The following is a 230,686-nucleotide window of genomic DNA, read 5'->3' as shown; positions in this document are numbered from 1 at the left end:
CGAGAATTCGACAGGACAGCCCATTAGTTCCAGGGCTCCCTATCTTTACACGGCTTTTCAAAGCCCGATTGACCTGATCCACCATGCAAGCTCGCGACACTGAAAACGTCAGAAGAAAGGCATCGTTTTCGCGTGATACCGATGAGAGGGCTTCTTGGCATTTCGATCCCCACATCGATGCGAATGCTTCGTTCCAACGTCGGACGGCTTCTTTCGGATCAGGTTCGCCCAGACCTGCGTCATCTGGCCAATCCATCATTGCTTTATAGGTGTGGTTTCTAAAGTCTTCTCCTGAATGCGCCCATTTTTTCCAGTGAGAAATGTCATTTATGGAAAAGTACCGGACAGTTTGAACGCAGGGTGGGGGATCTTGTTCGCCTTGGACCGAATGGTTGTTGTGAATCCAAAACAATTTTCCAATCACGAATGGAGTAATGTCGCCATCCGCCAAGCCATGCAATTCTTCATTTTCCGGGTCCCAGCGGGTGCTGCCGGCATTGCCGAAGAAATCGATCTCGCGTCCGCAGGCATTCCAATTGACAACACTGGACGCACGGTCCTCGATTGTGGCTCTGGCATTCTTGGCATCTGATGCCATTAGAAATGGCACTTGATATCGAGCAAATGCCGGCAACTCCGGATCAGCAGCCAGGGATGCACCACACAGGGCAAGTGATAACATGACGAAACTAAGAGCGAAGCGCATCAGCCCCCCCACGCCAATGAAACAGAACGTGTGGATTAATTAACCGCGAAACCATCTGTTCGGTCAGGCAGGAAGGTGTTGGCTTCCACGATGGGCCAGAACAAAAAGTTCGACTTTTCTTTCCGCCTCTAAGAATACACCTGCTTAACGTGTCAGTCTTGGAATATGCCGCAATATAATATGTCTGGAGCGAAGCACTGCTTGTTCTCGATGAAGCTTGCACATGTTGGTAAAGTGGACGGAATAGGGTTAGATTGAATTGAACTGACGACCACGTCTGTCTCGTTTTAGAGCGGTGACCTGATTATGGAAAGTCGGTGTATTGCGTCAATGTATCAGGGCGGGGGCTTGCAAGCATTGAATAAGCTCACAAACAATGCGTCCACATGGCAACACTTTGAGACGAATGTTCTGCCCACGAATGACCGGCTACCGGTGTTCTGCGAGGAACTGAGCCAGCGTGTGGCACTAGAAGTTACGGCCAGGAGTGGCGAACCGTTCAAAGGAGCAATTAATCGTTTGCGGGTGGGCGCGCTCGGAGTTGCCAGGATCAATTCATCGCCAGCAAGTTTTCTCAGAAACAATCAATTACTGGCTGACGGCGGAGATTCCTTATTCGCGGTGTTATGCCTCAAAGGAGCAATGCACTCTACCCAATCAAAGCACATGACACAGATGGGGTGCAGACAGGGTTTTATCTGCGATAGCGCGGAGCTCGGAGGAATGGTGCTTGATATGCACAGTGAATATTGGTCAGTAGCCATTCCTCGCACCTGTCTGGCTGAAGGGGTACGTCGTGTGGATGGTCTCGGTGGGCACATCCTTAGCAACAGGGGAGGGGTTTTGCCGCTCCTGAATTCATATCTGAATGCGTTGGATCATCTGCTTCAAGCAGACCCTGAGGGGGCAGGAGCGCTTTTCAGCACGCACATCATTGACCTGATTTCTTTTGCCGTGGGAGCGGAGGATGAGGTCCTTCGGATTATAAGCCGAAGAGGGCTTCGGGCCGCGCGCTTGAATCGTTTGCTAAATGAGATGGAAAACAATTTTGACAACCCCGCCCTTACCGCTTCGCTTATTGGCAGGCGACTTGGGTTCTCTGCCCGGTACGTTCATCTACTTTTGGAAGATACCGGGTTATCCTTCAGTGAATATATTCTGCAGCGTCGTCTATACCGAGCGGCTCAAATGATTCAAGACCCTGCAAATGATGGCATCAAAATTGCCGACGTTGCATATGGTGTGGGTTTTGCAGACATTTCATATTTCAATCGAAGTTTTCGTCGACAATACGGCGACACGCCCACCGGGTATCGAACACATGGTGCAATTGAGAACGACCAGCCATAATTAACTGGGTCACCCATCTCTTTAGCGACTTACATCCAAGCATCGCCGATTGTGTAGAGTGTTCTTTTTTGTTCTTCCTTCGCGTATGATTTAGGACCGGTTCTTGCCGTCGCTCGGTTAAGCGCAGTCAAGTTGTGTTAAGTTGGGTAAAATCCCGCCGCCCGCGCGCGTTTGCGCTTATGGGTGACCGGTATGAATGACGGATGGTGTGTCATGAACAAGGTCCTCCTCATTGATGATGATGTCGAGTTGACGGCGCTGCTCCAGGAATACCTGGTGGAAGAGGGGTATGATGTCGCGACAGGCACAGACGCTGGCACAGCGATTGCTGCCGCTGCGCGCAACTCGGTTGACCTGATCGTACTCGATATCATGATGCCCCGAATGACGGGGATTGAGATCCTGCAACGGATCAGAAGGCTGAGCCAAGTCCCCGTGCTGATGCTGACGGCGAGAGGCGATGACATCGACCGGATATCCGGGCTGAACCTCGGTGCCGACGATTATGTGACGAAGCCCTGTTCGCCAGGAGAACTCGCGGCCAGAGTGCGCGCGATCCTTCGTCGTGCGAACCAGCGTGCGGTGGGTGTGGCCACCGATACGTTAAAAGCCGGGCAGTTGGTGGTTCATCCAGGCAACAGAAGCGCCGAATGGAAGGGACAGCCGCTGATACTTACCGGCACGGAGTTCGGCCTGCTTGAAGTTCTCGCTCGCAATGCCGGCCAGCTGGTATCAAAGCAAGACATTTCGAAACGGGCTTTTGGAAAACCGCTGACCCCGTTCGATCGCCGCATCGACGTCCACATCAGCAGCGTACGTCACAAGCTTGGCCTGAGGGAAGACGGACAGTCTTGTATCCAGTCTGTCCGCGGTCAAGGCTATCAACTCCTATTGGATTGACATGCCCCGGCTGTTTAAGAAGTTCTTTCTGATAATCTGGCTGACGCTTGCCGCGTCCGTCGCGATCATATTTTTGACGCTGAACTTCTTTGAGACGCTTCCTTCCGCGTCAAAACTGGAACGTCAGAAGCAGGAAGTCGTTCTCAAATTGGCCGAAAGCCTACTTGTCAACGATGGTGAAGATGCCGCCTTGGGGCTTGCGCGCGCAAGCGAGGCTGCAGTACCGGTTGGCCTCACGATCTCCAAGATCGAGGGTCCCGGTGTTTGCACCGATAGGAGCACGGCGGGGACAAGAACCGTTCTGAAGGACGGGATTTGCTACCGAATCTCATTGCCGCAGCAATACAGTGTCATTCCAGACAAGCTTGGCCCATTGGTACCAGCGTTCGGTATTCTGATTTCGAGTGCGCTATCGGCGGCTGCACTCGCCCGATATTTGGTTCGCCCTGTTGTGCATCTTCGCGATGGCCTGAGTGCGCTCGCCCAAGGCCGTTTCGATGTCCGCATCGGGCATAAGATGACGGGTCGGAAGGATGAGGTCTCAGCGCTCGCGCACGATTTTGATTCCAGCGCCGCTCTGTTACAAGAATCGCAGGATACACAGCAGAGACTTTTCCATGATGTGTCCCATGAACTGCGCTCCCCGCTGTCACGTCTGCAGGCTGTTGGGGGTGTCCTTCGGCAGAATCCGGCGAAACTCAACGCCATGCTGGACCGCATGGACCGGGAGGTCGAACGGCTCGATGTGCTGGTGGGCGAAGTGCTGACTCTCGCAAGGCTAACTACCAGTTCCCGTCTCCCGTTGAAGACACAAACGCTGGACGTCATTGATCTCCTGAACGAAATTCTGGGTGACGCAGCGTTCGAAGCCCAGAAACGCGAGGTTTTGATCACCACCAGTGTTGACAATAGTTTCCTTGCCGAGGTCGAAGGCGAGCTGATCTACCGGGCGCTGGAAAATGTTATTCGCAACGCCGTCAAATACACAGCCGAACATTCGCAAATTACCGTGCAATGCGCAACGACAGACGATCTCCTGAAGGTGTGCGTCGCAGATCAGGGGCAGGGTGTCGGGCGTGACGAACTCGAACGAATCTTCCAGCCATTCTCCCGCGGGAACGACGCGGCGGCGAGGGGCGGGTATGGTCTTGGTCTTGCGATTGCCAGGCAGGCCATCGAGCGTCACGGCGGGCGAGTCTACGCGTCGCTGCCGGACGTCGGTGGCTTGGCCATCATGATGGAGATCCCCCGGCAGCCGGCAATGTACAGTCCGGGGAACGCCCTTGGCTGACCGCAAGTTTTACGCACCTTTACACTGCCTTTACCGCCACTAACGCTGGTATCGCCAAGCTGAATCGTGATCCCGGTTCTTCAAATGCGAGAGAGTGGACCAATGTCAGTAACCACGGCGGTGTTTCAGCAAGGCAAGAGGGTGCGGTTCCTTTGGCTGGCCCTGCCAATGCTTTTGACGCCAATCCTATTGTCGCAGAGCCCTTGGCTACCAGAGACTGTTCTTCGCCAGAGCATAGAATTCGTGGGCTCCTCATTTATCATCATATGTATCGCCGGTCGCTGCTGGGCATCGCTGTACGTAGGTGGACGCAAGAATAGACAACTCATTACAGACGGTCCTTATCAATACACTCGCAATCCGTTGTACTTCTTTTCTTCGCTGGGGCTTGCCGGCATTGGTCTGACTTTCGGGTCATTCGCGATTGCGGCCTTCTATTTTCTGTTTGGGTATCTGGTATTTGCGTATGTCTCAGCTCGCGAATCGGTTGCTCTGGACGGGCTTTTCGGCGACGCTTACCGGGAATATCGCCACAAGGTTCCCGCCTTCTTCCCTCGCCTCAGACGACGCGCTTGCAATGTCGCGCATGCGTTGCCTATAACCTTCAACCCTGTTGCATTGAAGCGTACGGCTATCGACAGTTCTTGCTTTCTCCTCGCAATCCCCGCGTCCAAACTTATCGAGTCATTGCAATTGGCAAAACTTCTTAAGCCGGTACTTCATCTCTTTTGATAAGCTCCTGTCCGGCCGATGAAACAGTTTCGTTGAGCCTGCGTACGGTTGTTGCCGCGCCATCAGGTCGGCGCTTCCGGACAGCCGGCGATGTATGCGCCAGCTGAAGACCGAGATAGATCGCAGGGTTTACCCAACTTTACACTGCCTTTACCGCCAATAACCCTGAAGCCGTTAAAGCTTGGGCCCGTGATCCCGGTTCAGGCGATTTGACAATGATCTTGAAGCTTCGACAACTTGAAAGGCGGCCTCGGGCAGCACTCTGCATGGTCCTATTCTCGTGGTTGTCCGCTTGTACAAGTGTGCCCTTGCCCGAGGGAAATTCCCTCAGCTCTCATGCAGGAATGAGCCCATCGCGCGGTATCCTTATGCCAGTAAAATTGCGCGTGGATCCGGCGGCGGTGCTTACCGCACAGACGGTGCGCATCGTACCGACCTCGACACAGATCGACAGTCGTGCCTTCGATCCCAACGACCTGGCGCTTGTCACCAACGCAATCGACCGCGCACTCTGCACTGATCTTAGCGACCGCTTCAAGATTGTGGCCATGAACCAGCCGGCGGACCTCATCGTCCACGCGTCGGTTACAAACATCGTTGCGACGAACCGGTCAGCAGCGGCGACTTCCACCGTCGCTTCGCTTGGTGGTTCGGCAGCGCTCGGGATTCCGATTCCACGCCTTCCCATCGGCCTCGGCGGCCTGGCGATCGAGGCCGAGGCGGTCGGCGAGGATGGTTTGCAGAGGGCGGCAATGCTCTGGTCGCGCGGCGCTAACATAATCACGACAAGAGCCCGGGTGTCTGCTGTCGGGGACGCATACTCCCTCTCCTCGGGCTTCGCCACCGCCTTCAGCCGCATGCTTGTCACGGGCAAGGACCCGTTCAATAGAATGCTGGCGATACCATCGATGCAAAGACTGCGGGCCTCACTCGGCGGCGATCCTAAATACGATGCCTGCAAGGCGTTCGGAACGGCTCCCGGCATCCCGGGAATCGTCGCCGCCCGACTTGGTCTGCCACCCGCCTGGACCGACAAGGGAGTGGGCTCAACCTTGCGGGGTGGTGCAGCCCGTTGAGATGGTGCCGAATGAGCGCATCATCTAGACCAAGGGTAAAGAGGTGCCTGCAGTCGCCCAAAAACCTATATTGAGAACTGAATGAGATGTACCGGTTGATCGAGGCCAGACGTTCAGCGCTGGACAAATTTCGGTGATCTTTTTACTCACGTTTGAACCGGTGGGTTGCGTTGCAAATATTCTACCAACGTTAGACGAGCTATCTTTAGGCGGATTTCAGGCAGTCTCCGGCTTCAATGAAGTGGCTTTCATGCCGCAAGCGGTTACAAAAACGTTTGCAACAGGACCTTGACAGCCACCTTTCAGGCCTCCGCCCACGGGGGCCGTTTAGGCGTAAGTCAGGCGACCTATTTCTTGTGATTGCCCGCAAAAGCGGCGGTCAATCCAAGGCCGATATACACGAAACCACTAACCCAGCGTTCAGCCTTCAGGAACACGGGACTACGCTTCAGCCACTTGCCAGCCGTGCCTGCAGCAAGTGCGTAGGAGCTGTCCGTCAGAACGCCAATCGCTGTGTAAACAATCCCGAGAAAAGCGATCTGCGTTGCCACGTGCCCACGGTTTACATCAACGAATTGCGGCAAGAAAGCCAGAAAGAACAGCGCTGTCTTTGGATTGAGGAGGTTAACGATAAAGCCTTCACGAAAGAGACGCATACGGCTTCGCTTGGGTAAACCGCCCTCGAGGTCGGGAATGTCCGTTTGGCCGTAGAGCTTCTTGAGGCCAAGCCAGATCAGGTAGGCCGCGCCGGCATACTTCACTATACTGAAGGCGAGCGCGGATGATGCCAGGAGCGCCGACAATCCCACAGCGGCGGCGACGACATGAACAAGTGTGGCCGTATGGATGCCAACGATCGAAACGAGCCCGGCCGAGCGACCTTGCTCGATCGAGCGCGCGAAGATGTAAAGAACTGCCGGCCCTGGCACGAGAAGCAACACCAGTGTGGCGCTGATGAATAGACTGAGATTCGTTGCGCTGGGAATTGCCAAATCCATGATTGTCTTGCCCCATATTCTATTGCACTGACAATAGCATTGGGCTACCTCCAATGCGAGGTCAATTTGCGGCGTTGTCTCCGAAAATTTCGCGATTGAGCGCCTTGGAATTCCTCGTTGTAGCTGTGCCTATCTACCAAATGGCTTTGGTAGACTTGGCGCCAAAGCGCCCTAGCACCATCCCGTCGAATGGGGTTGATGTGCCTTCGCCACGATGCTGGCAATGTCTGACTGCACATCGGTGCAAGGATGCAGAATGATGTACTGTGCCGCCGGTATCAAATACCAATCTCGCGGCAGATCACCACTCGCCAGCCGTCAGGATCCTGATAGGTGAAGCTGCGTCCGAGCCAGTATGGATTTTCCGGTTCCACGGGCGCGTAATCCATCCGTTGCATCCGCTCGTTGAGGTGATCGTAGGCATCAGGCTTGGTGACGTAGAGCACCAGCAGATTGTCGAAGCTCGGAGCGGGACACGGACTGCCTTCTACGTGTTGGGTGAATTCAAGATGTACAGACTTGCCGGGTAGACCGAGCATGATACCGTCATAGCCAGCATGAGCTTCGAATCGCGCGAGCTCCGGCAGGCCCAGACCATCGCGATAAAAAGCGATAACGTCTTCGAGCTTGTCTGTCGGCCTGGCAATGCGCACCTGCGCCGGCACGGCACCACCGCCGAGCAAATACACAGGCCGTGAAGTCCTATCGTGATTGTTCATGATATTTCTCCTGTCGATTATGGTTGAGTGGAGAGTTGTGTGTCCGATTGCACCATTCGCCAAAGGCTTGGTCCCTGCATGATTAGGACACCGGCCACAACCAGCAGCGCTCCCACGAGGCGCAATCCGGAAATCGGCCTTGCGGTGAAACCGACGACGCCGAAATAGTCGATCGCCATCGATGCAAGGATCTGGCCGGCAATGACTGCCGTCATGAAGCCCGCTGCCCCGAGTTTTGGGGCAAAGAGGAGCGCTGCCGTGATATAGATCACTCCGGCAACGCCTCCGATCCAGATCCATTTCGGTTGGACGGTGAGATTGGCGATCGTTGGGGCTGAAACCCGCAACGCCATCATCACCGGCACGACGCAGATGGCGCTTATCATAAGCGATACCATGGTCGCCCAGAGAGGATGGCCAAGAGCGCGGCCTAGCGCAGCATTCGCACCAGCTTGGAAGGGTACGAGCGAGCCTGAGATCAGTGCAGCAACAAGGAAAGCCAAAGACTGCATGAGAAGATGTCCTTTCTCGAATTGAGCGGACTCCTCCTCTAATTATACACAAGGACTATTTCAAATTCAGATTATCCCACATATCATGCATAGTATGAATAATTTGCGCAGCGTCGACCTCAATCTTCTGGTGGTGCTCGATGCGCTGCTCTCGGAGCGGCATGTTTCGCGTGCGGCGCTTCGATTGAACATGAGTCAACCAGCCGTTAGCCACGCGCTGGCCAGATTGCGCGTGCTGCTTGAAGATCCTCTCTTTACGCGCCACGGCGGTGGCCTGTCACCGACTGTCCGGGCGCTGGAGCTCTTACGGCCGCTGACAGAAGCCCTTTCGCAGATACGCGCGGTGCTCGGACCCGACGGGTTCGATCCGGTGCAAAGCCGCCACGTCTTCAGGCTGGCAATGTCGGATTACGGCGCCAACATCATTCTGCCCGAACTGATGAGGCTGATGCGGCGATCGGCGCCGTGCATAGATCTGTCTATCACTCAGTTAAGCCGGGAAGGAATGATCGCAGGGGTGGTCGATGGGGATGTTGATTTGGGACTAGGCGTGTTTCCGCATTTGCCTGCCCAGATTTACCCCGAGCTATTGTTTTCAGACCAGTATGTTTGCCTTGTCGATCGTGCGTCTCTTACGCCGTCGGTCAAGCGGATCCATCTGGAAAACTATCTCGCGCGACCTCACGTGCTGGTCGCCGTTCATGGTGAGGCATCGACGGAGATCGATGAGACCATTCACACGGCAGGATTCAGTCGTCGGGTGGCACTAGTGCTTCCGCATTGGAGCATCGCGCCGAACACGATTATCGGGACTGACCTCGTTCTGACGGTCGCCGCGAAAAGCCTGGAATCACTTCGACGCCACAAGAGATTGGTCATCCTGCCTTCGCCGATCGAGTTCCCCGCGATCCCGTTCACGCAGATCTCGCACAAGCGACGGCAAGCCGATCCCGCACTCCGATGGCTCCGAAACGCAGTCAGCACGATTGCGTCCAGTCTCGCCGAGCATTGACCGAAGAAGCCCACTGGCGGGATGCCCAGCAAACATCTTCCACTCCAGATCAGGCAGCAGTTTGCTAATATAAGCTGGAAGATCGATACTGGGATCATTGTATGCGGATTGCTTATATCTAAGTGCCGACCGACCGCACAACGCCGGTTCGTACCTTAACGGAATACTCTGCCACGGGTGTACCCGATTATTCCTTGCAACTGCCAGTCGATACCTGATCACTCCTGTTTTGTGGCGAGGCAATCCAGTCTAAAGAGCGAATGGCAGGATTGGGTCCCGTCAGTACGATTACAATGAGCTTCGCGGAGCGGTGAACGCATAGTACTCGGCTGAACAGGGCACGACAAGATTTGTTCCAAATCATATGCTAAGAAAATTCGTTAATTGTATCAATCGCTTACCTAAGCAATAATTCGTATAACGAAGCGCAAAATTAGATCCGCTTTGGAGTAAAATCCTTGGTTTGTTTATTATTTGTTCTTCTTTCAATTCTTAGGGTATGATTTGGAAACAATCTTGTCACCGCCCTTAGAATGGACCCCGACTGGCTCACCACCATACTGGCCAAAGGAACGGAGCTTGGGCATGATCATTAGCCGCACACACAGTGAATCTGAGCAAAGAATTTATCTATGATAAACAGGCATGAGATACGAAAACCCACCATCAAAGATGTGGCGAGAGAAAGTGGTGTCTCCATCGCGACAGTGACCCGGGTCCTTCAGAAATCTCCCAAGGTTAGTGAAGAAACAAAACGGAAAATCGAAAGTGCCATAAAACACCTTAACTATCGACCAGACTTATTGGCGCGTGCGCTTGTTATGAGGGAAAGCCGAATTCTCGGTTTAATAGTTCCCAGTAGCTCTGACCAGTACTGGGGAGAGATCGCCGCTGGCGTCGAAGCAAGAGCCCGGGAATTTGGTTATCAGATTTTGCTGGGTAACACTGGCCGCGATCCAGATAAAGAACGCGAGCTTGCAGAACACTTTCTTAGTCACAAAGTGAAGGGATTAATCGTCGGAGGTGCCTCACAGGCGAGCCGGGCTTGGCTTCACGATCTTGGCCCGGCCATTAAGACTGTTTTGGTGGGCTGGGACGCCAAAACAATCGACGACCGCCATGTTTTGCCGGCATTAGTTGAAGACTTGAAAAGTCTGTCGAGATCCTCACCAGATCTGGACTCTTCGGATATGGAAGCCGAGATTCTATTGACGGACGATCATGCGGCTGCGGGGCGTATGGCCGCTTATCTTGTTGAACTCGGCCACAAAGAGATCGTCTTTCTTGCGGGCCGTCTTCTTAGGCCAGCGGCGCTAATGTTGGAAGGTATCCAGTCTGAGTTGCAGCGGATTGGAGCATGGCCATGCCCCGTTTGGCGGTCTGACGAAACGTTTGAAGCTGGCCGCACCGCTGCCAGACAAATTTTGGAACAATCAAGCCGTCCCACTGCGATTTTTGCCTACAACGATGTGCTGGCAATCGGTGCTATGAGGGGCGCGCGCGAGGCTGGATTATCGATACCGAAAGACATTACGATTGTCGGTTTCGATGACATTGAGGCAGCAAGGTTCGTAGAGCCTCCACTGACAACCGTGCGTTCTCCAAAAAGAATGTTCGGCGCGCGAGCCGTAGATTATCTGTTGACTGCCGAGCCCGACGTCAAGGGCACATCCACTGAGTTTGAACTGGTAATCCGCTCCTCCAGTTCATGTCCCTCGAGGTAGTCATCCGCCAACGCCGCGCGAATGACAGAAACGGGATGCGTTACAGCCCAGCTGCTAATACCTCAAACAGACGTCGCAATTAGTGCGTGGTACTATTAAAAACAAATATGGAACTCGCGATGAGCCAGATTCAGGGGGGCATGTTGCTCAAGATCAGACCTGCCAAACACGGTGATGCAAAGGCGCTCACCCAGTTGATGCATCAATCGAGTGCCTATGAAGGCAACTACACCAGCATTCTGGACGGCTATGCCATCACGCCCGCCCAGCTAGACGCAGATGTTTTCTACGTCGCTGTCCTTCAGGACGCCATCGCGGGCTTCTACAGTCTAACGCTAGCCGAGGAACCGGAATTGGACCTCATGTTTGTTGCCGATCACGCTCAAGGAACGGGAATAGGTGCGAAGCTATTTCAACACATGGTGGCTGAGGCAAAGCGACGTGGTATTCCTTCAATTAAGATTGTCTCCCATCCCCCTTCTGTCGGGTTCTACCAAAGGATGGGTGCCATGATCATTGGAACTAAACTGCCAACGATGAAGGTGACTTGGGCGCGCCCAATATTGAACCTAGCAATCTGATCTTTCGGAGGAGGGTGCGGATGGCTTATTTTGCACAGTGGACGCAATGAAAGTGGATAGTGGGTATTCCACCGCAAGTGGACTTCGTCATAGCCAAGTCAAACGACAGCAGTGTGTACCAAGCGACCCTACCTAGTGGTCCCGGCACCGCATAAACGTTGCAGGAGTCGCGGAACATTTCGATTCCGCCGAATACTGTTTGCCATTCCCGTTCTGTTTGCATCGTGCCCCTGTGCTCAAGGGAGGCCGCTGAGACATGGCTACCGGCCTCCCGCAATCGTGTCAAAGTTCTGTGAGATTTTCTTTGTGGGCGACGAAGTAACGCCGTGTCGCATCAACCAAACGATCGATGTCCGCTTCGGTATGTGCAGCATTGAGATAGCCGCGCACAATGAAGTGGGGGTGGATATAGATGCCGTTTTCCAGCATCCATCGCTGATATGACGAGTGTATTGGATGCTCTTTCGTCTGCGCAAAGCTGGCCATGTCACGATAGCCGATCAGATCTCTCCGGGTAAAGTAAAGGCCCCATACGGATCCATGTTGCCTGACGGTTGCCGGGATGCCGATTTCATCAATCGCGGCATCGATACCAGCCTTCAAACGGTTGCCTAGGCGGTCCAGGTACTCGTAGGGCGGTTCGTTTTCAAGGACCTGCATGCAGCCATTTGCAACCGCCACATTCAACACATGGCCGTAGAAGGTCCCAGAGAAAAACGTCTTACCGAGAGGTGCAAAACCATTCATGATCTCGGCCTTTCCGGCGATCGCCGAAATCGGCATCCCATTCGCGATAGCCTTGCCCATGGTCGTAAGATCGGGGATGATGCCACATTGAACCTGCGCACCGCCAAGACCAAGCCGGAATCCTGTAATAACCTCATCGAAAATCAACACCGACTTGTTGCTATCACAAAGCGCGCGGATTTCGGCAAGAAACCCTGGGACCGGCATGACTACACCAGCGTTGTGATATACAGGCTCGACGATCACCGCAGCGATATCGGCGCCATGTTTTGCGAATATGTCGCCAAGTGTTTTGATGTCGTTATATCCGCAGGTTAGCAGCCCATCCTCGGCGCCACGGATCATTCCGGCTGATTCCTGAACGGGCTTGGGAGCATCGGCGTTGCCGGCCTCCGCGGGATCGAAGTGAACGCTCCACTGAACGTAATCGTGCCATCCGTGATATGCACCTTCGAACTTGAGAATCTTATTTCGGCCCGTGTGGGCTCTCGAACGTCTGATAGCGTGGTACGTCGCTTCCGAACCCGTGCAGCAAAAGACGACTCGCTCCGCGGACGGGATATGCTTGACGATGCGCTCGGCCAATTCAGATTCCAATGGATGTGCAGCTGAGAACGCGACGCCGTGTTGATCCAAAGTTTGGTCAATTACCTTCCTGAGGCGAGGATCATTATGACCAAGAACCACGGCACCGAATGCGCAATGGAAATCGATGTACTCGTTGCCGTCGACGTCCCACATGCGGGCACCTTCGGCCTTGGTCATGTAGAGCGGATGCGGCTTCGCAAAACGGCCTTGGCCCATCACCCCACCAGGGATTACGCGCTGCGCTCTTTCGTACAGCTCCTTTGAGCGCTCGTGTGGCACTGGCCATGGAGCGTCCGCTCGGTGCATCTGATTCATAATTGTCCTCCTTTGAAGAAATAAAGCCTAAACGTGCAAATTTTGCGCAATGTGTACGTTTACATAGCGAATTATCGTGAACTTTCCGGCATGTCAATCTTCATTCGTGACTCCCAAACCCACAACAGACTTGGCTCTGCCCTACAGCTTTCCATAATGCGATATTCCGGTAGGGTTCTGGGCACAGACGCACGTCTGCCAGCCGTTGTGGTGGCGTACCTTGCCGAGCAGATGGGGGTCGAAGTCGGTATTTTCGCAATAGGCGAGATGATGAAGCCGATGTATTTCGGAACGGCAATTACGCACCGCAGAAAATGAGTATCAGGGACTATCAGCCACAAAATCGGACGCCGTGGGAGCACGATGATCTTGATTAGGAGACGTAAATAAATGTCACGGAATCGATGGACAGGGCAATCCAACGGCACAGTACTATGTCGGTGTATTTTTTCTAAGGGTACAGGAACATCTAAAGACGATGCCATTAAGGCTGCCACCCTCGGTAATCTCAAAGTACAAAAGGCAATCGGGGAAATGATAGGCGCCACCACTCGTATGGCTCCTTGAAATTGGTCCTTTAAAAAGTATGCTTCCTAACGACACCTAGGAAGGGCGGGCTATGAACCCTCGCGTTGCACTGGTCCGGCAGTAAGTCTACAGCGCTCACTCAGGAAAAGGCGGCTACGTCCGTCTGTCCTAATCGTTGCGAAAGACAATGGTACTCATCGCGTTTATGGCAGGTAATGAACATGGGCCCGATTATGATGCGGCGAAGTTTCAACCCGTGCTTCGACGCGAAATACACTCTGTAACAAATCCTGAGTGAGAACATACTCTGGCTTGCCGGTAGCGACGATCCTGCCTTCCTGCATGACGATCACCTGATCGCAGAACATTGCAGCATGATTGAGATCGTGCAGTGCGATGATGCTGGTGACTGGCAGATGGGACACAAGCCTCATCAGTCCAATCTGATGCTGGATGTCGAGATGGTTTGTCGGTTCGTCAAGAAGCAATTCTTTCGGAGATTGCGCCAATGCACGTGCAATATGAGTGCGTTGCTTCTCGCCGCCTGAAAGGCTCTGCCAACGCGCATTACGCTTTTCCGCGATGCCGGTATGGTCGAGAGCTTCCGCTACGGCTTTATCGTCGATATTGGACCATCCGGAGAACATCGAACGGTGTGGAAACCGACCGAGCTTTACCACGTCGATCACGGTGGGATTCGAATTGGTCGTTGCCTGCTGTTCAACGAAGGCTATGCGCCGGGCGACAGTCCGGCGAGGAATATCGCGGAAATCCTTGCCGTCCAGTGTGACTTTTCCGGAGTCTGGCCTATGTAGTCCCGCAAGAAGACGCAGCAGCGACGTCTTACCGGAGCCATTGGGTCCAAGAAGCCCGATCATCTGGCCGGGATAAGCTTCCAAAGAAACGCTGTCGAGGATGGTTTTCTTTCCGAACTTCCACGTGATACCGTCGGCTTTAATGCTCATGATGTACGTTGAAACCTGTAGAGAATAACCGAGAAGAAAGGCACGCCGACGAGTGCTGTAACGACGCCGATCGGCAACACCTGTTGGGGGACGAGCGCTCGCGATGCGATATCGGCCAGCACCATGAAGACCGCGCCGACGATAGCGCATGCCGGCAAAAGCCGAATATGCAACGGACCGACTATAAAACGTGCTGCATGGGGCACGACAAGTCCAACGAAGCCGATAGTGCCCACCATGCTGACGATTGTGGCTGTCATAATCGCTGTCAGCGCAAAGAGCACGGTTCGGACCCTTCCCACATTGACCCCGAGAGCTGAAGCTGCTTCGTCACCAAACGCGAACGCATCCAGTATCCGCGCATAGAACAGGCAGGAAATGAGGCTGAAACCGACAACGATGGAAACCAGCATAAATTCCGGCCAGCGTACGCCACCAAAACTGCCAAGCAGCCAAAACATTACATCCCGCGCCTGCTGAGCGTTACCAGATGTTGTCACGATGTAGGATGTGGCGGCATTGAACAACTGCGAAGCTGCGACCCCGGCGAGTATCGTGCGATCCGCCCCGCCTCGCGCGCCATTCGACAAAAGCGCGACAAACAAAAAAGCTGCAAACGCGCCGGCAAAGGCTCCCGCTGACAGCGACAGAGTTCCGGCACCCAAGCCGAGGATCACTATCGCTACTGCACCACTTGACGCACCCGCAGAAATGCCGAGAACGTAAGGCTCTGCAAGCGGATTACGCAGAAGTGACTGCATGATCGCGCCGGAAAGTGCCAACCCCGCGCCGCAAAAGGCCGCGACCAACGCCCGGCTGAGGCGATAATCCCAGATCACCGTCTGATGGATCCGATTGAGTTCTACCTCTGTCCATCCCAACTGGTTGGTAATGGCCGCAAAAGTCGTCGCAAGCGGTATCGGCAGGTCGCCAATCCCGACGCTGACCCCAACGACCAGTGCGATTGCGGCAAGGGAAGCAAGCAGTAGTGCCGCGAATATGGCGAGTTGTCGAGCAGTGCTGCTTTTCTTGCTCAATTCAGCTGTCCAAGTGCCTTTAACTGCTCCGCGACCTGTTCGGCACCGTAGATCGTGCGGATGGTCGGATTCATCGCCTGGCCATCCATGACGACTATCGCTTTATTTTTAACCGCAGGAATCTGACTAACGGCCGGATCGGTCGTCAGGAACTTGATCTTGGCTTCCGGTTTATCGAGTTCCCACCGGTTTCGGTCGAGATTGGCGACAACGATAAAGTCCGGATTGGTGGCGATGATGCTTTCCCAGCCGAGCGTCGGCCATTCCGCTTCCGCGTTGATTGCGTTCTTGCCGCCTAGTACATCAGCGATGAAGCCGGAAGCACCGTTCTTGCCGCCAAGATAGGCGTCAGCAGTTGGCGACGGACTGGAGAACCAGAATATATAGGAAAGCTTCCTGCCCTTCATTGAAACACTTGAGCGCAGGGCTCCCTCGCGCTTCTTCAAATCAGTAATCAGCGACTGGCCACGATCCTTCACGTCAAAGATCTGAGAAAGCTCGTCAATCTCTTTGTAAAGTTGGTCCATGTTCCAGAGCTGGTCACGACTACCGTATTCATTCTTCACCTTCTCAGTGCTGAGACAAGTGCTCGGTGATATGTAAGACGGCACGCCGATTTTATCGAAATCCTCGCGCTTAGCCACCTTGCTGGTCGGCCCGATCAGACTGGGCAGGGCCGCGGCCACGAAATCCGGATTCTGGGCGAGAATGGATTCAAAAGTCGGAAACTCAACGGTTAACAACTTCACTTTCGCGTTAGCCTCCGCGAGCTCTGGCAAGACTTTGCTAGGCCAGAATGCCGTCCCCACCATCTTGTCTTCAAGTCCTAGCAAAAGTAGTATTTCGGCACTATTTTGGCCAAGGCCCACTGCTCGTTTCGGTGCTTTTTCGAATATAACGGTTGCACCGCAGTTTTCGATGGACAAAGGGTAGTGAGTTGACGTCGCTGATGCGGGATTTGCGACCAAACTGACTGCATAAAAGCTGAAAACGGTGAGACCAGTTTTGAGTATATTCACGGAGAAACTTCCTTGGCGAAGAGATGTTCGCGATATAGCCTCGCCGGGCCTTCCAAAACAAGACTCTTTTTGTCTTGTTTTGGCGGGAATTTCAGAAAAAAGGGTTGCGGATAAAAACCTGGACTCGTTTTAAGTAGGGCCAAGACCTCTCGATATTCGGTTGGGCTAAGATACAATGGCTCGTCCGGTTTCAGTCTGACTCAAAGAAAAGTTGCCCTTCGGCAACTGACCTCACGCCAGCCGCCGATAGGAAGCACTGTCGATCCCAATAGCTGTTATCTCATTTCAATGGGATCAGGCCGGCGTTCGTCGGTTTGAAGCCACAGGCGTTGAAATAAAACGGCCTGAGATGTGGATCGAAGTCTACATGCAGCCACTCGCAGTCGGTCCGCCTTGCATGGGCGACCGCCTCTTCGATCAGGGCCTTCGCAATACCCTGGCGTTGGAAAGCGGGATCAACCATGGTGTCCAGGATAAAAGCATGAACTCCCCCATCCCACGCCACGTTCACGAACCCGACCAACCTTGCCGATCGACGAATGCAAACCCATCCGAGACTGAAGTGATTGACTTGGGCCCACCAGTCGTCCGCCGACTCCCGGTGTTCAAAGCATTTCGCGTGGAGAGCGTTGACCTCCGCGTTCTCGAAGGCTCCGCGCCATTCAGCAATTGCCGAATTGTGAGATGAAGGAAAAGGCATACTCACCCCTTAGATCGTCGCCGTTGTTCAGGCAAGGTCCGCATCCATCCAATATTGCCTTAACGAAGACAATCCACTTTCCACCTCAAACCAGACAGCCAAGTCCCTCAGGCAGAACGGCAGCTTTAAGGAAATGTCGTAGCTTGGTTTAACGGCCGTAATGGCGGCGGAAACCAGCCATTTTTCGCGCTAAATTTTCTTATTGGAACGTGGGAATGTTCAAGTGATAGCGGAGCCGTCAAAGAATAGCGCGTCCCATGTGGAGCTGATGGGACGTTGATTTATATCAATTATAATGGGCTAGTGGTTTTCTGCTGCAATTCGGGAACTTTGGAACTCGACAGAGGGTGGATATATTTGTTTAGCGCCAGATAAACAACATGCGTTTCAAGACATTGTCCCTACGGACCAAATGATGCCAAAAAGCAGCAAGGGCATGTAGGCTTGCAAGGATGAGAATGCCATTGGCGCAAAGGCTGTGCAATTCTTTGATAGATCGTGCGGTTTCGCGATCAGGCAGAAATGGCGCCGGGATGGTAAATAGTCCGAAGAAACTAAGCGCATCGCCTCGGTACCATGTCAGGAAGATGCCAAGTAGCGGAATTGCAATCAAGAGTGCGTAGAGGACCAAATGCCCGGCCCGGGCCAACACGCGTTCTGTAACCGTCATCGATAGTGGAAATTCCGGTGTACCTTTAACCAGTCGCAAGAACACGCGCCATCCGACCAAGAATGCCAACAACATCCCAAAGGATATATGTAGCCACCAGGCAAAAGCGCGATTTGGATCACCCCGTTGAAAAATATCATCGCCAAACGTCAGTCCATAAAGTCCAACAACAAGAACAAAAATTATCCAATGCAGAGATTTTTGCGACGTGGAATAGTTATTGGAAGCCATCAGGTTAATCTCCACTTTGTAATGGTTCTAATCAGCGTGCAAATTGAGGCCGGTCTATGTTCGAGATGATGAATGCTTGATTTCCTTGCAAACTGTTCATGTCGACTTCGGCGCATATTCCGGCGTGTTGGGTGCATTCAGAGCGTCATCTCCATCAACAATCCGGGTTGGGTTTCTCCTTTTCAGTGATTGCTGAAAGATTGCATTCTCATAGATAGCCATTCGTATGCTGATCACGATCATCGCAAGGACCGCGAAAACTAATGTTGAGCTCTCAATGAATCTCATGAATTTTCACCCCTCGTACTGCTCATGGCCGCGAAGTGGTCAGAAGTGAACGTTCAACGGTCGCTGGCTGCAATTAGATAGATCTTATTCAGCGAGACTGAATTGATCAGGATCAATGCTCAAAACGATGAACAACAGGAAGGTTGCGACTGACACATCGCTTCAATCGGCAGCAAATCAGCTCAATGGCTAAAACGCAGGGATTGGGGCGTTAGAAACAGACCATATTGGAGCAAGAAAATGACTACAGATACTTGGAGCGGCAATTTGACAACCCGTGCTGGATTTAAGTTCCACGTACGCCCGGCGCGACCTGACGATGAGGCTGCACTGGCAGAGTTCTTCACTCAGGTGACACCCGAAGATCTACGATTTCGCTTCTTGTCCAGCATCCGGGAGGTAGGGCATGACCGTCTCGTTGCCTTGACCCAGATCGATCATCTTCGAACAGAAAATTTTTTGGCGTTCGCTCAGCTTGGAGGGCCGATCATAGCCACCGCCATGCTCGCATGTGATGACTCTCTCGAGAAAGGCGAAGTTGCCATTTCTGTTCGTGCTGAGCACAAAAATAAGGGTGTCGGTTGGAAGTTACTGGATCATATATCGCGCTACGCAGATGCCAGAGGTATCACCACGCTTGAATCAATCGAGAGTCGTGAAAACCACGCTGCAATTGATCTTGAGCGCGAATTTGGCTTTGTAGCGGAAGCCTACCCGGATGATCCTTCTCTCATTATTGTCCGCAAGCATTTGAGCCATCTGTAGTCACAAAGGACGCAAACATCCTCAAAACGATAGGACGGTACACAGGGGTCAAGTCTCTTCAGTTGAGCGACAACCAAGATAGGTGAGCGTGAGCGGCTTGTAAAAATCGGCATGGATTGATCCAGCGCAATGTCCGTAAAGTGCGTGTGCTTTAAGAGCTGGATTTGAAGTTCATCAACCCTGTGAACTTTTAAAGAAGTGCTTTGGCTACAGCGTCACGCACACTTCAAAGGATGTGCGAACAGACCAAGCATCCATCCGGCCTCTCTAAGCGTTAATCGAGCAAAACTGATCGGAAGGACCCATGATGAATATTGCCTCAGGACGAGAATCCCATTCGCGCTTGTCTGCACAGGAGCTCGGAAATATCGATCTGTACTGGCGTGCTGCCAATTATCTGACAGTAGGACAGATTTATCTCCTCGATAATCCGCTACTTCGCAAGCCACTGAAAATTGAACATGTGAAACCCAGGCTATTGGGTCACTGGGGAACGTCTCCCGGCTTGAGTTTTATCTATGCTCATCTTAACCGCATCATCCGCATGATTGATGTCAATATGATTTATGTTTGCGGCCCCGGACATGGCGGCCCGGCAATGGTGGCAAATACCTATTTGGAAGGAAGCTACAGTGCCCGGTATCCTGACATTTTGCGAAATGAAGAGGGCATGCGAAAACTGTTCAGACAGTTTTCTTTTCCTGGCGGGATTCCAAGTCACGCCTCGCCAGATGTGCCAGGTTCAATCCACGAGGGCGGCGAGCTCGGTTATTCCCTGTCGCATGCTTTCGGTGCTGCGTTTGATAATCCCGATCTGGTGGTAGCCTGTATCATTGGAGATGGTGAAGCGGAGACGGGTCCGCTTGCGGCGGCATGGCATTCTAACAAATTTCTTAATCCGCAGCGGGACGGTGCGGTTCTGCCGATCTTGCACCTCAACGGTTATAAAATTGCCAATCCAACCGTTCTTGCCCGGATTTCGCAGGAGGAATTGCGGGCACTGTTCATGGGCTATGGCTATGATCCGATTTTCGTCGAGGGTGATAACCCCATTCTAATGCATCAACTCATGGCAGATGCCATGGATAATGCGATGCAGAAAATTAAATCCATTCAGCAGATCGCGCGTCAGGATTATGATGCCTATGCCACCCGGCCCATCTGGCCAATGATTGTCCTGCGCAGTCCCAAAGGCTGGACGGGACCAAAAGAAGTCGATGGCTTGAAAACAGAAGGGTTCTGGCGATCACATCAGGTACCTTTGTCGGGTCTAGGGGAAAACCCCAAACACCTGAAGATGCTGGAAGAGTGGCTCCACAGCTATCGACCGGAGGAACTCTTCGATGCAAAGGGAGCTCCGATGGCCGACGTGGCTGCTGCGACGCCGCAAGGGGCTCGTAGAATGGGGTGCAATCCGCACGCAAATGGCGGGCTCTTGAAAACATCATTGAAGATGCCTGACCTAGTTTCTCATTCTGTTCAAGTGAACGGACCTGGCACAGTCAAGGCCGAATCCACCAAGGTCATGGGCGCATTTTTGCGCGACGTGATGACGGCAAATATCGACACCCGCAATTTCCGAATTGTTGGACCAGATGAGACGGCTTCCAATCGGCTTCAGAATGTTTTCGAGGTAACCGATCGCGCCTGGATGGCAACAAAATTACCCGAAGATACCAATCTTGGAGCAAATGGGCGGGTAATGGAGATACTTTCTGAACATACCTGTCAAGGTTGGCTCGAAGGATATCTGCTGACCGGCAGACACGGCTTGTTTTCCTGCTATGAAGCATTCGTACACATCGTGGATTCCATGTTCAACCAGCATGCAAAATGGTTGGATACAAGCCGCGATATCCCGTGGCGACCACCGATTGCTTCGTTGAACTATCTGCTGACAAGTCACGTCTGGCATCAGGATCACAACGGCTTCAGCCATCAGGATCCGGGTTTTATTGATGTAGCGCTGAACAAGAAAGCAGACGTTGTGCGTGTTTATCTCCCGCCGGATGCCAATACGCTTTTATGTACCACGGATCATGTGCTGCGTACCTGGGACCGGATCAACATCATCGTTGCTGGTAAGCCGCCTCTGTGGCAGTGGTTGACACTGGATCAGGCAAAGATCCATTGCAAAGAAGGCCTCGGCATCTGGCACTGGGCCTCAACCGAGAATGATGTAGAACCCGATGTTGTGATGGCATGTGCAGGCGATGTCCCGACACTTGAAACATTGGCGGCCGTCAGCATACTCAAAGAACATTTGCCGGAATTGAACATAAGGGTAGTCAATGTGGTTGATCTGATGGCGTTGCAGCCGAAGGAGCGGCATCCGCATGGGCTTGCCGATACGGCCTTCGATGCTGTTTTCACCAGCAACAAACCCGTTATTTTCGCCTACCATGGCTATCCATGGACAATCCATCGATTGACGTATCGGCGAACCAACCACGATAATTTTCACGTGCGCGGCTATCAGGAAGAGGGGACAACCACGACCGCTTTTGACATGACGGTTCTTAACGAGCTTGACAGATATCACCTTGTTTTGAGTGTGCTCGACAAGGTACCTGCGGCGCGATCACGAGGAACAGGGCTTGCCGAGCTGATGAAGGCCAAACTGCTCGAGCATCATGATTATATCCGGATACATGGCGAGGATATGCCGGAGATCCTCAACTGGCGATGGGTACCCTCTTCGCAAGTCGGTTTGAGTTGATTGAATGCCGAAGACAATACTTGTCCTCAACGCGGGCTCGTCCAGCCTGAAGTTCGCGGTCTTTGAACTGGCGGGCGATCCAACTTTACACGTTCGCGGCAGTATTTCTGCTCTGGATGCCAATCCGCGGATGAAGATTTATGAGGCCGGCAGTGAAGACATCGAGGTTCCCGTCAAGGGCGAAACCATGGATATCAAGACTGCGATGGCATTGGTACTGGATCAGCTATCGTGTCGTGGCCATCTGAAATCTGTGGTCGCTGTTGGCCACAGGATCGTCCACGGCGGAGGCGAGTTTGCAGATATCACGGTGCTAGATCAACACGTCATCAACGATTTGCGCAAACTCATTCCACTCGCTCCCATGCATCAACCTCGCAATCTCGAGATTGTAGCAGAAGCGATGAGGGCGCTCCCAAAGGCCATACAATATGGCTGTTTTGATACGGCCTTTCATCACAGCAGGCCCAGGATCGCGTCCCTTTATGGTCTGCCACGCAGCTATGCGGATCATGGGCTCATCTCTTATGGGTTTCACGGGATATCTTATGGCTACATTGCTTCCCGCTTGCGAGCTAAATATGGTCACCTTGCCGGAGGAGGCTGCATTGTTGCGCACCTTGGCAGTGGGGCAAGTCTTTGTGCGATGCAGGGTGGAGTGAGTGTTGCAACCACTATGGGATTTTCAACGCTTGACGGATTGCTGATGGGCACGAGGTGCGGAGCACTTGATCCGGGCGTAGTGCTGTATCTGCTCCAGGAACAAGGCATGTCCGCGGATGCCATTGCCGATCTTCTGTACAATCAATCAGGACTTTTGGGCATTTCAGGCCTTTCCGCAGATATGCAGGTGTTGATTAATTCAACGGAAATTATGGCCAAGGAAGCAATTGATCTTTTTGTTTATCGGACCAGTCAGCAGATTGGGGCGATGGCGGCATCCTTAGGCGGCGTCGATACACTCGTTTTTTGTGCGGGGATTGGCGAAAACTCACCTTTGATCCGGGAGAAGATTGGTGCTGCTACGAAGTGGCTCGGTGTGAAGATTGACAAGGATCGCAATTGGAAAGGCCAAGAGGATATCACTGCCTCTCACTCAAAGGTGAAAGTCCTTGTTATTGCAACCGATGAAGAGCTTGCCGTTGCGCAGGACGTCTCTCGTTGTATTCAGCAAACACCCCAATAAAGGGGAGATTGGCATTTGATTATGATCAATGCGTTGCTGCTCGATAATTGAGATCATTATTCCGATCGGGAGAATGGAACGTGGTCCCCGTTACTGAGAGGAACAGAAATGAACGATTACGCATTGCGTCAGAACATTATCGATGAATTGGAATATGAGCCTAGTATAAACGCCACCAATATCGGAGTGGCAGTTGAAAATGGCGTCGTCACCCTGACGGGGCACGTATTCACCTATTGCGAGAAAAACTCCGTGGCCGACGCTGTTTGTAGGGTGAAAGGCGTAAGAGGCATTGCCCAGGAGATCGAAGTCAGACCATTTGGCACTCATCGTACAGCGGATGATGAAATCGCAAAAAGGGCGCTTCACGTCATCAGCTGGAATACTGTCATTCCCGATGGAACTGTACAGGTAAAAGTTCAGGATGGATGCGTGACGCTCACTGGAAAAGTTGAATGGCATTATCAGAAGATTGCAGCAACGGAAGCCGTTCGAGGCTTGGCGGGTGTGTACGATGTGCTCAATTACATCGAAGTGAAGCCCCATTTGTCAGCTTTTGACGTGAAGCGGCGTATCGAAGATTCTTTGCGCCGCATTGCCCAGGTCGATGCGGCTTCGATCAATGTCGATGTAAATGATGCCGGCATGGTCACATTACGGGGTAAAGTTGGTGCCTGGTTCGCGAGAATTGCAGCCGAGCGGGCAGCATGGTCGGCGCCGGGCGTAAAGATTGTTGACGACAAAATTACAGTAGCCTGAATACTCGGGGACCAATTTGATTTCAAAAATTAAGTTGGTCCCATGTTTTGTCTCACGACCGGGGATTTTTTGGATTGTCCAGTGCTTCCCGCAGGCCCCGAATTATGACCGATCTGCCTCGCTCATCGGCTTCCTTGTCAACCGCCTCGCTGATATCAAGCAGAAGTTTGGACAAATCATTATGCCAATCGAGATGTGCCACTTTGTTTGGGGGCAATCGGGGGAAATGATTTGTTACAAGCCTGGTAGCAGTTTGTCCCAGCTCGTATGTGTCATCCAGCTCAGGTGTTACAATATGCGCTCCGTCATGCAAGGTTTCGAGACGGTTTTTAAGGGCATCAAGACTGCCCTCTTCACCATGAACAAGAAAAATATGCTGCCAAACCGGATTGCGTGCTTGGATCCAATTCATGAGCTCGGAAGCGTCTGCATGTCCTGAGTAAAGATCAAGTTGGCGAACACGTGCTTTGACCTGCACTTCTTCTCCTTGGATACGAACACTTGATGCGTGATCGAGAAGAATTCGGCCAAGTGAACCTTGCGCCTGATATCCTGTGAGCAGGATTGTTGCGTTCTTGCGCCAAAGATTTGCCTTCAGATGATGGCGAATCCGGCCTGCGTCACACATGCCACTGGCAGCGATGACGACGAAAAACCCGGAAATCCGATTGATCGATTTACTCTGCTCAACGGTTTCGGTGAAACGGACATGAGGATCATTCAATGCATCGCGCAAAATGTCGCCGCGTTCAATTTCTGATGCATGCCGTTCAAATATTTCACTGGCACGTGTTGCAAGCGGAGAGTCTACGAAAATTGCGCTTGCCGGGATGGAACCTGCCTTCATCAAGAGAAACAGATCAACCAGCAGCTCCTGAGTTCGCTCGACAGCAAAGGAAGGAATGACGAGAGGCCCGTTCGCCCTTACAGCCATTTGCACTTCTTGGAGTAAAATTTCCCTGCGTTGATCCGATGAAACGTCACCACGTTCGCGGTCGCCATATGTTGCTTCGCAGACAAGATAATCGAGATCCCGGGGACCTTCTGCAGAACTTTGCAACAGCTTATGAGCAGGCCCGATATCGCCGGAAAACATCAAACGTAAGATTGGACCGCTTTCTTCGCTGGCCAGTTCAATTTCAATGGAAGCGGAACCCAACAGATGACCTGCATTCCAAAAGCGAGCACGTATGCCAGGTACAATGGAAATCCACTCTCTGTAATCGACCGATCTGAACAGGGGCATACATGCTGTCGCATCGGCCTGTATGTATATAGGGGTAACAATTGGACGCCCCCGCTGCGCGTTGCGCCGATTCAACTGTTCCACTTCTGTTTCCTGAATGTGTGCAGAGTCGGGCAACATGACAGAACAGAGATCGATTGTCGCTTTTGTCGCGAATATCCGGCCCGTGAAACCCTTGTTGACCAGTTTGGGCAATAGTCCGGAGTGGTCGATATGCGCGTGCGTCAGAAGCACCGCGTCTACTTTTTCCGGATCAAACGGAAAGGCGCGATAATTCAATTCGCGTTCGGATTTGGGCCCCTGAAACATTCCGCAATCAACGAGCACGCGCGCTTTTTCGGTTTCTATTTCGAAACAGGAACCCGTTACAGAATGGGCAGCTCCGTGAAAATGCAGTCGGGGTAATGACATGGTTTTTGAGCCTGTGAAAGAAGACGCGAGTTGTGGCGGTACTATCCACTTTCGTGCGCAGGTCGGCTTTGATACGGATCAATACTTGCGCATTCAAGACTTCCTGCGAAGCAAGCTTTTGATGTCATCAGTAAGCGGAACAATCGCCGACATCATGAGAATAAGTGTGAGAATTGATGAAGCGGCAAATCCAGCGTATTTGAAACCAATCGCCCCGCAGACGCCACCGCAAAAAAACATGAGAATAAGCGACGCGTGGACCTGCAGTTTTACCCGGTCGGCTCGCACAGGATTAACTTTTACGTCACCCGTTGAAATGTTCCAGTACAAGAGTTTACCAAGTTCAATACCCATGTCGGTGACCATACCCGTTACGTGAGTTGTTCGGATGCGTGCATTGGAAAGCTTGGTAATCACTGCATTTTGAAGCCCCATAATGAAGCATAGCAACATCACCGTTGCCGGGATGAAGAGCCATTGGCGTTGTTCCAGATTGTTACCGATCAATCCAAAACATAGCAGCAGCAATGCTTCAACAATTAAGGGAACAGCGTAAGCGCTGTTCAGGCTTTGCCGTTTGCCCCAATTGACGAGTATTGAAGAACTGGCTGCTCCACCAACAAAGGATGTAAAAGCGCCAAACCCCGCGAGAAACAGATTGCATCGGCCTAGGGCCAAATTGTCGGCCATGGAGGATACGATCCCCGACATGTGCGATGTGTACTGGTTTACGGCCAGAAATCCTCCAGCATTCACGGCGCCTGCAACAAAAGTCAGAATGCACGCCAGATGGAAGTCAGCTTTGTCGCTGCGATCGTGGGCTGCTAACTGGCGCAACAATGGAAGCATGACTGTTGAACACCGTTCTGATGATCAATCACTCATGGCTTCAAGAGTTTTCCATTTCAGGATTTCAGCGGTTCTCAGCGTCGGCAGAGCAATAATGCCTTTTTCCTTCATTTTTGAAAACACACGCGAGACAGTTTCAATGGTCAATCCAAGATAGTCTCCAATGTCCATACGCGACATTGGCAGATCGACTTGTTCCAAGCCGCCCTGCCGCCTGGCAATATCAAGGAGAAAGGCAGCTACCCGCTCGGCAGCGGTTTGGCGTCCAAGGACAAGCAGATGTTCCTGGGCGCGTGTTAAACCACGCAATGTTATTGGCAAGAGAAACTGGGACACATCGTTTAATTGGGATTGCCGGAAACTGCGGATACTGGTTCCTGTGATCGCTTCGGCAAAAAAATGATGAACGGTATCACCCTCGAAACCAAATACTTCACCCGACATGTAAAAGGCGCTGATTTGCCTGCGGCCGTCTGATAGGAGGCGGTAAACACGGACAGCTCCAAACTCAACCTGATAGATATTGCCTGCTGCTTCACCTTGAGCGTAAATCTCGGATCCTGGTGCGTGAAAACTCGTTTGCTGAGGACTGGTCGCACCGAAGGGCAGGGGAACATGCGCGTCGTTAGCGTGTGGGTATTGTCCCTGTCCAGATATGTGAGAATGTGCGAAGGCGAACATGGCGATCTCCCTTTGATTTGATAGGGAAAGCATCATCCAAATTTGACATTGGCGTAATTCGGTTATGTACCTACGGGTTTTCCCGTAGAACGCGCATTAAAACGGCCTCACGTACCCCCAGTGAGTTTGCGGATTTCGTTTATGAGGGCGTTGCCGAAGATCGGTTTGATCAAGTAATGGACCAAACTCGCTTGAGGGAGAGGATGAGACCGGTCAACGAGTAAAATGACAGGAATAGTCATCTTTTGCAGGCCACTCCCTGGGATTGGCTCTCTCTTGATTACGGGCTCATCAATAATTGCACATGAATACGATTGTGATTGCAGGGCGACAGAAGCTGAACTCAACGTCGAGTATGATTTCACTGTATATCCTTCAGCTTCGAGCGCGAATTCGAGTGAACGCCGAAACACACGATCGGGTGCAACAATCAGGATCTGGCAAAAATTGGTCAAAGAACTTCCCTCGTAACGCGATCATTGATCGGTTGCCGGAAAATCAGCATCAACTGGCTTAGTGTTTCAGGAGGAGACCCGCATTGAGGTAGATCAAAGAAGAAGAACTATAAGGTTGGGGTTTTCAGGTTTCCCTGCCAAATTTGACATGAAGTGCCATTCTAACAAGCTCTGGCAAGCTTTTGGCCTGCATTTTGGTCATTACGTTTGACCTATGGACTTCAACAGTGCGAGGGGAAATTTTAAGGTCATAGGCGATGGTTTTATTCGCAAGGCCGGTTATGACACCAGACATGATTTGCAGTTCGCGATCCGTTAGCTGAGCGATCCGTGCGAGAATAGCTGCGGTATCTTCTACGGCAGGTGTGTCACTTATTCGGCTAGCGGCGCGCTCTATCGCATCAATCAAGGTTTGTTCTTCGAACGGCTTTTCGATGAAATCGAGCGCGCCCGCCTTCATTGCTTCGACAGCCATCGGCACATCACCGTGGCCGGTAATGACAATTGAAGGAATTTCGATTGCTGCGGCCTGAAGTTCGCGCAAAAGCTCAACTCCACTCATATCCGGCATACGCAAATCTGTGATTAGGCACCCGTTGCCTAGTGAAGGTGCAGAAACCAGAAATGCAGTAGCAGATTCATGCAAGCGAACGGCGTATCCAGCCATTGTGAGCAGAAAGGCCAACGATTTTCGGACGGCCTCCTCATCATCCACAATATGCACGATATAGTCACTGCTTGCCATTCGGTGTCTCGTCTTCAAACGCAGGAAGGGTGAACCGGAATGTAGCACCACCCTGATCATTTCGCTGCACTGAAATCTCGCCTCCGTGGGATTCCACAATGCGTTTGGAGATGGAGAGCCCGATGCCCATTCCGCCGGGTTTGGTCGTGACAAAAGGTCTGAAAAGCTGAGCTGCGACTTCGTCAGAAATGCCTTGTCCGGTATCCGCCACTTCAATAGCAATCATCCCATCCACTGCAGAGGTTGTACTTACCGAAAGCTCGCGTGTGGTGCAATCACGCATTGCTTCCATAGCATTACGCATAAGATTAATGAGAACTTGCTGAATCTGGACCCGATCTGCCATCACAAGCTTGGCATTGGGTGCGAAGTCAAACGATGACCGCATGCCTCTCTCACGTGATCCCACCAGGGCCAGTGCTGCTGCTTCTTCAACGAGATTGCGAATATTTTCCGGTGCTTTTTCGGTTTCACCGCGTGTCACAAATTCTCGCAGATGGCGAATAATTTGACCTGCTCGCAGAGATTGTCTGGACATTTCTTCCAGTGCTTCTCGCATTTTTATGGCGACTGCTTCATCTATGTTGCGCAGGAGGCGGGTGCAGCCCTGTGCATAGTTCGCTATGGCCGACAGCGGTTGATTGAGCTCGTGTGCCAAAGTCGATGCCATCTCACCAAGTTCGTTTAGCCTAGCCAAACGGGCCAGTTCACCCTGGATTTCCTCGAGCCGCGCAGCTGATTCTTCACGCTCCGTGAGATCTCTGATGAAACCCGTAAAAAAGCTTTTTCCGCCCGATTTGAATTCACCGACAGCCAGTTTCATCGGAAATGTTGATCCATCTTTTCTGCGACCAACCACCACACGATCAACGCCTATGATACGCTTTTCTCCTGTTTCTAAATAGCGATGGATGTAGCCATCGTGCTCGTGACGGTAAGGTTCCGGCATGAGCACACGCACGTTCTGTCCGATGACTTCGGCTTCCAAATACCCAAATTGCCGAATAGCTGCTGCGTTAAAGGCGGTAATGGTGCCATCTTTTTCGATGACGACAGTGGCGTCCAATACTGTATCAAGAATGGAGCGCAGATGAGCTTCTCGTGCATCAAGGTCGCTGACAGTTTTGTCAGTCATGCGACGAGCACGATGCAACAACCCTCCCATCCAGGCGATTGTCGCGCCGACAATGATCAGAATGGCAAACTCGAGTGCGTTTTCGGATGCATTGAATTGCATCCCGCCCAAATAAAATGCGCATAATAATGACAGGGCAACGGCTGATAGACCTGGGCCAATTCCTCCGGCGATTGATGCAACCAGAATAGCCGGCACAAACAGGATAAATATGGCCCGGTCCTGAAGCAGGCTCTGAAGTGAAAAACGGATGAGAAAAGACAGGCAAACGACACTTATCGCAAGCAGATAACCTCGTGTTCCCTCAAATTGGGAAGAAAGAGCCGCCTGAAGTACACGTCCTTTAAGACCTGGCATATTGCGAGCTGGCATGGTGCCACCATTTGAACTGATCTGCAGGAATATGCAGTGTCTGCTCATGAAGTAGCAAATCGTGCGAATTTACAACAGTATCCATGTGATTCAGGACCCGTTGGCCAAGGATCTAACTCGACATCAGTCTCGTTATGCCGTTCTCTTCAAGAAGGGAGCGGGTGACGCCACCGAAAATGAACTCTCGGACCCGGCTATGTCCATAGGCACCGGAGACGATCAGCTCTGCCTCGACTGATCGGGCAAAGGCAAGAAGCGCACTGCCATCATCGTTGTCATCGATGACTTGACTTCGAGCGCGAATACCATGCCGAAGCAAGAGAGCCAGCACATCCTGAAGGCTTTCTCGAACCAAAGCATCGCCCGTGCCATCCACAGTAACAACTACAACTTCGCCTGCCTGGCACAACAAGGGGATGGCATCAATAACGGCGCGCCGGGCTTCTCTGGTATCCTTCCATGCGACAAGCGCGGTATTGGAGAAAAGTTTCTTCATGCCGTGTGCTGACACGAGTACGGGACGTCCAGCCTGAAGCACCAGACTTGGCAGATTGGCCGAGCGGTTACCATCTGTGATGAAAGATTCTTTTGCAGCGCTCGTAATGATGAGGTCGGCTGTTCGTGCAGCCTCTATCAAAGAAAGTGTTGGGCTGGCTACGCCATCGCGCCACTCGTGGCTGGGCAGGGAGCGGGCGACACGTTCGAATTCACGGCTTAGCTGCTTCAGTCGTTTTTCAATATCCTCTCTTTGTAGCATCATGACTTCGCCCCCACCGCCCAATCCGTCAGGACCGGCTATTATGGGCATTACATTTGCGGCGGCAAATCCAATAAGATGGGCGTTGAACTGCGTTGCGAGATTAATTGCCAGTTCGAGGAGCGGGGAGGCCGCCTCATCAATGTTGAAATTCACGAGTATGCTCTTGTAAGTCATCTCACATTCTCCGATCAGATTGAGACAAATTGCATTGTGGCGCCGCAAATGGGCAGTTGAGCCGGGAGCTCTCATGGCGTTTCAATAGTAATGACGCGATAGGTGTGCATGACGCCTGCGCTTTTGATGGATATATATTCGCCGATGGCGAAACGCTCGTCGCTCAGACGGAAGATCAATTCATCGTCCGTTTCACCAATCGTATAGTCGACATACCATTGACCACCCGGCTTACGTCTGAGGCGCCCTATAAGGTCGTCTTGACCAGGACGAAAATGGCGGACGCGGCATTTGTCTTGAGTGACTTTCCATTCTCTGGCGTCGATGTGCCCGTTTTTATCGAGAGGCAAAAGAAGGTCGTAACCCTGATTGTTGTCGCCAACTGGGTGATCTTTTTCCCGGGCAAGCACGAGCCGAGCGTGTTTGAATCTGGTGCTATTTTTGGTGATTGTGGTCATGGCAGGTGTTCCTTGTTTCAAATGGAATCTACCTGAGTTGCTTTGGTCCGCTTTGATCCAGCGCAATGACCGGATTGATGGTCTCAGTTAATGAGTGGTCATGATAATCGCACCAATAGGGAGCATCGCAATGTCGTGTAAATCAGTTCTCTGCGTCATCGGCAGAGATGAATGCAACCAGGATCTCATCAATGCCGTCAATTTGTCCCTTGAGGCAGATGCCTTTTTGAATGTTCTCATTGTAGGGGTGGCGCCTGCCCCCATTGGTGGATACGGCGTGCTGTCTTCGAACGAATGGATGTTGGATCGTGAAGCGGAACTCGCTTCGATCAAGGCGCGCCAGATGAAGGTGAAAGCCCTTCTTAATACATACAGTCTGTCTGCTGACATCGACACGGAGTATTCGCACAAGGATTGGTTGGATAATATGATTGGGAGGCGCGCGCGTTATTCCGATCTCATCGTCATCGGACCCGATCTGTTGCTTCAGCCTCAACTGCGGGAACCTACACTGGAAGGTGTTCTTTTTCATTCCAGCAGGCCCACGCTTATCATCCCGGCCGGGTTCAGGGCCACCATCCATCCAAAGAAAGTGATGGTTGCATGGAATGGAAGAATTGAAGCTGTCCGGGCAATTCACGAAGCCATTGATATTCTGGTTGAGGCAGAAGAAGTTTTCATCACAACTGTCGATGAAACTGCATCCAACCATCCAAAGGAATTCGATCATAGCGCGCCCTTGGCTACCTATTTAAAGCGACGGGGCGCGAATGTTTCTATTGAACGATTGCCAGCTGGAAGTAGGCCGGTTGCTGAAGTGTTGTCCGAGCACGCGGCGCTAATGGGTGCTGATATGTTGGTCATGGGTGCTTATGGGCACTCACGTCTGCATGAACGCATATTTGGCGGTGTTACCAAATCCCTGATTGATGCACCATCGTTACCGCTGTTCCTAATGCGCTGAACTCGCAGAGTTTTGGCAAATGGTTGGCATGATTGATCTTTGTCAATGCCAGGCATAGGCGGCAGTGTTCTTCTTCTATCTGCAAGGTGTCCCGATAATACAGACGCCATTTGGAACGAGAGGAATAACCATGAGTATGAACACAAAATATCCGCCTCGACCATGTTCATGGATCGAGGCGGATAATTGTTGTTCAACGATATAAAAGTTCATTGCTGCTGCGAATGGTCCGTCTTTGCAAATGTGCCGATTGCTATCGATTGAATGAATTCATTCACAAACGTTTTTACTGCACTCCAATTTGTCAACTCGTAGTCGCGTCTGGCGTCAATTGGACCATCTTCGGTTGCGGAGATTCTTTTCAGCATCCATTTTTTGAAATAGTCGTATTCCGAATATTTAAGTGCGCCGGCACAGTTGAGAACCGCCTTTGGAATCCAGCCAGTTTCCGACGACAGTGCGGTTCCATAGTTTCTGGCTTCTTCCTGCTCCGCGATATCAGAACTGGCGATAGACAGCGACACGGATATAAAGGCCGAAGGCATGTCGTTGAGGACTGGCGCCCAACCGCGCACGTAGTGGATGAAGGGCGAAGGGTAATGTGCCGAATGAACCGGGGCACAGAGGATAATTCCATCGCCCACGCCCGGATCGGCAAATCCAAGCTGATTGGTTTCGCTCAACATGACGGTATGACGGAGCGCTTCCAGATGGCTCGCTATCGCTTCGGCGATTTTGCGGGTTTGTCCCTCAATGCTGGAATAGAGCACGAGAAATTTCATGATCATACCTCTCCTCTTTGCTCCGGACTTTCTTCCGGTATCGTGAGAGCATTCAATATCTTCAGATCACTCGCATTGATGCTAATCAAAGAACACGAAATTCCATCTGTTTGATCCATCGCAATGTGCAGGAGGAGATTGAAAGCTATCCCGGTGTTCACAAATTCCACAAGCGTATCGGGAGCCATTCGATGTTCTTCAAAACCTTGCTCAGTGTCGTTGGTATCGATCAACCAAACGATGATGTTCTCACAGCTATCGGGTTATGCTCGGAGCTGAATGCCCAACTTGCGGTGATGGTCATCGCTATGGCGGAGCTTCCACCGATTGGTGATTATCCCATCGGTACTGCCGATGTCTGGCTAAAACAGCGCCAGCAAGATCAGGACAATCTCGTAAAACGTGTTGATGAAATTGAGACATTGGTACAGGACGCTGAAATTTCGGCGGCAGTGACGGATGAATATCCTGAGCCTGCACGCGCTCGTCATCTGATAGGCAGGCGCGCCCGATATGCCGATGTTACGCTTATCGGCCCAGACCTTCTGGGTAACGTCGGCCTGAAAAAGAAAGCCATTGATGGTGCTCTCTTTGAGTCAGGGCGACCAGTCTTACTTATCCCGCGCAACAGCAAACCAACCCTAAAGCCAAAGCGTGTTTTGCTCGCTTGGGATTCTGGTGTGGAATGCGCGCGTGCCGCTCGTGAAGCACTCGATTTCATGGCATCCGCAGATGAAGTTCACGTGACCATGATTGACCCGGATACGAGCTCGATAGCCAATGGCGCCGAGCCCGGTGCCGACATTGCGGCTTACCTTGCTCATCATGGCGTAAAGATCATCGTTGATCGACTACCAAGTGGCGGAGATCCTATAGCGACCGTTCTTCGGCAACATGCCACAGATATTGCCGCCGACCTTATTGTTATGGGCGGATATGGGCATTCACGTGTGCGCGAACTGATATTTGGCGGAGTTACCAAGTCAATGATCGATGATTCCGAATTACCGATTCTGATGGCTCGCTGATCTCGCAGTTGCACAACAGCAGTATTTAACTATCCAAAAATGGGAGTTTGAGTCCATGATTATCCGGGAAATGAACCAGTACGAGATTATGGAGCTGTTGGAGAAGACAGCAAAAGTTGGACGTCTTGGGTGCTCGCACGAAGGTCAACCTTACGTTGTTCCATTGAATTTCGTGTATCGGCTGGGATTCCTTTATGCCTTCACTACCTTTGGAAAAAAGATAGAGTGGATGCGCGATAATCCAAAAGTTTGCGTCGAGTTCGATCACATATACGCGACCAATGATTGGCAGAGCGTAGTCATCACAGGGCGTTATGAAGAGCTGACGCAGGCCCCTGAACATATGGAGGCGCGAAATCAAGCCTTTAGTCTGTTGAGCAAGCGCGCAGAATGGTGGCAACCCGCTTATGTAAATACGGTAATCCGGGATCACTCACGTGCGTTGGAGCCAATTTATTTCCGGATACTGGTTGAAGAGAAAACGGGTCATAGGGCCGTAAAGTCAGTCTAACTTTTCAAAACATTGAATGAGCTATTCCATATAGCGAACTAGCACTAGAATTGGCCTTCGTGCTCCGCCATGGTTAGTGTCTGGTCGAACCTGGCCATGGGTGAGCCGCATTTACCATTTCAAAGATGGCCGGAGGATGCGATTTCGCAGGGTCGTTGCTTGGGCTTTTAGAAATTCCAGTACTGTGAACTACACTCATTGCCTGCTCGACATTCCTCAGCCGTTGTCGCTTGTGGCATTTCACGTTCGACGGAATATCCACCCCAGACCTATCGCTATTGCTGTTAGAATAAGAAAGATGATGATGTAAGGCCATATGGGCGTGAGATAAGGCTTTTGGTCTTCTTTGGAGTTGTGTTCATCATTATTCATATTGCGTCAACCCTCGAAAAATCAATGCGGCCTGAACGTTAATCTTTGAACCGATCGCCGATGTTGTTGTCCAATGGCAGGCGTTGTTTGTGGTCGCAGAATTCTATCGCCAAGTGTATTTCATCCGAATTTTCAGATCGTCAAGAACAGGCACGATCGCCAACGCCAGAAGGATGACGGCAAGAGCGAGCGATGCAATGAATCCGAGATGCTTGAAGCCAATTGCGCCAGCAATGCCTCCGATAAAAAACAATGCAACAAGTGAAGCTAGTAGTTTGAGCTTTTTACGGTCAGCTTTGACCATTGGCTTGCCAGGGTCATGTCGGGCAGTATTCCAATAGAAAAGTTTTCCGAGCTCAATGCCCATGTCTGTGACGAGACCAGTGATGTGGGTTGTCCGGATTCTAGCGCCCGATAATTTCGTGATGATGGCGTTCTGCAGACCCATGATGAAGCAAAGCAGCATGACTGTTGCCGGCACGAACAGCCATTCACGCTGTTCCAGATTGCGACCGAGCAGCCCAAAGCAGATCAGCAGTATGGCTTCAACCATAAGCGGCAGAGCGTATTCGCTCTGGAGCCTTTTCCGCCGCGCCCAATTGACCAGCATGGCTGAGCAGGCGGCTCCGGCGACAAAGGAAAGAAAGGCAGCAAGGCCAGCAAGCACCAGACTTGTCTCACCGAGCACTAGATTGTCGGCCATGGCAGAGACAATACCTGACATGTGAGAGGTGTATTGATGAACGGCCAGAAAGCCTCCGGCATTTGCAGCTCCAGCCACAAAGGTCAGGAACCGGGCGAGATGCCGGTCGGTCTTGTCAAACCGTTCTCTCCCGGTGATCTTGCGCAAATAGGGGATCATCAATCGACAGCGACAGGCATTGAGTTGCACGGGTATGTTGTGAAAGTCCTGCCGCTGCACGGCGGTGCATCCCACAGCATCTGCATTTAGTTGAACTTTTGCGACGGTTGACGGTACCTTACGCCTCTGCCACCCGTTTCGCTGCGCGCATGTTCGCCAATCAGCTCAATACCTGCGCGATCAAGGGCATTGACGACCTTCATCAGGCTGTCGACAATGCCGCGCACATCGCCTTCACTGGCTTCCATCCGTTGAATGGTCGGCAGGGAAACTCCCGACATTTCCGCGAGGGCTTTCTGATCGATACCGAGAAGCGCCCGCGCTGCCCGCATTTGGTTTGCAGTGATCACAATCATATCCACTTTTATCATTGAGTAGTTAGCTGCATCACTTTATCACTGATGTATAGAACATCAATATGAAGCGATAAAATATGCACACCCTCTTGGCAGGAATGAAAGTGGGCGTTATTCTCATCTCTATGACTCAACGTTACAAACCACAGCAAGATCTTAACGATACCTGGACGGTCATCGACGCGCGCACGGCACGGGCGGCCGAGATGGGCAGCCGTACCATTATTGGCATGAACCGGCAGGATGCCGAGGAACTGGCCGAGCTTTTGAATAAACTGGAAGCGCAAAAGCCGGTAACCCAGCCTGATCAGGGCTGACGCCATTTCGACGCTGGACCCAATTTGCTTCTTTAATGAAACGCGAACAACGGGATTTCGATGAAACCGCAAAAGAAACCGTTTGTCGTTGAAATCAAGCAGAGCCGTCGGGGGCAGAAATCGCCCGTTGCATCGATCTGGGGTGATATTGACATGGCCACCTATGGTCTTTCCGAGGACAATCCGGCGTGCGCATCTGATATTTCCACCCGCATCAATGCAGCGGTCGCGACTGAAGGGGATGAACATGGCGATCAATGAAACGTCGGTCGAGGTCAAAACCTCCGTGGGCATCGTTGTGGCTACGGGCCTCCATTACGCGCAAGTCAAAGACCGCGGCGTAAGGCACGAACTCGTTGGGCCGTTTAGAACCCGTGAACAAGCGCAGGCGGAAGTCGTAAAATGGGTTGACCGCTTCAGAGTGGAACTGGAACCACAATCCTGTTGATCGCAATCGGCCGATGCGCGTCCCCGCTCGACTTTTGCTGCGTGTAAAAATCAGACAAGGGTGTGTTCAATGAGCGATCTGAGGCTTACGCCGCTTTGATGCGCTTGCTCATATTGATACCGGTCGTGCGGAATCCTCCAGCCTGATAGATGTGATGAGCCCGCATATTGTCCGCGGCGACGCGCAGTCGGATCTGCTCAAATCCTTCGCTGGCAAGCGCACTTTCCAGAGCCAGCAATGCTTGCTTGCCATAGCCGTTACCCTGGCAGGCGGAAAGAATATGAAAGTCACTCATGAACGCTGTTCTGGAATCCGTATCGGAGCGGTACCAAAGATAGCCGATGGTTTCGGCATTTTCTTTTTCGCTATCCGTTATGCAGAGCAAGACCTGTCCGGATGTATCTGGACCATTGGGCAGGTCCTCCGCAATTTCGCGTTTCGCCTGCACTACTGCTTCTGGACTGGACAGGCCGTAGTTTGCCGATATCTCGGCAGCATAGTCAGGGATGAAATAATCGAGATAGCTTGAAAATTCGTTCTGGCGCATGGGCCTGAAACCAATCATCGGCGGTATTCCTTTTGGGGCATCTGTATCATCTGGATGCGACATCATCATTTGGATTTTGCCGAGCGGTCGATCTGCCCTTCGGCGGCATTGTGCTTGTATTGGAGCGCAATCAGAATGCCCTTCATTGTGCGCAGCGCCGTCAGGCACAGGATGAGCGCAAGAGGTATCCACAGAATGAAATGCAGCCACAAGGGCGGGGCAAGTGTCACCTCTGTCCAAAGGGCGAGGCCAACAACAATGAAACCGACAAGCAGCATCACCAGAACTGCGGGTCCTTCGCCTGTGTCGACAAAGGAATAATCCAGGCCACAATTCGCGCAATGCTTGGGCAGTTTAATGAAGCCGTCAAACATTTTGCCCTGTCCGCAGCGTGGACAGCGGCCCTTGATCCCCGCGGAGACGGGATCAACTGGCGGATAGAGCGCTTTGTCTTCACTCATGATTTGTCCTTGCTGTTTCTCAAACGGCACCGAGGTTTTTGCACCTACGCTACACCTATGCGGTTTATCCCGGATGGAAATTGATGTTTGCTAGTTGCAGCATATATAGGAACGTTTTATAGTCAATAAGTGATGTTTTATACATCATAATTGATTCCAGGTGCTGAGATTAGTTTGTTTGAATGAATTGCCGTATGCGCGGGGTCTCCGGCCGAGGCCGGTCGATGGCGAGATTATTGAGGTTGACGGCATAATGATCCGGCTGGCGAAGTTTCATTCCGAATTTGGCAAAATCGAAGTATTGCGAGCCAAGAACACCGGCTCGGTTATTTACCGCCAAGGCGGCTTCTACCAATCCGAAAGCGATATAAACGGGGTAAGCGTCGCCCCCTATATTCACGCAATTTTTGGCCTTCTTGCTCAAGCACGGGCCAGGGATGTCCTGATGATCGGCTGTGGCGGTGGCAGCCTGGGTACGATGCTCGACAAGACGGGTGTTCGGGTGACGATCGTGGACATCAATCCCACCGCCTTCTTCATCGCCCGGAAATATTTCAACTTACCGCGCAACATAGAATGTTACGTCGCGGATGGTCTGAACTTTCTGCATGCCGTTCGCCATCGCTACGATGCGATCATTTTGGATGCCTATGCGGGAGGGGATATCCCCGATCATCTATGCACCGAAACTTTTTTTGAACTCGCGCATGCACGTCTTGATGAAACCAACGGTTGTTTGATCAGCAATATCTGGGCGCACGATGATCGCGACCTGTTTCCCAAACGGATGGCGGAAAAACTTAGCAATTTCTGGGCGGACGTGCGTCTTCTGGATACCCCTGGCCTGTGGGATCGTAACACCCTGCTCGTGGCCGGGCAGGTTGAGCATTTCGACGAGCCAACGCTTTTAATGCCGCCAACAGAGGCGGCGGATGATGTTGCACGTGACCTTGAGCGTTTCAGGTTTATCCCTTGGCAGCAACCTGAACAGTTGGTGTAGAAGTCTTCGGGTGGTTTCAACCGTCAACACAACATCGGCTGCAAAACTTGTTGCCTTATGGGGCAAATGTTCTTGCAGCATTGTGTTTTTCATAAAGATCAGAATAGCGGGCACGCTCTGACGCGGATGGACCTCGTCCTCGAATGGGCATGGGATATTGCTGCCTGTAGTGTATCAGCCATTCCGATTGCTCCCTGTTCAAGCCGAGGAAGACTTCATTGCCTTGACCGTCGCCGACCAGGGCTCGCATCTTATACTTAACGGCCCTGACCTCGTCCGTTAAGGGGAGGAAGTTGGTTATGCTGTCCATCTCTCATCATCCACCTGGGCATTGCCCTTCCAACCAGACCTGCAGGTCCGCCTATGCCTTCTTGACAAATTCCGTTTTCAGCACAAGCCCCTTGACCTGTTTCGTGTTGCACTCGATCTCGCCTTCCCGACCATTTAGCCTGATGTTCTTGACGAGCGTTCCGCGCTTAATCGTCTCTGATGTGCCCTTGACCTTCAGATCTTTAATCAGGGTTACGGAATCTCCGTCCTGAAGCTCGGTGCCGTTGCTGTCTCTGATAATCTCGTCTGGCATGGGATTCCGTTCTTTCACATTGCTAGTAGGCCGTGAGTTTCGCGGCGGCGAATATCTGGTCGCGTTGCATAGCTGTTATAAGTCATGTCGGTCAATGTCCGGACAGGGAGGCGCATCCGGAATACCAAGCCGTCCGGAGCAACCGGATTGGGCCAGCTAGATCCGCAGGATGAAGAATACCAGTATGGCTATTGGGGTTACGATACCTAATGCGAGAAGGGTATCATATCCGATACGTTCCCAATCCGGATGGCGTTCATGTTTGTCATGGTAAACCATATTCAATCCTCCCATCATCCCGGGATAACCCTATACCGGTCCTGTCAGAAAATAGTCATCGATCATGTCCTGGAGCGATCTCTTTTCGTCGCATTGTTGCCGATAATAGCAGCGACTTTGCATCCCCGATTGTTGCAGCATAGGCAACATGGGGTGGATGTACGCCGTGAGCACGCAACATACGCCGGACAGCCGGCGAAGCGCCGGTGATATAGAATTTGACGCCAGCGCGCGCTGCCTTGCGGGCAGAGGCCTCGATGACATTAGCTGCGGTGGAGTCAAGCAAAGGTACCGCTGTACAGTCCAAAATGAAATTATGCCGTTGATCGGCGATGCGATCAAGGATTGTGCCGACGGTTGAAGCCGCACCGAAGAAGAAAGCGCCAGTCAAGCGATAGATAACCGTTTCGGGATCGGTGCTGGCTATTGCATTGTAATCGCCTCGATCGCCATTGGTAGCATCAGCCATATCATCGACAGCAAAAGGTTCATGGACTTCCAGTGCGACATTCTTCGCCATGCGGTCGATGAATAGAATTGCACCGAGCGCAAAGCCAACGACAATTCCCTCGGTAAGATCGCGGAAGATAACCAGCCCGAATGTAACAAGAAGCACCAAGGCATCGCCGCGTGATGAACGAATGAGCGCGCGGAATGCCTCCTTCTCGATCATGTTATAGGAAACGACAGCGAGAACGCCCGCAAGGGCAGCGAGGGGAATATAGCTTGCAAGTGGTGCTGCGATGAGCATGAAGACCAATAGAAAGGCTGAATGCAGTATGCCGGAGATGGGACTGTAAGCCCCTGCTCGAACATTGGTCGCCGTCCGGGCAATGGTGCCGGTGACACAGAAACCACCGAAGAGCGCCGATCCGATATTGGCAAAACCCTGAGCGACCAGTTCGCAGTTCGAGCGATGTCGTCGGCCGGTCATTCCATCTGCCACAACAGCCGACAGCAAGGATTCTATTGCGCCGAGCAGTGCGAAGCTGATGGCATCCGGGACCACAGCAATCGCAAGTTCCGGTGTGAACACGGGAAGAGCAGGTATGGGTAAGGTGCGCGGTATACCGCCAAAGCGTGTGCCGAGCGTTTCAACGGGAAGGCCGATGAACGCCACTGCCAGCGAGGCAAGGCAGACAGCGATAAGCAGTCCTGGCCATGACGGTCGCCAGCGTTTGAGCGAGACGATGGTTGCTATGGTCAGCAGAGAAATCGTGACGGCGGCAGGATTGACGCTTCCTGCAGCTTTACCAAGCGCCATGATTTTCGGCAGAAGATCCCCTGGTTCCTTGTCCGCAAGATCAAGACCAAACAATTCCTTCAATTGGCTGGCAAAAATAATGACGGCAATCCCGGCGGTAAAGCCGACGGTGACCGGGTAGGGGATGAACTTGATGTAGGTTCCAAGCCTGAGATAACCGGTGATGATGAGGAAGACGCCAGCCATCATCGTTGCGAGGATCAAACCGTCGATACCGTGACGGCCCACTGTTGCTGCGACGAGGACAATGAAGGCACCGGCTGGTCCACCGATCTGGAAGCGGCTGCCACCCAATGCCGATACAATAACGCCGCCGACGATTGCCGTGAACAGTCCCTTATCGGGCGTCACACCAGACGCAATGGCAATTGCCATCGATAACGGCAAGGCAACGATTGCAACCGTGAGCCCGGCCATCAGATCAGCTTGAAATTTGCTGCGATTATAGCCTTCCCGCAAAACCGTTATCAGCTTTGGCGTGAAAAGCTCGGCAAAGCTTGGTGCTGCCTGCTGTGGTTGCAACCGGTGGGCTGTATCCAATTCAAACCCCTCTCAGATGAGAGCGGCGGGATCGTCGGCATCCAACGTCGGCGGTCGCCGTCGCGACAACGACGATACGCTGATCGTCTGAACACGAGTATACAGCCTCTGGGTTTAATGAATAGTGGGAGCCTCACGGTGTTGCTGTTGAATTTCTCTACTGATTGCCTCGAACTGCGGCTTGAGTGAGGGCGCTAGGTCGAAGGCATCATATCGATCATCTCGATGCCGGCTAGGGTGCCGCACGCAATGGGACAATCCCGGGCGGTTCCATTGAAAATGGCGTCCTTCGCCTTGAAAAGCTGGAGGCTGATGTACCTGAGGGTGCTGAGGATATGGTGCTTGATCTCTACAAACGAATGCCCGGGATCAAGATCACTGAATTGTTGCTTGAGGTCGATGCGATGATCGGCTTCTCGGAAGCTTTCACCCATTTGCGGGCTGGGGCGCCATGCACCGACTGGATCGGGCTAATGAACGTCCTTTTGGCTGAAGGTATCAACTTGGGTTTGCGCAAAATGGCCGATGCTACTCTTACGCATGGTTTCTGAGAATTGATGCGTATTGCACGACGGCATGTTGCGGTCGGGATTGCAGCGCGCGACTTGGAATGGTTGGAGGTTGTCAGACGTGCTCTCAACGGTCGTAATTTTGGAGCCAATCGTCCAATGACAAATTTGAATCTGTAGGACTTGATCGATTCAAATTTTCGATGGGAATGCCGTGCTGCGAGGCAACTAGCGGCAAGTCATACCGAACATTTCAGGCCCACAGATAATCACGTACAGCGGATGAATTTTATTTCACGGAAGACGTGGGTGGGCGGGAGGTTCAAAGAACCACTGACGGAGTGCGCAAGCTAACATTCCACCGAGGCCGAAGCAGATTATTGTTTGCGATAAACACAGGTCCCAATTCGAAAACGATACGAGCCAGTAGAAGGTGCCAAATGCGATCGCGATGCCTGACACTAGACCAATCCGGTGATCAGTAAGCGGGTCCCGACGAATGGCGACGAACATACCACCCATCGTCATTCCGGCTAGTGAGACCATGAAACTCACATAGGTTTCAATTAATTTTCCAAGATATGCACCTGAAATCTGGAAGATTATTGTTTCCAGAATCACGCAGGTACTTAACAAGCCTAATGAACCAGCCAATATGGTCTTGCCCTTAAACCTCATTGCTGAATATCGAAATAACATAAGCATGAAAACACCTCAGCCAAACGGTTGAAATCCGCTGCGGTGAAACGGCTAAGTTTACGGTCCCATCGCCTCATCGTTTTCCGGGTGTACGACCTCAAGTCTACTTGAGGTCAAGTCTTGTTCTGCTGAAGCGGGAGCGTTGCTTTCGCATTGAACCAAGCCAATGGATCGTAGGTTATTATTCATGGGCAGAAAGCGGGGCAGGTGCGGGTATGCTCCCCATTTACAAAGGAAGCATCGGATCGCAGTTTGTACGAACTGGAATATTCATCTCAGAGCTTTTTTGGTTCATTTATTCGACTGGCCTTTGGTCCTATTGGCTTCAGCCAAGATACTTTCTGCTTGCTTGACACGCGCCAGTGTTGCCTTTGCCTCGCCCAAAAATATCTTGCCAGCTTTTGTCAGCGCAATTCCACGACGATGCCGATCAAACAACTGCACACCATATTGTTGTTCAAGTTTTCTGATTGCTGCACTCACGGTCGAGGCAGAAAGACCTATCGAAGATGCAGCCATCGTCAGATGCTCGCGTTCGGCAACGGCCACGAATGCTGCAAGTTGTTCAAGCGTCATGTCTGGACATAATCCCCGGCAATTTAGCGTCTTTCATTCAATGGTTCCAGCCTCTGGCACATCATGCCGGACCGAGATGTTGGACCAGGTGAGCGCGGAGGCAGTCATAACCTGCTATCAATCGCTCTGCGAAACATCATACCAGATGAATTGCCCATCCAGTTTTGAGAAGCTGCTGTAAAGCAATTAAAGCCCAGCGAAACGGCTCCGAAATGCAGCTATTTTTGCTTGTTGAACTTTGCGTCCAACCGCTTGGACCAATGGTCGAAACTGTTGGTGAGCAAAAGAAGATCATTTTGCAATTCGAGCTTTAACAGCTCCCAGTCGATTCCTCTGGAGCCGGCAAGTTTCGCTTTTAATTTTGATTGTAACACTTGGTACTTTTCATTGAAGCTGTCGTACTTCGACGCTTCTCCAAAGTTGAGTTCTGCTGAGCTGAAAGCATTTCGTTTGGATATCAGCCTCTGTTCAAGACGCTCGAGCTTTGAGAGCATCTCAGTGATTAGTCCATCCTGCATATCTTCCTCCAAAGTTATGCTGCATCGTGTCGTACTCTGGCTGGTTTCTTGCCATTACCAACGAATGCGGACCGATCCTGCTCTGCCGAATGGGTAGTGCGGCGAATTTGCAAAAGATCCTTTCGCGAAACCAAACCAAGAATTTTACGGCTGCCTCTTTCAATGACAGGAACGCGGCCGACATCGTTCAACACCATTTTGTCGGCAAGGCGCGCAACGATTTCATCGGGATATCCGACCAGAATGGCGCTGTCTGACTGAAGCTCGAACAATGTTTGGTCAACATGCTTGCCTTCGCTAGTCCACTTGAGAACGTCGGCACGCGATACAATGCCAACAAGTGCACCGTTCGCGTCAGCCAGGGGGTAGGATTTGTGTCGATGATCGTCTGATTGAAAGAAATTGACTGCCTCATCGACGGACAAGGATGCTGGAAGTGTGTCAGCTGGTGAAACCATTACCTCAGAGACCCGCAGAAGCTCAAAAGGATCGACGCTGTACTCACGGATGATGTGTTGGCCCCTACGAGCGATTTTTTCCGTCAAGATGGACCGTTTGAGTAGAAGCACAGTGACCGTGTAGGCCGACGCCGTTGCAATCAGCAAGGGTACAAGCATTTCGATATTACCGGTCAACTCCACTGCGAAAAGAATGCCGGTCAAAGGTGAACGCATGGTGCCGCCCATCATGGCCGCCATACCAAGAAGCGCCCAGCAACCTCCTGCACCGGGAAGATAATGGCCTTCCAGTGAGCCCACCGCGCCGCCCATGATCAATAGTGGGGCGAGAACGCCGCCAGATGTTCCCGACGCCAGAGCAATGATCCAGATGATCGCTTTTACAGCGACCAGTAGCCAAACAGAATTTGCGTCCATATCATTGGCGAGGAGACTGCGGATAACATCATAACCAACGCCCATGGCACGTGGTTCGATCATACCACCAAGCCCTATGGCCAACCCTCCCAGTGCGGGCCACCACATCCAATGAATGGGCAGACGTGCGAAAATGTCTTCAACTTTGTAGAGGAGACCGGTCAGAACACCCGATACCAGCCCGACCGATACCCCAACCCCCACACAGGCAACGAGAAGGGCGGGGGAGAGATCAAGGGAGGAAGGTAGTGGAAACAATGGGCCATGCCCGAATAATAATGGCCGCCAGGCAATTGCGATAACGCAGGCCACAATGACAGGTATCAGGCTCCTTGGCTTCCATTCAAACAATAACAATTCAACAGCAAGCAATACCGCAGCGACGGGGGTCCCGAAAATCGCAGTCATTCCTGCAGCAGCGCCGGCAACCAGCAATGTTTTTCTTTCTGCGGCACTGAAACGAAAACACTGGGCAATGAGGGAACCAATTGCGCCACCGGTCATGATGATAGGGCCTTCTGCTCCGAATGGCCCGCCCGAACCAATGGAAATAGCTGATGATAATGGCTTGAGAATTGCCACTTTAAGATGGAGTCTGCTGCCGCCAATCAGAATAGCTTCAATCGCCTCGGGAATACCATGACCGCGAATTTTCTCTGACCCAAAACGCGCCATCAACCCGATGATGAGCCCACCGACGACCGGAATGATCAGCGTCATTATGCTCGGTTGGATCAATGCAAGCGATGTATCCTCGATACTGATCCGATGAAACCAGAGTAAATTGGTTACAAGTGCAATGAGCCGTATCAGTAGCCATGCCGCCCCGACACTTCCCGTTCCGACAATCAGTGCCATGAGGATCAGAATAAAAACGCGGCGGTCGGTAGAAAAATCACCTGGTACCGGTGCAGATTGAGCACCGTGAGCGATGTTGGGCATGGGTGTTAGTGCTTTCATGTTCTGATAAGTATGAGTATGACTCAATATATCGTGACACGATATAATACAAGGATTTTTCAATGTCGGATGATGTGACACAACGACGGCCACAGCTTGATGATGACGACTACGCAGCGCTGGCGCAGTTTCGGAAATCAATCAGAGAGTTTCTGAGCTTCAGCGAGGAGGCAGCGAAGAGATCAGGTGTAACACCGCAACAGCATCAGGCAATTCTCGCTATCCGCGGCACATCTGATGAGAAGGGGTTTTCAGTGGGCGATTTGGCCGCCCACTTGATGATTCAGCATCACAGCGCCGTTGAACTGGCCAATCGTCTTGCATCTGCATATCTGGTGGAAAAAACGGTGGATTCTGGAGATCGGCGCCGAATTAATCTCAATTTGACCCATCGAGCCCATGAGTTGCTTGAAGAACTCTCCTGGGCACATGTTTCCGAATTGAAACGTCGAGGGCCAGAACTTGCCACTGCGTTGAACAAACTGAACCCTGAAAACAGATAATTTTACCGGAACCACTAGGGCGATACTACCGGTGTTTAATTGGGATTGTGGGCATTTGAGCTATTATTCAAGTGCCGGAAAATCACTTGTTTGTGGTATCTATAGAATAGCTTATCCCGCGTGGCATTCCTGGCCACATCTGATCCGACAATGGTCCCGAATTCATCGCAAAGGCCTTGAGAGAGTGGATTGCTGCCGTCGGTGCACAGACCTTACATCATGCCGGGCAGCCCGTGGGACAACGGCTATTGTGAGAGTTTCAATTCAAAGCTCCGGAATGAACTGCTTAACGGAGAAATCTTCTACACACTAAGGGAGGCACAAATCGTCATGGAGAAGTGCGACGGTATTACAATACCATTTGACCGCACTCATCCTTGGGTTATAGATCACCTGCACCCGAAGCTATTGTCTGGCCATCTCAAAATGGGCCAGCTTCAACGTCAGTGATAGCAATCAAACCAAGTCTACACAAAAATTGAACCCGGATTGCTTCGTAGGTGCAGGCCAATCATGCTGTGCGGCTATTTCAAGGCCAGTATGAAATGAGGAGCCTATTCTACAATTTGCCCTGATCGCTTTCGCCGGCGACCAGCTCCATAGGCCAGATAAGTTCCACTTTCTCATGCGGGTAGTGATCCTCAAAGGCTGGCATGGTTGAAAGCAAGGATTCGGCCAATTTGATACCGAGATCGCGCAGGGAAATTCTGAAACAGGTCAGCGTGGGCGAAAGAAACCGGCTCTGTGTGCTTTCCCGGAAACCTATCACGGCAATGTCACGGCCTGGACGGATATCTGACTCGTAGAAGCGCCTGTACAAGCCGAGGGCCATATTTTCATTGACCAGTACAATGGCTGTTGGTGTTGGCTTTTGGGCAAGGACGGCGCTGGCAATCTGATAGCCGCCTTCTTCATTTGCATAGGACCGGAATACATAATCCGGATTGAAGGCAATCCCTTTATTGGCGAGCGCACGTTTATATCCGTCGAGAAAAACGTAGCCGAGGTTGATGTCGCTGGCTGGTACTGCGATGGCGATACGGCTATGGCCCAATCCGACAAGCCGGTTGACCGCAGTTGCCGCAACACCCTCAAAATCAAGATCAATCCACGGATAGTCGCCAGCCGTCTCGCTACGGCCAAGAGCAATGAAGGGAATTTTGCGTTCCAGCAGAAAATCAATGCGTGGATCGTGTCGTGTCGTTGCCGAAATAATCAGCCCATCGACAAAACGGCGTGCAACCACGCGATTGAGATATTCGGCTGGCTCTTCGTCGGTGCCGCATAGAAGGGCGACAAGATCGAGATGATGGCGCCGGAACACGGATTGCACGCCTTCGAAGACTGGCATGAAAAAGCCACCGCCGGTGTCAACCGTCTCAATGGTCGACTCGATCATGAAGCCGATCGTGTTGGTGGTGCCCTGCCGAAGACTGCGACCTGATTGGTTGGGCACGTAGCCGAGACGTTTGGCCGCTTCGAGTACGCGTTCGCGCGTTTCCTGATTGACGTCAGTCTTCCCATTAAGGGCACGGGAAACCGTTCCGATCGAAATATCAAGATGGCGGGCAAGGTCCCGAATGCTCACGCGTTTTCTCCCTGTGCGACTCGACACTTACTCCCATTCGTTCTTAAAACATTGAAAGGGGGATTGACAAAAATAATTTGCCGATATGAAATCGTAAACGTTTACGGAAGCCATTTGCAACCGATTTAAGCGGTTTCTGGTGAATTTCGTTGGGAGGAGAGGAAATGCAGCGTGCCGTTTTAGTCGGCTGCGGAGCCATGAGCAAAGCATGGTTTGAGGCAGCCCGTACCATTGGCGAAATCGACATCGTTGGCGTTGTCGATCTGGCAAAGGAACGTGCAGAGGCACGCATTACGGAATTCGGCCTTACTTCGGCCATCGCAGCCGATAATCTTTCAGACATTCTCTCAAAGACCAGTCCCGATATCCTGTTCGATATCGTCGTTCCTGCGGCCCGTCATGCGACTGTTGCTGCGGGGCTTGCAGCCGGTTGCCATGTGCTTTCGGAAAAGCCGATGGCAGAAACAATGGATGAGGCGAGGGATCTTGTCGGGCGTGCCAAAGCCGCAGGGCGTATCCATGCGGTTGTGCAGAACAGACGCTATCTCGCCCAGATCCGGCGTATTCGTCAGCTTGTCGCGTCTGGTGCCATTGGCGATGTAACCAGTCTGCATTGTGACTTCTTTCTCGGTCCGCATTTTGGCGGATTTCGTGAAGATATGCGCCATGTGCTGTTTCTGGACATGGCTATTCATACGTTCGATGCTGCGCGCTTTCTCGCCGGGGAAGCTGCCAATGCCGTTTATGCCCGGGAATGGGAGCCCGGCAATTCCTGGTACAGCCAGGGCTCTTCGGCCGCCGCGATCTTCGAATTCTCAAATGGTGCGATTTTCACCTATCGCGGCAGCTGGTGTGCTGACGGTATGCGTACAAGCTGGGAAAGTGCATGGCGCATTGTCGGCAGCAAAGGAACGATTGTCTGGGACGGACATGATGACATACAGGCCGAAGCCGTCACCTCCGGCAAAGATGGCCTGTTCTCCGGGGTGACCGCCGTCGAGATACCTCCCCTTGATGCGTCCCACCGCATTGGCGGTCACCTCGGAGTGATGCAGGATTTTATTGCTGCTACCCGCGGCGGCTCCGCACCGGAGACTGCTGGAAACGAGAATATAAAGAGCCTCGCCATGGTGTTTGGTGCAATTCAAAGCGCCGAAACTGGCCGGCGCATTGAAATTACGATCTGAAGGAATTCGAGATGAGCAACCCGGCAAAATCGATCCGCATCGGCACCATGATCCGAGCCAATGCCCCGGATCCGGCCACCTATGTCAAAAATCTCCAGCCGCATGGCTTTGAGAGTATCGAGCCGTTCTTCTGGCAGGTAATGAACAAGGATTTGCCAACGCTGGCGTCCCAGTTGAAAGATGCGATCGGCGACGCCGACATCACGATCTCGACCCTCGGCATGTTTGGCAATCCGTTGGAAGATACCGAAATCGATCGCGAGACATTGAAGGGCTGGGAAGCATTGATCGACAATGCGCATCTCTTTGGCGCGACGACCATTGCCGGTTTCACTGGCCGTATTCGCGGCAAGCGGATTGAAGACAGTTTGCCCCAGTTCAAAAAGGTCTGGAGTGAGCTTTCCCGGCGAGCGGCCGATAAGGGCGTCAAGCTGGCCTTTGAGAACTGTGCCATGGATGGCAACTGGGCGACCGGTGACTGGAATATTGCCCACACACCCGATGCCTGGGAAATGATGTTCAACGAGGTTCCGGCTGACAATCTCGGGCTTGAATGGGAACCCTGCCACCAGATGGTTTATCTCATTGATCCACTGCCGCAGATCCGTAAATGGGCGCCGAAGATTTTCCACGTCCATGGCAAGGACGCGACGATCCGCTGGGAAGTCATTCGTGAGCACGGCGTCTTCGGCAAGGAGAAGTTCGTCTTCATGCGCTCGCCGGGATTTGGCGATACCAATTGGACAGACGTCATATCGGAACTGCGTCTCACCGGCTGGTCTGGATCCATCGATATCGAAGGTTGGCACGACCCCGTCTATCGCGATGATCTTGAGATGACCGGGCAGGTGCATTCCCTCAATTATCTGAAGCAAAGCCGTGGCGGCGATTTCGTCGCCAATCCCTGATTTCCCCTGGTGGGCCCGCATCCGGACGGGAGTTCCGGCGATGATGGAGATTCAAACCGACCACGCAATATGCGCCGCCAAGAAGCGCACTGCCGGTGTCGAGCAACACGAGGAGGAAGCCTATGAAACGCATTTCGCATTGGATTGCCGCCGCTACGCTGATGCTGTCTGGCGCTGCGGCTCACGCCGAGCCGGTAACGCTTGATATCTGGACCATCGACCGGCCTGATCAGTATATTTATCTTCTAAAGGATGAATTCGAACAGGCGCACCCTGATATCAAGCTGAATGTTAAAACCGTTCAGTTTCGCGATATGGTGAACGACCTTGCACGTGCCACAGCGACAGGTGAATCGCCTGATGTCACCTATATCGACAATCCTGAGGTGGCCCTCTTTGCCTCGCGTGGTTTGCTCCTTGATCTTTCGCCGATGCTGGCGGAATCAAAGGTCATCAAGAAGGAGGATGTTTTCCCCGGTCCGCTTTCATCAGTGACATGGGATGGCAAGATTTACGGCGTTCCGCGCGGCGCCAACACGCTGGCACTCTACTACAATGCGGATATGTTCAAGGCGAAGGGCCTTGATCCTGAAAACCCACCCAAGACGTGGGATGAGCTTTACGCTGCGGCCAAGAAACTGAACGATCCGGCAAAGAACATTTATGGAATGGCGTTCTCGGCTGTTGCAACAGAGGAGGGTACGTTCCAGTTTCTGCCATGGTTGCAGATGGCGGGCGGCGACTACAACAAGGTCGACACGGCAGGCGGCGTGAAAGTTCTTGAGTTCTGGAGCAAGTTAATCGACGAAAAGCTTGCTTCGCCCGATACCCTCATCCGTGGTCAGTATGACTCAACCGGTACGTTCAATGCTGGCAATGCCGGCATGGCTATCTCGGGACCTTGGGAATTACCGCGCATGACTAAGGAAGCGAAGTTCGACTTCCGCGCTGCACTTCTGCCCATCCCGCAAGAAGGTGCGACACGCGCTTCTGCTCTTGGTGAGGGTGATAACGTTATTCTTGCCACGAGCAAGCACCCGAAAGAAGCCTTTATCCTGCTCGAATTTCTCTATGGCAAAATGCCTGATGTCTGGAACCGGTTTGGTTTTCTTCCAGCATCCAAGATCCAGTCCAACAATCCCAAAATACCGGCCATTTATGCTGTCTTTGAAGAGAGCATGAAATATGCGCGCAATCGCGGCCCGCATCCGGAATGGCCCAAAATCTCCAAAGCTATCTACACCGCCATTCAGTCGGCGCTGACACATAAGAGCGATCCAAAAACGGCTCTGGCAACAGCGCAGAAGCAGATCGACGTGGTTCTGAAAAAGTAGATGGCACGTTGCCCTCGCTTTCTGTTGGCGAGGGCAACCAACAACCACATGGCGCGGGAGGGCACTATGCAGGGCATTATCAGGACCATCAGGGATGGAAGAGGCTTTGATATTCTGCTGCTCGGACTGGCCCTGCTTTATCTCATTGCGTTTTCCGCATTTCCAATCGTCTACAACATCATCATGTCGTTGCAGACGGTAGACATGTTCACAATCACATCATTCAACCGCCCCTTTATCGGCTTGCAGAATTATTACGATGTGCTGTCACAACCGATTGCTATGGCTGTGTTTTGGAACACGGTTAAATTCGTGGTTCTATCGATTGTCTTTCAATTGTCGATCGGCTTTGGGCTGGCATTGTTCTTCCAGCAGGACTTTCCCGGCGCCACCTATCTGCGCGGCCTGTTTCTGGCAGGCTGGATTATGCCTGCGCTTGTGGTGGGCGCGATCTGGAAGTGGCTGTTTGCCGGGGATTTCGGGGTCATCAATTACGTATTGATGTCACTTGGTATTGCCGACGAGCGCGTCTTCTGGTTGTCAGATCCGAGTGTTGCGCTCTATGCGGTGATCATTGCCAATGTGTGGCTCGGTATCCCCTTCAACATGATCCTGCTTTCCGTGGGGCTCGCAAGCATCCCGCGTGATGTTTATGAGGCGGCGGAACTTGACGGCGCTGGGCCCTTCGAACGCTTCTGGTCAATCACGCTGCCACTCATGCGTGCCCAACTCGGCGCCGTCATTTCGCTGGGGGTAATCTTCACCCTGCAGCAATTTGATCTCATCGCCGCTCTGACCCAAGGTGGGCCGGCCGATAGTTCGAACGTCGCGCAATACTGGTCATGGCAATTGTCCTTCCAGACTTATGAAATATCGCTGGGGAGCGCGGTTTCGGTCATGATGATCCTCTTCGTGATCATTGTTGCCGCCGTCTATGTCCGTTCCACCCGTCATGAACACAGCTATTGAGGAGAGAGTCGGTGAAACGTTACATTCTCCTCGCGATTGGCCTTGTGTTTACGGCGGTCTATCTCTTTCCGCTGTACTGGATGTATCTCACGGCCTTCAAAGGCAGCTCGGAGATTTTTCAGTATCCGCCAACATTCTGGCCAACTGATCCGCAATGGAGTTTTGTCGGTGTGTGGCAGAGCCGCGGCATGGGTCGGTATATCTGGAATTCGCTGCTGATTGCGGTTGGCGTTACCATTCTCGTCACATTCATGGGAACGGGATGCGCCTATGTCCTCTCCCGCGTGCGTAATATCTGGATGGATATGGCTCTTTTTGCCATCCTCATGATGCAGGTACTGCCTTCATCACTGATGGTGACGCCGATCTTTGTCATGTTCAATCAAGTCGGTCTTCTGGCAAGCCCGCGCGTCGCGGTCATTCTGGCGCAAACCGCCAAAATGCTGCCGCTCTATATTGTCCTGTGCCGGGCCACCTTTGTGCAGGTACCGCGCGAGTTGGAGGATGCAGCGCTTGTCGATGGTTCATCGCGCATCGGGGCGTTCTTCAACATCATGCTGCCTCTGGCGCGTAACGGTATCCTTGTCACATCAGTGCTGATCTTCCTGCAATCCTTCGGCGAGTATGTTTATGCCCGGTCGTTGATTGCAAAGAATGAATTGCAGGTAGCAACGGTCGGCTTGCAAACATTCATGGGGCCAGATGCCAGCGACTGGAACGGGATCATGACCTATGCGGCGATCTACGTAACGCCCATCCTTTTCGTATTCATGCTGCTGCAACGGCGCATCGTCAGCGGACTTACCGCTGGCGCGCTGAAATGAGGTGAACCATGCTTCAGATCGAAATCGACCACCTGAACAAGCATTATGGCGGATTTCATGCGCTCAAAGATATCAACATTGCTATCGAGCAGGGCGCGTTTGTCGCGCTGGTGGGGCCCTCGGGCTGCGGCAAATCCACTTTGCTGCGCACCCTTGCCGGGCTTGAGAAGACAAGTTCGGGAGATTTGCGCATTGCCGGAGAAAGCGTGGTCAACAAACCGCCGCGCGAGCGGGACGTGGCTATGGTCTTCCAGTCCTATGCGCTCTATCCGCATATGGATGTCGAGCATAATATGAACTATTCGATGCGCCTGAAGCGACGTCCCAAACAGGAGATCGCAGACAGAACACGCGTCGCGGCGGAAACACTTGGTCTCGGTGCGCTGCTTGACCGGTTGCCAAAAGCCCTCTCCGGTGGTCAGCGCCAGCGTGTTGCCATGGGCCGTGCTATCGTCCGCAATCCAAAAGTATTTCTCTTTGATGAGCCTCTGTCCAACCTTGACGCAGCACTGCGGGTTCATATGCGCAGCGAGATCCGCAAGTTGCATGAACGTTTGAAAGCAACGTCGGTGTATGTGACGCACGATCAGGTCGAAGCCATGACGATGGCCGACCATATTGTGGTTATGCGTGCCGGAGTGATCGAACAGCAGGGCAGCCCACTCGAACTCTACGACCGCCCTACAAACAAGTTCGTCGCTGGCTTCATCGGTTCACCCGCGATGAATTTTGTGCCAGTCACCGTCAGTCCTGAGGGGGGCAGACTTGTACTTGAGAAGGACCCGAGCCAATCGTTGCCGCTTGGCCGGAAGCTGGTTCCCGATGCGCGGTTGCTGGCCGGTTTGCGTCCCGAGCATCTTGCATTTTTGGGCGGCCCGGGAGATCTCGCGATCAAGGTTATCGTGGAAGCCGTCGAATCCACTGGCAGCATGACATTTGTCACCGCATCCGTTGCATCGCAGCAGGTCGTTGCCGCCCATAGTGGTCGGCCCGGTGTCGGGAGAGACAGCGAGATCATCCTCTATATCTCGCCAAACAATGTTCATCTGTTCGACGCTGAAACGGAACGTGCCATTCGTTGATAATCTGGAGTGCGCAAGACAGCTGATTACCGTGGGCGGGCATCTTGCTGCCATTTTTGTTAAGGCAAAAGCTTTTCCAACTCAGGCGCGTGGCCATCATCGGAGGGGGCCTCATTGGCCGCTCTGTCGCGTACCATCTAGGCCGTACACGGGTAGATTCAAAGTACGTGTAAAAAGTTGTCACAAGGTCAACTCGAATGGCAAATTCTTGGGGACGAGCGGTTCTGGCAAATAATTCATGTCGAGCTCCTACTTTCCGAACCGCCGGATATGCTTTCGGGTGTATGGGCTGAGCGCTGCGGCATATTCCGGCGTGACGCGATGGCGATCCGCATCCATGCTTGCCAACACTTCTGTTTGATCAGGTACATTTGAAAGCATGATCGCGTTGGCGACAAGACTGGCGTATTTTGGGGCGGCGACAAGAACTGCTCCAAATCGGTCAATAAACGTTACTACGCCGCGATTCGAACCGTATACATCTGGCGCTAGAAACATTTAGAATGTTGGTGAACCATAGCAGGAGACTTCATCAATGCCTCTCGAATGCATCAATCCCAAGGATCTGCCTACCCCGCAAACGTACACTCAGGTCGTCGTTGCGAGGGGAAGCAAGATGGTATTCGTCTCGGGCCAGGAGCCTGAAGACATACATGGCAATCTTGTAGGCGCTGGTGATTTCGCAACTCAAGCGCACCAGGTATTTGCCAATCTCGGCCGTGCACTTGATGCTGCCGATGCGCGGCCGGCGCAGGTCACCAAGATTACAATCTACGTTGCCAACTACGAACGCGACAAGTGTTTGCCGATTATTGAACAGGCCCGAATAGCGTTGTTCGGAAATCACAAGCCAGCAGACGTGGTGCTTGGCGTAGCAAGCCTGTCCCCCAGCTATCTGATTGAAGTTGACGCGATCGCCATAATTGATTGACCGTACCGAAACAACAATTGAGCATCCGTCGCGGAGAGATGGCTCGGAAAAAGCGGAGAGGCGGTACAAGTGGAATTTCTGGCTGGGTTTCGTTTAGATGCTGGGAACAAGAGATGGCTGTATCGCAAAGTTTTCGGTGGGACAAAAGGCTGTCTTCAATTTCCTTCAGCTAACGACGAGACTTTGACACAAATGCGTAGAGATGAAAACTTTGCGACGCACCCCTTCAATGTTTGGGAATGCCACGGGCTCACAATCTTCGTGGTAATCGGAGTTGTATTTTTCTCTCTGCCAGCAATCGCAATACTGCTTGGGCTCTATTCAATTTTTCGAGGCACTTCAATCAATGGTATCGGTACGTCTTGCGAGCTTGGGGTGGGGCCCATTGGATAATCTAAAACATCACATCACAGAATTCACCACGCTGTAGCGTGGCTTGCTTGAAGCTTTCGTAGACAGCTTTCCTAACGCCGAGGATTTTAAATATCTTCTGAATTTTCCCCGATTTGGCGAGCTGACGGCGAAAGGCGAGACGTGGAGATTTAACAAACATGGAATTGGATTGCGCTTCATACGTCAGGGACCGAAGCCAAAAATAGTCATTGAAATGCACGACAATTTCGGCAACTCCGCCTACGTGGATGAATGGCGCTTCTGCGAATATCTCGACTCTGTTTCTATTGAGTACGTGAGGGATGATATAACTTTGTATATGGAAGAGCATTGTTGCGCTGAATGACGACTTGTCGTTAATCCTCCCGGGCAGTGCAGATCCGGACATTGAGATTCAGATCAAGAGTTTGATGAAGAACCAACAACGTCCAAAAGTAAGGGACGCTGTCAGAGGGGGCATTCATCCGCTTCTGCCATTGCGAGAACCAATTGAAATTACAGATATCTTAGGGTTTGACGAACAGTGCCGAACGCCGACGAACTGACTGCCACCTTCGGGTAGCACTGATGGATGTAGTAGTGGAGTATTGCGCAGAATTGATACCAATAGTGCTTCGAACCGCTGGTTGGTAGCCCATCGATCTAAGGCCAATTGCTCAAACCTGTGAGCTAACGGTACGTCATCGCTGATTACATCTCGTGTTTCATAAAGGCCAATTGACAATTTTTAAAAATTTGCCCTCCTTGTCGTGTCTCAAACTTCAATCGGAGAGAGACGACAATGCGCAAAACCTTCTAGGGGTAGGTTGAGGATACGTGTAAAAAGTTGCTACAGAACTTTGCTGCGATCAGCTCGGATACGTTTGACAATCTCACCGACAACACTGCGGCTAGCTTTTCCTGCTACCTTCTCATGAATTTTCCGCACGCTGAGATCAGTCGATGCTGCCAGCTGTTCAATTTCATCGATGACATAGTGTGGGAGTGATGGCCGACCCAGATGCTTGCCGCGAGATTTGGCAGCTTGCATGCCGGCAGTAACGCGCTCGCTGATCAAGGATGATTCAAGTTCGGCCATGGCGCTGATGATGGTGAACATGGCTTTGCCCATGGGACTCGCCATATCGATCTGATCCTGGACGCTGATAAAGCGGATGCCAAGATGATTGAACTCCTCAAGGGCTGTCGGGAGATGCTTGGTCGAACGGGCAAAGCGATCGAACTTCCAGACCAGAACATTGTCGATCTCTAGGTTGCGCGTACTGGTCATTAGAGCATTGAGTTGTGGCCGACCTTCGCGGCGGCCTGACACCGCGACGTCAAGATATTCGCCCACGATAATAAGACCGGCCCGTTCCGCATAATCGCGCAAGCCATCATGTTGCAGGTCGGGGTTCTGATCCGCGGTTGAGACACGCAGGTAAAGCGCCGTGCGCATTTTCTGCGGCAGGATGACGCGGAGATTCCGTCCTGAAATGTGTTCCTTAGCGGACACTGAATCGCTATGCCCTAACCCATTCAAATCATTCATTTTACAAATCCCATTCGGCGCAGCCTTTTCCGGACACCCAAATGACAGCCATAGACCGTACCGCCTATCCGCGCCCTGCAGCGCGGCCGACCTTTGACGAGTTGACGTCGCGATATGCGCTCTCTGAAACTGAACGTGATTTTATCGGTATCTCTGCCCGCAATGATGCGGGACGACTGACCTTGGCAACGATGCTGAAGGTGCGGGGGGATATCGGGTACTTTCCGATACTGTCCGATGTCCATGCTTATATTGTAGAATATCTGGCATCGCAGCTTGCCTTCCAAAAGCCCGTCGCGTTGCTGGATGAAGCACGACGAAAGACGACGCTTTATCATTACAGGATTGCCGTCCGCGATCACATCAACGCCACTGCCTATGGTGATATAGGTGAAGCACTCGTCAAAGATACCGTCCTTTTCGCTGCCAAAACCATGAGTGACCCGGCCGATCTCATCAATCGCGCCATTGAAGCACTGAAGGAAGCCAAGATAGATCTGCCTGCTTTCAGCACTCTGGACCGTCTGGTCAACCATCTGCGGGCGGAAGTGCATGAGCAGATTTATGATCAGGTCGCACAGAACCTCACGGTCGTGGACATGGCGGCGCTGGATAACTTGTTGGTTGTCCCGCCTGATATGATAACGACACCGTTCAATCGGCTCAAACAAGCACCTAGACCCACGACGTTTGCGGCGATCAAACTGTGGGCTGATCGGCTTCGATGGTTGGATAGCCTGATCAGTCGAGATACAATTCTGAAGGACATTGCCCACACCAAACAGCGCCAATTCGCAAGCGAAGCCGCCACGCTTGAGGTGAGTGACCTTCTGGATATCGTTCAGCTTGGTAAACGACACACCTTGTTGCTCTGTCTGATCCGGCAAACGCGGGCCCGATGCCGCGATGAGCTGATTGAGATGTTCATCCGCCGCGTCAGGCGTACAAGGGCTGCGGCGAAAGAAAAGCTCGAAGAATTGCACGACCAGCATCGTCCAATGGAAGAAGCACTTATCGCCATCCTTGGAAGCATTGTCGAGACTGCAACGGAATATGACACCGACGCCGAGTTCGGCAGTAACATCCGGCGTCTTCTGGAAGATCGCGGCGGTGTCGAAGCTTTGGCCGAACAATGCCAAACCGTGACTGCATACCATAACGGCAACGATTTGCCGTTGCTCTGGCCTATCCATGCCAACACGCGCAGTGCTCTTTTCCAATTGCTGGACCTGATGGATATAGGATCGGCGACACAAGATCAGAGCTTGCTGCAGGCTTTGATGGTCATAAAAGAACATCGAGCGGCCCGTCGGGATAAACTCACCGGACCGATCGATCTGAGTTTTGCTTCGAAACGGTGGCAGAATTTCATTGTCAAAAACCGTTCGGGCAAAAGAACCTATGATCGCCGCGCCCTTGAGGTTTGCGTCTTCATCTATTTGGCGGATGCCCTGCAGGCAGGTGATCTCTACGTAGTCGGCGCTGAAAGCTACGACGATTACCGCACGCAACTCCTGCCTTGGTCCGAATGCCAGAAGCGGCTGCCTGCTTATTGCGAAAATCTTTCCATACCGCAGAGCGGAGAGGCTTTTGCCGCCATGATGAAGGAACAATTGACGAAATTGGCAGCAGAAGTTGACGCGGCCTTTCCAACCAACTCCCAGTTGTCTATCGATGCCAAGGGCACACCCCATCTGAAGAAGTTGCCTGCAGCCAAACAACTTGCCGGTCAGAAAGCATTTGTGGATGAAATCCGTAAGCGCATGCCCGAACGGCACCTGCTTGATATCCTCAAATACACAGAACACTGGTCTCGATATACACGCCATTTCGGGCCGCCATCTGGTGCTGATACCAAGATGGCTCACGCTGTCCGGCGTTATCTGTTTACTGTCTTCGGTTACGGCTGCAATCTTGGTCCAAGCCAGGCGGCAAAGCACGCTTCCGATATCGCTTCGGCACAAGCACTGCGGCGGATCAATGCCCAGCACATCGATGCCGGCAAACTCGAGGCTGCGATGAGCGATGTCATTGGTGAATATGCCCGCTTTGCGCTGCCAAAGGTCTGGGGTGCCGGAGATGCCGCCATTGCTGACGGCACGCACGTGCCGCTGCGCGAGAACAATCTTCTAGGATCCACCCATATTCGTTACGGCGGCTATGGTGGTATTGCCTACCATCACATTGCCAACAACTATATCGCCCTGTTTACCAGTTTCATTTCCTGCGGCGTCTGGGAGGCTGTTCACATTCTCGACGGTCTCTTGAAAAACAATTCTGATATCCAGCCAGATACGTTGCATGCCGACACACAAGGTCAAAGCGAACCCGTGTTCGGTTTGGCCAGGCTGCTTGGTATCATGCTGATGCCGCGCATCCGCAACTGGCATGATGTTGCGTTTTGCCGACCGGACAAATCCATCCGCTACCGCCACATCGATACACTCTTCACTGCGGATATCGATTGGAAGCTGATCATCACGCATTGGCAGGACATGATGCAGGTGGTTCTTTCCATTCAGGCGGGGCTGGTCTTACCATCGATGCTATTGCGAAAGCTTGGATCGTACAATCGCAAAAACCGCCTGTGCCGTGCCTTCAGCGAGCTTGGTCGCGTCGAGCGCACCCTGTTCCTGCTGCGCTATATCTCCGACCCAGAGACTCGGCACACCATTCGTGCCGAAACGACCAAAATCGAGTCCTACAATGATTTCCTCGACTGGATTACGTTCGGCGGACCAGTTATCAAAAGCGGCGATCCGGTCGAACAGGAAAAACAACTCAAATATGCCAGCCTCATCGCCAACACGATCATGTTATCCAATGTCACTGACTTGACCGAGGTAATGGCTGATATGGCTGTAGACGGCCATCCCGTCACGCCGGAACTCGCAGCATCCATAAGCCCTTATTCGCGAGAGCACATTCGCCGCTTTGGTAAACTCACTCTCGATATGGATGAAGTCCCACCGCCACTGAATCCAAAGCCGTTGCCATTTGAATTATCCGTGTAGCAACTTTTTACACGTATCCTCAACCTACCCCGTGTAAGCGCGATTGACGCCGAATTCGCCGCCATTGATGCGCTGGCCCGATCCCACGCGGCAACCGAGAATGCAAATCGGCCCCGCCGTGCGATGCCTCGGAAAAATCCGCTGCTCTACAACCTCGACTGGGACGAGGATGGAACGGCTGGAAGAATGGCGTACATATTTAAACAACTGCCGGCGACGTCGATAAGCTGATTATGGAATCAGGCCGTTGGCGGGATGAGCGAGCTACGCATTGCGTTATCCGTTTCTTCTGATTCGGCGTGTCCGCTAGGACGCTAGTGGTCGCTGATTGTGCGCCTATGCCGCGAGATTGGCCACGCTTGAAAAAGTTAGTTCTCTTACAGCGTAGCCACCAGCTAACTTTATTTCGATCCTCGTCATCGCCCTGACCCAAGTCTTAAGACTGCGGCTCCTACAGTCTTTAGTGGTAATTAAGCTGATAAATTTAAAGACAAGTTTCAATCGCCGGTCTACGATATCACAGATTCGGGGTTGCATGCGGGATACTGAGAGAAATGAGCCAATTTAGCTTCGCAGATCTTTTCTCCGGTTGCGGTGGCCTTTCCCTTGGTCTTGCAATGGCTGGCCTTTCGGGTCGTTTCGCAATTGAGCGCGACCCCATGGCTTTTGAGACCTTCGCCGCCAACTTCCTCGGCAACCACTGCCCTGCGGGTGCATTCGAATGGCCAGCGTGGCTTGAGAGGAAAGCTTGGGCGATTGACGACTTGCTTGAGTGCCATAAGGCTGACCTTAAGCGCCTCAAGGGATCGGTCGACGTGCTTGCGGGCGGACCTCCATGCCAAGGTTTTAGTTTTGCAGGCAGGCGACAAGAAGACGATCCCCGCAATCTCCTATTCGAGAAGTACGTGGAGGTAGTAAAGGCCATTCGGCCCAAGCTGCTCGTGCTCGAAAACGTCCCCGGGATGAAAGTCCTGCATCACCGCGGCAAGGTCATCGACCTGCTCCAGGGCCACGACGAACCTCGTCGCCAGTCGTTCTACGAGCGGCTCGTTGCGAGTCTCGAGGCGGCGGGCTATGCGATGGAGGGGAAATTGGTGGATGCGGTTGGCTTCGGGGTTCCCCAACGGCGCTCGAGGCTGATCGCGATGGGTATCCGAAAGGACTTGGTGCGCCTTGTAGATGGCGGGCCATCTCGCGCATTCGCCTTGCTCCAACAGGCGGGAATGGAGCAGCTTCGCGAACTGGGGCTGAAACGACCAGTCAGCGCTGAGCAGGCGATATCGGATCTCGCGATTTCGACCTCGTCGCTTGTCGACTGCGACGATCCAGCGTCCCGCGGTGGATTTCACGAAGTTGCCTATGGTGGCCCGCGCACGCGCTATCAACGGCTCATGCATGCAGATTGCCTCGCCGGGATGGATAGCATGCGGCTCGCGCGGCACCGCGACGACGTGCGACAGCGTTTCCAACATATCATCTCGCAATGCCGCAAGGGTGTGAGAATGGACGACGCCACCCGTAGTTCGTATGGACTCAAGAAGCATCGAATCTTTCCAATGTCCGCCACAGACCCGGCGCCGACGGTCACGACGCTGCCCGACGATATCCTCCATTATTCGGAACCGCGGATCTTAACCGTTCGGGAATCCGCTCGCCTCCAATCCTTTCCGGATTGGTTCGAGTTCAAGGGCAAGTACACGACGGGGGGTGACCGCCGAACCAAGGAGTGCCCGCGCTACACCCAAGTGGGAAACGCCGTTCCACCGTTGATGGCGCGCGCGATTGGAAAGGCATTGCACGCGTTGCTCGTCGAAATTGCAGCAGCAACGGCAGGCTCGGCGGGAGTCCATGCCCAAGTGTCCGTTGCAGCAACGGCCTAGTTGGGGAATGTCATGACCGAGGTGGGTTCTAGCGCGCCATTTCCCGCAAGATTGCTGGACTGGGCAGGACACAAGGCAGGCGGCGTCAGGCGCCTGTTCGACGAGGAAAGCGGTCGCCCGGGGGCTGTCGTGTTCAAGACAAACTTGCTCGATCGCCTCGCGGAATGGACAGTCGATTACGCCCGCGGCGTAAAGGGAACCCCACGGATCATCTTGCTCGTAGGCGGTCCCGGCAATGGCAAGACGGAGGCGATCGAATCGACGGTCCGGTGGCTCGATGGTGCACTCGGTCTTAACTCCGGCCTTGTCGACCTCCTGCGCCAAGCCTTTTCTCCCTCGGATGGTCTGGTCCCACGCGTGGTCAAGATAGATCTTGACACGCTGCCAAGCGCCGCCGCGCGGGGATTCTTATCGATTGTCCAGGATGCATCGGTGGTCACGGATGGCACTCGTGCTGCCTCCCAGATGTTGCTGGATGAATTGTCGAGCGCCACCCGCGCGGGCGGCGCATATCTATGCTGCGTGAACCGCGGGGTGCTGGACGACGCGCTGATCGAGGCCATAGACACCGGCGACGAAAACGCACGCAGACTTCTCGAGGCGGTCGCGCGTGCCGTCGGCCTGTTCCCGAACGCACCCCCGTGTTGGCCCCTACCCGGTTTCCCGGACGTCGCCGTATGGCCAATGGATGTCGGTCACTGCTCGTCGCCCCGGCCAAGGGTGGGCCATCGCCTGCATCGGCGCTCTTCGAGATTGCGCTGGACCCGGCGAAGTGGGCGGCCACCGATGCCTGTGCGGCGGGGCCGGCTTGCCCATTTTGTCACAGTCGCCGGCTCCTTTCCCATGAGCGCGAGCTATCGTCCGTGCTCAAGATCCTGCGATGGCACGAAGTCGCCAGTGGAAAGCGATGGAGTTTCCGTGACCTTTTTTCCGTCATTTCGTACCTTCTCGCCGGCAACCATGGCTCTGCCATTGATGAAGGCATTGATCCGTGTCGATGGGCGGCCCGATTGGTCGAGCAAGATGATATCGCGCGGCGCGGGGGGAAAGTATCGCGGCAAACCTCCTCCGCCTTGTTCCAACTCGTTGCGGCGCAGTACCAGCATGCCCTGTTCCATCGTTTCGACCGAGAGGCGGGCCCGTCCCTGTTGCGCGACCTCAAGGAGCTTGGGCTTGCCGACCACAACACCGCCATGGGCCTCCATTGGTTTCTCGCCTCTCGGCGCATAAAGTACTTGCCAGCCATGATCGCGCCCTCGCTTGAGGGGGTGGTCGACATAATGGACCCTGCGCTTGCAAATCCCGATACGGAAGTGCGAGCGACGCAGCGGACGATTTGGTGGCTTCGCGACATCGACGCGCGGTTCAGTCGATCCGTCGCGGAGGGGCTTGACTACGTGCGCAAGGCGCAGGTGTTGTCGAGGACTGAACTGGAGCTTCTTGAGCGCCTAGCGGCGCTCGATACGCTTTTGTCAAGCAGTGCCATCCGGAGGAAGCGGCCGCAGGCCGCCAGCCGCGTCCAGCGGCTCGCCCGGGACTTTGCATGCCGCCTCGTGCGCAGGACCTTGGGAACGCGGACCGCGACCGTCCTGGACGCGGGTATCCTTGCCGATTTCCAGGCGGTCGTCGAAGACGATGCAGGAAGCGACCTTTACGACGTTGCGCGCGAGGTCGAGAAGCTCCTGAACACCAACCAGGATTTCGAGATTTCGCTGACGACGACGTTTGGCCAGCCACTCCCACCCCCAATGCAAAGGGCGACGCTGGTCGTGCCGGCTCGGCAGGTCAAGCCCCTCGACGAGGATCCCGTGGCGCGTCCCCGCAATCCAATCGCATTCCTGCAAGTGGGAACGGGCAAGTCATCCCAGCCCATCGCCTTGACCTATGACTTGTTCAAGGCCGTGAGGGAGCTTGAACGCGGCATGTCCATCGCATCCTTGCCGCGCACGGTGCTAGCATTGCTCGATACCGCCAAGGCTAGGCTTTCCGGGCCCATCGTGCGCGATCGCGACATCCTAGACCGGGCAATCATCCGCATCGGGTCGGGCGGGGTGGTGGTCGAGGAGCGGCGAAGGGGATTTGCCGCCCGCCGCGAGGGACCTAGCCGATGACGCTTGCAAAGTTTCGCGAGGATCCTTGGAAGACGTCGCATCGTGCCTATTCCGGATCCCCTCTCGCCATGGCGCCGGCCCCCGAATATGCGAGCTCGGAGGTCATCCTATCGTCCCTCTACCGAGTTTCTGGTTTTCCAGGGGTGGCGGAAAGTAGGGTACCCCAGAATGGCCGTGACCTCGACAGGGAAATACAGAAGTTTCGCAATCGCCGGCGCGACCGCGATGGCGCTGCCCTGGACCCTGACTCCTTCCACATGATGCTGCATTCGGCGCTTGAGAGCCCCAAGCTTCCAAACCAGTCGTCGAAGCGCTTCTTGCAGATCACGCCACTTGTCCCGCAAGCGGTGGTTTTCTCCGGCTCTGCACGGCTGGCGGGCAACCCCTGGTCAGCGGGCACCCTCGTGCGCCGGATGATCTGGCTGGGATCGCCAAGCCACGAGGCCGCGCAGCAAAACTGGAAGAATCTTTTCCGCGCATTGTCGGTCGCGCGTGACGACGACATCTTTGCCCGTTTCCTCGAGCAGGAAATGACCGCGTGGGGCCCCACTGCGACGTGGGGCCAGGAGGATGTCGATGAATTGGCATCCATGGCCCCCGAGGATCGCGTTGGGCTTGCCTATCCTGCACGCCAATTCACCCATGACCTGACCGCGATTATCGGCGCAAAGGGATCCATGACGCGACGGCAATGGACGAGCCTACTGGAATCGATATTGCGGATTGGTACGGTCTCGCACGTCGTGTGGTTGTCGGAGTTGCACGGTCGTATGTGGTCTTGCTTGCGGCAAGCGATTTCGGGTGCTGGCCCCCGCACGGAATCCGAGGCACGCTCGGCCTTATTCCCGAAGGCTTTTTCCTATCTTTCCTACGGCGATCGCGCATTGCCGACTATCAAGGACCGCGCATCGGCCTTTCTCCAGGCAAGGCTTGGGATCAACGCGGTCCTCTGGGGCCTCGAGGAAATAGGACACCCAATTGCCTCATTAGGGAGTGCAGTCCAGCTTCTGGCGCTTTGCGACGCGGCGAGGGCGCGTTCCAGTGAGCTTCGCGCACTAGACGTGCTCGCGATTGTGGACGAAGTACAAGAGCGGGAGAATCGGGCAATCCTTTGTCGCAAGGGGATCGGCTCGAACATTATGGAGTTCGCGCGGCATGTCCTCGGCCAGCGACAAGCTGCAAGCGATATATTGCGCGGATACGACCAAGGCTACGTGCTTCGGAAGAAAAGTTCCGCAAGCTCGAGCCCATGGGTCGTCGCGCTTGGGCCCGTCGCAGTCCTGGCACTTGTCCATTGCTCCTTGTCCGGGACGTCGGGTCCACGATCGGTGAGGCGGCTTTCCCAGCACCTCCAGCAATATGGGATCTCCGTCGACCACCGGGATATCCCGGATAACGATCTGGGCCACCAGCTAAGGATGCTCGGCCTAGTCCTCGACAGCCCCGACGCGGAAAGCGGCATGCTTCTCGTCTCGCCGTTCCCGGAAGCTCGCCCATGAACCAACTTGCCGCCGCCCTCGCTTCCATCGTGATGGCCAGGATCGACCAACTCGCGTCCAACGCCACCGGCGAGGTCCGGCTGATATTCCATGGCCCGCCCCTGGAGATCCTGGAGGAAACGTTTTCCATCGTGGTGGAGGCCCAAGGAAGCGGGGCTCCCCTCGTGCCGGTCATGCTGCAAGTGCCAGCCCTTCCCGACGGGCAGGCAAACCCGCCGATCGGAGTTTCAGGGCGTTGCGACCAGACCCACCTGCTTAACCTGCGCAACTCGCCGTTCAAGCCAAGCTACATCGCCTTGGTGCCACCCGGGCACCATAGCAACAAGTCCGTGTCCAGCACGACGGACGAATTCGGGATGTTGTCGGCCAACAATGGCGGCAACGTTGCCTTCGAGGACTGGTGGGCCGACGAGTTTCTCCAGGAGCTGGTATCCGGCGGCCTGAGGCATTCCGGTCTCTCGGACGCAGCGCGCGACGCGGGCTTGGCGCTCGTGGCACACGCTTCAGCGGCCGCGGACGAGGTCGACGAAGAACGGACGCAGAGGGCGGCGGCCTGGCGCATCGTGTCGCGGCTCTACTCAGCAGGTCCAAGTGGCGATGGGCTGTCTCCAGCGACCAAGGTTAGCCTCGCCTGCGGCGTGCCGCCGATGCGCGAGGGCGGAATTTCCCCGCGGGACCAGCTCGTCGCCCTTGACAAGATCGCCGATGCGCTCGGCGAGGGGTTCAATTCCGGGGTGGCAAGGGCGCAAGACGGAGCAACCGACGCGGAGGCCGCATGGCTCGGCGACTTTCTCTCCAGCCTTAAGGCGGCTTGCGACCGGCCCACTGCATTCGAGCGAGCACCAGCGGCCTATTACGGGCCTAGCAGGGGGCTGAGGCTTCAGGACACTACCCCGTCGTGGTGGCTGTCGCTGACGGTCGAGAAGTGGACCGAGCTGCTCGACGAAGACGCAACGGCGACCGGCGACATAAGCATGGTTTGCTCCAACGGGATTATACCACTTGGCAAGGGCATGCCAGTGCTCGTCGAATCCGAGGTCGCCCTCCAATTCGAAACCGCAGGCCCCGACGCCTCGGATGCCTTGGTGACGATCGAGCGTACGCCGGGTGGTCCCCAAGGCAAGCAAGTTGGCCAGGTGCGGGCAGACAGCAATCGCGCCTTCGTGGATCACCTGCCTCCCCAGCACCGCACGCCGATGCGATACGTCGCATCGGCCGAGCACTTCAAGCCGGGTGCCATCAAGATTGTCTCGCTGGCCACTTGGTCCCCGGGGATATTCGTGGCCTGCCGGCTCGCCACCAAGCTCTCACCTCCCAAGCGTCGCAAGGGCAAGGGTTCTCCGGAATTCGAGGCTAGCTTGCAACTTCCCGGAGCAGGCAGGTACGAGCTGCTGGTCTTCTGCTCGCCTCAAGTCGAACTTGGCGACGAGGCCGCGGGCAATCCAGACGACGCAGCCGAGCGCGGGGATGCCTCGGCGACGCTACCAGTCCGACAGGTTCGCCCCCGGCAATTCCAGATCGAAGTCGAAGTCGATGGAAACTACCAGCTTGACCTAGCGTTCGAACGCCGGGACACAGATGGCTCCATGGCCCAGGAAACCTGCAGGGTCTTCCTGTCGATCGAGGAGACCGAGCAAAATGGTTGCCGAAGCGAGTTCGAGCGGCTAATCCGTGCCAACCGCCGGGCGATCCAGCCATCAGAGGCGCGCGCGATCGTGCAACTCAATCGGAACGCGCGCGCGTCGAGCCTCCAGGACTGGATGTTGTCGGCAGACCTTGCCTCGCTCTCCTATGTGCCAACCGTCATGGCCGAGGACTACGTCGATTGCTGGGTGCAACCGAGCTGGAGCGAGCAACACGGCCCCATCTTCTCTAATGGGAGGTTCATAAAAGATCCACGGCCGATGGCGACCGAATTCAGTCCTCCGGACGGATTCGTCGAGGCCCGCGAAGCCCTTGCCGCGCGCATCCGGGGTGGTGGCGACGAGACCGGGCTCGTCGAATCGGCCCCACTCGGAAAGTGGCTCGCGGCCGACGATGGCTTCCGCGAACTCGTCGAGCGCTATCTCGGCTGCTACCAGTCCTGGCTTGCAGCGGAACCGGATGTTGCCTGCTGGGTCGATGTCGTTGCAGTTACGTCCCTCCAACAGGACGGTCGCACGCTTGCACGGGTTCCCGACGCAATCTTGCTTTCGCCACTCCATCCGCTCCGGATAGCTTGGCAGGCCGCGGCGCAGCGCGTTCTCGTCGAAGCCGACGAGGCAGAAAAGCCGTGTCCCGCCGCAAGCGTCCTCGATCCGGATTGCATCCCCGACATCCTGCAAATGGCACTCCGCTCTGCCTCGGGAATCGACCATGTTGATTTCGTCGCGGTCGAGAATGGGACTGACTATTGGTCGGTCCTCTGGAACGGCCAGCAACTTCGCAACCTGGCAAGCCGCTCGCGGCAAGCGCCGTTCGGCCCTGGGTTTGGTATTTCGGTTGGCGGAATTTCGGTAGGCTTCAGCGCGGCGCAGGTTAGCCGCGCGCTCGACGACGTGACCGACCTACTGGCGGCCAAGCCCGTCGTCGGGATATCGGTGACAAGCGCCGGCGGGACTACCGACGCCTGCAACGAAGGGCTCATTGGTTGGTGCTCCGATCGCTACTTGGGGGCAGAAAGCCGGCCCCCTCGCCAATCGACGGGCGTTCGACTCGTCAACGTCTATGACGATCGAGACGTGGCCGCTCGCCCGGACGCCGCTCGAATTGCCAATCTCTCGGAGGACACCGGCAATAGGGTGCGCTGGTTCGACGGCCAACCCGCCGGCGTGATCCCCGACCTTGGGATTATCGCACAGCTCGACATGTCGGAACCGGAAGCAGGCCGTGTCGACAACAAGACGCCGCTCGGTCATGCCGCGTTGGTGAGGCATCGCGTGCGGCGGCAGTTGCCTGGTGCTTTCATCAGTGAATCCCGGCAGGGATCGCCCGGTGCCGCGTCTGGAGACCTGCTGGCAGACAAGATTTCCAACTGCGTCGCAACGATGGAGAACCTTGGCGCGGTCCGCACCGGACTAAGCTTCGCACCGAACGTGAACGCCATCCATGATATGCTGGAACGGCGCAAGTCGGATTTCGTGGCCGTGTCGTCCTCGGCCATCGATCCTGCTTGCTTCCTTGGGGGATGGCTGGAAGGCGCCTATCTATGGGACTACGACCTGCCTTCATATTCGCACAGGGCTGGCGACACGAATGGATACTATCTCCTTTCGCGCGTGAAGGATGCCGATCGAGAGGCACTTTCGAAAGCGCTCGCGCGATTGCCTGGTTGCGGCGGCATGGAGCCGGCAAGCGTCCACGAGGTCTTGCTAGAAGTTGCGCGCCGCGGCATCCCGACGATTAGGGGATTGGCCGGCGACGACTCAGGTGCCACGGGCGACCTTGGCCTTTTCCTCGCGGTACGCTTGCTGCAGGATAGGTTTCGTAAAAGCGGCGATGGCCATAGCCTTCTCCCGGTGATCGGTGGAACCGCGGAGGACGCCGAACTTGCGATCATCGTCCCGGTCGATCCGTTCAGGGGATACCTGTCCGATCTTGGCCGGACCCTGAGAAAGGGTAAGGAGACCTCACTGTCGCGGCCCGACCTCCTGGTGGTCGGCGTCAGGATTTCGGGGGATGTCGTCCGCATTCACCTGACACCTGTCGAGGTAAAGTGCCGCCCCGGCTCAACGTTCCCCGCGACCGAGGTTGCCGATGCACTTGACCAAGCGAGGAACATGTCCCGGCTACTGTCGTCTATGCGACCGCATGAAGGGCAGCCTCGCTTGTGGTCGCTGGCGTTCCAGCACTTACTTTTGTCCTTCACAGGGTTCGGCATGAGGGTCTATAGCCAGCATCCAGACGTCGTCGACCAAGGGCAATGGTCGTCGTTCCACGAACGGATCGCGGCGGCGGTCCTCGCCGAAGAGTGCCCGGTAACCATCGATCCAAACGGGCGCCTCGTCGTCATCGATGAAAGCGCTAGGAGCAGTGCTGGCGACCGCGACGGCGATGGCTTCGATGAAACGATCGTCATTGGCGCCGAGGATGCGGGCAGGATCGTTGCCGGGGATCCGGCCGCATTCTATGATAGCGTCCGGCTGAAGCTTGGGAATTGGTCGCTCCTGCCACCGGTCGTCGACGGGGTGCGTAGCGCCATCGGGGACGCTGGCAACGACGAGGCGAAGTCGGGAAGCCGCGTAGCCGGGAGTGCGATGCCGGTCGGAGAGGCGGAACCGGTAGCCGACGTCCCTACTTCGCGGGGCACGACCCCGGTTGATGTCGCGGCGACGGGTGAGGAGGGCATCGTGCTTGCCTTGGGGCGCACGGTCGATGGCTTCACGTCCCGTGAGTTGAGCCTTAACATTGCCGACACCCGCCTCAACCATCTCAACATGGGGGTAGTCGGCGATCTTGGTACGGGCAAGACACAGCTCCTTAAGTCGCTCATCTTGCAGATTTCCGCGGCTGCCGAAACGAACCGCGGGGTACGGCCCCGTTTCCTGATCTTCGATTACAAGCGCGACTACAGCAGTGCCGACTTCGTCGAGGCCACCGGCGCACGCGTCGTAAGGCCCGAGCGATTGCCGATAAATCTCTTCGATACGAGCACGATGGAGCCGACGACCGCCCCGTGGCTACACAGGTATCGCTTCTTTGCGGACGTATTGGACAAGATCTACTCGGGTATCGGCCCGGTCCAGCGTGACAAGCTCAAGAGGGCGATCCGTTCGGCCTACGAGGCATCGCTGCCTGGCCAGCCACCGACGCTCTACGATGTCCACGCAGCCTATGCCGAGATGCTCGACGGGAAGTCTGATTCAATCATGGCGATCATCGACGATCTAGTTGACATGGAGGTATTCGCGCGAAGCACTCGCGACACTGTCCCTCTGGACGAGTTCCTTGATGGCGTGGTCGTCGTTTCGCTCGATGCGCTCGGGCAGGACGACAGGAGCAAGAACATGCTCGTCGCTGTCATGCTGAACCTGTTCTACGAGAACATGCTCCGTACCCAGAAGCGTCCGTTTATCGGGACAGATCCACAACTGCGCGCGATCGATTCATACCTTCTCGTCGACGAAGCCGACAACATCATGCGCTATGAGTTTGACGTCCTCCGCAAGCTTCTGCTGCAGGGACGAGAGTTTGGCACGGGGATCATCCTTGCGTCGCAATATCTTCGACACTTCAAGGTGAATTCGACCGACTACCGCGATCCACTGCTCACTTGGTTCATCCACAAGGTGCCCAACGTCACGCCGGCCGAGCTCTCGGCGCTTGGCTTGACGGGGTCGGTTGCCGAGCTTGCCGAACGCGTGAAGTCACTCCAAAACCATCAATGCCTGTACAAGTCGTTCGACGTGCCCGGCGAGGTCATCCGAGGATTGCCATTTTTCGAGTTTATCAGAGAAAGAAATTAGCAAGGAGGATTCCATGGTCGATACGCTGTCCCCGGAGGGGCGATCAGAGCGGATGTCCAGGATCCGCTCCAAGGATACGAAGCCGGAGCTAGGGCTGCGCAAGGCCCTGCATGCGACTGGATTGCGGTTTCGCCTCGACAACCGGACCCTCCCAGGCAAGCCAGACCTCGTCCTTCCCCGGCACAGGTCCGTCATTTTTGTCCATGGATGCTTCTGGCACCGCCATCCCTCCTGCAAGGTGGCAACGACCCCGAAGTCCAATACAGATTTTTGGCTCGACAAGTTCCAGCGGAACGTGGCCCGCGACGCAAAGGTCACCCAGCAGCTCAAGGACCTTGGTTGGCGGGTTTTTGTCGCGTGGGAGTGCGAACTCGGCTCGAAGGCAGCGAGACAGTCAAAGGCCCTCCATCTCGCAGACGAAATCAGGGGCGGCCACACTTTGTTAGTAAATATTTAGTAACGTTGTCCCTTGCCACCTAGGCTACGGGTTTTCTCGCAGTTGTTGATTGTGGCATTCGTTCTTGGGGACCATCCCCTTTCCGGGGAGTGATTCGTGGGAAATACATTCATTGATTTGTTTGCAGGATGCGGCGGGCTTTCCCTGGGGTTGATCCGCGCCGGCTGGAACGGCCTCTTCGCCATCGAAAAGTCACCGGACGCCTTTGCAACCCTCAAGCATAACCTCGTTGATGGTGACGTTGTGCAGCCCTTTAATTGGCCAGTGGAGCTACCCTGCGAGGCAATGCAAGTTGGCGCGCTCCTAGCGCTCCATCGGCCATTCCTCAAGTCCCTTGCCGGCACGATCGATCTTATTGCCGGCGGGCCACCCTGCCAAGGCTTCTCCTTTGCGGGCAAGCGCAACGAAGGCGATCCGCGCAACCAGCTGTTCGAGGAGTATGTCGACGTTGTCGCCGTCCTGCGGCCCAAGTTTCTGTTGCTGGAGAACGTCCGCGGGTTTGCTTCCGGATTTAGGTCTGCAGGCTCGGAGCCCGGCCGGGCCTATGCGGACGTCTTGAAGGAGCGCCTCGAGCAACTTGGATATAGGTTCCACAGCAAGATGCTCAGCGCATCCCAGTTTGGCGTGCCCCAAACGCGTGCGCGCTTCATCATGATTGCTACGCGTCTTGACGTCGATCAGGGCGTGCGGCCTTTCCGTCTTTTGGCGGAGCGGATTGAAGAGTTCCGTCGTGGCCACGGATTGCCGGCCCATGGAGATACAAGCGTCCGAGATGCTATCTCCGATTTGGAAATCGCAGGCGCAAGGCTCGTTGATTGCCCGGAGACACAGGGCTTCAAGCAACTTCAATACATTCAACGCCGACTTAGCCCCTTTCAGAAGGCCATGCGGTCGGGGCTGCCAGACGGTTTCGCCCCAAACAGCCTAAGACTGCCAAACCATGGCAGCGAGGTCAGCGCCCGCTTCAAGCGGATTCTGGCGCGTTTTCCGAAGGGCAAGGCGGTGTCGAAAATCCATCTAGAGGCACTGGGCACGAAGAAACACTCTGTAACCCCTCTGCACCCCGAACACCTGTCGAAGACAATTACCACGTTGCCCGACGACCTGCTGCACTACAGCGAGCCACGCATATTGACTGTCAGGGAAAACGCGCGCATCCAAACTTTCCCAGATTGGTACCACTTTCGTGGAAAATTCACGACAGGCGGTTCTAGGCGCAAGGACGAGTGCCCAAGGTACAGTCAGGTGGGCAACGCCGTCCCACCCCTCATGGCGGAGGCGTTAGGACGTGTGATCAAGGAATTGGACCCAGGCAATGGCTGAAAGATATAGCTTTAGGGCACATGTACGGTTGAAGGACATCATTGGTCAGGGCCTGATCAACAACAGCAACATCGCCATCATCGAGCTGATCAAGAACGCCAAGGATGCGGGCTCCTCGAAAGTGGAGATTGTCTTTTCCCACGCCCATGCCGGCGATCCGACGTCAACGATTGTCGTCCGCGACCATGGCGCAGGCATGAGCCTCGACGATATTGCGTCAAAATGGTTGAACATTGCCTATTCGGAAAAGCGGGTAAGCGCTAGGCAAGGCCGTGGCTACTACGCTGGCGAGAAGGGCATCGGGCGGTTTTCGTGCGACCGCCTTGGAGCCAAGCTCGATCTCTATTCGAAGAGGCATGACACGGCTTGGACGCATCTAGAAATTAACTGGGCCGACTTCGAGCTCGACGATCCGGCCAAGCAAATCTCCGACATTGAACTCCATCCAGCCCATCTCGGGGCCGGCGAATTCCCGCGGGAAGATCCAAGCGACCGACCGAGCGGGACGACCTTGGTTATTCGTAGCGTTCGTGAGACGTGGGGCGAAACCGAGTTAAGGAAGCTTCAAAAGGAACTCGAGCGCTTCGTCATTGATCCGCACGGCGAATTCAAGGTTCATTTCAAAAGCAACGACATCAAGGACAAGAATAGCAAACTCGTCTTTGACGGCTACATCGAGAACAAGCTCCTCTCGCGCATCGACGAGAAAACCATTGCGATCTCCTCGGCAATCTCGAGCGACGGCACGACCATCAGGAACGAGATCCACCATCTTGGCCATGTCATCCTGTCGTACGAGATGGACAATCCCTACGACAGCCTGCGCAATATCCGGGCAAAGATCCACTATCTCAGCCAAAACGCCAAGATCTCGTTCAAGGCCATCACTGGCTATACATCGACTGAATATGGCTCGGTCATGTTGTTCCTCAATGGTTTCCGCGTCATGCCCTACGGAGAGCCGAAGGATGATTGGCTCCAGTTGAACGAGCGCAAGAACCAAGGAAACTCTCGATATCTGGGTACTCGAGAGCTGTTCGGCCTGATAGAGGTCATGGACGAGGCCCGCGCCTTTGTGCCGGTGTCCAGCCGCGAGGGCCTTGCCCACAACACAGCGTTTTCGCAGCTGACCGACGATGACGCGTTCGCGGGCGCCGCCAAGCACGCCTATCTCACGACGCTGGTTAGGACGCTCGAGAAGTATGTTGTTGAAGGCATGGACTGGGATCGCATTGCGCCGGAGAACGAACAGTTCTCCTATGAAGACTTGCTTGCCTCGGTAAACGCTATCGTCAAGGCTTCGTCCAAGTCTGGCGCGTTCCGAAAGATATTCATCGATGAACCAGCGCTGCGCAAGATCGCCCGGCAAAAAGTGGAGGAGGTAAAGGGTTTTGTCTCCACGCTCATGGAGCGCGTCGCCGACAAGAGCGTCTACGAGCTGACGAAATCCGACAAACGAGACCTGAAGCGTTATGTCGAGCGCCACGAGGGCGCGCTCGCTGCCAGGGCAGAGGTTACAGAGGCCTATAGGGAGAAGGCAAACATCGAGACAAAGAGGCGCCTCTTCGCGGAGGCGCACTCTAGCACCGATGCCCAGAGGATCACTGAAATCCAACACTTGATCGGCCTCTGGGGAACACGGATCGAGGACGACATTCGCGACGCGATGCATCATCTCGGGAAGGGAGATGTCGACGAGGCAACGCGCTTCCTCGAGGGAAGCTTCCTCCTGATCAAGAAGATCAACAAGCTGTCAGCCATCCTCACGAAGGCGAATTTCAACCTCATGACCGACAGCATGAACCTCGACGTCTTTGAATACGTCATGGAGTATATCGAAGAGATCCGGTCGCTGAACTCGGACGTTGGCTCCAACGTCGACATAGCCTTCGTTAATGACGACGCGACTGCCTTGCGACTAAATTTCAGCCCGCTCGAAGTCTCCATGTTGATGGACAATGCCATATCCAACTCGATGAAGACATCCTCGCGGCATATCCTCGTGAAAGCCCATTCGGACCAGCGATACCACTACCTCGACGTGATCGACGACGGAGCACCATTGGATCCCCGCTTTGCAGCAGAGGACCTGTTCAAGGTCGGCATCACTACCACGAATGGATCTGGCATCGGCCTTAGCCATGTCAGGGAAATCGCAGGAAGGCTCGACGCCACGACGTCGATATCCTCAAATTCAATTGGCGGTTCGACGCTTAGGCTTAGGTGGGACAAATGAAGCTGAAATACAACGTCTTGTGCATCGATGACGACCTTGAAAGCCTGCGCACGATCAAGGCGCAGTTCTCCAAGATAAACGAAGCAATTGGCATCCTCGTGGACTATCACGACATCGATGCAAAGGCCGGCGCTCGCGAGGTCGCGCGCGACGACTACGTCGCACGGATGGAAGGCGAAATCAATCGCGCATTCTCGAGTTCTACCTTTGACCTGATTTGGATCGACCTCCACTTGGACATCGAAGTCGAGGGCCATGAGCTGATCAAGTTCATCCGAGAGCACCACACAATATATCGTCCGGTGATATTCTACTCCGCAGGCAATCCGGCCACCCACCAAAAGGCAATTGAGCAGCTGAACGACGCGGCCGGGAAGAGCGGTATCCTGGGAAGGAACATTTTGATTGCCCCGCGGACCGGCATGGAGCGAACGTTAGGGGAAATCGCCAAGGAAATGCATCGCGAGGAGCAGAAGGTCAATCAGGTGCGGGGAATGCTGATGGATCAGATCAGTGAGCTCGATGCGAACATCATAGCGGCGCTTTCCAACCCGAAGGTCTGGACCGGGATCAAGGCTGGCAGTGAAGAGAAGTTGCTCAAGTATGTGCGGGAGGACCTCCTCGAAGCACGGATGAAATCGGCCACGAAGATTTACCAAAAAGTCGAGGGCGTTGACTTCGAGAATGCGAGGGCTCTGATTATCAGCGACGTGAAGCTTCTTGATGTTTATTCGAAGGCACGCCTCCTAAAGGAAATTCTGGCCGTCTCAGATGGCATGGAGGGCCACGCATTGGTGCTCCGCGAATACCTCAAGGATGGGGGGCTCAATACAGTCCGCAACAACTATGCGCACCGAACGGCGGAGGCGCTTGAACCGGACCACAGTGACGCCAACTGCATTGCGATCAGAAACGGCACGCGCGCCCAGCTCGACAATATCCGGCATATCCTGAAAGCGCACGCATGACGGACGTCGTAGTCTTCGATATTGACGGCACTCTGGCCGACGTAAGCCAACGGCGTCGCTATTTGGAGGGATCGGAACCAGATTGGGGGCGTTTCCACGCCAGCATGGAAACGGATACGCCGAACCTCCCAATTGTGGAGTTGTACAAGGCACTATGGAGCACCGCGCGCTTCAAGATGATATTGACGTCCGGGCGTCATGAGGGTGCAAGGCAGTACACCGAAAGGTGGCTCGTCTGGAACCACATTCCGTTTGATACTCTATATATGCGTCCCGACGACGACACCAGACCGGACTACCAGCTGAAGCAAGACTTGCTTGGCCAGATAACGAATGCGCATGGGCCGATACTTTTCGCGGTGGACGACCGCCAACAGGTGGTGGACATGTGGAGAAGAAATGGGATTGCATGCTTGCAATGTGCTCCCGGCAACTTCTAAAGCGAACGACGCTTGGAGAGGTAACAACACGCTAAGGAAGGCCATGGCAACTGCCCCACGAATCCGTCACCTCGCTCCCGGGCGATGGCGCGTCTTGCTAGTGACCTTCGATCTCACCAACACGGGACCCGGCGATCCAAGATACAAGGCGGCGGACGATGCCCTCGCATTTCACGGCGAGGTATTCTCCCCGGTGAAGCAGTTGCGGCTCGTCTTGACACAAGCCAATAGCACTCGTCTTCGCTCCTCCCTCGAACAGCACCTCGGGCGAAATATTTCGCTCATGATTATCGAGGTCCGCAATGTGAGGCAAATTCACATTGCGAGCCGAACTAAGCGCTTGGAATGCAGAGGTTCGAGCGGGCACTCGCTCGAGTCGGGCTTGATCTCCACGGCATCTAGCGAATTACGCCGGACGAGGAGTATTCAGCCGTTTCAAGTCGGCGAGCTCGGTTGCCCAACCGGTTGCAGCGACCAATACGACTATCAGGCAAAGAAACATGATCTCTCTGGCGTGTCGCATAATTTGTCGTAAAATCTTCCCATTGTCTTGCCTTCAACTTTCAGCGGATGGTTGATACACTATGGGTAAGCATGTTTGTTGCGTGGTGCTTCATGAAATATCGAACCACTGCTAGCTTCGCTGCGTCAGCTACTTGAACAGGTCGAATCGAGCGGATGCCAAGTTGCTTTTGAAGGAGCTCGTGTCGCTCTAGAGACTCTCGTCAAATCGGCGGCTGTCGACATGGGTGCAACGGGCGAACTGGTCGAGAGATTTGTGCCGCGCTTGCCTTTCCAGCGGGCTGCCTCTTCAAATGGAGGCTCTACTCTGCAGTGTCCGGTTGCTCCAAGAGTCGTGTGGTAGCGTCTAGCGTTCCCAGCGTGTCTCGGTGGCAAGATACTCCCACATGACAGTCTTAACCGTCACTGCGCCGGACCAGTCTATAGAATAACGGTAGCGACCGGGCTCGACCGTAATCCAGCCGCCGATCATCGCTTCTTCGTCTAGCAGCTCGATCATCATACGACTTCCGACTTCTGGCCAGACAGAGAGCTCCGCACCGGTACCGGCAGTCTCAAAGGCATCGCACTGTTCTCGACTCAAATGCTCCAGCGGTATGAATCCAACGTGATCAGGTGCTTCTAGAAGCGGCTCGCCGATCTCGTGATAGGCATGGCCTCTAGCGTTCTTAACAATGACGCGCCGTATCTTGTCGGTGTCAGGAAAGAGGGCGAGCGGTTTGCTGTTTTCGAACGAAAGGAGCTGTCCGTCCGGCCCGCTTTTTAGTGACCGGACTACGTGGCGATTACTCCGTAGAATGGTTGCGGCCTCGGGATGTTTCGCCGGATCCGGATAAAGGCTTCCAGCGATAACCGCGTGAAGCACGCAGAGAAGGTAATTCTCGTCTGGCGAGAAGCTCGAATTGCAGCGCCGACATACGATGACCTGAGGAAGATAGTCCGTTTCATCCCCCGCGCCGATGTCATATGCGGCGCCCCGTTCTCGAAGTGTTCTAGTTAGGAGCGACTTGGTCGGAACATGGTCGCGATTACTTTTGATGTCGGCTATCGCCGCGCCACAGTGGATGCACCAAGCCTTCAGCCGATCGTCAGTGAAATCCTCAATTTCTCGCACGCGCCGGATCCTTCGCTAGCGTTGTCCGTCTTCGCAGGGCGAACCCCTTAACGAAGATGAGAAATCTACTCGTAATCCTCGAACGCTTCCAGCTCGCTTTTGGTCCATCATCATTCCGTATTGTTGAAGCCGACGTACAACATCGAGGGATTTCAGAGCTTTAGCTTTGTTCAATGACTGGTCGACGATTCAGATCCCTTCAAGGCGGGCATTTGAAGTGAGTTTTCCAATGAGCCATGGACATGCATCATTTACTCGTCGTCGCGGCAGTTGAACTAAAGCCATCAGTGGGGCGCCTACCTTGCCAGCGGTTCACCGATGAGATGCGGAGTATGACGACATGTCTCGTCCCCCGTTATGCGGCGATGGTGGCGAGGAACATGATGCCGTCCTCGACACGTCTCCGGATCGCCTTGAGCTTCGTGAAATTGTGCTTGCCCGCCGCGCCGTGAGTGGCCTGGTTGAAGACGCTGAAAAGCTGAACAATGTTGGTGATGTCAGTCTCAATGAAGTCCTCGACCTTGTCGTGAAGCATCCCCTTCTTGCCGAGAAGATAGCGGATTTTCGCCTTGCGGTTGGGTTTGCCTTGGGGCGTGCGGTCACACTGAGGGTCGGCGTCTTCGACCTCGCCGTCCTCGGCCCAGACCTCTAGGATCTCCGTGAATATCTCCCGCGCACTGGTGCAAAAGTGGCGGGCAGCGTCAGGGTTGATTGGATTCAACGCGAAGATCGCACCCCTCCACCGATCGCACAGGTCTTCGGAGAGCGCGGTAAGGTATTCCAGAATGCCGGTGTCGTCCGCCGGAATGTCGCCAGCGGAATCGTCCAATAGTGCCTCGACCACCGCAACGCCGTTGGCACTTTCGCGTTCTGCCATCTCGAGGAACTGGGCGTATGTCGGAGACGCCCCGAAGGAATTTGCCAGGTCCTGCTGATGTTCGTGCAAGGTTGCGGTTGACTCCCCTAGCATTGCGTAGGTAGTCGAAACCGTCCTGACCCTGATTGTTGCCGCACTGGTACGCAGGCGCCGGCGGTCGGCAGTCACCCTAGAATTGTGGGTCCGGACCGCCTGGTTGTACTTGGCTACGGCCATGCGGGCCTGCAGGTTATGGCGCGCAGCCTCCTGCCTGACCTTGCGGTTGTACCCGTCGATCTCCCTGTTGGCCCGCGCAACCACCTGGCGGTTGTGGGCATTGACCTTGTTAACCTCGCGGCGCAGTTCGTTGTTGAGCTTGTTAGCAGCGGTCCGCATCTGCGAGCGGAATTGGGAGGCATTGAACTTGCGGGCCATGACGCTTTCCTTCGAACGGAGGGGCGGCGCCCCGATAGGCGCCACGGGGTTGGCTAGGGACGCGGAGGTCCCGTGCGTTCCCATGTGTGGCCCGGCTTTTGAGTAGGGGGCAGCTTGGGGTCGCGCGGCTCGATGGTGACCTGGCGCGGATTGGGCACCTCACCGCCACGCGGTCCACGCTCTTTGTATTCACCCGGACGGTTCGGGGTCTCTCCCGGCTTCTGCAGTGTCATTTTCGGCTCCTATGCTAGATGCGCTGTGCGCGCGTTGATCCAGTCCCAGGCTTCCTGGGGCAGCCAGCCTTGTTTTTCCTTAGTAATGCCGATCACCAGGACGCGGTCGTTCTTGTCGATGACCGGCGCAAGCCGCTCCCACACGCCGTGCGCGGACAGATTGGTGTCAACAAGCCAAGTGGACCCGAGGTAATGCCACCAGACACCGCAACTCTTGATCGCCTGATACAGCGGGTCGTAATTCTGACCGGGGCGCTTGAGATCGTAGTTGATTGCGTAGATCATGTTAAAGTCCTTTCCCTGCCACCGGAGATGCGAAGGAAGCGGCAGCCTTATTATTGAATGCGGAGCCGGACGGGGCATTCGGACAACAGAATGATTTTTAACCGGCGTGTCCGAATGGCAGTCACTCCGGCGCATATGTCTGTAGGAGGGTCAGCTTGGAGGACGCGCGTTGCAGAAATCGACCAAACAACAAGCCTTGACTTCGGACGAAATCTCGGCAGCGCTGCTTGCGATGACATCGGAAGACCACAAGCGACTTGTGCTATACGGCCACCATTTTCGTTACACTGGTTGGGAACCCGAAGACCTCATCCATGAGGCAATCAAGCGCCTTCTGGAGGGAACCCGGGCATGTCCCGAAGGCATTCCTTTGCTGAAGATAGTTAGCCAGGTGATGCGAAGCATCGCATCCGAAATTCACGAAGAGAACAAGAAACTGCCCACGCTGGAGTTGGTGCCGTCCCATAGCGATACCGATGGGGTGGTTCCTGATTGGGCCGTCGACCCGATAACGCCAGAGCGCATCCTGCTCGACCAGGAGGATTTAACCGCGGTGCTGGCGCTGTTCGACGCCGATGTGGTCGGGCAAACCGTCGCCGAAGGCATAATGGTCGGAATGGAGGGGGCGGACCTCTGCTCGCTTGCCGACATCAGCCCAGCGGAACTGGCAACGGTTCGCCGCCGGGTCAGCCGTCGCCTCCAGGCGGCCTTCCCCAGGAGGATCGTGAAATGAATCAGGACCGGATGAAAAATCCCAAGATACACGATTTGGCTTCCGCCCTCGCGGAGGACGTTTTCGAGCTGGATATCGGCGCTGTCGATGCCGAGTTACTGGCTGCGGGCTACCGGCCGGAAGACGCTACCAGTAAGGTGGGGGCGGTCATTGCGCGGGCCATCTTCAGCAAGGCCCGCGGCCAACTCGCAAAGGCTCCGGCCCACGTCTCGGAAACCGGGACGCTGCTTCGATTCGGCCCGGGTGAAGCTCGGGCGAAACTGGACGCTATCGTGAACCGTGACCCCGGGGCGTTTCCCGAGCTGACCATGGCGGCCCGGAAGGGCCAGTCTATCTCGGACGCTGATGCCGTGAGTCAACTGGAGGACTTTCTGGAGTTGGGCATCATCGACCCGGATGATCTGAAATGAGCGCTGCAGAGACCTTGCTCCAGAATCTTGGCGTCGCAGATCCAATGGAAATCGACCTGGAGGCTATCGCCCGGACGATGGGTGTCCGGGTACGCCGTATTCCACTAGATGGCTGCGAAGCCCGGATAACCGGAAATGGCGACAAGGCCATCGTGGCCATCAACTCCAGAAGTTCGGAAGAGCGGCAACGGTTCTCGATAGGGCATGAATTGGGTCACTGGCACTTCCATCGACACAAGGTGCTGATGTGCCAGGATGCCGACATTGGAGGCCATAGTTCCAGGGCGACGCAGGCAGAGAAGGCCGCCGATAGGTTCGCCGCGGATCTACTCATGCCCCGCTATCTTTTCGATCCGGCCATTCGCCAACATTCGAAGCTGAATTTTAAGGCCATCCGGGCGCTTGCTCACCAGTTCGGCTCCAGCCTGACGGCAACGGCCATCCGCTGCGTCGAGACTAAGAACGCTTCGGCGCTTCTTGTATGCCACGGTCGAGACGGACGTAAATGGTTTCGCCGGTCCCCCGATGTGCCGGACCGGTGGTTTCCTCAGGATAGGCTAGATGCTGAAAGCCCGGCCTTCGACCTGGTCTTCAGCAACAAGGGCGATGACATGTTTCCCCAACGCATACCCGCCGACGCATGGTTCGACCGGGCCGAGGCTCAGTGTTACGAGTTGCGAGAACAAAGCATTCACATAGGATTCGGTCAGATACTGACGCTGCTGCTGATCGATGACTTGGAAATGCTCGACGAAAGATAGCGACTGATCATTTCGGACGATCGATCCACTGCCATGTCTCCGCCCGCACATAGAACTCCTTGGTAAACCGCGCCGACAGTCAGGGCGGAGCAAACCTGCCTGTCCCCCACAATGTCAGCTTTTGGCGAAATGCAAGTATGAGCCAAACTTCCATTTTGGGGGCGCGAAGCCGCCGTTTATCGACGTGGATTGTATACTTTTAAGCTACAATCAAAAAAGCCCGAAATTTGTTTATTATCGGCATTTACAAAGGAAGCTCACTTATAGCCTTTCTGGCATTTCTGTTTTGTTAGCTTTTCAAAGGCTTTCTGTAATGCGGAAGAGTTGGAAAACGTGTCGACCTTCTGTTGTCCTCTTGTGCCAATTCTCCCCCAGTTGCGCACGAGCGACATCTCACCAAAAAGGGTTGGCTGCATGGTCAGGCTATAATATCGCGCCATGTTGCGATCAGGATCACAACGCGTGACATGGAATGATTGGGGGCTTTCTGACATGCCCTCAAGGATCCTGATTTCAGAAGCAATCGTCCAATGACAATTTTGAATCTGTAGAGCGTCATCGATTCAAATCTTTGATGGGAATGCCGTGCTGCGAGGCAACTATCGGCAAGTTAAACCGAACGGTTTCTGGCAACTTCCGCATTCGTACAAACGTTCGTTTTCTGTTGACTTTCGAATTTGTACAAACACGCGATCAAAGCTCGCATCACTTGATTTACGATTTGATGTGATGAAAGCTACTGGCAAATTCGCTCATGCAAGTGGCGCTGCCCCTCAAGCCTGATCTGCATCTGCACTCGCAGCTTTTTCTTTCCAAATCTCATGACAGAAGTTTGGGCTTTGTGGCAATCTTGGATTTTAAAGCGGAACTGTAGGCGGGTTAAATGTACGAGCTTGATACACAAAGAAACTTTGAGCGTGCGCTACGTAGAGCGTGCGTTGTTTTCATAGTTGCGATCATTGTAAAGACAATCGTTGGATTTATCTCTCACCCCGAGGCTGTAGTTGGGTCGGTGGGAATATTGTTTGCGTACAAATTGCCATATGCACTCACGACGTTCATTTTGTTGGCTCTAGGCATAATTACGGCATTTTGCCTGTATTTCTCGTGGAATTGGAAGGAGATAGTCTTGAAATTTCCATCCACGTGGGCCGCGCAGCGTGATCCTGTAAAAACAAAAGAAGAACTATTTTTTGGGTTTTCGGAATTGTATGTCTCGGCCGTCACTGTGGTGCTTATTTTTCTGAGTCTACTATCTCTTGATATAATCTGGTCAATTCTCAAATAAGGCCCTACCGGCCCGAAGCTGCCAGTGAACTTAGACAGACTGAATGTCAAGTCGAGGCGTGCAGACGACGTTATCCCATAGCCGCTAGGGTCACTCATTAGGGGCGGCGACAAGAACTGTTCCCCATCATACGCTTAGAATCGAAATGAAGAACAGATAATAAACAAACCAAGATTTTGCCGCTAGATCAGGGCCGGGTCTGCCCATTTTACAAGAACACATGATCTTGTAAGCCACTGACAAAATTTGCAAATTTCATTGCCGTATAATTTGGAACAGTTCTTGTCGTCACCCCTATGAGACAGCGTGGCAACGCGGGTAACTCATAAGTAGTGAGTATTTTTAGTCCAGAATGAAGAAGTTAAAATCTTAGTAAATGCATTATAAGTGAAATATAATAATAAAACAAAGCGAAATGTCCAGCAGCCGAGATTGGAGCGCGTTCCGGATTGATAACCGGGGCAGGAGTTGCAACGTGTTATGGTTCTTTCAGGCCAAGGGAATTGAAGTACCGCTTACGATCATCCATCGAAGCTTGAGAAGCGGGCAAAAATCTCCGCCTGACTGGTGATGCTAAGCTTTTCATAGAGGTTGCGCCGATGGACTTTGGCAGTTTCCGGGGAAATACCCATATGCGCTGCAATTCCTTTGGTGCTCTGGCCGGAAAGAAGCAGCTGAGCTGTTTGTATTTCTCGTTCGGTCAAACGTGGCTCAACTAACTCACGCAGCTTTTTTTCTATATTGGAGCGGGTCGATTGATCCGCAGGCATGCGTATGTCGCCCAGAGTGTAACGCGTCGCAAGTCGAAGCAGCGGCAGGACCCAGGGGCTGATGATTGCAAGCAGGCCATAATCGCGAGCCGAAAAACGTTGGCGCGATCCGAGTGACAAAGACAACACTCCACGGCTCTCATTACCTTCCTTGAACGAGGTGAGAAGCTGTATTTCGTCTCCTACTACATTATGCCGGAAATAGTCGTGAAAGTAGGTCGACAACCGGAACTGCGGATAAGCGACCTCGTCCAATCGATAAACTCCCGATGAAAAGGGTCCCATTGCAAATCGATAGAACGGATCATCAGTAAAGAAGGTACGCAGATAGTTGCCGAAAAGTTCGTCTTCGATATCGTCCGTGTCGCCTTCTTGCACAAGAAGAGGGGAATGGGTCTTGCGGAAGATTAATACCACCCAGGATTCGAACCCCACACTCTCACGCAAAAAAGCGGCAAAGGCCGGCCAAAAGCCTTCGCTCTCTGTTAGCTCCAGCAGATGGCCGAGACGTTGATGGAACGCGAAATCTTCTTCGGTGAAATGCATTGTCCTAACCCTCTGAGGGTATCGCACGGTGTGTAAAATACCACATTCGGGGAATGGCAATCCGCATCGATCAAGTCATTATCACAAAAACTATAATGCAGGCTTAAGCCGGCACACTAAGAAATGGAGAGGGTGTATGAGCACAGTGCCGGACCACGACCCCAGTGTCGTGTCACCGAATGGACGCAAGCGAGCACGCGGACTTGGATTGCCGTTGAAGGGCAATACGGGGCCGCTCAATGCCATCACTGATGTTCCCGGTGTCAGCGTCGGAATGACAACGCTGATACAAGGCGACGGCGAACATGCCGTGCGCACGGGTGTCACGGCCATCCTGCCGCGAGAACGTTCGCATCTACTTCATCCTTGCTGGGCAGGGACCTTCGCCATGAATGGCAACGGCGAGTTGACAGGTTGTCATTGGATCAACGAAGCGGGCTGGTTCAATGGACCCATACTCATTACGAACACATGCTCGCTAGGCATGGCGCATCACGGCGCGGTGCGTTGGCTTATCCGCGAGTTTCCTGAAAAGATGGGCGAGTCGCAATGGCCTCTTCCTATCATTGGCGAGACGTTCGATGGCTGGCTAAACGACATAGCAGGCTTGCACGTTAGTGAGCAGAATGTCCTGGATGCTATCGACAACGCGGTTGGCGGGCCCGTCCGCGAAGGAAATGTCGGGGGCGGTACAGGAATGATCTGTTACGAATTCAAAGGCGGGACAGGCACTTCTTCTCGAATTGTTGAAACGCGAGCGGGTCAGTTCAGTCTTGGTGTGATTGTACAGGCAAACCATGGGCTTCGGCCGTGGCTCGAGGTGTGCGGCGTTCCAGTTGGATTGGCAATGCCAGAAGGTCGGGCTTACGAGAGAGAACAGGGCTCCATCATCATCGTTCTGGCGACCGACGCGCCACTGACGCCCACTCAGTTAAACCGTATCGCCAAACGTATCAGTATCGGCATGGGACGCTCAGGAACACCGTCCGGCAACGGTTCAGGCGATATTTTTCTGGCTCTGTCCACGGCGAATGATCCCGGTGAAGTTCCCATGGCGGCCGAAATCAGCTTGCGAGCGTTGGGTGACGCCGAAATGGATGCGTTCTTTCTGGCGACAGTTTCCTGCGTCGATGAGGCTATATTAAACGCTTTATGTGCGGCAGAGACGATGACTGGCAAGCGCGGCCGGGTCGTCAACGCTATGGACACGGATCAGCTCAAACAACTGATAGCTGCCCGCTCGTTCGTCTGACGCAACAGGAAACCATTAGATCACATAAGGCTGGCAAATAGATAAGGAGTTACGAATGACGACCCCCATGTCATCCCTTCAAGTCTCACAGAAAAAAAGCGAACATTCTTTACAAGGCAATCTGGGAGTTGGCGCCATTGTATTCATGGTGTTGGCCGCTGCCGCCCCCTTGACCGTGATCGGCGGAAATGTACCCTTGGCCATCGGTCTGGGTAACGGTGCTGGGGCACCCGTCGGCTTCCTGATTGCCGCAGCTGTCCTATTGCTTTTCTCGGTCGGGTTCGTTGCGATGACGCCTCACGTCAAAGAGGCTGGGGCCTTCTTTTCTTATGTGACTGACGGTTTGGGTGATCGTTGCGGCATGGGAATAGCTGCTGTTGCACTTCTTGCCTACACAGCAATTCAGGTTGGCATTTACGGCTATCTCGGTTGGGCAGCAAATGACACAATGCGCTTCTATGGTGGACCCGATGTGCCGTGGCCTGTCTATTCATTTGTGGCCCTGGGCTGTGTTGCTCTACTCGGATACAGGCACATTCACCTCAGCGCAAAGGTCCTCGGGCTGGCATTGGTCCTGGAAGTCGCCATTGTAGTGTTGATGGACCTGATGATTGTGGTCAACGGCGGCAATGCCGGACTGAACATCACATCGTTTACTCCCGATGCCATAATGTCAGGATCCTTGGGGATTGCAGTGCTGTTCGCCTTAACTGGTTTTATCGGTTTTGAGGCTACGGCAATCTTTCGCGATGAAGCGCGGAACCCGGAGATCACTATTCCCCGTGCTACCTATTTGTCAGTTATAATCATCGGAGGATTCTATGCGCTGTCCGCTTGGGCGCTTGTAGTGGGCGTGGGTGTTGACAATGTAAAAGCCGTGGCGGAAGCTACCCTCGCCGGAAAAGCAAATTTGCTACTCGACCAGACGCTCCATTCTTTGGGACACATTGGACGCGATGTGGTCAATGCATTGTTGTTGAGTAGTCTGTTCGCCTGTGTGCTATCGTTTCATAACGTCATTGCGCGTTATCAGCACGTCCTGGCACAAAAAGGCCTGCTACCAACCAGGTTGGGAATCGTCCATGCAAAGCATAAATCTCCCTCATTCTCATCATTGATACAGACAGTAACCGCAATTATTATCGTGGCGATTTTCGCGCTGCTCAAGCTTGATCCATTGGTTGGAGTATTCGGCTCGATGGCCGGGGTGGCTACGATGGGCATGATCATTTTGATGCTTACGACATCAGTCGCGGTTCTTATGTTTTTCAACGGGCGACAAGAGCTGATAATTGGTAGGCTTTGGTCAACCCGCATCGCGCCGGTCCTGGCCGTATTTGGATTACTCGACTGCCTTTGGCTGGTCGTATCCAACTTTACCCTCATCACCGGCGGCAGTCTGGGAGTGAGTATTGTATTAGCTGTTACCCCAGTTATGGCATTTGCTGTTGGATTTGTACGTGGCCAACGCTCGCTTACCTAGAGCATATCTCTGAACTTTGTGGGACGGAAGACAACGGCAGGACAATCGGACCTGTTGTTTGGGCATTATGTGAATGGGGTGCATGTTCAGCGGTAGAGCCGGTGATAATTACGCACCCGTATAGTCAAGCATTTCCTGAAACATGCGCATGGCTGGAAACAATGTTCTGTGCGAGCGCGTTATCGAGCAGGAACATAGCAGACGTTATGTCGAGACTTCAGGAATACATAGCTGGATCACAGATTGGCCGAAACAACGGCCGCTAAAAGTGATCTTATCGGAAAGTTAGCAGTCCACCCTAGAGCTTTACCCTTTAGGTTTGACCGGCTGACGCAGGACTGTCCTGAGTTTGGATGGCGCAGTTTTACGGGGATCGCTGAGATAAATCTCGTGGTGCTGTCCGTTGAAGTCCATTTTTTCCTTTGGCATCACCTCATCATGAAGTCGCGCTAAGACTGGTCCTTCATCATCATAACTTCCCAAATGCAAAGTCTGGAGCGATAATCCTTCTTCGTACGATTCAAGGCGCAGACTCTTTGGATTTTGGCCAAGCTTCTTGGCGATCTTCTCTACCGCGCTGTGAAATATATTGAGGGTAATGAAGTCGGGGGCCATAATCATCATTGTCCAGTTCCATCGATCTTTTTCGCGATTGACAAAGTTTCTTGGATCATCGGCCCACCACAATCCTTCAAGTGGAGGCACTACATAATCTTTTCCGAGCTCAACCTTCGCAGCAAACTTCATGGCGTAGCTAACGCCATAGAGCCATTCGATGGCAGAGCGGTAAGCTGGAGCGGTATTTGGATCGCCTTCACCATCCACTTTGACAAACTGCATTAACGGCACTTCGACCGAGACGAACGCATCGGGGGAAGGGTTATAGAGGGCCTTGAAAGTCCTTTTGAAATCGATCTTTTCCACCTTTACCTCCAATGCCAACCTTATAATTGATCTACGGTCGATCCATCCCATTATGCGTATCAGAATTACCCACTGAAGTCTTAATTCAGGTGTCGAAGGCGGATCGGCTTTTCTTAGATGACAATGGATGATCTCCTAATATCACTGATATTTTGCAGCCTCATCGATGAATGCTGCAACTTCAATCGGCTTTGAAGCCAGCGAAGCATGGCTGGCTTTCAGCGTGATGATCTTCTTGGCGCCGAGGCGGCCAGACATGAATTCCTGATTGGCCGGATGGATCATGTGGTCATCACTGGAAATCTGATACCAGCTGTTTTTGGACTTCCACGCCGGATTGCTGATCTCATTACCAAAAAGTGCTGGCAAGCGGCGCCTTCTGCGTCACACCCATTACAAGCCCTTCATGGGGCGGCGACATCGAATGACCGAAAGGGGGCCGGAAGCGGACCGACAGCTTTTGGGTCGCTTCCACTGAATAGCTGTCGTTCAGCTACCGACTTCAAGGTGGACATTCTATCGTTCAACGGCCAAACTCTGAAACAGCCATTCTATGCCGGAGTTGGTGAACTCGGCTTGTCGGCCAAATTGTTTGGAGGTTGCATGACGAACGCTTTTCCACATGGCACTGTCCACGAAGCACGCGAAGACCTTCAAGCAGCCTTGCGATCGGATCCGAAAGTCTTTGTGTTGTGGGAAAATCTGACGCCACTCGGTCGGAATGAGTTCATCTGCTGGGTGGATGACGCGAAACAACCAAACACGCGCCAGCGTCGCATTGAGCGAACCTGCGACGAATTGTTGGAGGGCAAGAAACGCCCCTGCTGCTGGGTAGGCTGCATTCATCGCACTGACAAGGTCCCAAGTCGATGGCAACAGGCAGTCTTGATTGATCAGCAGGCGAAGAACAGGTAAACTGACCTGAGCGAATGTCCCCTTTTCCTGCTTTTCAGAAAGAAGCGGCCAGGCACTGCACAAGGCCACCGACGGCTTTTAGGAGTTTGTGCAGCAGGTTAAACGGCTGGATTGGGGGCGCAAAGCAGCCGTTCAAAACAGATAATGGGTTGACGTTTTGAGTGCGCACCGACGATCGATGATTTTTCGTCACCAACAGGTTTCCTAGCAATGTGATCTTACAATGTAGGGGTTCAGGTATCATCGACTTTTGCACGAACGGTCTGCGTGGCTTTATGTTGGCGAAAATTAAATGCCACGATGATCATAAGAAATATTCCCAGACAGATAAGGAGTACTACGGTACGCAACCCATTGGCCGTTGCCGCCAAGCGAAGATCTCCGGCGAGATTGCCAACGGGTGTGTTCGCGATCGGCACGAGGATTGCCAGCCCAAGCGCATATCCGATTTGCTGAGCAGTTGAGGCTAATCCAGACGCGATGCCCTGTTCTCGTTGAATAATACCTGTTGCCACAGCGGCAAACATGATCGTGAACGTAGCACCCATTCCCAAACTGAGGATCAACAGGGAGGGGAGCAGAGCGAGGAATGTACTCTGTGATGACAACACGGCGCTGTACATGAGCGTCCCGGCCAGCCCAATAACGAGGCTGCCTATAAGCGATGTGCGTACGCCAAGGCGCGAAGCGAGAGTGCCGCCAATCGATGAGCCAAAGAAGATAGCAGTGTAGGGAACGAGATAGGCCAATCCTGTTTGCAGGGCGCTGTATTGCAAGACAACCTGAAAATGAATTGTCAGGAAGTACAACACAGATCCGAACGTTATTGTGTATAGGAGGATGGTTGCAATTCCCGTCGTCAGATTATGGTTCTTGAGCAGATGCAGTGGCAGGAGCGGATCACGGCTTCGATATTCGACTGCAAAGAAAATGATGATAAGGACGGCTGCCGCAGTCAGGCTGGTGAGTATCTCGATTGAGTTCCAACCGGATTCGGGGCCTTGAACGAGCCCGAAAACGAGAAGCGTTATTGTAGCCGTTGCAGTCAAAGCGCCCGGCAGGTCAAAGCTCCTTGCTTGGGTAGAGTGTCTGTCGGGATGGATCAGGATCAGGGAGAATACAATCCCGATGCAGGAGAGGGGAACGACGACAAAGAATATTGCGCGCCAACCCCACGCTTCTGTAAGAACACCACCGAGCAGCGCTCCCAAGGCCATGCCGCTACCGCCGACGCCCGCCCATATGGCAATAGCCCGATTTCGCTGCGGCCCCTCATGAAAGAGTGTGTTGATCAGCGAGAGTGTTGCGGGGAACAGAAATGCGCCGCCGACGCCCTGTATGGCGCGAGCGGCAATCAAAACCGTGGAGTTCCCGGCAAGACCACCGGCAAGGGATGCTATCGCAAACAACAGCAATCCGAGAATGAACATGCGCCGTCGTCCAAGCAAGTCGCTTGCGCGCCCGCCGAGCATAAGCAGACCGCCATAGGGGACGACAAAGGCGCTGATTATCCATTGCTGGGATTGAGCCGAGAAGCCAAGACTTTCACCGATTTCGGGAAGGGCCACGAAAACGATCGTATAGTCGATCGAGATGATCAAATGAGCGAAGGCGAGAAGTGCCATAACGAGTGCCATGTGGCTTTTCTCTGGCGTGGCGCTCCGTTGTGTTTCGGTTGACTTGGACATTCTTTGCTCCGTGAGGGTAATTGCACGATATGCTCGGCCAACCGTTAGCCCGGCAATCCAACACTTGACATCCAACAATTTTGTAGCGCCCCTATACAATTCTGCATGTCTCCCCTCAAACTTCAGGAGGAACATATGGATTGGGACGACTTGAAATTGGCCTTGGCCGTTGCCCGTCATGGTTCACTGAGTGCGGCGGCCCGCTCGACCGGTGTCAGCCAGCCCACGGTGGGACGCAGGTTGGAGAGCTTTGAGCGAAAAATGGGGGTTAGTCTCTTTGACCGAAGCACGGAAGGATTGAAGCCAACCACGCTGGGTGCTGCGCTTTTTGACGGTCTGTCCATGATGGAGGAAGGCGCGCTCTCCATTGAGCGGCGAATAGCCTCGCGCGATACGGGTCTGGAAGGGGCTATTGTTGTGACAAGTCTAGATTGGCTAGCGGATTTTCTGACAGTGCCAATCATTGCCCGGTTCGCAGCGCAGCATCCTCTCGTGTCGATAGAGATGCTCAACGAAACGCGGGTTTTCAATTTGTCGCGCCATGAAGCCGACATTGCATTCCGGTTTGGGAAATTCGAGCAGGAGGATCTGATTGTTCGCAAGGTGGCCGAAGTTTCGTACGGTTTATATGCATCACATGATTATCTCGAACGCGTGGGGCACCCCGATATAGCGGCAGGCTGTGCAGGTCATTCCATTATCATGTTGCATGAAGCAGCCGGACGTGTGTGCTATCGGGATTGGCTTGCTGCGCTCGCGCCCAGAGCACACACCTTGCTGCGGACGAACTCTGTTCAGTCGCATATCGCGGCAACGGAGGCAGGGATAGCGATGGGCGTATTGCCAAGATATATAGCAGACCAGAAACAAACCTTGATGCGCATTGAAACACATCAGCCAGAGCCCGTGCAAACCATTCAGATGGGCGTTCATGCTGATATGCGCGATAATCCCCGTATTCGTGCCTTGCTCGACTTTGCCGCGCGTGAATTCAAGCTGCTGGCACCAGTGCTCAGTCCCGGGTAACGCTGCCGGATCAGTATTGTGAGAAATCAGACAAACTAGCCGTGCGACCAAAGTGCGCTATACGTTTTTGAATGGCCATCCTGCAATTTTGGCAGATGGACGTGCGCGTGGCGATACCTGCAGAATAACGTTGTTCTGTTCGTATCGTCAGGAGTTTGAGATGTATCAACTGAGCACGCCGCGCCCTATTTCTCACGCTGTTCTTGCGGCCATAGTGTCCATATCCGCGATAATCATGGCTGCAAATCCGGCTTGGTCAGCCTTGCCGAATGGCGCTTGCGACGTGAAGGTGGAGTACGATGTCCCGGCTGTTATGCGTGATGGAACGATGCTGCTTGCTGACGTCTACCGCCCGACAAATCCGGGTAATTATCCCGTCCTGCTGATGCGGCTGCCCTATAATAAAAGCGATGCGCAATCAATCGTATATGCGCGGCCGGAAGCCTATGCATCGCATTGCTATATCGTTGCTATCCAAGATATCAGGGGCCAGTTCAAGTCCGAAGGCAGTTTTTACCCATTTCGGCACGAAGGTTCTGACGGGTATGACAGTGTGGAATGGGCAGCGGCATTGCCCGGCTCGAATGGCAAAGTCGGGATGTACGGGTTTTCCTATGTGGGTGCTACGCAGTGGCTTGCGGCTGCAGAACAGCCGCCGCATCTGGTAGCCATTGCACCGGCACAGACCGGATCGGATTACTACAATGGCTGGACCTACGAAGGCGGGGCACTGTCGCAGGCATTTGTACAGTCGTGGCCCCTTTCTTCCGTGGCGCTCTCCGCGTCGCGGCGACTGGGTGATCAGAGTGCGCTGAATGATATTCAATCGGCCATGCGCCAGCTTCCATCCGTTTATGCGCAGCTACCCGTTTCGCGTCTCTTGCCTGCATCAAAACATGAGGGCGAGATTGCCCCATATTATAGTGACTGGATTACCCACAACACCTGGGATTCCTATTGGAAAGCCTGGAGCATACGCGCGCGCTATACGGAAATTGCTGTTCCCGCTTTGAATCTTGCTGGCTGGTATGACGTGTTCCTGCGGGGCGGGGTGGAGAACTTCGCGGGCATGCATGAAAAAGGCTCGTCAGACGTGGCGCGTTCAGGACAGCGTTTGATCATTGGACCCTGGAGCCACATGCCATGGCAGCAGAAAGTTGGCGAACTGGATTTTGGAGCTGAAGCCTCCAATCCGATTGATGAGCTGCAATTGCGTTGGTTCAACTATTGGTTGAAAGGCGAGGCGAACGGAATTGAAGCTGAAAAACCGGTTCGCATATTTGTCATGGGAGCCAATCGTTGGCGTGAGGCAGACAGTTGGCCTCCGGCGGAGGCACAGACTGTTTCGTTCTATCTTCAGAGCCGGGGACAGGCCAATACGCGGTTTGGCAATGGTCTACTGACGACCGAAAAACAGCCGGAGGTACAGGCTTCCGATGAATACCGTTATGATCCTTCCAACCCAGTGCCGAGCGTTGGCGGGCACTCCTGCTGTTCTCCTGATGGTGCCCCGATCGGTCCGATGGATCAGGCGAACGTTGAGGAACGTGCCGATGTGCTTGTCTATGCAACACCGCCGTTGGAGCGGGATATGGAAGCAACAGGTCCGGTACAAGTCGTGCTTCATGCAAGTTCATCAGCTATCGATACGGATTTTACCGCCAAGCTTGTCGATATCTATCCCGATGGCAAAGTCTACAATATTGCGAATGGTATCATCCGTGCCAGTCTGCGTGACTCCCTTGAGCGCCGTGCGCAGATAGAGCCCGGCAAGATCTATCAATATGCGATTGATCTTGGTCCGACATCGTCAGTTTTTCGGCGCGGGCACCGCATCGCGCTGGAAATATCCAGCTCTAATTTCCCGCATTACGATCGCAACATGAACAATGGGAACCTTCAGGGGGCGGGTACCGCTGTCGTCGCGCAACAACGCATTTTGCATGACGCGGCCAATCCGTCGAGGCTGGTTGTGTCGGTCATGCCAAAACCCATTACCGAAAAAGACAGGCCATAAGGCGCCGAAATATCACTGCGGGTTCGGCACCGAATTCATGAAACATAAAGGAGCTTGTCGTGGGTGAAGAAATTATCCGCACGATCCTGATGTCGCGTACGACATCGTTTGTTGCCCGTGTTTTGCTCACGCTACCATTCTGGAGCAACGGCCTGATGAAATTATTTGATTTTTCCGGGGGCGTTGCGGAGATGGAGCACTTTGGCTTTCTACCCGGCGCCGCCTTTAATCTTGCAACCATCATTGTACATCTTGCCGGCTCAGCTCTGATTGTCTCCGGGCGGTGGGTTTGGCTGGGAGCAGGTGCTCTCGGGATATTCAATGCCCTCACTATACTCCTTGTACATCGCTTTTGGGCAATGGAAGGACATCAATCGGTTGTCACCCTATACACTGCAGAAGAGCATATCGGCATGATTGGTGGACTCATCCTGGTATCAATTCTCGCTGCGCGCGGTGAGGCAACCACACGTTCTTAAAATTGGAATTGGAGAATGATCATGCGGGTCGATGTTCATGCGCACGCCTGGAGTGCGGAATATCTGGATAGGCTTGAAGGCTTGGGTATAAGTGAAGTGGCTGCCTATCGACAACTTGGCGCTGGTGTCACCAAAGGCGAGCTTGATGTCAGGTTTGCCATGCTTGACTCAGTGGGTATTGATTTGCAGATCCTGACTGCAACCCCTCTGTCACCTCATTTTGAAGATGAGGAAACCGCTGTGAACGCGGCGCGGTATATCAATGACGAATATGCTGCACTTGTGCAGCGATACCCCAATCGGTTTAGGGCCATAGCTTCGCTCCCCCTGCCTCACATCGAAGCATCACTTACTGAACTTGACCGGGCAATCTCTCAGCTCGGCATGCTCGGTGTGTGTATTACCACATCGGTTCTCGGCCGCTCGATTGCCAGCGACATGTTCGAGCTGCTTTATCAGGAACTCAATCGTCGGCGACGTGTCCTTTCTGTTCATCCGGCTGGCCATGGTGCCCATTCGCCGCTGATAACAGATTATCATCTGACATGGTCCATCGGCGCACCTGTCGAAGACACAGTGGCCGCGATGCAACTGATCCTTAAAGGCATTCCCAAACGCTATCCGGACATGAAGATTCTTATTCCGCATTTCGGCGGGCTTTTACCCATGGTGCTCGAAAGAGTTGATCAACATGTCGTCTGGGAAGCACCAGACAAACCGGAAAGGCCAAGCTTGGCTGCCCAACGCATGTGGTATGACACAGTTGGACATGACCATGTTCCGGCCTTGCGGGCCGCGATAGATTCTTTCGGCGTTGATCGATTGGTCTTTGGTACCGACTTTCCGTTTCAGCCGGCAGAACTCTTTGAAACGACTGTTGGTTACATCAAACGGGCAGATTTATCGGAGAAGGATCGTAAGGCAATTCTTGATAGCAATGCTGCGAAACTCTTTGATCTGCTTTGAAGGGAAGGTTCACGAATCTCTGGTTAAGTTCCACAAATCCCGTCCTGTGATTTGAATGGCATCCCCCGAGTTCATTGTCGATTGTATGGCTCTCGGTCGGACTTTCTTTAAGATGATGATTGTAAATCCTTGATTTCAAAAGGGATGTCGAACGATTGAGGAATTATTGTCTCTAATCGAAATTAGCTGAAACTGGCTCTTAGCGGCATTTACAAAGGAAGCTTACTTATTGCCTTTACGGCATTTCTGTTGTGCTAGCCTTTCAAAGGCTTTCTGTAATGCGGAAGAGTTGGAAAACGTGTCGACCTTCTGTTGTCCTCTTGTGCCAATTCTCCCCCAGTTGCGCACGAGCGATATCTCCAAAAAGGGTTGGCTGCATGATCAGGCTATAATATCGCGCCATGTTGCGATCGGGATCACAACGCGTGACATGGAATGATTATGGGCTGTCAGACATGCCCTCAAGGATCCTGATTTTAGAAGCAATCGTCCAATGACAAATTTGAATCTGTAGAGCTTCATCGATTCAAATCTTTGATGGGAATGTCGCGCTGCGAAGCAACTATCGGCAAGTCAAACCGAAGACTTGCAAGCTTTCGCAACACGATAACTTTCTGGATTCATGGACACAATTACCGGACTGCCCATTTGCTCAAGATGGTCGCCCTACTTCGTTGTGTAACCGCCATTGACCAGAATGGTTTGACCAGTCATCCACCATCCCTCCGAAACCATGAACCGAATATACGGAACAATGTCTTGAATATCGGTCAGACCAGTTTTGGTGAATTTTGACAATGCTGCGGCTGATTTATGGTAGGCGACGGCATCTGCCCCCTCCGCAGGATAGAAGAATGGTGTGTCCATCGGGCCTGGTCCGATTGCCGTCACTGAAATCCCACGCGCCCCGAACTCCTTGGAAGCGGCCCGGGTAAAGTGTTCTACGGGTGCCTTTGTACCCGCATAAGCGGCATAAAACGGTGTGAACGCACCCAGGAGTGACGTTACGAGTGTACAGATCTTGCCATTGTCATTGACATGTTTTCCTGCCTCTTTAAGAAAAAAGAAGGCCGCTTTTGCATTCACCGCGCTCGATTGATCATATTCTGCTTCCGATATCTCGAGGAGTGGTTTTTTCAGGACCTTGCCAACGGTATTGATGGCAATATCCGGGCGGCCAATAGCAGCCACGACATCGCAAAAGAGCTTTTCCACGGCATCTGCAGTGGTCAGATCTGCCTGAAATGCAATTGCCTCAGCACCCGCTGCCTTCACTGCCGCCAATGTTGCTTCCGCATCAGCTTTCGTCGCTGCACTGTTGTAATGAATGGCTATTGCCCTTGCGCCGTGCTTGGCAAGGTCACGTGCGATAAGCCCACCGAGATTCTTTGCTCCTCCGGCGATGATTACGGTTTTACCTTTAATACTATGATCGGCCATGAATGAAGGCTCCTTGATTTAAAACGCTACACAATGCAGTCGCTTCCCGTAGACAACGATATCGCTTAGATTGATGGGATAAAGTCGACAAATCTGACATCACTTGTCAGTGTAGGCATACAATCGGAGGTGTTTATCAATTGGATCGCATTGATTTATTCCGCATCTTTTGCAGGGTTGTTGAGTGTTCGAGCTTCACCCGCGCCGCTGATACGCTGGATATTCCGCGATCTTCTATTTCGGCTGCCGTTTTGGAACTCGAAGGACGCGTCGACGCCAGACTTCTCTATCGAACAACCCGCAAGGTTTCGCCCACTCAAGAAGGGCTTGCCTTCTATGCACGCTGCCAGCAGATGATTGCCGACATGGACGCGACGGAGAATCTTTTCCGACACGCCTCCACCCAACCGACTGGTAGACTTAGGATCGATGTTCCAGGGCGGATTGGCCGATTGATTATCGCTCCAGCGCTCCCACGGTTTCTGGATCAATATCCGCAGATTGATATTGATCTTGGCGTCAGCGATCGCACTGTCGATCTTATAGGAGACAACGTCGATTGTGCTCTACGGGTTGGATTTCTGCCTGACTCAAACTTCATTGCTCGCAATTTCGGAGAACTACCACTCATGAATGTTGCGAGCCCCGAATATCTGGCGCGCTATGGTGTCCCCGCTTCACCTGATGAACTCAGCACTCATTGGGCCGTAAACTACGCTTCCCCTTCGACAGGCCGTACAACAGGGTGGGAATGGGAAGATAAAGGAAAGCTGCACACCTTATCCATGCGCAGCCGGGTTACCGTTAATAATGCTGAAGCTTACATTGCCTGTTGCCTGGCCGGTTCCGGATTGATCCAAATACCGGCCTTCGATGTAAAGGTTCATATTGATGCAGGCGAACTTGTTGAGGTCATGTCAGCATATCGCGCCCGTTCCATGCCAATGACCCTGCTTTATCCACATCGCCATTTTCTGACGCGTCGCCTCGAAGTGTTTGCTGATTGGCTCGAGACACTCCTTCAAGCCGATTGACTAGCAGATTATCAATCAGCAATGAACTTTGACCCCTTAGCCTGGCTTGACGACCACTAGGGCCAAGGCGCGCGCGATGCTTCGGCACTCTGGCGCGAAATACGTAAGAAACACTTTTGTGGTCAGATCGGCGTCGTCTTTGAATAGGTACGGCGCAGGCGCCTTGCTCAAACCTGATCAAAGTATACATGCCCGCACGTCTTCAGCACGAAACATCGCCAGACCTATGAGACTGGCGCGTGATAACCTGTCCAAATCATAGGCAGTACTCATCGCTGCAATCGAGAGCAACTTCCTGACCTCGTCATCGCGCGAGCGCTGATCGACGACTTTCAGCAGATGATCCAGTAAAACGGGGGCCGCCAACTTTGTTGGTGGTCTAAAGCAGCCAAGGATAGCCTCGTCGGATCGTTTGCCAACGGCGTCGAAAAGGACATCGCAGCGGTTCGCAACGCGATCATCTCCCTGTGGTCGAATGATCAGACCGAGGGCCTGATCACCAAACCCATTAAGAGACAGATGTACGGCCGCGCCAAGATCGATCTGCTCCATGTACGTCTCATCGGGGCAACTTAGGTTTCGGCCACAGAGGGTGTGTCACGCTCAATTTTGCACTTCTAAACGGAGGTATGGCTCTGTTGGTTCGAAGCTGCCAGCATGCTGTACCAAAACTGCATAATCGGTAGTATCAACATTCGCAAATGAAGGCTCCAAGACGTCCGCAGCGCGAGCGACTGATAATTTTCTTATCACTTTGTAGGCACCGTCATTCAATTGAAGCGATACTTTGCATTTGCGATTTTACGGGCTTGTGTCCTCTTGCTGAGCCGAGCGTTCGTTCGGACATGGCAGGAAAGTTCTGTTCGAGACGGTACCGCGATCTGATCGGAACTTCGCCATGAAGATGTGAGTATCCATTGTGATCATTGACAGTAATTATGTCATATGCGTGAGATATCAAAGTGTAGACTATCTTGTGATACTTCTCAAAGAGGTGCGGCAATGCAAAGTCCATTCCCTGCGAGCATGAGCAGCTATGTTAGCGGGCAAATTGCCAAAATTGAAGGTGAGCAGCGACGGCAGGCGGAAATTGCGGCGGTTAATGCCGCAACGGATATTTTCGCGGGCGTTGACGGGACGGGGGTATTTAACGACCGCCAGTATCAGCTGGAATTTCAGAACAGCTTCGTCAACCGCATGTTTCGGGAATGGGACACGCCAGCGAAATTTTACCGGCGCGGCCCAAGTATAGATGGTATCGGAACAGCCAATCTGGCCTTTGCTGCCTTCGAATATGTCCATAAGCTTTATGACCAGAGAGCTGAGAAGCCTAAGCGGATTTTTCTCGCTGGTTATAGTCGGGGTGGTGCGGCGGTCGTCAAAGTATGTGATCTCCTGCAGGACAGGGGCATACCCGTGCACGGTCTTTTCCTGTTCGATGCGGTCGATAGGGCAGTGCTGATTACCCCCAGTTTTATTCCCAGAAATGTCCGCTACTGTTTCCATGCCCGTCGCGATCCGCGAAGCAATTCACGCAACAGCTTTGGCAGCTATGGCACCAAGGTCTATCGCGATGCCACGGCCTATCGGGAAAGATTTTTCTATTGCACCCATGGGGGCATGGGCGGGGTTCCCTGGCTCAAGGCAGACCCGGATGGTCATATCAACGAGGCTGAAAACATAAATCTCGGAAAGCCAATTGTGCAAAACCCTACACTTCGTGTTTTGGCCATGACCAATCCTGCCACCGCCAGTCTGGTGATATCAGATCACCTAGCTCGTCAGGGGAATGATGCTTATCGTGCCGCAGGCCGCACGAATGTAACCTTACAGCAGGACAAAGTTGGTTCAGCTGAAGTCGGGCAATGGATGTTCGCCGCACTCAAAGAGTTGCGCAAGGACGCTGCAACTGCTCAAGTTCCGGCGTTTTGACAGGGTCACTATCATTGCATCGTAAAAACCGGTTCGGATTTTATAGCGTAAATGCTGTGTTATGCTTCCCAAAAACGGCTTTCGGATGCCAGCGCGACGGGTATTTGGTTCCTTGTGGCTACGGGTTGTCTTGCCATCTGATCAAACTCGATCGTAGCACAGACCACAAGATCATTGCTGGCAATTTGCGCTGCTGTCGCACGGCACTTAATCGTAAGAAATCGGCGGTTAGATTCGGATTTGCACTTAATTTGATAAAAAACTGGCTCTATTATGGCCTCTGAACATCTGTGGACGCCCCGGGTAAATGCAAGAAAATTTTAGTACGAAACGCATGTAGTCGAGCACTGACATCTGTCCTTTACCGTTTGCCCTTTGAGTTCGGCTACACCAAAGCACATTAACTGCTTCAATTGATAAGACATTGCCCGGGCGCGCAGAGAACAATTAGGTCAATGAAACGACATTTGTTCCCATTGATAGTGATCTTTTATAATTGATTGAACTATAGCGGATTTAACACTCGACGTAGCTTTCCCGACAACCTAAAAACAATCGAAAGAGTGTTGACCTAGACTTGAACTATGTTGAGGTGTGCATGGAATATGAGTTCTCGGACGCTGGTTTGATTCAGGCTGATCGCATTCTTCGCATCTCGACGTCGCTTGGTACAGATGTTCTTCTTGCTGAAAAGATGGATATTCACGAAGAGATCAACGGCTTGTTCGTGATCGGAATTGACGTCAAATCCAAGCAAACCGACATCAGGCCCGAAGAACTCGTTGGCACGTTGGCTGATGTTTCCCTTGAGATCGCCTATGGCGAGCGCCGACCATGGAACGGACTTATAACGGGGTTTCGGGAAGGCCCGCCTGTTTCCCGAGGACTTCGCTCCTACAAACTGACCATCCGCCCGCAATTTTGGCTGCTGTCCCAGCGCTCGGACTGCCGCATCTGGATGGATATGACAACACTTCAGGTCGCTGAAACTCTCCTGTCCGAACATGGGATTAAGGCAGCCGTTACCGGCGGTGTTGTGACGCCTCCGGTCCCAATCCATTATTCCGTGCAATGGAATGAAACGGACCTTGCTTACCTAACCCGGCGTTTGGAATATGATGGTCTGTTCTACTGGTTTGAGCACAAGGATGGTGAACATACCCTTCACATGGCCAGTCATCCCTATGGCTATACGAAAGGGCCAGAAACCGATGTCAGGTTTGCGGCAGGCTCAACCGACAGGAATCACATCAGCGAGTTTGCCAGAGATTATCAATTCACGCCGGGAAAGCGCGCCGGAGGTGATTGGAATTTTGAAATGCCCAAGGGCCCGCAAGGGGCAACGACTCCCTCCCTTGTGTCACTGCCGAAGAATGCCGAGTACGAGCTTTTTCACTATCCATCAAAGGCCCTAGACCAATCCACCAATGATCAAGCCTCAAAATTGCGCATGCAGGCGGTCGAAGCAGACCACGAGAAGATCGAAGGACATTCGACCGTCAGAACACTGGCTGCAGGACGGCGTTTCAAGCCCTATGAAGTAGCACACGCCGATCATGTCTTTGAAGAGTATGTGGTCACCGCGATTGTCCATCATATAGTCGATCATTCCTACGAGACGGTGCAGGACGGTGAACTGGATTACAGCAATTCATTCATCGCGCTTCCCAGCCGGCTGCCCGCAACGCCGCATCGTCATACGCCCAACCCACGCGTTGATGGTTCGCAAGTTGCCATCGTTGCAGGCCCCCCGGGAGAGGAAATCCATCCGGACGAATACGGGCGGATCAAGGTCTGGTTCCCGTGGCAGCGCAACCGCGCCAAAAAAGACGGTTCCGACACCTGCTGGATCCGCGTCATGCAATCATGGGCTGGAAGCACCTTCGGATCACAAATCATTCCACGCGTCGGCATGGAAGTCATGGTTACATATCTCGAAGGCGATCCCGACCGCCCCGTCGTGACAGGTATAGTGCCCAATCCGAGCACCAAGGTCCCGTATACGCTACCGGAGCATAAGACAAAGTCCGTATTCCGTACCAACACTCACAAGGGACAAGGTTTCAACGAGCTTTCATTTGAGGATGAAAAGGAAAAGGAAGAAATCTACATTCACGGTCAGAAGGACATGAACATAGACATTCTGCATGACCGTTCAAAAAATGTGGGGAACGACCAATCGGAAGATGTCGGGCGCAACAAGTCGATCAGTATTGGCAGCAATCACACCGAGACGATCGGCATCAACAAAACGCTTTCGGTTGGCTCAGGCTTTTCGCGTACGGTGGGCCAGGTTTCGAGTGAACAGGTGGGCGTTTTTAAATCTACCTTTGTGGGTATGGATCAACTGGTAGTCGTTGGCGCTAATAAGCAGGAGAATATTGGTAAGAACTTGAATTATCTGGCGGGCGAAAACATTTCCATCGAGGCCGGCAAGGTGTTTGAAATCAAGGCAGGCGATACCTTCCGCGTAAAGGTGGGCGATGCGCGCCTTGAAATGGACAAGGGTGGCACTATCATTATCTCTGCTCCGCAAATGACGATTGCCAAGGGTGGTGGAGCACAATTGACCATAGGGCCAGGGCCGGTTCTCTATTCCCCGGCGCTTGTTCCGGGGAAGGCTCCAGTGCCACCCTCGCAGTGCCTGAAGAAGATGTCGGCGCAGGGTCCAGCCTTCGTCAAGGCAGGTTCGGATGAATAGCGATACTGTGGCGAGAGGCACTATTGAGAGTACCGAAGACAGTGAGTCCGCCGGGACAGCGACGTTTGAAGAAATGCCCTTGCCGGCGCAGCTGAAGCAGCTGTTCAGCGATGTTCTCGACATGCCAAAACCAATCTTTGCGGTTGTCGATGGCGGTCGTTATGGAGATTTGCCAAGGCAGTTAGACCATATGGGCTTATCCGGTCGTTCGCTATTCCTGGAACATGCAGATGTGGAAGTCGAGCGGGCAGGTGGCTGGCTTGTACCTGTTGATGGGAAAGAAGACCTTTACTGTCTCTACAGTCTGTCGGGCGAGATGGATTCCATGGTTTTCTGGTCATGTCCCTCCGGCGAAGATGCGCTACACCGGCATTTGCGGACTATCAACATGGTTATGATCCCATCGGATGCGATTCCAGGCTATGAACCGCTGCCCGCAAAAGAGGATGGTGTGTCACTAGCAGCCAGTGAGGAAAGCGTTCTGTTCCGGCATTGGGATCCGAGTGTTCTGGTCGCACTGTTGCCGCTCCTCGATGAAGCTCAGTTTGCCCGTCTGTTCGGTCCTGCCAGTCACATCATGATGTATGCACCCGATTATGGAGGTTCCCGTTCTGCACCACGACCGGAAGCGCTACCGATTGCGCCGCGCGGTCCGTTGCGGATCGATCCCCTGCAAATTGCCGAACTTCAACAGGTTCGCAGTGATGCTTCGCATATGCGGATCGCCCAATTCCTGCGAGACAATGATCCACAGGCTACAGCCGGTATGAATGACCGCGAACTGTTGCAGTTCGTGACAGCCAGCGAGAAGAACGGTGAAAGTTTTGGGCTGAAGGACGAGCGGGCAATTGGTTACTGGGCATGGCTGATGCTTAACAGCGAGAGTGAAATCGCAAGACGACCGTTCACCCGTGAATATCTGCAAGGTCACCCGGAGGACGGAACTCCGGATGATAAGATTTACAAATTAATGGATAATCTGTCCGACATGACCAACAAGACGGCAAAGTGAATAATCAGTCCACCATAGAAGCGAGTCGATGAATGACCGATAAGCCCCCTTCTGTTCCTGGCTATACACAGGCATCCATGCGCCCGGATTTTCTTACGGGTCAACCGGATATATTCTCTGGAGCGGGCGGGCTTGGAGGAAATGCTGCTTATCCCAGTCCATCGCTGTTTTTCGCCAAGAATGCCAGCGAGGCCGGGAGTTTTACGCCCCAACAAGCGAGGGGCATCGTTGTGGCAGGCCAGCAGAGTCTGAAAACAGGCACGGCCAAGCCTTGTGCAACGTGTGATAAAAACCAGCCGTATAGCGTCGCTTTTGAAGTCAAGGACGCCAACGGCAATCTTTGCAACAAAGGGACCGGCAATAAATCCAAGGGGATGTATTACACGGTCAAATACAAGTTGTCCGGCGATATTTATGCAGGTGCAACCGACGAGAATGGGCTGACCGAGCGGTATTTCACAGCCAATCCCGCTGAGACGATTTATCTTTATTTAGGGCATCGAAACAAGAGCGATGGTTATCCAGAAGACCAGTCTGAAGCCGAAAACGCATATGACGAAGCACCTTTAGGGAATATCCCCTATGCCATTGCGCCGATTGCCGAGGAAAAGATCGAGAAAGTCACCACTAAACGCCTATGGAAGCCATGGGCGATTACAAAGGATGGCGAGGACTTTACCGCATCCAGAGAAGCATTGCGGCGCAATGAGTATGATAGTGACGGTGCTGCTACAGGAAACGTCACGATAGGTATTGGTAAACTGGTACACGAAAAAGCGTTCGTCATGGATCAAACGAAGGTTGATCAGACAGTCCAGTATTTAAGAGATAACGGTCAACCGGTGACGGTTGATAACATTGTATCTGCTGTTGGCCCCGCGACAGGGCTTAAGGGCAAGGATCTGACTAATGCAATGGAAGAAATGAAATATGTCAACGGTATAACTGATCAAGATGCGATCGATTTATTCAAGAACAAGACGTATCCAGAGCATCGGAAAAATGTAGAAAAAGTTATTCATGTACCGCTTTATAAGAACGAATACGATGCGTTATCAGATGTTGCTTATAATAGAGGTCCAGGAATTATTGATAAAACTGGGAAAAAGAAAAACGGACAAGAATGGAATCCGGGTGGGAATTACGCTGAATGGCTTAATCGCGGGAGATACCATTATACTGGCGACGATCGGATTCGTAATCTTGCTCGCACAGCTGTTCCCAACAGGCGAGATGACGAAGCCGATGTATTTCTAAACGGCAATTACGCACCGCAGAAAATGAGTATCAGGGACTATCAGCCACAAAACCGGACGCCGTGGGAGCATGTTGATCTTGATTAGGAGACATAAATAAATGTCACGGAATCGATGGACACTATGTCTGCCGTTAGCGATGATTGGCATGGCATTTTCCCTTTCGATCTCAGCTGTTTTGGCATTTGAGATTAGCGAAGCTGGAAAATATGACAGCGGGAACCTAAGCGAGGTGCAACTACGTGCCAAGCAGGGAGATGCGAGTGCCCAACTGGAGTTGGGAACACGATTGTATTCTGGTAACGGCGTTCCGGAAGATTACGTGCAGGCACTTGAATGGTATGAGAAGGCGGCAGAGCAAGGCAATCCAACGGCACAGTACTATGTCGGTGTATTTTTTTCTCAGGGCACAGGCACATCTAAAGATGATGCCATGGCCTTTAAATGGTTTCTTAAGGCTGCCAACCTCGGTAATCTCAAAGCACAAAAGGCAATCGGGGAAATGTATCACGAAGGACAAGGTGTCGATATCAGTTTGGAAGAATCCGCAAAATGGTATCTGAAAGCTGCTTCTCAAGGAGATGCTGAGTCACAGTATTACTTGGGCGTGATGTATCTTGATGGTGAAGGTGTACCGAAAGACCCAGTGGAGGCTGCGAAATGGATTCTAAAAGCGGCAGAACAGGGCCGTGTCGACGCTCAGACAACAATTGCTGGTATGTATAAAGACGGGAATGGCATTAAAAAAAGTAAGGGAGAAGCAGATAAGTGGCTGCAAAGAGCGAAGGACTCTGCTGACGATAATGAAAAGGCAGAGTGAAGTAGTCGTCGTTTGTTTAGCCGTTTTCATTCTTATTTTGCCAAATAAAATATTTACTCGGAACGAGAGGAAATAACGAGCGGGTCTGTAGTCCACAGTCTGTCCAAGGGACCGTATAAAGTTGTGGGGCAGTTGGTGACTGAATGATGGTTATTGTCTAAATACCAGCGTGCCAAGTTGACCTCTTTGAGACCCACCCGTGTCAGATATAACAGAATCGGAATCAGGTGCCTCAATTGCGGAAGAGGAAATCCTGCAGTTTAGGATATGGCTGAAAGACGTGAGCCCTATGATTTGGCGGCGCGTGCAGGTGCCAGTCAATATGACGCTACGGGAATTGCATGGTGTGTTCCTGGTTGCCATGGGTTGGGAAAATATTCATCTGTTTCAATTTGGGCTGCGGGCCAGTCGATTTGGCTCGTGGGAACTGAGTGCGAAATCTCCAGACGTGACGCTCGACGAGTTGCAGTTGCGTAAGGGTATTCGCTTTCGGTACGAATATGATCTCAATATCCCGTGGGAACACGAGGTTCGACTTGAAGCTCGATTATCGCCAGATCCGCGCAGGAATTATCCCTATTGCACTGCAGGTAGTGGCAATTGCCCGCCGGAAGATTGTGGTGGTCCGTTTGCCTTCATGAGCCAAACGGATTCAGCATTTGATTACGAAGCATACGAGGATTTGGCAGAAGCCGCAGAGATGGTCAATGAGCTGGTTTTTCAAGGTAACTTCGAAATAGTGAAAGACAAGCAACAGGTTGAAGAAATCAAAGCTCTGGTAGATCGTTTGAATGGCAGGGTTTCCATGCTGGGCATTCCATTCGAACGCAAGTCAGTGAATGGCCGTTTTCGACAGGGCGATCACTTGATGCTTATGCATCAGCAGTTGTAAATGATCTTTTCTGCATGAGCATGAAGCAGTGGGTTTCCTGATTGCTAACTCATCAACTCCAATATGCTTCTCGGCGAAATCGGCCGAAAAACTCATGAGAAGCAGAACAAGGCATGCGTGCGCGAATAATCCTGGAAATCATTGACGACAACGGCGAACTGATTGCCATGAATCAGGTAGCGGATCTTAACAAAAAGACCAAGGGCGCAGAAGATCTTGGTCTGTCCCTGTTGGAAGGCAAAGCGCTGTTGGCCAAGCTTCAGCAGCACATGGTGGAAACGCAGGTGGATCTCTGGCTCAGAGACAAAGGTATCCTCGACGGATGTCATCTGCGCCGCAAGGGAAGCTATCCTATTACCTTTCACACCTTGTTTGGCGATGTCAGGCTGAAGAGCCCGCGGTTTTATCTGCCGGTTACGCGAGGCACGAACATGCCGACAACAATTTCCCCTTTGAGACAGCTGATCCCCAACAGCATTGCTCCCGAGCGCCTCTTTCTCGAAACGCGGTGGGCTTCACTCGTGCCATACGCAGCAGCTGCAGATCTCATGGCAGACGTGCTTCCCATCAGCAGCGGCAATAGTGCCATGACCGTCAGGCACCACGTATTGCGTGTTGCTGAACGACTGGAGGAGGAACTCACTGAAGACCGCAGCTCTTTTATGCAAGATCGTTGCGCTCGTGACTGGGAGAACTTGCCTAGTCCTGAAGGCCGCGTCGTTGTGGGTTTTGACGGCGGGTACGTGCGTGACTGGTGTGACAGGAAACGAAACTTCGAAATTATCGTCGGCCGGTCCATGCCTGAAGATCGTGATCCTCGCTATCTCGGCTTTGTCCATGGCCATGACCGAAAGCCACAGCGCCGCGTGCTGGACCACCTCAAGAAACAAGGTGTACAGCCCAACCAGGATATCACGTTCATCACCGATGGCGGCGACGAGGTTCGTTCGCTTGCCCAGACAATCAGCCCGTGTAGCGAGCATGTACTCGACTGGTTTCACATTACCATGCGTATCACTGTCCTGAACCAATTCGCACAAGGACTTCAGAACCATAACAACCAAGAAGGTACTGAGATGCTCGACAATCTTGAAAGGATCAAGTGGTACCTCTGGCATGGCAATACCTATCGCGCCGGTGATGAAATCGACGGCCTGTTCTTCGATGCCGAATGCCTGGATACCGCCTATCCGAACATGCGTAAGTTCACAACGGCGATCGGCGAATTTCGCGCCTACATCACTGGCAATAAAAGCAGCTTGATCAACTACGGCGAACGCTATCGTGCTGGCGAGCGGATATCCTCTGCCTTTGTCGAAGCGACGGTGAACACCGTTATCAGCAAGCGTTTCGCCAAAAAACAACAGATGCAATGGACCAGGCGGGGCGCGCATCTGCTATTGCAGGCGCGGACAAAGACACTTGACGGATCGCTTAGATCGACCTTCGAGGGTTGGTATCCGGGTATGGCAAACCACACCGATCAGAACCGGCGTCGCAAAGTGGCCGCGTGATGCCCCACAACTTTATACGGTCCCCAACCAGGACATTACCTTCATCACTGATGGCGGCGAGGAAGTTCGTTCACTCGCCGAGGCGATTAGTCCGTGCGGCGAGCATGTGCTCAACTGGTTTCATATCACCATGCGCATTACAGTCATGCGCCAGTTTGCTCAGGGGCTTCAGAGCCATGACCGCAAGGCAGGTGCCGAAATGTTCGACAATCTCGAAAGGATCAAATGGTACCTCTGGCATGGCAACATCTATCGTGCGAGCGAAGATATCGAAGGGATGTGCTTTGACGCCGGATGCCTCGAGACGGACTATCCCAATATGCGCAAGTTCATAACGGCAATTGGTGACTTTCGAGTCTATATTGCTGCCAACAAAAGCAGCCTGATCAATTATGGGGAACGCTTTCGTGCTGGCGAGCGGATATCGTCTGCCTTCATCGAGGCGACTGTGAACGCGGTCATCAGCAAGCGTTTCGCGAAGAAACAACAGATGCAATGGACTAAGCGTGGAGCGCACCTTCTGCTACAAACCAGAACAAAAACCCTGGACGGTTCGCTCAGATCGACATTTGAGGAATGGTACCCCGGCATGGCAAACGACAATTACGATCGGAACGAAAAGCGGCTGACAGCCTGAACTGCCCCACAATTCCTCATGGTCTCCAATAAAGGGGGCGATATCCTGCAATCCGGTGCATCACCCTTGGGTATTGTGGCGCGCAGTATGAAGCGGCTCCGCGGATCCTGTCCTAATTCGTCAGGACAAGGTTTTGTCCCACCCAATCGGCCAGTTCCGGGATTGTGCGGGCACGCCCTTCCGACGGATCACGCGATACGGTGCCGCCGTCGGGCATCTTCAATGGCGGCAGGCGTTCGGGTGCGGACATCGGATAGTTTCCGTCCTTGTCAGGCCTGACCTGATGTACGTTGCGGACAAATTCCTTCAGTCTTGCAGCGTCGGTAGAGGTCCGCAGCATTTCCGTCAGGGCTTCCGGAGTCATCTTAAGCTGCTTGGCAAGCGGCTCGATAATCGAGCCAACGCTGTTCCCGTCATCGTCATGATCCGCGAGAATTTTAGCGGTTTCCGGTCTGAAATTGGCCTGGATCAGGAATTGCTCTGTGGGGCCTTCATAATAACTGGCTGCCTGGCTTCGGCGAATATTGTTGTAGACCATTTCGCCAACGATGCCGACGACGGCAAGCCCGGCCCCCCACAATCCGGCCTTGGGTGATTTCATCATTGACAGGAATGTGCCCAAAGTGGTGGTGGCAGCAAAGGCCGAATTGGCCCATTTGCCTTTGGCGACATGATCAAGCGTATAGGCAACCATGAGAACGCCGCCAGCACGATCAAAATACTTAGAGAACCAGCTCCATTTCGGCGTGCCACCGACTTCGGCAAAACTGGATGCCCGGTCGAGAAAACCGCCTTTTGGAAAGCGGCCGTTTTCGACTACGGATCGCGCCATGCCAGCTCCGAACTGGCCTGCTTCGTAGGCAATGCCACCCGTCAGCCAAACGGCAAATGACTTTGATAGAAAGTCCGGATTACTGGCATTTTCAACCGTGCTGCCGAGGTAAAGCAGGCCCTGGATCGCCGCCAGGCCCTTGCCGAAACCGGAAGCCGTCGTGATACCGGCGCGCGGGTCGAATTTCGAACCGTCAAAGGATTTACTCAGGCTTTCAAGGGCCGCCTTGCGGGCGGCCGGGTCGGTTGCTGCATTGGGCCCATTCAATAGAAGAGAGGACTTCTGCGCGAGTTTGCCGTCAACCTGGGCGGGGTTGAGGCGAGAGGCGATGTCGATGCTTCCCGGTGTGGGCGGTTTGTATGCCTTGTTGCCGCCGAGCGCTTCATAGGCCGCGATGGTCTTATGCATGCCAATGACCGCGCGGCCGGACCAGAACAGGCTTGGAGTGGCAGGAACGGGAACTCCATCCGGGGGCGTTGTGCTCTCGATATAGGCTTTGCCCATCTCCTTCCAGGCGCCTTCGCTGTTGTTGACGGCGAACTGCACCTGATCGTCAGTCTCAAGCGCGTGGATGCTGGTCTGATAGCGGTCAAACCCCTGCAGCCCATGCAAGTCGGTCTCGGCGGCATGCAGGGCGGCCAGAGAGCGGAAGACCAATGTTCCCTGGGTGTCCATTGTGTTCTTGCTGCCAGGGTTCTTGGCAATCGAGTCATTAATGCCATCGGTGAGCTGTTTCGTCGACAGGGCGGACTTCCAGTCATCCGCCACCACGAGGTGGTCTTTCGAAAATTCGCCAACAATATTCCGACTGTTTGCGACAAGATCGTCAGTACCCTTGGTCGCAGCGTCCAAAAGCAGGGCCGCATTGGCTGTATCGCCAGAATTCTTGAGCCGGTTGATGATCGCAAGTGTCAGGGACGGGTCCTTGCCGTTGGCGATTGCATTGCGGAAGGGCTCGCCGATCTGATCCGGGGTGGCGGTTTTAATCTCTGGATAAGGGATTCCCATCTCCTTGCCGATTTTCTTCTGCTCCTCCGGCGGGAAGCTGCGGACCTTTTCGGGAAGCTTCTTCTCCCAATCCGCGAAAGTCTGGTCCTGTGTCGCCTTGAGGGATTCCGCTATGGACTGTGCCCGCTCATCAATGAAGGTTTTTCCCTGCGGTGCCTGTGCGATATGCCCCATGACATTGGAGTAGTTCGCCACCGTATCGCGCTGCGTCAATTGCAGTGAAAACTTGATCTCGCCGGCAATAGTGGAATTCTTGCCGCCGAGCCGCTCATCGGGGCTGGCCCCCGAGGTTATTGCCGTGCGTTTGCCAATTGTCTGCTCAATCAGATCAACCACGCGCGTCTTCTGGTCGCCAAGCGCGCTGATCTCCTTATTGGCTTCTTTGACGATAAGAATCGCCGTTTCCGGCGTAACGTTTTTCGTCACCTCATCCAGCGCCTTGGCGGCGCGGCTTGCACCGTCTTCCCGCTGCGCCTCCTTTCCGGCCTCGCCATCAAGTCCATTGAACTTATTCTCGCCCTTGGAATAGGCCTCCTGAACATTGCGGGCCGGCTTGCCGACAAGGACCTCATAGCCACTGGCATCAAGAGCGTCGGTAAACTTGCTGTCGGCCGGGCCATAGAGCTTCAAGGTCTCGCGGGCACTGTTGATCGCCGCTTCGCCGTCGTCGGGTGCGTCCTTGGTAAGGGTTTCGAACTGGCGGGTGATTTCAGTCTTAACGTCATCCCAGCGGGCCGGGTCTTGCTGGGCGGCAGTTATGGCGGCGCTTAGCGGTTTAAAAACATCATTGAAGCCATCTTCGACGGCTTTGCGTTCCTCTGCCACGATGGTTTTATAGGAGTCCGTCTTTGGCCCCAGGGCTTCAAGATCCGCCTGTCGCTGGTCGAGGTAAAGCTTCAATGTATCCGGTGCATAGCCGCCATTCTTTGCGGCTGAAAGCATATCCGTGTTCACAGCGAGCTTGAGTGCGCGGGTCTTGTCGTCCTTTTCCGCCGGTGACGCAGCCTTGTCGATATCCTCTTGCAATGCCTTAATGGTTTCGAGGCTTGTGCGCCGCTCCTTGCTCAGGATGAGCAGTGAATCGCCCGCGTTGATCCGGTTGATATCGGGAATAGGGTCGCTGAATTCCAAAATGTCGGATGGAGCCTGATTGTAGCTGCGTGCGATGCCATCGAGATTTTCCGTTCCCTGAATACGATGATCGACGCGGCCATCGGTTTCCTGTTCCGGGTTGCCCTGCGGTGCAAATGGCTTCTGACTGTTATTCCCGGCCACTTTGGCGGCGGCAACAGGGATTTCCTTTCCGTCAGCATTGGTGATGGTCGAAGAGGTACCGCCATGCTGGAAATCTTCGTAGTGACTGGCGATAACCTTGCCGGTTGCGCGGTCAATGATCCTGATTGTCCTGACGTCGCCATTGTCGCTTGTCGGGTCGATTGTCTGGAGACCGAGCCCTGCAGCTTCCATCTGCCGCAGAATTTCGGGGCGGGTACGCTTTTGATCGGCCGCCATCTGGTCGATGCTTTTGCCCGCTTCCACATCGGCAAGGATCGAGGGCGACGCACCGTTCCTGCTTGCAGTAACAGCTTGGTTGAACTTGATCTGAGACGCGTCCGTGACAGCGTCGATCTTGGGTATGTTGAGCACAATCCCTGCATCCAGCACCTGATCAACCCGCATCTTGTTAGCTTTAGCGATCGCCTGGCCGCCATCACTCTGGCCAAGCGCCTTTGCGATCAGTTGCGGGGTCTGGCCTTGCTTGGCCGTATAGGTGGCTGCGACCATCGCCGCCTGTTTCGCCAACTCGATATTACGCCAGAATTTGGAGAACAGAATTGGACCAGAACCGAACGTCATCACATCATCTCCGGGTTGGCAGCAAAGCGCATGGGCACAATTCTTCGCTGTGAATTATGTCACAAGACTGTCATATGAACTCACAAATATATAGCGTCCAATTGCAAATAATCTGGGCATTCCTTTTATTTTTCAATGTATTTTTGGAGAAAATCGCTATTTAGCGTTGTTGCATAAGGATGTGTTAGTGTTGATTCGGCTTTTGTGAGTAATTTGTTATCTGTGAGAAAAGCCGAATGTTGCGCCCGACCGGAACTATTCCACATGGGTTGTTACCGCAACCGCGGCAAGGCAATCTCCTGCGTTGACCAGCGGTAAATGCGGGACTGCAAGATTACCAGAAAGCCTGGCCCAAATATCTACCGGCGCTCCCGGCATTGGAACTGTAATTACGAGCCTCCTGTTCCTCGCATGCATCGTTGCAATCGTTGTCTATATGACCTTCTCCACCCACAACGAGACCCAAGCGGTCGTCAAGTCTGGTACGCAATGAGGGAATATATCTTCCGCTGATAAGAAATTCAGGGTCGAAGCAGCAATCGCAATTTCACTGCAATAAAAATCAATTATCAGTGTTGACGCGGTATTGCTGAAGAGGAGTTGGGACTGACATGGATGTTCAAATCGACCCCATATACACTATGCTGTTGCCTCTTGCCGCGGGCGCGGCGGCATGTCTGATCGGTGTTGCCACCATCGTCAGTGTCTACCGTTTTGGTCTGTCCGCTGAACGATCTGTATTTATAACACTCCTGGCATTATTTGGGCTGTTCGCGATCTCCGACTACTTTCTTGGCATCCAGATTCCGGTCGTTCTGGTGCTCGGTGTGATTGCATGCGGGCTCATCTTTGCAATCGTCGTCAAACGCATCGGTTTTGTGAGCAGGGTTGCTCTTGTGCGAGAAATCTAACAGACGCCTACGGAGCCAGAGACTGGCCGCGATCTGGTGCAGGTATATAGGAAGTTGGAACAGTTTTTGTCGTCGCTCCTTATTTGAATCAATGACTCTCTCATAAAAATCCGTTGGTGATTGATCAATGCAAGGCTTTCGTTCGTTGTGCGGAAAGAGTACGAGCATTGGCTATTAACGATTGGAGATTTCCATGCATAACGGCATGTCAAATATCAGTACATGGTATATCGATCCGGATGCGGAGGATGCGATGGCTGACGGGCATGCACCGATCTGGCGGCATCTGATAAACCTTTTGCCCGAACGGGATCTTTCGGGGAAAGCAGTGCTGGATTTTGGTTGCAATCAGGGCGGATTGCTACGTCATCTTTATGCGTTCCGGCCATTCCGCAAGGCGCTTGGTGTGGATATCGCCGAGCAATCGATTGCCAAAGCAAATCTACTCAAGGGTAATCTTCCCATTCAATACCAGGTTGCCGCCCACGTTGAGGGCTGGGATAGCCAGTTTGATCTCGCTATCAGCCATGAGGTGATTTATCTCATCGCTGATATTGAAATGCATGCGCGAGACATATGGCGGAGTCTGAAGACCGGTGGCGTGTATTATGCAGTAACCGGTTGCCACACGGATAATCCATTGTGGGCAAAATGGCGCGACCTTGTTGCAGCAAAGACAAACACGGTGGTGCAGGATCGTTCTATTACCGATTATGCCCGGGTGTTTAAGGCCGCAGGTTTTGAGGTGTCGGCGCGTAAACTTGAATTTGACGGGTTCATCCCGTTTGTTGCGGATGGCTGGATGCCAGATTTTGCCGATGCGCTCACGTATTATACGCAGACCAAGATCGTGTTCCGGCTCATTAAATCATAATTATGATCGGATAAGCTCAATATCGAAGTGCGGGCGGCTGCCAGGCGTAATGCGGACAAAATTGCCGTTTACGCGAAATACTTTCTCTATCAGTCCGGTTTCAGCAAGCGTATCTGGATCGCCATCGAACAGCAGTTGACCTTTTTCCAGCAGCGAAACACGATCACTGATCGAAATGGCCTGATTGATGTCATGGATGGCCATGATAATTGTCACGCCTCTCTCGCGGCTGAGACGATGAACCAGATTGAGCACTTCAACCTGAAAACCTATATCCAGAAACGAGGTAGGTTCATCCAGCAACAGGATTTGTGCTTCTTGTGCAAGCGCAGCCGATATCCAGGCACGTTGTCGTTCGCCTCCGGATAATTCGAGCAAGCTTCTATCTGCCAGATCGGCCAGCCCCGTGCTTTCCAGCGCCCATTCTATCGCCCGTTCATCATGATCATTGTAACTGCGAAACAGGCCGACATGCGGATAGCGACCCTGCCGGACGAGCTGTTCAACGGTCATTTCGTCAGGCGCGGATGGCTGTTGCGGTAAGAACGCCAACTGTTTGGCCAAATTGCGCCTCGACATCACCTTGGCAGGTTTGCCGTTGATTTCCACATGCCCTTCATGTGGTGCAATCAGGCCAGCCAGTGCCTGCAATACAGTGCTTTTACCCGAACCATTGGGCCCAATGAGAGCCCGTATCTCTCCGGCTTTCAGGTCAAGATTGAAGCTGTTCAGGGCTTTGCGACGCCCATAGAAAACTGACAATTGGGAGCAGGAAAGGGGCATCATGATCCTCAAGGTATTTTACGAAGCAGAGCGATCAACACGGGAACGCCGAATATGGCAGTGATCACCCCGATAGGGATTTCCTCAGCCTGACCCAGCAACCGCCCAAGCAGGTCGCCTAATGTCACAATGAAGGCGCCAAGAGCGATGGTAAGCGGTAGTACAAGGGAAAAGTGCCTCCTTGCCAGAAATCGTGCCAAATGAGGAACGACAAGACCGACAAAGATAATGGGCCCAACGGCACCGACAGCGCTTGCCGCAAGTCCACAGGACAAGAGCAGAACGATCGAAAACTGCCTGCGATACGACAGACCGAAGGATCGTGCGACAGTGGGGTCGAAACGCAGAAGATCAATTGACCGCTGCAAGGCTGGAAGCGCCGCAAGCCCGGCGACTGTGAAGGGCAAAAGGAACAGGACATGAGTCCAGCTGCGCGCATAAAGGCTACCGGAAAGCCATTCCAGCAGAATTTCAATACGCGCCGAGCCCCAACCGGCAATCAATCCAATCGCCGCCGCATGCAATACTGCACCGATTGCAATGCCGCACAGGGTAATTCGAAGCGGCCCCAGATCGAGCCGAAAGGCAAGGAGATAAATGAGACCACCCGCCGCAATGCCACCCAATGTGCCGATGGCGGGAAGCCAAGCGAGCGGCAAGGCAGCGAGCGTGTTGGAGCCGGGATCGAAAATATAAACGGTGAACAGAAGGAAGACCGTAACCGCCAGCGTTGCACCCTGTGAAATCCCCATGATTGACGGATCAGCAAGTGGATTTCGGGTAATGGTCTGCAGCAATAATCCGGCCACCGCAAAATGAATGCCTGCGAGGATTCCTGTAACAATGCGTGGCAAGCGGATATCGAGAATGATCGATCTGGCCTCAGTGGAGCCCTTCCCGGTGAGGACGGCTGCTACATCTGCCGCTGGAATGTCGGCAACGCCAAGGAACACCGCCGCTAGAAATGCCACGACCATTAAAGCTGACAGGATCGTCAACGATCCAAAAAGGGAAGGGCGGCCAGTGGGCATAGAAATGTTCATGCTCATTGACCGCCTTTCAATGAAAAGCTTCGCGTCTGGACAAGGTAGACAAAGAAGGGGCCACCCAGCAGTGCTGTGATGATGCCAACCGGAAGCTCGCGGGGTAAGGCGACACTGCGTGCGATCAGATCAGCGGTTACAGTCATCAGGGCGCCAATGGCCGCGGTCAAGGCAATCGACCAGCCCGTGTTTTGCGGCTTGAGCAGACGAGTGATGTGAGGAGAGACAAGACCAACGAAGGCAACAGGTCCGGCAACAGGTGCGACGCCAGCTACGGGCAGAACGGCGAGCAACAACAGCAACGGTTTCCAGAAGTTCATACTCAGACCCATGCCAATGGACGCATGTTCACTGAGAGCCAGCATGCCGATCACACGCTGACATGCCAAGGCACCCCCCAAACCAACAAGCACCCAAGGTGTCATATAAAGCAGGTGCGGCCATGATCGTCCCTGAAAGCCACCAGATAACCAGAAGAGGAGAGAGGGCGTTTGCGGGCCGCTCAACAGCAGGACATAGGTTGTTATAGCGCCAAGAAGGAGAGAGATACTAATGCCGCCAAGAGCAAGATGCAGCGGTCGTCCCTGACCCCCACGCGATACCCAGAGAGTGACGGAAGCCGCGGCCAAGCCACCGGCCAGTCCGACAAAGGGATAATATACCGATGATATCCAGGGGAAGAAAACAAAACAGCAAACAATGGGTGCAACAGCGCCGGAAGCAACACCGGTAATGTCCGGGCCAGCCAATGGATTGCGGGTCAACGCCTGCAGGAGATAGCCCGAAATTGCCAGCCCCGCCCCGCCTGTTGCCGCAGCAAGGCTGCGGGGCAGGCGCAGCGTCCAGATCAGGATGGAATCGATCTTGCCATCCGGCGCCAACAGAACCGACAGGACTTTAGGCAGGCTGAGCTGTTTGGTGCCAATAAGCAAGCCAATGACCACAACCAGCAGCGTTGCTGCCAAGACGAACATGGTCATCGTCATGGACCGCCTGACAGACGCTGCTTGTCGTTGTATCACAGGGATATCGCTAGTGGAGATCTGCGGGGATCAATTTTGCTGCTTCGGCCTTCACGTCTATCTTCGGGAAAGTCTCGGGATAGAGATAGTGGGCTGCTTCGCGCAAAACGATTTCGCGGGCTATCGGACCATTGGTTTCCACCCAATGATCGCCAACATAGAAAACACGTCCATTCTTTACGGCTGTAAGCTGCTGCCAGATCGGGTTGTTTTCGTGCGGGCGATCCGGACCGGAATCATAAACAAAGATGACCTCCGGATCTCTTTCAAGCATGGTCTCAAGGCTCAATTCCACTCCAAACGGTCCGCCTGGGCGCATGGACCCTGCGATATTGTCACCACCGAGCGCCGCAACAATTGATGCTGTGGTGTTCTCGGTATGGAAGGACCAAGGCGTATCTCCCGCCCACATGATCTGAAAACGGGGATGCAGATCCTTTGGTGCTTTGGCGCTATATTCGGCAAGGTGCTGCCGGAAAGTAGCATTCAGTTCCTCGCCGCGCTCTGGCTTGCCAAGTACTTTTGCCAACTGGGAAATCTCGCGATCGCTTTCGCTCAAAAGCTCCATATTATAGGCAACGTAAGGGGCTATCTTCTGCAGCTGCTCGGCATTGCCGATCGTATAACGGCGCATGGCGATAATAATGTCAGGTTTTGCTTCCGACAGAAGTTCCAGATTGGGCTTGGCGCGCTGGCCGACCTGTTTGATCTCTTTCGTGAGCCCCAAAAGAAAATCCGGATCGCGCCCGGCCGCCATGTAGGTCGTCGCCACCGGCTTGATGCCAAGCGCGAATGCCACGTCAGTAGCAAAATAAGAAATAGAGGCTATGCGTTTCGGGTTGGCCGGAACTTCAACAGCCGTTCCTCTATCGTCAACAATGGATAGTGTTTTTGAATTGTCCGCCGACGCTGATGCTATCGTCAGAATACCAAACAAGCCGATAGTGACATACCACTTGAGGCCCATACCAAACATCACTGCATCCTTTTTGAACGGGTGTAATTGTATATCGCTTTAGCCATAAATTATGATTAATTCAATCATATTATCAGTGCGCCGCGAATGCCGAGGCTTTGGTGCGTCAACTGGGTCTCAATGATGAAATTGGGCACCGTAGCGCAACAGCATCTCGCGCTGTGCTGTTCTTGGTGAATTCCGCTGGTAATATACTACAGACGCTTTTTGGATTGGGATTTTGAATATTATTGTATTCAGGGGATCGAGCCCAAGTCGGAGCATAGCGTTAAACCAAGTCCGCAACCCCAACATCACCCCAAACATTCTCACGACGACATCGCATCTCACCACCCATCATCACGTTCCTGCAATCTTCGCGTGCAATAGGTGAGAGCTGAATATAATGGGTAAGACTTAAGTATGGGTACGTTATATCTGGTCGGGGAGCGCGATCGTTCCTTTAACGCTTGGCGCGATGGTTATGTCTGGAATGGCAGGCGTTTCCAGCAAAGATACGTGCTAGAAAATTGATATTGGCTCGTTGTGTCTTTCACATCTTCCACCAGACATGGTTGAAGATCATTCTGGTTGTTGCCATCGCAGCCAGCCTCGCCGCTTGTCAAAGCGGCGTATCGGGTCTGGCAGTATCTGCACCGGACCTACCAAAAGCCTATGCATCAATAACAAAACTGCCTGGTAATACGCAGCGCGATACCCGGCTCTGGTGGCGTGTCTTTGGAGACTCTGTTCTCAGCGGGCTCGTTACGCGTTCGCTTGAACAGAACCTGACAATAACTCAGGCAAAACAGCAACTCATTGCGGCCCGGTCGATGGTGCGTACCTCAAATACTCTGTTCATGCCAACCGCCGATATTTCCGGAACAGCCAATGCTGGCACTGGCTCCACCAAGTCGGACGAGCTTATGCGCCGCCCCATGCAGCTGAATGTGGAGGCTGGATGGGAGCTTGGCCTGTTTGGTTTGCGTGAAAATACCCAGCGTGCGGCAAATGCCTCTGCTGACATGATTGCCGAAGACGTCGAAGCCGCCCGCATCGCCGTCGCCGCGGAAATTGCCAGTTCTTATGTCCGCCTGCGGGCGCTGCAGGAGCGTGTCGCTATCGCAAAGGCATCTTTGACGCTGCTTGGTCGCGATGGGCAACTCGCCACTGTTAAATATCGCTCTGGCCTTGCCACCGCTTCGGATGCGGAAGAAGCCAGGATCAGTCTTGGCGATGCCAGGGCCGAGGATACCCGTCTTCAGGCACAGATTGAAGCGACACTCCAGCAGATCGCAACATTGCTCGGCACGTCGAGCATTGATGCATCCCTGCGCCAGCCAAAATCGCAACCGGTCGCCAAACTTGATCCGGCAATCGGCCGACCCGCCGACCTCCTGCGTGCCCGCCCGGACATCCGGCGTGCCGAACTGGCGACTGTCCGGGCGGCGGCGGAAATCGGGATAGCACAAGCTGATCTTTACCCGAAACTTCGCCTTGGCGGCATGATTGGCATCGGCGGTCCGTCCCATGGTTCATTGTTTGGTGTTATGGGCGGTCCATCGATTCAGGTTCCGCTCTTCGATCAGGGGCGCCGCCGCGCGGTTGTTGCAGCCCGTCAGGCACAATATGAGGAAGCGGCAGCGGCATATAAACAGACCGTACTGACCAGTTACGAAGAGGCCTCTTCGGCACTTCGGGCTTGGTCGGCTGGGCACACCAATGTCCGCCAGTTCAGGGAAACATTGTCATCCGTCAGGAAAATTCAGTCTGAAAGCGCTGTACTGGAACGGGCGGGTCTGAGCGATCAATCCAAGCAGACGGCGAGCGCGATCAGGGTGCTTGGTCAGCGCAGACAGCTGGTGGAAGCACAAGAAGCCGAAGCACTGGCCCTGATTGCCTTTTACAAGGCGATCGGCGGCGCATCTCCGCTGGCTACGGGTACCCCCGGAGCCGAAGCTGTGCGTCAGAGAAAGAAGTAAGCCGATGGCTGTCTCAATCGCCCGTAAAACATTGATACATGAATGGCGGCGCTTTCTTCCGGCTATTGTCGCTGTGGGCTTTTCCGGCGTTCTGATGATTGTTCAGGGGGCTTTGCTTCTGGGGATCATTGGTTCGAACGCGCTTTATGTAACCCAGTCCAAGGCTGAATATTGGGTCGGCTTTCCCGGCACACAAAGTGTTGATCTTGGCCGCCCCATTGGAGCCGATACGGCTACCAGTCTTTATATTGAGCAGAACATCTCAAATATCGAACCGTTTTTGCTAGGCTCGGGCGACTGGCGAGGTGCGCGCGGCGGCGGAACAGGCGTCACCATTGTCGGCATCGATACGAAGGCAAACGGCCTTGCATTGGGGCGGATCGTTCCCGCAATCATGCGCAACCTTCTGCTGGAGCCCGGCACGGTTCTCATTGATGCTACGGACAAGAGCAAGCTCGCCATTGACGTTGGCGGCTCGGCCGAAATAAACGGCCGCCGTGTACGGGTTGTCGGCATCATCGATGGTTTGAGAGGTCTGGGCGGTGTAAATGTGATCACGTCAATCGACACGGCACGCACGCTCGATACCGCCCTTAGCACATCGGATAACGTGACCTATTTCCTCTATAACGTGAACAAGTTTGCGCCAGGTGACGCCATACTTAATCGTCTCAATCAGCAGGCAGGCGGCAAACGCTTTTACGTCTGGCCGGCACAGGATCTCGCGGGAATGTCCATACGCTACTGGCTTCTCGAATCCGGAGCCGGCATTGCCTTCATCTTTGCAACGGCAATTGCCATGCTTGTTGGAACGCTCGTTACCAGTCAGACGCTGATGGCGGCGGTTGCAGGTTCCATTCCGCAATATGCAACTTTGCGCGCGCTTGGCGTGTCGTTCAAATCGCTCCGTATCATCGTTATTGAGCAGGCTGCCTGGGTCGGCGTGCTCGGGCTGCTGCTCGGCGCTACATTCAGTATCACTGCGGCAACCATTGCCAATGTTTACCGGGTTCCGTTCGAGCTTCGCACCAGTGTCATGCTAGCGGCATCCATTGTCGTACTGCTCGTGGCGTTTGCCGCGGGATTGCTGGCATTGCGGCGCCTGCACCATGCCGATCCGGCAACGTTGCTACGGTGAACGCTATGCAACCCACCATTTCCGCCAGCGGGATCAGCAAATCATTTGTGGTCAAACAGATCCACACGATTGCATTGCAGGATGTATCTATCGACATTTTTCCGCGCGAACTCACCCTGATCATCGGCCCTTCCGGATGCGGCAAAAGCACATTGCTTGCGGCGCTGAGTGGTCTGACCACACCGGACACCGGCTCCATAAACACGCTCGCAACTGATCTGGTGGGCGCAAGTGATGATGAGCGTGACGCGTTTCGCCTCAATCATTGCGGCTTTGTTTTTCAGGGGTTCAACCTGTTCCCGGCCCTGACCGCACTTGAACAGGTGCAGGTGCCATTGGATTATCTCAAGGTCCCACAGGACGAGGCTGTCGAACGTTCAGAACAGGCACTTGCCCGCGTCGGTCTTTCACACAGGCAGCACCTGCATCCCACCGAACTTTCGGGTGGTGAAAAGCAACGTGTGGCCATAGCGCGCGCTATCGTCAAGAATCCCGCAATATTGTTTGCCGATGAGCCGACAAGCGCACTCGATAGCGTCAATGGGCAATCTGTCATCGAGATTCTGCACACCATAGCAAAAGATACCAATGCAACCGTTCTTTGTGTCTCGCACGATCCGCGTCTTATCGCTCATGCGGAACGTGTGTTGCACATGGAAGATGGCCGGATACTCGAAGACACCCGCCCTCGTCACACAACCGTAGCCTAAGGAAACAGTGATCATGATCATGCACAGACGCTTATTCGTCCGATGTGCAATCGCGCTGGCGACGGCTGGATGCGTGGGATGGGGTATCTCGCTTATGTCCGATGCAACAGCAGCCAATGAGGTGGAGATTGCGGCGAAGCCAGGCATTATTGCTGCAGCACGCGGCGTCGTTGACGTTGAAGGCGGTCTTTTGCGGCTATCGGCCCAGCGTGACGGTATGATCCAGGAGGTGCTTGCCGCCGAGGGTCAGAAGGTCAAGCAGGGCGATATTCTTGCCGTGATCGATAGCCGCCACGAAGTTATAGCGCTCCATACAGCAGAAGCGGAAGTACGTCAGGCGCAAGGCCAGCTGAGCCTGTTGAAGACGAAGTTACAGGCGCAGACACGTCAAGTTGACAGGCTACGGCGCGCGGCCGCCGGAAAGGCCGTTTCCACGCAAACACTGGATGAGGCTGAAGCGCTGCTGGCAACCACCAAAGGCGAGATAATGATTGCTGAGGCAGCTTTGGCTGCTGCAGAAAGCCGAATGGAAAACAGCCGTCTTGAAATCGACATGCGAACGGTTCGGGCTCCCATTGACGCACGCATTGTGCATCGCTCGACCAAGGTTGGCGAGGTTGTGTCCGCTCAGAATCTGAGCGAGCTTTTTACGCTTCTGCCGGAAACACCACGCATCGTCCGTGCTGAAATCCAGGAGCAATTTGTCAAGTTGATCAAACCGGGCATGGACGTCGATGTTGTTGCAGAAAGCGATGATGGTGTTCTGGTCAAAGGACGGGTTGTTCGCATTGGCCACGTCCTCACGCAAGTCAAATCCCGAGACACGCCTGGCGACCGTGTGGATGTGCGCACGTCCGATTGTATCATCAGCATTCCGCCCAAAGTACATATGCTGATCGGGCAACGGGTCGTTGTGCGCTTTAAACCGTGATTATGCGCCAATAGCCAGCTCGCCAGATATTCATTACTGTTTCAACCCGGACATGGGCGCTTCTCGTCGTGCGTCGTGTCCGGCTAAGCCTATGGTCGATGCAATGATACTGAGCCAGAGCCAGTGCAAGTTGCAGCAGTGCGTCATACCCCGTGACTAACCGGAATTGATTAGAACTGTGCGTGTGAGTGACACTGCTTAAAGTTGAGCATACGGCGTCTATATCGAGATGAGGGGCGACCAGTCCTATTCTATTTTCGGTACGGGGGAATACAGTTTTGGAGCAGTCAAAACCTTACGTCAGAACCCGTCTGTCCACCCTTGTATAACCCAACTAATACCTACGTATGGTGTCTGCCGCCCTGTCCTAATGCTACTGAATAGCGGACGCATTCATATGCGCACAGTTGTGATGTCACCATCATCACTCAAGCTGGAAACGATCCCAAAGTTGCGGGGCTTAGCTGATCCGGCACTTCGGAACCCGACCATTTGATAACCAACCGGAGGACCAATCCATGGAACCGATTAGACGTCGTGGGTTTATTTCATTGATGGGCTATTTTGGGCTAGCATCCGTAGCTCAGGCGGCAAGTTTTGGTAATCCTGACCGACCGCCCGAAGGCAAAATAAACGCCCATAGTCTCTCAAGCACGAGCGATCCCGGGCCGGCAAGCCCGAACCTTGCCTCACAATTTCCCAGCTCTCAAAATCCGCCAGCGACCGATATCAATGGCATGCCGCAGTTCTGGTCGTCATTCAACATCATGCACAAGCGCTATCAGGATGGTGGCTGGGCACGGCAGATCACCCAGGAAGACTTTGCAATTTCAGAAACAATATCCAGCGTGAATATGCGATTGAGTGCTGGCGGCATCCGGGAAATGCACTGGCATCAACAGGCGGAATGGGCAATCATGCTCTCTGGAAAATGCCGCATTACCACGCTTGATGAGCAGGGACGATCATCTGTTGAAGACGTGGAGGAGGGAGACCTCTGGTATTTCCCTCCGGGCTTGCCTCATTCCTTGCAGGGCCTCGGACCTGATGGCGCAGAGTTTCTTCTTATCTTCGACAATGGTTTGTCATCTGAATTCAACACTTTGCTTGTGACTGACTGGATTGCCCATACACCGCCTGAAGTTCTGGCCCAGAATTTCGGAGTTCCCGCGGATGCTTTCAAAAATATCCCTCTCGACAATTTATGGATTTTCCAGGGGGATATTCCTCCCAGTCTGGACGAAGATAAAAAATCGGCGCGTGTAACATCGGGCACAGAAAAGGTTACATATAAACTGTCGAAATCGCCGCCTATTCCATCTGGCCGCTCTGGAGTTGCGCAGGTCGCCGACAGCCGCAATTTTCCGATCTCCAAGAATATTGCCGCAGCTCTCGAGACGATTCACCCCGGCGCCTTACGCGAAATGCACTGGCATCCGAATGCCGATGAATGGGCGCTTGTCATCAAGGGCAAAGCACGGGTCACAGTCTTTGATACGGGGCCGAAGGCAACCACAAACGACTTTAATCCCGGGGATATCTGGTACATCAAGAAAAGCCTTGGTCACTATATCGTCAACACGGGAGACGACGATCTGGTGGTGCTCACGATCTTCAAGTCAGATCGCTTTGCCGAAGTCACCCTCACCAGTTGGCTTACACACGTTCCTTCTGAAATGGTGCAGCAGACATTGAAACTGGATGCCGATGTGATTGCCCGTTTTCCGGCCGATCGTCCGGAGTTCTTGCCCAAATAAGAGGCCAGCTTTTTTCTCCCGCCTCATCAAGGCGGGAGAAAATTAAGACGCAAAACAATTCCAGCAAATGTTCAGGCTGTAATCTTTCCCTCAACCCATGTCTCTCGCTGTGAGATACGCGCTTCCCAAACAATATCCTGACGATCTGCTTCCCTTTGCGGGCATGTCGGCTAATGGAAAAGAAAATGGCATGCACGCAAAGGTTAGATTCATGCTTGAGGCTGATGTCACCTAGCCACACCTCCGAGGCATTTCACTCTAGTATTTCGTTTTCTCGACACTCTTATCGCCGATTCGCTCCCGTTGAAGCCCTGCGGATGCCAAACGCTTTGCGGTTTCTTTTGAGCTCATCCCTTCCCATTTTCGGGTTACAGTGCTGAGATTCACACCACGGGATTTGAGCTCCGTCAAAACCTGTTCTACATAATCAGTTGGCGTCTGGTAGTGTCCGCTCAAATCCGTGATCATTGTCAGTCTCCCGCCTCGGACAATCCAGGCGCCAGCCGCCGCAATTTCTCGTCCCGCCAAAAAACTGCTGTGGTGCTGTACTTCTTGTTTGTTCCCAGAGTATATCCGTCCATCCCCTGTCATGACGAAGATGTACGCTCCATTGAGGCCTGCTTCCGTGTCGAGAGGGTGAAAGCCGCCGCTTTGAAGTTGTACGAGTAGCCCGGCCTGAACGTCCACTCGGTAGGGCTCCCTATGAGAGGAAAGGAAATAGGTGGTCCCCATGTCCATCATGTGATCGTTCACGTCCTTCTGGAAACCAGCCGCTCTCAACATTCCAAGGGTCTTGTACTTCATTTGCAGACTCCATTTGTACTGAACCAGCGCTTCATCATCCGTGCCGGCATTTGCGCCCCATCACGGTTTTCCATTCTGTTATAGTCATAAGGCGATGCAGATTAAGTGCGACAGTAGAGCGGTCGCGATGGCATTTTCGAGACGCGATCAATACACCCTCACTCTAATTTCGGCTGATCTGGGTTGGTGCTGGTGCAGGAGGCGGCAACTCCTCACCGACAGCCAGTCGCATCGCCACCATTTCCTGTTGTTGCTCGACAATAATTTCCTGCGCAATGCGCTTCAATTGTTCGTTACTGCCGAACCGCAGATAGTTTTGAGCCATGTCGATCGCTCCCTGATGGTGCGGCATCATCATCTGCACGAAGTCATGATCAAGTTTGCCCGTTGGCGGCACAACCATTTCATACATCATTTTTTCCATGGAATTGTTCATGGCGACAAGGTACGCGGTCTCATCGTCAAACTTCTCTATTCCAACATTACAGACAGACATCAGGTTCGACACGAGCTGCTGTAGTTGCGACGGTGATTTCAACTCTGGAGGCGGCGCGGCTGTGCTTATGCCAACGAACATCAATGCGGCGCCGAATAGTGCGCAGAAGAGATAGGATGTAAGTGTTTTCAGAAGTTTCATCGTGCTGAACCGACGTTTAACGTCGATCTTTCCTTAGTTGTCTTGCCCTGTTCGACGATTATTCACCGGGAGGCTCCGGGCCGCAGCAAAAAGTTGCGGAAAATCGAAACGCATTTCGTCCCAATTGGCCGGGCAAGGGCCCCGACGCTTAAGGTACGGGCCATCATTCTGACTGCACCTGAATGACTTTGCCGGGCTTGCCTTCGTTGGAGACTGCAATCACAAGATAACGCTTCTCATCTTTGTGTTTCGCATCGACGATCTGGCGGATCGGGCCGACTGCGCTGACGATCGCTGAGCCTGCAGGATTTGTCATAAAGTTCGACAGACCTTGCAGCAAACCACTTCCATCCGGCTTATCCGATAGAGCAAGAATATAGGGCATCTTCGGCTCAAGTCCGGTGACTGCAGCCTGAAGGATCTGTGTTAGCCCCTGATCAAACAGTGCCACGGTTGTTGGTGAGTTACGGCCTTCATCCCGGCTTTTCGCAACCAGCTTCAGATGGGCAGCTTCGCCCGCTACTCCAATGGGCACCAGATTTCCAAGGCCGTCACCTTCAGGAACGGCATTTGGTACATAGGCCACAGCTTGAGGTGCCTGACCAATCGGGATGTTAGCGATGACCTTGTTCGTCAGCGTATCGATCACAGCGAACTGGTCGGCGTTTTCCAGACCGACATAGACGCGTGTACCGTCGCCCGAAGGCCAGATACCATGCGGCAGGTTACCGACCGGAATGGTCGCAACCTGTTCGAATGTGTCCGTGCGGAACACTTTGACCTCGTTCAGTCCGCCGATTGTCACATAGGCAAAGCTGCCATTCTTGTTGATGACCAGATTGACGTGATTGGTGATCGGCCCGGTATCAATGGTTTTGATGAGATCGAACGGAGCCTCGACATTGAAAACCTGTACCTTGCCGGTGTCCTTTAGTGTGAACCAGACCTGCTTGCCATCGGGAGATGCGGCGATATTTGGACAGAATGGGCTTGCCTGTTTCACGTGGCCGACGATCTGATGGTCAGCGACCGCGATCACGGCGACCTCCGGATTGAACGACGAACAGACATAGCCGTATTTTCCATCGGGCGAGAAGATTTGCATTCCCGGTCCGGCGGCAACCTTGATGCGTGTCTTTTCTTCAAAACTATTGGCGTCGATGACGGAAACATAGTCTTCGCCGCGTACCGTGACCCAGACCTCCTTACCATCTGGGGTATAGAACGCCTCATGCGGGGAGCGCCCGCTATAGGTCGTATGCTTGATCGCATTGGTGGCTGTATCAAGGAAAGTGATCGAGTTGGAACCAATCGATACAATGGCGAGCGTCTTGTGATCAGGTGAAAATCCCATGCCGTGGACAAGCACCTGTCCCTTATAGAGCGGGCTCATATTGCCCGGCTGTGGATCACCAAGCCTGATGACACCCAGAAGCTTGTTATCTACGGGATCGGATACGGAGACGGTATTGGAATACTGTTCGGCGGCATAGATCCGGTCCTTGTGACTGACTGGAATATCCGGATCGGAAGCGTATCCCGGTATCTGTCCCGCAAGGCTTGCGATAGGAGTAAGTATGGTGCCGGTGAGAAGGGCAAGGCAGAGAAGGGTGTGTTTCATTGGATGGTTCTTTCCAGCGGTCGCTGACAACAGATCGCTGACCGCCGGGCGTGCGATTTCCGTTGCTGTTTGACGAAGATTTCGGGTGTTTAAGCCGGGCTAACCGGACGACAGCACACCCGTGTTGCATGGTCAGTAAATTCAGGAGAAAATGTCACGCCTTCTTCTGTTTCTGCTGGCAGACTCAACTTAACGCCGGGAATGTTTGCACGCCAATGCCGAATTTCCCTCATTTTCTGCCATCCGCCGTAAGCAGATTGATCACCCCTCAACACGACAGCATCAATGACATGGCTGGCGTTGTCGCAAATTATGCGCCGTGAATTTGTTACTGTGTTTTTACGGCAGAATCAGAGGGGGTAATGGCATTACTGCCATTTTGCTGCCCCTTTTGGAGCCTCATGATGGATACTGCAATGTCAGCCAATCATACAAACAATCGAACGAAATCTCATAGAGTTGTCCTCCTTGCGGCAGCGCCGGTTCAGCTGCTTGATGTAGCTGGTCCTGTCGAGGTATTCGCACAGGCAACGCAAATGAAGGCGAGCAGCGGTGATGGTATTCTCGCGCATTCGGCAGATGCGCCAGCTTATGAAATTGATGTCTTTATCATTCCCCATGAGGGACAAACCAAATCATCATCCGGCATAGGCCTCTCATCAACCATATCGCGTGAAGAGTTGCTCAGCCGAAAAGAAATAGACACATTGATCATTGCCGGAGGCGAGGGCGCTCGAAATCGATGTGCCGAGCCTGAGATTGTGGAACTCGTAAGTCTTCTTGCAAAGCGAGCCGGTCGTATCGCCGGTGTTTGCACAGGCGCTTTTCTATTGGCAGAAACCGGCTTGCTTCAAGGGTGCAAGATTACGACGCACTGGCGTTGGTGCGCTGAGCTTCACCGTCGTCATCAAGGTGTTTCTGTTGATCCTGATCCGATCTATGTCCAGGATGGCAATCTCTGGACCTCTGCAGGTGTCACGGCGGGAATGGACTTGGCGCTGGCGCTTGTGGAAGCGGATTTCGGGCATGTCCTGGCACTGTCCGTGGCACGCGAACTCGTACTCTTTTTGCGGCGTCCTGGTGATCAAAAGCAATTCAGTTCTGTTCTGGCGGCGCAGAGCGCGCCGTCACGCCGGCTCCGTGATCTGGTCGCTTGGATGACTGATAACCTCCACCGCCCTCTGACCGTTTCCGAAATGGCGTCGCGGGCGTGTCTCAGTCCTCGACACTTTGCAAGAGCATTTCAGGCGGAGACGGGTATTACCCCAGCTCGGATGGTTGAAAGGCTGCGCGTTGAAGCGGCGCGCCGGGCACTTGAAGATGGGCGGGCTGCGCTGAGTATCGTTGCAATGACTTGCGGATTTCAATCCGAGGAGACGATGCGCCGCTCTTTCCTCCGGCAAGTTGGCATCCCGCCCGGAGAATACCGCGAGCGCTTCCGCTCATATCCGAGTTTGCTGATCAATTAGGATCTATAGAGTGGTGATATACTTACCGGTTTGGCCTTCAATCCTGACATAAGTCCCGCGAGTTCGTCAGGATGGTGCGCATTAAATACCCCTCAATCTGCCTGCATGTAATCCCCCACGCTATAGCAATGGCTCGCCTGATAGGCGTTACGCCCCCGGTTCATGTGCGTCAGGTTGAAGGTCCGGATGCCGCGTAACACACGGCTGTTTATGAGAAATTTGCGGATCGAGACGGCGCTGCGCACGTTGATGCCGAAAATGTCCGCACCACGCGGGAAGAAATAACTGACGTCCTCTGGCATCGCGACGCTTTGCTCGAGAAAGGGTTCATCCACCCGGCTCGGCGTGGCCGAACGATCCGTAGTGAAATCCGAAAGATGCACGATGAATCTGGCGCGGATATCTTCGTCTTGGGCATACAGCGTAAAAAGCTCCATCCAACTCGCATTGACGCGGATGAGGGGCTTGTCCGATGTCGACGGCAGGCAGGAAACCGACCAGTAGTAGCGTTCGGTCTTGCGGGGAATGGGAATGCAGCTTGGACCATATAGCGCGAGAATCTCCAGCACTTCCTTAGCTTGCGGGCGACGAAGCAGCTTCTCAAATCGAGCGACATATTTGAAACGTTGTTCCATGGACTCCAAGCGATCGACCGTGTCTGGCAAGTCGATCTTGCCCTCTATCCAATCGCGCTGCTGCTCCAATCCAAGGAATTGCCGCACACCGGTAATTTTCGGGCGAGAGGTCGCTGCCATGTCAGAAGCCTTGCGAAATTCGTGTGCTCGTCATCGACTGACTCCTGCTTTTTCGCTTGGGTGTTTGCTAGTCTAAGCATCGCGCCCATACGCCTGCGAATAATACTTCACGGATGGGAAATTTGAAACGTTTGCCCGAGCATGAGGAGAAAGTTGCATTGTTCGTTCGTTTGGCTGCGTTCAGTCTGTTGCCGCGTACATTCCTTAGCTCGGACTTTAGGTACTCGTACGAATTGTGGGCAATTTTCCGCCGTCCTATTACGCGATCAGGCTGCGGGATGAAACGAGGCCCTGCTGCCAACGGCACTTAACCTGCCGCCGTGAGAAATCCCGCACCAGATATTCCACCCCCAAACGAGGCGCGAATTCCTATGCGGACCAATCCATTACATTTACTTTCAATACAAAAACGGTGTGTTGCGAACTCCTTGGCGGGAGCTGGCTTTTTGGCAATCGCCGCTATCGCAAGCGCGATATCGCCTGTCGGCGCACAGCAGCCCGTGCCAATTCAGACCCCGGCGGCTGTGCCTGCCGCACCGCAACCGGCCAATATGGACCCGAAGGCGATACTCGCAATCATTCGCTCCACTCTTCTTGCGCTTGATCAGGCCAACAAGACAGGCAATTATTCGGTTCTGCATGATTTGGGCTCACCGGATTTCCAGCGGGATAATACGGTGGCGAAACTCGGAGAAATTTTCGCGGGACAGCGTAATGTCAACCTTGATCTGGCTGGCGCGCTAGTTATGGAACCGGCTCTCACCCTGCCGCCGCAGATCGAAACCAACGGGCTTCTGCACCTTGCTGGTCATTTCCCCGTGAGTGGCGATGCGCGCCTGAATTTCGAAATGTTCTATCAGCTCGTCGACAACAAGCTGAAACTGTTTGGTGTAAGTGTCAATGTTGCTCAGGATGCCTCGTCGTCTCCTGTTGAGGTTCCGGCGCCAGTCGTGCAATCGCCAGCGGCGAAACAACCCGAGACAGGTAAGCCAAAAGCAAAACCAAAGCCAAAGTCGGTAGTGGACCCCAATTTGCTGCAATCACCCCAGTGAGGCGGTGATTTATCATCCTGAATTTGTGAGGTTTACGTGAAGTCTTGCCGCCATTTGGCCGGTAAGACTTCACCCTTTTGCGCTAGAGCGCGCAAGTCAGAATATGCGCCATTAACCGGCGAATTACGTCAAAAGTTGTAGGTAAATGCCCGAATATACATCTCGGGATGAAGGCCCGATAACCGGCTAAGATTCTGGAACGGGCTGATTCGGGTCAATCTTCTCAGGCTTTTCCAAAGTTGGTGCGATGGCTTGCGCGCGGCGGAAGGCGTTTTAATCCGACTGAATATTGAATTTGAGAAACGGATCGTGCCGCCTGCTTCGGCGAGCCGGATTTGGATGACGGATTTTACGCACACAAGAATTCCTAAAACGCAATTTTCATGATGAATTTCAGGATTGGCAACAGCACAATGTCCCACAACGAAAACAACCGCATCTCCAGTCAATCCAGTCGCCGCGCGCGCAAGCGCCTCCACGCTATTTTGCGCATGGCGCATCGTGTGTTGGGGCTAGGAAGACGGCGGCTCGGCTTGGGTTCTCTGACGGGAGGTGGATCGACTGGCCATGTTTCAACGTTGATTGCTTCCAGTTGGACAACACGCACTCATGGTTTTGGAGTTGCGGCTGAGGTGATCAAGGATTGGCTGCACGCTCGTGCTTTGATGCTGGCGACGGTTGCATTTGCATGGGGCGCGTCGGCCAATGCAACGGAACCGCAGAGTAACGTAGCGGGACCGCACAGTGTTGCCATCGGCGAAAACGTAATAGCAACCGGTGATAGCTCCATTGCCATTGGTCTGGGCTCCCAAGCGCCCGGAGAGATGTCGCTGGCGTTGGGCAAATCGGCCAATGCAATTGACGGGTACTCTGTTGCCATTGGCGCATCTGCACAAGCCACAGCCAAAGTGGCCACGGCCATTGGTAACAACTCGCAGGCGTCAGGTGAGTACTCATTTGCCATTGGCTACTCTGCGGAAGCCAGAGCCACAATGGCGACGGCCATTGGTAACAACTCGCAGGCGTCAGGTGAGTACTCATTTGCCATCGGTTCATCTGCACAAGCCGCAGCCACAAGGGCCACGGCCATTGGTGTCGGGTCAGAGGCGTCAGGTGAGTACTCATTTGCCGCTGGTGACTTTGCCAAGGCCACTGCGTTAAACAGCACAGCCGTTGGCGGTGCCGAGGCAACCCGAATCGAAGCAATTGGCATAGGCCAGTTAGCAAAGGCGTTAGCCCAGAAAAGTATTGCCATCGGTTCATATGCAAAAGCCCTTGATGACTTTGCAATCGCCCATGGTCGGTTAGCTATCGCCAGCGGTGGCGGAGCCATTGCCTTGGGCGCACAGGCGCAGGCAACAGGTACCAACGCCACGGCGATTGGCGGCAGCAACAATGGGGAAAATCACGTTCTCGCCAATGCTCCGGGTTCAACAGCGATTGGAGCAAGTGCCGCCGATATTGGTGCGCGCGCACAGGGGGTTGACTCCGTGGCCATCGGTGGCGGAGCCAAAGTGTTGGCATCCACCAAATCCGATCAGGACGTCATTAAAGCTTTCAACGATGCTGGCCTTGCTTTGAACACTGCCAAAGTAGAGGCAAACAAAACAGAGGTAAACAAAGAACAGGCGAAATTGCGATTTGACTCCGCCAGCGCCCATCACAAGGAAGTCATGAACAGACTTGCTACGGCTAAGGAAGAGGTTTCAGCAGCCCAAGAAAACCGTGACGCCGCCCGAAAGGAATATGACCAAGGTAAATCAAAATGCAAAAAAGTATGCCTGACGAAGGCGGAGAAAGCGCTGGCAGATGCAAGGAACAAGTTGACTAGGCTCGAGAAGAGCAATGCCGACGATATCAAATCGGCGGCCAAGGCCGAGGCGGATGCCAAGAACGAGCTTGACGCAGCCTATGCGGATTTGGATACAACCAAGGTTGATAATAAGGTTCAGAAAAACCTTGAGGAACTCCAGCAGAAATTCAACACGGCAAAAGCGGCTCTTGATGCGATCAAGACGATATCCGGCGGCGTTGCCATTGGCCTGAATGCCGAGGCCAATCCGGACGCCGCAACCGCAATCGGCAAAGGCGCGCAGGCGCTGGCGGCCCATGCCATCGCTATCGGCCTTGGCAGCAAGGCCAGCAGTGTAGATGGTATCGCTATGGGATCGAATGCTGTCTCGGGTGTGATGGGAACCAACGTCACCATCGGCAAGGATGCCAAAGCCAACGCCTTTACCAAGGAGGGTGGTGCTGTTGCCATCGGCCTTGGCCAGAAGGCAATCGGCAATGGTGCGGTGGCGATCGGCGATCCGAACACCGCCATTGGCACGGGTGCTGTCGCGCTGGGTGCCAACAACATGGCGGCAGGCAAAGCCGACAAGCCTTCAGACACAGATGTCGCCGAAGGAGCCGTCGCAATCGGTAGCAACAACAAGGCGATCGGTCAGAGTGCGATAGCTATGGGTCTGGGCTCCCAAGCACTCGGATTGGCGTCGCTGGCGTTGGGCAAATCGGCCAATGCAATGGAATTTCGAACTATCGCCATCGGTGAAGCTGCCAACGCCGGTGGCATAGGCTCGATTGCTTTTGGGGTAACAGCGAACGCGGCATACTACAATGATATGGCTTTTGGGTATCAAGCCGAAGCACGAGGGGATGCCAACGGAAAGGCGCCAGGAACGGCATTCGGACATACAGCCAAGGCGACCGGCAGAGCGTCGATAGCATTCGGAACAATATCAAAGGCAGATGCATATGTGGCTCTGGCCATTGGCTACTCTGCGGAAGCCAGAGCCACAATGGCGACGGCCATTGGTGTCAAGTCAGAGGCGTCAGGTCACGAATCATTTGCCGCTGGTGGCTATGCCAGGGCCACTGCAAGAAACAGCATAGCCGTTGGCGGTGCCGAGGCAACGCAACACGGAGCAATTGGCATAGGCGAGGCAGCAAAGGCATCAGCCCAGAAAAGTATCGCCATCGGTTTGGGAGCAGAAACGCGTGGTGACTTTGCAATCGCCCATGGTCGGCAAGCTATTGCCAGCGGCGAGGGAGCCATTGCCTTGGGCGCACAGGCGCAGGCAACAGGCACCAGCGCCACGGCGATTGGCGGCAGCAACAATGGGGGAAATCACGTTCTCGCCAATGCTCCGGGTTCAACAGCAATTGGAGCAAGTGCCGCCGATATTGGTGCGCGCGCACAGGGGGTTGACTCCGTGGCCATCGGTGGCGGAGCCAAAGTGCTGGTATCCGCCAAATCCGACCAGGACGTCATTAAAGCTTTCAATGATGCTGGCCTTGCTTTGAACACCGCCAAAGCAGCGGCAAACAATAAAAGGGCGGAGGCGGAAGCGCGATTTACCTTGGTCAGCGACTATCACAAGGAAGTCACGGATAGAATCGCCACCGTCACGTTAGAGCGTGACGCCGCCATAAAAACGCGTGATGCCGCCAAAACAAAATTTGACCAGGATAAATCAGAGACGAATAAACAAAGTCTGGAGGCCGCCGAGAAAGCGCTGGCGGATGCAGTGATCAAATTGGGCAGCGTCGAGAAAACCAACGCCGAAGATATTAAAGCGGCGGCCAAGGCCGAGGCGGATGCCAAGAACGAGCTTGACGCAGCCAATGCTGATTTGGATACAACCAAGGTTGATAATAAGGTTCAGAAAAACCTCAAGGAACTCCAACAGAAATTCAACACGGCAAAAGCGGCTCTTGATGCGATCAAGACGATATCCGGCGGCGTTGCCATTGGCCTGAATGCCGAGGCCAATCCGGACGCCGCAACCGCCATGGGTAAAGATGCCAAGGCTTCGGCCGACAGGAGTGTTGCTTTGGGTTCCAATGCGACTGCGAACAATGTCGGGGACGTAGCGCTTGGTGCTGGTTCGGAAACAGCCGCTGTTGTGAACACTGCCGATATCAAGATCAGCGGCAAGAACTATACCTTTGCAGGCGCCAAGGCCAAAAGCACCGTTAGCATTGGCATGAGGGATGCCGAGCGCACGATTACCAATGTTGCCGCTGGTCGGATCACAAGTGCAAGCACCGATGGTATCAATGGCAGCCAGCTCTTTGCTACAAATCAGGCTATCGAAGCGCTGAATGATAGTTCGGTTAAATATGACGATCAGCAGAAGAGCAGGATTACGCTTGGCGCGACCGGAGGTTCCGGGGCTCCGTCGGGTGGAGTGACAGTTACCAACCTTGCGGTTGGCAAGGTGTCGAAAGATTCGAAGGATGCGGTCAATGGGGGGCAGCTTTACGCTGCTTCGGCAGAGTTTGCGAGCAGTCTTGGTGGCGGTGCGACGGTTGATCCGGCGACGGGCCAGGTGACGAAGCCGCTCTATCTGGCTGACAAGACGGGTGCAGGCAAAAAGGGTTACAGCACTGTGGGCGATGCACTGACGGCGGTGCATGAGATGGCGGGCAAGGGTTTTGACGTGGCGGTTAAAGCTGTGTCGGGCACGGCCAGCGGCGGCAAGGTGACAGTCAAGCCGGGTGATACGGTAACCTATGCGGCGGGTGACAATATTGCCTTGACGCAGACGGGCAATACGATTGCCCTCGCCACGAGCCTGACGCCGGTGTTTGGCACGGTGACAGTGGGCAAGAACGGGGCTGATGGTGCGCTCTCGACCCTTGGCCCGGATGGTCTGAGGATCACGGCGAAGGGAGCGGACGGCAAGACAACGGATGGCCCGAGCATTCTGGCCAGCGGGATTGATGCGGGCGGCAGGACGATCGCCCATGTGGCGGCAGGCAAAGCAGAGACGGACGCTGCAAACCTTGGTCAGATGAAGGATGCGGTTGCTGCTGCGGCCAATCCGCTTGGCAGCAGTGTCAATAATCTTGGTGGCTCGGTTGCCGGCATGCTTGGCGGCGGCTCGACCTTCGATCCCAAGACGGGCAAGCTCAGCGAACCGGCTTTCATGGTGCATGACACCCGCTACAATAATGTCAGCGGAGCCATCACCGCGCTGGACGGCGGGATATCAAACCTGATGAAGGATGCACTGCAGTGGAACCCTGCAATTGGTGCCTATGATGCAAGTCACGGCGGCTCTGGTCCCCAGAGGATTACAAATGTTGCCAACGGCTCGGAGGCAAATGATGCGGTCAACCTCAGCCAGCTGAATGAGAAGATAAGTGCCTCAGTGTCTGGCAGCAATGTCAACGATCTTGCGGGCTCGCTTGCCAGCACGCTTGGCGGCGCAGCGAAGGTTGATCCCAAGACGGGCAAGATCAGCAGCTTCGAGCAGAAGATCCGTGGCATCAGCGACAAGGGCGTTGTCGGTAGTGCGACCCCGCACAATACGGTTGCCAAGGCGCTGGCAGCACTGGACGAGAACACGGCCAACCTTGCCGGGATCGGGGTTAAATATGACGATCAGCAGAAGAGCAGGATTACGCTTGGCGCGACCGGGGGTTCCGGGGCTCCGTCGGGTGGAGTGACAGTTACCAACCTTGCGGTTGGCAAGGTGTCGAAAGATTCGAAGGATGCGGTCAATGGGGGGCAGCTTTACGCTGCTTCGGCAGAGTTTGCGAGCAGTCTTGGTGGCGGTGCGACGGTTGATCCGGCGACGGGCCAGGTGACGAAGCCGCTCTATCTGGCTGACAAGACGGGTGCAGGCAAAAAGGGTTACAGCACTGTGGGCGATGCACTGACGGCGGTGCATGAGATGGCGGGCAAGGGTTTTGACGTGGCGGTTAAAGCTGTGTCGGGCACGGCCAGCGGCGGCAAGGTGACAGTCAAGCCGGGTGATACGGTAACCTATGCGGCGGGTGACAATATTGCCTTGACGCAGACGGGCAATACGATTGCCCTCGCCACGAGCCTGACGCCGGTGTTTGGCACGGTGACAGTGGGCAAGAACGGGGCTGATGGTGCGCTCTCGACCCTTGGCCCGGATGGTCTGAGGATCACGGCGAAGGGAGCGGACGGCAAGACAACGGATGGCCCGAGCATTCTGGCCAGCGGGATTGATGCGGGCGGCAGGACGATCGCCCATGTGGCGGCAGGCAAAGCAGAGACGGACGCTGCAAACCTTGGTCAGATGAAGGATGCGGTTGCTGCTGCGGCCAATCCGCTTGGCAGCAGTGTCAATAATCTTGGTGGCTCGGTTGCCGGCATGCTTGGCGGCGGCTCGACCTTCGATCCCAAGACGGGCAAGCTCAGCGAACCGGCTTTCATGGTGCATGACACCCGCTACAATAATGTCAGCGGAGCCATCACCGCGCTGGACGGCGGGATATCAAACCTGATGAAGGATGCACTGCAGTGGAACCCTGCAATTGGTGCCTATGATGCAAGTCACGGCGGCTCTGGTCCCCAGAGGATTACAAATGTTGCCAACGGCTCGGAGGCAAATGATGCGGTCAACCTCAGCCAGCTGAATGCTGTGGCTGTGCGCGCCAATGCTGGCCTGAATGTAACGACGACGCAAACAGGGACAGGCATGGCATCGGGTAACGGCACGGGTGCAGTGGTCAAGCCGGGCGATACAGTAACCTATACGGCTGGTAACAATATCGCGTTGACACAGAATGGTGGCAGCATTGCCATCGCTACCAGTCTGACCCCTGCTTTCACCAGCGTGACAACGGGTAACGCGAAACTTGAAACCAATGGCCTGATCATTGCGAATGGCCCCAGTGTGACTGCTGCAGGTATTGACGCAGCCAGCAGGGCGATCAGGAATGTGGCCGATGGCGTGGCACCGACCGATGCGGTAAATCTTGGCCAGCTAACAGCCTTGACTGCCTCCGCGAATAATCTTGGTAATAACGCCAACGCGCTTGGCACTTCTACGGCCAGCAATCTTGGTGGTGGCGCAAAATATAATCCGACGACCGGCGAGGTATCGTCTCCAGGCTATGGCGTTGGGGGAACCCAGTATAGCAGTGTGGGCAATGCCATCGAGGCGTTGCAAGCTTCGGCTCCGATGCAGTATTCGCTGCCAACTTCCCCCACAGTTGGTGCTCCAGGTTCTGCGCCGACAAACGATGTGACACTCGTTGGCAGCGCAGGCAAAGCGCCGACGCTGCACAATATCAATGCAGGCGAAGTGTCCGCCACGTCGACCGATGCCATCAACGGTTCTCAGCTTCACGGCTCGGCACAATCAGTTGCAACGACGCTCGGCGGTGAGTCAACTGTTAGTTCTACAGGTCAAATCGTTGGAACTAGGTACAATGTTGCCGGCGCGAGTTATAACAATGTCGGCAGCGCGATGAGTGCAATCGACAGAAGATTCGATAGTATTGGCGGTGATATCGCAAGCCTGCAAAACCAGATTTCCAGTAATTACCGCAAAGCCAATGGAGGTATAGCCCTGGCCTTGGCGTCATCGGGCCTGCGCTATGATGATCGTCCTGGCAAGGTTTCGGTTGCCGCTGCAGCATCGGTTTATCACAGCCAGATCGGTATAGCTGCAGGTGTCGGCTGGACTTCGGAAGATCATCAATGGCGGGCGAATTTGGCCGGGACTTATTCGCCAAGTCAACAAAAGCCAGATATTGGGGTCGTCGGTGGCCTCTCCTATACCTTCGACTAATATGGCTTTACTTCAGATCAAATGGAAGAGGTTTCTATTCCTGATTGTCATCGGCATGCTTGTTGGCAGTTTGCTGACGATCTCGACCTTTGCCCAAGATAAATCAATCGAAAGGTCGGCTAAGAAAGAAAAGGTAATTATGTCGAAGCCGGTACCGGCCGCTCCGGTTGTGCCCATCACCTTGCCTGAGCCGCCACTGCCAGTTCAACAGATCCAGCAGATTGGCCTTACGCAATGCGCCGCCATGGTCGATCGCATCTCTCGCGGTTCTCTTAACAATCAGTATGACGTGCAGTCCGGCTGGAATCGGACCGCACCCACCCAGCATTTGTTTCAGAGTGTTGCCATCACTCGCCGTCCCGACGTCATTCCTGCCAATGGGTTAACGGCTATTGTTGCCAGTCCTACACCTGATGGTGCCTGTGATGGCTTGACCGTGCAAATATTTCCACTTGCAAGTGACTGTGCGACCGCCCAAGCTTACATGCAATCGACAGGTGCTACGGCAATTCCCATACTCGATACGCAGATCATGGTTGATCATACCGGCAAGCGTATTTTCCTGCTGCCTGGTATCAATAAAACATGCATCGCTGTATCCGTGGATACTACCTTTGGCCTGGCCATAAATTCACTAGGTACGGCTGCTCCGGCTGCACAGATCCAACCTCATGGCTGATTGTTATTTACATCCTGACGACGTGCTGTCTTGGTAACCATTACACCCGGAAATTCTGTCTCCCATTTCTGCGCCGATGTCCAAGAGTGCCACCGTCGCGAATGCTCTTCTGCTCCACGCCCGCTGCCAGCACCTTCCGCATGTGACAACGCGCGGTAAGGCAAAGCGCATCAAGACACTGACCGAATTGGACCATTTGGTAGGAAGTTAAACTTCACCTATTTGAAGGCAAAAAGAACGTTTGATGAAAGTATGCGCGGAACGCTTCCATGGCTGGTGTGAATTGGGCATTGCGTCTCCAGGCAAGCCCGACATCCATTGATGGAATAGGTTCGGTAGGCACGATGGTCTCGATACGTTTTCCTTCCAAAGACCACGGACGCAGAACCATGTCCGATAAAATTGTCACCCCGTGACCGTCAGCAACCAGAGAGCGTACCGCTTCCACCGATGAGGTGCGCAAGGTAACGTTAGGGCGATATGGTGTTGTGCTCCAATATCGAAGCGAGGTGTGTGCTGCTTCGTCTACCGTCAGCATGATGTAGGGCTCCTCAACAATATGCCTTAGACCCACCGCTTCTTTTGTTAATAGCGAATGCCTTGCCGGTACCCATAGACGGCGGCGCGAACTCATAAGTGTTTCCGTAGTAAGATCTGGGTTTATCACATTGGATGTGAGCAGAACGGCCATATCATAACGATTTGCCAGCAAACCTTCTTCTATCGCTTCGCGATTGAGCTCAAACAATTGGATGCTGAGATTGGGCCATGCACGCCGCAACCGACCTAAATGCTGCGGCAAAAAATATCCGAACACCGTGTAGGAGGCAGCCACGGTTAATTCCCCCGAAAAATCACCGGCGGGTAACAGGAGATTTGTGGCTTCATTGACCTTATTGAGTATGTCATATGCGTGAAAGAGAAACTGCCGCCCGGCTGTGGTGAGGTCCATCCCTTGTGCCGATCGATTGAATAACTCCAAGCCCACCGTCTGCTCAAGATCTTTGATGGCTGTGGTGATAGCAGATTGAGATATTCGCAGTTCTGCCGACGCCAAGGATATCTGGCCATATTCCGCAGTAGCCACAAAATAGCGAATTTGACGCAGGCTTAGAGACATAAACGCACCTCACCGTTTTTCAAAATACAGGGCAGAGTATTATCGATAAAATCGATGCAGCGCAATAAATGGCGATCGCACATTGGTGCGAAGGATTGAGAGGAAGTCGATATAACCGCAGAAATTGCGGCTTGAGGGCGTCGCCGCTCGTTCTCTCTCTATCTGATATTTTAATATTGAGTATTGCATTTTAGAATTTTTCAAGCGCCTGCCATCGTCGTATCGTAACAAAAAAGAAATGGAACACGAGAGCCGGAAGGTTCCCACGAATTGATGGAGGGGCAATGCCGTTATCGGCTGTGGATCTGAATTGTGATATGGGCGAAGGCTTCGGTCATTGGCGTCTTGGAGATGCCAACGATGCCGACTTGATGCCGATTATCAGCTCGGCCAACATCGCTACAGGCTTTCACGCGGGCGATCCAAACTTGATGGATGCAACTGTCCGCCTTGCCGCTCAACATGGCGTCAGTATAGGTGCGCATCCGGGATACAGGGACCTACAGGGTTTCGGCAGGAGACGAATTGGCGGCTCGAGTGAGGAGACCGTCAACGATATTATTTATCAGATTGGTGCATTGCGCGAGTTTGCCCGGCGTTACGATGCCAATCTTCAACATGTAAAGCCTCACGGGGCACTGTACATGGATTTGGCAAGTAATGAAGAAATGTCCCGGTTATTTGTCAACTCAATGCGAACCACGGCTCCTAACGCCTTCATCTATTGCATGGATATTTCGAAGACTTATCAGGCGGCAATAGAGGCTGGTCAGCCTGTCATTCGAGAGTTTTATGCGGATCGTGAATATGATCGTTCTGGATCAATTGTCTTTACACGCCGGACCGCGAGGCTCGATCCCGGCCTGATAGCCGAAAAAGTCGTTCGTGCCTGCAAGGAAGGTCAGGTCAAGACCGTTGATGGCGATCTTATCGACATTGAGTTTGATTCCATCTGCTTTCATTCCGATACGCCTGGCTGTCTGGAGATTGCAAAGGCAATGCGTGCTGCGCTCATTGCCCATGGAATCAAGATCACTCCGGCATCCGAATTGGCGCACCCATCCAAGTTCACCGCGAGAGGATGAAGATGTCTGTACGAGAAATAAAATCCCCACTTCCCGGCATTTTCTTCCGGAGCCCCTCGCCAGATAGCGAGCCGTTCAAACGCGATGGCGATGCTGTCGATAGCTCGGATGTCATCGGGATCATTGAGGTCATGAAATCATTTCACGAGATCAAAGCGGGCCTGAAGGCCACCAATATCAGGTTTCTGATTGATGATGGCGATGCCGTTATGGCTGGCCAACCGCTGGCTGAGGTTGAGACATGAACATCAGCTCTGTTCTGATTGCCAATCGTGGAGAGATCGCAGTGCGTATTAATCGTGCTGCCAAGGCATTGGGATTGCGCACGGTACAGGTTTATAGCGCCGCTGATGCAAACTCTCTAGCGGTGAAGCTTGCTGACGAAGCAATCGAGATTGGGCCAGCGACCGCCAAGAAATCCTATCTGAATATCGACGCGATTATTGCTGCTGCAATAATGGCCGAAGTTGACGCGGTTCATCCGGGTTATGGATTTTTGTCAGAAAATGCAGATTTTGCCGACGCCGTTATTGCCGCCGGTATGAAATTTGTCGGACCCGACGGGGCTTCCATTCGCCTGTTGGGGGATAAAGTTGCGGCACGCAATCAGGCCGAAAAAGCCGGAGTTCCCACCGTACCAGGTAGTGGTGGGCGTATTGCTGATGTCGAAGAAGCCGCGGCGATTGCTTCGGCCATTGGTTTTCCCGTGATGATCAAGGCCGCAGCTGGTGGTGGCGGGCGTGGAATCCGCGTCGCGCAAGATATTGACGAGTTCAAACAGCATTTCCCGCAAGCCTCGGCGGAGGCGGCAGCAGCATTCGGTGATGGAGGTCTCTATATCGAGAAGGCGATCCTGAACGCCCGTCATATCGAAGTGCAGATACTCGGTGATGGCAAGAATTTTGTTCATTGTTATGAACGCGAATGCTCGTTGCAGCGGCGCCGACAAAAAGTATGGGAAGAAGCACCCGCTGTTGGCCTTCCCGAATCCGTGCGCCAACGCCTGTGTGATAGTGCCGTCTCGCTGGCGCGCTCAGTTGGATATTGTGGTGCTGGAACGGTCGAATATCTCTACGATGAAGCCAGCCAGAAGTTTTATTTCCTTGAGGTCAATACGCGTATTCAGGTCGAACATCCCGTCACCGAGATGATCACCGGGCTCGACCTTGTGCAGGAAATGCTGCGGATTGCTGGAGGAGAGACACTGTCCGTTCGCCAGCAGGATATTGCAATCAAAGGCCATGCAATCGAATGCCGGATTAACGCTGAAGATCCATCAAAAGACTTCATGCCTTTTCCCGGTACGATAGACCGGATCAGCGTGCCGGTGGGCAAGGATATTCGCTTCGACACCATGCTTTTTCAAGGTTATGTGGTTCCACCGTTCTACGACTCTCTCTTGGGAAAACTCATCGTCCATGGTGCCGATCGCGCCCAATGTTTGGCAAGGCTAACAGTGGCATTGAGCGAGTTGAAAATCGACGGAATTCCAACAACGATTCCGCTGCATGCCGCTCTTGCGAAGGACCCCGATATCGCCATCGGCCATTTCCACACGCGGTTCCTGGAAAACTGGCTCGAAACCAAATTTAATCCGCCTGCGTCGTCAGACCAAGCATACCGGGAGGCTACTGGATGAAAACCCGATATTCATTTGGTGGAGACGAACATCTCTTTGTCGAGTGCGCCGAGAGCATGTCACTTGAGGCCTTTTTCAAAAGCCTCTCCATGACAAATGCCATCCGCGAAAGTGGCATCAAAGGGGTGACGGAAATCTGCCCGGCCAATGCTTCTTGCCAGATAAAATTCAATCCCGATCAAATTAAGCCTGACGACGTACTTTCCGAAGTACAGGCCATTGAAAAAGCCGCTGACAAGGCAGAGCCGACAATCAAGACCCGGATCGTCGAGATTCCCGTCTTCTATGAAGACCCTTGGACCTACGAGACCCTGATGCGGTTTCGCGAGCGGCATCAGGACCCAAGTTTGACTGATCTGGAATATGCAGCACGCATAAATAATCTTGACGGTGTCAGCGATTTCATCAACGCGCACAGTGGCTCGCCGTGGTTTGTGTCGATGGTGGGTTTCGTTGCCGGCCTGCCCTTCATGTATCAGATGGTCGATAAGCCGAAACAGTTGCAGGTGCCCAAATATCTTCGACCCCGAACAGACACGCCCAAACTGACCATCGGTCACGGCGGCTGCTTCTCCTGCATTTATTCAGTTCGCGGCGCTGGCGGTTATCAGATGTTCGGTGTTACGCCGATGCCGATTTTTGACCCTGAGCAAAAGACGAGCTACCTGCGCGACTTCATGGTGTTCTTCCGTCCGGGGGATATTGTCAAATACAGACCGATAGCACGCGAAGAATATGACGCGATACTTGGAGACGTATCCGCCGGACAATTCGTTCCGAAAATGCGTGACGTTACATTCGATTTGAGAGAATTCCAAAAAGATACCAATGGCTACAACGCCAGGCTGGAGGGAATGATCAATGGTTATTAAGGTCATCAATCCGGGCTTATCGACAACAATCCAAGATCTCGGCCGCCCCGGTTACTTTCATCTTGGCATTCCGCTCGGCGGCGCCATGGATCGCCTTGCTTTACGCGCTGCCAATCTTCTCGTTGGTAATGACGAGGGCGCGGCTTGCCTTGAAGCTGTGTTTGTAGGTCCGGAACTTGAATTCGCCAAAGAAACGGTGATTGCAGTTACTGGCGCAGACATGCCAATGAAAATTGACGGCGAGGAAAAGCCGGGTTGGACGGCAATCAAGGTCAAATCCGGACAAACGCTTAGCTTTGATTTTCTGAGCAAAGGTGCTCGGATTTATATCGCCGTCGCTGGTGGTATAGATGTTCCCATCGTCCTTGGCAGTCGATCGACTTACATCATAGGTGCGTTGGGAGGTTTCCAAGGACGGGCAATTGCCAACAACGACGAACTGCCAATTGGCCCTTCAGGACGATTGAGCGAGGGGGCAAGTCTGGAAGGCTCTCTCCGGCCAAAGATGGCCACGCCAGCGGAGCTTCGCGTTCTGCCTGGGCTCTACTGGCATCGGTTACAAAAGATATCGATGGGCAGCTTTTTCGATGATCAATGGAAAGTTGCCTCAGAAGCCGATCGCATGGGATACCGGTTCCGTGGTGGACGAGCTTTGCAGTTTGTCGATCGTGAGCCGCCCTTTGGTGCTGGCTCTGATCCATCGAATATTGTCGACAGTTGTTATCCTTACGGTTCCATTCAGGTGCCTGGTGGAACCGAGCCGATTATCCTTCATCGGGATGCGGTTTCCGGCGGTGGTTACTGCACCATAGGTACTGTCATTTCCGCTGATATGGACATGATCGGGCAGATGCAACCCAACACCCCAACGAGATTTGTCGAAGTTGACATGAAGATGGCGCTGGCCGCGCGAGCCCACCGTGCCGCTCTGCTCCAGAGTATCAGGCATGCATTAGCCTAAAGGTATATCCGGTCTGAATATCGACTGGCGTTTAGCTGCATTCAAAAAATATAAAAAAGGGGAATTATGATGGCAGGTAAAATATCGGCCGCGGAAGCGGACAATCTCGACTATTCAAATATTGCTGTTCCACCAAATGCGCGTATGCCGAAAATGGCACTGACAATGGCGTGGTGGGCTGTTTGCAGTGCTGTATTCTATATCGTCGTCGGCGCAGCGCTTGCTATCGGTTTTGGGACGCGCAACGCGATCATCGGTATGATCCTGTCAGTGATTACCTATGGTCTTATCAACGCTGTATTAAGTCGCTTTGCAATACGCTCCGGCCTGTCCGTTGCGTTGTTCTCGCGTGTCCTTTTTGGTAATGTCGGAGCAGGACTGGCTACGCTGATTTTTTGTGCGACAGCTATTTACTACGCCGTCTTTGAAGGGTCCGTCATTGCTGTCGGGATCAATACCGTCTTTCCGTGGATATCCTATCCGCTCGCGGCGCTCATAGTGGTGCTGTACAGTGTTCCGCTGATCTTCGGCAGCATTCAAACGTGGCTGGACAAATTCAACGGAGTCCTGCTGCCATTTTATATACTTGGCTTGGTAGTCGCGGTGGTCCTTGCCATTGGTGAGTACGGATACAGCAATAAATGGCTCAATCTCGGCCCAGCTTCTGGAGAAGTTGCAGGTGGCTGGTGGTCCTGTTTCGTCTACTATATGGGCGTCTGGGTGTTGATGATGTTCACCTTCGACTATGCCCGTTTTGGGCGTCAGGAAGATGTTGGTTATCACGCCTGGTTCAATTTTGGTATGCCATTTTACATCATGGTATTTCTTGTCAGTGGCCTGTTTGGCATCTTCATGATCGGAACCGTGCCGGACCTTGGAAAGGTCACTGAAGTCACAGTCCTGTTGGCTCTCCTCAAACTGATGGGAGTATGGGGATTGCTGTTCGTCTGGATTACGCAAACTCGCATCAACACTGCCAACTACTATCTTGCAGCCGTCAATATGGAGGCGCTTTTCCAGCTGTTTGGTAAATTGCCGTTTGGGCGCATTGGATGGGCAATTGTTGTTGGTGCAATTGTTTATCTTTTGATGCTCGCCGACGTCTTCACATATCTTCTCCAGGCGCTTGCTTACCAAGGTATCTTCGTTGTCGCATGGGTCGCCATTGCGGTATCACACATTCTGAGCGACCACTACAAACGTGTTGCCGGTGACAAGGTCGAGTACCGGGCCAGCCATGTTCCTGCTTTTAACCCTCTCGGCATTACGGCATGGTTTGCAGCCGCAGCTGTTGGAATTGGCTTGCATCTTTCCGGGGGCTTCTACGCGGACCTGTCTGCTCCAGCAACCGCTATCATAGCCTTCGGCATGTATGCGATTGGATTAACTGTTGCCAAAAGGGAATGGTTCCTCATCTCGAGTTGACTCTGGAATAGGGATCTTCGTTTTTTCGGAGAGCGGAGATCCACCCCTGTTGCTGGAGCGCATTAGCCAGCCGTTGAAGACTGCTCTAAATTTCATGGGTTTACTGGTCTCCCAATATCTCCATCTATCAGACCGGCCTCTTGAGAGCTCTGTGCCCGTGCCCCGCCAACTGGATCGCCTCTGTCCCCGCGGTGCTCACATTCGGGTTTGCAGGATAGCATAATGCGCCCCTCCATCATCATCAAAGTCCAGTTTCAACATTTGGCGGGAGGCGAGGATTAGCGTGCGTCTGTCTGAGGGCATTTGCGTTATTATACGTATTCCCGTATAAATATCTTTTAAACGCTTTCGCGTATATCGCCAATATAAGCGCGTTCGCGTATATTGACAGATTATACGTTATCGCGTATATGGACGATTGGAGGCTGCCATGAACGAACAGATTGCCCGCACAGAAAAACAACTCGGCGCCATCCTGCGCCGCGCCCGCAAACAGGCGCACTTGAGCCAAGGTGCGCTTGGCGAACAAATCCATATGCGGCAAGGTACGGTTTCGCGCCTTGAAGCCGGAGAGCCAGCCGTCCAGTTGCGCACTCTGATGGAAGCCCTTTCAGCTCTCAATCTGGAACTGGTCGTTCGATCACGCAGCCAGAGCAGCGCCGCCGATATCGAGGACTTGTTCTGATGGCAAGAAGGCGGGCGCACGTACCCCTCAACGTTTTCCTGAACGGCCGTCATGTCGGCGTGTTGCGCCGCGAGGCCACAGGCGCAATCGACTTCCAGTACGGACGCGGCTGGCTGGATTGGCGCGGCACATTCCCGGTGTCACTATCACTGCCCTTGCGCGAGGACCGCTATATCGGCACCCCGGTCATCAATGTGTTCGACAACCTGCTGCCTGACAATGATGCAATCCGCAACCGGGTCGCCGAGCGCGTCGGCGCACAAGGAACTGACGCTTTCAGCCTGCTAACCGCTCTGGGTCAGGATTGCGTGGGCGCTCTGCAATTCCTGCCCGACGGCACTGATCTCGGCACTGTCGGCGATACTGACGGCAAACCGGTCAGCGACGACGAGGTCGCGGACATCATCAACAATCTTGCCGCCGCGCCGCTCGGCATGGGCGAAGACGAAGATTTTCGAATCTCGATCGCCGGGGCACAGGAAAAAACCGCCCTGCTGCGCAAGGATGGCCAGTGGTTTAAACCCACGGGCACCACCGCCACCACTCATATTCTCAAACCGCAGATCGGCCAGCTTCCCAATGGCATCGACCTCTCCAACAGCGTCGAAAATGAGTATCTATGCCTGAAGCTGCTGCAAGCAATGGGCGTCCCCACCGCCAGCGTCGAGATCGCGGATTTCGGGGAACGCCGTACACTAATCGTTGAACGTTTCGACCGCCTTTGGACGAAGGACGGAAGATTGCTCCGTCTGCCGCAAGAGGATACTTGTCAGGCGCTGTCGATCCCGCCTACCAGAAAATATCAGTCTGACGGCGGCCCTGGAATGCGGGAAATCACCAACCTGCTGAAAGGCAGTGACACACCCGATGCCGATATCGCGACATTCATGCGCGCCGGGGTTCTGTTCTGGTTGCTCGGCGCGACTGACGGTCACGCTAAAAACTTCAGTATTTTCCTTGGTCCCGGCGGGCGCTTCCGAATGACACCCCTTTACGATGTACTGACCGCACAACCGAGCCTTGATGAAGGCCAGATTTCCCGCAAGAAATTTAAACTTGCGATGTCGGTTGGCAGAAACCGACATTATGCCATCCACGACATCGTACCCCGTCACTTCATGCAGTCGGCAGACCTTTCCGGTGTCGGCACCCCGGTGATGAAGGCGATCTTTGAAGACATCGCCGCGAACGCCGAACAGCAGGCAGAGGCTGCTATTGGGGCGCTGCCCAACGGTTTTCCCGACCAGCTCGTGACGTCGACCATGGCCGCTATCAGCCAACGCGTCCGGGTCGTCGCCGCTTCACTTTCATCAACCTCTTAAGTCTAAAGCAAGAAATTGCCCGCATGGCCGTTCTTGGCTCGGTTTCGCTGCTTTAGAAGCCAACCGCGATGCCTCGATTGGCATAGAAGCGATCGAAGGTGGCGAGCGATAGCACAACGTCGGCCTGACTGGCGCGGTCATGGCCGGAGGGATTGTGAAAGCGAATGCTTTCCTGCGAGGCAGCTGTCACCAGCACGAGATGACCGCCCTTTGACACCGGCTCGCGTTCGGGCCAACGAATAGCGCTGTTGACCGAGGCGATAAAGAACCGATGTTCGGCGAGGATTGCGGGAAGCCCGGTCGCCGGTATCTCTGTCTTGATGACTGCTGAAAGATTGAACTGCTCGCGGACGAAATCGACGAATGGTGCGTAGATCAGACCTTTAATCGAGGCATCGATCTCATTGACGACGTAGCCACCATAATCGGTACAGCCACGCGCCAGCGAGAGGATCGGGTGCGTCTCGCTACGTGCGGCAAGGATCATTTTCAGGCAAGCCATGCCGCAAATGTTGACCGCCCACCGCGCATACTCCTCCACTGTTTTTGCGCCAGAATTTTGCCAGAGTGGATCACGAAGCAATGCCGACGTTCCTTCCGACACGACAGCCAACGTCATTTCCGGTGTTTCCCACTGGCTGAAATAGGGCACGTCAAGGTTTCGGTAATCCATGTCTTTCCATCCGGAACTGTTGATGCAGCAAGCATTAGGACCGCCGCTGAAAAGCGGTTCGTTTAATTGCACTCCTCGCCGAGGAGGATAATCAGCTCCTTAGGTGGGCATAGTGCTTGCTTTAGAACTACGGCCAATGGATGTGTTCGAATCGGATGCGAGCTGATAACAGAAACCTGTCTAATCATCTTCCATCGGCTCGAGCACACATTCTTGAATAGGAGCCAACAGCTCCCACACACGTTCATTTTTGTTACTGGTAAGTTTGGCTGTTCCACCGAGCGCTATTGGTGTCGCCCGCTGCAGAACGACGTGACCGAAACCAGTATTATTTCCCGGCTCCAAGTCCTGTTCGACACCAAGATTTGTTTCTGACCATCTCAACTTTAAATACTCAGTGTCGTCGTGATTTTCCACGCCCCACGAGACCGAAATTTTTCCCTTTGATTGAGCGAGCACACCATATTTGGCGGAATTGGTACCGAGTTCATGAATGGCCATTCCGATATGTAAAACCGCATGGGGTGCAAGTTGAATCGAGGCACCGGATATAGCGATCATTCCTTCATGTCCAAATGGCTTCAGCTGTTCATGGATGAGGGTTGCAATATCTCCCCCCTTCCATTCGGCGGCTACGAGCAGATCATGCGAACTGGCAAGAGATGCGATGCGATCATTGATTTGCAGCTGAAAGTCGTCGACATTTTCCGCTCGTTTCGCTGTTTCACGAATGATGGACAGGATGACGGCGTATTGGTTCTTTACCCGGTGGTTCACCTCGCGAAGGAGCAGCCGTATACGGCGCTCATTATCTCGTGCTGCGGTTATATCGCGAGCAATTTTTGAAGCGCCGACAATCCGGCCATGTTCGTCCTTGATTGGCGAAACGGTGATGGATACGGGAATGAGCGAACCATCTTTTCTTACTCTTAAGGTCTCGAAACTTTCTACAATCTCGCCAGCGCGAACGCGTGCGATAATTACATCTTCCTCATTCTGATGGCTTTCCGGAATCAGGGTACGAATGTTTTTTCCAATAATTTCCTCTGCCGCATAACCAAAGAATCGTTCCGCCGCGCGATTCCATGTCGTTATGACACCATTCAGGTCTTTGCTTATGATTGCATCAAACGAGCTATCCACGATTGCCGCCAATCGGGATGCAACCAAAGGGGTGTTCGCCTCATCTAAAATGTGCAAGTTGGTGTTACCTTTGACAGAAATCCGATTGTCCGCGCCAAATCTGCAGGCTGATTGGCTGCGTGCTGATTGTACTATCGTTACCATTTCAAACGAAACTGGCAAGGTCAAACAACGGTACTCTTCCTATCAAATTGGGATTGAGTATTGGTAGCCCCGTAGAGCTTATTTGTCGCCGGATTGATCGATGGCATGTGGTGCGGAGCGTGCGGGTAGAGGGTTCTCAACGGGTGTGAACCAGAAAATTACAGCCAGCATCAGGATGGCAACGGCAAACGCAAGATACCACATCTGTGTACGCATGAAATACCTCCCAATAGACTAAAACCTTGGAGAGATTCATTGGTTCCAGCACGGGCGGGCAAGGAACGAAATCCAGGCAGCAAACGTTGTGACGCCAGTACCAATCAAAAGGGAGATCGTTGTGAAAACACTTGCTGAACTGTTCGAACACACGCTCAAGGATGTCTATTACGCCGAGAATGCCATCGTAAAAGCGCTGCCAAAAGTATCCAAAACCGTCAAGAATACGGAGCTGAAAAAGGCGGTCGACCATCATCTGGAAGAGACAAAAGGGCAGATTGAAACCCTCAAGAAAGTCTTCAAAACAATCAACGTAAAACCCGAGGGCGAAAAGTGCGACGCCACGGATGGTCTTTTGAAAGAGACCGACGGTCTGATGACAGAGGCGCAAGGCGTCGCGCTGGATGCTGGTGTCCTCGCAGCCTGCCAGGCTGTCGAGCATTACGAGATCGCCCGTTACGGCTCATTGCGTGAATGGGCCAAGGTTCTCGGGAATGAAAAGGCGCATGTTCTCCTGAGCGAGATACTGGATCAGGAGAATGCAGCAAATAACAAGTTGACGAATCTCGCCGTGACTGCGGTCAACAAATAGTTTCAGGAATGAGAATCTCAACAGCGGCCGCTCGGGCCGCTGTTTTCATTTTGATGCCTTTGGAAGAGGGTCATTCCTGCCCTGTTTTGATTTCGATGTTATCGAACTCAACGTCCACTTTTTCAGCGTAGCGTTTCCCATTAATCTTGTCGTGTCGCATAAAAGTTGGGGGTTTGATCGATACGCTTAAAGTATACCGCCCATCACCCGGCACTTTGATATTTCGACCGTAATGATATAGCCCCGGATGCCAGACAAAAGGTATTTCATAAGGGCCAATCTTTTTTCCACCTTCGGGTGAAAGCGTCACTGAAATTCCCAGATAAGGTATGAATCGCCTGTCGCCCGCATCGCTGACGGAGATCTCTATATGACAGTTCTCATCAGTGGGTTCAGTCCAATGCAGTTTTCCCTGTTTATCGAGCATGTACATGCCTTCGGCTCGCTCTTGCGCATAGGCAACGATGTAGTCTCCGGCCCGCTTCTGACCTCCGCTATCTGCAACTTCCTTTGCCATATATTGAAGAGAACGGTGATAAGCTTCACCCTCCTTCTTGGCCATTTGGATTTGTTTGGCGTCTGCTTCGTCGCTCGGACGTTCTGATGGTGTGGAATGATTCATGTGCTGCACTCCCATGTTCTCTTCAGAAACGGAGCGGCGAATTTATTGTTCCCTTCTGTTGGTTGATGGGTGCCTTTAGGTGTAACGCTCCAGCAGACGCATCAGCCCTGTTTCTGCAGCGCTCAAACCTTTGCGAAGAGGTGCGCGCAACAGGGACATCGTAAGCTCGTCGCGATTAAAAGCGGCTGTTATGAGCGGGTGGACATAACTCGACCGTGTTACTGCAGGTGTATTGCGCAGAAAAGTGCTCACATCCCGCATTGCCGATGCGATGGCCCGTTTTTTTGCCGCATCGGTCCCGGCATTGATCCCGGCTAAAAAGGCGAGCGCCCGTGCCGAACCATGAAATGTGCGGAAGTCCTTTGCACTCACTTTAGAGCCGGAAATTTCTCGCAGATAATCATTGAGCTCCGTTGCTCGCAATGCATGCCAACCCCGTGCGGTCTTGTATTGAAAGAGCCGCCCGCGCTGCGAAAAGGTCTGCAGGCTTTTGACGAGCCCTTTGTCCCGCACAACAATCTCGTTCTTTTTTCTGGATTTTCCTGCAAATACAAAATGCGCAACATTGTCTTCTATTTTTAGATCGCTCTTTCTAAGCGTTGCGATACCGCGACCACCGTCCTTTGCATATTTCTCATGCCCGGCGCGGAAGGCCTTCCGGTCGATCAGCTTAATGGCGAGAGCGGTAATCGATTTCTTTGGGTCTTTGTGGGCAATGGCGCGTGATGTGCGTTTGCGAATATGCGGCAATGCTTTTCCGAATGCCAGAAGACGCATGGTCTTGATCGCGTCGCGCACATGGCTCCATTTGTGATGATAGATATATTGCCGTCGTCCAAGTTCATCCTGCCCGACAGCCTGAATATGACCATTTTCATCGTCACAGCAATGAACCGATATCCAGGCTGGCGGGATAACCAAGGCATCAAACCGCTTTTTGAGTGTTGCGTTGACTGCACGCCCATCGCTCTTGACGTAGTGGACCTCTTTGGAAGATGGCTGGCGGCGTATTCCAAAGGTGTCAGGATCGACGATTTTCAATCCCAATGCTTTTGCTGCTTCCCGATATTCTTGCTGCATGTGTACCTGAAACGGTAAGGATGATTGTTTGAGATATTGGCCCAGCAAAGTGCGCTGCACAGGCTGTGGCTGTTGCGTCCGGTGATTACCGGTTGGCTTTGGTTGTCTCAGGCTCACTCTCGTCGAACCATTCGGTTACGAATGTTAGGCTGATCAATCCTATGGGCTTGCTCTTTGAATCCCTGATGCTGATGGAGGCAATGCCGCGACCGGCTTCGGGGATCTCGTCCCGGGCGATATCCAGAAGAATGCGTGAAGCCTGTTTGGTTACGTCTTCGCGCGATTTCATCTCCACTCCATCTTCATCGATGAACCGCCCGTCGCCGTTGTGAAGATCAAAATAATATCGGCTCATTGTTTTCCTCCTTTCGGAACAGAAGTCACGATTGCGAATTTAGTTCCCTGAAGCCCTTGGTCACGATGAAGATGCAGGATATTTGCGGAGCGCTATTTTGATCGAATCCTTACTTTTGAATTTGCAAAGCCACGATGTTGTAACGCAAGCAGAAAAGGATCTCTTGCGATCGCTTGTGAAGCGCGAAAAGCACTTCTCGGTGGATGAGGACCTCGTCTCGGAAGGAAGCCGCCCAATGTTCAGCACTTTGTTGCTGGACGGATTTGCCGCGCGCTATAAGATACTCGATGACGGCAGAAGACAGATTACGTCGCTGCACATTGCCGGTGACTTTGTCGATCTGCACGCCTTTCCATTGAAGATTATGGATCATGGAATTGTTGCATTGACGCCGTGTCACGTTGCTTTGGTTGAACACGATGATCTCAAACGCATCACAGAAACATCACCCCATCTGACGCGCCTGTTTTGGCTGGATACCCTGATTGACGGAGCCATCCATCGGGAATGGATTGTCGCTATGGGAAGAAAGAGCAAAAAGGCACATATAGCCCAATTGCTGTGTGAACTTTTCGTCCGCCTTCAGGTTGTGTTGCGAACGGACGGCCAGAGTTTCCATTTCCCTCTGACGCAAGTCGAACTTGCAGATGTCGTCGGGATCTCGGTGGTTCATTTAAACAAGTCAATTCAGTCCTTGAGAAAGGAACGTCTCCTGACATGGACCAATCACACCGTTACAATCTTGGATTGGGATCGCCTTGCTCAATTCGCGGAATTTGATCCTCTGTATCTCAATCTTTCAGTTGAGCCGCGCTAGAGGGGAGGAAGGTCTAACTCGGCGCTTATTTATCCGCAGGTCTTTAACTTCCGAACCGAAGTTGTATTTTTTCAAACTGTTTGCACTTTGATCACCTTGAGGGTGGATATGCGCAGCTGTTATGGCGTTTTGACTGAAAATGGGGACATCGATGACCACACAACAGTATCTCGCCTTCGCAGTGATTATCCTGATGATGGCAGCTTTTCTCTGGGGGAAGTTCCGTTACGATCTGGTAGCGATGTGCTCATTACTCATTGCAGTGTTGTTGGGTGTCGTTCCGTACGACAGGGCGTTTAGTGGCTTTAGCGACGAGATAGTCATCATCGTTGGCAGTGCGCTTGTTGTCAGCACCGGGGTTGCACGCTCCGGTTTGATGGAAGCGGCTGTTCAGCGGTTCGTTCCTTCGTTGAGTTCAGTCAGAGCCCAGCTCGCGGTACTGGTCATTGTCGTTACCATTTTGTCCGCATTCGTGAAGAACATTGGCGCGTTGGCTATTATGATGCCGATCGCTTTCCAGTTTGCACGCAAATCAAATGTATCGCCTTCAGCATTTCTAATGCCGATGGCATTTGGCGCATTGCTGGGCGGGTTGATGACGCAGATCGGGACCTCTCCAAATATTGTCGTGTCGCGCGTTCGCGAAGAAATGGTAGGACAAAGTTTCAGCATGTTTGATTTCACCTCGGTCGGGGCGATGCTCGCTGCCGTCGGCGTTGTCTATCTCGTGCTGTTCTACTGGCTGGTTCCGGTTCGGGTGCGCGAGGACCTCTCGGCGGATGAGGCAATAGAAATTCGCAACTACGTTTCGGAGGCCACGGTCCCAAAAAACGCTTCTGCTATCGGAAAGACGGTCGTCGATATCGTCAGACCCGCCGACAAGGGCGCGCGCATTACCTCAATCGTCCGGGGAGAGCACCGGATATCTCCACTTCCGGATTCTGTTGTTGCCGAAGGTGATGTGCTGGTGCTCGAAGGCGATCCAAAAGCGCTCGATGCGATTATCAGCAACGGCAAACTGGTGCTCTCCAAGGATCGAACTCCATCTGAAGTGCAAAACTCATCCGAGATAGAATCCATTGAGGCGGTGATTACCGATATTTCGCCACTGATCGGGCTGTCGGCAACCGAAATGTCTCTGTTTCATCGATATGACGTCAATCTGCTGGCTGTGAGCAGACAAGGCGAGCGCATTCAGGACCGGTTGGGGCAGATCAGGTTCCGGTTGGGTGATGTGATCGTTCTGCAAGGAAAGGATAATCTTTTACCAAATCTCGTGCGGGAGCTTGGCTGTCTGCCGCTTGCCAAACGAACTATTCTTCTTGGAAGTGTGCGTCGCGGTCTTATCCCGCTTTTCATCCTGCTTGTGGCAATCGGCTTGACCGCCTTCGGTTTTCTGCCCGTTCCCATAGCGTTCTTCGCTGCGGCAGTTGCCATGGTCCTGTTCAAGGCTATTCCGATCCGCGAGGTATATTCGGCGATTGATGGGCCAATTCTCGTCATGCTCGCAGCACTTATTCCCGTGAGCGACGCTTTGCGGACGACTGGCGGTACCGATGTCATTGCTCAGCTCTTGACCACTTACGCGCATCAATTGCCGCCATTTGCGGCTTTGGGCGTTATCCTCCTTGCGGCAATGGCTGTTACGCCCTTCCTGAACAATGCCGCAACGGTGCTCGTCATGGCGCCCATTGCTTCAAGCTTTGCCGTAGGGCTAGGTTTCAAGCCGGAAGCTTTTCTGATGGCAGTGGCTATTGGCGCGGGATGCGATTTTCTCACCCCAATAGGTCATCAATGCAATACGCTCGTTATGGGACCGGGCGGTTACAAATTCAGCGATTATCCGAGGCTCGGATTTCCCTTGTCCGTTATCATTGTTTTGGTCGCCGTGCCTGCCTTGATGCTGGTCTGGCCCCTTTCATAGAACACCGCGCATTGTTGTACCGAGTATGGATTGGCTCGCCTTTAATGTGGAACCAAGTGGAGGTTATTGCCGTTCGGTTGAGTTATTTCCTTGCAAAGAAAGTTCCACATGGCGACGCAGCACCGTGACTTGAGAACCGGCCAGCCAATCTGGCTGGATCGTTCAGCGCAGACGGTCCGTTGCGAGCCACTTTCCAATAATCTTGCGGTTGATGTGGCTATTGTGGGCGCAGGCATCAGTGGGGCGCTCATCGCCGAAAGTCTGACTGAAGCTGGATTGTCGGTGGCGGTTTTTGACAGACGCGCACCAGTGACCGGGTCAACGCCCGCCAGCACGGCGCTTCTGCAATTTGAAATCGATGTCCCGCTTCACCTGCTTGCGAAAAAGATTGGTGTTGCAGATGCCGAACGAACGTGGCGACGCTCGAAGCTTTCAGTCGATATCTTGCGGGAGCGGACCCGTCGTCTTGGCATATCCTGCGAAATGAAGAACAGGGATTCGCTTTATCTGGCTGGCGATCTTCTCGATGCCGATGGGTTGCAGCGCGAAGCAGATGCCCGCCGCCGTGCTGGCTTCGAAACCCAATTCCTATCCCGCAGGGAATTGAAGGAGCGATTTGGCATTGATCGCCGGGCAGGTTTGATGTGCTTTGACAATATCGAAGCCAATCCTCGCAAACTGGCGCATGGCTATTTGCGCGCGGCCGTCTCCCGCGGAGCAGCAGTATATGCACCCGTAGACATTGCTTCCGTTGAATCCAATCCCCGGCATGTAACTGCAATAACAACCGATGGCTGGAAAATCCGCTGCAAACATCTTGTCTACGCAACGGGGTATGAAATGCCCGACCAAGTACCGCAAAGGGGCCACCAGATTATCTCAACCTGGGCTCTGGCAACGCCACCGCAAAAGGAAAATCTCTGGCCCGAACGTTGCCTGATCTGGGAGGCATCCGATCCCTATCTCTATATGCGCACCACCCGGGATGGCCGGATCATCGTGGGCGGCGAGGATGAGGATTTTGAGGATGAAGCCAGGCGCGATGCCAAACTGCCCATGAAAACCAGGGCAATTCTGCGCAAACTCAAAAAGATGTTTCCTGATGTGATTGCAGAAGCCGATTATGCATGGACAGGCTGTTTCGGAGCGAGTGACACCGGCTTACCATCAATTGGAGAATTGCCCGATGTGAAACGTTGCTATGCCGTACTCGGATATGGTGGAAACGGCATTACTTTTTCCATGGTCGCGGCGCAAATAATCCGGGGGCTGATCACCAAGACCGGCGATACGGACGCCGATCTTTTTGCGTTCAGATAGAACTTTTTTCAAGGAGCGAACGGGCTTGACATTCCACGCGCCAAGCGGTCTTTTTCTTATCCAAACCATACGTAATGTTGGCTTGGCCGACTAAATGGCTCAATAGAATTTGGGATAATTTGCTATGTCTATTTTGGCAGATGTATCGGAATGGATTCCAGCTCAAACAACGGCATGAATTCATCAGGCGGAGCCTGATCACATACGAGCATATCGACGTCGTTGACTGTTCCGAGCTGCACCATACCCGTGTGACCGAACTTGGAATGATCAACGGCTAATATAGTGCTCGCTGATTGTGCCATCGCGGCGCGAACGGTCGAAACTTCCCCTGGTTCATCGTCACCCATATTGCCATTACGATCAACGCCACTGACCGAGACGATGGCATAATCGAACTTGAACTTCTTGATGAATTCAGGCGTATCGGCACCATAAACGCCGCTGTCGCCGGAACGGACAAAACCACCGGGGATGGCAACGACAAAATCGGGATTGGTACACAGAACGTTTGCTGATCGGAGGCTGTAGGTCAAAATCCGAAGTTTACCGTGGGTGGTCAACGCCGCTGCTATTGCCTCACATGTCGTACCGGTATCCAGAAAAAGCGATGCTCCTTCTGGGATGAGGCCTGCCACGATCTGTGCGATTTTCTCCTTTGCCAGTGCGTTATCTATCCGCCGTTGGCGCAAAGCGATGGGAGAGATAGACCGGGCGATTGCGACGCCACCGTGTAGCCGGCGCGCCAGGCCATTCTGTTCAAGCGCGATGATGTCACGCCGCGCTGTCTGTTCATTGACGGCGTATAGCTCAACAATGTCGTCGAGCGCCAAATAGGAATTTGCTTCCAGTCGCTGCAGGATGTCCCGCTGGCGTCGCTCCTTCTTTCCTTCTGCTATTTCAGACATGCGGCTGTTCATTCCCCGGTGTTTGTTGGCGCTTCAATTATCATTGTCGGCAAATGTAATTCAAATGAATGAACTTGGGCAGGACTTAGTTTTTGTGGACATAATGTGGTTTCGGTCCTTAAATATTATATATCTTGTCGGGCAGGGGATCGCGGTGTCATGATCCGGGTGACAGAAAGATCTGGGACTTTGGAACAATCCTGTTCCGACGGGAAACAGGTATATGCTGGATCAGCGCGTGCAGGTGCCGCGGATAAACCGGTCAGAGATTCCAACCTTCAGGACTTTGGCATGGTCCGGACTCGAAAACCAAAGGACTACAATCAGATTGCCTTGAAGACCCGTTGATTCCGACCGGCGATCTCAATGCGAGGGGCGCTGCTTTTTAAATTCCTGTCCCGTCGAGCTGTTGGGTGTCGTCGCCCTCCCAGGGTGATGGCATGGAGCTGCCATCAAGATTGGCCGTGGGCATTGGCATCCAGCACTTCAGTTCCGGCTCGGCATATTCGATGAGGCGGCCAGGTGAAGAATCGGAAGCGCGCCAGCCTTCCGTACCGAACTGATCGCCCTTTGACCAATAGGCGAGGTCAACTTCTGCTGGCCCCTGTTCGGACGGGCGGATCGTGACAAGGATTCGACGACCGTCTTTCGGCGCTGTCACCATGTGACGCCAGTGGTCAGGCTCATCCATCATCTTCCTCCTGCCTTGCTACGGGTTTCAAGTGTCGCCCTGCCATTGAAAACGGTCAACTCAAATTTTCACAGCCAACATAACCGTTTCGCTGCAAATTGCCGCTTGGAGACAAATACCTCTTGGTGAAAGGAGCGAGGTCGCGAAGGGCAGTACCTGCCCCATAGCATCACATTTGAAGGAGATTTATGCGCATATTATTTGCATAGATGTATGATACTTTGAGTAACAAGGCATTTAATCCGGACAGAGTGTGTATCTCTCTTTGGCCGTGTACTGCCACAGAGAACTCCGTCGGCCAACACCTAGCCGACACTGTCGCCATCAGTCTCCACCCGGCTGCATTATTCATAACAAATGAAGTCAAGTGTGGTCGACGCGGATACTGAACCCGAGCCGCCCGCCGAGAGAAGTGCCTTGAGCGCCACCGGCGTGCATCCTGTCTGCGGCAGCCAGAAACCAACATAAGTCGTTCTGTTGCCGGCGGCTGTGGAAGGAACGGTCACGGTACTGTCCAGCAACTGGCGCAACCTGGCGCGCGCTTTGCCTATTGCGTTGCGGGTCGGTGTTTCTTTCGCGACGAGGCGCAATTTGGCATTCGCTGGGAGAGGAGGCGTCGCATCGATGCGCACGATCACCATGGTCGAAGACGATGCATTCTCGCCGATAATGACATTGCCAAGCCCAGCCGCATCTGGCGCCAGCACGTCTTCGGAGAACTTGCCTGTCAGACTTTCAAACAGCCGCGCCTCGATCTTCAGTACCGGCTTTGCGTCCTGTGCAAAGCCGGACTGTGCGGTGACAACAAAAATGATGAAAGCGAAAAAGCAACCAATTACGGTTCTCAAAAGCCTATCCCTCGATTTTCGTTCGACTATCGGTTCGACCTGTACCGCCTGCGCATTGGCTGCTCCGGTAAGTGTAAATGTTAAGGTATGATATTGGATAGCTGTTGGTTACACCAGTGGTCGACTGTCACCTCCAACCAAGTGCGGGGGCGATGTGGGTCAGGATTGCTTCAAGGACATGTGCGTTGTAATCGACGCCCAGCTGGTTTGGCACCGTCAACAACAAAGTATCTGCTTCCTTGATGGCCTCATCCTGGGCCAGCTGTTTTATGAGTGCTTCAGGCTCGCCAGCGTAAGTCCGACCGAAAATGGCCCTTGTATTTTCATCAATATGACCAATTGAATCGCCTTCCCTGCCGGCGCTGCCAAAGTAAGCACGATCACGGTCGTCCATGAGCGCGAAGATGCTCCGGCTGACTGAAACACGCGGTGTCCAATTGTGGCCTGCTTCCTTCCATGCTTGCCGGTACGCACGTATTTGCGCCGCTTGCTGAATATGGAATGGCTCACCTGATTCATCGTTTTTCAGTGTAGAACTTTGAAGATTCATACCCAACTTGGCCGCCCAGACAGCCGTCGAATTAGAGCCGGCACCCCACCAGATACGTTTTTGTAAGCTTTCAGAATGCGGTTCGAGGCGCAATAGACCAGGCGGGTTCGGAAACATCGGTCTCGGATTTGGTTCGGCAAAGCCGTCGCCTTTGAGCAGGCTCAGGAAAACCTCCGCGTGCTGGCGACCCATATCGGCGTCTGTGGCGCCATCCTCAGGGTGATAACCGAAATAGCGCCAGCCATCGATGACCTGCTCCGGTGAGCCCCTGCTGAGCCCAAGCTGCAGGCGGCCGTTCGAGATCAGGTCTGCTGCCCCCGCATCTTCGGCCATGTAGAATGCGTTCTCGTAGCGCATGTCGATCACAGCTGTGCCGATTTCGATCTTTTTGGTTTTCGCTCCAATTGCAGCCAATAGTGGGAAGGGCGAGGCCAATTGCCGGGCGAAATGATGAACACGGAAATAAGCGCCGTCTACACCCAATTCCTCAGCCGCGACGGATAACTCGATCGACTGGAGAAGCGCATCTCCTGCCGAACGGGTTTGCGATTGCACCGAAGGTGCCCAATGGCCAAACGAAAGGAAACCTATCTTCTTCATGATTACCCATATCTCAAAAGGAGCAGACCCTGTTGCTCCGGCGGGTCGTATATGGGAGTGGTTCGTAGTGGTTGTAAGTCAGTTGAACACTGTGTTCGAAGAATGGCATCGGACGCATTCTGGCAGCCAAGACAAACCAGGTTGACTTTCGCAATCACGCCGATCTTACACACGCGCTTTTAGAATAATAAATATAGGTTGGAGCTTGAATATCTGCATAGTGAAGCCTGCCAGTCAGGTTGATTCAGAAGCGGCCGCTAATTGCGAGAAAATATGAAAAATCGCATTCTGTTCTTCGGTATAATGGTGGCGCTGGCACTGTTGTTGCCGTTTCTTTTCAAGCACCCAGAACCCGCCAGACCTCTCTCGATTCAACCAAAAGTCGAAGATGTGCCGTCAAGGCTGTATAAGGACAATGCAGGTCACGAGGCGCGTGTTTCAACTCCTTTGCTTGACGCTTTTCAGTATACTGGCGACAGCAATCTCTGCTCGGAATTCAAAGAGATGACCAAGAATGCTGCTGAAGCAGCATCCGAATTTACCGAGCTGTGTATCGATCTGTCGCGTGGAACACCAATTGAAGTCAGTCAAAAAAGAACAAGTATGGCGATTGCGATCGCTGATAATGATGAAGAGTTTTCATTTTCGTTTCCCAAAGATGATGCCAGTCAGGATAAGCGCGTGGTGTTCGGGCTATCCGCATTGAAAGCTGCACTTGACATTCTTCCACCTGAGGAACCTGCCGCAGCTATGGAGGTCTTGAACAATGTCTGGATCGCCAGAAATGCGAGCGCATCTTTTAGCAGATATTCTCCATCCTTCCTTTTTGGGTCCGCCATGCGTGTGGAAGCGGGTGAAGCCATGCTCAAACTCTGCCCGCTCACCGCGCGTCCCGATTGCAACCTGTATGTTCCCTCTGGATTACCCGGAGCACTGGAGGAACTTGGCCGCTGGAAATCTGATGTTGGTTTGCTACTCCGCTCCGCCGAGTTGCTGGAACGCGAAAATGCTGGCGTGAAAGAACCCGACAAACGAAGCGAGCTGAAGTTTGCCCGAGATTTCTCCAGCACACTTGGATATGCAAGCGAAATTGATCCCGGCACTAACAGTGCCCACGCGCGCAGAGGTGTTAAACCTCTGGAGGATTGGTTGCTTAAATATGAAAGCAGCACCGACGAACGCCAATTGCAGTATCCGTGGGGGCTGCGTATGGGCGTATCGCGCAAAACACCAAACAAAATCCCGATGCGGAAAAAGCGTTGAAATATAATAGTTTGACATACGACATTGAGCGCAAACTAAACTCAGGCGGTGCAAGTTGGCAGACAATGGTCAATCTTGGGGATGATGTACTTCTTCTGGGAGAATTGGAGCATGATCAAGCGGGCTTTCAAAGGGCTGTCAAACTGCAGCGTGACGCTTTTGCGCTTACGGAGCAAATAAACTCCCAAGAATACTCTGCTTACGTAAATATGAAGCTGGCCCGGACGCTGCAGCATTATGCCGAGGCCGGTTTCCCCGATGTCGCCGATGCAGAAAAAATCAATATGCTTGAGGAGGCAATAAAACTGGCTGAAGGGGTCAAGCCTCTATTCGAAAAAACAGGCGCCACTTCATATCTGCAGATCATAAATCGTGTCCTCATCAATGCAAATGCCCAACTTGCAAAACTGCATGTATCGACAAAACCAAAAAGCGACTAAGCGGCATTCATATCGAGGTTGGTGCATCGCAGAGCATTAGGCCAAGATCACTCCGCGATTGGGCTTCGGCCAATCAAGATATGATGCAAAGGCGGGTGAGGCTTTACTGAAAGAGGAAAAATTCAAGATCTGGATAGATAAAGGTTTACGGACTGACGCCCCCTACAACAAAAAGCCTTACACAACTTATCTGACGTGGTATGGCCGTATTGGCAGCTTAAGCGCAGCGCCGGATGGGGCCCACACTCCGGAGATGACGAAGTTTTTTGAAACGCACGGTTTCACTCCGTCAGCAGCTTATTCCATCATTGAAGACTATGCGCTTTACGGCAAACCAAACTCGATTGTCGATCTGGACTTTGAAGCAAAAATGAATGCCTTTCATTGCCCTTAATAACTGATTTTCATTTCCAGCTTGTGTAATCACCGGCGACACAGCCAAACGGAGCGCGATCGTGGCCGAACCGCTTCTTGAGCTGCTCACACCCCCAATTGTTCAGTGGCGCAGGCATGAGATTGTTTATATCCATGCCGGGCGATTGAAACTGGGTCGCAGAGCTTGTCACATACCAGAGCCAGAAGCCGAACACACCAATAGCGATTAAAAGCAGCACGCCGAAGAAGTTTCGGAACTGCTTCCAGATAGAGATCGTCTTTTTGGGTTCTTCGACCAGAAGCGGCACATTTTGATCGCCTTCATAATGATAGGCGAATGGTGCAAGAGCTGCGGTTCGCTCGTCTTCGGTTAGTTTGATGCGCTGTAGGTTACTGTCCAGAAGTACAGGGAGTGCGGTATTGCCGTGCCTGACAGCCAGTCCTACGGCTTTGCCGTTGGCCGCTCCGATAATCAGCGGCTCCTGCCCGTCATTCATCCGCGTATACGCGGATCGTCCCGTCTTATCATGAGCAATCTTGTCATTGTACGTGATGGAAAGGACGTTGCGCTTACGGTCAAATGCCGTGATTTCAACCGGAACAGGCGTCAATTTGGCGGGCTGCTTCAGTTGGCGATTAACACGCCAAATGCGCAGACCGAAAAACACCATGGCCAAGCTCATACCGCCAAGCAGGACGACAAACACGCAGAGTGTCACAATCCGGTTCCAGAGCATATCCAGACCGAGACTCATCGTCGCCAGCTCTGGATGATCTGCCGAGATCACCAAGCCAGTTTCATAATCCCCGGTGTGAAAATCGATGAACATAATCTCGACCGTAGTATCGTAATTCTGTCCCTTGTAACTGTATACGAGACGCGCCTCGCAATCAGTGAAGATAGCTTTGCGTGTCGTGCAGTGCCCATTCCGCACGTCGCCATTTTCAAGCGTCATAGGATTCTGGCTTATCTGGAAATCGCGGATCACACCCGGCGCTTCCCAGACGAACAGGAATACGGCAATTGCCAGGATTATGGGTGTAGCCCAGAAGTATGCGCTCGGCGTGGAGATGACGTTTGGCGCCAAAGAGAGCTGGCGATTGGGAAGAACAAGCGAAGGCTGCAACATTGGGTCTCTCACATTTGATGGTACAACGCTTTTAGCGCTTCAGGCAGCGACCGATGAAGACCTGACGGTATGATATGGCAGAGGCGTTCTGACGTTAAGTCTGTGGGAGCATAAGGAATTGTCGGGCAGATGTGCCGGAGTGTGGGTATTATTGAGTTACCTATCCGGATCAGGGCTTTTGGCATCATAGTCTACGGGAACGAGCCGCATTTCGAGCGAGCAGTGCCTTGAAAAGAGGCGCGCAAAACCCGGCTAATATGGCGCCTCCGACCACCCAGCCAAGCGCTTCACCGCCAAGTAATTCATCGCCGACATATGCTGCGGCGATGCACCCGATACCGGCCAGCAGCGCCCGCCAAATCCAACCCGAAACTGTCATTGTTAACCCCCCGGCCTTTGCAGCTAACAACGTTCAATATTTTGAAGGAAACGTCTATACCTCACCGCAAATAGCTCTTGGCATAACAAGTTGATGGCGTCTAATGCTTTGAATAAGTCAGGAATATTTGATTTTCAAAGGCCCACTTCGTTATTTACTTCGCCCCAATCTACTGGAACACCCCTGATGGGTCGATTGAGTATAACGATTAGATCGAAGTGTCTTGCGCGACCTCGGCCCGTATCGCCTGCAGAGCAATGGGGATTGTTGCGAGCAACCGATTAACGACACGCCATCGCGCGCCTGCACGGAGAAGCCGTGTAGAACTGTGGCGTAATAGTCACCGAGAGCCTGTATATCTGCGATGATGGAATAAACAAAAGCCGGGCATTTCAATGAAGTGCCCGGCTTGCAAAATCAGCGGTTTCTCATCGCGCCGGTGGCGCATACATGAGGCCGCCTGCATTCCACAGCGCGTTGATACCCCGGGCAATTTTCAACGGGCTGCCAGTTCCAAGGTTCCGGTCAAACATCTCGCCATAATTGCCCGTTGTCGACAGGATGTTATAGATCCAGCGCTGGTCGAGGCCTAAGGGTGTCCCGGTATCACCCTCGGCGCCCAGAAAGCGCTTGATCGACGGATTGCCTGAATCCATCTGCTTGGCAATATTTTCCTTGGTTATCCCGAGTTCTTCCGCCTCGATCAGGGAGAACAATGTCCAACGGACAATGTTGAACCAGCGATCATCCCCCTGACGCACGGCGGGCCCAAGCGGTTCTTTGGAAATGATCTCGGGCAGCACCATAAAGCCATCGGGATCGGAAAGCGTGAGGCGCTGCGCGTAGAGCGCCGAGGCGTCGGTCGTGTAGACATCGCAGCGGCCATTGTTCAGAGCAACGATGGTTTCGTCAGGTCGCTCAAAAGAGATAATTTCGTACTTGATATCGTTGGCTTTGAAATAATCGGCGACATTGAGTTCGGTGGTCGTGCCGGTTTCCGTGCATAGGGACGCGCCGGAAAGTTCCTTCGCGCTTTTTACGCCAAGAGATTTCTTCACCATGAAACCCTGTCCGTCATAATAGGCGGTGCCGGCGAATTTGAGTCCCATGCTTGTATCGCGCGACAGCGTCCATGTGGTCTGGCGCGACAGGAGATCAGCCTCACCCGACTGGAGTGCCGTGAAGCGATCTTTGGTAGAGAGCGGAATGAAGTTGACCTTGTCAGGGTCACCAAAAACCGCCGCAGAAACCGCATGGCAGAAATCCACGTCAAAACCGGTCCATTTTCCGGTGTTGTCAGCATTGGAAAAGCCAAGGACGCCCTGGCTGACACCGCAATTGACACGCCCGCGTTCCTTGATAACCGAGAGCGTATCGGCCTTGGCAGATGTGGCTGTAAAGGCTGCTGAAGCAAGCAGCAAAGCCAGAAGTACAGTCCGTTTCATGATGTTCTCCCTTATTGTGATTGAATAGATGTTCCCTGCCGCCGGACGCGTGCCCGGCGGATTGGCTTCTCCGCTTTTGCGATCACTGGTTCGACAAGACAGCGGTGAACGTGTCCTCCAACACGTCGATGAGATGATCCGCATTAGCCCGGCTGAAAATCATCGGTGGCCGCAGCTTCAAAATGTTGTCGTGCGGGCCTTCCGTGCCCATAAGCACACCCTGTTGTCTCGCACCATTGTTGATGGCGCGGGCGATCTCCGTCGCCGGGTGTTTTGTCTTGCGGTTTGTCACCAGTTCGATGCCAAGGAACAGGCCTTTTCCGCGCACATCTCCGATAACGTCGTAGCGCGCTTTCATCGCTTCAAACCTCTGGAGCAGATAGTTGCCGATATCGAATGCATTCTGCCGGAGGTTGTCGCGCTCGATGACATCAAGCACCGCAAGTCCAACGGCGCAGGACACGGGGTTGCCGCCGAATGTATTGAAATATTCCATGCCATTGTTGAACGAGTCGGCAATTTCGCGTGTCGTCACCACCGCAGCTAGGGGGTGGCCGTTGCCGATGGGCTTACCCATGGTGACAATATCCGGCACGACACCTTGCGTCTCGAACGCCCACCAGTGGCTGCCGACCCGGCCAAACCCTACCTGCACCTCATCCGCGGCACAGATCCCACCCGCGGCACGCACCATGGCGTAGACTTGCTTGAGATAGCCATCGGGCAGGAACACCTGACCCGCAACGCTGGGGATCGACTCCGCGAGAAACAGGCCCGGCGCTTTACCGGCCTTGCGCATCAACTCGATCTGTTCGGCGATGTTCTCCGCATAGCGTTTGGAAATTTCCTCCAGAGGCCAATCTGATGGTGCGCGGTAACTGTCAGGAATGATTGCTTCATAGACATGCGGTTTGCGACCCTTGCCACCTTTGCGCTTGTATTTATAGGGGCTCAGATCAATCAACTCCTGTGTCGTGCCATGATAGGCCCAATCAAGAACGATCGCCTCCTCGCGGCCCGTATGGGCGCGCATCATTCGCAGCATCAGGCTGTTGGCCTCGCTGCCGGTGCAGGCAAAGGTCGCGACTTTGAGATCGCCGGGCAGCGTTGCAGTCAGCCGTTCGGCATAGGAGACGATATTGTCGTGCAGATAGCGCGTATTGGTGTTGAGCAATCCCGCCTGCGCGGACAGCGCACTGACCACATCCGGGTGTGCATGACCGAGATGGCAGACATTGTTGAAGCAATCGAGATAGGCCCGGCCGTGATCATCAATCAGCCATACGCCTTCTCCGCGCACGAACTTGATCGGCTCGGCATAGGAAATCGAGAGGTTTGGCAGAAGCGTTGATTTGCGTGCGGCCATGATCTCTTGCCTGCTTTGCCCGGTCTGATGGAATGTCTCGCGCGGCAAGCCGATAAAATCGGCCGGATCTGGGAAAAGCTCGGCCCAGACGGGCAGATAGCGTGCCTCACCGACGCCAAGTATGTCCGTTGCCGAGAGCGCTGTGTCGACAGACAATTGCAGGTGGAGATGCGGAGCCCAGCCGCCATTTTCGGCGGGCGCACCCATTTCCCCGACAAGATCTCCCGCTGCAAGAACATCGCCCTGATGCAGCCGTGTCAAAGTCTCGTGCGCCAGATGACCCCAAAGCGTTGCAAAAGGTGGACATCCTTCCGGTTCGTGGAGCAGTTTGATCAGGCAACCATAGCCAAGCGGATCAGGTTCAATGAGCACTTCGGCCACGGTTGCGGCAATGGGGGTGAATAGTTTCGTGCCCGCTGGCATGAACAGGTCAAGACCGAGGTGGCGCGTTCGCCGCTCGCCGGCAACAAACCGGGATTCGAACATGGGCCCGGTATAGACTGAACGCTCTTCACCCCATGGACCAATTCCGAGTGCAACGTCATTTTCCCTGCAATAGCTATCCCACCAATCCGTTGCCCTTTCGGGCTCCTGCGATGCGGACCAGACAGTCATAGCGTTTTTCGGATCACCATAGGGGACCAGTGCTTTGGCGAGCGTAGCGGGATGCGCGGCAAGTACCGGTGCAAACGTGCTGCTGTTATGCCTGATCCATCCGGCAATCGCTTTTGCCCCGGATGAAGCATCGAAGCCGCAGGCATGGCGGAAAATCGCGGTGGCAAAGCCCGGATTTATTGCATCAAGGCGTCGCAGCAATGCCCAGGCGGGTGCCTCGCTTATGGCAAGATAGGGATTGTCATCAGTTTTTTCCTTGCGTTGGGCAGACAGCGTCACACTTGTCACCAGCCGCATGGCGATCAGATCGAACAGCAGTTCCACTTCCTGTTCCTGCAATGGATATTCCGCATGAAAACCCGCGACGATGGATGCAGCCGCGCCAATCGGGTCCTCCAGATCAAGTATGGAATAGGCACAGGCAACTGCCACTTCGGCAATCAGGACGCTATGCAGCGCATCGCCAAAATCGATGAGGCCGGCAATGCGTGTCGGATTTTTCGTATCGACAAGCACGTTCCAGTCATTGGCATCATTGTGGATGATTGCCGAGCGCATTGTGGGCAGACGCGGCTCCACATGGGCATCAAACCGTTTGATGAAGCGGCCAAGCAATGCGCGATCATTGGTATCATCGATATATTTGAGGCGCTGCCGGGATAGTCCCGCTGCCCGGATATCCCAGTCAAATGTCCTGAGTGCACCGGGATGTATGAAACCCTGCATCGCCCGGTCCAGTCGGCCTAGCATCTGGCCTAGGCTTTGCAGGACCTCCGGCGTACGCTTGCATTCAGCCAGAGGCTCACCGTCCTGCCACGAAACCATGCGAATGAAATGCTGCTCGCCCGATTGAGACTGGACCGGCACCAGCACCTGTCCCTGCAACGAGCGTCGCAAACGGGGAACGGGCAGGCCGGGCGAATTGGCTTCGAGATGATGCAGCAGCGCCGTCTGGAAATCACTCTGGTCTTTCGGTTCGCTGGAATTGACGGCCTTCAGAATCCAGATTGAGCCGTCACTGGCATCAATCCGAAAGTTCTGATCGCGCTCGCTGGCAAGAGAGCTGATCCGGCCTTCAATGCCAAAATGATCCCGGGCGATGCCAAGTGCTTCCGCATCAGAGAATGACGGCGCAGGATGGGATAAATTGATCATGCATCAGCTCCTTTTCTCCAGAGCTTGGCATGGAGCTAAAAATCGGGCATCCGTTAATCTGCCGGTTTGGCCGTCACCGGGACGGTCTGAACCGGCATTTGGTCGGGGGGAAGAAAACAGCAATGAAGGAACTCGATGACAAGGACAGGAACATCCTGAGCATTCTTTCCCGGGACGCCAAAATTCCGCTCAAGACTCTGGCGGGCAAGATTGGCCTGTCGAGAAGTGCCACCAGCGAGCGTATTCTCTTTCTGGAAAAGTCCGGTGTCATCAGAGGCTATCGTGCCGACATCGGGCAATTGAATGAAGGCGTGATTAGCGCCTACCTGCTTATCAGTCTGGTGCGTACCCCGGCACTCGGCGTGCTGGACCAGCTTGCCGCCTATCCGGAAGTGCGGCGTGTTTCATCGGTCAGTGGTCAGCTTGACCTGATTGTCGAGGTTGAAGTGTCCTCGATGAACCAGCTCAACACGATCCGCAACAAGGTGGCATTGCTGGATGAGGTGGATGACGTGACAACATCCATCATCCTGCGCCGCGATATCGACCGGCTTGGTGGTGAGACAGGCTTATAATTGTGTAGCCCTTCACTTCGATCGCAGAAATGCGCATTCATATGGTTAGAGCATGGCTTTGCTCATTCCTGTTGGTTTTAGCGCGATAGTGTATCTGACGATCAAGTGGCCGTAAGCTTCTCTTGCACCATTTGAGCAAGCAACTGCAGTGTTGGTCGCGTCGGTGCGAAGAAGGTAGTACCGGTTTGCGGCGTCGAGAAATCAAGCAACCTGTCGTAAGCTCCGGGCGGATCACCGACAAACATTCGCTCCAGCATCTTCTCGATCACCCAAAGATGCCGGGTGTAGCCAATAAAGTAGGTTCCGAATTCTTTTTGCCCCGGTCGGCCGAATGGCATGTTGTCACGCAGGATGTCGTGTTCAACCCCGTCGGCATCGACAATAGTTGCCAGAGACTTGTGCGACTTGCGCGGCGCGTCATCATCATCGATTTCGATATTGTCGATCTTTGTGCGACCGATGATCGCCTCCTGAACAGGCGTTGGCGTTCGCCCCCAGGCATTGAGATCATGCAGATATTTTTGAACAACAACATAGCTGCCCCCGGCGAACTTGAAATCTTCATCGCCGACAAGTGCTGCTTCCGGCAGGTCGAGACCGGTCGGGTTGGCCGTTCCGTCGACAAAGCCAAGCAGGTCACGTGCGTCGAAATAGCGAAAGCCTGAAACTTCATCGATGACGCTCACGGCATCGCCAAGGCTATTGAGTAAAATACGTTCAAACTCAAAGCACAAATCGGGACGTTCGGACCGGATATGAAAGAGAAGATCGCCCGGTGTCGACGGCGCCGTATGAACCGGCCCCGCAATGGACGCAAACGGTCTTAGTTCCTGTGGCCGTAACTCTGACTGGAGACGATCCCACAGATTGCTGCCGATCCCGGCAATGCATGACAATCTGCCGGATAGATCGCGGAACCCAACCGTTTTGACGAGATCGTCAAGTCCACCGAGCACCGAGAACGTTTTTGCAAGAGCGGTGGGATCGCCCGCAACGGTGGCTACAAGAAAGACTGCCGCCTGTGACAATGGTGCGTCGATACTCTGCGCGTCGATTGGCACTCTGTCCCAACTCTTGTCTGACATCCAAGACTCTCCGCTTTCTTGTTTAGCGGGTCTGATTATCAAGAAATTCCGATAATTGCACTACGCATGGAGTGCCAATGACAAAGAAGACTTCTATCTACCTTTTGAAGAGCTAGGGATTGATCCATCGCCTTTGATGAATAGTTGAACAACGTCTATTCAGTGACGGCCTAATGATTTTTGCATTGAAAAAGCGAAGCGGACACAGGTCCGCTCCGCTTTCTCGTGTCTGTCTTTACGCAGCGCGCGTTGTGGCGAGATCGTAAGAAGCAATCATTGGCGACTGCGGGCTCTGGTTTGCATCGTATGGTGTGTACTTCACTTCCAGCTTGGTGAAGTTCAGACGCACGGTTTCAACCGGACGATCACCATTGGAATCGATCGAATAGTTGGCGATCAATGTGTTGGTGAGCTTGTATTCGATATAGGTCTGGCCGGGATTGCCCGTTGTAACCAGATGAATGGTTGCAAGCTTTCCTGCGCTGCCGGAAACGGCTTCCTGAAACAGCTTTGTTGAAGAAGAATCACTGACCTTGGTCAGGACAACTTCGCTGATCGTTGGTTCAGATGCTTCGCGGTTCGCTGCCGAACCAGCCGAGGTGCTCATTCTACGGCCCACGTTAAAATGAATGGCTTCGATGTCCATCCACTGTTTATGCGTTTCCTGGGTCGCATCACCCTTGATTCCGTCAATCTGCAAGTAAATCGGCATTGTTAATCTCCTCCAAAGCCTGTGTACCGATATGGTTCATAGGGGCAATCGTTGCTCCCTAGAAATAGCTATCAACAACTTGGTTAGCACGTATTCTCAAAGCATTCTACTCGCCAAGTTAAATCGGTTTGCTTGTCTATGACGCACCAGAGTTTGCCGTTTAAAGACTGGGTTTAGCGGAGCGTGGACATTTGCGAATGTGAAATGCGTATAGTTCAATTGTGGGTTTATTCTGTGATTATTTACATATCGGCAGTGAGAGTTTCTTAACTCTGGCACGAGACGTATGCGAGGCAGGAGCAGGCGATGAAATGGAGCAGAATGATCTTCTGAAGGAAATCGGCTTGAAACTCGATATGACCGAGGCTCACATACGCGGTATTTTGTATAAGTAGATTATTTCTTGCATCTCTTTTGCTGCGTGATCCATCATTTTCTGGCAGGTCGCGGTATCGTGTGCGGGGAAGCAAATCCTGTTTCGACCCGCACCTGCTTCGATATCATTGTTACCGTTATTTAACATTCTTCAATATGGACCGGGCACGGCAATTAAGTTATCGTGACGATGGTGGAGCCTAATTGTGCTCGATCAGACACGAGGCCTGCCAATGACGTTCAACTGGTCCTGGGCACTGCCGACTTCAATCGCTAAGGAACCTATGTCATCCTTAGCCGATGTGAGATGTCGCTCTTTTGTGTCTTTCTTTACGCGAACATCTTCCTACTCGACCCAGTCAATCCATATCCCTATCGATTGCCATGCAAGCGGCGGTTCACTCGCGGCCGCGCCTGCGGGACGACGTTTTCTGCGAGACGCGCCAGTAGTGCCGATATCATTCCGATCGGCTACCAGCCCGTGCCTGAAGAGTGGAGTTTGTAGTCATGATAAAACGCATGGTGATCATGCTGATCGTCATAGGCCTGATCCTGGGCGGGATTTTTGGCTTTCAGGCATTCAAAAACCGTATGATCGCGGCGTATCTGGCTAACCTCAAAGCGCCACCACAGACTGTTTCCACAATGACGGCGGCGATGAGCCCATGGCAGACGACCTTGCAATCTGTCGGTAGCTTCAATGCTGTTGAGGGCGCCAGTCTTTCCGCTCAGGTGCAAGGCATCGTACAGGCGATTGGCTTTCAGGATGGGCAGGACGCCAAGAAGGGCGATCTGGTGGTGCAACTGCTTGCTGATCAGCAGATCGCTACGCTGCAACAATACCAGGCGTCGGCGGCCAATGCGCAGATCACCTATGATCGCGACTCCCAGTTGATCAAGACGAGGACCATTCCCCAAAGTCAGGTCGACGGCGATTTGGCGACCTTGAAGGCTGCGCAGGCACAGGCCGCAGCGCAGCAGGCATTGATCGATCAATATTCGATACGCGCGCCTTTCGATGGGCGTCTTGGCGTCAAGCTGGTTAGCCTCGGCCAATATCTGGCCGCGGGCACCGCTGTTGTGACATTGCAGTCGCTCGATCCGATCCAGTTTGATTTCTCGATGCCGCAGCAGGCTCTATCACAGGTGAAAGTTGGGCAGGCGGTGACCGCAACAGTCGACGCTTACGCCAGTCAAACCTTCTCCGGCAAGATCACGGCAATCAGCCCTCTGGTGGACAGCCAGAGCCGCAATCTCACGCTCCGGGCAAGCTTCGCCAATCCCGATCACAAGCTATTGCCCGGTATGTTCGGCAATGTATCTGTGGTCGTCGGTGAGCCGCAAAACTATATCGCCCTGCCGCAGACCGCTGTCACCATTAATCCCTATGGCAATGTCGTCTATGTGGTGACCGACAAGGGCAACGGCCCAGATGGAAAACCGCAACTGGTAGCCGATCAGAAGTTTGTCACCACTGGACTGGCGCGCGGCGATCAGATCGCAGTGACCAAGGGGGTGAGCGCGGGTGAGGTCGTAGTAACCTCTGGTCAGCTGAAACTGAGCAATGGTTCGCCGGTAATTATCAATAACGCGGTGCAGCCGTCGAACAATCCCGATGCAGACCCTGCAAACCCCAACTGAGGCGTGGCGATGAATATCACCGACATCTTCATTCGGCGCCCGGTTCTGGCCCTGGTGGTGAGTGCGTTAATTATCGTGATCGGCTACCAGTCGTTCCGCTCCCTGACGGTGCGCCAATACCCCCAAACCCAGAATGCCGTTGTCACAGTGACCACCGTATATTCGGGCGCTGCACCCGACGTCATTGCCGGCTTCATCACCACGCCGCTCGAAAACGCCATCGCGCAAGCCAATGGCATCGACTACATGACTTCGACGAGTACCAGCGGTACGTCAGTCATCACCGTGAATCTGCGCCTGAATTATGAGGCGGACGCGGCAATGACCGAAATAAACGCGAAGGTGTCGTCGGTCATCAATCAACTGCCGTCGGGCACGCAACAGCCCACCATGTCGGTTTCCGTCGGTCAGACAATCGATGCAATGTATATCGGTTTCCGCAGCGATGTTCTGGCGAGTAACCAGATCACCGACTATCTGTCGCGCGTGGTCCAACCCAAATTGCAAACAGTCACCGGTGTTCAGACAGCCGAAATCCTCGGCGGAAGAACATTCGCATTGAGGGCCTGGCTGAAACCCGACAAGCTGGCCGCCTATGGACTAACCGCTGGCGACGTTCGAGCTGCACTTTCTGATAACAACTACATCTCCGGTATTGGCACCACGCGCAGCCAGATGACCCAGACGGTGCTCACTGCGCAGACCGATCTGCATTCGGCCGACGAATTCAATGAAATGGTGGTCAAGCAGATTGGCAGTACTATCGTACGCTTGAAGGATGTTGCCACTGTTGCGCTCGGATCGCAGAACCCCGACGTTCAGGTTGGGTTTGACGCGCAGACGGGTGTCTTCATCGGCATCCAGATCGCGCCGACGGCAAATCTGCTTGATGTGATCGCGGGTGTGCGTGCGGTGTTTCCCGGCATTCAGGCGCAGCTGCCGCAGGGGCTAGAGGGCTACATCGTCTACGATTCCAGCACCTTCGTCACGACGTCGATTGACGAGGTTGTGAAAAGTCTGGTCGAGGCCTTGGTGATCGTCATCTTCGTGGTGTTCGCGTTTCTCGGTTCGCCGCGCTCGGTCGCAATTCCTATCGTCGCCATACCACTATCGCTGGTTGGTACCTTCGCCATGATGCTGGTCTTCGGCTTTTCCATAAACCTTCTGACATTGCTTGCTTTGGTGCTGGCCATCGGCCTTGTGGTCGACGACGCCATCATTGTGGTGGAAAACGTCAACCGTCACATCGAGGAAGGTGCGCCGCCGATGCAGGCGGCGTTGGCTGCCGCGCACGAGTTGGTTGGGCCGATCCTTGCCATGACCGTCGTGCTGATCGCCGTCTATGTGCCGATCGGCTTTCAGGGCGGCCTGACTGGTGCCCTTTTTACAGAATTCGCTTTCACTCTGGTTGGCGCTGTAACCGTCTCCATGATCATCGCACTGACCCTGACGCCGATGATGTGCTCGCGTATTCTTAAACCGCATCTGACCGACCGCAGTGGTTGGGAGGAGCGTATCTCGGATTTCATCGATCGCCGTTTCTCGGAGATCCATCGGCCCTATGTGCGCATCCTGCATGGTAGTCTGAATACGGTACCGGTGACGCTGTTATTCGCGGCGATCATCCTCGGCAGTATTTACTTCCTTTATGCCAGCGCCAAGAACGAGCTTGCTCCAAATGAAGATCAGGGCTTCCTTGGAGCGCAGGTGACCAATGCGCCCAATGCAACGCTTGAGCAGAAGGTGCTCAATTCGGATCAGGTCTCCAAGATATTCCGCAGTTTTCCGGAAACTGACAAGACTCTGCAGGTGGAAGCGCCGGGCACATCGTTTGAGGGCATGGTGCTGAAGCCATGGGACCAACGCAAAAGGACAGCGAATGACCTGCAGCCACTGGTGCAGGCTGAAATGGCAAAAATCGCTGGAGGTCAAGCGGTGGTCTTCCAGATACCGCCACTGCCGGGTGCCAGCGGTCTGCCAGTGCAGTTCGCCATCGGTAGCACGGGAAGCTTCGATCAGCTTAACGATGTGTCCAATACATTTCTGCAGGAAGCACAGAAGTCCGGATTGTTTGTCTTCCTGACGAAGGATCTTAACATCGACAATCCGCAATATTCGATCCAGATCGACCGCAGCAAAGCATCGTCACTTGGCCTCTCCATGAGCAGTGTGGGTGCGGCGCTCGCATCTATGCTGGGCGGCGGCTATGTCAATTATTTCAGCATCGATAACCGCTCCTATCAGGTTATTCCGCAGGTGGAGCAGCGGTCACGCCAGACTATCGATCAGATCATGAACTATCCGATCGCAAGCGTGAATGGTGCAAAAATCCCGCTGTCAGCGATTGCTACGGTGAAACTCCAGGCGACCCCGCGTTCGGTTGCGCATTTCCAGCAATTGAACTCTGCCACTATCGCTGGCGTGCCGGCGCCAGGCGTTGCCGTCGGTGATGCTCTGGACACTCTCAAGTCGATTGCGGCACGCACACTGCCACAGGGCTACACGGTCGACTATGGCGGCCAGTCGCGCCAGTTCGTGCAGGAATCCAGTGGTATGGCGACCACGTTCGCCCTCGCGCTGATTATCGTTTTTCTGGCGCTGTCGGCACAGTTCAACAGTTTCCGCGATCCGCTGATCATTCTCGTATCAGTGCCCATGTCGATTGCAGGTGCGCTCGCCTTCATTAGCCTTGGCATCGGCGGCGCAACGATGAACATCTATACTCAGGTTGGATTGGTTACCCTGATGGGACTGATCAGCAAGCATGGCATTCTCATCGTTGAGGTCGCCAACACGCTGCAAGCATCTGGAAAATCGAAGCGCGAGGCGGTCGAAGGTGCCTGCGGTATCCGGTTGCGTCCGATTCTGATGACAACCGGCGCTATGGTTCTGGGTGTGGTGCCGCTCATTCTGGCCAGCGGAGCGGGTGCAGCTGCTCGCTTTAACATGGGGTTGGTGATCGCCACCGGACTGGCCATCGGCACATTGTTCACGCTCTTTGTGGTGCCTGCGGTTTACATGCTGCTGGCCGAGGATCACCGCAAGCAGGATGCATCAGAAGCAGAGCCGGCTCCCGCGCATTGATGCGGGATTATCCTGAAGTGCTGGAGGCGTTATTTTTCATCCGGTTGATGCGGCGGTGAACACCATCAGCTGAGCGGCGAAAGCACGCTTATATGCGGGGCGTGCTTCGCCGCGCGCGACATAGGCAGATAGATTTGGATACTCGTCTAGTATCCCTGATATTCTTAACCTGAGCAGCACATGCACCATCATCAGGTCCCCGGCGCTGAAAGCGCCATCGAGCCACTCGGTATTGCCAAGCCGGGCGGAAAGCTCTGCCAAACGCTCACGAATACGATCATCAATGAGGGGTATGCGCTGTGCGCTCCAGCTCCTGTCGCCCTCTGCAAACTTGGCAACTTGACGCTCAATAATCGGTGCCTCCACCGTACCAACAGCAGCAAACATCCACGCGATTGCGCGTGCCCGGCCATTGGCATCATCAGGCAAGAGGCCCGGATAGCGCTGTGCAATATGGAACACGATTGCTCCAGACTCGAACAGAGCAAGATCGCCTTCTTCATAGGTTGGAATCTGCCCGAACGGGTGTAGTGCCAGATGTGCGGGCTCTTTCATCGCCTTGAATGAAACAAGACGGACGTCATAGGGCTGGCCCACTTCCTCAAGGGCCCAGCGGACACGCATGTCACGCGCCAGACCTTGGCCCCTATCGGGCGAGCGTTCAAACGCGGTAATTGTGATAGTCATCGCTATTCTCCATTGCTTGTCTGTCTTGAAGACGAATGGTTAAACGAAATTCCGACACTTCATGCGCGAGATAATCTTCCGGGCCAGTTCATGTGCAGGTGATGGCGATTGTCGAAAACGGCAGTAACGCGTTTGGGGTACTAACAACATTGCGCCACCAGCTGTATCTAGCAGGAAATTGTTCGCACGATGTTGACTGGATGTTTATACCAAAGGCAACGCGTTTTAGTTCCAAATTGGTTCAACGCGCTTTTATCGCATTAATACGAAAGCTGAGCCGGAGTTCAGTCAATAGCGGAAGCCTAATAGGCAATACGTATCGCGATATGCTATCAGAAGAAAGATTAGATCGTGTTGCCAAACAACAGCCATCGGTCAGTATTGACGATAGCAGCCTGCGCATCTGTGGACAGTTGGATCGGCATAAATCCAATTCATCCCCATTCTCAGTACACGTAAATCGAGGTCACTCATGATAACCCGCCGCAATATTCTCAAAGCAACCTCTGGCATCATGCTTGCCAGTGCAATTGGTAGGAGCACAACGATGGCATTCGCCGCTGATAGTGATTGGCATATGCCTGATGAGGGTGATCCGCATACGGCGACATGGATGGCTTTTGGGCCCAGTGAAGATGTCTGGGGCAAGAAACTCATGCGTGGAGCGCAGAACAATCTGGCGTTGATTGCAAAAGCCATTTCTGCCCATGAGCAAGTGAATATGCTTGTGCGCGAAGAGGATCATGAAACAGCAGAGCGCCTCTGCGGTTCTGCGGTTAACTTGTTCGTCCACGAGATTGATGATTTGTGGATGCGCGACACCGGCCCAGTGTTCGTCAAGAACAGCGCGGGCAAACTGGCTGGCGTTGATTTCAACTTCAACGGCTGGGGCAACAAGCAGGAACACGACGGCGACGCTGAAGTGGCGGAGTTCGTCACAGACAAGGCGAACGTGGAAACACTGCGCACCAAGCTCATCCTTGAAGGTGGCGGTATCGAAGTGGATGGCAAGGGAACAGCCATCATTACGGAGAGCTGTGTGCTGAACAAGAACCGTAATCCTGGTGTCAGCAAGGAACAGTGCGAGGCTGAACTGAGCCGCCTTCTGGGGCTCAAGAAGATCATCTGGTTGCCGGGGATTAAAGGCAAAGACATCACTGATGGTCATACGGATTTCTACGCCCGTTTCATCAGTCCCGGTGTCGTTGTTGCTGGACTTGATAATGATCCGTCCTCCTATGATCACGCGGTCACGAAACGGCATCTCGAAATCCTCAAGGATGCCACTGATGGCGCTGGGCAGAAGCTCAAGATCATTGTCATACCGGGACCAGGCAGCGTGCGCTCGCAATATGAGAACAAGGAGTTCGCTGCCGGTTACATCAATTTCTATCTGTGCAACGGCGCAGTCATCGTGCCTGAATTTGGTGATGCAAAGGCTGATCGTTACTGCCGTGATGCATTGAAAGATGCCTTGCCCAACCGCGAGATCGTTCAATTGAATATCGATGCGATTGCGGCTGGGGGCGGTGGCATTCACTGCACGACACAGCAACAGCCTGCATAAGCTCTGATACGTCTGTTTTGTTCGTTTTCGTTGAAATCAGGTTCCGGTATCTGTTCGCATGAGAGGATACCGGAACCCGAGCTTACTCGGTTATATCAGGACAGGACGGCATACCCCAACTGGGTGACTCACGTCGCAGTGAGGTCGGTCGCATACTACTCAAGACGCCATCAATAATAATGGGGAAGGCGTCTACTTCGAGGAGGTATGTTCCTGATGGTAATAGCCGCTTTCCGTCGTAATACGGCGCTGGGGTCGGATGCACCGGTACGCGTAGAGCGAAGCAGCGGTGAGACCGCACCTGCAATTCAGATTGCAGCCGAGGTAACGGACCTTCAGAAAGTCTACAATCCATCAACACCGCAAGCTTTTCAGGCACTGAAAGATATCAATCTGACAATTCGCTCCAATGAGTTCTTCACTCTGTTGGGGCCATCAGGGTGTGGGAAAACAACACTTCTGCGTATCCTTGGCGGCTTCGAAGCCATGACCGAGGGAACGTGCCGGATCTTTGGTCAGGATGTGAGTTTGTTACCGCCCGAAGCAAGGCCGGTGAATACCGTTTTCCAGCAATATGCCCTGTTCCCTCATATGACCGTGCGTCGCAATATTGCTTTTGGGTTGGAAATGCTTGGTCGGCCAAAATCCGAGCTTAACAGCATCGTTGATAGGATGCTGGCCCTGGTAAGCATGACTGATTATGCGGATCGCAAGCCGGATCATCTCTCGGGTGGTCAGCGTCAGCGCGTTGCATTGGCCCGTGCCTTGGCGCCACAACCTAAATTGCTGCTGCTCGACGAACCGCTTTCCGCGCTTGATTTGAAACTGCGGCAGAAAATGCGGTTGGAGCTGAAAGCACTTCAGCGTGAAACCGGGATCACTTTCATTTTTGTGACGCACGATCAGGAAGAGGCCCTTGCAATGAGTGATCGTGTAGCGGTGCTCAGTGATGGTCGCCTCCAACAGGTCGGTACGCCGGAAGAAATCTACGAACAGCCGCAAAGCCGCTTTGTGGCTGATTTCATTGGTGAGTCCAATTTGCTCTGCGCAACAGTCAATCGCATTGACGGTGCATCGGTCGAGTTTGGACTTGCGGGCCTTGGTTCTGTGAATCTGAATTGCAGTGCGGCTCTGCAACCCGGACAAGAAGTGACGCTCTCCATACGCCCCGAGCGTATAGCGCTTTCAGCGGTGCGCGGGCAGTGTGGTCTTGGTCCGGCTGCTATTTTTGATCGCACCTATCTTGGCAATGCAGTCGAGTATCATCTGCGTGCGGGTGAGCAAACATTGACCGTGCGTTCGCCGCGCGGAGGGCTTCGTGGCCTTCAGGATTTTGCGCCGGGGGACAGCGTGTTTTTGGGATTTGAGCCAAATGCAGCAAAGGTGCTGACAACATGACAGCACAAGCCGGGTTGCGATCCCCATTGCGTGTTTCGAAGCGACTGGCTTTTACTGGGCTTTTGCTGCCTGCTGTCGGCGTCATCACCATATTCATGATTGCTCCGGTCGCGATTGTGTTTGTCTATTCGTTTCTCGAGCCCGCCCGCTACGGCGGAGTAGTCTGGAATTTCTCGGTTGAGGGATATCTTCAGATCCTGTTCGAACGGGATTTCGTGGACGGAAGCCTTCAATTCTCGGCTGATTATCTGGTGATCCTGTGGCGGTCGGTGTTTCAGGCGGCAATCTGCACTGTCCTCTGCCTCATGATCAGCGTGCCAACAGCTTATTTCATTGCCACACGATCCGAGCGCACGAAGCCGATATGGATCTTTCTGATTACGGTGCCCTATTGGGTGAACCTTTTGATCCGGACGATCGCGCTGCTTTTCATCCTGCGGGACGACGGTCCGCTCAATAAGGTTATCATGATGGCCGGGCTCACAAACAATCCGTTGCCGCTAAGCTATAACAATTTTGCCATAGGCTTGGGACTGGTCTACAGCTTTTTGCCCTTTATGGTTCTGCCGCTCTATTCGGCATTTGAGCGATTTGATTTCCGATTGCTGGAAGCAGCTTACGATCTTTATGCCTCGCGCCGGGTGGCCTTCTTTAAAATCGTTTTGCCAGTGATGCGCCCCGGTTTGATCGCCGGAAGTCTGCTCGTTTTCATTCCATCGATTGGCTCCTATCTCGCGCCCGATATTCTCGGGGGTGGCAAGACGCTGATGATCGGCAATCTGATCGGGACGCAGTTTCAGGGTGCTCACAATTGGCCGTTTGGCGCTGCACTTTCAATGATCCTGCTTACAGTCACCTTGGTTGTACTGATCTGGATGGCGCGGCGATCCGCGCGCAAGAATACGGGGTACTAGGCGATGGCTAACGCTCGTATGAAAGACATCCGCGCATTTTCCGGTTTTGGTTCAATTGCAGTTGCAGGCGTCCTGTTTCTCTATCTGCCGATCCTGTTTCTCTGTGTCTATTCCTTCAATGATGGACGTTCGGTGAGCCAGTGGAGCGGGTTTTCATTCCGCTGGTACATCACCGTGTTTGGCAATAGCGGCATAAAGGCTGCGGCGATGAATTCCCTCACCATCGCGACCATAGCCGCATCGGTTTCGACGGTGCTTGCGCTCGGCGCTGCAATGGCCACCGTCAACAGACGGTTCAAAGGTGAGACGCTTGCCTATGCCACACTGACATTTCCGCTGATGGTGCCGGAAATTGTAACAGCCGTCGCATCTCTTGTGTTCTTTGTATCGTTGGGCGTCCGCCTTGGGTTCAGTACAATTCTCATTGCCCATATCGTCTTCTGTATTCCGTTTGCCTATCTGCCGATACGGGCTCGGTTGGAAGGAATGGATGCAACGCTCAACGCGGCTGCTGCCGATCTCTATGCATCCCCAATCCGGGCATTCTGGCGCATAACATTGCCGCTATTGGCTCCCGGCCTCGTGTCTGGCTGGTTGCTGGCATTCATTATCTCGCTTGATGATTTCATCATCACCGCGCTGGTCGCGGGACCTGGCTCGACGACGTTACCCCTGCATATTTACGGCATGTTGCGGTTGGGCATTACGCCTGAGGTGAACGCCATTTCCACCATGATGCTTGTCGGTTCGATCGTGCTTTTGGCAATCGCGGGTGTCCTTGGGCGTACCAGCAAGAATTCATGAGCTTCATAAAAAGGGAGAACAAATGCCATGAAATTGAATTCCATTTTACTCACAACGGCAGCAATCGCATGGGCCTCGCCAGCGTTCGCAGCCGGAGATTTGTTCATCTACACCTATGGTGAATACACACCGCCGGATCTGGTGGCCAAATTCGAAAAAGCATTCGACGTCAAGGTTCATGTCGACACGTTCGACTCCATGGAGACTATGCTGGCCAAGCTACGCGCTGGGGCAGGTGGCTATGACATTGTTGTGGCTGGGGACCCAAACATACAGCTGATGATCAGCGAAAACATGCTCGAAAAGATCGATGTCAATACGATGCCAAATTACGCCAACGTCGATGAACGCTGGCGCAATGTTTATTGGGATAGCGGGCGTCAATATTCTGCGCCATGGGCGTGGGGATCGACGAGCTTCATGGTCGACAGCGCGGTTGTCAAAGGCGATATCAACACTCTGGGCGTACTGTTCAATCCTCCTGCTGAGGTGAGGGGCAGGATCAACATGATGCGCGACGTCAATGAAGTGATCAACATTGCGCTGCGTTATCTGAACCTGCCGCGTTGCAATGAAAACCCTGAAGATATGAAGAAGGTGCTTGAGCTGCTTGAGACACAAAAGCAGTGGGTGAAAAGCTATAATTCGGAGTTCAAGGAACCGCTGGTTTCCGGTGAAGCCGTCGCTTCAATGGCGTGGAATGGTTACGCCATGCGTGCGAGGGATGAAAAGCCTTCGCTTGTCTATGTTTATCCCAAGGAGGGGTTCACAGGTTGGATGGATAATCTGGCCGTTCCCAAAGGCGCACCGGATATTGAGAATGCAAAGACATTCATCAACTTCATGATGGACCCGGAAAATGCGGCGATGGTCAGTACCTATGCCCGCTATTCCAATGGCATCAAGGGTTCGGAAAAATTTGTGGACCCGAAACTGGCAACTGCGCCGGAGCTGGCGCCTCCGGCGGGCACGCCAGCGCCTGAGTTCATTCCAAATTGCAGCCCGGCCTCGACCAAACTTTATGATCGCGTCTGGACCAAACTGCTGAACTGAGCTGACCCACTCTCCGGGGTCATGTTGGCCCCGACTTTTGGAGAAACAAATGACTGCTGTATCAAACCTTAGCCGCTCCAATGACAGAACGTCATGGGAGAAAGACCGGGATCACGTTTTGCATCCCTATACCGACTTTTCGACCTTTGCCGAAAGCGGTAGCCAGATCATCGAAAAAGCTCAGGGAATGTATGTGACCGATACTCAAGGGCGCACGTTTCTTGATGGTATTGCCGGGCTCTGGTGCGTAAACATTGGCCACGGACGGGCGGAAATGGCCGATGCCGTGTCGCGCCAGATCATCGATATGCAGTATTACAATCCCTTTGGTGCATCCTCAAACATACCGGCGGCTGAACTTGGAGCGCGGTTGGCGGAACTTGCTCCGGGCTCGCTCAATCACGTCTATTATTCCTGTGGCGGCTCGACGGCCAACGAGATGGCCGTGCGCATTGCGCAATACTATTTTGCCATGAAAGGCATGCCCTTCAAGCGCAAGATCATTTCCCGCAACAATGGCTATCACGGCGGTACGTATATTGCGGCCAGTCTGACCGGTATTCACGGAACGAAGTATGGCTTCAATCAGGTTGGTGAGGATTTCATCCATCATGTTTCCGCCGCTGATCTTTATGCCAAACCGTCAGGTATGACAGAGGAGGCCTATTGCGACTTCCTCGTCAATGAGTTCGAAAACAGGGTTTTACAGCTCGGTCCCAACCATGTAGCCGCGTTTATCGCGGAGCCCATTATGGGCGCGGGCGGGGTACTTGTGGCGCCTGCGGGATATCATCTGCGGATGCGTGAGATCTGCAATCGCTATGACGTTCTCTACATTGCTGATGAGGTTGTAACGGCCTTTGGCCGTCTGGGCGAATGGTTTGCCTCAGCATCGGTCTATAACTATCAGCCTGACATCATCGTATGCGCCAAGGGGATCACCTCGGGTTACATCCCGCTTGGGGCCACGCTGATCTCCGATGAGGTTTACGACGTGATCAGCCGCCCTCAATGTGAAGGCGGAGTGTTCTCCATGGGTTTGACCTATTTTGGCCATCCGGTTGCCTGTGCTGCGGCGCTGAAAAACATCGAGATCATGGAGCGCGAGGGACTGCTTGCGAATGCAGCGAGCACGGGCGCTCATCTGCAGGAAGCTGCAAAGCAGCTTCTGGATTTGGACATTGTCGGGGACGTGCGCGGTCGCGGTCTGATGCTTGGGATCGATCTGGTCGCTGATAAGGCAACCAAAGCCCCACTTCCTGCATCTGAAAACGCAGCCGAGCGCATCTTCATGGGATGCATTGAACGCGGCGTTATTGTGCGCCCGGTCGGTAGTCGCATCATTGTATCACCGCCGCTGATTATTGATCGCGCGCAGTGCGATACGATTGTTGTGGCGATAGCAGATGCGATCAAAGATTTCATGGCAGCGCGTTAATCGCTAAAGGAGAGACAGATGCGAAAACTGACGGTTGCTGCGACCCAGATGGCATGCAGTGACGATATCGATGATAATATCCAACGGGCCGAAGATCTCGTTCGGCTTGCCGCCGAAGACGGGGCACAGATCATCCTGCTTCAGGAGCTTTTTCAGACCCCGTATTTTTGCCTTGAGCAGCGGCTTGATCACTTCGATCTTGCGCGACCTTTGGCGGATAATCAGGGGGTCGCCCATTTTCGGGTTCTGGCGAAGCAGCTGGGGGTCGTACTGCCGATTTCCTATTTTGAACGGTCAGGGGCGGCTTATTATAATTCGCTGGCAATCATTGATGCTGACGGCGAGATATTGTGGAACTATCGCAAGACACATATTCCGCAGGCACTCGGATATCAGGAAAAGTTCTATTTCAGCCCCGGCGATACGGGTTTTCGTGCCATCCAGACCAAGTTTGCGCGTATTGGATGCGGCATCTGCTGGGATCAGTGGTTTCCCGAGACTGCCCGATCGCTTGTTCTGAAAGGTGCCGAACTTCTGCTTTTTCCGACAGCCATCGGCAGCGAGCCGTTAAACACAACGCTTGATTCATCTGGCCATTGGCAGAGGACTATGCAGGGTCACGCAGCGGCGAATATCGTGCCACTGGTTGCATCCAACAGGATCGGGACGGAGATAGAGGGGGAGACATCGACAACATTTTACGGCAGTTCATTTATCGCCGATCATATTGGGGAAAAGATTGCCGAAACCAATAAAGTCGATGAGACTTATCTCACAGCCAAATTCGATCTGGATGAGATCGAGGCCTATCGCCGTGCCTGGGGCGTGTTTCGGGATCGCCGACCGGAAATGTACACCGCACTGCGGACGCTGGACGGGCAAAGCATCATCGAGCGCTAAAGGTCAGGGGCGTCTGCCTGCGCTATGAACCAGTCCCACAGCTCTGTAACTCCGGGGCGTTTCAGGTTGCGCGGGTGTGCCAGGAGATAGTAGGAGCGGCTGGAAGGTACTCCATTGCCAAGGGTTACCAGATCGCCGTTCTTAAGCCGCTCGGCCGCAAGGCGCATGCTGCCGAGACAAATTCCAAGACCGCGGGCGGCGGCATCGAGCACCATGCCGGAATCTGAGAAATTAAGCCCTTTGACGAAACCGGGCCTTATAACGCCGGCGGCAACGAACCAGTTCTGCCAGTCTTCCTCCTCCTCGTGATGCAGCAATGGGAAGTCCTGCAAGGTGCGCGGGGTAACGATATCAGGCAACCGCCGCCGCAAGTCCGGCGAGCACATTGGCCTCAGCTCATCGCCGAATAGCCTGATAGCAACAAGCCCATCCCAACTGCCGCGTCCGCGCGCGATCGCAAAATCAATCTCGGAATGCGTGACATCGGGTTCGGAGTCCGAAGTCACCAGCCACGGCTCGATATTCGGCAAGTCGTGAATAAGGGTCGCAACGCGCGGCATGTACCAGCCGGTTGCAAAAGCATGAGGCATCATGATCACAATCGATCCGGGCTTGGTGTAGAAATCCAATCGTCTGATGCCAAGGCGGAGTGTTTCCAATGCTGAAGCTGCGGTTCCTCGCAGATCCCGCCCGGCATCGGTTAGCTCCACCTTGCGGTTAATTCTGTGAAACAGCTGCTGTCCCAGCTGATTTTCGAGCGCTTTGATCTGATGGCTCACCGCAGACTGAGTCATATTCAATTCGATTGCCGCCAATGAAAAACTCTCCAGTCTGGCTGCCGCTTCAAAGCCGACCAAAGCGCCTAGAGGTAGATTTCGATAGGTGGAATGCATGAATATCTCTCATGGAATAGCTGAGAATTTCGCGTTTGAATAACAGAAAATCCTCGGATTAACTAGAGATAGAGCATCAAGACCAATTTAATTGATGAGAAATTTCTATTCAAAGGAAGCGCCAGTGACCAACCAGACGCCACGCCAGGCAGGCTTTAAAATGCCCCCCGAATGGGCCGAACACAAACGTACCTGGATGATGTGGCCATGCCGCACAGAGATATGGACTGATATTGATGCCACCAGACGCGACTATGCGGCAGTGGCCCATGCAATCCGCGAATTCGAGCCGGTGACGATGTCCGTTCGTCCCGAAGATTATGCCGGGGCGCGGGCCATTCTTGACGACAATATTGATATCATCAAGGCCGATATCAATGACAGTTGGGCGCGCGATGCTGGTCCGTGCTTTCTGCGCAATGCCAATGGCCAGCGGGCCGGCACGCAATTCCGCTTCAATGCCTGGGGCGGAAAATATCATCCCCATGATGGCGATGCGACATTCTCGGCCACCGTTTGCGATGTGGCTGACGTGAAGTCATTCACGTCAAACCTTGTCGCGGAAGGCGGCGGTGTCAGCGTTGACGGCGAGGGGACAATCATCACGACCGAGACTTGCTTTCCCAATATCAACCGCAATCCCGATTGGACCAAAGAGGCAATTGAGAATGAGTTGATGGAGATGCTTGGCGGTGAGAAGGTAATCTGGTTGCCCGGCAATCCTCTGGAAAACGAAACTGATGGCCATGTTGATGGCATTGCCGTTTTCGTCGCTCCCGGTGTTGTTCTGATGGAAAGTCCCGGCACCGAACCGAGCGAATGGAATGACTATATCCAGAAGAACCTTGACGCAATGGAAGGTCAGACGGATGCCAAAGGACGACGGATCAGGATTGTAACGGTACCCGAAGCTGTCGAGGCGCCGTCCGATCATCCAAAGTTCTGCCGTTCCTATGTCAATTCATATCTGGTCAATGGCGGTGTGGTCATGCCCGTTTACGGTGTTGCCTCCGATACGCTCGTGCGGGGCATCTTCCGGTCACTCTTCCCGGAACGCCGTGTGCGTGAAGTGCGGATCGACTCCATTGCCATCGGCGGTGGCGGCATTCACTGTATTACGCAACAAGAACCCGCATGAGTGCGCTTGCCGGGCAGGAAAGTATCAACTGGAGCAATCGAATGGACCATTCCACGACCAGCCAGATGACCTATATAGCCAATGCAGTGACTGCGGTTGGCACCAGCGACTTTCCAGAGATGCTTGGCAATCTATGTCTGAGCGTGTTCAATTTTGACAGCATTTTTATTTCGGTATTCTCCCAAGATTTGCCGCCACGTCAGCTCTATTCCAATCTGGATGCCGAAGCGACGCGGCGCACAGTTGGTCCTTATCTGAGCCACGCCTATTTGCTTGACCCGTTTTATGGACTCTTCAAGTCCGATATCGGCAATCGTGTCGTCAGCCTTGAGGAGTGTGCGCCGGATGATTTTAAAACAACCGAGTATTACAAAATCTTTTATTCAGAGATTGGTCTGCGTGATGAAGTGACCATTTTTGTTGGTGCCGGAAACGGCACCAGCATTGCTCTGTCCCTTGGGCAGCGCTACTCCGACGTGCATTGTCCTCCAGAGGCAACTGCGCAACTGGATGCATTGTTGCCCGTCATCGCGGCACTGTGCCACAAACATTGGCCCAATCTCGATGTTCCTGGCAATCAGGCTTTTCCCGATATGGGACTGGTGTTTGACCGCTTTGGCACCACGAGATTGAGTACCCGTGAAGCTGAGATCGTTCGATTGATGCTGAAAGGGCATTCAACAAAATCCATTGCCCGTTTGCTCGGCAACAGCCCGGAAACAATCAAGGTTCATCGCAAACGCATTTACGCCAAACTGAAAATCTCCTCACAGGGTGAGTTGTTCTGCAAGTTTATTGGCGCACAGGCAGCAGCGCCAACAGAGGCGGAAGCGGCTACAATGACGCTTTCATAAATTTAGTCCGGCAACTCGGACCTGATAAGAGCAGGCGCGGTATTCTTGAGTAGCGCAACCAATTGGCTTTGCTGATGCGTGCCGGTCTTGTGAAACAGCCGCTCCACATAAGCGCGCGCCGTGGAGTTCTTCAGATTTGTCATTTTTGCTGCGTCTTTCAAAGAAAGACCTGACGCAATCAGACAGGCCAATCTGGCTTCGGATGGGGTCAGCTTGAAAACAGCCCGGATATGTTCGTTCAGACCTTCCGAATTCCCCATATGTATCTTCTTCAGGACGACCGTCGCGCAGTATCCGTTAGTGCCTGCTGCGACTGATGCATCGAACGCTGGCGCAACTTCCAGAACACAATCGGCTCCCGCCCCGGTTTCTGAACGTCGTTCCAATACAATTCGTCCTGCTGAGCCGGTCGCCCCGCCAACCACGCCGTATCCACAGGTTTCGGCAATCAGTTTTCGCAGTGGCCGAAGAATATCGGGCTTGGCTGCAAGAAATCCATCTCGCAGCGTCAAGGCAGTCTCATCGGTTGTGAGCCATGCTTTGGCAATATCATTGATTTCAAGAATGCGCAGATCTGGAGTAACCAGCATCATGCCGAAAGACAGACGTGAAAATGTAGAACGCAATGCGTTTGCGATTTTTATCTGCTTGTTGATCAGGCTTGCCCGCTCGAAATGCGGAACCAGCAGCTCAAAAATTTCAACATCCTTGTAGTTGCATGTGTCGGGTTTGGCATTGCGCGTTATATCAATCAGCATCGCGTTGTCAGTCGTACGGTCATCGTATGATCTAGCATGGGGATTGTGCGATTTTACCCGCGTCTTGCCAAAGTCGCGGCGGCTATATTGGCTGATATCAAAGACGTTCGTGCCGGAGGAGAGGTTCTCGGGGGCCCTGTTGGAAGACAAGTTGCTGGCGATTTGAGACCGGTCGAGATCATTGCTGTAATTCGGGAAATAGCCGTGGCCCGGATTGGCTGAAAAGGCATTGCTTGCCAGCTTGTATATGGAGTGATTGGTGACGGGTATGCTGGGGCTGTCCAGAAATTCGCGTATCGTCTTGACCGCTGGGTTCCATTGTTCAGGATTGTGGGCAGCTTGATAAATCAGGCCAATCAGTTCAATAACCTGCGCAAGCGTCGGTTCTATCATGCCAAATCCTTCTGATGGCTAATTCTGTTTGGCGCGCTAGATCTGCCGGCCTCCGTCGGAAAGGCGCATCCAACTTTGATATCCAGAGCGACCGGAATTTAAGCTGAAAATTGAGATCAAGAAAATTAATGTTGAAGGTATCTGGCATTATCGTTCATAATGCTGGGATGTCGCGAAATCTGGATATTGACCTTCTCAGAACATTTATGGCGGTTGCCGATCACGGCAGCATGACGGCCGCCGCAAATGCACGTTACCTAACGCAGAGTGCTGTCAGTCAGCAGATCAAGCGGTTTGAGGACATGCTCGGATCGACCCTTTTTGAACGGAATCGCCGTGGTCTTCGACTGACACCACCGGGTGAACGACTGCTTACCAAGGCACGGCGTATTCTGGCGCTCAATGATGATATCTGGTCGGAGATGACAGCGGATGCTCTGCAGGGTAAAGTCAGGCTTGGTTTGCCCTACGATCTCGTCAGCGTCATCACCGTGCCGGTTCTGAAAGCTTATGCCGAAGCTTATCCGCTCGTTGAAGTGTCTTTGATGTGCGCGTCTTCACCGGAGTTAACGACTGCGCTGGACAGGCGGGAGGTCGATCTTGTCCTGCTCGAAGAGGAAGTCGATTCAGATCAGGCTGAATACTCGCTTGTGGAGCAGCTTGTCTGGATCGGTGCCAGAAATGGCGGAGCGCATTTGAAGACGCCCCTGCCTGTATCGATGGTCGCTGAAACCTGTGCGTTCCGCCCCGCGGTTCTTTCTGCACTCGGGCATCAGGCGCGACCGTGGAGAACAGTTTTCGAGAACGGCAATATTGAAGCCACCATGGCCATGGTGCGGGCTGACCTTGCTATCACGGCATTGTTGACCAGTACGGTTCCAGCCGATCTTCGCATATTGACAGCCGATGACGGCCTTCCTGATCTGCCGCAGTTTTCTATCGGTCTGCATATAGCGAAAGGCAGTGTAGCGTCGCCCGTATCAGAAATGGCGAAGTATATTCGCGCTGGCTTGACGGGTTGAGTTGGCATCTGCCCACCTGCTTCAAAGCGTTTGCAAAGCTCGGCGACTGGATTGCATTATGACATGTGGATCGTCAACACTGCGGGGAATGATGAAGTTAGGTTTTGTAGGGTCTGGTGCGATCACCGAGGCAGTTATCACTGGCCTGATGAAATCAAGGTCGGATATCAGTGCTATCGTGGTTTCGCCGCGAAGTGCGCATATCGCATCCCGGCTGGCAGCCAAATTTCCCGTCGTACGCGTGGGAACAGATAACCAGGATGTGGTTGACAGCGCCGAGATCGTGTTTCTTGCAGTACGACCGCAAATTGCTGAAGAAGTGATAGCCGAGCTTAGATTTCGCGAACACATGCAGGTCGTGAGCTTTATTGCTGCTGTCCAAATCGAGGCACTTGCCAGCTGGATCAAGGTACCAGTCACGATCACCCGGACAATCCCCCTGCCATTCGTGGCTGAGTTACAGGGCGCGACAGCAATCTATCCGCCCAACGAGCTGATTGCGGATCTGTTTTCCCCGCTTGGGACCGCAGTTCAAGCAAGAGACCTCAAGCAGTACAATCTTTTTGGTGCAGCGAGTGCGCTGATGGCCACGCATTTCGGGTTGCTGGAAACAAGCGCCCGTTGGCTTGAAGCGGAAGGAATGTCCTATGATCAGGCGAGCAGCTATTTAAGACAGTTGTTTGGTGGACTGTCCCATGTAACGGGCGCATCGCAGGCGCAATCATTCGAGGAAATGGCGTCTGAGTTTTCGACAAAGGGCGGGCTGAACGAGCAGGTATTCACTGAATTTACCGGCAATGGTGGAACAAAGGCTCTGACACTTGCTCTTGAATCCGTACTCAGGCGTATTGAACAGGGGTGATTGAGCGAAACCTGTCGGCAGTTCGTTGGTCGTCCACCTTTACTGGCAGAAGGCGTACTGCGGCTTCTTCTGCTACCAGCGCTTAGAGATCCCAAATTGGAGACCATCGGTATGAACACGCGATTTCTGGAAGCATTCGTGTGGGTGGCGCGACTGGGCAGTTTCCGCAGTGCAGCTGACCGGCTCAATATGACACAAAGCGCCATTTCCAGCCGTATCGCCTCACTCGAAAGCGAGTTCGGAAAACGCCTGTTCGACCGCGAAGTGCGCGAAGTTCGTATTACAACCGCAGGGCGCATGTTGCTCGACTATGCGGAGCGCATCTTGGATCTTTCCCGTGAGATGAATGGGGCATTGGCGCCCGGCGCCAAGCTAACCGGCACTGTTCGCATCGGTGCTGTCGAAACCATTCTCTACACTTGGCTCATTCCGTTTCTGGAGCGTGTACGTCAGGCGCATGGGGAACTGGAAATCGAACTGACTGCGGAGCCGACGATCCGGCTGCACGAACAGTTGCGGCGAGGGCAGCTCGATATCGCCTTGCAGACCAATGCCATTCTGGGTGACGGAATTCTCAACCAGCGGATGGGAACGATGCCGATGGCGTGGATCGGCAGGCCTGAAGATGATTGGGGCGACGGCAGTCCATTGCCGATTGCGCGATTTGTCCAGCGGCCAGCCATAACAATGTCGCGGGGATCGCAGCCTCACGACGCACTTTTGCAGGCTTGCCGGGATGCGGGGATTCAACCCAAACGCGTGCATTGCGTAAGCTCACTTGCCGCAATATCGCGTTTGGTGAGTGCAGGTTTTGGCGCGGCACTTGTGCCTTTGGCGCCTTTCCGTGACGAACTGTCTGCAGGACGATTGGTTGTTATCCCATGTACCACCCGGATGGTTCAGCTGCATCTTATGGCCAGCCTTATGACAGACCCGAGTAGCCAGACAGTCGAGGTTATTGGGGCCATGGCGCGGCAAGAGGCTGCGCAGTATGCGCTCAGTGTAGGCCCTGACTTCGCTATCCCCGGACCCGAGGAGGCCAGATAAAAGCATATGTAATTCATAGGCTTAGTCGTTTTATTCGGTTTGAAAGATGAGTTGTGGGAGCCGAAAATTGATTGCCCGGCTTCAAACAGTTTTATCGATCACTCGTGATCGGAAAAACGCGTTTGACCCAAACTCACTTGTTCGTTGTTCTTTACCTCATCATTATGGAGGCATTGATCAAATGACAGGACCGAACACTGCAACGCAGGAAGAGGCAGTTCCAGCACCGTCGGGTATGCTGTTTGTCTGGTCTGATGTCGACCCTTCGGCCGAAGATGATTATAATCGATGGTATGACCGGGAGCATGTGGAAGAACGTGTGCGCATTCCCGGTTTCAGTTCCGGCACACGGTATCAGATCATTGGTGCGGGTCGCCGTTACCTTGGTCTCTACAGAACAACCTCCCTCGATGTTTTCGCCAGTCCCGCCTACGAGAAAGCCTTCACACGTCAGACCCCATGGTCTGTAACCAATCTGGGCCGGATGATTGATCCGATGCGCCGCGTCTGTTCTGTGACTGCCGAGACAGGATTTGGAACCGGAGCATATCTGGCGGTTCTGCGGCTTGATCGATTGCCAAACGAAAAAGAAATGGCGGCGTTTCGTGGAGCAGGGGCATTGGTTCAGGAATTGCCGGGTGTTATTTCAACATCGCTCCTTATTCCGGACACGATCAAATCCACGCCATTGCCCAATGAAGTCAGAGATGGACGTGTTCTCGATCCCATACTGTTGATTGAGGCCAGCAGCGAAAAAGTGGCCCGCGAAGCTGCTTTCAAGGCGAGCAATTTCATCTCGCCCGATGCGTCCTTACACACGGCATTCCTTGAGTTGCTCTGGCAACTGCAGGCATCTCACCTGTCGTCGCATGTGAGCGACACGCAGACCGTCGCTGCCTAAACCGCTCACTTTGGTTCTGCATCAACCAAGAAGGACTGAATCTGAAATGTTTCGCACGGCCATCGCAAGGGCGTGTCATCCGACGAACAATCTTACCTACAAGAAAAACAATAGAGGGGTTACTCATGCAAACTGCAAGCACTGTCGACCACATCCATGCACCCGGTCATTCACAAAATCAAACCAAACGGCTGGCCACAGCCAGTATGGTGGGTACCACGCTCGAGTGGTATGATTTCACCATTTATAATACTATGGCGGCGCTGGTATTCAGCCACCTGTTCTTTCCCAATTTTGACCCTTTGGCGGGAACCATCCTCGCCTTTTCAACCTATGCCGTTGGCTATGTGTCGAGGCCCTTGGGCGGCATTATATTTGGTCATCTTGGCGATAAACTGGGCCGCCGTGCGGTGCTGGTGGCAACATTGATCGCAATGGGCCTGACAACCGCTTTGATGGGTCTGCTTCCAACCTATGCATCAATTGGAGCACTTGCGCCGCTACTGCTGGTCGCACTCCGTTTCCTGCAGGGCGTCGCTCTCGGCGGCGAATGGGCAGGGGCTGTTCTGCTCTCGGTGGAGCATGGCAGGCAAGATCGGCGGGGACTCAATGCATCATGGACTCAGGTAGGCCCGTCATTTGGGACATTGCTTGGTACAGGTTTGATTGCAGCGATTACCGCGACGATGTCTGACGAGGCATTTCTGGCTTGGGGTTGGCGCATTCCTTTCATCGTCAGCCTTGCTCTGGTCACGTTCGGCCTTTGGGTAAGGAGTGGAGTGGGTGAGTCTCCGATGTTCAAAAGCCTTGAGGAGTCGGCTGCCAAAGCAAAAGCGCCCATCAAGGAAGTTCTGAGCCTTCACTGGCGTCGTCTGCTTCTTGCTGGCGGCTCGCGCATCGGATCTGATGTTCTGTATGGGTTGATCGTTGTTTTTACACTGACTTACGTGACGACCGTATTGCATCTGCCGCGTTCCATGGCCCTTGTTGCCGTGCTGATCGGCACCGCCTGTAACGCTGTTGCCGTGCCGTTCTTTGGAGCCTTGTCGGACCGTTGGGGACGGCGCACGGTTTATGGTCTTGGTACAGCGGGTGCTATCGTTTGGGCGTTTGTGTTCTTTATGCTTCTCGACACGGCACAGCCGCTGATGATCGTTTTAGCTGTCGTCGTAGGATTACTTCTGCATGCCGCCATGTATGGGCCACAGGCTTCCTTCGTGATTGAGCAATTTCCGACGCGGGTTCGCTACAGTGGTTCATCCCTCGCCTATACATTTGCGGGGATTGTCGGCGGTGGTTTTGCGCCCTTGATCATCGCGGCGCTGTTCCAGAATTATAACCACACTGTCGCAATCTCTCTCTACGTGGCTGGCGCTTTGTGCGTGACGGGTCTGGCCCTGTTGTTTGCCCGTGAAACAGCACACAGGCCACTGGAAGACTAATCGGCCTTCAACCGGATGATCCCACAAACAGGAGTTCTGTGATGCATGTCCTTTCCTTTGTACTACCTGACGGCCAAGAGTTGCGTGCTCCGATCAACTCTCTCGTCATTGCGGGCTGGGCGGGACGTAATCTTGCGGCCGTCGAGCACCATATCGAAGAACTCGCGGTGCTGGGCGTTCCCCGGCCCAGCACTGTGCCGCTCTATTATCGTGTCGCGGCAGATCAGTTGACGACCTCCTCTGAAGTTGAGGTCCTCGGGCCTGAAAGTTCGGGGGAGGCCGAGATCATGATTTTATCGTTTGAGGGAGAACTCTTCGTTGGTCTTGGATCAGACCATACGGATCGCAAGGTGGAAACGTATTCCGTAGCAGTCTCGAAACAACTTTGTACCAAGCCTGTGGCACGCGCGTTGTGGCGATTTGAAGAGGTGGAAAAGCACTGGGACGAATTGCAGCTTCGCTCATGGATTACGGTTTCTAATGAACGCGTTCTCTATCAGGAAGGTAGCGTGGCATCGCTGTTAAATCCTCGGGAATTGATCCGCCGTCATACCGAGAACGCAGCTCTAGCATCCGGGACAGCGATGTTTTGCGGCACCCTGGCAGCGATCGGGGGAATAAGGTCATCAGATCGGTTCGAAATGGAGCTGAATGACCCCGTGTTGAAGCGGACAATCAGGCATGCATACGATGCACAAGTCTTGCCCATGGTCGCTTGAAGAGGATATTGTAAGGGGCTCCTGTCTCTAGCTCTCTTCTTCTATACCCAATAAGCTGAAGCGATCAGCCAAGCTATGCAATCACCACTCACACGAGGGGCATATGATGGATAAAGAACGGCGCGCGATCCTTCAAGCAGGTGCTATTGGTGCTGCCATGGCTGGCGTCAATTCTTTCCTTCCCCATGCGTTTGCTTCTACATCAGGAAATTCCATGCACGATCGATCGATTACGGACCTTTCACGCAGCCTTTCAGAGGGCAAAACCACAAGCCGGCAATTGGTTGATGATGCGTTGGCCGCGATCAATGACCCTAACGGTGAAGGCAAGCCTTCATTCATCAAGGTTCATGCTGAGAAAGCGAAGCTGGCGGCTGACGCAATCGATGCAAAGCGCAAGCAAGGTCACAAGCTGCCAGTTCTTGCCGGCATCCCAATATCCGTGAAGGACTTGTTTGACGAAGCTGGAGAAACGACACTTGGCGGATCAACGGTGTTGATTGGTCAGCCCGCTGCGACGAAGGATTCCGTTGTTGTCCAGCGTTTGAGAGAGGCGGGAGCCATTATAATTGGCCGCACCAATACGGTCGAATTTGCCTACACAGGTCTTGGCATCAATCCACATTACGGCACTCCCAACAATGTCTTCGATCGTGCGACGGGACGCATTCCCGGTGGTTCGACCTCAGGCGGTGCCATTTCCGTAGCGGACGGAATGGCGGCAGGTGCGATTGGTACGGATACAGGTGGATCACTGCGCATCCCCGCCGCTCTCAATGGCCTTGTCGGCTTCAAGCCGACACAGCGGCGGGTAACGCTCGATGGCGTCATGCCACTTTCAACGTCTTTTGACTCCGCCGGTCCAATTGGATGGACCGTGGAAGATTGCATCCTGTTGGACAGCGTCATCGCGGATCAAAAACTGGCGGCCCCAAAAAGTCTGGCTTTGAAAGATTTGCGGTTTGCTGTGCCGAAGGTTTATTTTCAGAATGACCTTTCGCCGGAAGTGGCAAATGCTTTTCATGCAGCGCTATCGAAATTGTCAGCCGCAGGCGCAGAAATCGTCGAGCTGCCGATGGCCGAATTTGAGATGACACCCACAATCAATCCCAAGGGAATGATAACGGCCTCGGAAGCCTATGCCTGGCATCGCAAATTCCTGAAGGATGGAGCAGACAAGTACGACCCGCGCGTTCTTGCGCGGATCAAGACTGGTGAAACCATACTGGCCGCCGATTATGTTGATCTGCAGACACTCAGGCGCCAGTTCATACGCAATGTTAATGCGGCAGCGGCGGGTTATGACGCCATGCTGATGCCGACAACGCCTGATGTCGCGCCGCCCATCGCTGACGTCATCAAGGACGACGAGACCTATTACCGGATCAATGGGCGCATGCTGCGCAATCCATCGGCAGTTAACATCTTCGACGGTTGCGCCTTGTCGGTCCCATGTCATGAGGCTGGAAACGCACCGGTTGGACTTATGATCGCTGGAGTTCAGAATCAGGACCAGCATATCTTGGCTGTCGGACGATCAATTGAATCCGTAGTCGGGCCTTCCCGTGGGCGGTAATACAGTTCTGCAACGGCTCATGCCTGAGTTGCGACCAGTGCCAGATGCCGCTCACGGTTTTTGAGATGGTATTATCTGGTGAGCCGCTTGTTGTCGTCCAATCTGCAACATCGCGATACCGGTGAGAATAAGGATAACAGCTGCCAATTCCAGCCAGCCCACTTTCTCACCGGCGATCCAGCCGATGAGCAACGCGACAACCGGTGTGATATAGGTCGAGCCTGACGACGCAATAGCACCGAGTTTTTCCAGCAAGAAATAATAAAGCAGAAAGGCAGTTCCGGTGCCCAAAACGCCAAGTCCAACCACTAGGCCGATGGCCGCATGAGAATTCTCTAGTATCCGCCCGATCCCGGAGAAATCAGTCAGCGGGAGTAGGACAATCAAGGCCAACCCCATTTGCCAGGTGACAAGCGCCAGAGGCTGCAAGCTGAGGGGTGACAGAAAGCGGCGGACGTAAACATACGACAGTCCAAGGACGATCGCACCTGACAGCATCCATATAACACCTACCAGATTGACGGAGTTGTTTTCTCCCTCCCAGGGTCTTGTAATCAGAACAATGCCGACAAAGCCTAAGACAACTCCTATCGCCATCAATCTGTTGAATTTCTCCGTTTGCAGAAACAGGAGCGAGGAGATCGAAGTGAACAAGGCTATCGACCCACCCAGCACGCCAGCGATGCCCGAGGGGAGCAACTGTGTACCTTTCACAATTGCAAAGTAGTAAAAAGCGGTTGCCGCAACAGCCATAACGAAAAAATGCGGCAGATGACGCAACTGACTGCGATCGATCATACCTTTATGCCAAGCCGTGAATGCCAGTGGCAGAAAGCCGAAAAACACCCGCAAAAGGACGATCTGTTCAGGGCTGATAAGGGCAGCCGCCCATTTCATATAGATGAAATTGGAACCCCAGATTAGTCCAAGCGATATGAACGCAGCATAGGTAAGTATCATGGGGCAAATCCAGCAGTTCAGGGGGCGCCTGAAAATTGTCTCCTGAAATCTATTGCTGGATTTGCTGCGCTCGAACAGAATGGATGCGTCAATTACATGTTATGTATGCGACACTTGGCTTAAAGGAAGGGTATTCATGCGTGAGCGCTGGATAAAAGGGCCGGGCCGCCCAAATGGTGAGGCTTTGCAACTGTCAGTTGGTTTCATTTTAGCGCGGCACTTCACGCTAAATGCTTTTGCCAATTTCATTGACGTTTTGCGGCTGGCGGCCGACGAAGGCGATCGCAGCCGGCCAATCCGTTGCGCGTGGAGTGTGTTGTCCAATACGATGCACCCGGTGGCTTCGAGCAGCGGTGTGATGGTTGAACCGAATGAGCGGCTCGGCGATCCCGGCAAGTTTGACTATATCGCGGTGATAGGCGGACTGATTGACGAAATACCCAATCTAAATTCAGAATATTTGCGATATCTCCAACGGGCGGCTGCGGCAAAAATACCACTCATCGGTGTTTGTACCGGTGCCTTCGTTCTACATCATGCCGGGCTGATGGATGGTTATCGCTGTTGCGTCAGCTGGTTTCATCACGCCGATTTCCTGGAGCAATTTGATGGTCTCCGACCGGTGTCCAATCAGATATTCATTGTCGACCGGGACCGACTTACCTGCCCCGGTGGGGCAAGTGCCGCGCATTTGGCCGCATTCCTGGTGGAAAAGCATATCGGCAAGGCACCAGCAACCAAAAGCCTGCACATCATGATGATCAACGAAGCTGAGGTGGAAGAATCGCCACAGCCAAGTCCTACGCTTGATTTTAACACCAGCGATCCCTTTGTAAGGAAAGCACTTTTGTTGCTACAGCAAAGCTTGGATGCGCCGATCTCTGTTAGCCAGATTGCCACGCATCTGGGCATCAGCAAGCGCCGCCTCGAACGGCATTTTAAACGGGTACTCGGGACATCTCCGCAGGCGGCCTTCATAGACATGCGATTATCGCTGGCGCGTCAACTGATTGAAAATACCGATAAATCATTCACCACCATTGCGGTTGAATGCGGCTTCTCCGACTCGTCGCATTTCAGCCGGATGTTCCGCCGCCGCTTCGCGAGTACTCCGCGTGAGTGTCGCAAGTCGGCACTGAAACCGACAAACCCATAGAGTTGCAGTGTCAATCATAGGTGACAAAGGCAAGCGACAATCCGGGCTCTATTGCGCACCTACCGGGCGGGGTGGATAGACCGCCTGCACGGGCCCCGATTTGGGCGTGGCAAATATCGCGCCTGTTGCCATATTTGAAATGCCAGCGTGGGATTTTCCGGTAATCAGCATATCTTCATGCACCCAGCCGATCATATCGGTGGCCGGAACCACAATACGATGCCACTTGCCGGTTTTGCTATAAGAGCGCATTTCGCGTCCCTTCTCGACAGTGCCCGCAGGCGCAGACTTATCCCATGCCTTGCTCCGCAAGGTCAGCCTTTCGCGGGCATAAACGACCGATGGCATCATGTTGGGCATATTGATGCCGCGTGGTGTCTGGATGACTGCCTTTTCTACAGGGCCGACGGAAAGATGCGGGCGTTGCTCCGGCTGTGGTGGCTGCAATTCTGCCCGCTGTACGGGCTTTATCGTTGCGGGTTGCGCGCCGACAGCAACGGAAGGCCGTGGCACAGGAGCAACCAAAGTGGCGGTACGACTTTTTTCTTGTTCCGGGTCGCTTTTCGCAGGCTGTCTTCCTGTTGCCTCAGGCTTTGCAACTGTCGATTGTCCAGTACGTGTAGCTGTGCGCTCGAATAGGCTGGAGAATGTTGTTTGCGATTTTTTGGGCTGCGTTGCCACCCAGATGCTTAAAGCGCCAACGCCAACGATCACTGCCAGAGCCAATAATGAACCGGTGGAAGACGTCCGCGACGAAGATCGTGAGGATGACCGCTTCGGTGAACGTGACGATGAACGGGTGCTGCGCTTTCTCGTGGCCATATAGATCCTGCCCTTTTGAGCCCGGTGGTGGTCGAGCTAGGTCAAAGTCGGTTTGATAATATTCGCGAGCGCCGAATCGCGTTGTTATCAAACTGACAGGGCTTCCTTGGTATTTCGTTACCGGACCGCAAGCTCCGTGGAAAATCCGGACGGAAGTCTTTAAGGGATATAACCGGTATAGGGGCGAAATTGTACGAAGAGACAGATGGAGGCGATGTGCGCCTCGTTTAAGGGAGTTTCAATGGCACAGTTTATCAACAAGAGAGAAAATGTCGTCACGGACGCAATAGATGGCATTTTGGCAACCTCGCAGGGTAAACTTACCCGCCTTGATGGCTTTCCGCATATTCGCGTTGTCATTCGCAGCGACTGGGACAAATCAAGGGTCGCCTTGGTTTCGGGTGGAGGTTCTGGTCACGAACCGGCTCACGTAGGCTTTGTCGGAGCTGGCATGTTAACGGCCGCAGTATGCGGTGATGTATTTGCGTCCCCGAGTTCAGATGCGGTTCTGGCCGCTATATTGGCAGTGACTGGGCCCGCAGGCTGTCTTCTCATCGTGAAGAATTACACCGGCGACCGGCTCAATTTCGGCCTTGCGGCGGAACGTGCGCGCAGCTTTGGGCTGAAAGTGAACATGGTGATCGTTGATGACGATATTGCGCTGCCAGACTTGCCGCAGCCGCGCGGAATAGCCGGTACGCTGTTTGTACACAAGATTGCCGGTGCGATGGCAGAAAGTGGTGCAACTTTGGAGACCATCACGCATGCGGCCAAGAGGGTCATTTCCGGTATAAAAAGCATAGGCATGTCGCTTGATACCTGCACGGTTCCCGGATCACCCAAAGAGAACCGTATCCCTGCGGGAATGGTGGAACTCGGTTTGGGCATACATGGTGAAGCGGGCGTAGAGCAGATAGATTACACCGACGCCAAAACGGCGATGGGCGCAGTTGCCGGCAAGCTTGCAGCTCATATGGATAACACACCACACGTTGCTCTCATCAATAATCTCGGTGGTACCTCTGTCCTTGAAATGTCGGTACTGGTTCATGAACTTGTCAACTCATCAATTGGCAAGAACATTTCACATGTTGTTGGCCCGGCAGCCATGATGACTTCTCTCGACATGCATGGTTTTTCTGTTTCCGTTTTTCCTGCGGATGGGTCAGATCTCGAGGCTTTGACTGAACCGGTATCGTTAACCGCATGGCCGGGTCTTTCGCAGGTTAAGCCGATAGTTATTGCGGCACTGCCGGATGGCCTGATGCCATTGGCCCCGCTTCCGTCCGATCATAAAGAGACGCGGGAATTGCTCATCAATTGCTGCAATGTGCTTATTTCCGCAGAGCATGATCTGAATGCCTTGGATGCCAAGTCTGGCGACGGAGATACCGGTTCTACGCTGGCGGGGGCGGCAAGGGCGCTGGTCAAAGCGGTTGATGGTTTACCACTATCGGACCATGCGCAATTGTTGCGCGCGATTGGTCTGGAACTCAGCCAGACGATGGGCGGCTCATCGGGTGTTCTTCTTGCCATTTTCTTCACTGCGGCGGGCGATGGTGCAGCAAACGGTTTACCCATGCATGATGCTCTGAAAGCCGGACTGGTGCGCATGCAGGAAATTGGTGGGGCTCACCTTGGCGACCGGACTATGGTGGATGCACTTGCTCCTGCGCTGGATGCCCTTGGAACAAGTTTGCAATCTGCCGCCCATGCGGCGCGGACAGGGGCTAATCTAACGGCGACACTCGTTCGTGCCAAAGCGGGGCGCGCGGTCTATATCAATGCCAAGCAACTCGAGGGACATATTGATCCGGGTGCTGAGGCCGTAGCTCGATTGTTCGAACATCTGGCGATCAGTCCAACCTGAAACGTGAGAAGCTGTTCTGCTTCTGCATGGTTCACAAGCTGACGTGGTGATTTACCGGACCTGCGAATAGGATAAGTGGTCCATCACTATATCGTGTATTCACGATATATATATTGCCTCATCGCGATTCATTCATATCTATCAGGAATGAAAAACGATGAGATCCTCAAAGCTCTTGCCCATCCGGTCCGATTGCAGATTGTCCACTGGTTGAAGAATCCAGAGCATTATTTCTCCAGTCAGGAACACTCTCTCGATCTGGGAGTGTGTGCCAGCCAGTTCTCACGCTGCGGTCTGTCCCAATCGGCAGTGTCAGCGCACCTTGCTGTCTTGCAGCGAGCGGAACTGGTTACAATCCGGCGCGTTGGACAATGGGTTTATTACAAACGCAACGAAGACACGATCGCGTCCTTCCTGCGGGATATGACCGGGATAATCTAGCCAGCATGCCTCCATCTGATCTTGTTGCATCGGTCAGGGCGCCGGTGACAACGCTCCTCCCAAAAATTTCGCCCTGAATGAAAGGTCTTCCATGCCTACTCTTTTTGATCCTATCAAAGTTGGTGATATTGAACTCGCCAATCGTGTCGTTATGGCTCCGCTGACGCGTAACCGATCGCCCAATGCGGTGCCAACCGCGCTTGCTGCAACTTATTATTCCCAGCGTGCAACAGCCGGATTGTTGATCACCGAGGCAACGGCAATCAGTCATCAGGGACAGGGTTACGCCGATGTTCCGGGACTTTATGCCCCTGATCAGCTGGCAGGCTGGAAAAAGGTGACGGATGCTGTGCATGCCGCTGGCGGTAAGATTGTCGTCCAGCTGTGGCATGTTGGGCGTATTTCCCACAACACGCTTCAACCCAATGGCGCGGCGCCTGTCGCACCTTCTGCAATTACTGCAAAATCCAAGACATTTCTGATCAATGCGGATGGCAGCGGAACCTTTGCCGAGACTTCGCAGCCGCGCGCGCTAGATCTTGCCGAGCTTCCGGGGATCATCGAGGATTATCGCAAAGCGGCCAGAGCAGCGGTTGATGCGGGCTTTGATGGCGTGGAACTTCATGCCGCTAACGGATATCTTCTTGATCAGTTCCTGCGATCCGGCAGCAATCACCGCACTGATGCCTATGGTGGGTCCATCGAAAATCGCGCACGCTTCCTGTTCGAAGTGCTTGATGTCATCACAAAAGAAATTGGCGCGGGACGTACGGGCATTCGGATATCACCGGTGACACCAGCCAATGATTCATCGGACCCGGAACCTCAGCCGCTCTTCACCTATGTGGTGGAAAAGCTTGCCGCCTATAAACTTGCTTACGTCCACATCATCGAAGGTGCTACTGGCGGTCCACGGGATTTCCAGCAGGGCGATAAACCCTTCGATTATGTCGCTCTCCGTGCCGCGTACACGGACGCTGGAGGCCATGCAGCCTGGATGGTCAATAATGCCTACGACCCTGCTTTGGCTGAAACGGTAATTGCAAAGGGTGAGGCCGATCTTGTTGCTTTCGGAAAACTGCTTCTCGCCAACCCCGATCTTGTTAAACGCCTGCGTGAACGTGCAGATCTTAACAAGCCAGATAACGCAACCTTTTATGGCGGCGGTGCAAAAGGCTACACCGACTATCCAGCATTGCCTTAGGACGCGTATGAAGAGCCCCGGCTTGCGCTGGGGCTCTCCCATCTGCTTAGGCCGCGACGCGGAAATCCGCACTCGTCATGGCCAGCCCGCTGGATACATTGGCAAAGCGGATGGCCGCGGCACTGCCGGTACCGTCACTGTCATATGAGAGTGATCCGTTGCTGCTGTCATAGAGGATGCGGTCGGAGGCATCCAAGGCCGACGCACCGATGCGGAATGCATCTGCCGAGAGTGGCCCACCGGGAGAAAGCGCTGCAAATATTGCCGGGTCCAGCCATATTGTATCGTCGGCCACGGAGAAATCCGTGATGGTATCGACATTGAGAGCAGCGCTGAGCGGGTCCTTGAAGTAGAAATTGTCAGCACCTGCACCGCCAGTCAGGGTATTGCTGACGGCATTGCCGGCAATGCTGTCAGCTCCGCTGCCACCGATGGCATTTTCGATGGTCGCATTGAACGCAATGGACACATTGCCCTTCAATCCACCAATATCAGAGAAGGTGCCGTCATGCAGGTTGATCACCTGATTTTGGCTGTAACCGGAGGCATCAATCGTGTCATTACCACCGCCATCCCATATGCTGAATGCAGGCGTGGTGTTACCGCTGAAATTATAGATCGCACCAGCATTTGTGTTGAACCCATAAACGGTGTCGCCCGAACGGGTTGTCATGTTGGCACCGTAGAGCTGCTGCACAGCAAGGATATCATACAGCATCAATGTATCGGGATAGCTGTTGTATGAACTCGTGGTGTTCGATTCATCAAAATAGCTCATCACCGAATATTGCTGATCATCCTGCGAGAACTGGGCATTGGCGTCGTAGGTCAGCGACTGCCCTGGCGCCGCATTGTAGTCACCCGGATGAGCCAGACCTACCGCATGTCCGGTTTCATGCAGAATGGCAAAGGCGCTGTAGCTTCCGGTTGGGATGGATGTTGTCGACACGCTTGTGTTGTTGAGACTTACGTCGCCGGAAATGGCTGTTGTTCCCGGATAATTGGCATAAGCACCCGCCCCATCGCTGTCCGAACTGTAAGCGCCAAACAGCATGGTTGCATTGTTGGTCGTCCCACCCGGATTAACCTGCGTGAAGGTGATATTGCCAACTTCCGAATATTGCGCAAGCGCCGCCTTGACGGCTGCAATTTGCGCCGCAGTCAGACCGATAAAGGGGGTTGCATTGCCGGAGGCGTCGGTCTGTCCGGAATTGCTTGTACGCACGCCCCACGTAACATTTGCGGCGGTGCCGGGTGTGCTCCATGAAACGCCTGGTCTGATCAGAGCACCTGCGCCCATCAACTCATCATAGCTGGCCTTGTTCCCTGTTGTGGCCGACAAGCCGTATTGCCCGGTGCCGCGATTATCATAGGAACCTGCATCGAGATAATAGGTGCCGGATGTGGTTGCGGTGAAGGTGATGGTTGAGTTCGTTCCTGGTCCTGCATCATCATCAGACGCGATTTGTGTGCCGCCGCTGTTTCGCAAAGCGAGATAGGTGTCATCCAGACGGGTGGTGGTTACACCGGTTGCAACCATGGCAAATGTATAGGTCTGTCCGGCAACGAGATTGACCTTGAACCAGTCATGATCGCCCTTTGTGCTAACCTGGCCTTGCGCTGTTTTACCGATGGCGAGTGTGTAGGCCGTGGCCGTGCTTCCTGCGGCATCGGTTGTTTCGGTGAGACGTGACGGCGAGGCCGCTCCAATTGCCTGCGGGACAATAACAGCCGCCGGCTGGATTGACTGCCCCGACATCAGCCAGCCGCTTTGCTGCGTTGCTGACGTGTCGGATGCTTTGAAATGAGTGCTCAAATGTTTCTTTTTGTTATCTAGGTACGAACAATATTTACACATAGTGATCCAGTCCTTTCTGAGGAACAAAGAGGATATCTAGTTGCGTTCATTGCTACCTTGGATGAGGGGCTTACTTACATAATTGTTCGGCTCTCTTGATGGCCTCATGCAGTACCCGTTTGTTCTCCTCAGGCGAGAGGAGTGGGCTGCCGTCCCTTGCTTCCTGAACCCGCTTCTGTGCCTCCTCGCAGGTGACAGGATTCAACGGTCGCTCAGGGTTAACAGGCAATGTTGCCGCTATCTGAGTTGTTGCCAATTGAGTGATGATAAGCGCCCATGCAGCCGGATCATTTCCAAGGATCATTTTTAACACTCCCCAGTGCGTCCGTATTCGATGCGATTTTCGCGCCAAATTGTGTGAGGTTTTTTAAGAAGGCAAATGACATGAGATAACTATATAATACATCAAGTTATTATCCATAATATCAGAATTACATTGAAATTAATTTTGAAATATATTCGTTTAGTGAAGAGTTTTAAGTTTTGATGCGTGACATATACTTTAAGTATACATTCGGTTGTAAGCGATTCAAATTAAATTGGGTGATTCCAGTGTATAGCGTGGCCCATGTGTGAATTTGCAGTGTGTCGACGTGTTAAGTTTCAGCGGCTTTGAGCGGCAAGAACGATTTCTTTGGCCATTTGCGTTGACGCGCTTTTGAGGACTTGAATTGTTTTTGGATGGCGGTTAGGAAGCCTCCATACAGGACGACCTGTATCGCAGTTTCGTTTGGGGACGGCCCCGTTATCTCAATTGAAGGAGATGATGGTGTCGTACGACCAACCTCATACTTTCCCCAATACTGCCGTCGAATGCCCTTTCATCTGGAGGGCGTCATAATGGCGGGCCCAATCGAACAATTCGAGATAAAGCCGCTTGTACCTCTCGTGGATATTGCGGGTTACGAGTTCAGCTTTACCAACTCGGCCGCCTATATGGTTTTGACCGTTACAATTTCCTGTGCATTTCTGATGATTTCAACGGTCAGGCGAAAGCTCGTACCGGGTCGTTGGCAGTCGGCAACCGAGTTGCTTTACGAATTTGTCTCCGGTCTGCTTCGACAGAATGCTGGTGAGCAGGGCATGCGCTTTTTCCCGTTCATTTTCTCTCTGTTCATGTTCATTCTGGTGGCCAATCTCATTGGGTTGTTTCCCTATGCATTTACGGTGACCAGCCAGATCATCGTCACCTTTGCATTGGCGGTTCTTGTTTTCCTGACGGTTACAATTTTCGGATTTTTACGCCATGGCCTGAAGTTCCTCCGTCTATTCATGCCGGATGGTGTGCCAATCGCACTCGCTCCAATCATTATCCCTATTGAAATTATCTCTTACCTGTCGCGCCCACTCAGCCATTCTGTGCGCCTCTTTGCGGTGATGCTTGCGGGGCACATCACGTTGAAAGTGTTTTCGGGCTTTGTGGCGGAGCTTGTGGGGATGGGCGGACTGGGAATTCTCGCTGCCGTGTTGCCATTGGCAATGACCGTCGCTTTAACCGGCCTCGAACTGCTGATGTCGTTCATTCAGGCTTACGTCTTTGCCATGCTCGCATGTATGTATTTGAACGATGCGCTTCATCCCGGCCATTGAGACTGCCGAATTGCGCTCTCACTCCACTTCATAACGGCTTGCGCCTTCGATGTGGCGGCGCAAGAGAGCTTCGGCAAAGACCACATCATTTTCAGAAAGAGCGTCGAGGATTGCAATGTGCTCGATGCAGACTTGGCGAATGCGGTCGTAAGCCAGCCGTTCAAAATAGGCATATTCGGTAATCCGCCGGAGGCTGTTCTGCTGGCGAACAGCCTGTACAAGAAAGCGGTTGCCTGACCAGATTGCCAGTGCCTCATGAAACGATGCATTGACATTAAACCATTGATCCCGCTGAACCGATGCAGCGGGAATGCGCATGATTTCAGCTTGCGCAGCCCGGATCGACGCCAGTTGCTCCTTGTCCGCTTTAAATCCGGGATGCCGTAAAGCACCGCATTCCAGAATCATGCGGAACTGATAGCTTTCTTCTTCGACCTGATCGGTATCGAGGCTCTCGGCAAAAGCCCAGCCATGTCCCCTTTGACGCTGCACAAGACCTTCTGCGGCAAATCGCAAAAGCACCTTGCGAATGGTTCCCCGCGTGGAGTTGTACCGCTCGGCAAGCAGTGTTTCGGATACTTCAACGGGGATTGCGCCCGTTGCGCGATCGGCCATAAGCCGTTTGTGAATATCTTCAAGTTCCGACGGTGGAGCAATACCGTCGATACCACCGTTTCCTTCCGGCAGCAGAGCCAGGATATATCCTCGGCCAGCTGCATGGGCCAGAACTCCGCGGCTCGCCAGCAGCGCCAGAGCTGATCTTATCGGCGATCGCGAGACGCCCAACCTTTTGGCCAGCGCAAAATCGGATACGCGCTCTCCCACTGGCCAACGCTCCGACGAAGCCAAGGAAACGATCTGACGGGCGATTTCTATCTGCAGATCACTTGCTGTCAACATGGGCTCCATTTCATCACGGGCTTATTTTTGCACAAAAGCCAATTGACACGCAATCATCCTGTATTAGACTGTACGTAATTAAACCAAAATACAGTACAAGGCTGAATGATGAGTTCTTACCCAACATCCTTTCCATTTGTAACCGTTTCCGGAACGCCGTTCGAGCGCGGTCGTCAGTATGGTGCTGCGGTGCCAGAACGCGTGAAAATCAGCGTTGCGCTATATGGCGATCAGCTTGCCAAACTGGGTTACAGCTCAGCCGAAAAGACGCGGCTTATTCAGGAGTTTGCCGGGGAGATTGCGAATTTCGGGGCGCATTACATCGAAGAGATGCGCGGTATAGCTGAAGGTGCCGGTGTGGATTTTGAGGACATTGTCATGATCAATGCCCGCACCGAAGTGATCGCGAAGGCACGTCTGGAAAAGAATGCGCCACTCGATGAAGAAGATGAAATTGATGATGGCTGCACCGGTGCGGTCATTTTGCCCGAGCGAAGTGCGGACGGTACGCTTATTCATGGCCAGAACTGGGACTGGAAGACCGAATGCGCCGAGACTGCCATTGTCCTTCGCGTGCTGCAGGATGACGGGCCGGATTTTCTGACATTCGTTGAAGCGGGCGGACTTGCCCGAAACGGAATGAACAGTTCAGGCGTCTGCATCACCGCAAACTATCTTGAATCGGATCGCGACTACAAACAGCAGGGTGTTCCTCTGGCGTTGATCCGCCGCAAGGCATTGGAACAGGAACATTTCGCGCTTGCGATTCGCGCGGTTGCAGGCACTCCGAAGGCCTGCTCCAACAATATGATCCTTTCTACAAGCGCAGGTTTTGCGATCGATCTGGAATGCGCGCCCGATGAAGTGTTTCAGATATTGCCGACGGATGGTCTTGTCGTTCATGCAAACCATTGGACCAGTCCCATTGCGCTCTCGAAACTCAAGGACACAGGCTTGCCGCATGTGCCTGAGAGCCCCTACCGCGATTGGCGTGTGCGCAAGATTCTGGAGGAGGCCGGGCCGAAACTTGGCATCGCCGATATGAAGCGTGCATTTTTCGATGACTTCCTGACGCCCTACGCCGTGTGCAGGCCACCAAGATTGAACACCGAGGGTAATCTCTCTGCCACGGTGGCAATGGTCATCATGCACCCGTCAAGTGGCACGATGGAGGTCGCTTGCCTACCGGCTATCAACCGCAATTTCACGCGTTACAGCCTCACCGTAGACCCGGTTCAAGTTGCCGCCGCGTAGTCGATCAAAGTTTTCCTTCTTCAACCACCGGGCACCAAGTCCGGATGAATAATGGGGTTCAGAACATGAAGAATGCTATTTTGGTTTCTCTGTTGTTGGGGCTGTCCGCAGCGCCTGCCGCCGCCCAATCAATCACAGCAGCAATTCCAGCTGATATTCGCAGCTCCAATCCCGGGGTAAACCGTGACGACTATACCGACGCTGTGGTTCTGCATTCGGTCGAAGGGTTGGTCGGATACAAGGAAGATGGAACCGTCGGCCCACTTCTCGCGCAGGATTACCAGCTGTCGCCCGATGGGCTGACCTATACGTTCAAACTGAGATCTGGCGTGACGTTCCATAATGGAGAAGCGCTCACCGCTGATGACGTGCTCTGGAGCTGGTCCCGCTACATGGACCCCAAAACAGAGTGGCGATGCTTGCCGGAGTTTGACGGACGCAACGGGCTCAAGGTCGAGTCAGTGACTGCGTCTGATCCGCAAACGATTGTCATGAAAATCAATCACCGCAGCGCCATTTTCCTGGATACACTGGCACGCACTGATTGTGGAATGACAGCCATTTTGCAGAAGGCTTCAGTGAAAGCTGATGGAAGCTGGGACAAACCAATCGGCACCGGACCGTATAAGTTTGGCGACTGGAAGCGCGGCGAATACATCACCCTTGATGCGTTTGAAAACTACACCTCGCCTGCCGGAGAAAAGGCTGATGGCTATATCGGCGCAAAGCGACCTTTGATTAAGGAAATCAAATTTCTCGTCGTCCCTGACCCTGCAACGGTGAAAGCTGGCCTGTTGTCCGGCGCGCTGGATATCGCATCGGTTCTGAGTACGGACATTCCCGAATTCTCCGCCAACCCGAACTTTGTGGTGACCGCAGGAGCAGAGGCCTCCAAGCACACATTTCTGATGCAGACCAAAGATCCGCTGCTTTCAAAAGTGGAATTGCGGCAGGCTATTGCTGCGGCGCTGGATCTTCCGACATTGGTCGCACAGGCCACCAATGGAAGCGGTCAGCCTAATAATTCCGCGATCTTTCCGGGATCGCGATATTATAGCGATACCCAGAAAGAGGCTTTTACCCCTGATCCAACTAAGGTAGCAGAACTGCTTGCCAAGGCCGGATATAAGGGCGAAGAAATCACCATCATCGCCAATAAACGCCCCACGGCACCAAGCTTTGATGCGGCGGTCGTTGCGCAAGCAATGCTTCAGGCCGTTGGCATCAATGTCCGAATTGAGGTTCTGGATTGGTCAACGCAGCTCGACCGGTACAATTCCGGCAAATACCAGATGATGTCTTTCTCATACTCGGCGCGTCTCGATCCGGCGCTGAGCTTTGAACAGTTCTCCGGCCCGAAAGACAAACAGCCACGAAAAGTCTGGGACAATCCGGAGGCTCTCGGGCTTATCGCCAAAGCCATGGAGATATCCGATCAATCGCAACGGCAAGGCATATTTGACCAGCTTCACAAACAGCTTCTGCATGATGTCCCTTTGATCATCTACTGCAATGGAACCGGTGAAACCGTCAGCAGCAAGCGTTTGAAGGGCATACCCGTCTGGCAGGCGAAGCTTCGTCTCTGGGAACTCAGTGTCGAGCAATAGTCACTCTGGTTCGATACGTCTGAGAGGCCAGCATGTTGAAGTTCGCGCTCACCCGAGTTGGTACGGCTATCCCGACATTGTTTATTGTGGCGGTGTCCGTTTTCTTTCTCATTCGGCTTATTCCCGGCGACCCAGCTGCATTGATGCTGGGTGATCTTGCCGACCCGGCCAGTCTTGCGGATTTGCGAGCGCGGTTGGGACTTGACCAGACTATTCCGACCCAGTTTGCAATCTGGCTCGGCAATATATTGCACGGGGACTTTGGCCGGTCGATCACCAACCAGCAGGAGGTCTTGCCTCTCATACTGGCGCGATTGCGTATCAGTGCGGAGATCGTTCTGATTGCGGTATTTCTGGCAAGCATTGTTGCTGTTCCGGCAGGTATGATCGCCGCATGGCGACAGAACAGCATCACAGATGTGGCTTTGGTGGGTGGGGCGACCCTTCTGCTTTCCATCCCCGCATTCTGGATGGGTTTGCTTCTGCTGTTATTCTTCGGATTGAAACTGGGCTGGCTCCCCGTGCTCGGCTATGTCTCCATGTCCCAGAATCTTCCACAAGGATTGCTCTATATCATCCTGCCCGTGGTGACACTCTTCCTGCATGAGATCGGCGTCATCCTGCGCATGGCACGCGCTTCGACACTTGAGGTCATGCAGCTTGAATATATTACCCATGCCCGAGCCAAGGGCCTTTCGGAATCCGCTGTCCTCTGGCGTCACGCCTTCAAGAACGCTTTTGGCCCGACATGGACGCTTATCGGCATTGTTCTGGGAAACCTGCTTGGCGGCATTGCCGTGGTTGAAACGGTATTCACGATCCCCGGTCTCGGGCGGTTGCTTGTCGATGCAATTTTTGCCCGGGACTATCCGGTGATCCAAGGCTGTCTCCTGCTCATCGCAACTGTTTACGTGCTGGTAAACCTCGTTGTCGATCTGCTCTATCCCATATTCGATCCGAGGGTGACTGCAGAATGAGAAATCTTGCTCCCAATGCGCTTTTAGGCAGCGCCCTTATCGGAACACTTCTGACTGGAGCATTTATGGGTGCGGTCTGGACGCCCTACGATCCGCTTGGTCTGAATTTCAAACTCAGACTTGCCGGACCAAGTGCAGCCCATTGGTTGGGCACGGACGAGTTTGGCCGTGACGTGCTCAGCCGGTTGCTTGCCGGTGCTGCAACCAGCTTCTGGATAAGCCTGCTGACCGTTGTTCTGGCAGTGACCGCTGGCACATTGATCGGAATGCTGACTGGCTATTTCCGTGGCTGGGTCGATCGTATCATCATGACGTTCAACGACGCTTTGCTTGCTTTTCCCGGTATCCTGCTGGCGCTTGGATTGCTCGCAGTGGTTGGTGCTAATAAATACGGCATTATTCTGGCTCTTGGATTAGCCTATACACCGACAGTTGTTCGTATTGTCCGTGGCAATGTCCTGTCATTGCGGGAACGGGAATTCATCGAAGCCTCCCGCGTGATGGGCAATTCGAATGCCTACACCATGTTCAGACATATTCTGCCCAACTGTATCGCGCCGCTTACGGTTCTTGCGACGTCGATGTTCGGCTGGGTGCTGCTTGCTGAAAGCGCGTTGAGCTTTCTCGGTCTTGGTGTACCGCCTCCCGCGCCGACATGGGGCAATATGCTGGCCAGCGGGCGGCCATTCATTTCGCAGGCGATCTGGCTTGCCATTTTCCCCGGCCTTTGCATTTCGCTGACCCTGCTCGGGATTAATCTGCTTGGCGACGCACTTCGCGACAGGCTCGATCCAAGGATGAGGGGATGACGATGCAGGAAAAGTCACCACTTCTTGACGTGCGCGGCCTTTCTTTGGAAGTAGCGCGAACAGGCATCAAAATCCTCAAAGCCATCAGCTTTCATGTGAAAGCGGGTGAGATTGTTGGGATAGTTGGAGAATCCGGGTCCGGAAAGTCCATGGCCGCCCGTGCCATCATTTCCCTGAACCCGTCCGCAGTACACCGCACCGCCGGAACGATAAGTTTCGAAGGCCGGGATACGGGCTCCATGCACAAGCGCGATTTGCAGGCTTTGCGTGGTGCGCGGGTCGGCATGGTTTTCCAGGAGCCAATGACTTCGCTCAATCCCTCAATGACAATCGGCCGTCAGCTGGAAGAGGGGTTGCGGCTGCACCGGCGGCTGACAAGCCGCGAGCGCCATCGGCTGATTGTAGAGATGCTTGCCCGCGTTGGCCTGAATGATCCGCAAACTGCGCTTGCAGCCATGCCGCACCATTTCTCCGGTGGCATGCGCCAACGTATCATGCTGGCAGCGGTGATGCTGCTCAAGCCCGCATTACTCATTGCTGATGAGCCAACGACTGCACTGGATGCGGTGGTCCAGCGTGATGTACTCGAGTTGATGGTCGATCTGACGCGGGAGAACAACACGGCTGTCCTAATGATCAGCCATGACCTGGCAATGGTGGCCAAGTACTCGGATCGTGTCGTGGTAATGTCGCAAGGCGAAATCGTCGAACAGGGCGATACGAAAGATCTGCTTCGCGCGCCGCAGCATCCCTATACCCGCAAATTGCTGTCTGCCTTGCCACACCGCATACCTGCGCGTTCCACGGAGGTTTCGCCTGTTGCACGAATAAATGTCGACAATCTCGTTGTGGATTTTGCGGCTCGCCGAAGTCTTCTGCGCAAAGGGCAACCGAAACGTGCGCTGAACGGGGTTAGTTTGAATGTCATGCCGGGAGAGGTCGTCGCTGTCGTTGGCGGATCGGGTTCTGGCAAGACGACATTGGGTCGGACAATTGCCGGGCTTATCAAGCCAAGCGGCGGCGAAATTCTGTTCAATGGGAAGTCGATCCAAACGTCGACGAGCGACTATGCTGATTACAGGCTCAACTGCCAGATGGTGTTCCAGGACCCCTATTCGTCACTTGATCCGCGCATGACAATCGGCAGTCTGGTGGGAGAGGCATTGCGCCATTCGATTGATCTGACCAGCAGAGAGAGGAGCTTGCGCATTGCGGAGGTTCTCGATGAAGTTGGGTTGTCTGCGGAGTTTGCTTCCCGTTTCCCGCACCAGCTCTCCGGTGGCCAGCGTCAGCGCGTTGCGATCGCCCGGGCGGTTGTAAGGCGGCCGCAATTCGTGATTGCCGATGAGCCGGTGTCTGCGCTGGATGTCACCGTTCGTGCGCAGGTGCTCAAGCTGTTTGCCGAGTTGCAACGAAAGCATGGGTTCTCGTGCCTGTTCATCAGCCATGATCTGGCGGTTGTCGAGCAGATCGCCGATCGGGTTATTGTCATGAACAATGGCGTGATCGTGGAGCAAGGGAGCCGCGATGCCATCTTTGACAATCCGCAGCATGATTACACCCGCAAACTGCTTCAGGCTATTCCCGCTCTTTTTGGAACAGAAAATGGCGGTGTGGAACTGGGATGGCGTTTTGACGAAGTCGGCAGGAAATCAGTCCAAGGCAGGAACTGAAACCATGTTTTGTTATAGCGAGGAATCTCATGTCATCTTCATTTGAAGGCCGGGCTCAGGCGATTTACGATCTTGGTCGTACGGCGATTTTTGCCCTCAAGTCCGACCCGCGCTTTCACTATTGTCTCTATGTTCCTCCCATTGTCGGCAATGGCGAGAAAGTCGATCTTCTGGTGGCTGTCCACGGCACTGGTCGAACGTCCTTTCTGGATTTTCGTGATGGTTTTGCCGAGTTCGGCCGGTGGAACCGCTGCGCCATCCTTTGTCCCATTTTCCCGATTGGGGTGAGGGGAGATGATGCGCGAAGCGGATACAAATTCATGATTGAAGGCGATATCCGCTATGATCTGGTTCTGCTTGAAATGGTGGCGGAGGTTGCTGCCAAGTATCAACAGGACTGGGATACATTTGCCATGTTCGGATTTTCCGGTGGTGGTCACTTTACCCATCGTTTTGCGATATTGCATCCGCAACTGCTCTGGGCGGCTTCCATTGGAGCGCCGGGATCAGTTACCCTTCTTGACCCCTCGAAGGATTGGTGGGTGGGCATTCGCAATCTTGAGGATCGGTTTGGTGTTACCTTTGACCGGGAGAAACTAGCTCGTATTCCCGTTCACATGGTCGTCGGCGATGCCGATCTGGAAACATGGGAAATCACCATCCCTGAAAACAGCGTGAACTGGATGCCGGGAGCCAACGATGCCGGGCGTAACCGCCCGGAACGATTGTCAGCCTTGCGGCGCTCCTTCGAAGATGCCGGTGTCTCGGTGCGGTTTGATCTCGTACCCGGTATCTCACATGATAGAATGCAGGTGCTTGATTATGTTCAAAACTTTCTCACGGACGTACTAAGCGAGCGGCGTTCAGTTTAACCGTCCGGTGAGATGATGGGGCGTCGTATTTTGCTATTGCAGTGCAAACACCGCACAAGGCGCAGCAATGCCTCGCAATGAATGCTCGCCGAGCGGGATCAATGGTTGTCTGATTTGCGCCGCAAAACTACCTGATAGCAACGCCGAGTGACCAAGTGGCTTGCAAAGACCCTCCAACCGGCTCACCAGATTGACGGCAGAGCCGATCGCTGTGAAATCCAGCCTGTCGGCGGTGCCGATATTGCCCCATAGCATCTCGCCAAGATGCAGCGCGGTGCCGAATGACAGTGGCGGCACATTCTGCGCGGCACGGGTGCGATTGAGATGATCCATTCCGGCACGGGCGGCGGCGACGGCGCGCAGTGCCGCCTCGCATGCAGCAGTAGCGTCTCGCTCTCCGATTGGAAAGATCGCCAGCACACCATCGCCGATGAACTTCAGCACTTCACCGCCGAAGACATGAACAGCACCGGCAATGCGGTCGAACCAGGCATCAAGTGCCGTGATCACTTCCTTTGCCTCTGTTGATTCCGATAGCTCGGTAAAACCACGAAGGTCAGCAAAAAGCAGGGCGGCCCGAATGGTTTCACCGGGCTCACGCCGGGAGCGACCGGCCAGTACCTGAGTGGCGCTGCGCCGACCGAGATAAGCTGTTAGCAGCGCTGACAATGTCGAGCGCGTGGCCAGCAAAGCAAGCGGTGCGGCGGCAAAGCGTGCGACCTCACGCAGCAGTTCCGATTCAGCTGCGGTAAATGGCCGGCTCGCAGTCCAGCCAAGCATTGTACCGTCAGATGCTCCCGCTCCTCCGGCAAAATCCTCCTGTACGACACCGGTGCCAAGGCTCTCAAGCCAGTTGCGGGCGATATGGTTTTGGTCAGTATTGGAAGATCTGGCCAAGCCCAGCGCCTCGATAACTGTCCCTGTGTCGGCTCGCCACAGCCAGGTGCGCTGCTCGATGACGGGGTGGGGCGCTGCTTGAGTGAGCGCACCACCGACCAGCGGCATATCCTCGGCCATGAGCCGCGCGGCGAGCGCCGTCAGAAAGGCGTCGCCGTCAGGCATATCAACTGCGTTATCAATCAGGAAGGAAAGAGCGGATGGCAGCTGCATGACTGTTATCATGCAGCGGTGACGGGCACCTGTCACGAGGTTTTGTTTGTTGCGCTAAATCTTGATTGGCTTACATTGCACCAGTATTTGAATGGCATTGCGTCCTGTTGGGAGGAGATCGCCGATGACCGAGCCGCTTCGCAATGAAATCGAAATTGCAGCCCCACAGGCAACAGTCTTTGCCTTCCTCACCGATCCCGACAAAATTCTGCGCTGGATGGGCACGAAAGCAACCATTGAGCCACACCCTGGGGGCATCTATCTGCTCAGCATGCGTGACGCCATGACAGCGCGCGGTCAGTTCACCGAGGTAATCCCGGTTCATCGCCTTGCCTATAGCTTCGGCTGGGAGGGAAGCCAGGACGTGCCGCCGGGTTCAAGCCTGGTCGAGATCGATCTTATCGAGAAAGACGGGGGAACTTTGGTGCGGTTCACCCATAGCGGACTGCCCAACGAGACGGAACGCGCAAACCATGAAAAGGGCTGGAACCATTATCTGGGCCGTTTGACCGTGGCTGCGGCTGGTGGCGACCCGGGGCCGGATAAGTCTGCGGGGGCGTAAGACCAAGGGTACAATAACAATCAAGGCCGACGTCGACCGTGGGGCCAAGGCGTCCTGCGTCAATAATTGTCCATCATGCAGGCAGGACCAGATCGGCAATCATTTCGCCGTCCTCGTCCAGCCCCTCTTCTACGAAGCCGGCGGCGCGATAGAGCTGCCGCGCGCCTTCATTCTCGGGAGCATAGCAAATCGAAACATGCCGCACATGACCGAGGCTTCGGATTTCCTCCAGTGCTTCTCTCAGTGCAGCTTTGCCATAGCCGCGGCCCTGATGCGCACGATCGATCATGAAACGATATATGCGTGCCTCATCATCGTCCTCGGGCGCTTCGTACATCAGGAAACCGATCACGCGATTTTCCGTCATCACAACGCGTGGTCGTGCATCTTCGTCAAGCGCAGCTTCGCCCAGCGAATCCGAGTTAGTTGCAACAAAACTCAACTGGTCAGGACCAAGCGTCAGAGACGTAACCAAGGCACGATTGGCCTCGGTCACAGGCTCTAGATGGACTTTCGCGGTTTTCTGCTGGTCTGCCAAGGCGTAATCTCCGATCCAATTTCTCGGTTCATTGATCTACATGACACGACCAGCTTTCCAGTCAAGCGGATGTCTTGGAGCCGCTATTGAAAACCGGAGTGACGAACCGATGCAGCTTGGCCGGGTTGCCGCGCCATATGGAGTTCGGTTCCAGCACTTCACCCTTCATCACGAATGAGTCGACGTCGACCATCGATCCGTCGCCCATCACGACACCGTAGTGAACAAAGGCGGCAGGCCCCAGCGTACAACCCTTGCCGATGCGGATGAAGTCGGACTTGAACGCACCTTCTTCCAGCGAGTGGGCCTGAATGACGCAACCTTCATTGAGGGTGGTGTCATCGCCAATTTCCACCAGTGAGCGTTCGGTCAGGTTGCTGCCGCCATCATAAACCCTCTTGCCGACCTTGACGCCCAGCAGGCGTAAGATCATTGGCCGGAATGGGGTGCCGCCAAACAGGCGGGTAATAGGCGAATCCGACAGCTTCCAATGGCGTTCATGGTGCCAGAATGGAGCATCATAGATCGTCGTCATCTGTGGTTTCAACTTGCCAAAACCAAGACTTGCCCGTTCAAGCAGAACATAGAAAGGAATGGTGATCGCCGATGTCAGGAGTACGGCGACGAAAAGCGCGACCTCTGCCCATTCGGTATAATAGTTCAGCGCACGATCCCAAATAACCAGTGTGGCAAATAGCATGACCCATTGAGCCGCCAGAAACAGAAGTGCCGTCACTGCATTGTAGCGGTTTTTGAATATCAGGCGGCTGCGGCGTTCATCTTCACTGATGCCCGCTATAAGTTCCTTATCCCGGTTTACCATGCGCGGGATTTCGAAGGAAGGTGAGCCCAGAAGCCCCACATTTTCGCGGATTGGTCCGTCAATGGGGATCATCACCTTGGTGCCGAGCAGGCAGTTGTCGCCGGTTCGACCGTCTGACGGATAATAGATATTGTTGCCCAGATAGTTACGCTCGCCAATCTTCGTATGTTCAAGCCGGAATGCTGAGGCTGATTTGTGCATGTTGATCATGAACAGGCCATCCGACACCATGGTTTGGCTGCCAATCTCGCACAGGAGAGGGTTTTCGTGTTGTTGATTGCTGCCGAAATTCGAACCGGTCTGTACAACCTTGTTGAGATTCCAGCCAATGGCGCGGATGTAATGGACAATCGCGGAGCTATCGCCAAACAGGAGATTGAGGACGCGGGAATTGCTGCTGAATTCAACGACAGTTTGCAGCCAGTAACGGAAACCATAAAGGGTATAGGCCCGTCCGGATTTCAAAACCAGACTGAACAGTCGAGGCACTACAAGCGCTGAGAACAGAGCTATAGCGATATATCCGAACAGCGTGACGGTGGTTCCAATTGCAACAATACCGATCGTCTCCTGATAATCGTCGCTGACATTCTGCCAATAGCTGTGGAACAGCAGCGGTATAGGCGTAACAAAGGCGAACAGCCCCACAAGTTGCGCCGCTTCATAGAGAACGCGTCTGACATTGGAGGAATTCACATTGCGGACTTTGCAATACTCCGCCGTCGTTGGCACAGCCGGTGATCCATGCCAGTGCGCGCCATCAGGAATGCTTTGCCCCCGCTGGAGTGATGATGCATGACCAAGCTGGGCGCGATCACCCATTTTGGTATTGATATCGAGTGTGGACCCTACGCCTATGAAGGCATCATGGCCAATCGTCAGCGGCCCCGTATGGATATAGCCGGATTGGGCACGATAGCCGAGGATCATCGATTCCTTGCGCAGGATTGTGTTGTCGCCAATGGATATGAGGTCCGTACACACAGGCACGGTACGGCATTCAATGACAGTGTTTCGGCCAAGCTTGGCACCGAGAAGCCGCAGATAAATGCTGTAAAGCGGGCTGCCGCGGAAGAGAACGACAGGCGCCGTGCGGATCAATGTCTGAACGACCCAAAAGCGGTAGTAGCGCAAGCCCCAGATGGGGAACGCTTCCGGTTTCCACCGGCCCACCAGCGCCCATTTCGCGATGATTGCAACTCCCGACATTCCGAAGAAAACGCCGCCCGAAAGCAGCACACAGCGCAGATACAGTTGCAGCGGTTCGTCGAGTTTGTCGTAGGTCCAGTTGAGCCCGCGATTGAATGCCCACAAACCCAGGTAACTATAGAGCCCGTAGAATAGCAGCTGCGCCATGCCGCAGGTCCAATAGGCCATGTTCGACGCCCGGTGCGTAAGAACGCGCTCATTGGTGGCAGTCGTCATCTCCTCCGGGATACGCAGATGTTGCGCGAGGCGTGCCACGGTCGGGTAAAGGTAGATATCCCGCATGGACGCTGTCGCCCATTCTTTTTTGGTACGCACACGGGCGCAGAAGCGGGCCATGAGAAGAGAATTGGCACCAAGATCGTCGAAGAAGTTGTCCTCCATGGACACCTCATCGAATTTCAGCACTTCGGCCAGTGCGACACCCAGAAAACGTTCGTCATCATTGCTGGGTGGGACGATCGTTCGCTCGGCCGAAAGTCGAACGCTTGTCGGTTTCGGAAGCTGGCGCGTATCTGTCTTGTTGGCAACTGTCATCGGAATTGCCGACAGTTCTTCCAGATAGGAAGGCACCATATAGTCTGGCAAGCGACGCTTCAGCTCCCGGGCAAGGTCGGCACGGGAGATTGTTGGCAATCCCGTCTTGGGTGCGTAATAAGCAACGAGTTCCACGCGACCCGGTTCAATTTCCCAGGTTGTCACAGCGGCCTGTGCAATCTCGGGCTGATCCAGCAATACCGCTTCGATCTCTCCGAGTTCGATGCGGTATCCGCGAATTTTGACCTGTGTATCTATGCGTCCGTGATATTCGATCTCCCGGCCATCATTGATCCGGCCAAGATCGCCCGTCCGATAAATGCGCTTTGACGGGTTGTTCGGCAGGCCAATGAAATCGGGGATGAACTTCTGTTCGGTCAGATCAGGCCTGTTGAGATAGCCCACGGCAAGTCCGATACCTGCAATGCAGATTTCACCCAATTCTCCGGGCTCGGTAAGTGCCGGCGTCGTAGGATCAAGAACGACAATAGAGTAGGTGGGCAATGGCGCGCCGATGGTCACGGGCCTGTCTGGCGTGAGCATGCCCATTGTTGCAGTAACGGTGGCTTCAGTTGGGCCATAGGTGTTGAGGATTTGGCGGCCGGGCTTCGACCAGCGCACCACGAGGTTGTGGGAGCACGCCTCACCGCCCACCAGTAGCGCCCGCAAAGTCGGTACGTCGCTCTCTATGGACGAAAGCAGCGTTGGGCTGCAGGCCATGCAGGTAACGTCGTTCGTCCGAAGAAAATCGGCAAGCTCCTCGCCCACCAGGGTCAGCGGGCCCGGTGCAGGCACCACCGTTGCACCGGCGACAAACGGCACCCAGATTTCTTCCGCCGAGAAATCGAAGGCAATGGTCATGCCCTGATAAACGCGGTCTTCTGGCCGGTAGCCGTAGGATGCCGCAGCAACCCGCACAAAATTGCAAATACTCTGATGCGTGATGACCACACCCTTGGGTCTGCCGGTGGTTCCTGACGTGTAGAGAATGTAGCAGACATCGTCGGATGGGGCGGTCGCAGCGGTTGATGGCAATGGTTTGTCAGACATTGCCGTGATTTCCGTGGCAACGCTGTCAATCAGTACGTGGGGTACGGGCAGTTGTTCGACCCGGGACGAATAGGCCGCGATGGAAACAAGCAGCCCGACACTGGCGTCTTCGATGATGAGCTTCATGCGCTCTTCAGGAAAAGCCGTAGCGAGCGGAACGAAGGCTGCTCCCGCCTTCATTACAGCGAGCAAGGTAACGTAGGTCTCGGCGGACCGGTCGAGAAGGAGCCCCACCCGATCGCCCGGTCGCACACCCCGGTCAACCAGAACGCGGGCAAACTGATTGGCCCGCTTGTTCAGGTCACGATACGTCCAGACACGGCCTTCGGAGATTACAGCCGGTGACAAATCATAAGCGACAGCGAGCTGTTCGAAGAACTTGTCAAGGCGCTCGCCTGGCCGTCCTTCATGCGCAAAATCGGCACCCGTCAGAATCTGAGGGTGCGCGGCAATTCCGGAAGCGGGGGTGTTTTTCACAGTCGCATCAGCACTTCCGAAACCAGCCGTTGTTCCGGACTGATTACTTGCATTCTTCGCCGCGCCCTTATCGAGTCCGGCACCGTCAACCCCGTGTTCCATTTCCATACTTTCTAGTCATAGCCCAAGCATTGCCGCGCATATGTTCGCGCAGGGCATCATGCAATCTCTTCACAAAGCATTGTCTATCGGCTGGCTGTGCGCCGTGGCTGAAATGACCTCTCCGTCATGGATGCGGAATACCCCAAGCTTCCATAAAAGAAAAGCCCGGAACTCCGGGTGGTCATTACTATAAACGCCAATCTCACTACATAAGGGCTGAATGATATTACATAATAACCATGATCCAGAACGCTGGGTGCTTAGCCTGTCGCCAATCATGCGATCAGGGATATCCACTGAGTGATGTCAGGTTAGCTCATCTATGACGGAGAAGGTCTTTTGATTGGCGGCCTTATCGGGCAATATGCATTCGTCAGTAGACTTCATATTGGGAGGAAGGTCGATGCGGCCGGATCTTGAAGTCGTTCAGATCAATAGCGACGAAGCATTCAGGGCTTGGTCGCATGGCTACCCTCATCACATAGCCCGATGGCACTTCCATCCTGAATATGAAATCCATCTGATAGCAGAGACAACGGGTTACTATTTCATCGGGGACTTTATCGGCGAATTTGAACCGGGCAATCTGGTGTTGACGGGACCCAACTTGCCGCACAATTGGATAAGCAATATCCCAGACGACCAAATTATCGATATGCGTGATTTCGTCGTTCAATTTACCCAGAAGTTTATTGAGAATACGATTGAGGTGATACCGGAACTATCTGCTTTCAAGGTGTTGTTGGATGAAAGTCCACGCGGTCTGTTCTTTGATGCTGAGACCGGAGCCGCTGTCCGGCCTATGCTTCTGGAACTGTTCGATGCAAGCGGAGCCCGCCGGATTGCGCAATTTATGAGCATTGTTGACAAATTGATCAATGCCAGAGAGCGAAGGCAATTGGCAAGCCATGGCTATATGCCAGATCCTTCGGGCTATATGTCCAGCTCCATAAACAAGGTGCTGTCCTATATCTCTGAAAACCTGACGACATTTGACAAAGACGTTAGCCTCGCGGCCATTGCCGGGCAGAGTGCCAGCGCGTTCTCGATGTCATTTCGCCGGCACACAGGGATGACGCCGGTGCATTATGTAAACCGCTTGAGGATCAATCTGGCCTGCCAGCTATTGATGAGCGAGGAGAACATGACGGTAACGGACATTTGTTACGAAGTCGGCTTCAATAATCTTTCAAACTTCAATCGCCAGTTTCTGACGTTGAAGGGTATGCCACCGTCCCGGTTCCGTTCGTTATATGCGACGCAATTTACAAGGAAAGCAGCTGACCAATAAGGCAATGTCTTGATCCAATCGACGCGTGTGCGGGGCTCATGCGGCCTTCGCCGTGGAGAGCGCTGACATGGGCGCGATATCCAATTTCGGCAATGCTACCGTGAAAACCGCTCCGTTCTTGTTTGACGCCGAGAGCGTTCCGTTGACGCGTTCCACGATTCTCTGCGACAGGGAAAGACCCAAGCCCATTCCACTGTCCTTGGTTGTGAAGAAGGGTTGGAATAGTTGCCCAAGTGTGTCCTCGCTCAAGCCGGAGCCGTTGTCGGATACACGGACGATGCTGGTATCCTGATCGACAAGGGTTTTGATTGTGATGCGCTTTCTTGTCTGGTGTGATGCGCTAAGTGCGTCAATTGCATTGCGTATGAGATTATGAATAACCTGCTCAAATTCTATTTTGTTGATACTTGCGACGGGTGATAGTTCGGCAAGATCAAGCGTCAATGAAACCCCTTGGCGCTTGATTTCCGGATTGAGTATTTCAACAATATCCAAGATTGAACTGTTGAGTTCGGTGGCTTCCGGTGAGGCACTTTTGTAGACAATATAGTCTCGGATTCTTCCAAGTATCAGACTTGCCCTTTTCGCCTCACGAATATTAGCGGTCATTGTCCGGCGCAGAAAATCCGTCTGTGCCATATCGTCACCTTCCTCAAGAGACTTGAGGCTGGCCTGACTTTGATTGAGCAAGGAGGAAAGCGGCTGGGCTAGCTCATGAATGATACCGGCGGCCAGCTCTCCGACCGCGTTAACACGGGCTGCGTGCTCCAACCGGGTTTCCTTTTCCAACCTCGCAGCACGCTTGAGTGCCTTGCCTTCGGATCGTTGCAACCGCCGCGAAAGCTTGTGCTGGTGCAGGGCATAGTAGCTGGCTACCACCGCAATTGTGGAGAGGCCGCAATATACAATGAAGCCTATCAGACTGAAGAGTTCATACAGCTTGACGGTTTCACTCAGGTGAAAGACGGTCTTTTCTGAAAATCTTGTCGAGTCATCCGGCATAATATTGGGCGTGCTTGAAACGATTGTCCGGTCGAGTTGAAGCTCGAAAGAGAATGCGGAGTTCTGTCGACCATTCAGTTGAATGATGGGCATGTCGCCGATATCCCACTCAATCTTGGGAGAGCCATCCTGAAGCAGCGGCTTGAGCATTTCCGCCACGTCAACAACCATGACAATAGCATAGTGAAAATTGGCATTCTCAGCATGTGCGGTCGTAATATATTGCCCGGGAAAATTGCCATCTGCAAAGGCGCGAAGCGTGCCATGGGGCTGGTTGACAACTTTCGGCAGAATTGCCCGTATCGACATATCACTCCTGTCGGCGGGGAAATTTGCCATCCGTCTGGCATATAAGGGGTTATCATCCTTTGGAAGCTCATACAGGTTCACGATCCGGATACGTGGGTACTGTTCCATCGTATGTTGCACCAATGCGCCAAAGATTTTCATGGCTTCCAAGTCGGATAGTGTAGCGAAAATCTCGAAGGATTTGACGAAAGCAAAATTCTGGGTAATGCGGCGGTCCAGACAATCGGCGATTTCATTGGCTGTCGCGGAGAACGCGTGCGACTTGTCCTGAAAGGTCATGAACCCCGAAATTGAAACATACATCACCTGCGCCAAAAACCAGATGGACGCCGCAATGATCAGTGATGGTTTCAGAGCCTTCCGCAATTTTTCAATTCATCCAGTTGGGTTAAGTGACAAAACAATCGCCAAGCGATTGTGTTCTTTGATTTGAGGGAAAGTCGCGCGCCGTTTGCACGTCATTGACGGGCGTTAACTTCGCGCAAAAAAATCCTCCCGATGCGAAGTTGCGAAACCAAGCACCGTCAAATTAAGTTCTTCAGCTGCGTAACGTTCTACCCAATTCGACTATGGGAGCCTATTCGACTATTGGAGTATCGACACTCCATCGACAGGGGTACCTTGGCTCAAACACTGACATTGTAGTCATTCGTGGGTAACGTCTGTAATCTACCTTTATCTACAAAGGATGGTTGCAGATTAGTGTTCTATCGCAATGATCGCTACATTGCGTTTAAAGCCAGACTGATACTTATTTTCAATAATTGGGCTTCAGGGGCGAGTTTTAGCGGCAATACTGGGTAAATTCTCTATGCGCTAATGTGAACGTCCTGATGATTCACGTCACCTGATCATCATTATGCTAGGCGAGGTGGCAGGCAACGTGATGGCCCTTGTCCAGCGTCCGTAGTTCCGGCACTTCAATCCTGCAACGGTCGACTGCCAATGGACAGCGGGTATGAAAACGACACCCGGCTGGTGGCGAGGCGGGGCTTGGCAACTCACCTTGCAGTACAACCCGGTTGTGCCGTACGTCCGGATCAGCCACGGGAATCGCCGATAAAAGGGCTTGCGTATAGGGATGACGTGGCTGGTCAAACAGCGCGTTGCGGCTCGCCGTCTCAACGATCACGCCGAGATACATGACGGCTATTTCATCGCAAAGATGCTCGACGACAGCCAGATCGTGCGAGATGAACAGGAAGGTCAGTCCCTGTTGCTCCTTGAGGTCGGAAAACAGATTGATGATCTGGGCCTGGATCGAAACGTCAAGCGCCGAGACGGGCTCGTCGGCTATGATCAATTCGGGCTTCAATGCCAGTGCTCGGGCGATGCCTATACGCTGGCGTTGGCCGCCGGAGAATTCATGCGGGTAGCGTGCGTATTGGTATGGCGCAAGGCCGCAGATGCGCATCACTTCGAGCACCGTGTCGCGTAACTCGGCTTTCCTGACTAGCCCATGCGTCAGAAGCGCTTCGCCGATCGCATCGCCAGCCCGAACCCGTGGATTGAGCGAGCCGTAAGGGTCCTGAAACACCAGCTGCATTTTCGGTCGCAGCGCTGCCAGCGCCTTGCGGCCACCGGCTTGAATGTCTTTGCCATGAAAGCGAACAGTGCCGGTTGTTGGTTTGTAGAGCCCAAGCATGGCCCGTCCGAGTGTCGACTTGCCACTGCCGGATTCGCCGACCAGTCCGAAAGTGGTGCCACGCCGGATACGAATGCTCACACCATCGACGGCCCTGACATGGCCTGAGACCTGACCGAATAGCCCGTCACGGATCGGGAAATGAACTTTGAGGTTTTCGACTTCAAGCAAAGCGGAAACGTCTGTCATATCGCCCCCGACTGAGCCAGGAAACAGGCAGCACGATGTGGCGAGCTTGCCAGTCCCAGCGATGGAATGCCGGAGCGGCAGATATCGACCGCAGCAAAGCAGCGTTCGGCAAAGGCACAATAGGCAGGGAGCCGGGCTGGACTGGGGACTTGACCCGGAATGGAAACCAGACGGCGTAACCGTTGCCCCGGAACCGGCCGCGAGGCGAGCAGGCCGCGCGTGTAGGGATGCTTCGGGTGCCGCAGCACGTCACGAACCGTACCGGTTTCAACCACTCGGCCAGCATACATCACGATCACCCGGTCAGCCAGTTCCGCCACCAGTCCAAGGTCATGCGTGATGAGCATCAAAGCCGTACCTTCATCCTGTTTCAGCCGATTGAGCAGATCCAGGATTTGAGCCTGAATGGTTACATCAAGCGCTGTTGTTGGCTCGTCGGCGATCAGCAGTTTTGGTTTACAGCTGAGGGCGATGGCAATCATCACGCGCTGCAACATGCCGCCGGAAAGTTGGTGTGGATAGCCTTCGACAATCCGCTCGGGCCGGGCAATACCGACGCGTGCCAGGAGAGCAATTGCCTCTGCCCATGCGGCTTTTGGTGGCATCTTGCGATGCTCGATCAACGGTTCGACAATCTGCTCGCCGATAGTCAGGACTGGATTGAGCGAACTCATTGGCTCCTGAAAAATCATGGCGATTTCGTTGCCGCGCATCGTCCGCATAGCTTCCGGCTTCAGGGTGAGAAGGTCTTGGCCGCGATACAAGATCTGACCGCCAGCGATATATCCGCTCGGGCGGGAGACCAGACCCATCAGCGACAGTGCTGTCACGCTCTTGCCGCAACCGGATTCGCCAACCACACCAACAGTTTCGCCTTCGCCAATGGTGAAGCTGACATCCTGAACGGCGCGGGCGACGCCCTCATCGGTTTTAAAATAAGTCGACAGGCTCTGGAATTCGACAAGCGGGGGCATGTTCGGCTTACCGTTTCATCTTTGGGTCGAGTGCATCGCGCAGCCCGTCGCCCACTATGTTGATGGCAACCACAGTCAGGAAGATTGCAACGCCCGGCGGCATCCACAACCAGGGCCTGCGCTGGAAATCGACAAAGCTGTTGGCGGTATCCATCATGTTGCCCCAGGATGGCGTCGGAGGAACCACGCCAAGGCCGAGATAGCTGAGATAGGCCTCATTCAGGATGGCACTGGCAACGCCTATGGTTGCCGCCACGATCAGGATTGGTACCGTATTGGGCAGCAGATGGTGGAACAGCCGCCGGTGCAAAGGCAGACCTAAAACCTCCGTCGCTATCATGAAGTCACGCTCACGCAGTGACAGGATCTGGGACCGCACAAGGCGCGCGACCGTTACCCAATTCGGCAGACTAAGCATGAGGATGACGAGATAGATGCGCTGATCAGGTGGTACCTTCAACTCGGACAGCACGGCACCAATGATAATGAGAAGAGGCAGCGTCGGGATTGTCATCACGAGATCGGCCCCACGCATAATCACGGCGTCGGTCAGGCCTCCGAGATAACCGGCAATCGCGCCCGCAATGTAGCCGATGACCACCGACAGGAATACCGACGCCAAGCCGACCGTCAGTGAAATACGACCGGCTGACATCAGTCTTGCCATAATATCGCGTCCGAGGAAATCCGTTCCAAGCCAGTGCTTCAGACTTGGCGGGCGGTTGACGCTGAGCGCATCGGTGGCGTTCAAATCCCAGCGGCTGACGAATGGTCCAACCACACAGATGAGAACGATCAACAGCAGCACAGCCAGTGCGGTCATGGCAGTGGCGTTGCGGCGCATCCGCCACAATGCGTCGCCAAGCGGTGAGCGCGTCGAGCCGAGATGCCCGGTCAGTGCGAGCAGTTCGACCTGACGTGTTTGGTTTCGGCGGAAAGGATTGAAGGAAACCATTCTAACCTCGCCGTAGCCGGATTCGAGGATCAGCGGCGGCATAGGCAATGTCAGCCAGCAAATTGCCAAGTATGGTCATTGCGGCCAGAACCATAGTGAAGCCCATAAGCACCGGATAGTCACGCGCTGCCAGTGTGTCGATCTGAATGTGCCCGGCGCCGGGCCAATTGAAAATCTTCTCGGTGACAATGGCCCCGGAGAACAGGCCGGGCAGTTCGAAGCCCAGAAGCGTGATCATGGGTAACATCGCATTGCGCAAGGCATGTTTGAAAATGACGGTTCGTTCTTTCAATCCCTTGGCCCGTGCGGTGCGCACAAAGTCCATCGAGAGTGCCTCAAGCATACTGGCGCGGATGTAGCGCGTCAGGCTTCCGGCCTGCAATGCGGTCAGCACCAGAACCGGCAGCACCATATGAGCTGCCACCTCGATGACCCACGCGAAACCGGTTGTCTCGCTGCCGGTGCTTATCATCCCGCCAACCGGCAACCAGCGCAGGTCAACCGCGAACCATTTGATCAGGAGCAGACAAAGGAAGAAAACCGGAAATGACATGGCGCCAAAGATCGCCAGCGTCACAATGCGGTCGTACCAGGAATAGGGCCAGACAGCTGCGGTGATGCCAGCCAGCAGCGAGACAAACCAGTAGAGAAGCAGCGCCGTTCCGCCCAGAAGGAAGGAATTCCAGATGTATTGGTTGAGAAGACTGGCCACCGGAATCTGATACTGCATGGAATAACCGAGATCACCCGTCAGCAAGTGACCCAGCCAATCGAAATACCGGTCAAAAACAGGCCGGTCGAGGCCATAAAGTGCCTTCAGTTCCGCCGCCCGTTCAGCGGTCAGATTGATGTTGCCGTCAATGAAATCGCCCGGCGTCAGGGCGAAGATAAAGAAAATCAGTGCCGAGGCTCCAAGAAGCATCGGCACCGACAGCAACAATCTGCGAATAATGAAGTTTTTCATGTTCGACAGCACGCCATGTGACGTTACTGCACGATCTTCAGATTTGGCAGGCTGGAGATTATGCCGTTGTAGATATCAGGGTTGAAGCCGCTGACCCGGCCATCCGCAGCAGACAGGATCTTGCGATAGGCCAGATAAATCACCGGCGGATCTTCGGCCAGAACCTTGTAAAGCTCATGGTAGATTGCCTTGCGCTTGTCGATATCCGTTGTGGCATTGCCCGCATCAACAAGCCGATCGACATCAGCATTATGATAGCCGCGCCGGCCAATTTCTCCAGTCGCAGATATAAAGTCTTCGACGCCATCATGCGGGTCATTGATGCCTGACGTGCGGTAGGTCGCCAGATCAAAATTGCCAGATTTCATCTTGGCCAGCATGGCATTGAAATCGGATACTTCAGGCACCAGATCGACACCGATCGCTTTGAAGTTTTCTTTGGCGATCGGGATCAAGGCGTCGTTGATCAGCGATTTGGTTGCCAGCAATGTCAACGACAGGCGCTGGCCGTCCTTGGTGCGGATGCCGTCTGGTCCGGCTTTCCATCCCGCTTCATCGAGAAGGGCGGCAGCCTTGGCCGGGTCATAGGCATAGGGTTCAATACCGGATGGGTCATAGGCCCATGAAATAGGCGCGACGGGTATAGTCGCGACCTGTCCGTAGCCCTGATAGACCACGCTGACCAGTGTTTGCCGATCAAGCCCATATGTCAGGGCGTGGCGCACCTTGGGGTCCTGCAGCGCCGGTTTTTTCTGGTTGAATTCGATCATGCTATAATCGCTGGAACCGTACAGATTGATAGCAGCGAAGCCGAGGCTCTTCAGCGTATCAATATTGTCCTGATTGACCGAAAAGCCGTCATAATCAGTCTCACCCGTCTGGAACAGCTGCAGCTTGGTGGCATCCGAGGTGATCCGGTAGATGAAGTTTTCAACACCCGGCTTGCCGCGGAAATAATGGGGGTTGGCGTGAAACCGCACTTCTTGCCCCGGAATATACTTGTCGAAAACATACGAACCGGCACCAAGCGGATTATTACCCAAAGCGCGGATACCATCCAGCTTGCCACGGGCGAAACCATTGCCGTAATGCGCCTTGGAAAGCACGGGGCCGCCGATCAGATACGGCGTCTTGGCGCCCGGCTGTGTGGCGGTGACTTGCAGCGTCTGCGGGTCGATCACCTTGAGGCCAGAAATACTATCCGATTTTCCGGCTTTATATTCGGCTCCGCCAACTATGGCGGCGGGGGTTATATCGGTCTCTCCATCATAGGTTGGATCATGCAGCACGGTTAGTGTAAAAGCCACGTCCTCGGCGGTCAGCGGCGAACCATCACTGAAAACCAGATCGGGGCGAAGCTTCAGTGTGTACACCAGACCATCAGGACTGATGGTCCAGGAGTCTGCCTGTTCCGCAACGAGTTTGCCGTGACTGTCATAATTGATCAGCCGACCGAAGATGACATCGGTGACGTTCTCATCCCAGCCATTGGTGAAGAAATAGGGGTTAAATATGCCCTGTGGCGAGCTGATCGCTCCGACTACGGTATCCTTGCGTGCTTTGGCGACGGCAGGGATCAGTGAAAGCTCCGTGGCAGGAGTGGTGCCATCCGGGAGCACATCATCCGCCTGGGCGGACGGGCTGAAGGCAAGGGTACCAATGATCAATGCGAGGGAAACAAGGCTGGTTTGGCGACGGCGGACCGGGATCAGATCATGGAAGCGCATAGCGATATCCTTCATGACGGGAAGGTGGAACCTGCCCACCCGCGAAATGAAAGTCAACCGGAGGTGTTCATCAGTATGAACAGCTTCAACCGGTGCGGTAAATCCGAACTGCTGCGCGAATAGTCCCATTGTGGAGAATCTCATATGTCACCCTCAAATTGATCAGGGGAGCATAGGTCGCCAGATTATATGCACAAAGTGAACTGTGCCCATTTTGAGCCCGATTGAGCAAAATCTTCTCACCGCAGCGCCCTTTCGGCAATGAGAGTTTCGCCTATGGCTCTCGTCTAACTCAGACCATATAAAGTTGGGGTTGAATAGATTCGATAAGACCGGGATAACTGGCGGCGAATGAATCATCTGGGGAAGAGGTCATCAACATCTGCGCTTCCGCCAAGGCAACGTCCGTTAAAGAGACGCAGTTCGACAAGCGAACGATGCTCCGGCGATATCCACTCCTTTATCGGGAGTTTGGATCACTCCTTCTAACTGACCAAAGGAACGTCCATGCGTAATTACACAATTCCGATTGCTGCCTCCCTCATGCTCATCTCGGGTATTACTCTGGCAACTGCCGCACAAAACGCGCCGAGTGTATTAACCATTGAGAAGGAAGCGGGGAAGCCTATAGCAACTTTTACCGTTGAAGAGCTGGGTAAGGCATTCCCATCCAAGACCCTGGAAACAGTTACTCCATGGACCAATGGCGAGAAACGCCGCTATCGTGGCGCTCCGTTGAAAGATATCCTCGCCAAGTATGGTTCAGCAGATGCCGCGACCGTCACAGGTGTCGCACTTGATGGCTTTGAAGCCAAGCTGGAGACAAAAGAAATCAAA

198 protein-coding genes and 6 pseudogenes (2 of these 204 only partly in view) are annotated in these 230,686 nt (G+C 53.6%); 119 read left to right on the top strand and 85 right to left on the bottom strand.

The genetic code is table 11. The features are described from left to right. Window positions 1-706, bottom strand: the beginning of a protein-coding gene (locus FHW17_RS19845; protein ID WP_182510633.1) for a hypothetical protein. It extends 2,045 nt beyond the left edge of the window; the window shows 706 of its 2,751 coding nt (coding positions 1-706); its start codon is at window positions 704-706; its stop codon lies off the left edge, out of view. A 348-nt stretch (window positions 707-1,054) separates the two neighbouring features. Here FHW17_RS19845 and FHW17_RS19840 point away from each other — a divergent pair, with 348 nt between their 5' ends. From FHW17_RS19840 to FHW17_RS19820, 5 genes are all read left to right on the top strand, one after another. Further along, on the top strand, window positions 1,055-2,056 hold the full coding sequence (locus FHW17_RS19840) for an AraC family transcriptional regulator (RefSeq protein ID WP_182510632.1): 1,002 nt from the start codon (window positions 1,055-1,057) through the stop codon (window positions 2,054-2,056). Between the two features lie 213 nt (window positions 2,057-2,269). Next, window positions 2,270-2,956, top strand: a complete 687-nt coding sequence (locus tag FHW17_RS19835) for a response regulator (protein WP_182510631.1) — start codon at window positions 2,270-2,272, stop codon at window positions 2,954-2,956. A gap of 1 nt (window position 2,957) precedes the next feature. Continuing rightward, the gene (locus tag FHW17_RS19830) at window positions 2,958-4,247 is read left to right on the top strand and encodes an ATP-binding protein (RefSeq protein ID WP_182510630.1); all 1,290 of its coding nucleotides are present in this window, start codon (window positions 2,958-2,960) and stop codon (window positions 4,245-4,247) included. Window positions 4,248-4,349: 102 nt separating this feature from the next. Next, window positions 4,350-4,979 (top strand): isoprenylcysteine carboxylmethyltransferase family protein, encoded by a 630-nt coding sequence (locus FHW17_RS19825; RefSeq protein ID WP_182510629.1) that lies wholly within the window; start codon window positions 4,350-4,352, stop codon window positions 4,977-4,979. A 215-nt stretch (window positions 4,980-5,194) separates the two neighbouring features. After that, window positions 5,195-6,055 (top strand): DUF3313 domain-containing protein, encoded by an 861-nt coding sequence (locus FHW17_RS19820; RefSeq protein ID WP_182510628.1) that lies wholly within the window; start codon window positions 5,195-5,197, stop codon window positions 6,053-6,055. Between the two features lie 347 nt (window positions 6,056-6,402). Here FHW17_RS19820 and FHW17_RS19815 read toward each other — a convergent pair whose 3' ends face one another. The 3 genes from FHW17_RS19815 to FHW17_RS19805 form a co-directional block, all read right to left on the bottom strand. Then, a complete protein-coding gene (locus FHW17_RS19815) occupies window positions 6,403-7,053 on the bottom strand; it encodes a LysE family translocator (RefSeq protein ID WP_182510627.1) in 651 nt (216 codons plus the stop codon). Between the two features lie 278 nt (window positions 7,054-7,331). Further along, window positions 7,332-7,772, bottom strand: a complete 441-nt coding sequence (locus FHW17_RS19810; RefSeq protein WP_113095765.1) for a VOC family protein — start codon at window positions 7,770-7,772, stop codon at window positions 7,332-7,334. A 17-nt stretch (window positions 7,773-7,789) separates the two neighbouring features. Next, the gene (locus FHW17_RS19805) at window positions 7,790-8,284 is read right to left on the bottom strand and encodes a DMT family transporter (RefSeq protein WP_182510626.1); all 495 of its coding nucleotides are present in this window, start codon (window positions 8,282-8,284) and stop codon (window positions 7,790-7,792) included. Between the two features lie 94 nt (window positions 8,285-8,378). Here FHW17_RS19805 and FHW17_RS19800 point away from each other — a divergent pair, with 94 nt between their 5' ends. The 3 genes from FHW17_RS19800 (at window position 8,379) to FHW17_RS19790 (ending at window position 11,601) form a co-directional block, all read left to right on the top strand. Further along, complete coding sequence (locus FHW17_RS19800) at window positions 8,379-9,296, top strand: LysR substrate-binding domain-containing protein (protein ID WP_182510625.1); 918 nt, start codon at window positions 8,379-8,381, stop codon at window positions 9,294-9,296. Window positions 9,297-9,928: 632 nt separating this feature from the next. After that, on the top strand, window positions 9,929-11,020 hold the full coding sequence (locus FHW17_RS19795; protein ID WP_113095762.1) for a LacI family DNA-binding transcriptional regulator: 1,092 nt from the start codon (window positions 9,929-9,931) through the stop codon (window positions 11,018-11,020). Window positions 11,021-11,139: 119 nt separating this feature from the next. Beyond that, on the top strand, window positions 11,140-11,601 hold the full coding sequence (locus FHW17_RS19790) for a GNAT family N-acetyltransferase (RefSeq protein WP_210275966.1): 462 nt from the start codon (window positions 11,140-11,142) through the stop codon (window positions 11,599-11,601). A 282-nt stretch (window positions 11,602-11,883) separates the two neighbouring features. Here FHW17_RS19790 and FHW17_RS19785 read toward each other — a convergent pair whose 3' ends face one another. From FHW17_RS19785 to FHW17_RS19755, 6 genes are all read right to left on the bottom strand, one after another. Next, on the bottom strand, window positions 11,884-13,251 hold the full coding sequence (locus tag FHW17_RS19785; protein WP_113095761.1) for an aspartate aminotransferase family protein: 1,368 nt from the start codon (window positions 13,249-13,251) through the stop codon (window positions 11,884-11,886). Window positions 13,252-13,982: 731 nt separating this feature from the next. After that, window positions 13,983-14,744 (bottom strand): ABC transporter ATP-binding protein, encoded by a 762-nt coding sequence (locus FHW17_RS19775; protein WP_113095759.1) that lies wholly within the window; start codon window positions 14,742-14,744, stop codon window positions 13,983-13,985. Beyond that, window positions 14,741-15,781: an iron ABC transporter permease gene (locus tag FHW17_RS19770; protein ID WP_113095758.1), complete on the bottom strand. Its 1,041-nt coding sequence runs from the start codon at window positions 15,779-15,781 to the stop codon at window positions 14,741-14,743. The genes FHW17_RS19775 and FHW17_RS19770 overlap by 4 nt, the downstream gene beginning before the upstream one ends. Further along, a complete protein-coding gene (locus FHW17_RS19765) occupies window positions 15,778-16,800 on the bottom strand; it encodes an ABC transporter substrate-binding protein (RefSeq protein ID WP_113095757.1) in 1,023 nt (340 codons plus the stop codon). The genes FHW17_RS19770 and FHW17_RS19765 overlap by 4 nt, the downstream gene beginning before the upstream one ends. 280 nt (window positions 16,801-17,080) lie before the next feature. Next, a complete protein-coding gene (locus tag FHW17_RS19760; protein WP_113095756.1) occupies window positions 17,081-17,500 on the bottom strand; it encodes a GNAT family N-acetyltransferase in 420 nt (139 codons plus the stop codon). 361 nt (window positions 17,501-17,861) lie between these two features. Continuing rightward, window positions 17,862-18,401, bottom strand: coding sequence for a cytochrome b (locus tag FHW17_RS19755; protein ID WP_113095755.1), 540 nt, complete (start codon window positions 18,399-18,401; stop codon window positions 17,862-17,864). A gap of 528 nt (window positions 18,402-18,929) precedes the next feature. On the opposite strand from FHW17_RS19755, the gene FHW17_RS19750 reads away from it, so the two are divergent. The 4 genes from FHW17_RS19750 (at window position 18,930) to FHW17_RS19735 (ending at window position 24,118) form a co-directional block, all read left to right on the top strand. Beyond that, entirely contained in the window at window positions 18,930-19,454 is a 525-nt protein-coding gene (locus FHW17_RS19750; protein ID WP_113095753.1) for a GNAT family N-acetyltransferase, read from the top strand. A 307-nt stretch (window positions 19,455-19,761) separates the two neighbouring features. Then, window positions 19,762-22,173 (top strand): phosphoketolase family protein, encoded by a 2,412-nt coding sequence (locus FHW17_RS19745; RefSeq protein WP_113095788.1) that lies wholly within the window; start codon window positions 19,762-19,764, stop codon window positions 22,171-22,173. 4 nt (window positions 22,174-22,177) lie between these two features. Beyond that, the gene (locus FHW17_RS19740; protein WP_113095752.1) at window positions 22,178-23,359 is read left to right on the top strand and encodes an acetate/propionate family kinase; all 1,182 of its coding nucleotides are present in this window, start codon (window positions 22,178-22,180) and stop codon (window positions 23,357-23,359) included. A 108-nt stretch (window positions 23,360-23,467) separates the two neighbouring features. Continuing rightward, window positions 23,468-24,118 (top strand): BON domain-containing protein, encoded by a 651-nt coding sequence (locus FHW17_RS19735; protein ID WP_113095751.1) that lies wholly within the window; start codon window positions 23,468-23,470, stop codon window positions 24,116-24,118. 52 nt (window positions 24,119-24,170) lie between these two features. Here FHW17_RS19735 and FHW17_RS19730 read toward each other — a convergent pair whose 3' ends face one another. From FHW17_RS19730 to FHW17_RS19700, 7 genes are all read right to left on the bottom strand, one after another. After that, window positions 24,171-25,775 (bottom strand): MBL fold metallo-hydrolase, encoded by a 1,605-nt coding sequence (locus FHW17_RS19730; RefSeq protein WP_113095750.1) that lies wholly within the window; start codon window positions 25,773-25,775, stop codon window positions 24,171-24,173. Between the two features lie 93 nt (window positions 25,776-25,868). Further along, window positions 25,869-26,624, bottom strand: a complete 756-nt coding sequence (locus FHW17_RS19725) for a YoaK family protein (protein WP_113095749.1) — start codon at window positions 26,622-26,624, stop codon at window positions 25,869-25,871. Between the two features lie 24 nt (window positions 26,625-26,648). Further along, window positions 26,649-27,305, bottom strand: coding sequence for a helix-turn-helix domain-containing protein (locus FHW17_RS19720; protein WP_113095748.1), 657 nt, complete (start codon window positions 27,303-27,305; stop codon window positions 26,649-26,651). A 579-nt stretch (window positions 27,306-27,884) separates the two neighbouring features. Then, complete coding sequence (gene fixJ, locus FHW17_RS19715) at window positions 27,885-28,505, bottom strand: response regulator FixJ (RefSeq protein ID WP_182510624.1); 621 nt, start codon at window positions 28,503-28,505, stop codon at window positions 27,885-27,887. Continuing rightward, window positions 28,492-30,012: a PAS domain S-box protein gene (locus FHW17_RS19710; RefSeq protein ID WP_113095746.1), complete on the bottom strand. Its 1,521-nt coding sequence runs from the start codon at window positions 30,010-30,012 to the stop codon at window positions 28,492-28,494. The genes fixJ and FHW17_RS19710 overlap by 14 nt, the downstream gene beginning before the upstream one ends. A 112-nt stretch (window positions 30,013-30,124) precedes the next feature. Next, complete coding sequence (locus FHW17_RS19705) at window positions 30,125-30,946, bottom strand: universal stress protein (protein ID WP_113095745.1); 822 nt, start codon at window positions 30,944-30,946, stop codon at window positions 30,125-30,127. Between the two features lie 71 nt (window positions 30,947-31,017). After that, entirely contained in the window at window positions 31,018-31,404 is a 387-nt protein-coding gene (locus FHW17_RS19700) for a hypothetical protein (protein WP_113095744.1), read from the bottom strand. 100 nt (window positions 31,405-31,504) lie between these two features. Here FHW17_RS19700 and FHW17_RS19695 point away from each other — a divergent pair, with 100 nt between their 5' ends. Beyond that, window positions 31,505-32,368 carry a universal stress protein gene (locus FHW17_RS19695; protein WP_113095743.1) on the top strand — a complete coding sequence of 288 codons (864 nt, stop codon included), beginning with the start codon at window positions 31,505-31,507 and terminating at the stop codon, window positions 32,366-32,368. A 209-nt stretch (window positions 32,369-32,577) separates the two neighbouring features. On the opposite strand, the gene FHW17_RS19690 is transcribed toward FHW17_RS19695, so the two are convergent. Beyond that, entirely contained in the window at window positions 32,578-33,150 is a 573-nt protein-coding gene (locus FHW17_RS19690) for a flavodoxin domain-containing protein (protein ID WP_162730185.1), read from the bottom strand. Window positions 33,151-33,341: 191 nt separating this feature from the next. On the opposite strand from FHW17_RS19690, the gene FHW17_RS19685 reads away from it, so the two are divergent. Further along, the gene (locus tag FHW17_RS19685; protein WP_113095740.1) at window positions 33,342-34,178 is read left to right on the top strand and encodes a universal stress protein; all 837 of its coding nucleotides are present in this window, start codon (window positions 33,342-33,344) and stop codon (window positions 34,176-34,178) included. A gap of 55 nt (window positions 34,179-34,233) precedes the next feature. Beyond that, window positions 34,234-34,689 (top strand): pyridoxamine 5'-phosphate oxidase family protein, encoded by a 456-nt coding sequence (locus FHW17_RS19680; protein WP_113095739.1) that lies wholly within the window; start codon window positions 34,234-34,236, stop codon window positions 34,687-34,689. Window positions 34,690-35,182: 493 nt separating this feature from the next. Here FHW17_RS19680 and FHW17_RS19675 read toward each other — a convergent pair. Together FHW17_RS19675 and FHW17_RS19670 are read right to left on the bottom strand one after the other, a co-directional pair. Next, window positions 35,183-35,926 (bottom strand): annotated as a pseudogene (locus FHW17_RS19675) (YoaK family protein); the annotation flags it as partial. 83 nt (window positions 35,927-36,009) lie between these two features. Further along, window positions 36,010-36,273 (bottom strand): helix-turn-helix transcriptional regulator, encoded by a 264-nt coding sequence (locus tag FHW17_RS19670; protein ID WP_113095787.1) that lies wholly within the window; start codon window positions 36,271-36,273, stop codon window positions 36,010-36,012. Between the two features lie 110 nt (window positions 36,274-36,383). On the opposite strand from FHW17_RS19670, the gene FHW17_RS19665 reads away from it, so the two are divergent. The 3 genes from FHW17_RS19665 to FHW17_RS19655 are packed head-to-tail and all read left to right on the top strand — an operon-like array spanning window position 36,384 to window position 37,044. After that, a complete protein-coding gene (locus FHW17_RS19665) occupies window positions 36,384-36,596 on the top strand; it encodes a hypothetical protein (RefSeq protein ID WP_162730184.1) in 213 nt (70 codons plus the stop codon). Window positions 36,597-36,656: 60 nt separating this feature from the next. Continuing rightward, on the top strand, window positions 36,657-36,857 hold the full coding sequence (locus FHW17_RS19660) for a hypothetical protein (protein ID WP_113095736.1): 201 nt from the start codon (window positions 36,657-36,659) through the stop codon (window positions 36,855-36,857). After that, window positions 36,844-37,044: a hypothetical protein gene (locus FHW17_RS19655; protein ID WP_113095735.1), complete on the top strand. Its 201-nt coding sequence runs from the start codon at window positions 36,844-36,846 to the stop codon at window positions 37,042-37,044. The genes FHW17_RS19660 and FHW17_RS19655 overlap by 14 nt, the downstream gene beginning before the upstream one ends. An 85-nt stretch (window positions 37,045-37,129) precedes the next feature. Here FHW17_RS19655 and FHW17_RS19650 read toward each other — a convergent pair whose 3' ends face one another. Both FHW17_RS19650 and FHW17_RS19645 read right to left on the bottom strand, forming a co-directional pair. Continuing rightward, window positions 37,130-37,609 carry a GNAT family N-acetyltransferase gene (locus FHW17_RS19650; RefSeq protein WP_113095786.1) on the bottom strand — a complete coding sequence of 160 codons (480 nt, stop codon included), beginning with the start codon at window positions 37,607-37,609 and terminating at the stop codon, window positions 37,130-37,132. Window positions 37,610-37,656: 47 nt separating this feature from the next. Continuing rightward, entirely contained in the window at window positions 37,657-38,052 is a 396-nt protein-coding gene (locus tag FHW17_RS19645) for a DUF983 domain-containing protein (protein ID WP_113095734.1), read from the bottom strand. Window positions 38,053-38,305: 253 nt separating this feature from the next. Between FHW17_RS19645 and FHW17_RS19640 the strand changes: the two genes are divergently transcribed. Beyond that, complete coding sequence (locus tag FHW17_RS19640) at window positions 38,306-39,052, top strand: fused MFS/spermidine synthase (protein WP_162730183.1); 747 nt, start codon at window positions 38,306-38,308, stop codon at window positions 39,050-39,052. A 361-nt stretch (window positions 39,053-39,413) separates the two neighbouring features. On the opposite strand, the gene FHW17_RS19635 is transcribed toward FHW17_RS19640, so the two are convergent. Together FHW17_RS19635 and FHW17_RS19630 are read right to left on the bottom strand one after the other, a co-directional pair. Beyond that, window positions 39,414-39,635, bottom strand: a complete 222-nt coding sequence (locus FHW17_RS19635) for an alkylphosphonate utilization protein (RefSeq protein ID WP_113095731.1) — start codon at window positions 39,633-39,635, stop codon at window positions 39,414-39,416. Window positions 39,636-39,969: 334 nt separating this feature from the next. Continuing rightward, window positions 39,970-41,718, bottom strand: a complete 1,749-nt coding sequence (locus tag FHW17_RS19630) for a SulP family inorganic anion transporter (protein ID WP_246706923.1) — start codon at window positions 41,716-41,718, stop codon at window positions 39,970-39,972. Window positions 41,719-41,957: 239 nt separating this feature from the next. Here FHW17_RS19630 and FHW17_RS19625 point away from each other — a divergent pair. Further along, window positions 41,958-42,266 (top strand): annotated as a pseudogene (locus FHW17_RS19625) (Tn3 family transposase); the annotation flags it as partial. 963 nt (window positions 42,267-43,229) lie between these two features. On the opposite strand, the pseudogene FHW17_RS19620 reads toward FHW17_RS19625, so the two are convergent. The 3 genes and pseudogenes from FHW17_RS19620 to FHW17_RS19610 form a co-directional block, all read right to left on the bottom strand. Then, window positions 43,230-43,502, bottom strand: a pseudogene (locus FHW17_RS19620) (LysR family transcriptional regulator); the annotation flags it as partial. Window positions 43,503-43,720: 218 nt separating this feature from the next. Continuing rightward, a complete protein-coding gene (locus FHW17_RS19615; RefSeq protein WP_113095728.1) occupies window positions 43,721-44,020 on the bottom strand; it encodes a hypothetical protein in 300 nt (99 codons plus the stop codon). A 14-nt stretch (window positions 44,021-44,034) separates the two neighbouring features. Then, the gene (locus tag FHW17_RS19610; RefSeq protein ID WP_113095727.1) at window positions 44,035-45,837 is read right to left on the bottom strand and encodes a chloride channel protein; all 1,803 of its coding nucleotides are present in this window, start codon (window positions 45,835-45,837) and stop codon (window positions 44,035-44,037) included. Window positions 45,838-45,917: 80 nt separating this feature from the next. Between FHW17_RS19610 and FHW17_RS19605 the strand changes: the two genes are divergently transcribed. Further along, window positions 45,918-46,358, top strand: coding sequence for a helix-turn-helix domain-containing protein (locus FHW17_RS19605; RefSeq protein WP_113095726.1), 441 nt, complete (start codon window positions 45,918-45,920; stop codon window positions 46,356-46,358). 113 nt (window positions 46,359-46,471) lie between these two features. Continuing rightward, window positions 46,472-46,840: pseudogene (locus tag FHW17_RS19600) on the top strand (integrase core domain-containing protein); the annotation flags it as partial. 77 nt (window positions 46,841-46,917) lie between these two features. Here FHW17_RS19600 and FHW17_RS19595 read toward each other — a convergent pair. Further along, entirely contained in the window at window positions 46,918-47,946 is a 1,029-nt protein-coding gene (locus FHW17_RS19595; protein WP_091886457.1) for a LacI family DNA-binding transcriptional regulator, read from the bottom strand. Window positions 47,947-48,110: 164 nt separating this feature from the next. Between FHW17_RS19595 and FHW17_RS19590 the strand changes: the two genes are divergently transcribed. The 6 genes from FHW17_RS19590 (at window position 48,111) to ugpC (ending at window position 54,250) form a co-directional block, all read left to right on the top strand. Next, on the top strand, window positions 48,111-49,133 hold the full coding sequence (locus tag FHW17_RS19590) for a Gfo/Idh/MocA family oxidoreductase (RefSeq protein ID WP_113095725.1): 1,023 nt from the start codon (window positions 48,111-48,113) through the stop codon (window positions 49,131-49,133). Between the two features lie 11 nt (window positions 49,134-49,144). Continuing rightward, window positions 49,145-50,041: a sugar phosphate isomerase/epimerase gene (locus FHW17_RS19585; RefSeq protein ID WP_113095724.1), complete on the top strand. Its 897-nt coding sequence runs from the start codon at window positions 49,145-49,147 to the stop codon at window positions 50,039-50,041. 122 nt (window positions 50,042-50,163) lie between these two features. Further along, window positions 50,164-51,375, top strand: coding sequence for a sugar ABC transporter substrate-binding protein (locus FHW17_RS19580; RefSeq protein ID WP_113095723.1), 1,212 nt, complete (start codon window positions 50,164-50,166; stop codon window positions 51,373-51,375). A 66-nt stretch (window positions 51,376-51,441) separates the two neighbouring features. After that, window positions 51,442-52,344 carry a sugar ABC transporter permease gene (locus FHW17_RS19575; protein WP_113095722.1) on the top strand — a complete coding sequence of 301 codons (903 nt, stop codon included), beginning with the start codon at window positions 51,442-51,444 and terminating at the stop codon, window positions 52,342-52,344. A gap of 11 nt (window positions 52,345-52,355) precedes the next feature. Continuing rightward, on the top strand, window positions 52,356-53,168 hold the full coding sequence (locus FHW17_RS19570; protein ID WP_227988549.1) for a carbohydrate ABC transporter permease: 813 nt from the start codon (window positions 52,356-52,358) through the stop codon (window positions 53,166-53,168). A gap of 8 nt (window positions 53,169-53,176) precedes the next feature. Further along, on the top strand, window positions 53,177-54,250 hold the full coding sequence (gene ugpC / locus FHW17_RS19565; RefSeq protein WP_113095721.1) for a sn-glycerol-3-phosphate ABC transporter ATP-binding protein UgpC: 1,074 nt from the start codon (window positions 53,177-53,179) through the stop codon (window positions 54,248-54,250). Window positions 54,251-54,499: 249 nt separating this feature from the next. On the opposite strand, the gene FHW17_RS25390 is transcribed toward ugpC, so the two are convergent. Then, window positions 54,500-54,748: a Tn3 family transposase gene (locus tag FHW17_RS25390; RefSeq protein WP_113095720.1), complete on the bottom strand. Its 249-nt coding sequence runs from the start codon at window positions 54,746-54,748 to the stop codon at window positions 54,500-54,502. A gap of 37 nt (window positions 54,749-54,785) precedes the next feature. On the opposite strand from FHW17_RS25390, the gene FHW17_RS19555 reads away from it, so the two are divergent. After that, window positions 54,786-55,181, top strand: coding sequence for a RidA family protein (locus FHW17_RS19555; RefSeq protein WP_113095719.1), 396 nt, complete (start codon window positions 54,786-54,788; stop codon window positions 55,179-55,181). A gap of 436 nt (window positions 55,182-55,617) precedes the next feature. Further along, window positions 55,618-55,920: a hypothetical protein gene (locus FHW17_RS19550; RefSeq protein WP_162730182.1), complete on the top strand. Its 303-nt coding sequence runs from the start codon at window positions 55,618-55,620 to the stop codon at window positions 55,918-55,920. 483 nt (window positions 55,921-56,403) lie between these two features. On the opposite strand, the gene FHW17_RS19545 is transcribed toward FHW17_RS19550, so the two are convergent. Next, entirely contained in the window at window positions 56,404-57,105 is a 702-nt protein-coding gene (locus tag FHW17_RS19545) for a recombinase family protein (protein WP_113095715.1), read from the bottom strand. Window positions 57,106-57,146: 41 nt separating this feature from the next. Here FHW17_RS19545 and FHW17_RS19540 point away from each other — a divergent pair, with 41 nt between their 5' ends. The 10 genes from FHW17_RS19540 to FHW17_RS19495 all read left to right on the top strand — a co-directional run bounded on the left by FHW17_RS19540 (window position 57,147) and on the right by FHW17_RS19495 (window position 76,477). Beyond that, a complete protein-coding gene (locus tag FHW17_RS19540) occupies window positions 57,147-60,119 on the top strand; it encodes a Tn3 family transposase (RefSeq protein ID WP_182510623.1) in 2,973 nt (990 codons plus the stop codon). Window positions 60,120-60,673: 554 nt separating this feature from the next. Next, a complete protein-coding gene (locus FHW17_RS19535; RefSeq protein ID WP_182510622.1) occupies window positions 60,674-61,999 on the top strand; it encodes a DNA cytosine methyltransferase in 1,326 nt (441 codons plus the stop codon). Window positions 62,000-62,676: 677 nt separating this feature from the next. Then, window positions 62,677-64,110, top strand: coding sequence for a hypothetical protein (locus FHW17_RS19530; RefSeq protein WP_246706919.1), 1,434 nt, complete (start codon window positions 62,677-62,679; stop codon window positions 64,108-64,110). After that, window positions 64,107-65,609: a hypothetical protein gene (locus FHW17_RS19525; protein ID WP_182510621.1), complete on the top strand. Its 1,503-nt coding sequence runs from the start codon at window positions 64,107-64,109 to the stop codon at window positions 65,607-65,609. Before FHW17_RS19530 ends, FHW17_RS19525 begins: the two co-directional genes overlap by 4 nt. Then, window positions 65,606-71,053, top strand: coding sequence for an ATP-binding protein (locus FHW17_RS19520; protein ID WP_182510620.1), 5,448 nt, complete (start codon window positions 65,606-65,608; stop codon window positions 71,051-71,053). Before FHW17_RS19525 ends, FHW17_RS19520 begins: the two co-directional genes overlap by 4 nt. 13 nt (window positions 71,054-71,066) lie before the next feature. Then, on the top strand, window positions 71,067-71,510 hold the full coding sequence (gene vsr / locus FHW17_RS19515) for a DNA mismatch endonuclease Vsr (RefSeq protein WP_182510619.1): 444 nt from the start codon (window positions 71,067-71,069) through the stop codon (window positions 71,508-71,510). A 96-nt stretch (window positions 71,511-71,606) separates the two neighbouring features. Then, window positions 71,607-72,833, top strand: a complete 1,227-nt coding sequence (locus FHW17_RS19510) for a DNA cytosine methyltransferase (RefSeq protein ID WP_182510618.1) — start codon at window positions 71,607-71,609, stop codon at window positions 72,831-72,833. Window positions 72,834-72,861: 28 nt separating this feature from the next. Continuing rightward, the gene (locus FHW17_RS19505; RefSeq protein WP_182510617.1) at window positions 72,862-75,069 is read left to right on the top strand and encodes an ATP-binding protein; all 2,208 of its coding nucleotides are present in this window, start codon (window positions 72,862-72,864) and stop codon (window positions 75,067-75,069) included. Continuing rightward, window positions 75,066-76,037, top strand: coding sequence for a hypothetical protein (locus tag FHW17_RS19500; RefSeq protein WP_182510616.1), 972 nt, complete (start codon window positions 75,066-75,068; stop codon window positions 76,035-76,037). Before FHW17_RS19505 ends, FHW17_RS19500 begins: the two co-directional genes overlap by 4 nt. Next, window positions 76,034-76,477: a polynucleotide kinase gene (locus FHW17_RS19495; RefSeq protein WP_182510615.1), complete on the top strand. Its 444-nt coding sequence runs from the start codon at window positions 76,034-76,036 to the stop codon at window positions 76,475-76,477. The genes FHW17_RS19500 and FHW17_RS19495 overlap by 4 nt, the downstream gene beginning before the upstream one ends. A gap of 868 nt (window positions 76,478-77,345) precedes the next feature. On the opposite strand, the gene FHW17_RS19490 is transcribed toward FHW17_RS19495, so the two are convergent. The 4 genes from FHW17_RS19490 to FHW17_RS19475 form a co-directional block, all read right to left on the bottom strand. Continuing rightward, complete coding sequence (locus tag FHW17_RS19490; protein WP_182510614.1) at window positions 77,346-78,113, bottom strand: hypothetical protein; 768 nt, start codon at window positions 78,111-78,113, stop codon at window positions 77,346-77,348. A gap of 355 nt (window positions 78,114-78,468) precedes the next feature. Then, on the bottom strand, window positions 78,469-79,404 hold the full coding sequence (locus FHW17_RS19485) for a hypothetical protein (RefSeq protein WP_182510613.1): 936 nt from the start codon (window positions 79,402-79,404) through the stop codon (window positions 78,469-78,471). Window positions 79,405-79,457: 53 nt separating this feature from the next. Next, the gene (locus FHW17_RS19480; RefSeq protein WP_182510612.1) at window positions 79,458-79,637 is read right to left on the bottom strand and encodes a YjzC family protein; all 180 of its coding nucleotides are present in this window, start codon (window positions 79,635-79,637) and stop codon (window positions 79,458-79,460) included. 9 nt (window positions 79,638-79,646) lie between these two features. Next, a complete protein-coding gene (locus tag FHW17_RS19475; protein ID WP_182510611.1) occupies window positions 79,647-79,922 on the bottom strand; it encodes a hypothetical protein in 276 nt (91 codons plus the stop codon). Window positions 79,923-80,091: 169 nt separating this feature from the next. On the opposite strand from FHW17_RS19475, the gene FHW17_RS19470 reads away from it, so the two are divergent. From FHW17_RS19470 to FHW17_RS19460, 3 genes are read left to right on the top strand one after another with little or no spacing between them, the layout of a single operon-like run. Further along, window positions 80,092-80,655: a hypothetical protein gene (locus tag FHW17_RS19470; protein ID WP_182510610.1), complete on the top strand. Its 564-nt coding sequence runs from the start codon at window positions 80,092-80,094 to the stop codon at window positions 80,653-80,655. Continuing rightward, window positions 80,652-81,065 (top strand): hypothetical protein, encoded by a 414-nt coding sequence (locus FHW17_RS25125; RefSeq protein ID WP_210275964.1) that lies wholly within the window; start codon window positions 80,652-80,654, stop codon window positions 81,063-81,065. Before FHW17_RS19470 ends, FHW17_RS25125 begins: the two co-directional genes overlap by 4 nt. Beyond that, on the top strand, window positions 81,062-81,826 hold the full coding sequence (locus FHW17_RS19460) for an ImmA/IrrE family metallo-endopeptidase (protein WP_182510609.1): 765 nt from the start codon (window positions 81,062-81,064) through the stop codon (window positions 81,824-81,826). The genes FHW17_RS25125 and FHW17_RS19460 overlap by 4 nt, the downstream gene beginning before the upstream one ends. A gap of 257 nt (window positions 81,827-82,083) precedes the next feature. On the opposite strand, the gene FHW17_RS19455 is transcribed toward FHW17_RS19460, so the two are convergent. Together FHW17_RS19455 and FHW17_RS19450 are read right to left on the bottom strand one after the other, a co-directional pair. Beyond that, window positions 82,084-82,320 carry a WGR domain-containing protein gene (locus FHW17_RS19455; protein ID WP_182510608.1) on the bottom strand — a complete coding sequence of 79 codons (237 nt, stop codon included), beginning with the start codon at window positions 82,318-82,320 and terminating at the stop codon, window positions 82,084-82,086. 1,315 nt (window positions 82,321-83,635) lie between these two features. Next, window positions 83,636-84,430, bottom strand: a complete 795-nt coding sequence (locus FHW17_RS19450) for a helix-turn-helix transcriptional regulator (RefSeq protein WP_182510607.1) — start codon at window positions 84,428-84,430, stop codon at window positions 83,636-83,638. A gap of 214 nt (window positions 84,431-84,644) precedes the next feature. Here FHW17_RS19450 and FHW17_RS19445 point away from each other — a divergent pair, with 214 nt between their 5' ends. Continuing rightward, window positions 84,645-85,682, top strand: coding sequence for a P1 family peptidase (locus tag FHW17_RS19445; RefSeq protein ID WP_348643763.1), 1,038 nt, complete (start codon window positions 84,645-84,647; stop codon window positions 85,680-85,682). Window positions 85,683-85,737: 55 nt separating this feature from the next. Next, entirely contained in the window at window positions 85,738-87,165 is a 1,428-nt protein-coding gene (locus tag FHW17_RS19440; RefSeq protein ID WP_210275963.1) for an APC family permease, read from the top strand. A gap of 306 nt (window positions 87,166-87,471) precedes the next feature. On the opposite strand, the gene FHW17_RS19435 is transcribed toward FHW17_RS19440, so the two are convergent. Both FHW17_RS19435 and FHW17_RS19430 read right to left on the bottom strand, forming a co-directional pair. Further along, window positions 87,472-88,089, bottom strand: a complete 618-nt coding sequence (locus tag FHW17_RS19435; RefSeq protein WP_182510605.1) for a GyrI-like domain-containing protein — start codon at window positions 88,087-88,089, stop codon at window positions 87,472-87,474. 141 nt (window positions 88,090-88,230) lie between these two features. Then, window positions 88,231-88,510: pseudogene (locus FHW17_RS19430) on the bottom strand (alpha/beta hydrolase); the annotation flags it as partial. A gap of 182 nt (window positions 88,511-88,692) precedes the next feature. On the opposite strand from FHW17_RS19430, the gene FHW17_RS19425 reads away from it, so the two are divergent. Then, window positions 88,693-89,004 (top strand): YdeI/OmpD-associated family protein, encoded by a 312-nt coding sequence (locus FHW17_RS19425; protein WP_182510604.1) that lies wholly within the window; start codon window positions 88,693-88,695, stop codon window positions 89,002-89,004. A gap of 233 nt (window positions 89,005-89,237) precedes the next feature. Here FHW17_RS19425 and FHW17_RS19420 read toward each other — a convergent pair whose 3' ends face one another. Beyond that, window positions 89,238-90,692, bottom strand: coding sequence for an MFS transporter (locus FHW17_RS19420; RefSeq protein ID WP_182510603.1), 1,455 nt, complete (start codon window positions 90,690-90,692; stop codon window positions 89,238-89,240). 135 nt (window positions 90,693-90,827) lie between these two features. Between FHW17_RS19420 and FHW17_RS19415 the strand changes: the two genes are divergently transcribed. The 4 genes from FHW17_RS19415 (at window position 90,828) to FHW17_RS19400 (ending at window position 95,180) form a co-directional block, all read left to right on the top strand. Beyond that, window positions 90,828-91,718: a LysR family transcriptional regulator gene (locus FHW17_RS19415; protein ID WP_182510602.1), complete on the top strand. Its 891-nt coding sequence runs from the start codon at window positions 90,828-90,830 to the stop codon at window positions 91,716-91,718. Window positions 91,719-91,878: 160 nt separating this feature from the next. Further along, on the top strand, window positions 91,879-93,735 hold the full coding sequence (locus tag FHW17_RS19410) for a CocE/NonD family hydrolase (protein WP_182510601.1): 1,857 nt from the start codon (window positions 91,879-91,881) through the stop codon (window positions 93,733-93,735). 59 nt (window positions 93,736-93,794) lie between these two features. After that, a complete protein-coding gene (locus tag FHW17_RS19405; protein WP_348643762.1) occupies window positions 93,795-94,214 on the top strand; it encodes a DoxX family protein in 420 nt (139 codons plus the stop codon). Window positions 94,215-94,235: 21 nt separating this feature from the next. Further along, window positions 94,236-95,180, top strand: a complete 945-nt coding sequence (locus FHW17_RS19400; protein WP_182510600.1) for an amidohydrolase family protein — start codon at window positions 94,236-94,238, stop codon at window positions 95,178-95,180. Window positions 95,181-95,402: 222 nt separating this feature from the next. Here FHW17_RS19400 and FHW17_RS19395 read toward each other — a convergent pair whose 3' ends face one another. Both FHW17_RS19395 and FHW17_RS19390 read right to left on the bottom strand, forming a co-directional pair. Further along, a complete protein-coding gene (locus FHW17_RS19395) occupies window positions 95,403-95,528 on the bottom strand; it encodes a WGR domain-containing protein (RefSeq protein ID WP_348643761.1) in 126 nt (41 codons plus the stop codon). Between the two features lie 318 nt (window positions 95,529-95,846). Then, a complete protein-coding gene (locus FHW17_RS19390; protein WP_112528485.1) occupies window positions 95,847-96,620 on the bottom strand; it encodes an SDR family oxidoreductase in 774 nt (257 codons plus the stop codon). Between the two features lie 140 nt (window positions 96,621-96,760). Here FHW17_RS19390 and FHW17_RS19385 point away from each other — a divergent pair, with 140 nt between their 5' ends. Continuing rightward, window positions 96,761-97,654 carry a LysR family transcriptional regulator gene (locus FHW17_RS19385; protein WP_112528483.1) on the top strand — a complete coding sequence of 298 codons (894 nt, stop codon included), beginning with the start codon at window positions 96,761-96,763 and terminating at the stop codon, window positions 97,652-97,654. Window positions 97,655-97,831: 177 nt separating this feature from the next. On the opposite strand, the gene FHW17_RS19380 is transcribed toward FHW17_RS19385, so the two are convergent. Then, entirely contained in the window at window positions 97,832-98,206 is a 375-nt protein-coding gene (locus FHW17_RS19380) for a hypothetical protein (RefSeq protein ID WP_112528481.1), read from the bottom strand. A 450-nt stretch (window positions 98,207-98,656) separates the two neighbouring features. On the opposite strand from FHW17_RS19380, the gene FHW17_RS19375 reads away from it, so the two are divergent. From FHW17_RS19375 to FHW17_RS19340, 8 genes and pseudogenes are all read left to right on the top strand, one after another. Next, complete coding sequence (locus FHW17_RS19375) at window positions 98,657-99,586, top strand: hypothetical protein (RefSeq protein WP_162700422.1); 930 nt, start codon at window positions 98,657-98,659, stop codon at window positions 99,584-99,586. Between the two features lie 598 nt (window positions 99,587-100,184). Beyond that, window positions 100,185-102,287: a type VI secretion system tip protein TssI/VgrG gene (gene tssI / locus FHW17_RS19370; protein WP_112528477.1), complete on the top strand. Its 2,103-nt coding sequence runs from the start codon at window positions 100,185-100,187 to the stop codon at window positions 102,285-102,287. Continuing rightward, window positions 102,280-103,299, top strand: a complete 1,020-nt coding sequence (locus FHW17_RS19365) for a DUF4123 domain-containing protein (RefSeq protein WP_182510599.1) — start codon at window positions 102,280-102,282, stop codon at window positions 103,297-103,299. The genes tssI and FHW17_RS19365 overlap by 8 nt, the downstream gene beginning before the upstream one ends. Window positions 103,300-103,331: 32 nt before the next feature. Beyond that, on the top strand, window positions 103,332-104,642 hold the full coding sequence (locus FHW17_RS19360) for a hypothetical protein (RefSeq protein WP_112528473.1): 1,311 nt from the start codon (window positions 103,332-103,334) through the stop codon (window positions 104,640-104,642). Window positions 104,643-104,703: 61 nt separating this feature from the next. After that, window positions 104,704-105,375: a tetratricopeptide repeat protein gene (locus FHW17_RS19355; RefSeq protein WP_162700423.1), complete on the top strand. Its 672-nt coding sequence runs from the start codon at window positions 104,704-104,706 to the stop codon at window positions 105,373-105,375. A 199-nt stretch (window positions 105,376-105,574) separates the two neighbouring features. After that, on the top strand, window positions 105,575-106,267 hold the full coding sequence (locus tag FHW17_RS19350) for a plasmid pRiA4b ORF-3 family protein (RefSeq protein WP_348643760.1): 693 nt from the start codon (window positions 105,575-105,577) through the stop codon (window positions 106,265-106,267). A gap of 113 nt (window positions 106,268-106,380) precedes the next feature. Continuing rightward, a complete protein-coding gene (locus tag FHW17_RS19345) occupies window positions 106,381-107,781 on the top strand; it encodes an ISKra4 family transposase (RefSeq protein ID WP_113095705.1) in 1,401 nt (466 codons plus the stop codon). 25 nt (window positions 107,782-107,806) lie between these two features. After that, window positions 107,807-108,418, top strand: a pseudogene (locus tag FHW17_RS19340) (ISKra4 family transposase); the annotation flags it as partial. A gap of 112 nt (window positions 108,419-108,530) precedes the next feature. On the opposite strand, the gene FHW17_RS19335 reads toward FHW17_RS19340, so the two are convergent. Then, window positions 108,531-112,115 (bottom strand): hypothetical protein, encoded by a 3,585-nt coding sequence (locus FHW17_RS19335; RefSeq protein ID WP_112528465.1) that lies wholly within the window; start codon window positions 112,113-112,115, stop codon window positions 108,531-108,533. Window positions 112,116-112,726: 611 nt separating this feature from the next. On the opposite strand from FHW17_RS19335, the gene FHW17_RS19330 reads away from it, so the two are divergent. After that, window positions 112,727-113,026 carry a hypothetical protein gene (locus tag FHW17_RS19330; RefSeq protein WP_112528463.1) on the top strand — a complete coding sequence of 100 codons (300 nt, stop codon included), beginning with the start codon at window positions 112,727-112,729 and terminating at the stop codon, window positions 113,024-113,026. Window positions 113,027-113,219: 193 nt separating this feature from the next. Next, a complete protein-coding gene (locus tag FHW17_RS19325) occupies window positions 113,220-113,900 on the top strand; it encodes a class I SAM-dependent methyltransferase (protein WP_112528461.1) in 681 nt (226 codons plus the stop codon). Here the strand turns inward: FHW17_RS19325 and FHW17_RS19320 are convergent, their stop codons facing one another. Genes FHW17_RS19320 through FHW17_RS19305 form a run of 4 tightly spaced genes read right to left on the bottom strand, consistent with a single transcriptional unit; the run spans window position 113,901 to window position 117,715 of the window. Next, on the bottom strand, window positions 113,901-114,683 hold the full coding sequence (locus tag FHW17_RS19320) for an ABC transporter ATP-binding protein (RefSeq protein WP_112528459.1): 783 nt from the start codon (window positions 114,681-114,683) through the stop codon (window positions 113,901-113,903). It abuts the gene before it with no gap. Between the two features lie 8 nt (window positions 114,684-114,691). Beyond that, window positions 114,692-115,732, bottom strand: a complete 1,041-nt coding sequence (locus tag FHW17_RS19315; RefSeq protein WP_112528458.1) for an iron ABC transporter permease — start codon at window positions 115,730-115,732, stop codon at window positions 114,692-114,694. After that, window positions 115,729-116,706 carry an iron ABC transporter permease gene (locus FHW17_RS19310; RefSeq protein WP_112528544.1) on the bottom strand — a complete coding sequence of 326 codons (978 nt, stop codon included), beginning with the start codon at window positions 116,704-116,706 and terminating at the stop codon, window positions 115,729-115,731. The genes FHW17_RS19315 and FHW17_RS19310 overlap by 4 nt, the downstream gene beginning before the upstream one ends. A gap of 52 nt (window positions 116,707-116,758) precedes the next feature. Continuing rightward, window positions 116,759-117,715, bottom strand: coding sequence for an ABC transporter substrate-binding protein (locus tag FHW17_RS19305; RefSeq protein ID WP_112528542.1), 957 nt, complete (start codon window positions 117,713-117,715; stop codon window positions 116,759-116,761). A gap of 524 nt (window positions 117,716-118,239) precedes the next feature. Here FHW17_RS19305 and FHW17_RS19300 point away from each other — a divergent pair. The 5 genes from FHW17_RS19300 to FHW17_RS19280 all read left to right on the top strand — a co-directional run bounded on the left by FHW17_RS19300 (window position 118,240) and on the right by FHW17_RS19280 (window position 124,221). Further along, window positions 118,240-119,685: an efflux transporter outer membrane subunit gene (locus FHW17_RS19300; RefSeq protein WP_162700424.1), complete on the top strand. Its 1,446-nt coding sequence runs from the start codon at window positions 118,240-118,242 to the stop codon at window positions 119,683-119,685. A 4-nt stretch (window positions 119,686-119,689) separates the two neighbouring features. Continuing rightward, window positions 119,690-120,823 carry an ABC transporter permease gene (locus tag FHW17_RS19295; protein ID WP_112528454.1) on the top strand — a complete coding sequence of 378 codons (1,134 nt, stop codon included), beginning with the start codon at window positions 119,690-119,692 and terminating at the stop codon, window positions 120,821-120,823. A gap of 5 nt (window positions 120,824-120,828) precedes the next feature. After that, entirely contained in the window at window positions 120,829-121,533 is a 705-nt protein-coding gene (locus FHW17_RS19290; RefSeq protein ID WP_112528452.1) for an ABC transporter ATP-binding protein, read from the top strand. A 94-nt stretch (window positions 121,534-121,627) separates the two neighbouring features. Continuing rightward, window positions 121,628-122,464: an efflux RND transporter periplasmic adaptor subunit gene (locus FHW17_RS19285; RefSeq protein ID WP_162700425.1), complete on the top strand. Its 837-nt coding sequence runs from the start codon at window positions 121,628-121,630 to the stop codon at window positions 122,462-122,464. A gap of 518 nt (window positions 122,465-122,982) precedes the next feature. Continuing rightward, window positions 122,983-124,221, top strand: coding sequence for a cupin domain-containing protein (locus FHW17_RS19280; RefSeq protein ID WP_182510598.1), 1,239 nt, complete (start codon window positions 122,983-122,985; stop codon window positions 124,219-124,221). A gap of 258 nt (window positions 124,222-124,479) precedes the next feature. Here the strand turns inward: FHW17_RS19280 and FHW17_RS19275 are convergent, their stop codons facing one another. The 3 genes from FHW17_RS19275 to FHW17_RS19265 form a co-directional block, all read right to left on the bottom strand. Then, on the bottom strand, window positions 124,480-125,025 hold the full coding sequence (locus FHW17_RS19275; protein ID WP_182510597.1) for a hypothetical protein: 546 nt from the start codon (window positions 125,023-125,025) through the stop codon (window positions 124,480-124,482). A 163-nt stretch (window positions 125,026-125,188) separates the two neighbouring features. Beyond that, window positions 125,189-125,521, bottom strand: a complete 333-nt coding sequence (locus tag FHW17_RS19270) for a DUF305 domain-containing protein (RefSeq protein ID WP_246706934.1) — start codon at window positions 125,519-125,521, stop codon at window positions 125,189-125,191. Window positions 125,522-125,825: 304 nt separating this feature from the next. Continuing rightward, entirely contained in the window at window positions 125,826-127,283 is a 1,458-nt protein-coding gene (locus FHW17_RS19265; RefSeq protein WP_182510596.1) for a YncE family protein, read from the bottom strand. A 416-nt stretch (window positions 127,284-127,699) separates the two neighbouring features. Between FHW17_RS19265 and FHW17_RS19260 the strand changes: the two genes are divergently transcribed. Then, the gene (locus FHW17_RS19260; RefSeq protein WP_182510595.1) at window positions 127,700-128,752 is read left to right on the top strand and encodes a DJ-1/PfpI family protein; all 1,053 of its coding nucleotides are present in this window, start codon (window positions 127,700-127,702) and stop codon (window positions 128,750-128,752) included. A 92-nt stretch (window positions 128,753-128,844) separates the two neighbouring features. Here FHW17_RS19260 and FHW17_RS19255 read toward each other — a convergent pair whose 3' ends face one another. Next, window positions 128,845-129,507 (bottom strand): hypothetical protein, encoded by a 663-nt coding sequence (locus FHW17_RS19255; protein WP_182510594.1) that lies wholly within the window; start codon window positions 129,505-129,507, stop codon window positions 128,845-128,847. 446 nt (window positions 129,508-129,953) lie between these two features. On the opposite strand from FHW17_RS19255, the gene FHW17_RS19250 reads away from it, so the two are divergent. Beyond that, window positions 129,954-130,559 (top strand): hypothetical protein, encoded by a 606-nt coding sequence (locus tag FHW17_RS19250; protein ID WP_112528438.1) that lies wholly within the window; start codon window positions 129,954-129,956, stop codon window positions 130,557-130,559. Window positions 130,560-130,687: 128 nt separating this feature from the next. Here the strand turns inward: FHW17_RS19250 and FHW17_RS19245 are convergent, their stop codons facing one another. Next, entirely contained in the window at window positions 130,688-131,059 is a 372-nt protein-coding gene (locus tag FHW17_RS19245) for a hypothetical protein (protein ID WP_162730179.1), read from the bottom strand. A gap of 132 nt (window positions 131,060-131,191) precedes the next feature. Between FHW17_RS19245 and FHW17_RS19240 the strand changes: the two genes are divergently transcribed. Continuing rightward, window positions 131,192-138,118: a YadA-like family protein gene (locus tag FHW17_RS19240; RefSeq protein WP_182510593.1), complete on the top strand. Its 6,927-nt coding sequence runs from the start codon at window positions 131,192-131,194 to the stop codon at window positions 138,116-138,118. Between the two features lies 1 nt (window position 138,119). Then, a complete protein-coding gene (locus FHW17_RS19235; protein ID WP_112528436.1) occupies window positions 138,120-138,797 on the top strand; it encodes a hypothetical protein in 678 nt (225 codons plus the stop codon). Window positions 138,798-139,011: 214 nt separating this feature from the next. Here the strand turns inward: FHW17_RS19235 and FHW17_RS19230 are convergent, their stop codons facing one another. Continuing rightward, window positions 139,012-139,917: a LysR family transcriptional regulator gene (locus tag FHW17_RS19230; RefSeq protein ID WP_182510592.1), complete on the bottom strand. Its 906-nt coding sequence runs from the start codon at window positions 139,915-139,917 to the stop codon at window positions 139,012-139,014. Between the two features lie 284 nt (window positions 139,918-140,201). Here FHW17_RS19230 and FHW17_RS19225 point away from each other — a divergent pair, with 284 nt between their 5' ends. From FHW17_RS19225 to FHW17_RS19190, 8 genes are all read left to right on the top strand, one after another. After that, window positions 140,202-141,002 (top strand): 5-oxoprolinase subunit PxpA, encoded by an 801-nt coding sequence (locus tag FHW17_RS19225; protein WP_182510591.1) that lies wholly within the window; start codon window positions 140,202-140,204, stop codon window positions 141,000-141,002. A 2-nt stretch (window positions 141,003-141,004) separates the two neighbouring features. Beyond that, the gene (locus FHW17_RS19220; protein ID WP_182510590.1) at window positions 141,005-141,247 is read left to right on the top strand and encodes an acetyl-CoA carboxylase; all 243 of its coding nucleotides are present in this window, start codon (window positions 141,005-141,007) and stop codon (window positions 141,245-141,247) included. Further along, window positions 141,244-142,641, top strand: a complete 1,398-nt coding sequence (locus tag FHW17_RS19215; protein WP_182510589.1) for an acetyl-CoA carboxylase biotin carboxylase subunit — start codon at window positions 141,244-141,246, stop codon at window positions 142,639-142,641. Before FHW17_RS19220 ends, FHW17_RS19215 begins: the two co-directional genes overlap by 4 nt. Further along, window positions 142,638-143,513, top strand: coding sequence for an allophanate hydrolase subunit 1 (locus tag FHW17_RS19210; protein ID WP_182510588.1), 876 nt, complete (start codon window positions 142,638-142,640; stop codon window positions 143,511-143,513). Before FHW17_RS19215 ends, FHW17_RS19210 begins: the two co-directional genes overlap by 4 nt. Then, complete coding sequence (locus tag FHW17_RS19205) at window positions 143,503-144,474, top strand: biotin-dependent carboxyltransferase family protein (RefSeq protein ID WP_112528424.1); 972 nt, start codon at window positions 143,503-143,505, stop codon at window positions 144,472-144,474. The genes FHW17_RS19210 and FHW17_RS19205 overlap by 11 nt, the downstream gene beginning before the upstream one ends. Before the next feature lie 66 nt (window positions 144,475-144,540). Beyond that, the gene (locus FHW17_RS19200) at window positions 144,541-145,899 is read left to right on the top strand and encodes an allantoin permease (protein WP_246706917.1); all 1,359 of its coding nucleotides are present in this window, start codon (window positions 144,541-144,543) and stop codon (window positions 145,897-145,899) included. Window positions 145,900-146,329: 430 nt separating this feature from the next. Beyond that, window positions 146,330-146,584 (top strand): helix-turn-helix transcriptional regulator, encoded by a 255-nt coding sequence (locus tag FHW17_RS19195; protein WP_112528422.1) that lies wholly within the window; start codon window positions 146,330-146,332, stop codon window positions 146,582-146,584. Next, a complete protein-coding gene (locus FHW17_RS19190) occupies window positions 146,584-147,906 on the top strand; it encodes a type II toxin-antitoxin system HipA family toxin (RefSeq protein WP_182510587.1) in 1,323 nt (440 codons plus the stop codon). The genes FHW17_RS19195 and FHW17_RS19190 overlap by 1 nt, the downstream gene beginning before the upstream one ends. A gap of 52 nt (window positions 147,907-147,958) precedes the next feature. Here FHW17_RS19190 and FHW17_RS19185 read toward each other — a convergent pair whose 3' ends face one another. The 3 genes from FHW17_RS19185 to FHW17_RS19175 form a co-directional block, all read right to left on the bottom strand. After that, the gene (locus FHW17_RS19185; RefSeq protein WP_182510586.1) at window positions 147,959-148,579 is read right to left on the bottom strand and encodes a C39 family peptidase; all 621 of its coding nucleotides are present in this window, start codon (window positions 148,577-148,579) and stop codon (window positions 147,959-147,961) included. Between the two features lie 180 nt (window positions 148,580-148,759). Further along, entirely contained in the window at window positions 148,760-149,890 is a 1,131-nt protein-coding gene (locus FHW17_RS19180; RefSeq protein ID WP_227988335.1) for a PAS domain S-box protein, read from the bottom strand. A gap of 54 nt (window positions 149,891-149,944) precedes the next feature. Continuing rightward, window positions 149,945-150,082, bottom strand: coding sequence for a hypothetical protein (locus FHW17_RS19175; RefSeq protein WP_182510585.1), 138 nt, complete (start codon window positions 150,080-150,082; stop codon window positions 149,945-149,947). A gap of 121 nt (window positions 150,083-150,203) precedes the next feature. Here FHW17_RS19175 and FHW17_RS19170 point away from each other — a divergent pair, with 121 nt between their 5' ends. After that, complete coding sequence (locus FHW17_RS19170) at window positions 150,204-150,674, top strand: ferritin-like domain-containing protein (RefSeq protein WP_182510584.1); 471 nt, start codon at window positions 150,204-150,206, stop codon at window positions 150,672-150,674. A 70-nt stretch (window positions 150,675-150,744) separates the two neighbouring features. Here FHW17_RS19170 and FHW17_RS19165 read toward each other — a convergent pair whose 3' ends face one another. The 3 genes from FHW17_RS19165 to FHW17_RS19155 all read right to left on the bottom strand — a co-directional run bounded on the left by FHW17_RS19165 (window position 150,745) and on the right by FHW17_RS19155 (window position 152,731). Then, entirely contained in the window at window positions 150,745-151,296 is a 552-nt protein-coding gene (locus FHW17_RS19165) for an iron transporter (protein ID WP_162700386.1), read from the bottom strand. A 75-nt stretch (window positions 151,297-151,371) separates the two neighbouring features. Then, window positions 151,372-152,376, bottom strand: a complete 1,005-nt coding sequence (locus tag FHW17_RS19160) for a DNA topoisomerase IB (protein WP_113097364.1) — start codon at window positions 152,374-152,376, stop codon at window positions 151,372-151,374. An 85-nt stretch (window positions 152,377-152,461) separates the two neighbouring features. Then, a complete protein-coding gene (locus FHW17_RS19155; RefSeq protein WP_112528408.1) occupies window positions 152,462-152,731 on the bottom strand; it encodes a hypothetical protein in 270 nt (89 codons plus the stop codon). 97 nt (window positions 152,732-152,828) lie between these two features. On the opposite strand from FHW17_RS19155, the gene FHW17_RS19150 reads away from it, so the two are divergent. The 3 genes from FHW17_RS19150 (at window position 152,829) to FHW17_RS19140 (ending at window position 156,792) form a co-directional block, all read left to right on the top strand. Further along, complete coding sequence (locus tag FHW17_RS19150; protein ID WP_182510583.1) at window positions 152,829-153,548, top strand: Crp/Fnr family transcriptional regulator; 720 nt, start codon at window positions 152,829-152,831, stop codon at window positions 153,546-153,548. A 151-nt stretch (window positions 153,549-153,699) separates the two neighbouring features. Next, the gene (locus FHW17_RS19145) at window positions 153,700-155,472 is read left to right on the top strand and encodes an SLC13 family permease (RefSeq protein ID WP_182510582.1); all 1,773 of its coding nucleotides are present in this window, start codon (window positions 153,700-153,702) and stop codon (window positions 155,470-155,472) included. Between the two features lie 108 nt (window positions 155,473-155,580). Continuing rightward, window positions 155,581-156,792 (top strand): FAD-dependent oxidoreductase, encoded by a 1,212-nt coding sequence (locus tag FHW17_RS19140; RefSeq protein WP_182510581.1) that lies wholly within the window; start codon window positions 155,581-155,583, stop codon window positions 156,790-156,792. Between the two features lie 128 nt (window positions 156,793-156,920). On the opposite strand, the gene FHW17_RS19135 is transcribed toward FHW17_RS19140, so the two are convergent. The 4 genes from FHW17_RS19135 to FHW17_RS19120 form a co-directional block, all read right to left on the bottom strand. Beyond that, window positions 156,921-157,700, bottom strand: a complete 780-nt coding sequence (locus tag FHW17_RS19135; protein ID WP_246706916.1) for a DeoR/GlpR family DNA-binding transcription regulator — start codon at window positions 157,698-157,700, stop codon at window positions 156,921-156,923. A gap of 385 nt (window positions 157,701-158,085) precedes the next feature. After that, window positions 158,086-158,391, bottom strand: coding sequence for a hypothetical protein (locus FHW17_RS19130; RefSeq protein ID WP_112528398.1), 306 nt, complete (start codon window positions 158,389-158,391; stop codon window positions 158,086-158,088). A 344-nt stretch (window positions 158,392-158,735) separates the two neighbouring features. Then, entirely contained in the window at window positions 158,736-159,239 is a 504-nt protein-coding gene (locus tag FHW17_RS19125; RefSeq protein ID WP_182510579.1) for a hypothetical protein, read from the bottom strand. A gap of 127 nt (window positions 159,240-159,366) precedes the next feature. Next, complete coding sequence (locus FHW17_RS19120; RefSeq protein WP_182510578.1) at window positions 159,367-160,389, bottom strand: LLM class flavin-dependent oxidoreductase; 1,023 nt, start codon at window positions 160,387-160,389, stop codon at window positions 159,367-159,369. A gap of 273 nt (window positions 160,390-160,662) precedes the next feature. Between FHW17_RS19120 and FHW17_RS19115 the strand changes: the two genes are divergently transcribed. From FHW17_RS19115 to FHW17_RS19105, 3 genes are read left to right on the top strand one after another with little or no spacing between them, the layout of a single operon-like run. Beyond that, complete coding sequence (locus FHW17_RS19115) at window positions 160,663-161,652, top strand: hypothetical protein (RefSeq protein ID WP_182510577.1); 990 nt, start codon at window positions 160,663-160,665, stop codon at window positions 161,650-161,652. Next, on the top strand, window positions 161,649-162,092 hold the full coding sequence (locus FHW17_RS19110) for a hypothetical protein (RefSeq protein WP_182510576.1): 444 nt from the start codon (window positions 161,649-161,651) through the stop codon (window positions 162,090-162,092). Before FHW17_RS19115 ends, FHW17_RS19110 begins: the two co-directional genes overlap by 4 nt. Before the next feature lie 58 nt (window positions 162,093-162,150). Beyond that, a complete protein-coding gene (locus FHW17_RS19105; protein ID WP_112528390.1) occupies window positions 162,151-162,486 on the top strand; it encodes a hypothetical protein in 336 nt (111 codons plus the stop codon). A gap of 10 nt (window positions 162,487-162,496) precedes the next feature. Here FHW17_RS19105 and FHW17_RS19100 read toward each other — a convergent pair whose 3' ends face one another. From FHW17_RS19100 to FHW17_RS19085, 4 genes are all read right to left on the bottom strand, one after another. Then, the gene (locus FHW17_RS19100) at window positions 162,497-163,597 is read right to left on the bottom strand and encodes a hypothetical protein (RefSeq protein ID WP_113097358.1); all 1,101 of its coding nucleotides are present in this window, start codon (window positions 163,595-163,597) and stop codon (window positions 162,497-162,499) included. Between the two features lie 184 nt (window positions 163,598-163,781). Further along, a complete protein-coding gene (locus FHW17_RS19095) occupies window positions 163,782-163,976 on the bottom strand; it encodes a hypothetical protein (protein ID WP_162700387.1) in 195 nt (64 codons plus the stop codon). 428 nt (window positions 163,977-164,404) lie between these two features. Then, a complete protein-coding gene (locus FHW17_RS19090) occupies window positions 164,405-165,421 on the bottom strand; it encodes an amino acid ABC transporter substrate-binding protein (protein WP_182510575.1) in 1,017 nt (338 codons plus the stop codon). Between the two features lie 82 nt (window positions 165,422-165,503). After that, entirely contained in the window at window positions 165,504-168,557 is a 3,054-nt protein-coding gene (locus FHW17_RS19085) for an aminotransferase class III-fold pyridoxal phosphate-dependent enzyme (RefSeq protein WP_182510574.1), read from the bottom strand. Between the two features lie 122 nt (window positions 168,558-168,679). Between FHW17_RS19085 and FHW17_RS19080 the strand changes: the two genes are divergently transcribed. After that, on the top strand, window positions 168,680-169,132 hold the full coding sequence (locus tag FHW17_RS19080; protein ID WP_112528382.1) for an Lrp/AsnC family transcriptional regulator: 453 nt from the start codon (window positions 168,680-168,682) through the stop codon (window positions 169,130-169,132). A gap of 101 nt (window positions 169,133-169,233) precedes the next feature. Here FHW17_RS19080 and FHW17_RS19075 read toward each other — a convergent pair whose 3' ends face one another. Both FHW17_RS19075 and FHW17_RS19070 read right to left on the bottom strand, forming a co-directional pair. Next, a complete protein-coding gene (locus FHW17_RS19075) occupies window positions 169,234-170,217 on the bottom strand; it encodes a Dyp-type peroxidase (protein WP_112528380.1) in 984 nt (327 codons plus the stop codon). 235 nt (window positions 170,218-170,452) lie between these two features. Further along, complete coding sequence (locus tag FHW17_RS19070; protein WP_113262909.1) at window positions 170,453-170,929, bottom strand: type VI secretion system tube protein Hcp; 477 nt, start codon at window positions 170,927-170,929, stop codon at window positions 170,453-170,455. A gap of 882 nt (window positions 170,930-171,811) precedes the next feature. Between FHW17_RS19070 and FHW17_RS19065 the strand changes: the two genes are divergently transcribed. Both FHW17_RS19065 and FHW17_RS19060 read left to right on the top strand, forming a co-directional pair. Next, entirely contained in the window at window positions 171,812-172,945 is a 1,134-nt protein-coding gene (locus FHW17_RS19065) for an efflux RND transporter periplasmic adaptor subunit (RefSeq protein WP_112528345.1), read from the top strand. A 9-nt stretch (window positions 172,946-172,954) separates the two neighbouring features. Further along, window positions 172,955-176,029, top strand: coding sequence for an efflux RND transporter permease subunit (locus tag FHW17_RS19060; protein ID WP_112528343.1), 3,075 nt, complete (start codon window positions 172,955-172,957; stop codon window positions 176,027-176,029). Between the two features lie 36 nt (window positions 176,030-176,065). Here FHW17_RS19060 and FHW17_RS19055 read toward each other — a convergent pair whose 3' ends face one another. Continuing rightward, a complete protein-coding gene (locus FHW17_RS19055) occupies window positions 176,066-176,716 on the bottom strand; it encodes a glutathione S-transferase family protein (protein ID WP_112528341.1) in 651 nt (216 codons plus the stop codon). Between the two features lie 547 nt (window positions 176,717-177,263). Here FHW17_RS19055 and FHW17_RS19050 point away from each other — a divergent pair. The 7 genes from FHW17_RS19050 (at window position 177,264) to aguB (ending at window position 184,790) form a co-directional block, all read left to right on the top strand. Then, window positions 177,264-178,283, top strand: coding sequence for an agmatine deiminase family protein (locus FHW17_RS19050; protein ID WP_246706915.1), 1,020 nt, complete (start codon window positions 177,264-177,266; stop codon window positions 178,281-178,283). Between the two features lie 216 nt (window positions 178,284-178,499). After that, window positions 178,500-179,681, top strand: a complete 1,182-nt coding sequence (locus tag FHW17_RS19045; RefSeq protein ID WP_182510573.1) for an ABC transporter ATP-binding protein — start codon at window positions 178,500-178,502, stop codon at window positions 179,679-179,681. Beyond that, window positions 179,678-180,595, top strand: a complete 918-nt coding sequence (locus FHW17_RS19040) for an ABC transporter permease (protein ID WP_112528337.1) — start codon at window positions 179,678-179,680, stop codon at window positions 180,593-180,595. Before FHW17_RS19045 ends, FHW17_RS19040 begins: the two co-directional genes overlap by 4 nt. 3 nt (window positions 180,596-180,598) lie before the next feature. Continuing rightward, window positions 180,599-181,399, top strand: coding sequence for an ABC transporter permease (locus FHW17_RS19035; protein ID WP_210275961.1), 801 nt, complete (start codon window positions 180,599-180,601; stop codon window positions 181,397-181,399). 27 nt (window positions 181,400-181,426) lie between these two features. Further along, window positions 181,427-182,452 (top strand): extracellular solute-binding protein, encoded by a 1,026-nt coding sequence (locus FHW17_RS19030; protein ID WP_112528333.1) that lies wholly within the window; start codon window positions 181,427-181,429, stop codon window positions 182,450-182,452. A gap of 49 nt (window positions 182,453-182,501) precedes the next feature. Beyond that, complete coding sequence (locus FHW17_RS19025) at window positions 182,502-183,890, top strand: aminotransferase (protein WP_182510572.1); 1,389 nt, start codon at window positions 182,502-182,504, stop codon at window positions 183,888-183,890. Window positions 183,891-183,908: 18 nt separating this feature from the next. Next, window positions 183,909-184,790, top strand: a complete 882-nt coding sequence (gene aguB / locus FHW17_RS19020) for an N-carbamoylputrescine amidase (RefSeq protein ID WP_182510571.1) — start codon at window positions 183,909-183,911, stop codon at window positions 184,788-184,790. Here the strand turns inward: aguB and FHW17_RS19015 are convergent. Then, window positions 184,787-185,683 (bottom strand): LysR substrate-binding domain-containing protein, encoded by an 897-nt coding sequence (locus FHW17_RS19015; protein ID WP_182510570.1) that lies wholly within the window; start codon window positions 185,681-185,683, stop codon window positions 184,787-184,789. The genes aguB and FHW17_RS19015 overlap by 4 nt on opposite strands. Window positions 185,684-185,807: 124 nt before the next feature. Between FHW17_RS19015 and FHW17_RS19010 the strand changes: the two genes are divergently transcribed. Beyond that, entirely contained in the window at window positions 185,808-186,821 is a 1,014-nt protein-coding gene (locus FHW17_RS19010) for an agmatine deiminase family protein (protein ID WP_210275960.1), read from the top strand. 41 nt (window positions 186,822-186,862) lie between these two features. After that, on the top strand, window positions 186,863-187,675 hold the full coding sequence (locus tag FHW17_RS19005) for a helix-turn-helix transcriptional regulator (RefSeq protein ID WP_182510569.1): 813 nt from the start codon (window positions 186,863-186,865) through the stop codon (window positions 187,673-187,675). 2 nt (window positions 187,676-187,677) lie between these two features. Here the strand turns inward: FHW17_RS19005 and FHW17_RS19000 are convergent, their stop codons facing one another. Next, on the bottom strand, window positions 187,678-188,826 hold the full coding sequence (locus FHW17_RS19000; RefSeq protein WP_182510568.1) for a hypothetical protein: 1,149 nt from the start codon (window positions 188,824-188,826) through the stop codon (window positions 187,678-187,680). A 128-nt stretch (window positions 188,827-188,954) separates the two neighbouring features. On the opposite strand from FHW17_RS19000, the gene FHW17_RS18995 reads away from it, so the two are divergent. The 7 genes from FHW17_RS18995 to FHW17_RS18965 all read left to right on the top strand — a co-directional run bounded on the left by FHW17_RS18995 (window position 188,955) and on the right by FHW17_RS18965 (window position 196,395). Next, window positions 188,955-189,848, top strand: a complete 894-nt coding sequence (locus tag FHW17_RS18995) for a LysR family transcriptional regulator (protein WP_246706914.1) — start codon at window positions 188,955-188,957, stop codon at window positions 189,846-189,848. Between the two features lie 91 nt (window positions 189,849-189,939). After that, on the top strand, window positions 189,940-190,710 hold the full coding sequence (locus tag FHW17_RS18990) for a pyrroline-5-carboxylate reductase (protein ID WP_182510648.1): 771 nt from the start codon (window positions 189,940-189,942) through the stop codon (window positions 190,708-190,710). Window positions 190,711-190,821: 111 nt separating this feature from the next. Then, entirely contained in the window at window positions 190,822-191,757 is a 936-nt protein-coding gene (locus tag FHW17_RS18985) for a LysR family transcriptional regulator (protein ID WP_182510567.1), read from the top strand. A gap of 181 nt (window positions 191,758-191,938) precedes the next feature. Then, on the top strand, window positions 191,939-192,658 hold the full coding sequence (locus FHW17_RS18980) for a DUF4286 family protein (protein WP_182510566.1): 720 nt from the start codon (window positions 191,939-191,941) through the stop codon (window positions 192,656-192,658). A gap of 125 nt (window positions 192,659-192,783) precedes the next feature. After that, entirely contained in the window at window positions 192,784-194,100 is a 1,317-nt protein-coding gene (locus FHW17_RS18975; protein ID WP_182510565.1) for an MFS transporter, read from the top strand. Window positions 194,101-194,141: 41 nt separating this feature from the next. After that, entirely contained in the window at window positions 194,142-194,819 is a 678-nt protein-coding gene (locus tag FHW17_RS18970) for a DUF2848 domain-containing protein (protein WP_182510564.1), read from the top strand. Window positions 194,820-194,922: 103 nt separating this feature from the next. Beyond that, entirely contained in the window at window positions 194,923-196,395 is a 1,473-nt protein-coding gene (locus tag FHW17_RS18965) for an amidase (RefSeq protein ID WP_210275959.1), read from the top strand. Between the two features lie 51 nt (window positions 196,396-196,446). Here FHW17_RS18965 and FHW17_RS18960 read toward each other — a convergent pair whose 3' ends face one another. Then, a complete protein-coding gene (locus FHW17_RS18960; protein ID WP_182510563.1) occupies window positions 196,447-197,355 on the bottom strand; it encodes a DMT family transporter in 909 nt (302 codons plus the stop codon). Between the two features lie 136 nt (window positions 197,356-197,491). On the opposite strand from FHW17_RS18960, the gene FHW17_RS18955 reads away from it, so the two are divergent. Next, the gene (locus FHW17_RS18955; protein ID WP_182510562.1) at window positions 197,492-198,511 is read left to right on the top strand and encodes a GlxA family transcriptional regulator; all 1,020 of its coding nucleotides are present in this window, start codon (window positions 197,492-197,494) and stop codon (window positions 198,509-198,511) included. 48 nt (window positions 198,512-198,559) lie between these two features. Here the strand turns inward: FHW17_RS18955 and FHW17_RS18950 are convergent, their stop codons facing one another. Beyond that, window positions 198,560-199,024 carry a hypothetical protein gene (locus FHW17_RS18950; RefSeq protein ID WP_182510561.1) on the bottom strand — a complete coding sequence of 155 codons (465 nt, stop codon included), beginning with the start codon at window positions 199,022-199,024 and terminating at the stop codon, window positions 198,560-198,562. A gap of 172 nt (window positions 199,025-199,196) precedes the next feature. Between FHW17_RS18950 and FHW17_RS18945 the strand changes: the two genes are divergently transcribed. The 4 genes from FHW17_RS18945 (at window position 199,197) to FHW17_RS18930 (ending at window position 202,848) form a co-directional block, all read left to right on the top strand. Further along, window positions 199,197-199,337 carry a hypothetical protein gene (locus tag FHW17_RS18945; protein WP_162700255.1) on the top strand — a complete coding sequence of 47 codons (141 nt, stop codon included), beginning with the start codon at window positions 199,197-199,199 and terminating at the stop codon, window positions 199,335-199,337. A 237-nt stretch (window positions 199,338-199,574) separates the two neighbouring features. Then, complete coding sequence (locus FHW17_RS18940; protein WP_182510560.1) at window positions 199,575-201,203, top strand: dihydroxyacetone kinase subunit DhaK; 1,629 nt, start codon at window positions 199,575-199,577, stop codon at window positions 201,201-201,203. A 147-nt stretch (window positions 201,204-201,350) separates the two neighbouring features. Then, a complete protein-coding gene (locus FHW17_RS18935) occupies window positions 201,351-201,644 on the top strand; it encodes a metalloregulator ArsR/SmtB family transcription factor (RefSeq protein WP_182510559.1) in 294 nt (97 codons plus the stop codon). Window positions 201,645-201,735: 91 nt separating this feature from the next. After that, window positions 201,736-202,848, top strand: a complete 1,113-nt coding sequence (locus FHW17_RS18930; RefSeq protein ID WP_182510558.1) for an alkene reductase — start codon at window positions 201,736-201,738, stop codon at window positions 202,846-202,848. Between the two features lie 46 nt (window positions 202,849-202,894). Here the strand turns inward: FHW17_RS18930 and FHW17_RS18925 are convergent, their stop codons facing one another. After that, window positions 202,895-204,664 carry a M10 family metallopeptidase C-terminal domain-containing protein gene (locus tag FHW17_RS18925; protein WP_210275958.1) on the bottom strand — a complete coding sequence of 590 codons (1,770 nt, stop codon included), beginning with the start codon at window positions 204,662-204,664 and terminating at the stop codon, window positions 202,895-202,897. A gap of 882 nt (window positions 204,665-205,546) precedes the next feature. On the opposite strand from FHW17_RS18925, the gene FHW17_RS18920 reads away from it, so the two are divergent. Further along, complete coding sequence (locus FHW17_RS18920) at window positions 205,547-206,296, top strand: F0F1 ATP synthase subunit A (RefSeq protein ID WP_182510557.1); 750 nt, start codon at window positions 205,547-205,549, stop codon at window positions 206,294-206,296. Between the two features lie 18 nt (window positions 206,297-206,314). On the opposite strand, the gene FHW17_RS18915 is transcribed toward FHW17_RS18920, so the two are convergent. Then, window positions 206,315-207,196, bottom strand: coding sequence for a GntR family transcriptional regulator (locus FHW17_RS18915; protein WP_112528366.1), 882 nt, complete (start codon window positions 207,194-207,196; stop codon window positions 206,315-206,317). Between the two features lie 105 nt (window positions 207,197-207,301). On the opposite strand from FHW17_RS18915, the gene FHW17_RS18910 reads away from it, so the two are divergent. From FHW17_RS18910 to FHW17_RS18885, 6 genes are all read left to right on the top strand, one after another. Then, window positions 207,302-208,450: a C45 family peptidase gene (locus FHW17_RS18910; RefSeq protein WP_112528297.1), complete on the top strand. Its 1,149-nt coding sequence runs from the start codon at window positions 207,302-207,304 to the stop codon at window positions 208,448-208,450. Window positions 208,451-208,515: 65 nt separating this feature from the next. Continuing rightward, a complete protein-coding gene (locus FHW17_RS18905; RefSeq protein WP_112528295.1) occupies window positions 208,516-210,057 on the top strand; it encodes an ABC transporter substrate-binding protein in 1,542 nt (513 codons plus the stop codon). Window positions 210,058-210,089: 32 nt separating this feature from the next. Further along, a complete protein-coding gene (locus FHW17_RS18900) occupies window positions 210,090-211,034 on the top strand; it encodes an ABC transporter permease (protein WP_112528293.1) in 945 nt (314 codons plus the stop codon). Further along, window positions 211,031-211,843 carry an ABC transporter permease gene (locus FHW17_RS18895; protein ID WP_112528291.1) on the top strand — a complete coding sequence of 271 codons (813 nt, stop codon included), beginning with the start codon at window positions 211,031-211,033 and terminating at the stop codon, window positions 211,841-211,843. Before FHW17_RS18900 ends, FHW17_RS18895 begins: the two co-directional genes overlap by 4 nt. Next, window positions 211,840-213,516 (top strand): ABC transporter ATP-binding protein, encoded by a 1,677-nt coding sequence (locus tag FHW17_RS18890; protein ID WP_112528289.1) that lies wholly within the window; start codon window positions 211,840-211,842, stop codon window positions 213,514-213,516. The genes FHW17_RS18895 and FHW17_RS18890 overlap by 4 nt, the downstream gene beginning before the upstream one ends. A 29-nt stretch (window positions 213,517-213,545) precedes the next feature. Continuing rightward, the gene (locus FHW17_RS18885) at window positions 213,546-214,388 is read left to right on the top strand and encodes an alpha/beta hydrolase (RefSeq protein WP_112528287.1); all 843 of its coding nucleotides are present in this window, start codon (window positions 213,546-213,548) and stop codon (window positions 214,386-214,388) included. 33 nt (window positions 214,389-214,421) lie between these two features. On the opposite strand, the gene FHW17_RS18880 is transcribed toward FHW17_RS18885, so the two are convergent. Then, window positions 214,422-215,498 carry an adenylate/guanylate cyclase domain-containing protein gene (locus FHW17_RS18880; RefSeq protein WP_182510556.1) on the bottom strand — a complete coding sequence of 359 codons (1,077 nt, stop codon included), beginning with the start codon at window positions 215,496-215,498 and terminating at the stop codon, window positions 214,422-214,424. Window positions 215,499-215,622: 124 nt separating this feature from the next. On the opposite strand from FHW17_RS18880, the gene FHW17_RS18875 reads away from it, so the two are divergent. Continuing rightward, a complete protein-coding gene (locus FHW17_RS18875; protein ID WP_112528283.1) occupies window positions 215,623-216,060 on the top strand; it encodes an SRPBCC domain-containing protein in 438 nt (145 codons plus the stop codon). Between the two features lie 73 nt (window positions 216,061-216,133). On the opposite strand, the gene FHW17_RS18870 is transcribed toward FHW17_RS18875, so the two are convergent. Beyond that, window positions 216,134-216,598, bottom strand: a complete 465-nt coding sequence (locus tag FHW17_RS18870) for a GNAT family N-acetyltransferase (protein ID WP_210275956.1) — start codon at window positions 216,596-216,598, stop codon at window positions 216,134-216,136. Window positions 216,599-216,659: 61 nt separating this feature from the next. Then, window positions 216,660-220,799, bottom strand: coding sequence for a Pls/PosA family non-ribosomal peptide synthetase (locus tag FHW17_RS18865; RefSeq protein ID WP_182510555.1), 4,140 nt, complete (start codon window positions 220,797-220,799; stop codon window positions 216,660-216,662). Window positions 220,800-221,196: 397 nt separating this feature from the next. Here FHW17_RS18865 and FHW17_RS18860 point away from each other — a divergent pair, with 397 nt between their 5' ends. Then, window positions 221,197-222,084 carry a helix-turn-helix domain-containing protein gene (locus FHW17_RS18860; RefSeq protein ID WP_112528279.1) on the top strand — a complete coding sequence of 296 codons (888 nt, stop codon included), beginning with the start codon at window positions 221,197-221,199 and terminating at the stop codon, window positions 222,082-222,084. 36 nt (window positions 222,085-222,120) lie between these two features. On the opposite strand, the gene FHW17_RS18855 is transcribed toward FHW17_RS18860, so the two are convergent. The 6 genes from FHW17_RS18855 to FHW17_RS18830 all read right to left on the bottom strand — a co-directional run bounded on the left by FHW17_RS18855 (window position 222,121) and on the right by FHW17_RS18830 (window position 229,978). Then, entirely contained in the window at window positions 222,121-223,536 is a 1,416-nt protein-coding gene (locus FHW17_RS18855) for an ATP-binding protein (RefSeq protein WP_182510554.1), read from the bottom strand. Between the two features lie 721 nt (window positions 223,537-224,257). After that, window positions 224,258-225,229 carry a dipeptide ABC transporter ATP-binding protein gene (locus FHW17_RS18850; RefSeq protein WP_182510553.1) on the bottom strand — a complete coding sequence of 324 codons (972 nt, stop codon included), beginning with the start codon at window positions 225,227-225,229 and terminating at the stop codon, window positions 224,258-224,260. After that, window positions 225,226-226,203 (bottom strand): ABC transporter ATP-binding protein, encoded by a 978-nt coding sequence (locus FHW17_RS18845; RefSeq protein ID WP_182510552.1) that lies wholly within the window; start codon window positions 226,201-226,203, stop codon window positions 225,226-225,228. Before FHW17_RS18845 ends, FHW17_RS18850 begins: the two co-directional genes overlap by 4 nt. Window positions 226,204-226,210: 7 nt before the next feature. Further along, window positions 226,211-227,158, bottom strand: a complete 948-nt coding sequence (locus tag FHW17_RS18840; protein WP_182510551.1) for an ABC transporter permease — start codon at window positions 227,156-227,158, stop codon at window positions 226,211-226,213. Window position 227,159: 1 nt separating this feature from the next. Beyond that, window positions 227,160-228,122 carry an ABC transporter permease gene (locus FHW17_RS18835; protein ID WP_112528271.1) on the bottom strand — a complete coding sequence of 321 codons (963 nt, stop codon included), beginning with the start codon at window positions 228,120-228,122 and terminating at the stop codon, window positions 227,160-227,162. A 23-nt stretch (window positions 228,123-228,145) separates the two neighbouring features. Beyond that, on the bottom strand, window positions 228,146-229,978 hold the full coding sequence (locus FHW17_RS18830) for an ABC transporter substrate-binding protein (protein WP_210275955.1): 1,833 nt from the start codon (window positions 229,976-229,978) through the stop codon (window positions 228,146-228,148). A gap of 378 nt (window positions 229,979-230,356) precedes the next feature. Here FHW17_RS18830 and FHW17_RS18825 point away from each other — a divergent pair, with 378 nt between their 5' ends. Next, window positions 230,357-230,686: the 5' portion of a hypothetical protein gene (locus FHW17_RS18825; RefSeq protein WP_112528269.1), read on the top strand. The gene runs 210 nt beyond the window's last position; the window shows 330 of its 540 coding nt (coding positions 1-330); the start codon lies at window positions 230,357-230,359; the stop codon falls past the right edge of the window.

The organism is Phyllobacterium sp. P30BS-XVII (assembly GCF_014138335.1).
Taxonomy (GTDB): Bacteria; Pseudomonadota; Alphaproteobacteria; order Rhizobiales; family Rhizobiaceae; genus Phyllobacterium; species Phyllobacterium meliloti.
This window is presented reverse-complemented; position numbering and strand designations above follow the sequence as displayed.

What these genes read in the sequence shown, in the direction of transcription:
- FHW17_RS19460 (WP_182510609.1), top strand. Translation starts at nt 81,062, where the DNA reads ATGAGCGCTGCAGAGACCTTGCTCCAGAATCTTGGCGTCGCAGATCCA.
- FHW17_RS18980 (WP_182510566.1), top strand. Translation starts at nt 191,939, where the DNA reads ATGACAGGACCGAACACTGCAACGCAGGAAGAGGCAGTTCCAGCACCG.
- FHW17_RS19260 (WP_182510595.1), top strand. Translation starts at nt 127,700, where the DNA reads ATGTCAGCCAATCATACAAACAATCGAACGAAATCTCATAGAGTTGTC.
- FHW17_RS19455 (WP_182510608.1), bottom strand. Translation starts at nt 82,320, where the DNA reads ATGTCAGAAAGCCCCCAATCATTCCATGTCACGCGTTGTGATCCTGAT.
- FHW17_RS19050 (WP_246706915.1), top strand. Translation starts at nt 177,264, where the DNA reads ATGGCATTCGCCGCTGATAGTGATTGGCATATGCCTGATGAGGGTGAT.
- vsr (WP_182510619.1), top strand. Translation starts at nt 71,067, where the DNA reads ATGGTCGATACGCTGTCCCCGGAGGGGCGATCAGAGCGGATGTCCAGG.
- FHW17_RS18955 (WP_182510562.1), top strand. Translation starts at nt 197,492, where the DNA reads ATGCGTGAGCGCTGGATAAAAGGGCCGGGCCGCCCAAATGGTGAGGCT.
- FHW17_RS18885 (WP_112528287.1), top strand. Translation starts at nt 213,546, where the DNA reads ATGTCATCTTCATTTGAAGGCCGGGCTCAGGCGATTTACGATCTTGGT.
- FHW17_RS19220 (WP_182510590.1), top strand. Translation starts at nt 141,005, where the DNA reads ATGTCTGTACGAGAAATAAAATCCCCACTTCCCGGCATTTTCTTCCGG.
- fixJ (WP_182510624.1), bottom strand. Translation starts at nt 28,505, where the DNA reads ATGGCAAGCAGTGACTATATCGTGCATATTGTGGATGATGAGGAGGCC.
- FHW17_RS19165 (WP_162700386.1), bottom strand. Translation starts at nt 151,296, where the DNA reads ATGAATCATTCCACACCATCAGAACGTCCGAGCGACGAAGCAGACGCC.
- FHW17_RS19000 (WP_182510568.1), bottom strand. Translation starts at nt 188,826, where the DNA reads ATGATAGAACCGACGCTTGCGCAGGTTATTGAACTGATTGGCCTGATT.
- FHW17_RS19225 (WP_182510591.1), top strand. Translation starts at nt 140,202, where the DNA reads ATGCCGTTATCGGCTGTGGATCTGAATTGTGATATGGGCGAAGGCTTC.
- FHW17_RS19830 (WP_182510630.1), top strand. Translation starts at nt 2,958, where the DNA reads ATGCCCCGGCTGTTTAAGAAGTTCTTTCTGATAATCTGGCTGACGCTT.
- FHW17_RS19060 (WP_112528343.1), top strand. Translation starts at nt 172,955, where the DNA reads ATGAATATCACCGACATCTTCATTCGGCGCCCGGTTCTGGCCCTGGTG.
- FHW17_RS19215 (WP_182510589.1), top strand. Translation starts at nt 141,244, where the DNA reads ATGAACATCAGCTCTGTTCTGATTGCCAATCGTGGAGAGATCGCAGTG.
- FHW17_RS18990 (WP_182510648.1), top strand. Translation starts at nt 189,940, where the DNA reads ATGAAGTTAGGTTTTGTAGGGTCTGGTGCGATCACCGAGGCAGTTATC.
- FHW17_RS19680 (WP_113095739.1), top strand. Translation starts at nt 34,234, where the DNA reads ATGATTATCCGGGAAATGAACCAGTACGAGATTATGGAGCTGTTGGAG.
- FHW17_RS19700 (WP_113095744.1), bottom strand. Translation starts at nt 31,404, where the DNA reads ATGACCACAATCACCAAAAATAGCACCAGATTCAAACACGCTCGGCTC.
- FHW17_RS19525 (WP_182510621.1), top strand. Translation starts at nt 64,107, where the DNA reads ATGACGCTTGCAAAGTTTCGCGAGGATCCTTGGAAGACGTCGCATCGT.
- FHW17_RS18890 (WP_112528289.1), top strand. Translation starts at nt 211,840, where the DNA reads ATGACGATGCAGGAAAAGTCACCACTTCTTGACGTGCGCGGCCTTTCT.
- FHW17_RS19590 (WP_113095725.1), top strand. Translation starts at nt 48,111, where the DNA reads ATGCAGCGTGCCGTTTTAGTCGGCTGCGGAGCCATGAGCAAAGCATGG.
- FHW17_RS19345 (WP_113095705.1), top strand. Translation starts at nt 106,381, where the DNA reads ATGCGTGCGCGAATAATCCTGGAAATCATTGACGACAACGGCGAACTG.
- FHW17_RS19195 (WP_112528422.1), top strand. Translation starts at nt 146,330, where the DNA reads ATGAACGAACAGATTGCCCGCACAGAAAAACAACTCGGCGCCATCCTG.
- FHW17_RS18905 (WP_112528295.1), top strand. Translation starts at nt 208,516, where the DNA reads ATGAAGAATGCTATTTTGGTTTCTCTGTTGTTGGGGCTGTCCGCAGCG.
- FHW17_RS18865 (WP_182510555.1), bottom strand. Translation starts at nt 220,799, where the DNA reads ATGGAAATGGAACACGGGGTTGACGGTGCCGGACTCGATAAGGGCGCG.
- FHW17_RS19190 (WP_182510587.1), top strand. Translation starts at nt 146,584, where the DNA reads ATGGCAAGAAGGCGGGCGCACGTACCCCTCAACGTTTTCCTGAACGGC.
- FHW17_RS18995 (WP_246706914.1), top strand. Translation starts at nt 188,955, where the DNA reads ATGTTGAAGGTATCTGGCATTATCGTTCATAATGCTGGGATGTCGCGA.
- FHW17_RS18855 (WP_182510554.1), bottom strand. Translation starts at nt 223,536, where the DNA reads ATGAAAATCTTTGGCGCATTGGTGCAACATACGATGGAACAGTACCCA.
- FHW17_RS18985 (WP_182510567.1), top strand. Translation starts at nt 190,822, where the DNA reads ATGAACACGCGATTTCTGGAAGCATTCGTGTGGGTGGCGCGACTGGGC.
- FHW17_RS19710 (WP_113095746.1), bottom strand. Translation starts at nt 30,012, where the DNA reads ATGCCAGCTCGCAATATGCCAGGTCTTAAAGGACGTGTACTTCAGGCG.
- FHW17_RS19480 (WP_182510612.1), bottom strand. Translation starts at nt 79,637, where the DNA reads ATGACACTGCAGAAGCCGGGAGAGACCCCGAACCGTCCGGGTGAATAC.
- FHW17_RS19035 (WP_210275961.1), top strand. Translation starts at nt 180,599, where the DNA reads ATGGCTAACGCTCGTATGAAAGACATCCGCGCATTTTCCGGTTTTGGT.
- FHW17_RS19120 (WP_182510578.1), bottom strand. Translation starts at nt 160,389, where the DNA reads ATGAAGAAGATAGGTTTCCTTTCGTTTGGCCATTGGGCACCTTCGGTG.
- FHW17_RS19745 (WP_113095788.1), top strand. Translation starts at nt 19,762, where the DNA reads ATGAATATTGCCTCAGGACGAGAATCCCATTCGCGCTTGTCTGCACAG.
- FHW17_RS19440 (WP_210275963.1), top strand. Translation starts at nt 85,738, where the DNA reads ATGACGACCCCCATGTCATCCCTTCAAGTCTCACAGAAAAAAAGCGAA.
- FHW17_RS19500 (WP_182510616.1), top strand. Translation starts at nt 75,066, where the DNA reads ATGAAGCTGAAATACAACGTCTTGTGCATCGATGACGACCTTGAAAGC.
- FHW17_RS19155 (WP_112528408.1), bottom strand. Translation starts at nt 152,731, where the DNA reads ATGAGCCGATATTATTTTGATCTTCACAACGGCGACGGGCGGTTCATC.
- FHW17_RS19730 (WP_113095750.1), bottom strand. Translation starts at nt 25,775, where the DNA reads ATGTCATTACCCCGACTGCATTTTCACGGAGCTGCCCATTCTGTAACG.
- FHW17_RS19185 (WP_182510586.1), bottom strand. Translation starts at nt 148,579, where the DNA reads ATGGATTACCGAAACCTTGACGTGCCCTATTTCAGCCAGTGGGAAACA.
- FHW17_RS19835 (WP_182510631.1), top strand. Translation starts at nt 2,270, where the DNA reads ATGAACAAGGTCCTCCTCATTGATGATGATGTCGAGTTGACGGCGCTG.
- FHW17_RS19635 (WP_113095731.1), bottom strand. Translation starts at nt 39,635, where the DNA reads ATGCCAGACGAGATTATCAGAGACAGCAACGGCACCGAGCTTCAGGAC.
- FHW17_RS18860 (WP_112528279.1), top strand. Translation starts at nt 221,197, where the DNA reads ATGCGGCCGGATCTTGAAGTCGTTCAGATCAATAGCGACGAAGCATTC.
- FHW17_RS18940 (WP_182510560.1), top strand. Translation starts at nt 199,575, where the DNA reads ATGGCACAGTTTATCAACAAGAGAGAAAATGTCGTCACGGACGCAATA.
- FHW17_RS19005 (WP_182510569.1), top strand. Translation starts at nt 186,863, where the DNA reads ATGGACCATTCCACGACCAGCCAGATGACCTATATAGCCAATGCAGTG.
- FHW17_RS19375 (WP_162700422.1), top strand. Translation starts at nt 98,657, where the DNA reads ATGCAAAGTCCATTCCCTGCGAGCATGAGCAGCTATGTTAGCGGGCAA.
- FHW17_RS19575 (WP_113095722.1), top strand. Translation starts at nt 51,442, where the DNA reads ATGCAGGGCATTATCAGGACCATCAGGGATGGAAGAGGCTTTGATATT.
- FHW17_RS19605 (WP_113095726.1), top strand. Translation starts at nt 45,918, where the DNA reads ATGTCGGATGATGTGACACAACGACGGCCACAGCTTGATGATGACGAC.
- FHW17_RS18850 (WP_182510553.1), bottom strand. Translation starts at nt 225,229, where the DNA reads ATGACAGACGTTTCCGCTTTGCTTGAAGTCGAAAACCTCAAAGTTCAT.
- FHW17_RS19615 (WP_113095728.1), bottom strand. Translation starts at nt 44,020, where the DNA reads ATGCAGGATGGACTAATCACTGAGATGCTCTCAAAGCTCGAGCGTCTT.
- FHW17_RS19365 (WP_182510599.1), top strand. Translation starts at nt 102,280, where the DNA reads ATGAATAGCGATACTGTGGCGAGAGGCACTATTGAGAGTACCGAAGAC.
- FHW17_RS19210 (WP_182510588.1), top strand. Translation starts at nt 142,638, where the DNA reads ATGAAAACCCGATATTCATTTGGTGGAGACGAACATCTCTTTGTCGAG.
- FHW17_RS19735 (WP_113095751.1), top strand. Translation starts at nt 23,468, where the DNA reads ATGAACGATTACGCATTGCGTCAGAACATTATCGATGAATTGGAATAT.
- FHW17_RS18975 (WP_182510565.1), top strand. Translation starts at nt 192,784, where the DNA reads ATGCAAACTGCAAGCACTGTCGACCACATCCATGCACCCGGTCATTCA.
- FHW17_RS19610 (WP_113095727.1), bottom strand. Translation starts at nt 45,837, where the DNA reads ATGCCCAACATCGCTCACGGTGCTCAATCTGCACCGGTACCAGGTGAT.
- FHW17_RS18935 (WP_182510559.1), top strand. Translation starts at nt 201,351, where the DNA reads ATGAAAAACGATGAGATCCTCAAAGCTCTTGCCCATCCGGTCCGATTG.
- FHW17_RS18945 (WP_162700255.1), top strand. Translation starts at nt 199,197, where the DNA reads ATGCTTAAAGCGCCAACGCCAACGATCACTGCCAGAGCCAATAATGAA.
- FHW17_RS19660 (WP_113095736.1), top strand. Translation starts at nt 36,657, where the DNA reads ATGAAACCGCAAAAGAAACCGTTTGTCGTTGAAATCAAGCAGAGCCGT.
- FHW17_RS19390 (WP_112528485.1), bottom strand. Translation starts at nt 96,620, where the DNA reads ATGGCCGATCATAGTATTAAAGGTAAAACCGTAATCATCGCCGGAGGA.
- FHW17_RS19295 (WP_112528454.1), top strand. Translation starts at nt 119,690, where the DNA reads ATGGCTGTCTCAATCGCCCGTAAAACATTGATACATGAATGGCGGCGC.
- FHW17_RS19325 (WP_112528461.1), top strand. Translation starts at nt 113,220, where the DNA reads ATGCATAACGGCATGTCAAATATCAGTACATGGTATATCGATCCGGAT.
- FHW17_RS18895 (WP_112528291.1), top strand. Translation starts at nt 211,031, where the DNA reads ATGAGAAATCTTGCTCCCAATGCGCTTTTAGGCAGCGCCCTTATCGGA.
- FHW17_RS19800 (WP_182510625.1), top strand. Translation starts at nt 8,379, where the DNA reads ATGAATAATTTGCGCAGCGTCGACCTCAATCTTCTGGTGGTGCTCGAT.
- FHW17_RS19360 (WP_112528473.1), top strand. Translation starts at nt 103,332, where the DNA reads ATGACCGATAAGCCCCCTTCTGTTCCTGGCTATACACAGGCATCCATG.
- FHW17_RS19410 (WP_182510601.1), top strand. Translation starts at nt 91,879, where the DNA reads ATGTATCAACTGAGCACGCCGCGCCCTATTTCTCACGCTGTTCTTGCG.
- FHW17_RS18840 (WP_182510551.1), bottom strand. Translation starts at nt 227,158, where the DNA reads ATGGTTTCCTTCAATCCTTTCCGCCGAAACCAAACACGTCAGGTCGAA.
- FHW17_RS19245 (WP_162730179.1), bottom strand. Translation starts at nt 131,059, where the DNA reads ATGCGCCATGCGCAAAATAGCGTGGAGGCGCTTGCGCGCGCGGCGACT.
- FHW17_RS19140 (WP_182510581.1), top strand. Translation starts at nt 155,581, where the DNA reads ATGGCGACGCAGCACCGTGACTTGAGAACCGGCCAGCCAATCTGGCTG.
- FHW17_RS19270 (WP_246706934.1), bottom strand. Translation starts at nt 125,521, where the DNA reads ATGTCTGTCTGTAATGTTGGAATAGAGAAGTTTGACGATGAGACCGCG.
- FHW17_RS18845 (WP_182510552.1), bottom strand. Translation starts at nt 226,203, where the DNA reads ATGCCCCCGCTTGTCGAATTCCAGAGCCTGTCGACTTATTTTAAAACC.
- FHW17_RS19645 (WP_113095734.1), bottom strand. Translation starts at nt 38,052, where the DNA reads ATGAGTGAAGACAAAGCGCTCTATCCGCCAGTTGATCCCGTCTCCGCG.
- FHW17_RS18835 (WP_112528271.1), bottom strand. Translation starts at nt 228,122, where the DNA reads ATGAAAAACTTCATTATTCGCAGATTGTTGCTGTCGGTGCCGATGCTT.
- ugpC (WP_113095721.1), top strand. Translation starts at nt 53,177, where the DNA reads ATGCTTCAGATCGAAATCGACCACCTGAACAAGCATTATGGCGGATTT.
- FHW17_RS25390 (WP_113095720.1), bottom strand. Translation starts at nt 54,748, where the DNA reads ATGTTTCTAGCGCCAGATGTATACGGTTCGAATCGCGGCGTAGTAACG.
- FHW17_RS19265 (WP_182510596.1), bottom strand. Translation starts at nt 127,283, where the DNA reads ATGAAACACACCCTTCTCTGCCTTGCCCTTCTCACCGGCACCATACTT.
- FHW17_RS19135 (WP_246706916.1), bottom strand. Translation starts at nt 157,700, where the DNA reads ATGTCTGAAATAGCAGAAGGAAAGAAGGAGCGACGCCAGCGGGACATC.
- FHW17_RS19030 (WP_112528333.1), top strand. Translation starts at nt 181,427, where the DNA reads ATGAAATTGAATTCCATTTTACTCACAACGGCAGCAATCGCATGGGCC.
- FHW17_RS19755 (WP_113095755.1), bottom strand. Translation starts at nt 18,401, where the DNA reads ATGGCTTCCAATAACTATTCCACGTCGCAAAAATCTCTGCATTGGATA.
- FHW17_RS19475 (WP_182510611.1), bottom strand. Translation starts at nt 79,922, where the DNA reads ATGATCTACGCAATCAACTACGATCTCAAGCGCCCCGGTCAGAATTAC.
- FHW17_RS19275 (WP_182510597.1), bottom strand. Translation starts at nt 125,025, where the DNA reads ATGAAGTACAAGACCCTTGGAATGTTGAGAGCGGCTGGTTTCCAGAAG.
- FHW17_RS19650 (WP_113095786.1), bottom strand. Translation starts at nt 37,609, where the DNA reads ATGATTGGTTTCAGGCCCATGCGCCAGAACGAATTTTCAAGCTATCTC.
- FHW17_RS19425 (WP_182510604.1), top strand. Translation starts at nt 88,693, where the DNA reads ATGACGAACGCTTTTCCACATGGCACTGTCCACGAAGCACGCGAAGAC.
- FHW17_RS19530 (WP_246706919.1), top strand. Translation starts at nt 62,677, where the DNA reads ATGGCCAATGGATGTCGGTCACTGCTCGTCGCCCCGGCCAAGGGTGGG.
- FHW17_RS19750 (WP_113095753.1), top strand. Translation starts at nt 18,930, where the DNA reads ATGACTACAGATACTTGGAGCGGCAATTTGACAACCCGTGCTGGATTT.
- FHW17_RS19640 (WP_162730183.1), top strand. Translation starts at nt 38,306, where the DNA reads ATGATCCGGCTGGCGAAGTTTCATTCCGAATTTGGCAAAATCGAAGTA.
- aguB (WP_182510571.1), top strand. Translation starts at nt 183,909, where the DNA reads ATGCGAAAACTGACGGTTGCTGCGACCCAGATGGCATGCAGTGACGAT.
- FHW17_RS19400 (WP_182510600.1), top strand. Translation starts at nt 94,236, where the DNA reads ATGCGGGTCGATGTTCATGCGCACGCCTGGAGTGCGGAATATCTGGAT.
- FHW17_RS18960 (WP_182510563.1), bottom strand. Translation starts at nt 197,355, where the DNA reads ATGATACTTACCTATGCTGCGTTCATATCGCTTGGACTAATCTGGGGT.
- FHW17_RS19585 (WP_113095724.1), top strand. Translation starts at nt 49,145, where the DNA reads ATGAGCAACCCGGCAAAATCGATCCGCATCGGCACCATGATCCGAGCC.
- FHW17_RS19815 (WP_182510627.1), bottom strand. Translation starts at nt 7,053, where the DNA reads ATGGATTTGGCAATTCCCAGCGCAACGAATCTCAGTCTATTCATCAGC.
- FHW17_RS18900 (WP_112528293.1), top strand. Translation starts at nt 210,090, where the DNA reads ATGTTGAAGTTCGCGCTCACCCGAGTTGGTACGGCTATCCCGACATTG.
- FHW17_RS19690 (WP_162730185.1), bottom strand. Translation starts at nt 33,150, where the DNA reads ATGAAATTTCTCGTGCTCTATTCCAGCATTGAGGGACAAACCCGCAAA.
- FHW17_RS18915 (WP_112528366.1), bottom strand. Translation starts at nt 207,196, where the DNA reads ATGTTGACAGCAAGTGATCTGCAGATAGAAATCGCCCGTCAGATCGTT.
- FHW17_RS19205 (WP_112528424.1), top strand. Translation starts at nt 143,503, where the DNA reads ATGGTTATTAAGGTCATCAATCCGGGCTTATCGACAACAATCCAAGAT.
- FHW17_RS19230 (WP_182510592.1), bottom strand. Translation starts at nt 139,917, where the DNA reads ATGTCTCTAAGCCTGCGTCAAATTCGCTATTTTGTGGCTACTGCGGAA.
- FHW17_RS19785 (WP_113095761.1), bottom strand. Translation starts at nt 13,251, where the DNA reads ATGAATCAGATGCACCGAGCGGACGCTCCATGGCCAGTGCCACACGAG.
- FHW17_RS19725 (WP_113095749.1), bottom strand. Translation starts at nt 26,624, where the DNA reads ATGCTTCCATTGTTGCGCCAGTTAGCAGCCCACGATCGCAGCGACAAA.
- FHW17_RS19115 (WP_182510577.1), top strand. Translation starts at nt 160,663, where the DNA reads ATGAAAAATCGCATTCTGTTCTTCGGTATAATGGTGGCGCTGGCACTG.
- FHW17_RS19290 (WP_112528452.1), top strand. Translation starts at nt 120,829, where the DNA reads ATGCAACCCACCATTTCCGCCAGCGGGATCAGCAAATCATTTGTGGTC.
- FHW17_RS19355 (WP_162700423.1), top strand. Translation starts at nt 104,704, where the DNA reads ATGGCATTTTCCCTTTCGATCTCAGCTGTTTTGGCATTTGAGATTAGC.
- FHW17_RS19200 (WP_246706917.1), top strand. Translation starts at nt 144,541, where the DNA reads ATGATGGCAGGTAAAATATCGGCCGCGGAAGCGGACAATCTCGACTAT.
- FHW17_RS19305 (WP_112528542.1), bottom strand. Translation starts at nt 117,715, where the DNA reads ATGGGCCTCAAGTGGTATGTCACTATCGGCTTGTTTGGTATTCTGACG.
- FHW17_RS19720 (WP_113095748.1), bottom strand. Translation starts at nt 27,305, where the DNA reads ATGTTCGCCTTCGCACATTCTCACATATCTGGACAGGGACAATACCCA.
- FHW17_RS19145 (WP_182510582.1), top strand. Translation starts at nt 153,700, where the DNA reads ATGACCACACAACAGTATCTCGCCTTCGCAGTGATTATCCTGATGATG.
- FHW17_RS19775 (WP_113095759.1), bottom strand. Translation starts at nt 14,744, where the DNA reads ATGAGCATTAAAGCCGACGGTATCACGTGGAAGTTCGGAAAGAAAACC.
- FHW17_RS19090 (WP_182510575.1), bottom strand. Translation starts at nt 165,421, where the DNA reads ATGAAACGGACTGTACTTCTGGCTTTGCTGCTTGCTTCAGCAGCCTTT.
- FHW17_RS19540 (WP_182510623.1), top strand. Translation starts at nt 57,147, where the DNA reads ATGACAGCCATAGACCGTACCGCCTATCCGCGCCCTGCAGCGCGGCCG.
- FHW17_RS19085 (WP_182510574.1), bottom strand. Translation starts at nt 168,557, where the DNA reads ATGATCAATTTATCCCATCCTGCGCCGTCATTCTCTGATGCGGAAGCA.
- FHW17_RS19255 (WP_182510594.1), bottom strand. Translation starts at nt 129,507, where the DNA reads ATGGCAGCGACCTCTCGCCCGAAAATTACCGGTGTGCGGCAATTCCTT.
- FHW17_RS18920 (WP_182510557.1), top strand. Translation starts at nt 205,547, where the DNA reads ATGGCGGGCCCAATCGAACAATTCGAGATAAAGCCGCTTGTACCTCTC.
- FHW17_RS19810 (WP_113095765.1), bottom strand. Translation starts at nt 7,772, where the DNA reads ATGAACAATCACGATAGGACTTCACGGCCTGTGTATTTGCTCGGCGGT.
- FHW17_RS19075 (WP_112528380.1), bottom strand. Translation starts at nt 170,217, where the DNA reads ATGTCAGACAAGAGTTGGGACAGAGTGCCAATCGACGCGCAGAGTATC.
- FHW17_RS19535 (WP_182510622.1), top strand. Translation starts at nt 60,674, where the DNA reads ATGAGCCAATTTAGCTTCGCAGATCTTTTCTCCGGTTGCGGTGGCCTT.
- FHW17_RS19080 (WP_112528382.1), top strand. Translation starts at nt 168,680, where the DNA reads ATGAAGGAACTCGATGACAAGGACAGGAACATCCTGAGCATTCTTTCC.
- FHW17_RS19450 (WP_182510607.1), bottom strand. Translation starts at nt 84,430, where the DNA reads ATGCATTTCACCGAAGAAGATTTCGCGTTCCATCAACGTCTCGGCCAT.
- FHW17_RS19740 (WP_113095752.1), top strand. Translation starts at nt 22,178, where the DNA reads ATGCCGAAGACAATACTTGTCCTCAACGCGGGCTCGTCCAGCCTGAAG.
- FHW17_RS19555 (WP_113095719.1), top strand. Translation starts at nt 54,786, where the DNA reads ATGCCTCTCGAATGCATCAATCCCAAGGATCTGCCTACCCCGCAAACG.
- FHW17_RS19760 (WP_113095756.1), bottom strand. Translation starts at nt 17,500, where the DNA reads ATGCCTTTTCCTTCATCTCACAATTCGGCAATTGCTGAATGGCGCGGA.
- FHW17_RS19055 (WP_112528341.1), bottom strand. Translation starts at nt 176,716, where the DNA reads ATGACTATCACAATTACCGCGTTTGAACGCTCGCCCGATAGGGGCCAA.
- FHW17_RS19795 (WP_113095762.1), top strand. Translation starts at nt 9,929, where the DNA reads ATGATAAACAGGCATGAGATACGAAAACCCACCATCAAAGATGTGGCG.
- FHW17_RS19335 (WP_112528465.1), bottom strand. Translation starts at nt 112,115, where the DNA reads ATGACGTTCGGTTCTGGTCCAATTCTGTTCTCCAAATTCTGGCGTAAT.
- FHW17_RS19330 (WP_112528463.1), top strand. Translation starts at nt 112,727, where the DNA reads ATGGATGTTCAAATCGACCCCATATACACTATGCTGTTGCCTCTTGCC.
- FHW17_RS19655 (WP_113095735.1), top strand. Translation starts at nt 36,844, where the DNA reads ATGGCGATCAATGAAACGTCGGTCGAGGTCAAAACCTCCGTGGGCATC.
- FHW17_RS19095 (WP_162700387.1), bottom strand. Translation starts at nt 163,976, where the DNA reads ATGACAGTTTCGGGTTGGATTTGGCGGGCGCTGCTGGCCGGTATCGGG.
- FHW17_RS19485 (WP_182510613.1), bottom strand. Translation starts at nt 79,404, where the DNA reads ATGGCCCGCAAGTTCAATGCCTCCCAATTCCGCTCGCAGATGCGGACC.
- FHW17_RS18875 (WP_112528283.1), top strand. Translation starts at nt 215,623, where the DNA reads ATGACCGAGCCGCTTCGCAATGAAATCGAAATTGCAGCCCCACAGGCA.
- FHW17_RS18910 (WP_112528297.1), top strand. Translation starts at nt 207,302, where the DNA reads ATGATGAGTTCTTACCCAACATCCTTTCCATTTGTAACCGTTTCCGGA.
- FHW17_RS18930 (WP_182510558.1), top strand. Translation starts at nt 201,736, where the DNA reads ATGCCTACTCTTTTTGATCCTATCAAAGTTGGTGATATTGAACTCGCC.
- FHW17_RS19235 (WP_112528436.1), top strand. Translation starts at nt 138,120, where the DNA reads ATGGCTTTACTTCAGATCAAATGGAAGAGGTTTCTATTCCTGATTGTC.
- FHW17_RS19025 (WP_182510572.1), top strand. Translation starts at nt 182,502, where the DNA reads ATGACTGCTGTATCAAACCTTAGCCGCTCCAATGACAGAACGTCATGG.
- FHW17_RS19160 (WP_113097364.1), bottom strand. Translation starts at nt 152,376, where the DNA reads ATGCAGCAAGAATATCGGGAAGCAGCAAAAGCATTGGGATTGAAAATC.
- FHW17_RS19320 (WP_112528459.1), bottom strand. Translation starts at nt 114,683, where the DNA reads ATGCCCCTTTCCTGCTCCCAATTGTCAGTTTTCTATGGGCGTCGCAAA.
- FHW17_RS19695 (WP_113095743.1), top strand. Translation starts at nt 31,505, where the DNA reads ATGATAATCGCACCAATAGGGAGCATCGCAATGTCGTGTAAATCAGTT.
- FHW17_RS19380 (WP_112528481.1), bottom strand. Translation starts at nt 98,206, where the DNA reads ATGGAGCAGATCGATCTTGGCGCGGCCGTACATCTGTCTCTTAATGGG.
- FHW17_RS18880 (WP_182510556.1), bottom strand. Translation starts at nt 215,498, where the DNA reads ATGCAGCTGCCATCCGCTCTTTCCTTCCTGATTGATAACGCAGTTGAT.
- FHW17_RS19175 (WP_182510585.1), bottom strand. Translation starts at nt 150,082, where the DNA reads ATGCGTACACAGATGTGGTATCTTGCGTTTGCCGTTGCCATCCTGATG.
- FHW17_RS19045 (WP_182510573.1), top strand. Translation starts at nt 178,500, where the DNA reads ATGGTAATAGCCGCTTTCCGTCGTAATACGGCGCTGGGGTCGGATGCA.
- FHW17_RS19415 (WP_182510602.1), top strand. Translation starts at nt 90,828, where the DNA reads ATGGATTGGGACGACTTGAAATTGGCCTTGGCCGTTGCCCGTCATGGT.
- FHW17_RS19805 (WP_182510626.1), bottom strand. Translation starts at nt 8,284, where the DNA reads ATGCAGTCTTTGGCTTTCCTTGTTGCTGCACTGATCTCAGGCTCGCTC.
- FHW17_RS19495 (WP_182510615.1), top strand. Translation starts at nt 76,034, where the DNA reads ATGACGGACGTCGTAGTCTTCGATATTGACGGCACTCTGGCCGACGTA.
- FHW17_RS19790 (WP_210275966.1), top strand. Translation starts at nt 11,140, where the DNA reads ATGAGCCAGATTCAGGGGGGCATGTTGCTCAAGATCAGACCTGCCAAA.
- FHW17_RS19685 (WP_113095740.1), top strand. Translation starts at nt 33,342, where the DNA reads ATGTTCTTCAAAACCTTGCTCAGTGTCGTTGGTATCGATCAACCAAAC.
- FHW17_RS19040 (WP_112528337.1), top strand. Translation starts at nt 179,678, where the DNA reads ATGACAGCACAAGCCGGGTTGCGATCCCCATTGCGTGTTTCGAAGCGA.
- FHW17_RS19015 (WP_182510570.1), bottom strand. Translation starts at nt 185,683, where the DNA reads ATGCATTCCACCTATCGAAATCTACCTCTAGGCGCTTTGGTCGGCTTT.
- FHW17_RS19520 (WP_182510620.1), top strand. Translation starts at nt 65,606, where the DNA reads ATGAACCAACTTGCCGCCGCCCTCGCTTCCATCGTGATGGCCAGGATC.
- FHW17_RS18970 (WP_182510564.1), top strand. Translation starts at nt 194,142, where the DNA reads ATGCATGTCCTTTCCTTTGTACTACCTGACGGCCAAGAGTTGCGTGCT.
- FHW17_RS18830 (WP_210275955.1), bottom strand. Translation starts at nt 229,978, where the DNA reads ATGGGACTATTCGCGCAGCAGTTCGGATTTACCGCACCGGTTGAAGCT.
- FHW17_RS19545 (WP_113095715.1), bottom strand. Translation starts at nt 57,105, where the DNA reads ATGAATGATTTGAATGGGTTAGGGCATAGCGATTCAGTGTCCGCTAAG.
- FHW17_RS19420 (WP_182510603.1), bottom strand. Translation starts at nt 90,692, where the DNA reads ATGTCCAAGTCAACCGAAACACAACGGAGCGCCACGCCAGAGAAAAGC.
- FHW17_RS19820 (WP_182510628.1), top strand. Translation starts at nt 5,195, where the DNA reads ATGATCTTGAAGCTTCGACAACTTGAAAGGCGGCCTCGGGCAGCACTC.
- FHW17_RS18965 (WP_210275959.1), top strand. Translation starts at nt 194,923, where the DNA reads ATGATGGATAAAGAACGGCGCGCGATCCTTCAAGCAGGTGCTATTGGT.
- FHW17_RS19130 (WP_112528398.1), bottom strand. Translation starts at nt 158,391, where the DNA reads ATGGATGAGCCTGACCACTGGCGTCACATGGTGACAGCGCCGAAAGAC.
- FHW17_RS19825 (WP_182510629.1), top strand. Translation starts at nt 4,350, where the DNA reads ATGTCAGTAACCACGGCGGTGTTTCAGCAAGGCAAGAGGGTGCGGTTC.
- FHW17_RS19580 (WP_113095723.1), top strand. Translation starts at nt 50,164, where the DNA reads ATGAAACGCATTTCGCATTGGATTGCCGCCGCTACGCTGATGCTGTCT.
- FHW17_RS19315 (WP_112528458.1), bottom strand. Translation starts at nt 115,732, where the DNA reads ATGAGCATGAACATTTCTATGCCCACTGGCCGCCCTTCCCTTTTTGGA.
- FHW17_RS19070 (WP_113262909.1), bottom strand. Translation starts at nt 170,929, where the DNA reads ATGCCGATTTACTTGCAGATTGACGGAATCAAGGGTGATGCGACCCAG.
- FHW17_RS19100 (WP_113097358.1), bottom strand. Translation starts at nt 163,597, where the DNA reads ATGTTGCAGCCTTCGCTTGTTCTTCCCAATCGCCAGCTCTCTTTGGCG.
- FHW17_RS19310 (WP_112528544.1), bottom strand. Translation starts at nt 116,706, where the DNA reads ATGACCATGTTCGTCTTGGCAGCAACGCTGCTGGTTGTGGTCATTGGC.
- tssI (WP_112528477.1), top strand. Translation starts at nt 100,185, where the DNA reads ATGGAATATGAGTTCTCGGACGCTGGTTTGATTCAGGCTGATCGCATT.
- FHW17_RS19280 (WP_182510598.1), top strand. Translation starts at nt 122,983, where the DNA reads ATGGAACCGATTAGACGTCGTGGGTTTATTTCATTGATGGGCTATTTT.
- FHW17_RS25125 (WP_210275964.1), top strand. Translation starts at nt 80,652, where the DNA reads ATGAATCAGGACCGGATGAAAAATCCCAAGATACACGATTTGGCTTCC.
- FHW17_RS19065 (WP_112528345.1), top strand. Translation starts at nt 171,812, where the DNA reads ATGATAAAACGCATGGTGATCATGCTGATCGTCATAGGCCTGATCCTG.
- FHW17_RS19285 (WP_162700425.1), top strand. Translation starts at nt 121,628, where the DNA reads ATGTCCGATGCAACAGCAGCCAATGAGGTGGAGATTGCGGCGAAGCCA.
- FHW17_RS19705 (WP_113095745.1), bottom strand. Translation starts at nt 30,946, where the DNA reads ATGACTTACAAGAGCATACTCGTGAATTTCAACATTGATGAGGCGGCC.